The following is a 230686-nucleotide window of genomic DNA, read 5'->3' as shown; positions in this document are numbered from 1 at the left end:
GCGAGAAAGGTCGTTGATACCACCTAATACTCTGTCCAGTTTCTCACGCTCACGAGAAAGCATCAGCTTCTCACGCTTCGCCAGTGCTTTAGACTGCTCTGGGTCTTTCATCATTTTGTCGATGGTAGACATTTTCTTCAGAGACTTACGCACAGTAGCGAAGTTTGTAAGCATACCACCTAACCAACGCTCAGTTACGTAAGGCATTTTCAGGCGACGAGCCTCTTCTGCCACGATCTCTTGCGCTTGCTTTTTGGTAGCTACGAATAAAATCTTACGACCAGACTTTGCGATGTTCTTGATAGCGGCAGTAGCCTCATCAAGCGCAACTAAAGTTTTGTTAAGGTCAATAATGTGGATTCCGTTTTTCTCCATGAAAATGTATGGAGCCATTTTCGGATCCCACTTGCGGGTAAGGTGGCCAAAGTGAACACCTGCCTCAAGTAATTCTTTATAGTTAGTACTTGCCATGTTGTTGATACACCTTTAATATTAACGTTTGCTGAACTGGAATGAACGACGAGCTTTGCGCTTACCGAACTTCTTACGCTCCACCATACGTGGGTCACGCGTTGTGAAGCCCTCTTTCTTAAGAGCTGACTTGTTCTCGGCGTTCTCAACTACCAGTGCTTTGGAGATAGCAAGTCTAAGTGCTTCAGCCTGGCCGCTTACACCACCACCTCTAAGATTGGCTTTCACATCGTACTTGCCAATAGACTCTAAGGTTTGAAACGGCTGATTCACAATAGTTTGAAGTACTTCGCTAGGGAAGTAATCCTTGATATCTCTACCGTTAATAGTGATATTCCCTTGCCCGGCCGTCATGTAGATACGAGCCACCGAGGTTTTTCTTCTACCAGATGTATTGATAACTTCCATTAAATTAGATATTGAGGGTTAATTCTTTAGGCTGCTGAGCTGCAAATGGATGCTCGCTTCCTGTGAAAACATGAAGATTTCTGAACAGCTCGCGACCTAGTGGGCCTTTAGGCAACATGCCACGAACTGCACGCTCTACAAGCAGTGTAGATGATTTAGCCTTTAGCTCACGTGGAGAAGTTCTCTTCTGACCGCCTGGGTAACCAGTGTGCGTCAGGTAGTACTTCTGATCCCACTTACGGCCTGTGAAACGAGTTTTATCAGAATTGATAACGATCACGTTGTCACCGCAGTCAGCGTTTGGCGTGTACGAAGGCTTGTTTTTGCCTTTTAGGATCTTGGCGATTTCAGACGCCACGCGACCCAAGCTTCCTTGCCCTGCATCAACAATCACCCAGCCTTTGTTGGCTGTCTTCTTGCTGACATTTAGGGTCTTATAACTTAAATGATCCATTTTTGGTGGTAGTAAGCGATTTATTTATTGATTTATGTACTTTCAGTTCTTCGAAAATGGACACAAAGATAGAAGCTATTTATTTGATATGCAATAGTTCTTAAATAAAATGCTGAAAGAGAGAGGGTAAAGCAGCTCGTTTTATGCTCTTCAGTTTGCCGCAGCCTGGGGCGCTTTTGCTCTGTAACCTGATAGTCGTAAATCAGTTAATACAAACAAACTGATACGCCGTCACGAACCAAACCTAGACATGATGAAAGCCATACTTGTAAAACAACCGGGAGGACCCGAGCAGCTAGCGCTTGGGAATTACGAGCAACCGCTGCCCGAACCTCACCAACTGCTGGTAAAAGTACACGCTACTGCCTTAAACCGTGCAGATACGCTGCAACGCCAAGGAAAATATCCGCCTCCTAAGGGCGCAAGCCCGCTTTTAGGGCTAGAGATTGCCGGAGAGGTAGCAGAGGCAGGTATAAACTGCACCCGCTTTAAAAAAGGAGATAAGGTGTTCGGGCTGTTGCCCGGAGGCGGTTATGCAGAATACGCCGTTATAGATGAGGCCATGGCAATGCCGATGCCCGCCAATCTAAGTATGGAAGAGGCTGCAGCCATACCTGAAGTGTTCCTGACGGCGTGGCAGGCACTCGTGTGGCTAGGTAAATTGGGGTCTGGGGAGCGGGCGTTAATTCATGCTGGGGCAAGTGGGGTGGGCACAGCTGCCATACAATTGGCTCGTGCGTTAAAAGCTGAAGTGCTGGTGACGGCATCACAACAGAAACTACAGGCTTGCCTTGACTTAGGCGCCCAGAAAGCCATCGATTATAAAAAAGCGTCTTTTAACGATGAGGTGCTGGCTTATACAAATAATGAGGGGGTAGATGTGATTGTGGACTTTATTGCCGGGCCATACTTTAACCAGAACCTCGACTGCCTGCGCCTGGATGGCCGATTGGTTATACTTGCCAGTTTGGGAGGCGGTAAGGTAAGTGAGGTGGACTTGCGTAAAATCCTGACAAAGCGCCTGCAGGTGATGGGGTCTACGCTGCGTTCCAGGACAAAAGATTATCAGGTGAAATTAACTGAAGACATGAGCCGCTTTGCTTTGCCGCTGTTTAAGGAGGGGAAGCTTAAGCCTGTTATTGATTCTGTTTATAGTTGGGAGGAAGCAGCTGAGGCGCATCGATACATGGAGCAGAATAAGAACATCGGTAAAATTGTGCTGCGGGTAAGTTGATTGTGTGCTAAAGGAGCGTTTTGTGAAAGACAAAGTATGAAACTTGTTAGCCAATGCAATGCTAAACCTGCCACATAAGCTGATCTGAAACTTTGTCAAAAGTTGGTAGTCTTTCAGCCCTGGCGAACCCTAGTTAAAGTATAAAAGGACAAAAGAAGTATGGAATTCCTGCCTCTTTTGTCCTTTTATACTTTGTGCCCTTTATTTAAAACTAGTGCGCCCGTAACTGTTTTACGAGTACTGCAATATCTTTCGGGTAAGGAGCCTCTATTTTCACCGGTTCCCCATCAAGCAGAGTAAAGCCGATGTTAAACGAGTGCAGCGCAAACCGCTTGATCAGGGGCAGTTCTTCCGTATCTTTTTTAAGGTTGTAGCCACGTTTCAGGTTGCTCAGGTAAACATTTTCGCCTCCGTATAACTCATCACCTACAATAGGGGCATTTAAGTAAGCCAAATGCACACGTATCTGGTGCAGGCGGCCTGTTACAGGCATACACTCTACCAGAGTATGGCGGGAGTAGGTTTCCAGCGAGGTGAAGTATGTTTCGGCCGGCTTTCCCTTCGGATTTAAATGGGCAACACCTTTTGCGTTTGGCATGATAGCCCTGTTCACTAGCTGGTCTTCAAACTTGTGCACGCCCCACGCCACCGCATGGTATACTTTATAAACCTGGCGGTGCTCAAACTGCATAGACAGGTGGCGGTATGCCTCAGGGTTCTTAGCAAACACAAGGCAGCCCGATGTGTCTTTGTCCAGGCGGTGGCAGGCCTGCAGTTCAGGGTTATGCTGCTTGGCAATTTTAAGCAGGTTGGTAGTGTTAGGAGTGCGGTCCTCCAGCGTAGCCAAAAAAGGCGGCTTGTTAACTACCAGGTAGTCCTCATTTTCAAATATGATCAGGTCTTTAAAAACCGGGTACTTCATGGGTTATTATACTTTGTTCAGGCATAGCCATACGTTGTAGCCGTGCATCCTGCAAAGATACGTATTTTAATTGTTGGTTGTCAGTTGTTAAATTGTTGAAGGTGATCCTGGAAAAGTCAATAGTGTTTTCTGGCTGTATCCTCTCAAAAGGAGCTACCTATAAAGTTTGTTGGAAGCGAGAATACATGAGCCTTGGAAGCTAGTAACAAACAATCCAGCCATCAACAACTTAACAATTAAATATCTTTCGCCTTCTGCAGCTTGAAGCGTAGCGTCGTACCTTTGTTTACCTCACTTTTTACAGCTATAAACGAGCGGTGCGCCTCCACAATATGTTTACAGATGGCAAGGCCGAGTCCGGTGCTGGAAGTGTCGCGGGCCCGGCTTTTGTCTATGCGGTAGAAGCGCTCAAAGATGCGATTAATGTGCTCCTGCGCAATACCTTTTCCGTCATCCTTCACCGTGATTGTAAACTTCTTTTTACCTTCATCAAACATAACCCAGATGTTGCCGCCCTTTCGGCCATACTTGATGGCGTTATCAATAAGGTTGGTAAATACCTGGCGTATGCGGTTTGGGTCTGCAAAGAGCATGATTGGCTCATTGGCCTCTACATGCAAGGTGATTTGTTGCTGGGCTGCCTTCTGCTCTAGCTGCTCCGCCACTTCGTGTGCCAACTGCGACACATCAAAATTGCGTTTTGCCATCTTTACCACGCCTTTCTCAAACTGAGAGATGCTGATCAGATCCTGCACCAGCGCATCCAGCCCGTCCAGGCTTTTAGCGGCTTTTTCCAGGAATCGCTCCCGCACCTGAGGGTCGTCCATGGCACCATCCAGCAAAGTATGAATAAAGCCCTGAGCAGCGAAAATCGGTGTTTTTAGCTCATGCGACACATCAGCAAGAAACTCGCGGCGCATTACCTGCAGGCGCTTCAGCTCATCAATTTCCTGCTGTTTGCCCTGCGCAATCATATATATATCGTCCTTTATTTTAGTGAGAGGGTCAGCGGAGAAAGTAGAGCGGCTTTCTGCTTTCTTAAAGTCCTGTCGCCTCAGCTTCTCCAGGCTGGAGTATACGTTTTTCACCTCCCTGAAAACAAGCGCCTCATAGGAAAGGTGGACCAGCACAAAGCAGCAAACAAACACAATAGCCAGCGCCACAATAAAACCATGCGAGGAAAAATAACTGGCTAAAGCAAGAAAGGCGGTAAGCACAACTGCTACCGCCAGTGAGGTTAAAAGGGCAAGCGTACGGGAATTTACATTCATGTATTAGTCGGTGTTAAACTTATAACCCACTCCTTTGATGGTTTTTATGTTTTCTTCGCCTATTTTTTCACGCACTTTACGCACGTGTACGTCCACGGTGCGGGCAATTACATACACATCATTACCCCAGATGTTGCTGAGCAACTCCTCGCGGGTGAAAACCTTGTTAGGCGTAGCGGCCAGAAAAGCCAGCAGCTCAAACTCCTTTTTAGGGAGCGTAATTTTATCGGTGCCTTTGTATACCGCAAAACTGGTACGGTCTATCCGCAGGTCGCCAGCCTCAATTACCTTATCCTGTTCTTCCTGCTGTGCATCACGGCGAGCGAAGGCAGCCAAACGGCTAAGCAAGGCGCGCGGTTTTATGGGCTTGGTGATAAAGTCATCGGCGCCTGCCTCGAAGGCGGCTACTTCTGAGAACTCCTCAGAGCGGGCAGTCAGGAAGATAACATGCGTGTTTCGGAAATCCTCTATTTCGCGCAGTTGCCGGCAGGCAGCAATGCCATCCATGATAGGCATCATCACGTCCATCAGAATAACATCCGGCTTTATGAGTTGAGCAACGTCTATGGCTTTTTTGCCGTTGTCAGCGGTGGTTACCTCATAACCTTCGCGAGTAAGGTTGTACTGTAGCAATTCTACGATATCCGGATCGTCATCTACTACAAGGATTCTGTAATTCGATGCTGTTTGCACGGTTCAGGGGGCTTAGTTTAGCAAATCGGCAAGCACTTGCATCAGGCAAGGCTGCTGTGTTTCCTCTGTAAAGATATCATACATTATAGCATTTCAGGGTAGTGTTACCAAATCATAATATAATGTTAACAATTATTTAAACTTATGTATTCAGTAGCTGCATAAAAAAAGCCAGCGCTTTGGCTGGCTTCACTTTAGTTTTTAGCGAATATGAGCTTGTTCTTGAGGTTCTTGTAATCGTAAAGGTTTACTTTTACAGAGCCTACAAACATCTCGGCCTGTATGAGCACCGGTATCTTGTTTTTGTCATCAGAGAGATACACGGTTATTGAGTTCTCGCCTTTAAACATTTCGTTTTTAGGCATGCGCGGCACAAGTTTTATGGCTTTAATGTCGCCGGCTTTGGTGCTTACTACTTCTCGGCCCCGATACTCTACCTCCATATTAAAGTTTTCCTCATCAAAAAAGCCTTGTACATTGGTTCTGTCGCCAACACGCATATTGTCATAGTTCAGGGTGCGCAAGTAGTAAAAGCCGCTCACAATGTCCTGCACATTATCGGTTACTTTATAGGTTTTCTTCTCAACCTTCTTTGATTTCTTCTTCTTCTCTACATGCACTTTGTTGCTGTAGTGGTCAAAATCTACAGTTTCTCGCTTGCGGTAATTTCCTTCTTCTATATTACGGAACGAGCGCTGCGGCACAATGGCAGCCGTGTCTATGTATGATTGCCAAGTGTCCCGGATTCTTATAAAGAGGTCGAAAGAACTGTTTGTTTTGCCGTATACAGTGGCTTTATAGCAGGCACGGTTGTTTACGGTATGCAATTCGGGAGCTACATCTATCACGGCCTCGGCTGCGGTAATAGGGCCATAATGCACTTTATACTTGAGTACTTCGCCCGTGCTAAAGCTGTTGTTGGGCAGTTGTCGCATCCTGTCCTTTGTGGCAAAGCCAAAAATGACGAGCGAAATTAGTAAGAGTGCGGGGGAAAACTTTTTCATCATAAGTGCCTACCATTTAGGTGAGGGTGTCGTTACCTGTTTTAATCAAGTTTTGTACCAACTCTTTCCTAAGGCTTAAGTTATATAATCTACATTTGCTATTCAACTGATTTTAAATAAAAAAGGTGCTACCTTGGTAGCACCTTTTTTTACTTCAGATTGGGGAATAAAGTTCATTCAGCAGTTGCTGCGGCATCGTCTAGTGCGGCTGCCACCTTCTCAGGCTCTCCTTTTACAATAGCTCTGATTTTGCCTTCTATCTCTTCCATCAGCTCCGGGTTGTCCAGCAGGATTTGCTTTACACCGTCACGGCCCTGGCCCAGCTTATCGCCGTTGTATGAGAACCATGAACCAGATTTGTTCACAATGCCTAGCTCAACGCCAAGGTCCAGCACCTCGCCAACTTTAGATATACCTTCGCCATACATAATGTCGAACTCAACTACTTTGAATGGAGGCGCTACCTTATTCTTCACTACCTTTACGCGGGTGCGGTTACCAGTAATGTTGTCTGCGCTCTCTTTGATTTGGCCCACACGGCGGATGTCGAGGCGAACAGAGGCGTAGAACTTAAGTGCGTTACCACCAGTGGTTGTCTCCGGGTTACCGAACATCACACCGATTTTCTCACGAAGCTGGTTGATGAAGATACAGGTACATCCTGTTTTATTGATGGTACCAGTTAACTTACGCAGTGCCTGCGACATTAAACGTGCCTGCAGACCCATTTTGCTGTCACCCATATCGCCTTCCAACTCGCCTTTCGGTACAAGGGCAGCCACGGAGTCAATCACGATGATGTCAATCGCGCCAGAGCGAATCAAATGGTCCGCAATCTCAAGCGCCTGCTCGCCGTTGTCGGGCTGAGATATTAAAAGATTTTCTGTATCGATGCCTAATTTCTGGGCGTATAATCTGTCAAATGCGTGCTCTGCATCTATAAATGCTGCCAAGCCGCCTTTCTTTTGCGCCTCAGCAATGCAGTGCATAGTAAGCGTAGTTTTACCTGAAGATTCAGGGCCGTAAATCTCTACGACGCGGCCACGTGGCAAACCACCGATACCCAAAGCAATATCAAGACCCAGCGAACCTGTGGAGATGGCCGGAATGTCCTCAACCTTGTTGTCGCTCAACTTCATTACGGTGCCTTTTCCGTATGTTTTGTCGAGCTTGTCCATGGTCAGCTGCAGGGCCTTTAGTTTTTCGTTGCTTACGCTCATGTGTGTTTTCTTAATTAACTTTATATTGAAGGTGAAATTACAAATTCGGAGCCAATCTACAAAATAGTTTGCAAGTATTTTGCTAATTTTTTTAGCTGTTTAGCGCCGTCTGATTACAACATAGCTGCACCTGTTTTTGTGCCATTAGAAACCCTTTTTTATGTCTTTTCTGAAAGTTTTTTTTCTAGTGATTTTGCTGACTTTAAGTTGTTTTGCGCAGGCGCAACTGAACAATAAAGCATTGCTTCAGCAAGTGCCTGTGCAGGAGCAAAATGCTAATGATATTAGGATTAGTGTACAGGCGCTGGGCTTTCTGAAGAATAACGAATACTTTAACAAAATTGCCGACGGTTATACTTTGTTTGGCTATCAACTCAACCCAAAACTCAGTTACCAGCCCACAGCCAACGTGCGCGTAGAGGCCGGAGTGCTGCTCTGGAAAGACTTTGGTGCTTCAGGTTATGAAGAGATTGCGCCTACTTTTACCATAAAAGTGCAGCGGGAGCAGTGGGAGCTGCTGTTTGGCACCCTGGATGGTAACCTGAACCATGGCTACATAGAACCGCTATATGATTTTGAACGCCTCATCCTGAACCGGCTGGAAAACGGTATACAGTATAAACTAACTACGCACCGCCTGCGCCTGGACGCCTGGGCTGACTGGGTGAACATGCTGTACCGTGGCGAGAACGATCAGGAACAGGTAAACGGCGGCGCGGCAGTCTCCATACTTTTGCTGGAGCAGGAGGGGCGAGGCAACCTGGCCGACAGTTTATACTTGTCGTTGCCGATTCAGTTTATCGCGCAGCATAAAGGCGGCCAGTTTGATGCTTCTGATCTGCCGCTCACAACTGTTGCCAACGCAGCTATTGGCCTGGAACTGGAAAAGAAGTATAACCGGCGCGTGTTGCACCGCCTCTACACCAAAAATTACATTGTCGGGTTTAAAGATTTTTCCAATGAGCTGCAGTTGCCTTATGAGCAGGGACGTGGTTTATACTTTAACATAGGTGCTGACACTAAATATCAGGATGTGATGCTGAGCTACTGGCGCGGAGATGGCTATATATCCGAAATGGGCGGCAGGCTGTACCAATCGGCTTCTTCTACTTTTAAAAACCCGGATTACCTGGAGCAGAAGCGGGAACTGCTTATACTTAGGCTGATGAAAGACATTGAACTTATTGATGACCTGAACCTGACCTTACGGCTTGAGCCTCTCTGGGACTTCAATAATCCAAAGCTGGAGTTCTCCAGTGGCTTTTACCTCAACTTTAACGCAGACTTCTTTTTAGCCAAGGCAAAACGGTAACATACATAAGTATACTTCTTAGCTCCTGTACCCGCTGCTGGCAAGTATGGCGCAGCCTCTTCAGCAAAAAAATAGCTGCTGCTAAGTATAAACTTGTTCTATGAAAGTTAGACTACAACCGTAGAATTGGCTTCTTGTTGCTGCAGCACTTCTTCATAATCCTGGCGCGTGATGCCGTAGTAACTAAGGTCGAGCAGTTTGTTGGAGTCTGCCCCTCGGTAGTCGCTGCGTAAAGTGCCTTCCTTCAAAAAACCACAGCTCAGGGCCAAAGATCCGTAGCTTTCGTTTGCAGTGGTGCAGCGCAAGTATACTTTGTTCATGCCCAGCGGCCCAAATGCAAACCCAAGCACCTCTTCTAACGCCTCCTGTGCCAGTTGCCTGGTAGCGGGCCATGCGGCAAAGTATAAGCCAAGCTCAGCCTTGGGTATAGAGCGGTCCAGGTTTTTTAAGGCAATGTCGCCGATGTATTGATTGTCTGCTTTCTGCCAAACGCCAAAGTCGAATGTGCGCCGGTTCTCCCAGTCAGTGCGTAGCTGCTGTACCTGCGAGCGAGCGTCATCGAGTGCCCGCACTCGTGCCAACCGGCCAGAAAATGCCGGGTTCAGGTGTACTAAGTTTTCCTGTAGCAGGCGCATAAAATCGTTTTCGTCTCCCTCCTGGTAGGGGCGCAGCAACAGGTGGCGTGTTTCCAGTTGCTCATCAAGTGCATCAGAAAGAGTGTTGTAAAGGTAGCTCATGTTACATGTGCGTCTATTGTGTTTATAATAAGGATCTCTTTCTTTCATACGCTAACTACCCTAAAACGTGTTGTTGCGCTTGCATCTTAATTGGCCACCAACTGAACCCGTGCTTCTGCCGTTACAGGTAAACGTAACTATTTAATCAGCAAAAAAACTATTGAACAAATGGGAAACCGACTTAAAGACAAAGTAGCCATTGTAACAGGCGGTGGCGCTGGTATAGGCGAAGCCATCAGTAAAAAGTTCGCCAAAGAAGGAGCCATGGTAGTTGTGGCCGGTTTTCCGGAGGACCCGGTGGAGGACGTGGTGAAGGAGATACAGGAGGAGGGAGGCACAGCTATTCCTTTTACCGCGGATTTATCTACTTTAGCCAATGCCGAAAGCTGCGTGCAGCTTGCCGTGAAGCAGTATGGTAAGCTGGACATTTTGATTAACAACGCCGGCACATTTCCGGAGACGAACATGCTCTCAGAATTTTCGGAAGAGGCCTTCGATTACCTGCTCAAGAACAACATCCGGACGGCGTTTGCCATGAGCAAGGCGGCGCTGCCGGAGCTGCAGAAAACCAAGGGAAACATAGTATGCGCCGGCTCAGAGTCTGGTGCGCTGGGTATTGCACAGAATGCGCCCTACGGTGGCACCAAAGGCTTTATGCATGCCTTTGCCAAAGGCATAGCGGCGGAGCAGGCGCAAAAGGGCGTGCGCTGCAACATCGTAGCCCCAGGCCCTATAGATACCGGCTGGACGCACAAGGAAACCGGCCCGATGGACAAGCAGATGGAGCAGATGGTGACGCAGGGAACCCTGATGGGCCGCAGAGGTACGCCAGAGGAGGTAGCCAATGTGTACCTGTTCCTGGCTTCGGATGAGGCCTCCTATGTAACCGGAGCTATCTTCCCGGTGGATGGCGGCACGCTCATTGCCAAAGGCCCAGCTGGCGACATGGCCGCCGAAAGTATGAAAACGCAGCCGGACGGCCAATTGAAGCTGAAGCATTCGAAGGAAAGCCATACTTCGGTTAGAAAGTAAAACATACAGGCCTGTAAAAGAAGAAAGCCACTCCCATATTTTAGGAGTGGCTTTCTTCTTTTATTTATACTTGCTACGCGTTCAGGTACGGGTAGTTAAAGTGTTTTGGACTGTGCAGGTTCTGCTGAATCATCATCACCTCTAACGTATGTGCGGTCTCCTTAAAGAACTCCAGGCGGCGGTAAAGCATCTCCTTCTGCAGCACCGTGCCGGTGGCGGTTTTCATGTAGGCCCTCTTATCCTCCAGCACGCGGTGCATCACCTCGTTTACCTGCGTCTCGTTCTGGCCATACCACTGCTGGAAATCAAACAGGCGGGTAGCTCCCGGTGTAGACGAGGTAAAGTCCAGGCCATGCAGGCGCAGCACATCTGCCAGCAGGTCTACCTCCAGCGGAATAGACGTGTTGTATGGCATGGTACGAACTTCCAGTTTGCTGTTAAGGGCGCTGGCTATACGCGCCAGGTTATCTTTAAAGCGAAGGAATAAAGCAGCCGCTTCCATATTTCTATCAGGTAAATTTAACTATAAGTATGGGCGCAAAATTACACCAATATGAGTGAATTGCTAAATTGTTTAATGGTTAAATTGTTAGTTTATCAAAACAGGATTTACAGGATGAATAGAGTAGCAGGGCTCACCAATCATATAGAGTCAGTGCAGTGCCTCTGTAATCCAACAATTTACGATACAGCAATTCAGCAATTAAACTACAGCAGTTCCCGGATCAGATGTTCCTCTGTCACGCCCTCGGCCTCGGCTTTGAAGTTGCGTACGATGCGGTGACGAAGTATAGGTAGCGCCACTTCCTGCACATCCTCAATATCGGGGCTATACTTGCCATTGAGGATAGCATTGCACTTGGCACCAACGATCAGGTGCTGCGAGGCTCTTGGGCCCGCTCCCCACTCCAGGAACTGGTTTGCCTGCTTGGAGGCCATTGGCATGTTCGGGCGAGTCTGGTGCACCAGCTTTACGGCATACTCCACCACATTATCCGTTACCGGCACGCGGCGCACCAACTGCTGAAAGGCAAGTATATCGTCGGCATGCAGGATCTTGCGGAGCTGGTTTACGGCAGCGCCTGTGGTATTCTTCACGATCTGCAGCTCCGACTCATAGCTTGGATAGCCCAACGTGATGTTGAACATGAAGCGGTCGAGTTGCGCTTCGGGTAGGGGGTAAGTGCCTTCCTGCTCTATCGGGTTCTGGGTAGCCAGTACAAAGAAAGGTCTGGGGAGATCATACTTATGGCCGGCCACGGTTACCGCGTGCTCCTGCATGGCTTCCAGTAGGGCAGCCTGTGTTTTGGGCGGAGTACGGTTAATTTCGTCAGCCAGCACGATGTTGGCAAAGACAGGGCCCGTTACAAAACGGAAGTTGCGGTCTTTGTCCAGTGTTTCGGCACCTACGATGTCGGAGGGCATCAGGTCGGGCGTAAACTGCACCCGGTTAAAGCTCATGTCGAGCGTAGAGGCAATGGTTTGGATGAGAAGCGTTTTAGCTAGCCCCGGCACCCCTACCAGCAGGCAGTGCCCCTGACAAAAAACAGCTGTAAGTACTAACCTTACTACTTCGTCCTGGCCTACAATCACTTTTGATATTTCAGAAGTGAGCTCCCGGTAGGAGTTGTGCAGGGCGTCGGCTGCTTCTTTGTCAGAGGTGAACTGCGTCATATGTGGTCTATTGCATTAGTTGTTGGAGCCCGCTGCAATCTTCGTACTCCGGGTCTATCTCAATATAAACGGTACTGATGTTTTTCTTAAACCATTCGTTTACGGCTTTGCTGCGCTTCTCGGCCAACGCTGCGTTAGCTATTTTCTGATAATCGTCCGTCAGGTTTGCCAGGTGCGGCTTAGACTTGGATTTCAGGTATAGAATACGCACAGCCTCTTTGCCGTCAGGTGTGGTATAGGCTACAGGCTTGGAAATTTCACCAACTTCCATCGTATCGATCACAAAGAAAATTGCCGGATCCACCTGGTCCATCGGAGTATAGGTGAAGCCCGTAGCACGGCTTGTAATCATGCCGCCGTTATCTTTGGTGTTTGTGTCGTCAGAGTATTCTTTCGCTGCCTGAGCAAACATTAAGCTGTCACTCATAATCAGGTTGCGCACACTATCCAATTCGGCAGATGCGGCAGCCACGTCTACCGTAGCGGTGGCTGGCTTAATCAAAATATGACGTGTGTTGAACTCCTGCCCGCGGCGCTCAATCAGCTGAATCAGGTGGAAGCCGAACTGCGATTCAATCACGTTTGAAATTCCTCCCGGCTCCAGGCGCAACGCTGCTGCCTCATACTCAGGCACCAGTTCCTTCTTCTTAAAGAAACCGAGTACACCGCCATCCTGGGCAGAGCCTGGGTCTTGCGAGTATTGTTTGGCCAGGGTGGCGAAATCTTCACCGGCAAGTATACGCTCACGTAAGCCTTCCAGTTTCTGACGCGCCGCCTGCTTCTGGTCGCGCCCGATCTCGGCATAATTTACAATCTGGCCAATCTCAACTTCAGTAGAGAAGTAAGGCAGGCTGTCTGTAGGGATGTTGTTAAAGTATTTTTTTATCTCTTTCGGGGTAACAGATACTTTGCTGGTAATCTCGCGCTGCATTTGCTCCATCACCATCTGCTGGCGAACCGTTTTACGAAGCTCATCCTTCAGCTGCTTCAGGCTTTTGTTATAGTACTGCTCCAGGCGCTCAGTGCCGCCTACCTGGCTGGCCAGGTAATTAATGCGCTCGTTCAGCTCGCTGTTCACCATGCCTTCCGCTACCGTAATAGAGTCGATCTCGGCGCGGGCCAGCAGCAGTTTGTCCTGCAAAAGAGAAGTGAAAATCTGGCACTTTAGGTCTTCGTTGGGTTGCTGCTTAGATTGAGCCAGGTACTGCAGGTACCCAAACTCCAGGTCTGAGCGGAGAATCACATTGTTATCTACTTTAGCGATAATGCCATCCACCTGATATTGCACAGGTGCCTGGGCAAAAGCCGGGGCAGACAGTACGATGAGGCATAGCGCCGCAAAGGCCGACAAGGCAAGTTGATGAATCTTTTTCAAGGGATCTATCTTAATTTATACTTATGCTCGGAAATAACGCACAAGTTACTTCTTTATTCTGAATTACCCGAAAGCCGGGGTAAAATCGGCGGCAAACAGCGGCCTACTTGCGCACCAGCTTTTCTACCTCGCCTTCCTTCACTTCAACCGGATATCTGTTGCGAAGCTCCTGCACCCACTGCTCTTCCAAGTATGTCTGGTAATCAGAAATAACAGGGCCGCGCACCTCGCTAAGCTCTTTATAAGCCGGCTCCAGCACATCCTTTATAATGATAAGATACTCACGGCCGTTCTGCTGTGCGGTATAGGTGCCTTTCTGCCACTCTACTGCATCCAAAGCTTTGTTGTCGCCGCGCTGGAACTTCTTCTCCGTAACCTGCACAGCCAGCGGGTTGTTCTTGTTCAGATTTTCTGCCAGCGCAGCCAGCTCCGAAGTATAGAGTGCAAATGATGCGCGGCGGTTACGGCGGCGGCCTGTTTCGGTATTGTCAGGGCCTGCCTGCTTGCTTTTGCCCAGGCTGCTGGTGGTTAGCTGCGCTGTTGGTGCGCCCTGCTCCTGCAAGTATACTTTGATGGCTTCGGCACGAGCCTCTGCTATCTTAGCGTTCTCCCGGGCATCGGTGTGGCCGTTAATCTCCAGCGTCAGGGTTTCGTTCTGCTGCAGCATCTGCGCCAGCTCCTGTAATTTGGATTTGCCTTCGGTGCTCAGCTCAGCCTTGTTCTGCTCAAAAAGCACGTCGCTCAGTTTGGCAAAAGAGACCGGGTAACGGCGCTTTTCTAACTGGTTCTGTGCCTGCTGCAGTAGCTCTTTACTGGCTGCGCTGATTACAATGGCATCGGCACGCTCGCCCCATTTATACTTCTCTCTGTTCTGGTCAAAATAAGTTCGCAGGCCTACGGTGTCCTCAATGGCTTTGCTCCATACCTTTTCATCCATCAACTGAAACAGCAGGATACCATCATGGTATTCTTTCACCAGCATTCTATAATCGGTATGCTTGTTTTCGAGGTTCTCGCGCTCGTACTCCAGCAGGCTCTTCTCCGAAAAACTGTCATAAAGCAGGCCCATGGCGTGAGCGGCGGTACCGTTGGCGCGTGCACGCTGCTGCTCTTTAACATAAGTATAAAAGTCGCCGATAGTATAGTTCTTGCCTTGGATGGAGAATAGCGTCTGCTTCAGCGCCTTGTCGCTCTCATCGTAAGACCAGCTGCCGTGCAGCAGTTCGTCATTGGCATTGGCCAGGGCGGCTGTCTTTGCCTCAGCGTTCTCTGTAAAATTATTCTCCTGCTTAATGCGCTTCAGGAAAGCGGTTTTATTGAGTTCTGAGCGAGAGTCTTTGGCTATTTTGTTGCGAAGGTGCTGCTCCATCTCCTCGTAAGGCGGCAGGTTGCGCTTCTCAATCATCTTAATAATATGCCAGCCGTATGGCGTATAAACTGGTTTAGACACCTCCTCAGGCTTCTGCAGACCAAAGGCGGCCTCCTCAAAAGAAGGGATCATGCGGCCTGTCCCAAACCATGGCAACTCGCCTCCGTTGCTGGCCGTGTTGGCGTCTTCAGAAAACTCGGCAGCCAGCTTATTCCATTTTTCGCCTTTCTGTAAACGGCGGTAAATGGCATCTACACGCTGTTTGGCAGCCAAGGAGTCTGCGGCAGGGGCGTTGGGCATGGAGCGAACCATAATATGCGCCACTTTAGCCTCGCCGCGGGCTTCCCGCTTATCGTTTACCTTTATCAGGTGATAGCCAAATCGGGTGCGCACAGGCATTGATACTTCTCCTTCGGCAGTTTTGTAGGCGGCATCCTCAAACGGGTATACCATCTGCAAAGCTGTAAAATAGCCTAACTCGCCTTTGTTGTCAGCTGCCGATGGGTCTTGCGAATACTGCTGTGCCAGACTGCCGAAGTCCTCGCCGTTCTGTACGCGCTTGCGCAGTTCCATCACACGGTTGTAAGCGGCAAGCGTATCCTCCGGAGCTGCTTCCGGGGCTAAAGCAACAAGTATGTGCGAGGCGTTTACCTCCTGCTTCAGGCGCTCGTAAGCCTCTTTTACCAAGTTATCTGTTACGCTTTTCTCAGTAAGGTAAGGCTGTGCCAGTTGCTCTTTGTACCCTTCCAGCTCACGCTTAAAAGCCATTGTAGTGTCCAGACCGCGTTTTTCGGCTTCCATTACCTTTAGCTTAAAGTTTGTGTACAGGTTTAGGTAATCGCTTACGCTCTCGCGGGTATAAGCATCTTCGTTTCCGCCGTTGTTCTTTTCATACACATAGCGGAACTCGGAAGTGGAGATAGGCTGGGAGCCAAGCGTAGCGATTGCGGATTCTTTACTGTCGTTCTTCTTAGAAGCGGTGCAGCCGGCAATGGCCAGAGCGGCTACCGCAACCAATAGGTGATTGCTGCGCATAGGTTGATTTAAAATCAAGATTATCTTTTTCGCTGATCAGGGGACCAGGGTATGCAATTTTAGCTAAAATTTCTGACAGATAAATCAAAAACTATAACCATAATACAATTGCACGGTCATTTGTTCCCGGATAACGGAAGAAAGGGCAGCTAAAGTATGTAAGAGGCTTTATTTGATTTTTTTGTAAAGCACGCAGATGTTTTGGGAACCGTCTGTGCTGAACTCAACTTTATCCATAATGCGGTTGACCAGCGCAATGCCTACGCCGCCTTTTTTGCCCATTCGGATGTGCTCCTGTATGTTGGGCTCTTTGTAATTGCTTCTCTCGAAGGCCGCGCCCTGGTCGGCAATTTCAAACTTTGCAAGATCCTTCTGGGTGGTTACCTTTAGGGTTAGGTACTTTGTGGGGTCTTCGTGGTTAGCGTGTATAATCAGGTTAGCGCATATCTCATCCACTGCCAACACGATCTGGTTCATGAGGATATCCGAAAGCGCTAGCGCCTCCAGATACTCCGTCACGAAGTCCCGTATCAGCTTCAGGTTTTTTTTAGTGCAATTTACCCGAATGGAATTATTCATTTGCAATGCTTCTTGCTTCCTCGTAATCGGATACAATGGTCATTAGAAGGTCCAAGCCAAGTATCTCGAACACGTTGCGTACCTTATCCTGCATGTTGTAGAAGATAAGCTTGATCTGGGCGTCTTCAAATCGCTGCAGGTGCGAAATAAATACTCCAAGGCCTGCCGAAGAAATATAGTTAAGCTCCTGGCAATCTACCAGAATCTTATTGTATCTCATAATCTCAGGGTCCGATAGCTCTTCATCCAGTATAACTGAGGAACTCGCATCCAGTTCACCGTCCAGGGTCATGATGACGGTGTTGTCTTTAATTTCTTGTGTAATTTTCATCGGCATACTTTACGGGTTAATCATATGTTAGGTTGAGTAGGCCTGAACTTTATCACCAGCAGCGTTTGATCATCGTAGAGGTTGCCAGGGCCGGTAAAATCGTTCAGATCGTTTATAATAGCATACTTTATGTCATCAGCCTCCAGGTGGTATGTTTGCTCCAGCATGTATAGTAGCCTGTCTTCACCATACTCTTCGTTCTTCGGGCTCCTAGCCTCCACAATGCCATCGGTGTAAATAACCATCACATCGCCGGGATTATAATCGTAGTACATCTCCCGAATGTGGCTGGCGTAGTTCTTTTTATCCCGGATAATGCCCAGGCCCAAACCATCTGTTTGGAAGTAGAACACATTATCCATCATGGAGTTATAGTATAACGTATGGCAATGGCCTGCGCGTGCAAACATAAAGCCTTTCATACGATAATCGATTATATATAGCGCAGAAGTGATGAAGGATGTTCGCTCCAGGCATCGGCTTAAGGCGTTGTTGGCCTGCTTCATAAACTCGCTAGGAGCCATGTCTTGCTGCATCAACCCGTGAAAGATGCCTTTCATCTGTGCCATATGGAAGGCCGCAGAAATACCCTTGCCCGAAACGTCGCCAATGATGATGGCAATACGGGACTCGCTCAGCTGCAGGAAGTCATAGAAATCGCCTCCCACTTCTTTGGCTGCTACCGAATGCGTGCTAATCTCAAACCAGCTGTCAGTTGGGAATGTTTTTGGGATCAGGCTCTCCTGTACCTGCGTGGCAATCTTCAGTTCCTCCTTATAACGCTCGTTCTGCAGCGACTCGTTTACTAGGCGCAGGTTTTCTATGGTAAGGGTGGTCTGGCTGGTGAAGGTGCGCAGTACGTTTACCGTTTCCTGGTCAAAACCTCCCTCCACATCTTTTATCAGGTATAACACACCCGATAGATGCTTAGAGGATTTTATGGGAAGTATGGCCATGGATTTCCAGGGAAGCGCCAGGTTCCGGAAGCCTGGGTTGCGGCTCAGGTTGTTGTTGATGTAATCCATATGATGGATATTGTACTCCTGCAGCAGGTGCCTTATACTTTCGATCTGGGGCTCCTGGATGTTGAGCAGGTGCGTAACCTGCGGCTCACCATTGCGAATGATCTCGAACCAGGCAGCACTGGCATCCGATGCTTTGATAGTGCTTTCTACCAGCATATCATACACCTGCGCTTCGCTTTGCCCTTGCTGTATAGAAAGGCTCAGTCGCTGGAAGTTCAGCAAATCCTCACTCTTCTGCTCAAACACGCTGGAAGTAGGCAAACTAAACAGCGATACCAGGAAAGCCGCCAGCGAATACATGCTAACAAACGACATAGCCAGCAGCAGGAAACCCACATCTGTATAGTCTGTAACAAGTTCAGGGCTGTCAGCAGTGTTCAGGAAAAAGCGGGCAAAAATATAGCAGCTGAGTAGTATAGCCCCCAAAAGCACCAATGAGCGGCTCTTGTTATTAAAGGTTAAGTATGCCACCCACTTCATGTTTGTGCACAGGAAGAGTATGTAAAAACCCATCAGGGCAATCAGGGGCAGAAAAACGTAACTGGTATAATCAAAGTTGAAGATAGTGAGCAGCAGCGTGGCGCCCAGCAACAGCTCAAACCAGTCCCAGGCAATCTGCAGGAATTTATTTTTATGATAGAGCAGCAGTTGGCGCCAGATGTAAAAGGCTTTCGCCAGAAACAGGATGAGTAAGCCAAAGTTTACCTGGTATACCAGGTGCAGCAAAAGCGTAGACTGTTCATCTGTGTAGTTGGTGTAAACTCTGTACACCAAGTACAGCGCCACGCTTAGGTAAGCCGCCACGCCCGCCTTAGAGAACAGGTTCCAGAGGTAGCCGATGAAATCCGTGCCCTTCAGCGCCTCGGTGTGCAGCCTTTGGAACAGAAACACCGATACAATAAATACTACAATGAGCAGGTTATTGAGAAACGAAAACGCGAAACCAGGCGCACTGGTCCCTGCCAGCGTGCTTTCGGCTGTGAACAGCACATAAACAGCACATAAACCAGCAGTAAAAGCCAGCTTACGACCGCGGAGGTTGCCAATAAGGTTTTAGCGTTGTTTTTGTATAGCATAAAACGGAAATCCGTTTTTGAGTTAGCCGTTATCGTATATGGTGTTCCCTGGCCTGCTTCTAACATGAAAGGTAAGAAAAAAATCTGCTTTTCGGCTAAGGTGTTGTGTCCTGAATAAGAAAATCAACTTGCATAACGTAATTAGGGCGGCGTAGGTTAGCATTTGTAAAGCAGGAAGCCTGCCTAAAGTATAGATTTATAGAAATTCTTCTATAAAAAGAACAGCAGCCGGCGGATATCCACCGGCTGCTGTTCTTTATTCTGAGCCGCAGCCAACAAGTATGGCTATGGTATAAAGTATAGTTTAGCGGCTGTAGTTAGGAGCCTCACGCATGATCTGTACATCATGCGGGTGGCTTTCGCGGAGGCCTGCGCCTGTTATTTTTACCATTCTGGCGCGCTGCAGGTCTTCTATGCCTGCGGCACCACAGTAGCCCATTCCTGCTCTTATGCCGCCTACCAGCTGGTAAATTACTTCGTTAACAAGTCCTTTGTAAGCTACGCGCCCTACAATACCCTCTGGCACCAGCTTCTTAGCATCTTTCTCGTTGCCTTGGAAATACCGGTCTTTAGAGCCTTCTTCCATAGCCTCTACAGAGCCCATGCCACGGTAGGTTTTATACTTGCGTCCTTCGTAAATAATCATTTCGCCCGGAGCCTCCTCTGTGCCAGCCAGCAAAGAGCCGACCATGGCAGTGCTTGCCCCGCCAGCCAGTGCTTTCACTATATCACCGGAAAACTTAATGCCGCCGTCTGCAATCACCGGAACACCTGTGCCCTCAAGACCCTTAACTGCCTCCATTACTGCAGAAAGCTGAGGCATGCCTATGCCTGCAATTACGCGGGTGGTACAGATACTGCCAGGGCCTACGCCCACTTTAACGGCATCGGCTCCGGCATCGGCCAGCGCCTTTGCGCCATCGGCAGTGGCTACGTTGCCGGCAATCAGCTCTACATTAGGGAATTCGGTTTTGATGCGCCTTACTGCCTCCAGCACACCTTTAGAATGGCCATGCGCCGTGTCTACGCTTATCACGTCTACGCCAGCATCTACCAGCGCCTTCACACGGTCCAGCACATCAGGGGTTACGCCTACGGCAGCACCTACGCGCAAGCGGCCAAATTCGTCTTTGCAGGCAAAAGGGCGGTCCTTCTTCTTCAGGATGTCTTTATAAGTAATCAGGCCTACTAACCTGCCTTCATCGTCCACTACAGGTAACTTCTCAATTTTATACTCCTGCAGGATGTCCTCAGCCTTGGCCATGTCCGTGCCTTTGGCAGCCGTTATCAGGTTTTGCGTCGTCATCACAGAAGATACGCCCTGCGTCAGGTCTTTTTCAAAGCGAAGGTCGCGGTTCGTAATAATGCCGGTCAGCTTGCCTTCATCGTTCACAATAGGTATACCGCCGATCTTGTTTTCGGTCATAATCTGTACGGCATCGCCAAGCGTGGCTTTCTCATTTAGGGTGATCGGATCCAGGATCATGCCGCTTTCGGAGCGCTTGACTTTGCGTACCTGCCCCGCCTGCTTCTTTATCGACATGTTTTTATGGATAATGCCGATGCCTCCTTCTTGCGCCATAGCAATAGCCAAATCCGCCTCAGTAACCGTATCCATGGCCGACGAAATAAGCGGTACATTAATGCGGATGTTGCGTGTAAGCTGTGAGGAAGTATCTGTTTGGTGTGGAAGTACCTCGGAGTAAGCCGGGAGAAGAAGCACGTCATCGTAAGTGAGCGCCTCGAATAAAATCTTTGACTGATCGGAGAGCATGGCAAATAAATTAGGGGTTATTATTTGCCGCGTAAAGTTACAGAAACTTAAGGAGATATTTATGAAAGTGCAGCGGTAATTTTTTGCAAGCAACTGTATAGAGTGGTTTACTCTTGCCTAAAAGAGGCTAATTGCATTCTCCTGCAGTGCAGAAAACAGGCTGCCAGATTGCAGTGGCCACAACAGCAGAGCTAATGGCCAAAGTATAAATAAGCTGCCAGAAGTATAAACCTACTTAATAAGTTGCCATAGTTGAGTCTATCTGTGTGGCCCATGCATGAATTCCTCCCTTCAGGTTAAGAAGATTTTCGAAGCCGAGGCGCTGTGTAAGGTAATTGATCGCCTGGGCACTGCGGAAACCATGGTGGCAGATAACAACTACGGGTATATCACGGCGTATGCGCCCTGACTGTTTTGGCAGCTCGCCAAGCGGAATAAGCTCGCCGCCGAGGTTGCAGATCTCAAACTCCTCCGGCTCGCGCACATCAAGTAGCTGTATGTTGCTGCTGTGGGCAAGTCTGCTTTTTAGCTCTTGTACCGTAATCTCATCCATCGTCTTCAGTAAATCAGGTATAGTTTTAGCGGCACAGTCTGCGGTAGGTTGCGCCGGGGCTTCAAAATTAAGCAAGCTTTTGTTTACAAGTGCACCTTTGGGATGTAAATTGCGCCAATGGAAATCTGGCAAAGTATAGTAGAAGCCCTGCAGGCTATGAGCCCAGTGGAGGTTTTGGGGGTGCTGTTTGGCATTTTAGGAGTATGGCTGGCCGCTAAGCCAAGCGTCTGGACTTGGCCTGCAAGCTTAGTGAGTGTGGGCATGTATGTGCTGGTTTTTTACGATGCTCGCCTGTACGCTGACATGGGCCTGAATGTATTCTACTTTTTCACGAGCCTGTACGGGTGGTATCTGTGGCTTTATGGCGGAAAAAATCACTCTGAGCGAAAAGTAGGCCACACAACTATAAAAGAGTTCTCTGTGCTAGCATTATTTGGCGCGCTGTTTACGCTGGGGCTGGGCTATTTTCTGGACAACTACACCAACGCCGACCTCTCTTACACCGACTCAGCTACCACTGCCGTAAGCCTGATCGGGTATTGGATGATGGCTAAAAAGCAGCTGGAGAATTGGATAGTGTGGCTGGTGGTTGATGTGGTATACGTAGGTGTTTATACGTATAAGGAGCTGTACCTCACTAGTTTTCTGTATATTGTGTTTCTGGCGCTATGCGTGCAAGGTTACCGCAACTGGAACAAGGAACTGGTTCAACAACAGCAAAAGGTTGTTGCATAGTTATACTTTATCCTGCAGTAGTCTAATTATATTAGTGGGGGTACACCGTAAAAGTACTTACTGGCCTTTGCTGCGACCCCCTACGGGCGTAGTTTGTTAAACCACTAACGCTGCAGCACCATGAAACAACGTAAACTGGAATTGCCCGATGAACTGAAGTTCGAAAATCGGATGAAATGGGGATACGAGTCTCCGGACGAGCGCCCTAAGTTTGTTTTTTTGAGACAAATAGGTGATGTGAAGCCGAAGGTTGTGGAGGTATACAATTTCTATGACTATAGCTTCTCTGATAACTAAACCTTCTGCAAGAAGGTCAAAAGCACAGGGGCGGCCATTTATGGCCGCCCCTGTGCTTTTGACCTGTACCATGATTGATCATCAGTAACTTGACTTGTTCGTAAAACGCTTAACGGCATTCTTTTAGCCAGGCTGCTGCCTCTTCCTCATCCGTGAAAATACAAGCTCTAAATTGATTTTTAGCGCGTTTGCAAAGGTCCTCCACTGATAGTCTGTCCTCCAACTCCTCGGGCACCAGGTTGGCAATGCAGGTAAGCCCGGCTTGCTGAGCGGGAGGCAGGCAAACTCGCTCCAGCCACTCGTTGGCATCCAGAAAAGACCCTACGTAGTACCTAATGTCATTCATGATTTTGTGATGAGGCGTGCGTTGCAGATAATCCACATAAAGCAGGCTGGCCGACTTAATTTGCTCTATAGTTGGTGTGCCGTACCAGCAGCCTCTGATCCAGCCGCTCGTTTATCTGCTTCAACCGTGAAATATAGGTCATCGTTACTGTTGCGCAGTTCTTTTCTCATTGTAAAGGGGGAAAGGGGGGAGTCTGGGCTGTGCTTCTATTACTGCTTACCATCACCTGTCTCTAGAAAAACTGCGGGCCTCCCAAGATTAATACACAAACGTTACTAATTAACATAGATTTATACTCTAAAACAAGAAGCAAAAGCGAGGCCAAATACTTACGGAAGTATACTTAACTTTGGCTGCCGCAAGAGCAAGAACGCGTATATGATAAAAATAGCCATCACCGGACCGGAGTCTACGGGTAAGTCTACGCTGGCAGCGCAACTGGCAGCGCAGTACCAAACTGTTTGGGTGCCGGAGTACGCCCGCAGCTACGTGGTCAACCTGGGCAGGCCCTATACTTTAAAAGATATTGAAGCCATTGCCCGCGGGCAGTTGGCACTGGAGCGGGAGCAGCAGCAGAAGGCGAACCGGCTCCTTTTCGTTGATACCGACATGCTGGTGCTTAAAATCTGGAGTGAGCACGCTTTTGGCCACTGCCCCACCTGGATACAAGAGCAGCTGGAGCAGCAAAAGTACAACCTTTGCCTGTTGATGGGCGTTGATTTGCCCTGGGAGCCGGATCCGCAGCGGGAGCACCCGCACCTGCGGCAGTTCTTCTACGAGTGGTATAAGCGGGAGCTGGAGGCGTTGCAGGTGCCCTTCATAGAGATAAGCGGACAGCAGCAAGAGCGCCTGCAGCTAGCCCAACAGCACGTGGAGGCGCTCCTGCAGCTAGCCCAACAGCACGTGGAGGCGCTCCTGCAGAAACATCAATTTTAAACTACCGAACATGCTATACTTCCTCGAGAACGATAACTACAAAGCGGGCATCAATACGCTGGGTGCCGAGCTGCACCACTTCATTAAGAAAGACGAAAACCTGGAGTTTATCTGGCAAGCTGACCCTGAGGTATGGACAGGCCATGCGCCCAACCTCTTCCCGGTTGTGGGGGAGCTGCCGGAGCAGCAGTATACTTTTGAGGGCCAAAAGTATGATATGAAACGCCACGGGTTTGCACGGCGCAAAGAGTTTGAACTGGTAGAGGAGCACCACGACAAGCTGGTTTTCCTGCTGACCGAGGATGAGGAGACGCTGCAGCAGTACCCGTTTAATTTTAGGTTGCTGATAGCTTATACTTTAGAGTGGAACAAGCTATCCGTGACCTACCATGTAACCAACACCGACGATCAGGCGCTATACTTCTCCATCGGGGGCCACCCAGGTTTTAATGTGCCATTTTACCCCGGCGAGAAGTATGAGGATTACTTTATTGAGTTTGAGAAAGAGGAAACGCTGCACCGCCACCTGCTGAGTAACGATGGTTTGCAAAACGGAGAAACGGAGCAGGTGCTGGAGCAGGAAAGCAAGCTGCCTTTAAACCATAGCTATTTCTACAAAGACGCGCTGGTGTTTAAGGATGTGCAGTCGGAGCGGGTAGTGCTGGGCAGCCCGAAGAATGCGCGGCGGGTAGAAGTGGAGTTTGAGGGCTTCTCGTACCTGGGTATTTGGGGGAAGCCGGAGCATCCGCGTTATGTGTGCATAGAGCCATGGTGCGGCATAGCTGGCAGAGTAGGCGAGAGCGGTGATCTTACAGAGAAAGAAGGCATAAACCAGCTGGCACCGGAGCAGACTTTTGCGCGCACTTATACAATAACAATACTTTAGTTGCCAGTAATTGTAATCAATGAAAAAGTATAGACTGATAATAATCTTTGCTCTTATTTACTGCATGAATGGGTATGCACAGCGAAGGCAATTATCAGATATACAACTCTCAAAAGCAGACAACATACAGTCTGACAGCATCAACTTGTCTCTTAACACCGATTTTGAGAAAAAAGCGGGGCTAACACCAATTGATAAAACTGCAATTGCTACTGAAGTCCGTTTTTATAAGCTGAATGAATTAAGCGGGACAAGAAGTCTGAAAATAGTTGCTGTTAAAGACTCTGAATGGACAGCAGTAGAGTATGCAGAACAGAATAAACCAATAAAAATAAAAAAGTATAAGCTTAAAGCTGAGCAAAGTCAGCTAAGGTCATTAATGCGATTGCTTCTAAAACACAACTTGGCCTATTTGCCCAACCAAGCAGAGCTTGAGCCCAAGATGAAGAAGTATGCTGATACTGTAAGGGGAAGAGCAGAGCAGAAGATAATAGTATCAGACGGGGAAAGCTATACTGTGGAATTCAAGATTGGAGATACATTCCGAATTTTCAGATTCCATAACCCCAAAACCTATTCTGACTTTTACGACAATGTACAGGAATTGAAAGACTACGTCGCTATTGTCAGTTTATTTGAGAATCAACTAAAAAGAGAATAACTTCTGGCAACAAAGTGCAGCCTTAACCCTTGCTACGCTGCGGGTTTCGGCTGCACGAGTAACGATAGTCCGATAAAAGCGAAAAGCCCCAGTATGTTGCCGAACATGCTGGGGCTTTTCGCTTTTAAGCGGTTATTTTTAGTGCAGGGATGGCTCCGGAAATTTTGGAACTTTAATTTTCCGGATATCATACTTTGGTTCAAAATCGCTTACAGGCAAGGAGATGCCGGGCGGCAGGTCCAGGTCTGGCAGGTCGTCACCTAGTGGCTCGCCTCCGTCGTCGTCGTTGTCGGTGGATGGGGGGCGGTTAAATCTGGTGCGTGGGGCAAAGGCATAGTATGCCAGTATGGTTAACAGTGCTACTGTGTACAATATGCTGATCATCATCACGGTTCTCTTTAATTTTTCAACTTCTGCTGGTCTCGCTGCACGGCAAAAAGCTTACTTATTCGGGGTAAAAACTATAGTGCCTTCTTATGCTTTACAACGTACTTTAGGCTTAAGTGGTTATCTGTCAGAGGCAAAATTTAGCAGGCAAAATAAAGCTTGTGTTATGGTTTGCTGAAGTATAAATAATTTGTGGTTTTGGTTTAGAAGATAAAGACGGCTACCTTTGCCGACACTTAGGGGTGCCCCAACAATACGGGCTGAGATCATACCCATTGAACCTGATCCGGGTAATGCCGGCGAAGGGAGAGGTACGGGAAACAATTGTAGCAGGCTGCCGGCCCCTGGCATGTCTGTATGTTTCACCATTTTCTTTTTCTAATTTTTTATGAGTAAGCTTTTATTGGCAGTGGTGGCATTTATGTTGCCGTTGCAACTGTTGGCGCAGCACACCCTGAGTGGGCGTGTAAGCAATGCCGCCACAGGCGAAGGACTATCCGGTGCCACTGTTGTGCTGGAGAACTCCAATGTAGGTGCCGCTACGGCTAGCGGCGGTGCCTTTTCTTTCCCCGATTTGCCTACGGGCAGCTATACTTTAAAAGTGAGTTATGTTGGTTTTGAGCAGCAGCGTGTAAACGTAAACCTGCAGCAGGATATCAACCTGAACATTGATTTGCGCCAGAAAACCATGCAGGCAAGCGAGGTGGTGGTGCAGGCAACCCGCGCCGACGAAAGAACAGGCACCACATTTACCAACGTTACCCGTGAGGAGATTGAGGAGCGTAACTTTGGGCAGGACCTGCCTTACCTGCTGGAGCAAACGCCATCCGTAGTCGTTAATTCTGATGCAGGCGCAGGCGTTGGCTACACAGGCATCCGTATCCGTGGCTCCGACATTACCCGCATTAACGTAACGGTAAACGGTATTCCGGTAAACGACTCGGAGAGCCACGGCGTGTTTTTTGTGAACATGCCGGATTTTGCCTCCTCTGTGCAGGATATTCAGGTGCAGCGCGGTGTGGGCACGTCCACGAACGGTGCCGGAGCCTTTGGCGCCAGCATCAACATTCAGACACAGCAGGTGCGCCGCGAAGCCTATGCCGAAACCGACAACAGCTACGGCTCTTTCGACACCTGGAAAAACAATGTGCGCTTCGGCACCGGCCTGATAAATGGCAAGTTTGCGTTTGACGGCCGCTTGTCGCGCATTAAATCAGATGGTTACATTGATCGTGCCTCCTCCGACCTGAAATCCTTTTACTTTTCTGGAGGTTTCTACGGAGACAAAACCTCTCTGAAGTTCGTGACTTTCTCAGGGCAGGAGAAAACCTATCAGGCATGGTACGGCACACCCGAAGCGCTCGTGTATGGCAATGCGCAGGACCTGCAGGATTACATTGACCGTAACTGGATTGAAGGCAACGACAAAGAAAACCTGCTCCGCTCCGGCCGCACCTACAACTATTACACCTACGACAACGAAACCGATAATTACCAGCAGGACCACTACCAGCTGCACCTGACGCACGATTTTATGCCGGGCCTGAGTTTCTCCGGAGCCTTGCATTACACGTATGGCCGTGGGTACTATGAGCAGTTCAGGGCTGATGACGACCTGGCGGATTATGGCTTGCCGAACGTGGAGATTGGCGGGGAAACTATCGAAACCTCAGATATTATCCGCCGCCGCTGGCTGGACAATGACTTTTACGGCGCTACTTACGCACTGCAGTACAACCCGAACAGCCGTCTGAACGCCACATTGGGCGGAGCCTGGAACAAGTATGAAGGCCGCCATTTCGGAGAGATAATCTGGGCTCGTTTTGCCTCTACCTCTAACATTCGGGATGTATACTATGATAACGATGCTGAGAAGACCGATTTTAACGTGTTCGCCAAAGCCAGTTATGGCCTAACGGATAAGTTAAGCGTGTTCGGAGACCTGCAGTTGCGCACCGTAACGTATGATTTCCTGGGTTTTGATAACGACGGAGAGAACATCACACAAAGCGCAGATTATACTTTTGTGAACCCTAAAGCCGGTATCACATACAACCTGCAGCCGGAACAGCAGTTTTATGCCTCCTTTGCGGTCGGTAACCGCGAGCCGGTGCGCGACGATTTTACGGAGTCAACGCCAAACAGCCGGCCAAAGCACGAAACGCTGCGCAACCTGGAGGCCGGTTACCGAGGCATGTTTGGCATCGGGGGGCTTTTAGGCCAAAGCGTTACGGCTAATGTAGAAGCAAACCTCTTCCACATGAACTATAAGAACCAACTGGTTTTAACAGGTCAGATAAATGATGTAGGCGCTTATACCCGCACCAACATAGACAAAAGCTACCGGCAGGGCGTGGAGCTGGCCGGTGCTCTGAACCTGGGCACACGCGCCAGCCTGCGCAGCAACATCGCCTACAGCCGGAATAAGATTGAGAACTTCAGCGAGTTTATTGATGACTATGACAACGGCGACCAGCTGCGCAACGACTATAACGAAACTACTATCGCCTTTTCGCCGGACTGGGTAACCAGCAGCCAGCTGGAGGTAGAGGTGCTGAAAGGCCTGCGCACCGCCTTTATCTATAAAACGGTAAGCCAGCAGTACCTCGACAACACTGAGAATGAGAACCGCGCCATTCCAGGCTACCAGGTTGGCGACCTGCGCGTACGCTATACTATTGGTCTTGGTAATACGCTAAAGGAGCTTGAACTGGGGCTGCTGGTAAACAATGTGTTTAATGAGAAGTACGCAGCCAATGGCTATACTTTTAGCTACATCGCAGGCGGTCAGGTTACCGAGAATTTCTATTACCCGCAGGCTACCCGCAACTACCTGCTGTCTGTAGGCCTCAAATTTTAAGGTTATCTTACAAACATATTAAATCAGAAAGCCCTGCCAACCAGCAGGGCTTTCTGATTTTAGGGCTAAACATCCTGCAACTGTAGTAGTTCATGTTAATGCAGAGCAAGTTGTGCGGTATACTTTTATCTTTGAGTTAAAACATGGTGATTTTCGCGAAAATTTTAACTTTGCGTATTACCCTTTCTCACAACCTTAAAACAGAACTATGGCCTACCAACCATCAGGAGCACCTGATTACTATAACATTGATGATCTGCTAACGGAGGAGCATTTGCTTATCCGCCAGACGATGCGCGATTTTGTGAAGCGTGAGATATCTCCCAACATTGAGCAGTGGGCGCAGGATGCACATTTCCCTTCCGAGATCGTGAAGAAGTTCGGAGATGTAGGCGCTTTCGGTCCAACTGTACCTACCGAGTATGGCGGCGGCGGTTTAGACTATATCAGCTACGGCATCATTATGCAGGAGATTGAGCGCGGCGACTCAGGCATGCGTTCTACAGCTTCGGTGCAGGGCTCTTTGGTGATGTACCCGATATACAAGTATGGCTCCGAGGAGCAGCGCAAAAAATACCTGCCTAAGCTGGCCAGCGGCGAGTGGCTGGGCTGTTTCGGTCTAACAGAACCGGATTTTGGCTCTAACCCGGGCGGCATGATGACCAACATCAAAGACCAAGGAGATCATTACCTGCTGAACGGAGCTAAAATGTGGATTTCAAATTCTCCGGAGTGCCAGGTGGCCGTGGTTTGGGCTAAGAACGATGAAGGTCGCATACAGGGTGTGATTGTGGAGCGCGGTATGGAAGGTTTCTCTACGCCTGAAATTCATAATAAGTGGAGCCTTCGTGCCAGCTGCACCGGCGAGCTGGTGTTCGACAACGTGAAGATCCCGAAGGAAAACATACTGCCAAACGTATCCGGCTTGCGCGGCCCGCTCGGCTGCCTCGACTCTGCCCGTTACGGCATTTCATGGGGCGCTATTGGTGCCGCTATTGATTGTTACGAGTCGGCGCTGAAGTATAGCAAAGAGCGTATCCAGTTTGATAAACCGATCGGAGGCTTCCAGCTGACGCAGAAAAAACTGGCCGAAATGCTGACCGAGATTACCAAGGCTCAGCTGATGGTATGGCGCCTGGGCACGCTGATGAACGAAGGCAAAGCCACCACGCAGCAGATTTCTATGGCCAAGCGAAACAGCGTGGACATGGCCCTGCACATTGCCCGTGAGGCGCGACAGATTCACGGCGGCATGGGCATTACCGGCGAGTACCCGATCATGCGCCACATGATGAACCTGGAATCGGTGATCACCTACGAAGGCACCCACGACATTCACCTGCTCATTACCGGCGCAGATATTACGGGTATCTCAGCATTTAAATAATTGCTATTAGCTACTCCTTAACCGAGGAGACAAAGTATAAAAAGGCAGCTGCAATAGTGGCTGCCTTTCTTGTTTGAATCAGGATTTACAGGATTGTTGGATAAACTGGATTTCCTGCACACGATTTCATCTCCTGGGCTCAAAAAGAACTAGGCTTTAGCTTCGTTAGTATGTTTTTCCCATAATGTGAGCAAGCTGGTGTGTGTCAAGGTATAGCTGTGCCTCCGGCCTAATTGAGTTGAAAACTCAACGCTATTTTAAGACACGGGAAGAATTCCTGCGCTAGTAGAGGATAAGCCGTGGCTATCATACCTAAAAGCAGTAAGATTTGCTAATTATATTAGATTTGTAATCGGAAACTATAAAATAATTAGCAAAAAGCCGTAAATTCGTAAGTATAAATGGAGCGAAAGCACAGCCAAAACTGTTACCTTTAGGAGCAGCGAAAGCTCATTTTTGAAGAAGATTTATACTTATGAGAGAAGATTATCTCACCGGCGATAACGATTACATGACGCCGGCCGAAAAGGACATAGACAAGGCCCTTCGCCCGCTCAGCTTCCGTGATTTTGCGGGGCAGGACAAAGTGGTGGAGAACCTGAAAATATTTGTACTGGCAGCCAAGCGCCGTGGCGAGGCACTGGACCACGTGCTGCTGCACGGACCTCCGGGATTGGGTAAAACTACGCTCTCGCATATTATTGCCTCTGAGCTGGATGCAGGCATCAAAATGACTTCCGGGCCGGTGCTCGATAAGCCCAGCGATTTAGCAGGCCTGCTCACCAATCTGGAGACGAACGATGTGCTGTTTATCGATGAGATTCACCGCCTCAATCCGGTGGTGGAGGAGTACCTGTACTCGGCCATGGAAGATTACAAGATCGATATCATGCTCGATTCGGGCCCCAATGCCCGTTCCGTGCAGATCAGCCTAAACCCATTTACGCTGATAGGTGCTACCACCCGCTCGGGCTTGCTTACAGCGCCGTTACGCGCCCGTTTCAGCATTAACTCACGCCTGGAGTATTACGATGCCGAACTGCTTCGCTCCATCGTAAAGCGTTCGTCAATGCTATTAGGCGCACCTATACACGAGGATGCAGCTTTCGAGATTGCCCGCCGTAGCCGTGGTACGCCGCGTATTGCTAACAACCTGCTGCGCCGCACCCGCGACTTTGCCCAGGTAAAGGGTGATGGGACGATTACAGTAGACATTGCCAAGTTTGCCCTGAACGCGCTGGACGTGGACCACAACGGCCTTGATGATATGGACAACCGCATCCTGCTCACCATCATCGACAAGTTTAAAGGCGGTCCTGTGGGCCTAACAACTATTGCCACTGCTTGCGGCGAAGAGTCTGAAACGATTGAGGAAGTATACGAACCCTTTTTGATACAGGAGGGCTATATTAAGCGCACAGCCCGTGGCCGCGAGGCTACTGAGTTAGCTTATCGCCACATGGGTAAAATTCCGCCACAGGAAATTGCTTCTGGTGGACTTTTTAACCAACCCGAATAAATTAAGCTATTTGTGTTTCTGGCTAAAGCGACCATCTCTTAAACTGATTAAAAATAGTAACTTAGGTGGGCTCTTACACGGGACTGCAAGTATAAAACGCCGTTAAAACCTGCCGTTGGATTTATTTTGCCTTACTTTTGTTGAGACTGAAGTATAAGCCAACGTATAAATTGAGCAAAGAGAAACATACACACCTGATTAAACAAAAGGCGCAGGAGCTGGGCTTTATGTACTGCGGCATTTCCAAAGCGGATTTTCTGGAGGAGGAGGCGCCCCGGCTGGAGCGTTGGCTCAACCAGAACATGCACGGACAGATGCATTATATGGAGAACCACTTCGATAAGCGCCTGGACCCGCGCCTGCTCGTGGACGGAGCCAAATCAGTGGTGTCGTTACTTCTCAACTACTTCCCCGAAAAAGAGAACCAGCAGCAGGAGGAGGATACCTACAAAATCTCGAAGTATGCGTATGGCACCGATTATCATTTTGTGATAAAAGACAAGCTGAAAACACTGCTGGCTTATATCAATGAAGAGATAGGAGAGGTAGGCGGCCGCTGCTTCGTAGACTCCGCGCCGGTGATGGATAAAGCCTGGGCTAAAAAAAGCGGATTGGGCTGGATGGGCAAAAACTCAAACCTGATTACACCACAGGTTGGCAGCTTCTACTTCATCGCGGAGCTGATTATAGACTTAGACCTGGAGTATGACGGCCCGATAAAAGACTACTGCGGCTCCTGCACCCGTTGTTTGGATGCCTGCCCGACCGGAGCCATCACAGAGCCTTACGTAGTAGACGGCAGCAAATGCATTTCATACTTCACCATAGAGCTAAAAGACCAGCTGCCGCAGGAGATGCATGGTAAGTTCGGGAACTGGGTCTTCGGCTGCGACATTTGTCAGGACGTATGTCCCTGGAACCGATTCAGCAAACCCCACAACGAGCCAGCCTTTGCGGCACACCCTGATCTGAAGCACCTCCAGAAAAATGATTGGCAGGAACTGACACACGAAGTGTTTTCGCAGCTGTTTAAGAAGTCAGCGGTAAAGCGCACCGGCTATAACGGACTGGTGCGCAATATCCGCTTTGTGCAAGAAAACCCGGAAGAGGAATAAAGATCACACTTGGTGCTTTAGAAAAACGCGGTTAAGGATTATCAGGTAAACACCTGAGAACTGATTGTAGCACCATTGCTTTAGTTGCTCAATTTCCTCTCTCATGAGTACTTTAAAAGCCTTACGCAGCTCCTTCTCAAATAACATCTTATCGAAGCTAACCTTCACTAAGATTGTTTTAACGTATTCCAGCATTTTGGGTAAATAGTAAGCCATTTTTGGTAATCTGGTTATACTTACGGTAAAGGTTTTTTTTGGTGCTGCTATCACGTTTTATTTATATTAAATATACTTAAAATGTTTAAAATTATTGCAAAAATATAATGTGATGCCGAGCTAAAGCTAAGGCGGGCAAAGCAGGAAGATTAGCAAAACACACTAACGCCAGTTGCTGAAACGTTAAGTAAAATATTGCTCTGCCGATATGGAAATGTGGATTACAATGCAATCAATGCCTATTTCTTAGCAAAGCCCGCCTCTGCGATTACAACGTGCTTCCAACAAAAAAAGTATTAAATTTGCCCTTTGTACCTCAGGACGATAGCCGCAACGAAGCGGTCAAAATCATGCGAGCTTTAGCCCTTACCCTTATACTTTGCTTAACGCTGCTTGTGCCCGGCCTGGCGCAGCAGATCGCTATTGAGCTGGGTAAGAGTTCGCTGCCCCTGAATCAGTACTACACCATCTCGGTACGGCTGCAAAACCAGCAGCTGCAAGAGTATACTTCCTTCCCCGAAATCGAGGGTTTTAAGAAAAGCAACAAATACTCATCCACCAAAACCATCATCACCGGAGGCACCACCACCACTATCCTTACCATCACACAGAATTATGCCGCCTTAGATAAAGGGAATTATACTTTAAAGCCTTTCACGATGAAGGTAAACGGGCAGACACTGCAGTCGGAGGGTATGGAGATAAACGTGACCGAGCTGCAGACCGATGTGCCGCAGGACGCTAACCTGCCGCCAGATATGATTGTAGCGGAAGAGGAGCAGCCCCAGCCAGAGCAGGAGGTAGAGTTTATAGACAAAGACGATAATGCCTTCCTGACGCTGTACACCAACAAAAACGAAATATTTGTGGGAGAGGACGTGAACGTAGTTTTGTACTTTTACCTGGCTGAGCAAGACCAGCGCCTGCTTGATTTCTACGACTTCGCCAATCAGATAAACGGCATTCTGCGGCAGCTGAAGCAGTCGCATGTATGGGAAGAAACCTTTGACTTTACGGAGATAACCCCTGAAAACGTAACGGTGCAGGGGGAGCCATACCTGCGCTTTAAGCTATACGAGGCGGTACTGTATCCTATCACGGCAAAATCTCTATCATTTCCGCAGCTGCAACTCCAGATGATAAAGTATAAAGTAGCTAAAAACCCGACACTGCTCACCCAGGATAGGCAGGAGGGTTTTAAAACATTCTTCTCCAGGCCACGGGAGGTGCAGGTGAAAGAGTTGCCCCCGCATCCGCTGCGCGATGTAGTGCCCGTCGGCGATTACCGCCTGCAGGAGCAGCTGGCAAAAGAAGTGGTGCCCGTAAATAAGACTTTTAACTATACCTTTCAGGTAGAGGGGACAGGCAACCTGGCAGCCATTATGCCGCCGTCGCCCAACCTGCCGCCGGGGCTGGAGTTTTATCCACCGGATGTGCAACAGGATATTACAAGGCGAGCGGGCCAAGTAATGGGCTCTAAGAATTTTACATATGCAGTGGTTGCGCGTGAGCCCGGCATCTACGATATGGGGCAAGTGCTGCAATGGGTATACTTTAACCCCACTACGGCAGCTTACGACACGTTGCGCCCCACATCACGGGTACAAATAACAGGTGCCCCAGATAACGACGCGCTTGTGCTGTCGCGGGATTTAGGCACGTTTTATAATATCATCAACAACGAGGACAACACGCTGGAGAGCCTGCACCTGCTAAACGAAGTAAAGCGTTACACCAATATTATTCTGCTGGTGCTGTTAGCTGTATCAGCGTTTATATTTATTAAACGATAACAATATGAGCAACTCCTACGGAAAGCTTTTTAAGATAACAACCTTTGGCGAGTCGCATGGTGCGGCAGTAGGTGTGATAGTGGATGGCTGCCCGGCCGGTCTGGAAATTTCGATAGAAGAGATACAGCATGCGCTGGACCGCCGCCGCCCCGGCCAATCCGATATTACCACTCCCCGAAAAGAGGAGGACAAAGTAACCATCCTTTCCGGCGTGTTTGAGGGTAAGACAACGGGCACGCCCATAGCCATGGTAGTAAACAACAAAGACCAGCACAGCCACGACTATAGCCATGTAGAGCACGCTTTCCGCCCCTCACACGCAGATTATACTTACACAGCCAAGTATGGCACCCGCGATTACCGTGGCGGCGGGCGTAGCTCTGCCCGCGAGACAGTGGCACGTGTGGCGGCAGGCGCACTGGCGGCTAAACTGCTGCAGCACTACGGCATTACGGTGCATGGTTATGTATCGCAGGTGGGAAGTATAAAACTGCGCAAACCATACTACAAGCTTGACCTGAGCCAGGTAGACTCCAACAAAGTACGTTGCCCCGACGGTAAAACGGCTGCCCGTATGATTGGCGTGGTGGAGCAGGCACGCGATAACCTAGATACCATTGGTGGTGTAGTGAGCTGCGTTGTAAAAGGAGTGCCCGCTGGCCTAGGAGAGCCCGTTTTTGACAAGCTGCACGCTGAGCTAGGCAAGGCCATGCTAAGTATAAACGCCGTGAAAGGCTTTGAGTACGGCAGTGGTTTTGAAGGCGTAAAAATGCATGGTTCGGAGCATAACGATCAGTTTTATACCGATGAGCAGGGGGATATTCGTACCCGCACCAACAATTCCGGTGGCATACAGGGTGGTATCAGTAACGGGCAGGATATTTACTTTAACGTAGCTTTTAAACCGGTAGCCACCATTTTGCAGCCCCAGACAACCATAAACGACGCCGGCGAGGAGATTACGCTGCAAGGCAAAGGCCGCCACGACCCCTGCGTGCTTCCCCGGGCTGTGCCTATCGTAGATGCCATGGCCGCATTGGTTATCGCGGATTTCCTGCTGCGCCAGAAGGTAAACAAAGTATAAATTCAGTCTTTGGGTTTGGTTTCCTGATCTTTAACAAGGTCTCTCGAGCGTTTTATACTTGCGCGGGAGGCCTTTTTCTTTTTGCTGCCGATCGGGATACCAAGCAGGTTCACATCGCTGGGCACCATGTAGCGGCGCTGCTGTTGGCGCATTGTCTGCTGCAGGCCATACTTTGCGTTAGCCTCTCCATCCATGGCGCGCATTTTTGTAAGGTCTTTCTCCTCCAGCGGCCCCAGGTCTACCTCTGGTTTTGGCTCCTTGGGCAAGTTAACCTTAGAGACCGCTTCTCTAAGTTCGCGCTCAGTTGCCCACGGCATCACGTTTACAGTAGGCAGCTCCATTGGGCTCTCTAGCAGCTGTAAAAGTGTGGAATAGCTGTTGCCGGTAAAGTTGTCAGGAATGAGCAGGTACTGTTTCTGATAGCCCAGTGCGGCTACTACCACGCTGTCGCCGGGCAGCACCGGCAGCGAAAAGAAACCTTTCGGATTTGTGTAGGTGCCACGTGTGGTTTGCGGCACAAATACGGCAACGCCTGTCAAACCTGCTGCACTATCTCCCGCCACCACCATACCCGACAGCTGCACTACTACCTGTTTCTGTTCCTGTGCTTTTGCCTGCTCTGGCAGCAGAAACATCAGAGGCAAAAGTATAGCAATAAGGTTTCTGATCAGTGGCGTCATAGTTTTTCATAGCTTATGGTAGGTGCATCTTGAGTACTGCGGATAAAAGAAACGCACTTTTCAATATATAAATATTGAAACGCAACTATATATAATTTTATTGCTAAAGCAGTTTGTTGAGGCATTGCTGCAGGCAGCAGTGTTTGTTAGTAAGTATAATACACAGCAGAAAAAAAGGCTCAATTGGGTACTGACATAAAGCATAAAGGCCGCCCTTGCATAGCAAAGGCGGCCTTTATGCTTATAAGTTTTGTTTAAAAAATACGGAGGTGTACCACCAGGAACCAAACCAGAATCAGGATTGGCAGCAGGAACGGGATAGAGAAACGAAGGATGTAAGCGAAGAAAGAAGGCATTTTTATACCTGCGCTTTCCGCGATGGCTTTCACCATAAAGTTTGGCCCGTTACCAATGTATGTAAACGCTCCGAAGAGCACAGCTGCCAGCGAAATGGCTTCTAACTGAATTAGTGTTTCGATGCCTGCGCTAGAAGTGCCTGCTGCAAACTGGCGCACATCCGCTACATTGCCCTGTGAAAGGTCAAATTTAGCCATAGCTAATGACAGGAAGTTAGCATAAGTCGGAGCATTGTCCAGGAAGCCGGATAGCGAACCCGTTGACCAATATAAGAAGTTTGGTGTGATATACTGCGCGAAGGCTGGCGATGAAGCAATCTGAGCCGAAAGCTGCAGTGCCGGCATCATGGTAAAGAAGATACCGAAGAACAGGAACACAACCTCCAGAATCGGGTGGAAGTTGAAGTGGTTGCCGGCCAGAGCCGTCTTGCTGGAGAAGCGGTAGCACAGGAAGGCAGCACTCAGTTGGATGATCTCACGCAAGAAAGAGATTTTGGCGCCATCATAGTAGATGTGCGGCAATCCGTCTATCACATTAGGGTCTAAGAATACGGCACCAATTATAATGGCAAGCCAAAACAGGTTACGCTTGCCGGTAAACAGGAATTCAGTTTTCTCGTTGATTTTAGCTACAACCTCTGGGCGAGGAGTGTATTCTGTTTCTTTATTACGGCGATCAACCAGGAAGAAAAGCAGGCAAAGCAGTGCGATAGAAAGTATCCATGGCGTAAACAGGTGCTGCAGCGTCCAGAAGAATGGCACCCCTTTTATAAAGCCGATAAACAGCGGAGGGTCGCCTAGCGGTGTAAGCAAACCACCGGCGTTACTTACTATAAAAATAAAGAATACAATCTGGTAAGGTTTTATGCGGTGCACATTCAGCCTGATAAACGGGCGAATAAGCAGGAGCGAGGCGCCAGTTGTACCGATAAAGTTTGCCAATATAGCGCCTACAGCCACTAAGGCCACATTCACCGCAGGAGTAGCGTTGGTGTTTACATTGAGGTAAATACCGCCTGCCGCAATGTAGAGAGAGCTAAGCAGTACCGCAAACGTTATGTACTCTGCCATGGTGTGTATTGGCATGTGGAAGTCTCCTAAAACAAACAGGTAGTAAGCCAACACAGTTAAGCCAAGCACAACGGCAACGGTTTTATAGTTGTGCTCCCAGAAATGCCCGAAGAAAATTGGACCAGCAGCGATCATACCTATCAGAATCAGGAATGGTATGATCAGGAACATGGGTAAGGCGTGCTGAGCCTGTACCAATAGTATAAAATTGTTTAGCATGGTGTGGGTAAGTGCAGTTTATAATTTTGCTTGCAGCACAAAGATACATTTTCTGGGCTAAAATGCTAAAGATCGTCAAGGGTTGGGGCGCGTTTATATGTACCTACATGGAGCAGCAGCAGCAGGTACCCATGCACTTGTCGTAAATAATGCCTAATTTTGGAAACTTAATGCATTAGCCACAGGTTTTAACCTTAAATAGCGAAATATCATGACAGAAAATAAAGAAAAGATGGTTTCTGTGTACGCAGAGGCTAACCCTAACCCGGAGTCGATGAAGTTTGTGATGAACGTGCAGATGCTGCCTGACGGCCAGAGCGTGGACTATCCAAATTTGGAGAGCGCACTGGAGTCGCCGCTAGCACAGGAGCTTTTCAATTTCGACTACGTTTCACGCGTGTTTATAGCTAGCAACTTTGTTACTGTAACCAAAAACACGGACCTGGAGTGGGTAAAGATTATTCCGGAGGTGCGTACATTTCTGAAGTCTTATGTAGAGGCAGGCGGGCCAATCTTTAACGAAGGCTTCTCTGCTGCCAAAGCACAACCAACCGACGCTGTAAACGGCGAGACATCAGCTGAAGACGCTGAGATATCTAAGAAAGTGATTGACTTACTTGAAAACTATGTACGCCCTGCCGTAGAGCAGGATGGCGGTAACATTACGTTCAAGTCTTATAACGAGGGTGTGGTAACGGTGCACCTGCAAGGTTCTTGCAGCGGCTGCCCATCTGCCACTGTAACGCTTAAAGCCGGCATCGAAAACCTGCTGAAGCGTATGGTACCGGAAGTAAAAGAAGTAGTAGCTGACGGCGTAACTATTTAAGCATTTGAAGTATAAAGTATAAGAAGAGCCAGCTCCGTTAGGGGCTGGCTCTTTTGTTTTTAGGAGGATGAAACAAACTTACTGTGGTATTGTAATTAGCTGCCACTGCCCTCCATAGGTAAGGCTACGATTATGGCACAAGTATAAAACAAGCTTACCTACCGCGAGTTTACAACTCGTGGTTCTCCATGAGACAAGCTTTCAGCTTGCGTTTATTGCTCAGTTGATACTTTTGCAAGCTAAAAGCCACAAGATGGAATCTTGCGGTAGTATCGATACGTGTACAAATCGCAGCCTTAGATAAAGGATAAGCTTTCCCCACAAATCAAAAAAGCCCGAAGCGTTTGCTCCGGGCTTTCCTGTTTTATGTTGCCGCTATTGCTTAGCGAACTTTCTGCGCTACCTGCGGAGTAGCTGCTACAGGTTGCTTTGTATTGTCTTTTGTGGTATCTACTACAATTGGTGTGGCAATGAACAGGGAAGAGTAAGTACCTGCCAGTACACCGATGATCATAGCAAGAGAGAAACCACGTAGTACCTCACCACCGAAGATAAACAGGATCACCACTACCAGGAACAATGTCAGGGAAGTAATGATGGTACGGCTGAAGGTGCTGATTAGGGCTGGGTTAACTACTGCTCTGATGCCTGCACGCGGGTTGTCGTTCATATACTCACGCACACGGTCAAAAATTACCACAGTATCGTTGATAGAGAAACCAATGATTGTCAGTACTGCCGCGATAAACACCTGGTCCATCTCATAAGAGATACCGAATAGGTTCAGGATAGAGAACACCGCAATGATCATCAAGGCATCGTGCAGGAGGGCTACTACGCCACCCAGCGAGAACTGCCACTTCGTGAAACGAATCATCACGTACAGGAAGATACCTACAAGCGCCAGCAATATGGCAATCAGGGCAGTGTTCTGAATATCGTCGGCCATAGTGGCGCCAACTTTAGAGGAGCTCAGGATCTGCGGGTTCAGGTTGCTGTACTCCTGAAGGCCCTGCTCCAGTGCTGTTTTTACCTGGTTGTCAGCTTCCATGCTTTCGTCGTCGGCCATCCAGCTGGTAATTACCTTCACGCGGTTCGATGCGCCAAAAGTCTTCACCTCTGTACCTGCCTGCTGGAAGTCGTCCATCAGGTTAGAGCGTACGTCAGAAGCAGGAACGGCCTGGTCAAACTCAATTACGTAAGAGCGGCCACCTGTAAAGTCTACGCCCAGGTTTGGTCCTTTAATAGCCATTGCTACAAAACCGAACACAAGTATAAACAGGGAGAAAGCGTAAGCAGGCTTTCTGTACTTCATGACATCAAAAGTGATGTTGCGGAACATCTTTCCGGCAAGTGCAGAAGAGAACGAAAGTTTACCGGCTCTCTTAAACGTGCTCTCCACCAACAGCCTTGAAATAAATACGGATGTGAAGAAAGAGGTAACGATACCGATCATCAGGGTAATGGCGAAGCCTTTTACCGGACCAGATCCGAAGAAATAAAGTATAAAACCTACTATAAAGGTAGTTACGTTCGCATCCAAAATAGTGCTGAAAGCCTTGTCGTAACCAGCATTGATTACCTCGCGCATGCTCAGGCCTTTAGCGGCTTCCTCGCGCATACGCTCAAAAATCAGTACGTTCGCATCCACGGCCATACCCAGTGTAAGTACGATACCGGCGATACCAGGCAACGTAAGCGCTGCGCCAAACTGGGCCAGCACACCAAGTATAAAGAACACGTTGAAAAGCAGGGCAAGGTCAGCGATAAAGCCACCGCGCGCATAGTAAGCAATCATAAAGATAACCACAATCACCAGGCCGGCGATAGTTGACAGCAAGCCTTGGTTGATAGCCTCCTGACCCAAAGATGGACCTACGATAGCTTCTTCCACGATGCGGGTTGGAGCTGGCATTTTGCCGGCTTTCAGGATGTTGGCTAAGTCTTGGGCTTCGTCTACAGTAAAGTTACCGGAAATAGAAGAGTTGCCGCCCGTAATTTCGCCTTGTACGACTGGGGCAGAGTATACATAATTGTCAAGCACGATAGCTACCTGGCGGCCAATGTTATCACCTGTCAGGCGAGCCCATTTTCTGGCGCCGGTTGGGTTCATAGTCATGCTGATCTCTGGGCGGCCTGCCTGGTCAAAGTCCTGGCGGGCATCGTTAATCACATCACCGCTCATCGGCGCTTTTCCATCACGACCTTTCTTGATCGCATGAAGTTCTACAAACTCCTGACCAGCATCGCCGGCAAGTGGTTTAACACTCCACAGAAATTTCATGTTTGGAGGAAGTATAGAACGTACCTCAGCACGGCTAAACAGGTTGTTGATGGTGGCCGTGTCGCGCACATTAGCCCCGATTCCGCCAGGCATAGCTGTGAAAAGGCGTGCCAGTACACTTCCCTGCTGATCCAGATTGGTTGTATCTGCTGCCTGAGCAATAGCGGCTGTGTCGGTTTGTGCGGCAGCGGCAATGGCAATGGCTGCAGAGTCTGTGCCGGCAGCTTGAGCCAGTACGTCTTCCGTAGTGTCTTCAGTAACAGGTGCTGCTGTTGCAGCTGCGGTTGTGCCGCGCAGGTTCAGGTTGCCGGCGCGCTGCTGCTCGTCCAGGTACTGGCCTACCTGCATCAGGTACGGGTTGAACTCCTGTGGCGTCCATACTTCCCAAAACTCCAGGTTAGCCATACCTTGCAACAGGTTACGCACACGGTCAGGGTTATCTACGCCCGGAAGCTCAATCTGAATACGTCCGGTACCTTTCAGGCGCTGGATGTTTGGCTGCGTTACACCGAAACGGTCGATACGCGTACGCAGGATGTTGAAAGAGCGGTCGATGGCGTCGTCTACCTCAGCCTGTATCACCTCCACTACCTGCTCATTTGTTGATTCGTAGCTGATCTTGCCACGGTTGGCAGTGTTAGAGAAGATGCGGCTCAGGCGTCCATCCGGTTCAATCTCGCGGTAAGCTTCTGCAAAAAGTGTTGTAAAACGCTCCTGGCTGTTACGCTGCAACTGCTGTGCACGGTCGAGCGCCTTCAGGAAGTTAGGGTCTTTGCTGTTGCCAGACATAGACTTGATGATCTCTACAGGTGATACTTCCAGTACCACGTGCATACCACCTCTTAAGTCAAGGCCAAGGCCAAGCTCCTTCTCTTTTACCTCCTGGTAAGTCATGCCCATAAACACGGGCTCTTTCCACATGGAGTCGAGGTAGGTTTGTTTTTTTGCAAGATCTACGTTACCCTGCGCGTCCGTGGCGTATGCTTCCGCATCATTCTGGACATTGCCGGCAACAAAGGAGAACGACAGAAAGTAAAGGCAGAGAGCCGATACGATCAACGTCAGAACGATAATAAACGATTTGTTCCGCATTGTTTAAGTAAAAGTATGAATTGATTGAATTGTGAGTACAAAGTATACTTCTCTCCTGGAGCTGTATAAATAACTGTAATACAGTTGTTAGCGTTCCGTTTAGAGCCTAATATGGTGTTGTGCAGGTGCTGAAAATCAGCAGAGAGAAGAAAATATAAAGGTGGGCAGCCTACGGGGCGTTGGGCTGTACTGTAGTAGGTAAAATACGGGCTGCAAAGCCTGCGCCGGGCGGTACGGCTGTGTAAGCGGCTGGCAAAAGCGCATTGGCCGGATAGGCAAAACCAGGCTGCTGTGGCAGCGGCTCCATGTCCTGCTGTAGGTTTTTCAGGGCCACAAAAGAAGTGGTGCCCTCCAGCGATACTTTCTGCTTTACGCACGACTTCTCTGCGTCAGGGGAAGAGGCAAGTTCGGTGTTTTTCTGCGCCGCCGTGCCATTAGCCGATGTATACGCCACCACCTCCTGGCCGTTGAGCATGAGCGCCCACAGCAAGGTTACCGACATCAGAAGATGCCTTAAGTGGCTGGATATGTTTTTGGCTTTTGGCATGTGTAACCGCAAATATGAAATCTTTTCTGTTAAAAAAGAAATTTTAACGGTTCACATCAATAAATCGCTTCACATCCTGCTTTTTACCGATAAGCAGCAGAATGTCTGACGGGTAAATAATAGTGTCGGCCTTTGGCACACCAATAATGTGCTCTACCTGGGTTGGTTTGCCGTCCTGTATCTCCTCAAAAAAGCGCTTAATGGTAATCAGGTTGAGGTTATACTTTTCGCGTAGCGATATTTTGGCCACGCTGCGGTTGGCGATATTGCGCGGCGCGTTAATCTCCACAATCTCGTAATTATCCGGTAGCGGCAGGAAGGTACGGATACTTGGCTGCAGCAGGCGCTCCGCCACCGTTTTACCAACCTCACCCTCCGGCGACAATATCTCCTGCACGCCCATTTTCTCCAAAATACGGCGCTGCTGCTTATTTGAGGCGCGTGTAATGACGCGTTTCACGTTAAGCTCCTGCAGGTTAGCAGTAGTAATCAGCAAAGCCTCAAAGTCCTCGCCAATGGCTACTACCACCGCGTCCATGTCTCCTATGTTCTGGGCCTCCAGGGAGCGAATGTCGGTGGCATCCAGTGCTACGGCGTAGGCTACCTGGTCTTTGATGGCTTCTACGTGGTCCTCGTCATTGTCGATGGCAATTACCTCGGCGCCGCGCTCTGCCAGGGTGGTGGCAATAGAGTGGCCGAAGATACCCAGGCCAATTACCGCAAATTTGCTCCTCATGCTTTAATTTTAGCGTTTAGGTATGTAGTGAGCACCTCCAGGCCGCGCTCAAAGTTGGCGTTGTTCGGGATGATGATGTCCGCGTCGTTTTTGTAAGGCTTGATATACTTCTCGTATGTTGGGGCTACATGGTTGGTGTAGCGGTACAGCACGTCGTCCAGGTCATAGCCGCGCTCTACTTTGTCGCGCACAATGCGGCGCTGCAGCTTGATGTATTCCTTAGCGTCGATATATACTTTCAGGTCCAGCAGGTTGGCAATCTCCTCGAAATAAAACACGAAGATGCCCTCTACCACCACAATAGGCGCCGGCCTGAACTCTAACTGGCGCGGCACTACATCCGGGTTGTTAAAAGTATACTCTTGCCGGTAAACGGTTTCGCCTTGGCTCACTTTCAGTACGTCGTGGGCATAGGCTTCGTCGTCGATGCACGAAGGCAGGTCAAAATTGATGACCCCGTTCAGGTCTGAGGTTTGGTGCTCGCGCGGCTTATAGTAGTTATCCTGAGAGATCAGGCAAACGTTTTCAGGATCAAACGAAGTAAGCAGCTTGTTCAAAAAAGTGGTTTTTCCTGAAGCACTACCTCCTGTAATTCCGACGATGAATGGCTTTTGCATAGGAAGCTTTAGTTTCAGACCACAAAATTAAGACTTTAGCAGGTACTAGGCTACTTTCAGCGGTTATTTTTATACTTCCAGGCCTTTCAAGAACCGCACCAGCTCCTGCATGGCGCGGCCGCGGTGGCTGATGACGTTCTTCTCCTCGGCGCTCATCTGGGCAAAAGTGCGGTCGTGGCCGTCTGGTACAAACACAGGGTCGTAGCCAAAGCCTTTGTCGCCTTGCCAGCTCTCGGCTATACTTCCTGTTACGATGCCCTCAAACTGGTGTTGCTGCCCATCCAGAATCAGGGTTATACTTGTGCGGAAGCGCGCGCGGCGGTTCTGCTCCCCCTGCAGGCTCAGCAGCAGTTTGTTCATATTGTCGGCGTCGGAGCGCTGCGGGCCGGCGTAGCGTGCCGAGTACACGCCCGGGGCACCGTGCAGCGCCTCCACCTCCAGGCCGGTATCATCGGCAAAGCAACTCACGTTATAGTTATCCCATACATACTCGGCCTTCTGTTGCGAGTTGCCTTCCAGTGTTTCCTGCTCTTCAGGTAGCTCCTCGTTGCAGCCAATGTCCTGCAGGCTCAGCAGTTCATACTTGCCTGCTAGCATTTGGCTTACTTCGGCCAGTTTATGTTGGTTGTTGGTTGCAAAGCAGAGTTTTTTCATCGGGGCCTTGATGGTTTAATTGTTGGAATGTTAATGATGCTACAGAGCTGCCTTTGTTTGATTGGTGCCCTTGCTGTGTGTTATCACCAGCAAGCGAATAAAGTATAGATTGTTGGTGAAAGAAAACACCAACAATGGCACAAGCACTAGCACAAGCACAAGCAGGCGTTACTTTCTCCCCCTCCTGTTTTAGGAGGGGGCAAGGGGGAGGTCTACAGTAAATAAGCCGCTACCTCATCTTGCTGCAGCACTACCTGCACGCGCTCGCGCAGCGTGGTGGCAAGCGAGTAGCCGGTGTAAGTGGCGGCGACAGGGTAGAGCGGGTGGTGGCGGTCTACCAGCGTGGCCACCTCCACCTTCTTAGGGTTCAGCGGCAGAAAAGCATTTAAGGTATAGGCCAGCGTTTTGCCGGTGTTCAGCACGTCATCTATTAATATCACCACTTTGCTGTCCAGGTTTACACCTTCCGGCTGCAGTTGTACCGGCTCCTGCAGGGGCGTATCTTTGTTGAGCTTTACCTGCAACAGGCGCACCTGTATAGGGGAGATTTGCTGCAGCCGCGAGGCCAGATGCTCAGCCAGCGTATAGCCGTTCGGGTAGATGCCGGCCAGTACCAGCTCCTGCTCCTCAAAATTGCGCTCGTATATCTCGTAGGCAATGCGCGTCACCTTTTGCTCTATCTGGGCACGGTCCAGTATCTGGTTGTGGTGTTTTGCTTGTGGTGTCATAGTTTGTGGTTCTGGCTTTTATGCACGGCAAACGGAAAGCCGCTCAAGCAAATTTAAGAAGATAATTGCATTGGCAGCGGCTTTTGCCGGAAGTGTAAAATAATTTGGTCCATAGCATTTTACTTTCAAATAATCTTGTTAAATTTGCAGTCCGATTCAGAAATTAAGGTTATTTAACGTTTACGATAATGAAAAAAGGCATTCACCCAGAGTACAGACAGGTGGTTTTCCAGGATATGACCAGTGATTTTAAATTTATCACTCGTTCTACTATGACTTCTGACGAGACTATCACGATGGAAGACGGTAAAGAGTATCCGGTAATTAAAGTGGAAGTTTCTTCTGCTTCTCACCCGTTCTACACTGGTAAAAACATCTTCGTGGATACTGCTGGACGTGTGGAGAAATTCAACACCCGTTACAAGAAAAAATAAGCGGTTTATTCCGGTTAAAACGTTTCAAACGAAAAGTCTTCCTGATTCATTTTAGGGAGACTTTTTTAGTTTTGTGCTATGGAAATCATACTTTTCGACGAACCAGCCATCCGGCAGGACCTGCTGCCGCTGACCTTTACCAGGCCCGTGGCCGACATGCGCGTAGGTATACTTACAATTGCCGAGAAATGGGCAAAGCGCTTGGGAGAGCCAGTTGCCTACCTCACGCAGCCATACCTGCAGCCAAAGTATACATCCGGTGTGGGCGCACAAAGCCTGTACATTAACGGCGCTGTTATTCCGGATGCGGAGTTGGCAACTGCCGTGCTTGAGCTGAAGCCAGGGGAGGCGCTGTACCATAACGGCCTGCTTATCGCCCTGCACAGCGAAGGTGCTGTATTTGAAACGCCGCAAGCGCTGGTTAATCATACTTCTGCTCATGCAAAGGAGTATAGCGAGTGCGCCGTTATCCATGATGTATGGGATATCTTTCTGCAGAACGGAGATCAAATTCGCAGCGACTATGCCTTGGTAACCGCAGGTCGCCAAAGTCAGCCCATCGGCGATAAGTATACAATGGTGTACAATGAAGAGAATATCTTTATTGAAGAGGGCGTAAAAATACGCGCTGCCATACTTAACGCCGAAAGCGGCCCGATTTACCTGGGTAAAAACTCGCAGGTGCACGAGGGGGCGGTAATAAAAGGGCCATTTGCGCTTGGCGAGGAGAGTAACGTGAACGTGGGCGGCAAAATGCGTGGCGACGTAAGCATCGGTCCATTCTGCAAAGTGGGCGGTGAGGTGGCAGCCTCCGTTATTTTCGGTTATACTAACAAAGGCCACGAAGGATACCTGGGCAATTCGGTGCTTGGCGAGTGGGTTAACATCGGAGCCGATACCAACACCTCCAACCTGAAAAACAACTATGCCGAGGTGAAGATCTGGAACTACACCAAAGGCGGCTTTAAGAATACGGGGCAGCAGTTCTGCGGCCTCATCATGGGCGACCATAGCAAGTGCGGCATTAACACCATGTTTAACACCGGCACGGTGGTGGGCGTGAGTGCCAATATCTTCGGCCCGGGTTTCCCGCGTAACTTTATCCCGTCGTTTAGCTGGGGCGGTTCGGCCGGTTTTGAGACTTTCCAGATGCGCAAAGTGGTAGAAGTTGCCGAGAAGGTATTGGCCCGGCGCAACAAGCAGCTCGACCAGGAAGACCGCGACATGCTCAACCATATTTTTGAAGAAACCCAGCAGTATCGCATTTGGGATAAGAAAACTAATTAATGATTGTTAATTGCTGATTGTTGTTCTTGTGAATGGGAATTGTGGCTAGCTAATAAAGCGACTGCCATACACACTCACAATAAACAAATCGTTCCAGAGCAATTAACAATCAGCAATAAACTATTAACAATTACTCCAGTGCAGTTCTCACAGATCATAGGTCATCAGGAAGCGAAACAGTTGTTGCTTAAATCGGTGCAGCAGAACCATGTGGCGCATGCGCAGCTGTTTCTGGGGCAGGAGGGAAGCGCAAACCTGGCACTGGCGCTGGCTTATGCCACCTACATTAACTGCGAGAACAAACAGCCCGATGATTCATGTGGAACATGCGGCAGCTGCGTAAAAATGAACAAGCTGGTGCACCCGGATTTCAACTTTGTGATGCCGGTGACGGCCACCAAGTCGGTAAGTAAAGATGCACTGAGCAGCAAGTTCATGAACGAGTGGCGCGAGTTTATACTTGCCAGCCCATTTCAGGGCCTGAACGAGTGGATGCAGCACATAGGGGCCGAGAATAAGCAAGGCATTATTTCGAAAGACGAAAGCCGCCAGTTGGTAAAGCTGGTGTCGCTGAAGGCTTTTGAAGGCAGCTATAAAATTGTGGTCATTTGGCTGCCGGAGCTCATGCACCCTTCTGCGGCCAACGCCCTGCTGAAGCTGCTGGAGGAGCCGCCGGCTCAGACGCTGTTTTTGCTGGTGGCGCAGTCGGCGGAGAAGCTGCTGGCCACCATTACCTCGCGCACGCAGATTATGCAGGTGCGTAACTTTACGGAGCAGGAGGTGGTGCAGTATGTGCAGCAAAAGTATAACCTGGAGGCTGACCGTGCTGCGCAGGTGGCACAGTTGGCCGAGGGCAATTTAAATGCGGCCGCCAAGCTCACCAGTGAGGTTAGCAGCGACTACTTCACCTTCTTCACCGACTGGATGCGCTACTGCTACAGTTATAAGTTTAATAACCTGGTGGAGATGAGCGATGAATTTCAGAAACTGGGCCGTGAGAACCAGAAGAACTTTCTGCTGTACGCCCTCAACCTGTTCCGCAAGGTGATGCTTTATGGGGTGGATGCTTCGCTGATATCGTTTCTGCCGCCAGCCGAGCTGGATTTTGTGCAGAAGTTCTCGAAGGTAATAACAGGCAACAACGCCGGCGAACTAGCCGAAGAACTGAACCAGGCGCACTACCACATCGAGCGAAACGCTAACCCGAAGATGGTGTTTGTGGATAGCTCGCTGCAGATTGCCGGCTACCTGCGTAAAGGGTAGAATTAATTGTTTATTGCTGATTATTTTCAGTGATAATGATTCCCCTCCTTGGAGGGGCTAGGGGTGGGTTCACAGAAACAGTTGAAGTATAAACCCCTTGTGCCATTCTGTTAAGAAACTTGGTAGAAAAGAGGTGAAGCTTATACTATCAGCAACCAAGATTCCCCGAAACAAGTCCGGGCTGTGTCACTTTCAGGATGACAAAAGAGTAAACAGAAGGATGGCCAATGAAGGCTGAAATTTGCAGCCGCTCTCATCATTATAGTAAGTATAAACTGAGGCTAAGCAAAGTATAAAGTATAGCTGCAGCCTCGCATAAAGTATAACATGTCAGAAGATATCAAGAATAAAACCATACGTATTGGCACACGTGGGAGCAAGCTGGCCCTGTGGCAAGCCGAACACGCTGCGGCAAAACTTCAGGCTGCAGGCTTTAAAACAGAGCTGGTTATCATCAGCACCAAAGGCGATCAGGTGTTAGATAAATCTTTGGATAAAATAGGCTCTAAAGGTGTGTTTACCGAGGAGTTGGAAGTGGCGCTGCGCCAAGGGCAGGTGGAGATTGCTGTGCACAGTGCCAAAGATGTGCAGTCCAGTATTCCTGCTGATCTGGAACTGGTGGCTTTTATGGAGCGGGAGCAGGTAAACGATGTTATCCTGAGCTTCGACCCGAATTTTAAGCTGGAGCGTGATAGTAAAGCCGTCATCGGTACGTCCTCCACCCGCCGCAGGGCACTGCTAAAGAAGCATTATCCAAACATTTCCACTGCCGAATCGAGAGGAAACCTGCAGACGCGCCTACGCAAACTGGAGGAAAAGCAGTTCGATGCCCTGATGCTGGCCTACGCCGGTGTAGTACGCATGGGCTACGATAATCTGATTGTGCATACGTTTCCGGAGGATGAGTTTGTGCCTGCCGCCGGGCAAGGCAGCGTAGCCATTGAATGCGCCCGTAACCTGGAGCCGGAACTGAAAAAAGGGCTGAAACAGGCGCTGAACCATACCCAAACGCATGTATGCCTGCTAGCTGAGCGTGCTTTCCTGCGCACCATGGAGGGCGGCTGCAGTATTCCGTCGTTTGCACTGGCAAGACTTACTGACGAAGGCGTTAGTATAACTGGTGGCATTGTAAGCCTGGATGGCAAAACACTGCTGCAGGAAACAATGGAAGGTCCAACGGTAACTGCCGAGGAACTCGGTGAGGAGCTGGCCAATATCATTTTAAACCAAGGCGGGGCTGAGATCCTAAGAAGTATAAAATCTGAAAGAGAGGAATAAGTTTCAGATAAACACCTGCCACAAATTACGCTGCGCTAAACTCGCGCAGAATATAAACAAAGAAGGGTCGCTTGTTTCAGGCGACCCTTCTTTGTTTATCAACAAGTAAAAGTATACTTAAACCTTTGCTGCTTCCGCTTTAACAGCCTCTTTGGTAAGCGGGTTTTTCTTCGTAGAGCGGGCGTAAGCCAGGAAATCCTGCATCTCGCGCTTCACAATCGGGGCCAGCAAGTATAAGCCTACCATGTTTGGGATACTCATGGCAAATAGCATGGCATCTGAGAAAGCAACCACGCTGCCAAGCTGCATAGGCGCGCCCAGCACCACGAAAGAACAGAAAAGAAGCTTAAAGCTGATATCCGCTGCCTTATTATGGCCAAACAGGTAAGTCCACGATTTCAGGCCATAATAAGACCAGGTGATCATAGTAGAGAAGGCGAAAAGTATAACTGCGGCAGCCAGTATGATCGGGAACCAATCGATAACAGTGGCGAAAGCGGTAGAAGTAAGCGCGATGCCGTCGCCGGCGGCGTCCATTTGGTAAGCGCCTGTTACCACAATTACCAGCGCCGTCATGGTACAAACTACCACCGTGTCTATGAACGGCTCTAGTGAGGCTACAAAACCTTCCGTTACCGGCACATTAGTCTTAACGGCAGAGTGCGCAATGGAAGCAGAGCCGATGCCGGCCTCGTTAGAGAACATACCCCGGCGGAGGCCTTGAATCATTACACCCACTACGCCACCGCCAATGGCTGAAGCCGAGAAAGCGCCTTCGTAAATTGCTGAAAAGGCACCCGGTATAAGTGTATAGTTAGAGATCAGTACAACTATAGCGGCTAAAATGTATATAGCACACATCAGCGGCACCACTTTTTCGGTTACACGGGCAATGCTCTTCATGCCACCAAGTATAACCAGGCCTACCAGCACAGCCATAATCAAACCGAAAATCCAGGCGTTACCGCCCCCAAACCAAGAGCCTGCCTCGCCGCCTGTTACAGCTATAAACTGCTGCGTAGCCTGGTTTATCTGGAACATATTGCCTGCGCCTATGGCACCACCGATACACATAATAGCAAAGAAAGCAGCCAGGAACTTGCCTATGGCTGGCATGCCGCGTTCTTTTAAGCCTTTGTTCAGGTAATGCATCGGGCCACCGGATACAGTGCCGTCTGCGTGGTGATCCCGGTACTTTACACCCAGCGTGCACGACACAAACTTAGACGACATACCCAGCAAACCTGCCAAAATCATCCAAAAGGTTGCGCCCGGGCCACCAAGCGAGATAGCTATGGCTACACCGGCAATATTACCCAGGCCTACCGTGCCGGAAACGGCAGCTGTAAGTGCCTGGAAGTGCGTTACCTCACCGGGTGCGCCTTCCTGGTTATACTTGCCCCGCACAATATCCAGGGCATGTTTAAAGCCTCTGATGTTAACAAAGCCCAGGTATACTGTAAAAAACAGAGCGCCAGCTAAAAGCCACACCAGAATCAGTGGAATGCCAACGCCTGCTATGGAGAGTTCATAGAAGATAATGTCTGAAATAAATTGTGCCGTAGGGCCAATGGCAGCATCAATTTGTTCGTCGACAGTGGTTTTGTGTGTCTGGGCGAAGAGGGTACTACAGACCCCCAAACTGAGCGCTGCAGAGAGTAAGATTCTTTTCATTTATGAGGATAGTTGATTAGTCACTTTTCTTAAATTTAACTTTTTCTGCTGCCAATGTAAAGTTTTTGGCCCGATTGCCTGCGTCAGTTCATTAAAAAAGCAATATAGTTCAATATAGGCGCGACCGATCTTGATGTAGTTTATACTTTATACAGCTTGCTGGCTAAGGCGATAGGCTGCAGAAAATGCTCTGAAAATATAAACAAGTGCTAAAAAGGCTTAAATTTGAAATCCTGCTACCTGTAGCCGGAGAGTGCTTTATATAAAACCGACTAAAACAGAAGTATGAAAATGCTGAAACGAATAGCTGCCGCTGCCCTGCTTGCCTTTGTGCTGCCACTGGTGGTGCTGGCCCAAAAACCGAAGGGCAAAGATCAACTTGTCACTATCTCCACGCCGCAGGGCGATATCAAACTGATTCTTTTTGACGACACGCCGCAGCATAAAGCCAACTTCCTGAAGCTGGCTAAAGAGGGCTTTTACGACGGCACCACATTTCACCGGGTAATAGACGGCTTTATGATTCAAGGCGGAGATCCCAATACCAAGGACGATAACCCGCGCAACGATGGTGCAGGCAACCCCGGCTATACTGTGCCCGCCGAAATAAACCCGTCTCACAGGCACGTGCGCGGTGCCGTTGCAGCAGCCCGCCAGGACGACCGTGTAAACCCTTCCCGTGCCAGCAGCGGCTCCCAGTTCTATATCGTGGAGAACCACAACGGTACCCCGATGCTGGATGAAGTATACACCGTGTTTGGGCAGGTAGTGGATGGCCTGGATGTGATTGACAAGATTGCAGAGCAGCCAAAAGACGGCCGCGACCGCCCGCTGACAGACATCAAAATGAAAGTGGCAGTGGAGCAGGTTAAGAAGAAAAAGATCGCCAAGAAGTATGATTACAACTATAATACCCAGTCACTGGAAAAGAAATAATACATGATGCGCATTCTAATTACCGGCTCTAACGGCCTGTTAGGCCAGAAACTGGCCGAACTGCTGCTGCCGAAGCAGGATATTGAAGTACTGGCTACCAGCCGTGGCGAGAACAAATTGGCCAGCCTTTACCCAACGCTGCCGTTCAGAAGTATGGATGTAACAAGCGCTGAGCAGGTGGATCTGGTGGTAAGCGAGTTTCGCCCGACGCACATCATCCACACCGCTGCCATGACCAACGTGGACCAGTGCGAAAGCGATCGCGACGGAGCAATGCTCTTAAACCGCGATGCCGTGCAGTACCTGGTACATGCCTGTGAGAAGTATAACGCCCACCTCATCCATGTAAGCACCGACTTTATATTTGACGGCGAGAACGGGCCATACGACGAAACAGCTGAGCCAAACCCGGTTAACTTCTATGGCGAAACCAAGCTGATGGCAGAGGAGGTCGTGAAGAAGGCCAAATGCAAATGGGCCATACTTCGCACTGTGCTGGTGTATGGCGTTGCCCACGACTACGGCCGCTCCAACATTGTGCTATGGGTGCGCGATAGCCTGCAGGCCGGTAAAGTAATCAAAGTGGTTACAGACCAGTTCCGGACTCCAACGCTGGCCGAAGACCTGGCCATGGGCTGCTGGCTGGCCGCCGAGCATAACGCCGAGGGCATCTACAACATCTCCGGCTCAGAAATGCTAACGCCATACGAGATGGCCATGCAGGTAGCCGATTTCTTTACCCTGGACAAAGCTTTGATTGATAAAGCAGATGGCAGCACCTTTACGCAGCCTGCCAAACGCCCGCCTCGTACCGGCTTTATCATCCGCAAAGCGGAAATGGATTTAGGTTACCGCCCGCACACTTTTGCAGAAGGCATCCGCATGGTGGCAGAGCAGGCAGAGAAACAGGGCTGATATTATTGCCATAACATTAAAAATATTAGTTTTTTAATGCAGCTATCCAAACCATTACCTATATTGGAACCTTAAATTTCAGCGGATTACCACCAAACACCTTATAACTAACTAAACACTTCTACCTTACTTTATGAGTGCTAACAAAGAATCCTGGGGCTCACGCGTCGGCCTGATCCTGGCGATGGCCGGTAATGCCGTAGGTCTCGGAAACTTCCTGCGTTTTCCGGTGCAGGCGGTTCAGAATGGCGGCGGCGCCTTCATCATCCCTTATCTTATCTGTTTTCTGGTGATGGGTATTCCCCTGCTCTGGATAGAATGGTCGATGGGCCGCTTCGGAGGCAAGTTTGGGCACCACTCCACACCTTTTATTGTGGATACTATGCACAAGAACCGCCTCTGGAAGTACATTGGCGTATTCGGTATCTGGACAAACATTGCCGTTGCCTCTTACTACTGTTACCTGGAGTCTTGGACGCTTTCTTATGTGTTCCACTCGCTGGGCGGCACCTTCGCTGGTTTAGACCAGGATGGCGTGGCAGCGTTCTTTAACGAGTACGTAAGCCTGGGAAAATCTACTTTCGGAATTCCTTACGAGCCGATCGTGTTCTTTGTTATCTGCTTGCTGCTGAATACCTGGATCCTGTCGCAGGGCTTGGCGAAGGGCGTGGAGCGTGTGGCTAAGTTCGGTATGCCGATGCTGATCCTGTTCGGTATTTTCCTGGCCTACAAAGGCTTTACCATTCAAGCTGGCGAAAATGGTGCCCTAAGCGACAGCGCCGCTGGCCTTAACTTCCTCTGGACTCCGAACTATGATGAGCTGTGGTCGCCAACGGTGTGGCTCGCTGCTGCCGGTCAGATCTTCTTTACCCTGTCGGTAGGTATGGGTACGGTACACTGCTACGCCTCTTATGTGCGCTCTAAGGATGATATTGCCCTGAACGCGATGTCGGCTGGCTGGATGAACGAGTTTGTGGAGGTGGTGCTGGGTAGCTCTATCCTGATCCCGATCTCTATCGGTTACCTAGGCATTGAGCGCGTAACAGAGCTGGTGCAATTGGGTGGCCTGGGCCTTGGCTTTAAAACTTTGCCATACCTGTTCTTCCAGTGGGGCGATACGATTGGTGCTGTGGCTGGCTTTATGTGGTTTGGGCTGCTTTTCTTTGCGGGTATCACTTCTTCGCTGGCTATGGGTACACCTTGGATCGGCTTCCTGCAGGATGAGTTTAACTGGAGACGCCGGCCTGCCGCCTGGTCTTTCGGTCTGATCGTGCTGCTGTTGGGTATGCCAACCGTGCTGTTCTTTAAGTATGGCGTGTTTGATGAGTATGACTACTGGGCCGGTACGGTGTCGTTGGTAGTGTTTGCCTTGTTCGAGACAATCCTGTTTGCCTGGGTGTTCGGCATGGGCAAAGGCTGGCGCGAAATTACTTCCGGAGCTGACATTCAGGTGCCATACATCTATAAGTACATCATCAAATTTGTAACGCCGCTGCTGCTGCTGTGGGTATTTATCGGCTCGCTGGTAACACCGAAAGGCGGCGACTGGGGCAAGGCTTTTGCCGGAGAGTGGGTGCTGGACGATAGCTCCATCATCAACAAGATCAAAAACTCCAGCCTGAAGCGCCAACTGGCAGAGGCCACAGACCCTGCCGTGATAGAGCAACTGCAGGATACGCTGTTCTTCGTGAATGCCTCGCGTATACTACTTGTGGCCGTGTTCCTGAGTATTGCGGGACTGGTTTACATTGCCTATAAAAAAAGAGTTAGAGAAGGAAGAATTTAAGAAACTATGAATACATCTGCACTTGTTGTGATGCTCGGTACCATGATTTTGGTAACCAGCCTGATGATATACTTTTTTGTGCGCGTGATAAAAACACCGCCAAAGCCTGAGCCTGACTCGTACCTGGATAACGACGATGAGCCGGATCGCCAGGTAAAACCGTAAAGCTTATACATGAAACAATTAAAGCACTGGATACGCAGGAACTTCGGCTTTTCGCAGCGCGAGGTAAATGCGTTTCTGGTGCTACTCACCTTACTGGTGCTGCTATCGGCGGCACCTTTTCTTTTTGGCAGCATCTATACTTCGGAGCCTGAGTTTACTGCAGCCCAAGACCGCCAACTGCTCGATAGCCTGGTGGCGCAGCTGGAGGAGAGGCAGCCGGAGCTGAATGCAAAGTATAAAGTGCCTGCCGTGGCGCTACGGCCCTTTAACCCCAACCAACTGACGGTGGAGGAGTGGCAGGCTTTCGGCTTACCCAAGTACCTGGCGCAGCGCATCCTTAACTACCGTAGCAAGGTAGGTGACCTGACCTACAAAGCAGAGCTGGGCAGAATCTACGGCCTCCCGGACTCTGTTTTTCAGCGGCTGTACCCGTACATTGAGCTGCCAGAAGAGCGGCCATCCAAGTATAAACGGTCAGAGAGTATAGCTGGCAACTCGCCCAGATCCGCCCCAAACCCAAACTGGAATACCGGCAAGCGGGAGAAATTTATACTGGCACCCTTCAACATCAACACCGCCGACACCACGCAGCTGAAGCAGATAAGGGGTATCGGCAGCAAGCTTTCCGCACGCATAGTAAAGTATAGAAGTGGCTTGGGCGGCTTTTATAGTATGGAGCAGCTGCGCGAGGTATACGGGCTGCAGCCGGAGGTGGTGGATAGCCTGCACAAGTATACTTTTGTACCAAAGGCTAACGTAGTGCAGCAGCTAAGTATAAATACGGCCGCTGCCGATGAGCTGCGCACGCACCCGTACATATCGTCTAACGTGGCCCGCGCTATAGTGGCCTACCGGGAGCAGCATGGCAAGTATGAGCAGGTGGAGGATGTGCGGCAGGTAAAGCTGGTAACGGCAGAGCTGTATGAAAAGATCAAGCCATACCTGGCGCTGTAAGCGTTAACATTTCTTCAGTAGCTTGCTGCCAGAGAGGGTAAGGCCAATAGTCTGAAAATTTGGCTTCCGGACATTAGAATCAAGCGATGTTCCCCCCGCGAATCAAGTATAAAGTATAGATTTTATAGATACTTGATGCACAGAGCAAAGAGTTTACTATTTCTGAGCTGTAGCGGGCTGTGGCTGTTTCTTCTGCTGGTCGTTTAGCCAGAGCAGCGTGGAGTTATAGGCCATATCATGCACGCCTATGTACAGTACCAGCTTCACGTTATCAGATTCACGGCTGAAGACTACTTCGGGGTCACCCTTTCCAAAGTATGGCTCGCTGGCCTCGCCCTGCATGCTCTCTGGTATAGCCTGCTCCTTCACAATGTAATCCATCTGCTCTTTGGAGATAGTGTCTGATGGGTCGGCCAGGATGTTGAAGGCGCGGATGGAGTGGCTCGGCGGCACCAGCAGATCGTTTATACCGTGAGCCAGGAGTATGGGAACCTCCTTGGCCTGATGAATCTGGGTGCTAGGACTGCGTTTTTTGCCTTCCGCCTCGGCTGGTGTTCCTTCCAGCGGCTCTCCGCCCAGGGCGGCTACAATCTGGCTGTTATACTTGCGGTGCGGGTAATACAGGTTAAAGTCATACCACTCTGGAATATCAAACACCGGCACCCAGGCCACTACTCCAGCCCAAAGCTCGGGGTGGCGGCTGGCGGTTACCAAGGCCGTCATGGCGCCTCCGGACGAGCCCACCAGGTACACGCGCGAAGAATCGATGTTGGCGTGCTGCATGGCGTAATCCACGGCATCTACGATATCCTGTATGGCCATATCCGAGGCCATGGCTTCGGGCTGTTCAAACACGCCGCGGTAGTTGGGCTGTATAAAGGCCCAGTCGTATTTCTCGGCCCAGAGCGCGAACGGGATGGAGGGCACCTGCAGGTAGCCACTGCTCCAACTGTGCAGTACCACCAGTAAGGGCTTTTTGCGGGTCGACTCAGACTCGTAAAACAGCGCCGGCTCCACCTTGCCGTCCATCGTAGACTTTATCTGAACCACCTCAATGTCTTTCAGGTGCTTTTTCCAGTCATCCAGGCTCTCGTCGCCCACCTTTCCGGGGTACTGCTTGGTAGTGGTGTATTCCTCTAAGCGTTCAATAGGGGGGATGGGTTTGTCTCTGTTGCAGGCGGTAAACAAAAGGCACAGCAGCACCGGGAGTATAAATCTGACCGGATGGGAGTCTATCTTCATTGGTATTATTTTATGGAGCACAAAGCTATGGCTAGGCCGTAATATATGGATTGGTTATACTTTTAGAAGAACTACATCCCGGCAAAAATGTTGCATTGCTTCGGGGAAGGTAGAGGAGGAGCAGGTGAAAAAGTAAATGGCAAGAAGTTATCCTCCTGTTACTCTACCTCATCCACATCTTTGTAAACTACCTCAAGGTTTGATCTGGAGACAAGATAATTTACAATTGCCTCATACTTCTCCTCGCTCACCTCATGGAAGTTATCCGATGTATCCCATGTTCTGCCATCGCTGAAAGTAATTTTATAGTGCGGCTCAACCTCTGCCATTCCCTCAGAATTAATGTTTTTCTCGAAGTACGTAACAGATTCGATTTGCTGTATAGTATACTCCTGTAGGGTTAGCGAATAGAAGTCGGCGATAACGATTTTATCGCCCTTGATCTCCTTATACCAACCGAGGCCCAGGAAGGAAAGCCCTACTCCGGCCACAACGCAGCCCATGCACATCAACCGCACCACCTTATACCCGTCCATGCCATACTTCCGGTTGGTGTATTCCATGTATACCTCATACTCCTCTTGCAGCATGAGGCGGTACAGGAACTCTATGGGTGGCATGATCAGCCCGAAACCAAAGCAAATACCCGGCACCACCCAAAAGGCATCGGGAGGATAGATAGCGAATTCGGCCTCCCGACCCCGGAAGTATACTTCCTGCACGTCGTTGCCCAGCAGGTAAAAAACGTAGCAGATAAGGCCGGTAAAGAAGAAAAGCGGAACGATGGAGAATATTTCGTAGATTTTGTACTTATGCTCATTTACAAGCAACAGCTTCTCGTAATCTTTAACCGGCTTTGGCTTGTGCGGAAACAACAGGCCGAAAAGCAAAAAGATAAAAGCAGTAACAACAGAAGCTATCATGAGAGTGAGCTGAAAAACGGCTGCAAGATAACACTGCTAAGTATCTATTCCGCCAGTAGTTGGCCTAAACCTTCCTTTTCAAAAAGTATCTTACCAATTTTTAAGTCAGACCAGCCTTCCTGTAGCCTGTAGGAAAAACGAGGGTAGCCATGTTCCAGCTCACAGGCTATGTTATACTTCCGGATGCCATCGGGAGCCAGCTTATCCTTGAGCTGCAGCAGGTGGTTGGAAATAAAAAAATAGGAGTGGCTATACCTGGTAAGGCCGTTCACGGTGGTGCGGGTTATGTCCAGGGCGTCATCAATGTTAGTGCCCCTGAAAATTTCATCGAACACGGCAAAGCACTTTTTGCCCGCTTCGGCTTGCTGCACCACGTTTTTCAGGTTCTGGATTTCGGACATAAAATGGCTGTAGCCGCTGCGTAGGTTATCGTTGGCGTTGATGATGACGGCAATGGTCTCGAAAAAGGGAATCTGGCATCTGGTTGCCGGTACCCCAAGCCCTGCATGCGCCAGGTAAACGCACAGCCCAACCGACCGGAGCAGCGTGGACTTGCCCGACATGTTTGGTCCGGTGAGCAGCACCACGTTTTCCTGTGGGTGCAGGTGCAGGCTATTTTTGACAGGCTTCTCCAACACGGGATGGTAAAAGTTATCTAAGGTAAAGGTGCCGTCCGCGAAAACCGGGAAACACAGCTTGTGGTGGTCCACACCTTTGGTCATGCTCCAGTAAGCCTCAAACAAGGACATATTTTCCCAGAACCTATTCACCTCCTCTATACTCAGGTTACCCAAAGTCTGGCTGATCTTAACCAGGGCGCTAACAGAGAACTTATTTTCCCGGATGAGGTAAGCGTTTTGCGCGAGGTCCAGCTTCTGGAAAAAAGCAAGTATGACTTCGATCCGTCTGCGGAATTTCTCCGGGAAAGCTGCCAGGTCTAGCCTCAGAAAGTAATTGTTGTGCAGCCTGTGGAACAGCAGGATTGTTTGTGCTGATTTAGACCGCAGCTGGTGCCTTGCCTCCTCGGAGGTAAAAAGCTGTAGCGTGGCTTTTAACCTGCTCGGCTCCACCACAAACCGACGGGTGGCAACGTCATTCAGGAAAACATATACTTCCCGCACATCCAGCCGCTGGTATGTAAAGTTACTGATGACAAGCCAATTCTTAATAAAACCCTGCATTATACGTTGGCGATAGTATACCTCCTCCACCGCATCAGGAATTTTTTGCAGCGTCTGGAGCAACACAGCTGCAGCGTGATCGCTAATGGTGTAGTCGAACAAGGGCAGTATATCCTTTTCGAGGTTAAGATCCTGTACCTGCAGCATATGGTCTGTTTGTTTTCCTTCCTTTAAAGTAGTGCTTTTTTATAAATATTGATAGATAAAGATGTAGGAGTATAATTCTTTATACTTTCGCCTCTCTTCCATCTCAAACTAAATCCTGCTAACTTGCTTAAATGGCTTAGACTTTCCAGCCACTTCTTTCGTTAACGGGGCAGTACATCATGAAAGACATCCTCAAAAACTATAGACGAAGACTCCTGAACCTCGGCTCCGGCAACAGGGCCCTGGTATTGCTGCGCCTGTACCGGGAGCTGCACCTGGATGTGGAGTCGCTGGATTTTGTGAATGGTAAGCCTGCCTTCGAGGTGCTGGAGAAGCTGCTGAGCGGCAAGAAAAAGATCACCTTGAGCCCTTATGCCGATAGCCGCCACGCACCCGTTGCTGCTGTGAGTCGCCGGCTGCGGTTTATAAAGCGCAAGGCCGAGATGATCTTTGAGGAGCGCGGCAGCAAGGAACTATACCTGGGCTGGCCTTTCGTGCACGGCAGGTTCTCGGATGGTACGGCTGTACGGAGCCCACTGCTGTTCTTCCCGGTGAGGCTGCAGGTAAATGCGGCGCAGGAGTGGGAGCTGGAGCCCGACGAGGCGCAGCCACCGCAGTTTAACCAGAGCTTTCTGCTGGCTTACGCGCACTACATGGGCACACCGCTGGCCGAGGAACTGCTGGAGCTGGACCTGAGCACACTGCCGCAGCACCCGCTGGAGTTCCGCACCAAAGTATACGAACTGCTTAAAGAGCAGCAGCTAAGTATAAATGCCGGGCGTGAGTTCTTCACAAATAAACTTAAAGCCTTTACAGAGTATAAAAAAGCCGACTATGAGGCCGAACTGAAGCCAGGGCAGCTGCAGCTGGAGCAGGAGGCGGTGCTGGGCATTTTCCCGCAGGCTGCTTCCCACTTGCTATCGGATTACGACGCGCTGCTGGAGCAGGAGGAGCTGCAGGAGATGGAGCAACTGTTCGGGATACCCGAGGCAAGTATAAACCTGAGCACGCAGGCGCAGCATACTTTTACCGCTTTTGCCATGGATGCCTCGCAGGAGGCGGCGCTGCAGGCGGTAAAGCAGGGGCAGTCGGTGGTGGTGCAGGGGCCGCCGGGCACAGGCAAATCGCAGCTAATCTGCAACCTGGTGTCGGATTTTACGGCCAGGGGCAAGAAGGTGCTGGTGGTGAGCCAGAAACGCGCCGCTTTGGATGTAGTGCACAAGCGGCTGTCGCAGCAAGGATTGGGAGGTTTTGCCGCCCTAGTGCACGACATCAACGCCGACCGAAAAGCCATCTTCAACCAACTGCGCGAGCAGATAGAGCAGCTGGACGAATACAAAAAGCAGAACCTGGCGCTCAACAGTATTTACACCGACCGTACGTTTCTGGAGGTAAGCCGCGGCATCAATAAAAACCTGGAGAAGCTGCAGAACTTTAAAACCGCCCTCTTCGACATGAGCCGCTGTGGCTGGTCGCCGAAAGAGCTGTATTTACGCAGCAGTCTGCAGCAGCCGCACATTCTGCTCAGCCCATACTTCAAAAACCTGACTGCTGAAACCGTAGCAGAGTTTCTGCCGCGCCTTCGGCAGTACCTGGTAAAGGCTATTCCGTGGCAAAAAGAAGACTTTGCGTGGAAGGAGCGCCGCAGCATGCAAAGCTATACTTTTCAGGAGCGGCAGGAGCTGGAACAGGTAATTAAGGCTTTGCCGGAGGAGTACGCAGATCTGCAACAACGCATCAGCGACCTGAGCGGCTATACTTTTGTGCTGGATGAGCTGCCAAAGTATACTTCAGCCCTAGATAAAATAGTACGGTTGCAGGAGCTACTGGGGCAAGAGGACGTACTGCAGGCGCTGCAACCTTTGCTGCAGCGGCAGGCGGAGCCAGGCGAGCTGCAAAAGGAGGTGCTCCGGCTGAAGGCGCTCTACCTGGTGTGTCCGGCGCCGGATGCAGCCATTGCCACCGAGGATCTGGTTTCGGTAAAGGCGGCCGTGGCCAAGTATGAGGAGCAGCAACAGCAACTGTTCGGGCGCATTGCCTGGTACTTCGCCCCCGAAAAGCGACTACTGAAGAAAGCTTTAGGCAAGTATAAGTTAGAGCTGGATGAGGCGGGCATGGGCGAACTGCAGCGGCGGCTGGAGCTGCGCCAGCAGGCGGTGGAACTCATGCAGGGCATCAACCAAAGTATAAAATCAGGCCTGAAGATAACGCAAAACTCAAGCGAAGTGCTGCAAAGGCTGAAAGCGGTAGAAGAAGCCATACAAGCGCAAAAGCTGCTGCGCCAGCTGCACAAAGAGCAGGTGCTGCACGACAAGCTGTTAGGCATTGTGCAGTTGCCGGAGCACCTGCAGGCGCTTGCCCAAAGTATAAATAAAGCAGGGAAGAAGCATACAGGCTGGCTGAAGTGGCTCACAGAGGCACAGGTAATCCGGCTTACGCAGGAGGAGAAGTATAAAGTGGCGCTGCTGGAGGAGCTACCGGAGGTGTTTGAGCATCTGGTGGCTTTCGATGCGCTGCTAACTTCCTTTACCGGGCCCGAGCGTAAAGTAGCGGAACTGCTGCAGGAGCAGGGAATAGCAACGGCAGCGGAAGGTGAGGCGCTCCTGCTAAACAGCCTGTACCTGGCCTGGCTGCACGAGCTGGAAGGGCAGTTTCCGGAGCTGCGCATGCCTAGTAACGGCGAGTTGGAGCGGCTGGAGGGGGAGCTGCAGCAGTTGCTGCAGCAAAAGCAGGAGCTGAGCCAGGAGATTGTGCTGTCGCGGCTGCGGGAGCAAGCGTACAAAGATATGGAGGTAAACCGCCTGGGCAACCCTGTCACGTATCGCCGCCTGCACGCGCAGGTAAGTAAGAAGCGCAGCCTGTACCCGCTCCGCAAGCTGTTCAGTATGTTCTCAGAAGAGGTGCTGGATCTGGTGCCCTGCTGGCTGGCCTCACCGGAAACGGTATCGGCGGTGCTGCCGCTGGAGCGTTGCTTTGATCTGGTGATTTTTGACGAAGCCTCGCAATGTTACGCCGAAACAGGAATACCGGCGATGCTGCGCGGCAAACAAGTAGTAGTAGCCGGCGATGCGCAGCAGCTAAAGCCATCTGACATTTACCGTGCCCGCTGGAGCGGTGCAGCGGGAGAGAATGAAGTGGAGGAGCTGTCGGCGGAATCGTTGCTGGAGCTTTGCGGTTTATACTTGCCGCAAACTATGCTTATGCAGCACTACCGCAGCCGCTACCCCGAACTGATAGAATTCTCAAACCGCTACTTCTACAAAAATAAGCTGGAGCTGATACCGGAGCTGCTGGATGCCAACGCGCGTCAGCCAGCCATCACCTTCGTGAAAGTACACGGGCTTTGGCAGGATAACCAGAACCTGGCCGAGGCGCAGCGGGTGGTGGAGCTGGTGCTGCAGTACCTGCAGGCGGGGCAGGAGGAGCTAGGCGTCATCACCTTCAACTATACCCAACAGATGCTGGTGCAGGACCTGCTGGAGGAGGCGGCGCAGCAACAAAACATTACCATACCTGCCACCGTGCTGGTGAAGAACATCGAGAATATTCAGGGCGATGAAAAGGAGGTGATCATACTTTCGGTTGGCTACGCGCCGGATGAGAAGGGCCGGATGGCTATGCAGTTTGGCAGCCTGAACCAGAGTGGCGGCGAAAACCGCCTGAACGTGGCCGTTACCCGCGCCAGGCAGCAGGTGGTGGTGGTAAGCAGCATACGTGCCGAGCAGCTGCAGGTAGAGCACACCGTGCATGCAGGGCCGAAGCTTCTGAAAGATTACCTGCACTACGCCCAGCAGGTGAGCCGCCGCTATTTTGAGTACGAGCCGAAGCAGGAGTGTATGCCTGCCCAGGTGCCGCTGCTGAAAGAGGTGCTGGCGCAGCAGGTGCCGTACCTTAAACAGGAAGTACCTTTCGCGGACCTGACTTACATGAAGAATGCCGCCTACCAGGGTGTGGTGCTGACAGACGATGATCTGTACTACAGCGCCCTCTCTGTTCGGCACACGCACGCTGATATTCCACGGCTACTACAGCAGCGCCACTGGCCGTACAAACGCGTGTACAGCCGCCAGTTCTGGGAGAAGCCCGAAAAAGTGTTGGAAGGACTTAAAGGGACTTCAAAAGTTAGAAAGCTGAAGAGTTAGTGCAGTAGAGGAGTTGAAAGCAGGTGTAGCGTCTGCATGTATACTTCCGGCTTATCAAATCCGTACAAAATCTCTAACTCTTAAACTCCCAAACTCTCTAACTTAAACCAGTGCTCTACAAAATATTTACGGTCTACGTTTACCTCCAAACCCTTTTCTGCGGATGCGGGCCCGATAAGCGCAACGGTGGCTTTGAGAAACCTGATTTTAAGTATAAACTGGAAAAGATAGCACGGCTTGATGAGCAGGTGCAGGAAAGTTCCGGGCTTGCCCACGCCCAACAAAGCACCTTCTGGACCCACGGCGACGGCGGCACGCCCGCAGCCCTCTATCGCTTTAACCTGAATGGCGACCTGCTGCAGACAGTGCCGCTGGAACTGCAGAACCAAGATTGGGAAGATCTGGCCGAGAGCGATGAACAGCTGTTTATCGGCGACTTTGGCAATAACCTTAATAACCGCCAAAACCTGCAGATCCACATCCTCAACAAGCAAAATTATACTTTAGGCGGTACGTTATACTTCTCTTTCGAGGATCAGAAGGAGTTTCCGCCAGGCAAGGACAAGCAGTATTTTGACCTGGAGGCATTTTTCTATTCTCAGGATTCGCTGTACCTGTTCACCAAGAGCCGCGGCAAGAACATGCAGCTGAAGCTATATACTTTGCCGGCGCAACCCGGTACGCATGTGGCGCGGTTGCAGCAGAGCTTGCCAATCAGCACCATGGCCACCGCCGCCGCTCTCTCACCGGACCAAAAGCAGTTTGCCGTACTTGGCTATGGTAAAGTATACTTGTTTGAGGTGCAGCACGGGAAAGTTAACCTGAGCGGCAAACACTACTGCCTGAAAGCAGGCAAAACCGGCCAAGCCGAAGCCATACTTTATACCTCGGATAATCAGCTGCTTATCACCAATGAGAATGGTAAAATATTCAGGTTAGCGCTAAAGCGGTAGAACTTAAAGCATGGCTTGGCCGCCTCAACCAAAACCAAATAGCAATCTACTATATTAAAATCGCCGTAAGAAGTAGTATGAACTCAACGAAGACAAAACTATGCATACAACGATATTAGTAACAGGAGCCACAGGAAATGTGGGCCGGGAGGTAGTGAAGCAACTGTCGATGCTGGATGGCGATATACGGGTACGGGCCGGGGTGCACTCCATTATTAAAGGCGAGAACCTGAAGCGCCTGCCGGGAGTGGAGATTGTAGAAATGGACTTTGAAGATCCTGAGTCGCTGCACGCAGCCTTTACGCACGCAGATAAGGTTTTCCTGATCACACCTTTTGCAGATGATCAGATAGAGATGGCTAAAACCCTAGTAGACGAAGCGAAAAAAGCTGGTGTAAAGCACATTGTGAAACTCTCGGCTTTAGGCGCTCATGCAGAACCGGGCATACAACTAGGCCGCTGGCACCGCGAAATTGAAAAGTACATCGAGCAAAGCGGCATCAGCTATACTTTTCTGCGCCCAGCCTCTTTTATGCAGAACTACATCAACTACAATGCGGCAAGTATAAAAAGCGAAGGTAAGTTCTATCAGCCTATAGGCGAGGGTAAAGTAAGCTACGTAGACACCCGGGATATTGCCGCAGTAGGAGTGGAGGCACTGACCAGCGAAGGGCACGAAGGTAAAATTTATGACATTACAGGCCCGGAGGCGCTCTCGAACTATGAAGTGGCGCAGCTGCTAAGTGAGGTAACGGGTAAGCAGGTGGAGTTTGTGGATGTGCCAGAGAGTGACGCTAAAAAAGCCATGACCGAACAGGAAACGCCAGAATGGATGGCTGATGCACTGCTTGAGCTGTATAGTGTGCAAAAAGCAGGGCATTCTGAGAAAACAACAGATACTGTAGCACAGGTTACCGGGCGCAAGCCTCATACCATGCAGCAGTTTTTGCAGGACCACAAAGACTGTTTTATATAAAGCAGCTTTAGCTGCAACCCAGAATTAAAGTATAAAAAAACCTCCTGACTTTATCAGGAGGTTTTTTTATACTTAATGATATAATGACTAGTCTAAGTCACGGTAACGATCGCTGCGGCGTGTTTGGTAACCGCCTTGCTCTCTGTCTCTGTTAGAATCTCTATCTCTGTTGGAATCTCTGTCGCTGTAGCCACGGTAGTTCTCGCGTGAGCTGGAGCCGCGGTTGTCGCTGTAGTAGGATGTGCTGCTGTCCATAGAGCCGTATCGGCTTTGGTCGCCGCCATAACCGCCCTGGTTTTGGCCGCCAGATCCGTAGCCGCTCTGCCCGTAACGGTTAGAGTAGTCACCTTGGTTAGAGCTGCTTGAGCCGTAGCCACCTTGGCTGCGGTTAGAGCTTCCGGAGCCGTAACCACCTTGGCTGCTGCTACCTGAGCCATAGCCGTAACCGCCGCTCATGCCGCTGCTGTAGTTGCTGTCTCCGTAGCCGCCTCTGTCTCTATCAGAAGATGATCGGCCGGAAGAGCCATAGTTGGAGCCTCTGCTGTAATCTTGGCCATAATCGCTACCTTGTGAGCCATATCTGCCAGAGCGATACTCATCATTATAAGAGCCTCCTTTAGATCCATAGCCACCCTGGCTGCCGTAGCCGCCCTGCATAGAACTTTGAGAATCCCAGCCGCGCTGTGAGCCACGGTCATCTCTGTCATACTCGCTCATGCCTCTGCTGGAGCCATAGCCCATGGATCCGTGGCGGTCTCTGTCGCCGTAGCCACCCTGGCTGCTTCTGCCAGACCCTGATCCGCTCATGCTGGAACCATAGCCCTGCTGTCCGCCACGCTGGCCGCTCTGAGATCCGTAGCCGCCCTGCTGTCCGCCACGCTGGCCATAATCACCCTGGCCATAGTTTTGCTGATAACCGCCTTGGCTGCTGCCTTGGCCGTACCCGCCGCTCATACCTTGCGATGATGAGCCGTAGCTACCGCCGCCCATGCCCTGGCTGCCGTAGCCGCCCTGCATGCCATACTCCTGCGAGGCCGATCCGTAGTTGCCCTGTGAGCCATAACTCCCCTGGCTACCGTAACCGCCCTGGCCGCTCTGTTGGTTATAGCGCCCCATGCCGCCCTGGTCGTTCATTACGCCATAGCCACCCTGCATGTCGCCTTCGCGATCCTGGTAGCCGCCCTGCATGCCGCCGCGGCTGCCGTACATGTCGTTAGAGTCTTGGTCTTGAGAGCGCATACGGTTGCCTTCCATGCCGCCTTGGTTGCCATAGTTGTAGCCTCCTTGCGATCCGTACTGGTTAGACTGAGAGCTGCCGCTCTGTGATCTTTGCCCTTGGGAAGAACCGTAGCCGCCCTGTGATCCTTGGCCACCGTAGTTGCTCTGAGAACCATAATCGCTTTGATAACCATAGCCTCCCTGACTACCATATCCTTGGTTTTGGTTACCGTAGCCTTGGTTCTGGCTGTTTTGGTCTGACCCCTGGAAGCTTTGCGATGAGCCGCTCGTCATGGAGCCATAGTTGCCGTATTCTGAAAGGTTTTGATTGCGGTCTGAGCTGGATGAGCTATCAGAGCTGCCACTGCCAGATTTTGCAGAGGTGCTGCTGGTTGATTTTCCATCTTTCTTAGATGTTGAGCCAGACTTGGCTTTTGAGCTAGAAGACTTGGAAGTTGAGCCAGAGGTCTTGCTGCCTGATGTGCTGCTCTTTGGCGATAAACTGGAGCTGCTTGGTGATGAGCTGGAGCTGCCACTAGTGCTGCTGCTACCGCTTGAGCTATTTGATATGTTACCTGATGTAGATGACGATGACGACGGGTTGGTGCTGCTAGATGAGCTACCCGACGATAGGTTGGAATTTTGATCCGTGTTCTGATTTTTCTCAGTCTCTTTCATAGTTCTGATCTCCTTAGTTTATTATTGACGTTTATTAAGTTTGCTATTTCCCTTTTTGCTATAACCCAATGCCGCGGGAGCATGATTCCGGCAAAGGATTTATGTTGCTGTTGCACTAAAACATTCCGTGATAGTAGGGCTTTTTAAGTGTAACAGAACGTTTTAGCTATACGAACCCCACGACACATGGTTATTGCTATATCGCAGTGTTGCATCTCAGTTCTATCGCAGTAAATATGGCCTTACAGTGTAAGCCGAAAGTTGGCGGGCGCAGTGTTTCCTTGCTTAAAGTATATGCCCAATACAACATTTAGGAGCAGGTTATTTGGCCAAGGCAGCAGGTAAGTGCTTGATGATGTTTTTGTTATTTATTTGTAGTGATATTTGCTGCTTATCCGGAAGTTATACTTACCTTTGCTCATAATTATTAATTATCATTACAATGAAGACAGGTAAAGTAAAATTCTTTAACGTATCAAAAGGTTTCGGTTTCATCGTAGAGGATGACACTAATCAAGACATCTTCGTGCATCAGTCAGGCTTGATCCACGAAATCCGCGAGAACGACCGTGTTTCTTTCGAGGTTAAGGATGGCAAAAAAGGTTTGAACGCTATCAACGTAGAGAGAATCTAAGTTAAGCGCTATCAATAGCCGATAGGCATTGTAAAGTCTTTTACCCGCTCAGTAACCTGGGCGGGTTTTTTATTTATAGGCTATTTCCGTTCTACTTCTCTTGGTTACGTTCTTCGCCTTTTTCCAGCCCCTCCTGTATCAGCTCTTTCGCTTCCTGTTTGTCTTCCTGGTCAGCGAGCGGGTGCTCCTGCTCCTGTTCACGTTGCGGCTCATAGTTTAGAGTAATTAGCATCGGGAAGTGGTCTGAGCCAAACTTCTTGAGGCGGCGAAGGCTTACCAATCTAAAGGCAGGGTCGTAGAACACATGGTCCAGGGGGTACCGAAACACAGGTACAAAGGCGTTATAGGTGTTATAAAATCCCCGGCCTACACGCGGGTCAATCAAGCCGCTGATTTCCTTAAATAGCTTTGTCGTTTTAGACCAAGCCACGTCGTTTAGGTCGCCGGCCACTACAGCAGGGTAAGGAGCCTTTTTAGCTTGTTTTGCCACTAGCAGTAGTTCGGCCTCGCGGGTTTCTGTGTTTAGCATCAGGCGGGGTGGCTGCGGATGCACGGTAAACAGGCAGAATTTATCTCCGCTACGCAACTCTATCACCATGTAAAAAGATGGGATGCCGTCTTCCACCAAATACCTGATCTCGTTTTCGTGCAGCTTATTTTTGCTCCAGAACAGCATGCCGTACGTGTTGTCTAGCGGTTTTTTTATGGAATAAGGGTACTTCTCGTCAAGCTCTTTGCAAACATGGTCGTGCCACTCGTGGCCCGGCTCATTCATGATGATCATATCTGGGTTGGCTTCTTTTACTCTCTGCAGAAACTTATCATACTTCTTGTTTACCATCCGCACGTTTGAGATCATCAGAGTAAAAGCGTTCTTCGGGTTTGCCTGTTCAGTGCGCTTCGCCTCTACCTTCTTAAGCGGGGTAAAATTGATGATATAACGCAGCTCATTAAGTATGGCCGCTAGCCAAACTAGAAGCATGGCAGCATCGGCAGGCCCTTGTGCCCCATACATGCTTATGTAGACTACCAGCACAACGGTTAGCAGAACAGCTACGTGCAGCCTAGGAAAATCCATGATGCGAATCCACCAAAGCGGAGTGGTAATTAGAGGCAGAAACGAAAATAGGGTAAATGTAAAACCAAGTATAATGAGTGCAGTTTGCATGTAACGAGGGTGCTTTTAAATCGAATTATTTTGCATACTATTGCTGTCATAGAATAGTTGCTTACACTAATTTTTACGTGTTTCTGCTTAACCAGATTAACTTATACTTAAGATATGTAAATTAAAAACCGCCCCGGCTTCTCCTTAAAGGCTGCCGGGGCGGTTTTATACTTTTAAAAGCTTTGGGTGAGGCTATTTATCAGTTGTGTTTGTGGCTACGCGCACTCCAACTGCTTGTATGTTCAGTAGAGGGTCGCGGCGCATGTATTGGGTTAGCTTGAGCTTATACGTACCTGGTCTGCTAAATTTAATATTGTCAATCGCCAGAGCCTGCAGGTCATACGTGTCGCTGGAGCCGTCGCCCAGCGGCTTGCCTGTTTTTGAATCCATTAGCAGTATTTCAAGAAGCTTGGAGGACACTTGCGTACTATCCGGCCCCAGAAGCTGGTGGCGCAGATACAGGTTGTAGTAGTCATACTTTAGGTTATACCGCACGTTAAAGTATACATCGTACACCTGGGTGGTATCCTTAATGTCGAATTCGAAAACAGGTGCATTGTCTACGTACCAGTTTCCTTCAGGCATGTCAATGTTCTGCTCATATACCCTTGCAGGGTCGCAGGCGGAGAGCAGCAGCACGAGTGCCGCTGCCCACATCCTTACAAAATTATGCATCAGTGCGTGGTGGTTTATTGCCTTGGTCTGGTTTCCTGCCTCTAAACGGTTTGCGTGAGCGGCTTTTGGGGCGCTGGTTGCTGCTGCTCTGTGGCTGCGACCCTTTTTCTGAAGCGTTACCGGAATCCTGCGCCTCTGGTCGCGGACCTGATGGCTCACGTTTTTCGCGACGCTCCCGTGGCTCACGACGCTCCTTAGGCTCACGCTGCTCTCTCGGTTCACGCTGATCTCTTGCCTCACGCTGCTCACGTGGCTCAGCACCTTCCTGGCCTTCCCTGTTTTTGTTTTTATTGCGAGGTGGCCGTTGGCGACGTGGCCGCTGCTGCTGCTCCTGTTGTTCAGCGTTGTCTTGCGGTTGTGCCTGGCGCTCCTGCTTTTCTCTTCTAGGTTGAGGTGCCTCAGCCGTTTTTTCTGACTGCTGCGGCTGCTCTGCTCCAGTTGGTTTCTTTTTCTTCTTTTTCTTCTTTTTCTTGTTCCTGAACTTGTCATCCAGGCGCTCCAGGTTGCCTTCTACCTGCGCTACAAACTCGTTCTGTTTCGGCTCTTCCACAGGCTCTGTAAGAAGTGCCTCTACAGCAATGCCTTTGGCGTTCTGCTCCAGTATCTCCTGCACACGCTCTACCGGTACCGGGTACCAGTTGTTGTCGCCTTTGTAGCCAAACCACATCATGCGTTTAAAGATGTCGGTTTTCTGAAGTATGGCATCTCCCTGCTGCGTCTGCAAAGGCCGGTTAACCGTCGGGATATCCTTAAGGGCATCCATGTACGTTTCTAGCTCATAATTGAGGCAGCACTTCAGGCGTCCGCACTGTCCGCTCAGCTTGCTTGGGTTAAGCGAGAGGTTCTGGTAACGAGCCGCCGTTGTAGATACGCTCTTGAAGTCAGTTAGCCAGGTGGAGCAGCACAACTCACGGCCGCACGACCCAATGCCGCCCAAACGGCCAGCCTCATGGCGCAGGCTTATCTGGCGCATCTCCACGCGTATTTTAAACTCCTCGGCCAGTTTCTTTATCAGGTCACGGAAATCCACTCGGTCGTCGGCAGAGTAGAAGAAGGTGGCCTTGCTTCTGTCGGCCTGGTACTCCACATCCGATAGCTTCATCTTAAGCCCCAGCATGTGTATGATCTCGCGGCTGCGATACATGGTGGTTCCTTCCTGGTCGCGGGCTTCGTTAAACTTCTCCATGTCGCGCTCGTTGGCGATGCGGTAGATGCTGCGGATCTCTTCGTTGTTATCCACTTTCTTCTTGAGCATCTGCAGGCGCACAAGCTCCCCTTTTAACGACACGAAGCCGATATGATGGCCATTTGGCACATCCACTACCACTGCATCGCCGGTTGTCAGGTCCAGCCGGTTTATATTTCGGTAAAAGTCCTTGCGGCCTCCTTTAAATCTTACTTCTATAATGTCAAACTCCTCAAACGACGTTGGTATCTCCATATCGCTGAGCCAGTCGAACACGTTTAAGCGGTTACAGCCTCCCGTGCTGCATCCGCCGTTGCTTTTGCAGCCACCTGGTTTGGTGTCAGTGCTGCATCCGCCACTAGAACATGAACTACATCCCACAATTTTATCTCCTTTATATAGCTAGGCTAATTCTTGTTTTCGAAATCAGTTAATTAACAAATATACTAAATTTTTAGGCTTTTGCTTTTGCGGCTCCCAAAAGTACAAGTATGGCAACAATGCATTGCCGGCTTTGGTGCCGCCAGCCCCAAGCAAATGGCTATTTACGAAAAAAGGACAGCATTGCTACAGGCTGGGAAATAAAGTATAATTTTAAGGGATGCTTCGGAAGTTACTGTCTCATGCGGCAATCTATGGCCTGGCTGCGCAATTACCGCGCGTAGCCGGTGTGCTGGCCCTGCCCATCATTACGCCCTACCTCACTACCACCGATTATGGCGTAGCCGGAGTGGTAACAGCCTACGTTACGGCGCTCAGCATTGTGCAGTCTTTGGGGCTAAGCGTGGTGATGGTAAACGCCTATGTTAAACACCCGACCAAGTACAAATGGGTGTGGCGGCAGGTGCATGGGTTTTTTATACTTTGGTCAGTAGTGTATAATGCAGCGCTATCTCTTATGCTTTATTTTGGCATTCCAGAAGAGGCCACAGTGTATCGGTGGGAAATTATACTTTTGCAGGTAGTGCCGGCTTTTTTGTTTAATCATACTGTATTCTTTGGTGTTTTCTCCTACCAGATGCAGCAGCGGCCTTTACCGGTAGCTGCACAGTCGCTGTTGGTGGGGGCCTTAACTCTCGGCTTAAATATTTATTTCATAGCTTATCTGCACCTGGGGTACATGGGGTGGTTTTACTCTGGCTTTGTAGGGGCGTTGGCGAGTTTTCTGATGTTCCTGTATCCCGTGTATTGGCTGGAGCAACTTTGGCCAATCTTTAAGTTCAGAACTTACCGCATTAAATCATCTCTTCTAGTTAGTGTCCCTACCATTCCTTACCAGTTTTCTACCTTTCTCTTAGATGCATCTGATAAGCTGGTGATGGATGTGTTGCGGGTACCTTTGCAGCGAATTGGCTTCTATAACATTGCCTCTAGCTTTGGGTTATATTTTTCGGCGGCATCGCACGCTGTAGTACAGGCGGCAACTCCTATTTACATGGATCTTCTTGCAAAGCCAAACTCTGGTTCTGCTCAGGCAGAGTTACGGCGTGCTACTTTTTCGTTGCAGGGTTTGTTTCTGTTGGTTACAAGCCTGGTTTCTCTTTGGATGAAAGAAATTTTCTTGTTTCTCATTAAGAATGAAAGCCTGCAGGGCGCTTACTCTTTAGCAATCATTATATTGATGGGGTATAACTATAGGCCAATGCATCTGGCAGTTATCAGTGTGCTCACCTACTACGAAAAAACAAAAGAGCTTTGGAAAATCTCAATTATAGCAGGTGCCGGAAATGTGCTGCTTAACTTGATTTTTGTACCGCTATTAGGAATAGAGGCGGCTGCTTACACAACTTTTGTAGCCTTGATGTATATGGGTTACAGCGGATTCTTTCTGAAAGAGTACAGGAGCAGCCAAACATTACAATATTACCCAATGGTTTGGCTTTGCCTAACAACTCTGGCTTTGATAGGAATGTACTTTGCTGTTGACCTATCACTGTATCTCAAGCTGATTCTTACAGCCATTGTGGTTGTTGGAGGAGCTGTTTCTATGCTGATCTTTGGTAAGGTTGCTCTGAGAGGTGCAACTAGATAGCTTGAGATGCTACTTTATAAGCCCGTTATATAAATTTAGCAGTTGAGGTGCCACTGCCTGAGTAGAGAAGCGGTTTAAAAAGTCTTGTCTAATTTGAAGGCTGTCATACTTCTGATAGTTGGTTATAAGAGATTGCATGGCTTGAGTAAGCTCCTCAATGTTGTTTTTGTCAACCAGTATACCATTGAAAGGTGTAACTGTTGACTCAGGTCCGCCGCACTTGGTGGCAATAATTGGTTTGCCGCACGCTAAAGCCTCCACAAAAACAATTCCCATAGATTCGTACTGACTCGGCAGTACGAAAGCATCGCAAGACTGAAACTCACGCAAAGCATCTTCCCGGCCGACATCTCCTAGCCATACTATGTTAGCTTCGATACCTAATGTACTGGCAATATGCTTACAGGTATTTAAAAAAGGACCGTCTCCTCCAATCCTTAAAAGAACATCTATTTTTGCGTCCAACAGTTTTTGGGCCGCATACAAAAGCAGATCAGTTCCTTTATTCGGTGCAATATAGGACAGGGCAAAAAAAGTGAATGGTTCTTTTGGTGTAGCTTTTATTGGGCTTGGGACAAATACATCTTCATCCACAAAATTAGGTATAACTACAACGTTCCTGATTCCCTGGCGTTCCATAAGTTCTGCCTGATAAGAGCTAACGGCTACATTAACAACAGCTTCTGAATACGGTTGCCTGTGGGATGCTGATAGCATCCCGTCTTTATTCTGTACTAGAGGATAAGGAAACGGTCCCATATGTTCTGTTATACAGTATGGTTTTTTTGTTATGCGGGCCACTTCCATGGCAATCATACCTGCCGGAAATCCAACATGTGCGTGAATGGCATCAACTGCTCCATAATCGGACTCAAAAGAATGAAGATTTTGCAGATTAGCTTTAATTAGTCCTTTCATGTTGCCGCCCAATATCTTTTTTGTCCAGGTAAAGGTAGGGCTGTGGTATACTTTTAGATTGGGCAAAAGAGGCGTTATGTAAGGAGAGGTGCTTGCTCTCACATATTTTTTTATGTTCTTCAGGTGATCTTTTAACCACAACAGAAACTGCTCATCTTGCTGCCCCCATGCACTTATACCCACATTTACAGATGGGTAATAGCGGCAAAAAGCTTCGGTTTGCTCTTTAAGCATAACACCGCTAATAGGATGATCTTTAGAGGGGTACCATGATGGTATGACAAATATGTTCATTGGGATTAGCCCTCAGCAGACTTTGTTTGATTTACGTTTAGCGACAGGCACAAAAATAAAGAGACAGCTTTACAGTTGTCTCTTTATTTTGCTAGTTCAAATGCAATCTACGGCTTCAGCACCACCTTCACACAGTTATCTTCCTTCTTTTTGAAAATATCGTAGCCATGAGCTGCCTGGCTTAACGGCAAAGTATGGGTAATGATATCGTCCAGCACAACTTTGCCCTCCTGCACAAGCTGCAGCAGGTGGTCAATGTATATTTGCACAGGAGCCTGTGTGCCTTTTAGGGTTACACCTTTATCGAACCACCTGAAGATTGGGAAGTTGTCATAGTTGGAACCGTAAACGCCTACAACACTCACAATACCTCCCCGACGAACGGCCCGCAGGCAAGTCTCCAAAACTTTGGGAGTGCCTTTTTCCAGGTTAATGACTGCCTTGGCCTTGTCTAGTATACTGCGGTCTGCCTCCATACCCACGGCATCAATGCAAACATCCGCACCGCGGCCTTCGGTCATGTCGCGCACCAGCTGCACCACCTGCTCCTCGTCTTCCCAGCGTATGGTTTCTGAGTTGGCAGATTTTTTTGCCATATCGAGGCGGTACTGCTGCGGGTCTACGTTTATTACTCTGGAAGCTCCTCTGATCCACGCTGATTTTGCTGCCATAATACCAACAGGGCCGGCCCCGAAAATCACGACAGACTCACCGCCTTTGATATTACCCCAATCAGCAGCAGCCCAGCCTGTCGGGAAAATATCGGTCAGGAAAAGCACTTGCTCATCTGTCAGGTTGTCTGGCACAACACGTGGGCCGTAATCGGCAAAAGGAACGCGCACGTACTCTGCCTGGCCGCCCTGATAGCCACCGTATAAATCTGTGTAACCAAACAGGGCAGCTCCTTTCTCTGTCAGAAAGCCTCCGTCAGGGCCGTAATTAGAGTTGGAGTTTTCACACTGTGTCGGCCACTGGTGGTTACAGAAAAAGCACTGGCCGCAGGCAATCGGGAAAGGCACCACTACACGATCTCCCTTCTTCAGGTTTTTTACGGCAGGTCCAACCTCTTCTACTATGCCCATAAACTCGTGGCCCAGCACCATATCCTTCATCTGAGGCACAAAGCCATCCAGAATATGCAGATCGGAGCCACAGATGGCAGTAGAAGTTACCCGGATTATAGCGTCACGCGCATCTTCTATTTTAGGGTCATCAACAGTTTCAACGCTTACATCATTGATTTTGTGAAAAACAAGTGCTTTCATAGCTTCTGATTTTAGTTTTGGTACATGGCTTAGTACAATAAGCCTAATAATTTAATTAATAAATGTTTAACGGTTTAGCATTTAAGTAGTTATAAGCCAAAAGCTGCGGCGCTGGCAAAATTGTGGTTTTGCTACAGTAGAAAGCTTTATTTTGCCGTAGAAGTTTACCAAACTCATAACTGATGGTGATGCCTGATTTCCGTTTCTCTTTTCTTCAGCAAAAAGACCTGCCGCAGCTCCGCGAAACCTTTCTGGCAGCCTTTGCCGATTATGTAGTGCCTGTTCAGCTGAATGAGGAGCAGCTAAAAGACAAGGTAGAGCGGGAGGGAATTCAGGCCAGTTTTAGTGTAGGCGTGTTTGTGGGGAAGGAAATGGTGGGGTTTATACTTACCGGACTGGGAGAATGGCACGGCAAACCTGCAGCTTACAATGCCGGCACAGGTGTGGTCCCAAAGTGTAGAGGCTATAACCTTACGCAGCAAATGTATGATTTTCTGCTGCCCAAGCTACGCGAAAGCGGTGTGGAGCAGTGCCTGCTGGAGGTGATTCAGGAAAATACGCCCGCTCTTAAAGCCTATAAAGCTATCGGTTTTGAAATTGCCCGCTCCCTAAGTTGTTTTCGGGCAACAAAAAACGAGCTGCTGCTAACCCGAGAAACTGAAGATATAGCTATAGCCCATCCAACTCGACCTGACTGGAAAACCTACTGTTGCTTTCGGGATGTGGAGCCTACCTGGCAAAACGACAATCACGCCATCAAAAGGAGCAAAGCACAGGCGCAAATTTTGGAGGCCCGTAACGCACATAATGAGGTGGTAGGCTTTATTTCCTTTTTGAAGAAGAATGGTGCTGTGGCGCAGTTGGCTGTTGATGAGCTTTGGCGCGGTAGAGGTATAGGCACGGCTTTGCTACGGGAAGCTGTAAACCAAATCGAGGCAAAATCGCTTATGTTCATCAACATAGATGATGCTGCTACTGATATGATCGCGTTTTTGGAGCGACGACATTTCAGGCTTATGCTGAAGCAGTATGAAATGCTGATGAACATCGTGTAAAGAAAACAGGCAGCTGTGTTGCCGCAGGTTTAATGCGTACATTTGCAGCTTAAACCATCAAACTACCTTACTATGAACATGGCTTGGTTTTACCTGATTTTGGCGGGAATTTGTGAGATTGGCTGGGCTTTCGGTCTAAAGTATAGCGAAGGCTTTACAAAGTTGGGTGTAAGCGTAGTAACCGTAATCGTGATGATCCTGAGTTTTGTGTTGCTCTCTCAGGCTATGAAAACACTGCCGCTGGGCACTGCCTATGCTATCTGGACGGGTATTGGCGCTGCTGGCACAGCCATACTTGGTATTCTTTTCCTGAACGAGCCACGCGACCTTATCCGTGTTTTCTGTATTCTGCTGATTGTGGCAGGTGTGGTAGGGCTTAAAGTGTTTTCTGGGGCAAAGTAAACTAATCTAGCAAGTATATTTCTGCGGTATTTTTAGTGAAGAGAAACAGTTGCTTATCTCCGGCAAGCGCCGCAACATACTTCTTCTGAACAGGCAACTTCAGCACCCGCTCTTTTTGTGTATACAGGTTGTAAAAGTATAGTTTACCTTCTTTTACAAAGTATAATTCATTATTCCTGAACCCGATATGGCGGAGGCCGGTGTGGGGCAGTAGCTTTTTATAGTTGCCAAGGTTGTCGAAAACCAGTATGCCGCTGTTATAATCAAGCAGGTAAACGAGGTTCTGGTACTCGCGCAGCTGGCGTATGTCAAACTGCTCGCGGTTTAGCAGCAGGTTAAGTGGTGTTTCTATTGTTACCTGCCGCATGTCAGGGTTTAGTTTGCTGAGTGTCAGGCTCGTTTCATCAAAAAGCCAGTAACCTTGGTCGGCAGCCGGTGCTGCTACTTTGGCTGTGCCTTCGTACTGCAGGTCCAGGAGGTCTGAGGCGCTGATGGGGCGAAGAAAACGATCCAGAAGTACAAGCTCCTGGCTGCCTTCATAAAACAGCACGATCTTCATGGGGTTCCAAGCATGTATGCTGCTGATGCGGCCTCGGGCAGGCGGGGAGTACGTGTCTACGGGGCGGCCAAGCGAATCGAAACGAAGCAGGTTCAGCCGTTCATCCAGCAGGTACACAAAGCCGTTGCGGTCCTGCGAAATGGTAGTGGCGGAGCTAACAGGTACGGTATGGCTGTAAGTAAGTATGGGCGCCTGCAGCGTGTCCTGCGCCTGTAACAACTTTGGTGTAAGTAGCACCAGCCAAAGTATAAGTATGGAGAGTTTAGCCTTCAAAGGTCTTCAGTTCTAGTTTCTGGCCGTCGTAAACTCCATAGGTGCAAAAATTAACCCATTCACCAAGATTTACATACTTTGCTGTATCGCCAATCGGCATTTCAAGTGGCAGGTGCCGATGGCCAAAAATATAATAATCGTGGTGCTGCTGCTGCTCTACCTCCTGGCTATACTGCACCAGCCACTCCCGTTCCCCAAAAAACTCCTCGTCCTTTTTCACATTGCTGATGCGGCTCCTCCTCGACCACATATTAGCTACTCCGATGCCTAAGTTTGGATGTACACGAGCAAAAAGCCACTGACACATTTTATTGTCAAACACTTTTTTTAGCATCTTATAAGTATGGTCGCCTGGGCCTAAGCCGTCTCCGTGGCCAATATGAAATGTTTTACTGCCTATGTGTGTAGAAATAGGCTGTCTTATAATCGGGATGTTCAGCTCCTTCGGAAAGTAGTCGAACATCCACATATCATGATTTCCTGTGAAAAATAAAACCGGAATGCCGGAGTCCGTGAGCTCTGCCAGCTTTCCTTGCAGCCGCACATAGCCTTTAGGTATAGCGTGTTTGTACTCAAACCAAAAGTCGAAAATATCGCCCAGCAAAAGTATGGCGGTAGCATCCTGCTGAGCCATTTCCAGCCACCGTACTATTTTTTTCTCACGCGCAAGGCTGCTTTCTGCATCAGGAACGCCCAAGTGAAAATCGGAAGCGAAGTATACTTTTTTGCCTGGCGCTAAATTATCAATGCGGAAGGTCATCAATCAGAAATAAAACTAACTGTTTAGGGCCATGGGCACCCATTACCAACGTTTTCTCGATGTCTGCTGTGCGGCTCGGTCCGCTCACCAGCGATATCATGGAAGGAAAGTTTTCTTTATACTTGTCGCGCACCCGCTGCAAACCATCTTTAATGTCCGGTACCAACTGGCTTGCTTTGGCAATAACCATATGTGTGGTAGGGTAGATGCTTAGGCGGCGGCCACCCGCGTTAGCAGAGCTCACTAAAATGCTACCGGTGCGGGTAATCAGTGCTTCGCAGGTGGTAAGGCTGGCCTCTATACTTTGCACAAAGTTCTCCTCATCGGCTATAAAGTCGATGCCTGCCTGGTGCACGGCTCGCTGCAGGTTTGGCTCCCAAATGCATAGGTGCTGCAGGTTCTGCTCTTTTTTGTAAACATAAAGCTGATCAAAAAAATCTTCCTCATTCTCGCAATACACAAATATGCCTGCGGTTTTGATGAAGTTCTCAGCAAATACGATAGACATATCCTCTAGCTGCACGGGTTGGTGCAACGGCGAGGAAAAGTCTGGGGTAGGAGGCAGAAAAGGCGCCGACTTAGCCAGCGCCTCTCTTACTCTTCTTAATACTATTTCTTTTGATTTTGCTTCGTACATGCCTGGTTAAATCAAGCTGTTCTCGAATTTATGTTGTCTCGCTCAGTGGCGGAACTGCCGTTGTTGCCAAGCGGAGTGCCTGGTACACTGCCTTCCTCTTGTTCAGGATGCTGTGTCTGGCCAAGTTCTACCGGGTGTTGCTGCTCTACCTCGCTTTTAGTTTTGCTACGATCCGTACCGGCTGTGTGTGCTTGGTAAGTGGTAAGCGCATCAAACGGGCGTGGGCCAACTAAACGCTCCAGGTCACTCTGGAACAGGATCTCTTTCTGCAGTAGCTCCTGCGATACGATTTCTAGTTCACTGCTTTTAGATCTGAGTAATTCTTTGGTGCGCTGGTAAGCGGCATCAATAATCTTACGAACCTCCTCGTCAATGGTCTCAGCTGTCGCCTCAGAATATGGTTTATTGAATGCCATGTCGGTCTGCTTCGAATCATAAAACGAAACATTGCCGATCTTATCATTCATGCCATACATGGTTACAATGCTATAGGCCATTTTGGTGATACGCTCCAAGTCGCTCAAGGCTCCTGTCGAGATTTTACCGAATACTATTTCCTCAGCGGCACGGCCACCCAGGGCCATACACATCTCATCGATAAGCTGCTCGGTGGTGTACAGGAACTGCTCTTTTGGCAGGTATTGTGCATATCCCAACGCAGCTACACCACGTGGAACAATACTTACCTTCACCAACGGATCGGCGTGCTCCAGGAACCAACCAGCAATAGCGTGGCCAGCTTCATGGTAAGCTACAATTTTCTTCTCTTCCGGAGAGATGATCTTGTTTTTCTTCTCAAGGCCACCGATTACACGGTCTACCGCATCGTTGAAGTCTTGCTGGTCTACTGCTTTTTTATTGCGACGTGCGGCAATCAGAGCGGCCTCGTTACAAACGTTGGCAATCTCGGCACCGGCAAAGCCTGGAGTTTGTGCGGCCAGTTTACGGGCATCTACATCAGCTGCAAGCGTAAGCGGCTTCAGGTGTACTGCAAAAATCTCCGTACGTCCGTTAATATCTGGCTTGTCGATGCTTACCTGGCGGTCGAAACGGCCTGGGCGAAGCAGGGCAGAGTCCAGAGTATCCGGGCGGTTAGTGGCTGCAAGTATAATCACACCTGAGTCAGTCGCGAAACCGTCCATCTCCACAAGCAGGGAGTTTAGTGTGTTCTCGCGCTCGTCGTTTCCTCCTGGCGTAGCACCACGGCTACGGTGGCGGCCAATAGCATCAATCTCATCAATAAAGATGATACATGGTGCTTTGGCTTTGGCTTGCTTAAACAAGTCGCGTACACGCGCGGCACCCACACCCACAAACATCTCCACAAAGTCAGAACCTGACAGAGAGAAGAAAGGTACATCAGCCTCGCCGGCTACGGCTTTAGCCAGAAGGGTTTTACCTGTTCCCGGAGGGCCTACAAGCAATGCGCCTTTTGGTATTTTACCGCCGAGTACAGTAAATTTGCTTGGGTTCTTCAGGAACTCTACAATCTCCTGTACCTCTTCTTTTGCTTCTTCCAGGCCAGCCACATCTTTAAATGTGATCTTAACCTTGTTCTCCGCATCAAAAAGAGCAGCCTTAGACTTACCAATGTTGAAGATCTGACCGCCTGTGCCACCGGAAGTTACGCGGCGCATCAGGAACCAGAAGCCAAACAGTAGCAAAATCAGGAAGCCCCACTGGAAAAAGAAGTCGGCAAATCCTGTGCGCGACTCCGGCTTTAGAGGTACTTGCTGCTCGCGTGGCAGTTCTGCCTGTAGCTGGTCCAGGTCTTCTTTGAACGATTCCGCTGAAATCACCTGGAAGTGATAGTGCGGACCCGGGCCCTGGTCCATCGAGAAGGTGCCGCGGTCGTTCAGTTCGGTTTTATACTTTTCGTTCTGGAGGGCCTCCGGCTCAAGGTACACCTCCACAGTTTTGCCGTTAACGAGGGTGAGCTTGTCAACGTCGCCGCTTAGCAACATCTCCTCAAAATCTTGTTGAGAGGTCTCTATGGAAGAGTTGCTCTTGTTCAGATAGGTCAATCCGAAAATAAGCAGGATCAGAACGGCCAGCATCCACAGCTGCATGGTAGGGCGCGGTGGTGTGTTCGGGATGATCGGCTTTTTTTTCTTGTTATTGCCTTTATTATTTTTTTCTGCCATTGATAGTTTAAATGTCGATTGTATGGGAAACAAAAGGCTGGCCCAAAAGTTTAAGCCCGGCCCTTTGGCATTAGACAGATTCCACGTGCTCTATTTTGGCGTCGCCCCAAAGCTCTTCCAAAGCATAGAATTCGCGTTTATCTTTCAGGAAAACGTGTGCTACTACATCCACATAATCTAGCAACACCCATTCTTTGTTCATGCGGCCTTCTGTTTGCCACGGGTTTTGGCCGATGGCTTTGTGAACCTCTTCCTCAATAGAAGAAGCGATGGCGTCTAGTTGCGTGTCGGAGCTTGCGGATGCTATTACGAAGTAATCTGATACAGCGTTTTTAAGTGATTTAAGGTTCATCACAACTATATCGGAAGCTTTTCTCTCCTGCATGCCTTTCACTACAAGCTCTGCCAATATGTCGGAAGTAGCCTCAACCTTGGTTTCTTTCATTTGTGCTCTTTAAATTTGATGTACAAAAGTATTAAATTCTCGTGTAATTATATGCCGCCTAATACGCTGTTTATGGGCCAGCAACTGCTTTTTATTGCAGCCTGCGCCTCCACCAACTCAGAGGCCCAACAGCTTCTTATCAAAAATGAAGCCACAGAAGGCTGTGCCGTCATTACGCACAGGCAAACGCAGGGGCGTGGGCAGCGGGGTAACTCGTGGGAGGCCGAGCCAGGGCAGAACATCACCCTCTCTGTAATTCTGTCGCCAACTTTTTTGGCGGTGCGCCAGCAGTTTTACCTTAATATGGCCGTATCGTTGGCTGTACTGGATCTGCTGCGCGAGCATGGCCTGCAGCAGGCCATGGTAAAATGGCCGAACGATTTATTTTTTGAAGATAAGAAACTTGGCGGGATTCTGATAGAAAACACGATTAATAGTCAAACTTTACAACACAGTATTGTCGGGATTGGTTTAAATGTCAATCAAACGGCCTTTGCTACTTCAACGGCTACCTCCATGGCTAACGTATGCGGCCGCGTATTTGATTTGGAGAATGTTACTATGCGGCTGCTGGAGCTGCTCGAGAAACGCTACCTGCAGCTGCGCACCGGCCACACTGCCCGCCTAAAATATGAGTACCTCCAGGGGCTGTACCGTTATCAGGAAACCCACCCTTTCAAGATAGGCAACGTGCAGGTACAGGGCCAAATTCTGGGAGTAGGCGAGGATGGGCGACTGGCAGTGGAGATAGAGCAGGAGCTCCGTTATTATGATTTCAAAGAGATAGCGCACGTAATTTAAGCAAGTATGGCTGTAGCTTAGCAGCAAAGCAAAAGGCCGGAAAAGAATATTCTTTTCCGGCCTTTTGGCAGTTTATACTTACTGCTACTGTATAATCAGTTTTTGTACCTGTTTTTCGTTGGCATCCTGCATGTGCACATAGTATAAACCCTTAGGTATACTAAGCTCAGGTATACTTAATTGAATCTCCTGAGAGCCTGCTGCCACTTCTTGTGTATATACGGTGCGGCCATTCCTATCCATAATTTTCAGATGAGCGTTGCTCTGGCTTTGTAGCGCTACTCGTACATAATTGCTGGTTGCAGGGTTCGGGAAAACCTCCATTCTTGCCTTAGCTAAGGTAATCTTGTTATCAACGGCTACTATTTTGCTATACTCAAACTGGCCATCAAAATCTACTTGCTTCAGTCGGTAGTAATGCAATCCAGCACCGGCGGTTTTATCGGTATGGCTATAGGCAAGGGCGGTAGATGAGTTGCCGGCTCCCGCTACAGTTGCTATATGCTCAAAGCTTTTGCCATCCTGGCTGCGCTCTACCTCAAAACGATCATTATTCTCTTCTGAGGCTGTGGTCCATTCCAGTGCAATGCCGCTTTGGGTTGCTTTTCCTTCAAAAGACATCAACTCAACTGGTAGCGGGGTAATAAGTTCGTCTTCGCAACTAATTGTGTTGAGGCCAACACTTTCAAAAGAACTGCCAGCAGATATGGTCATCGTAAAATATGGCGCCAGTTCGTACAAATCGTTAGGCACAATGATAGAGAACACATCCGTAGCGCCGCCGCTATAGCCGTTTGTGTTCTGAGCGTCAAAGGTTATCAGGTTCTCCTGTTGGTTTACAGTTGCTTTATATTGATAGTTATCTGTTTTATATACATTGCCATTGTTCATGCCGGCAACGCTAATGGCTTCAGGGGTTTGCTCCGTTTGGATGCTTACGGTGCCTACTTCCTCTTCTGTCAGGTTCTGGATCATAAGGTTGACGGTAGTGGTACCATCGCCGTTATCTGATGCGCCGGCAAAAGCAAAAACAGCCGCATCACGCTCTATCACGCAGGCTTCTGGCCCTTCCAAGGGGCTGCAGGCGCTCAAATCAAAAACAACCTGGCGACTCTGGCTAACAATATTTCTGTTGCCGTTAGTGCCTGTGCGTAACGTAGCTCTAACTCTCATAGTAGAGAGTGCCTCAAAATCAGCCATTGTCAGATTAAAAGTAAATGTGTCAATGGCTCCACCGGAAAGGGAGTAGTTTTGCTTCGCGTTAAATTGTATGGCATTAAATGGAGTTTCGACCTCATTTGGGCCCTGCTCACTGGTAATGCCGTTTCGGACGCGGTAATCTGGAGCATTTTCGTGGTAAACACTTGCTGAACCAGCTGCTTCAGATCCTTCTGGCAATTCAAAAGCGACGTAGGCTAATTCATCGCAATTAACTTGCAACCCAAACTGCACCTGCATTAGGTCTTCCTCCATTTGCATAGCGCCAAAATAGCTAAAGGTATAACAATCTGCTTGCTGAACACAACCACCTGTAGGAGCCGGGCGCTGGGCTGTGGCCCAATTTATAGATGCGAAAAAAATCAGGGTAATTAAAAGTATATATCGTGTCATATTACTCAGAGTATAGAAATGTAAAATCCAATTATGTGTTATGGTTTGTTTAACGATGTCACAGAAATGTAGTTGCACTTTTTAATTGTACAATTATTGGGTGTGGCTTGTGTTTTATGAGGTTTTTAAGGTTTTTATATTCGCTTAATGGTTTTAAGGCATAATATTTAAATTAACAAATGCCTTTGGGGAATTGTGTTTATTTTTGTACTATTAATGAATGGTTATATATAGATCCTGTGTTATTTAGAAAGGTATTATAATGTAAATGTTATGTATTTGAATGGGAGTAAGACATTTGTGCCAATTGCCAAGCTTCCACTAAAGGTGCGGCTAACTGAAAGGAGTGAAAAAAATGGAATGATTTTTGTTAAGGATGAAGATGAAGAAGCATGCACGCAGCTTATCAGCCTCATTTACAAATATTTTAAAAATTTAATTTACAGATATGGCTTTTTAAACTATCTTTGGTTTGTTAAGTCGAAAGTGTAGTGCAACATACTATAACATCAAGACGCTTGAATATGAGAATTTTTACTAGATTTATATTAGTGACCACCCTTGTAAGCGCCCACCTGGTGAGTTTTGCCGGAGTAAGCCCTGCTTATAAAGGCGGTAACACACTTTGGAAGCTAATGCCTGATAAAGTGTCGCAGCTGACGCTGTCTGCCAATAATGCAAGGCCAGAGTTTGTGGCCAAGGAAGACCATACTTGCTCCAAGATCTATGCATCAGCGGTGAGCCAGGTATTTCATGTAGTGGAGAAGAAGCAGAGCAAGAGTATGTACGCCAATATTACGCTGGCTGCATTTGCACCAGGCAACGACCTAAAGACCTCGCTGCCATCCATCAATGCGTACCCTAACCCGTCGCGCGGTTATACTAGCCTGGCGCTTAACCTGCCCGGCAACAACAACTATAAAATCAGGATTTCTAACACTATCGGTAAAGTGCTGGCTGTGCAGGAAATAGCCCCTGCCGAGAAAGCAAAAGTAGACCTTGACCTGACAAGCCTGCCTTCTGGAGTATACTTCTACAGCCTGCTGGTAAACGGCAAAACTGTAGAGACTAAGCGCCTTGTGCTTCAGAAATAACAAGCTGCCAACAAAGAAATTAACAAAAAGCCGGCCCTAAAGCCGGCTTTTTCATTACAAACTTCTAAAAATAGCCAGCCGCTTTATATTAATTTATTATTTTCGGGGCTGAATCAACTAAAGCTATGACGGATTATCGGAAGGTAAACAACCTCGTGGGCTGGATCGTGTTTTTGATCGCGACAGCCGTATATGTCCTAACTCTTGAGCCGACCGCCAGCTACTGGGATGCCGGCGAGTTTATTGCCTGCTCTTACAAGTTGTTGGTGCCACACCCTCCTGGGGCTCCCTTTTACCTATTAATGGGAAGGCTGTTTTCCATGTTTGCCTCCGATGTAACCCAGGTAGCCTGGTGGGTAAACCTGCTCTCGGCATTGGCTAGTTCGTTTACCGTACTTTTCCTGTTCTGGACTATCACTATACTTGCCCGCAAACTGCTGGTAAAGGAAGGCGGCGCTCCAACCAAAGGCAATATGTGGCTGATTATGGGCAGCGGTGCCGTAGGAGCATTGGCTTATACTTTCTCCGACTCAGCCTGGTTCTCGGCGGTAGAGGCAGAGGTTTATGCCATGTCATCTTTCTTTACGGCTATCGTTTTCTGGGCTATGCTGCGCTGGGAAGAGAAAGTAGGGCAGGCGCATTCTGACAAGTGGCTTATCCTGATTGCTTACCTGGTAGGTTTGTCTATAGGCGCTCACTTGCTGAACCTGGTTACTATTCCGGCGTTGGCCTTTATTTATTATTTCCGGTTGTACAAGCCAAGCTTTTGGGGTGGTGTGATCGCGTTCGGCGTTAGTGCTGTGGTTGTGGTAGCCATACTTTGGGGCGTTATCCCAGGTCTTCCGTCGGTGGCGGGTAGCTTCGAGGTGTTCTTCGTGAACTCGCTTGGCCTGCCGTTCAGCTCTGGCATCATCGTGTTCCTGGTGCTGCTTGTGGGGGCGCTGGTGTTTGGTATCCGCTATTCCATTAAGCATAACAACCGCATTCTCAACACGGCTTTGCTCAGCCTGGTATTTGTGCTGATTGGGTACTCCTCATACATGATGATTCCGATCCGGTCTTCTTATGAGCCAACCATAGATGAGAACGACCCAGACGATATTCTTACATTTGTTTCCTACCTGAAGCGCGAGCAGTACGGAGACCGGCCTTTGCTGTTCGGTCCGCAGTACAACGCGCAGCCGGTAGCGCAGGAGGAAGGCGCTCCGCGCTATGTAAAAGGCGAAGAAAAGTATATTGTGGCCGGCAAAAAGCTGGAGACAATTTATGACTCTAAAGACAAAGTGCTGCTGCCGCGTATTTACAGCGATCAGCCCCAGCACATAGAAGCCTATAAAAAATGGGTAGACCTGCGGGAGGGGCAAACGCCGACCTTTGGGCAGAACATAAGCTTCCTGTTTAATTATCAGTTAGGTTTTATGTATTGGCGTTATTTCCTCTGGAATTTTGTAGGCCGCGAGAGCGATGTGCAGAATGCAGGCGTGCTATGGTTTGGCAAGGATGACCCGAATGCGCCGGAGCGTGTGCTGGAAAGTGAGGCGCGCAACACTTTTTACCTGCTGCCACTGCTGATAGGTATACTTGGCCTTATTTACCATGTGCGCAAGGATGAAAAAGACGCATTCATCATCGGCCTTCTTTTCTTCTTTACAGGTATGGCTATCGCCCTTTACCTGAACCAGCCGCCGGTGGAGCCTCGTGAACGGGATTATACTTTCGCCGGGTCATTCTATGCCTTCAGTATATGGATTGGTTTAGGTGTGATGGGACTGGCAGATCTGCTGGGCAAAGCCTTGAAGAACTCAACCTCACGGGCTGCATTGGCTACAGTAATCGGTTTGCTGGTGCCGGGCATTATGGCCGCCGAAGGCTGGGACGACCATGACCGCTCTGACCGCTATCATTCTGTTGACTCGGCCAAGAACCTGCTGGACTCCTGTGCGCCAAATGCCATACTTTTTACAAATGGTGACAATGATACTTTCCCGCTGTGGTATGCGCAGGAGGTGGAAGGATACCGTACAGACGTGCGCGTGGCAGTACTCAGCTACCTCAACACAGACTGGTACATAGACCAGATGATGGACCAGGCTTACGAGTCTGACCCATGGCCACTAACGCTGGGCAACGATAATTACCGCCAGGGCACCAATGATTACCTGCCATACGTGGAGCGGCCACAAGTTGCGGGTGGCATCGACCTAAACCAGTACATTGGCTTAATAAAGCAGAACCACCCGGCGCTTCAGGCTCAGTATGGCGCAGGTACTACCCTGCTAACTATGCCAACACGCAATTTCTTCCTGAACATCGATAAGGAGAAAATAGATAAAATGGATATCGTGTCGACAGACCGAGAAGTCGAGATTGTTGACCGCATGCAGTGGACAATCACCAAATCGCTTTTAGAGAAAAAGCACCTGGTGATGCTCGACCTGCTGGCTACCAACAATTGGGAGCGGCCGATATACTTCTCTACCACCGTTAACAGCGCAGATTTTATCGGTTTATCCGACTACTTCCAGCTTGAAGGCCTTGCCTACCGTGTTGTGCCGGTTAAAGCCAGCCAAGAGGAGTCTGCTGGAAACGTGAACAAGGAGGTGATGTATGAGAACATGATGAAGAAGTTCTCCTTCCGCAACTTCGATAACCCTGATATCTTTTACGACGATAACTACTACCGTTTTTCTGCCAATGCAAGAGATAAGTTTGCCACACTGGCAGCTGCTTACCTGGAGGAAGGGAACGAGGCGCGAGCCAAAGAGCTGGTAGACTATAGCTTTGAAGTACTACCGCTGGAGACAGTGCCTTACGATTACTATACACCGCAGTTTATACCGATTTATGCAGCCTTAGGCGAGACAGACAAAGCCACAGAACTGCTTGATGTGATGGCACAAGGCTCTCAGAAGGCACTGGATTATTACTTTGCCAAAGGTTCTCTGTTCGATCAGGAGATACAGGTAAACATGGTTATTCTGCAGCAGCTGATAGGTTCGGCGCAGCAGTTGGGCCTTAACGACAGGGCAACGCAGTTGGAACAGCAATTCAGACAGTATCTGCAGCGTATGCGCCGCTAAACAAAATATTGTTTTTAGCAGTACAAAAACCCGGGTTGCGCAAAGGCAGTCCGGGTTTTGTTTTTTAATCAATTATACTTATACTAGCTTTAAGATGAGGTATTTGTGCTTGTTGTTGATTTGTGTTATTAGCGCCTGCGGAGGCGGTGGCAGTAGCAGCTACCGTGGCTACAGTAACCCTGCGCCTGCTAAGGTTAAGCAGGAGATGCCTGAGGTAACAATGCAACACGCCTACTACGCAAGCAACGATAGCCTGCACTTACTGCTAAAGTTTGAAGATGTGCGCCAGGTGCTGGATATACTGCAAGCAGCCTCTTCTTATGAGTACGCTGTCAGGGCGGGGCTGTCGGGCCGTGATGCTGCCATACTGGAAGACTCGCTTGATCTGGTTAATAGAAAGATAACCGATGTGGAAGGGCAGCTGCACTTAAGGCTGTCTTTGCCGGGGCAGTTGGTGCAGGAGCCGAATGTGCTGCACCTGCGGGTATGGCAGGTACTGTCGGGGCAGGAGCGAATGGGAGTGGACTTTAAGATACCGCTGAACAGCAACATGATGCAGAAAAAGTATCTGCTGATGAACACAACCACAGGCAAGCCACTCTACCAGCATTACACTACTACATCTGATCAAATTCTGGTGCGTTCTTACAGCGACAGTGATAGCGCCATAAAAGTAAATCGTTTTGAGCTGGATTTTATGCCTGCCGCACCTCCTATGAGCATGCAGAAACCTGCTGTGGCGCGTACATTGTCTATCGCAGAAACTTACATGCTTACTTCTTCTGACACACTAAGCTTTGAGCAGGAAGGCCTGTATTATTTTAATCCGGAATCGGCGTTCTCCAAAGGTATAGTGGTGCTGCCTGGCAATTACCCTTACATCACAAAGGCTGAAGAGCTGGTGCAGCCGCTCATATACCTGACTACCTCGCAGGAGCGGGACGCACTTTTTAAGGCCACAGACCCTAAAGCTGCTGTTGATGCCTTTTGGCTGGATATCGGGGGCAACGAGAGCAGGGCGAGAGAGCTTGTTCGTACCTACTACAAACGTGTGGAGATGGCTAATAAGCTGTTTACAGCGCATAAAGCAGGCTGGGCCACCGACAGAGGTATGATCTACATTATATACGGCAGGCCGAGCAGCGTGAGTCAGATAGGGCCTAACATCACCTGGATCTACCGGGAGTCTGACACCTCGCCGTACATCAAGTTCGTTTTTACCAAAAAAGAGAATAACTTTACCGAAAATTATTACGAACTGATACGGCGTCGTGAGTACGAAGAAAGCTGGTACAGTTCAGTTGCAAAATGGAGAGCAGGAAAGATAAATTTGTAGGCAACCGCTTTAGTGGGCCGCGGTCACCGAAAGAAGATAAGAGCGAGATGATTTTCGGCTCGCGCCCGATATTAGAGGCACTGTCTGCCGGGAAAGAGCTGGAGAAAGTTTTCCTGCTGCGCGGTACCCGCAACCCTACTACCGACGAAATTGTGAGCCTGGCCAAAAGTCGGGAAGTGCCTGTGGTAACAGTGCCTGTAGAGAAGCTTAACAAGCTGACGCGCAAAAACCACCAGGGTGCAGTGGCCCTTATTTCACCGATCACATATCAGCCGCTTTCAGAAATCGTGACTTCACTGTTTGAGCAGGGGCGAAACCCGTTGCTGCTTATACTTGACCGCGTAACCGATGTGCGCAATTTTGGGTCGATAGCAAGAAATGCCGAGTGTATGGGTGTGGATGCGATCGTGATACCGAGCCGCGGTGGAGCACAGATAAATGCCGATGCCATGAAAACATCTGCAGGTGCGCTAAACCTGGTGCCGGTATGCCGTGAGCCCAACCTTAAAGATACAATTGATTACCTGAAGGATTACGGCTTTAAGATTGTTGCCTGCACCGAAAAAACCGAGCATCAGCTAAACGACTTTGAAGTGGATATGGTAGGCCCGACGGCTATACTTATGGGTAGCGAGGAAGATGGTATTTCGCCGGAGTACCTGAAGCGTGCCGATGTAAAGCTGCGTATTCCGTTGATGGGCCAGATCGGTTCTTTGAACGTGTCAGTGGCTACAGGCATTATACTTTATGAAGCTATGCGCCAGCGCCTGAAGGACAGTGGCTACTCCAGCTTAAATAAACTGGAGCCAATGTAAGTCAAGTAGAAAATCTCTATACTTAAAGAATTATAATACTTACCTGCTTTATACTTGCCAAAGTATAAAGCAGGCATCAAAAGACAAGAGAACTGAACTACGGTAAGTATGAGTTCTGCCTGAGTTAAAATAAAAAAGGCTATGAATCGGATTTGCTCCGGCGCATAGCCTTTTTTATACTTGTTTGGTAAAGCTTAAATGTAATCTGCCCCTTTCTTCGACTTTGCGTCGGCTACAAACTCCTTTACCTTCTGCTCTTCTTCTTTCTTGCAGATCATCAGCACGTTATCATACTCGGCCACAATAAAATCATCCAAGCCTTGCAGCACCACTAGGCGGTTTTTAGGTGTTTTGATGATACAGTCTTTCGTGTCGTATAACATCACATCGCCATCCACAACATTGCCGTTGGCATCCTTGTCGTTGATAGTATAAAGTGAGTTCCAGGTGCCCAGGTCGGACCACCCGATATCGGCTAGCAGCACGTATACGTTATCAACTTTCTCCATAATGCCATAGTCTATCGACACGTTGCGGCACTGCGAGTAAGCTCTCGTGATAAAGTTCTGCTCTTGCGGCGAGTTAAAAGTGGTGGTGCCTTCTTCAAAAACTTCTGAGATTTCGGGCAGGTGCTGGTGAAACGCTTTCAGGATGCTTTGCACGTTCCAGATAAAAATCCCTGAATTCCATACAAAGTCGCCGCTCTCCAGGAACATCTGCGCCAGCTCCAGGTTGGGCTTCTCGGTAAAAGTCTTCACCTTCTTTATCTCAGAGTCTGCTTCATCAATGTATTGGATGTAGCCGTAGCCGGTGTCCGGGCGGCTTGGCGTAATGCCCAGCGTAATCAGAACATCGTCTTTGGCGGCAGCTGCCACGGCGTTGTTTATAACGCTGGTAAACACATCCTGCTTCAGTACCACATGGTCCGATGGGGTTACCACCAGGTTAGCATTCGGGTTAAGCTGAGCTATTTTGTAAGACGCATAGGCAATGCAGGGAGCCGTGTTGCGGCCAACGGGCTCCAGCAGAATCTGGTTGTCAGATAGTTCCGGTAATTGCTCCTTCACCAGCGCCTCGTAATCTTTGTTAGTGACCACGAAAACATTCTCGGGCGGGCAAATGTCAGCGAAGCGCTGTGCGGTTGTTTGCAGCATGCTTTGTCCGACTCCAAGCACATCATGAAATTGTTTAGGGTAGTTGGTGCGGCTGTAAGGCCAAAACCGGCTTCCGATGCCGCCGGCCATAATCACCACGTAGGTGTTGTTATCCATATTATACAAGTCCTTCTTTTAGCAGATCGTGGAGGTGAATAAAGCCCTCGAATTTACCTGATTTTGTGACAATGAGTTGCGTTATACTTTTCGCCTGCATAATAGCCATCGCCTCAGCAGCATAGCTTTCCGGCTCTATGGTGAGCGGGGCCGGTGTCATGATATCAACAGCGGTAATGTCCTCTATCTTATCATACTTGTTCAGCATGCGGCGCAGGTCGCCGTCTGTAATAATGCCCACGAGTTCCTCAGAGGTCTGTTTAACTACAGCTGTGGCTCCCAAACGTTTAGACGAAATCTCAATAATAATCTCTTTGAGCGATGCGTTCTCCTTTACGCGTGGCGATTCATTTTGGGTGTAAATATCTTCTACTTTCAGGTAAAGGCGTTTACCCAGAGAGCCGCCGGGGTGCAAGGTAGCAAAATCTGAGCTGCTAAACCCGCGCGCCTCCAGCAGGCTAACAGCCAGGGCATCGCCAAGGGCAAGCGCGGCAGTAGTGCTGGTGGTTGGGGCCAGATTATGCGGGCAGGCCTCGCGCTCTACGTAAGCATTAAGTATAAAATCAGCGCTTTGGGCCAGGTAGGAGTCAGTGCTGGAAACCATGGCTGCCAGTTTAGAACCTTTGCGCTTTAACAATGGTACAAGTACCTTAATCTCAGGTGTGTTGCCGCTTTTGGAGATGCAGATCACGAAGTCGTCCGGCTGTATCATACCCAAGTCGCCGTGTATGGCATCTGCGGCATGCATAAACAGGGCAGGTGTACCGGTAGAATTAAGGGTGGCAACTATCTTTTGAGCGATGTTTGCGCTCTTGCCGATACCGGTAACAACCACGCGGCCTTTGATCTGCAGGATGGCTTTTACGCAGTCCTCAAAACTTTCGTCGATAAAATCTGCCAGTCTGGCGATGGCTTCCGCTTCGGCGTCTAATACTTTTTTTGCGGTAAGCGCTATATTATTAGGGAGATTCAAGTTAAATTTGTGTTAGGGCACTCTTTTGGAGTGCGTTGCAACAAGATTAAAATTTGCAAGATTACTTACATGTCTATTCAACAAGAGGTCAATCTCAAGAACAAATTAAAAGAAGTTTTTGGGTATAATCAATTTAGAGGAAATCAGGAGCTGATAATAAACAATATTATCAACGGCAAGAACACCTTTGTGATTATGCCCACAGGCGCGGGCAAGTCGTTGTGTTACCAACTTCCTGCTCTTTCTTTGCCGGGCACAGCCATCGTTATTTCGCCGCTGATTGCCCTTATGAAAAATCAGGTAGATCAGCTGAACGCTTTTGGCGTGAACGCGCACTTCCTCAATTCCACACTTTCTAAATCGGAGACGAACAGAGTAAAGAAAGAAACGCTGGCAGGGGAGGTGAAGTTACTGTACGTAGCGCCAGAATCGCTGACAAAGGAGGAGACGATAGAGTTTCTACGCGCCTCCAACATCTCTTTTGTGGCCATAGACGAGGCGCACTGTATTTCGGAGTGGGGCCACGACTTCCGTCCGGAGTACCGTCGAATCCGAGGCATCATCGACCAGATAGGTAACCTTCCGATAATCGCGCTTACGGCCACAGCCACGCCTAAAGTACAGCTCGACATCCAGCGCAACCTGCAAATGGATGAAGCTTCGGTATTTAAGTCTTCTTTTAACCGCACTAACCTGTATTATGAGGTGCGCCCGAAGCATAACACCAAAAAGCAACTGATCCAGTACGTGAAAAAGCACAAAGGCAAAAGCGGTATAGTATACTGCCTGAGCCGCAAGAAGGTAGAGGAGATAGCTGGGTTGCTGAAAGTGAATGACGTAAAGGCGCTGCCATACCACGCCGGCCTTGAGCCGGGTGTACGCATGGCCAACCAAGACGCTTTCTTGAACGAGGAGGCGGACGTGATTGTGGCTACTATCGCTTTTGGCATGGGCATCGATAAGCCAGATGTGCGCTTTGTGATCCACTACGATACGCCGAAGTCTATTGAAGGCTATTACCAGGAAACAGGCCGCGCCGGCCGTGATGGCATGGAAGGCAACTGCATTATGTTCTACAGCTACGACGATATTGTAAAGCTGGAGAAGTTTAATAAAGATAAGCCCGTAACAGAGCGCGACAACTCCAAACTGCTGCTGCAGGAGATGGCTGCCTATGCCGATTCGGCTGTGTGCCGTCGTAAGCAACTGCTGCATTATTTTGGCGAGACCTTTGAGAAAGACTGCGGTTTCTGCGATAACTGCCTGCACCCGAAAGAACGCTTCGAGGCACAGGCCGAGGTGCAACTGGCGCTTAAAGCCGTGCAGCAAACCGGGCAGCGCTTCGGCATAGAACACATGACGCATGTACTTACAGGCCTGCGCAACCAATATGTAACCAGCTACGACCACGATAAACTGGAAGTGTTTGCCGCAGGCAAGGAGCATGACGCGCAGTTCTGGAGCTCCGTTTTGCGCCAGGTTTTACTGTCGGAGTTTTTGGAGAAGGATATCGACAGTTTCGGCGTGATCAAGCTGACCAAGAAGGGCGAGGATTTTATACAAAACCCGCACCCTATACAGCTAACAAAAGATCATAATTATGATCAGGAAGTAAAAGAGGACGAGGAGAAGGAAGAGGCGCAGGCGTCTGCCGGCCACGACGAGGTGCTGTTCGATATGCTGAAGAACCTGCGCAGGAAGCTGGCTAAGGAGAAAAACCTGCCGCCCTACGTGCTGTTCCAGGATCCATCGCTGAAGGAGATGGCCACCGTTTACCCAACCACCAAAGACGAACTGGCGCACATTGCCGGCGTGGGTATGGGCAAGGTGCAGAAGTTCGGAAAGCCGTTCATGGATATGATCACCAAGTATGTGGAGGACAACGACATTGTGACGGCTGCCGATGTGGTGGTGAAATCAACAGTCAATAAATCCAAGATCAAGATCTACATCATCCAGCAAATAGACAAAAAAGTTGATTTGGAAGAGATAGCTTCGTCCAAAGGCCTGACGATGCCAGAGCTGATCGAGGAGATTGAGCACATCTGCTACTCAGGCACAAAGCTCAACCTGAACTACTACATCAATAACATTCTGGATGATGATCGCCAGGAGGAGGTGTACGATTACTTCATGAACTCGAGCACCGACAACATTGCCGTAGCCGTAAAAGAGCTGGGCACTGACGATTATACTGAAGAGGATTTGCGCCTAATGCGCATTAAGTTCCTGTCGGAGTATGCCAATTAAGTTGATGCCAAGTATAAAGTATAAAAAGCGGCCGGGGATTATCGGCCGCTTTTCTTTTACCTGCTCCAAGTATAAATCCTGAAGTATAAAATATTATAAGTGCGGTGCGAGCCAGTAAAATTTTTAACTTCGCAGCAGTGCTCGTTACTGTTAAAACACCCGTAAATCGATAAACTAAGAATATGAATGTACTTGTGATAGGGTCTGGCGCCCGTGAGCATGCCATTGCCTGGAAACTAAGCCAGAGTGAGTTTTGCGACCAAGTATTTGTAGCGCCTGGCAATGCCGGCACCGCCGAGTTTCATACTACGGCCGCCGTGGATATCCACGATTTTGAGGAGCTCGGCAAGTTTGCCGCCGACTTTAATATTATGATGGTTGTGGTTGGCCCGGAAAACTCTCTGGTGGAGGGCATACATGATTATTTTGCGCAGTCAGAGTACCTGAAGCACATTCTGGTAATCGGGCCTAAAAAAGCTGGCGCCATGCTGGAAGGCAGCAAGGATTTCTGTAAGTCTTTCCTGCAGAAGTATAACATCCCAACCGCCCGCTACCAGACCTTTACGGAAGCTACATTTAAGGAGGCAGTAGAGTACCTGAAGCAGCAGTCCTTCCCGACAGTGATAAAAGCTGACGGCCTGGCCGCTGGCAAAGGCGTTATTATTGCTCAGGACTATGAGGAAGGCTTTGATGCCCTGGAAGCCATGCTGCGCAACAAGCGCTTTGGCAACGCGAGCAGCAAAGTGGTGATAGAGGAGTATATGCAGGGGATAGAAGTATCTGTATTTATACTTACCGATGGCAAAGATTACGTGCTGCTGCCGGAGGCAAAAGACTACAAGCGTATTGGAGAAGGAGATGCCGGGCTGAATACAGGAGGCATGGGAGCCATCTCGCCGGTACCGTTTGCTGATGACGCTTTTATGCAGAAAGTAAAGGAGCGCGTAATTGAGCCTACACTGCGTGGCATGCAGGAGGAGCAGCTGGATTACTCCGGTTTCTTGTTTATAGGTTTGATGAACGTAAACGGAGATCCGCAGGTGATTGAGTACAACGTGCGCCTCGGCGACCCGGAGACCGAAGCCATACTGCCCCGCATCAAATCAGACTTGTTTATGATGTTTAAGGCGCTGCACGACCATACGCTTGGCGAGTACAAGCTGGAGGTAGACCCGCGCACGGCAACTACAGTTATACTTGCATCAGGCGGCTATCCGGAAGGGTATGAGAAGGGCAAAGAAATTACCGGCTTAGAAAACGTGCCGAAGGATGTTCTGGTGTTTCATGCCGGCACGTCTATGGTAAACGGCAGGCTGCTGAACAACGGCGGCCGCGTATTTGCCGTTACAGCCCTGGGTGATACCATGGATGAGGCGCTTGCAAAAGCCAACGCAGCCGCTGAGGCTATTACCTGGCAAGACCGCTACTACCGCCGCGATATTGGCTTTGACTTAGGCAAGCAGCGCGTGTAGCAAGTATAAGAAGTATAAGAAGAAGGGGCCGGCAGAATCATCTGCCGGCCCCTTCTTCTTATACTTCTCTAAGGCTTAGCAATAAGCTTCGAAAGCACCTTGCAGGTTCTCTACCACACGGTTCAGGTCGTTGCCCTCAATGTGGTAACGCTCGATCATGTGCACCAGCTCACCGTCCTTAAACAGGGCAATAGAAGGCGATGATGGCGGATAAGGCAGCATAAACTCGCGAGCCTTGGCTACAGCGTCCTGCTCCATGCCTGCAAATACTGTTACCAGCTTCGTAGGTTTTTTATCAGAGGCTGCCACAGCCATTTTTACTGCAGGACGTGCCTTGGAGGCCGCACAACCGCAAACAGAGTTCACTGCTAATAATACAGTGCCTTCTGCCTTTACCGCTTGCTCTACATCTTCTGGGGTCATCAGTTGCTCAAAGCCAGCCGAGGTAAGGTCCTCACGGATAGGCGCAACCATATATTCAGGGTACATTGCCATATAATTTTGGGTTAAATTTTTAATACGATGCAAAGTTAACAAATCTGAGCCACAAAAGATATAACCACCTGCTAAGGGAAAAGCTGTTGCAACATCTGTAACATAAGGCAACAAAATTAAAAGTATAATAAATTGTATTGTTTAGGGTATCTGCAGATATATCACAACCTCTATATCCACATCAAAGTATAAAATACTCAACATCATGTGTTTAGATGTGTTGAAATAAGGGTTCTAACACTGATTGCAATGCGCCTGGATGCTTTTATATCTGCCACTGACAAGTAGATGCTCAGTGGAGACTATAAAAGAGAAGAAACAAATTGAAGTGTATACCCTTACAAGGACTGTAAACGCAAAATTTTAAAGTTTACGATTATGATGTCTGCTCCCCACTCTACTACAGGCAACTTCTACGTGCGTTACTTTTACCTGCCAGCCAGCACCGACCGCTATGCAGAAGTCATAGAGGTGCTCAATAGTAGGTCTGAGGTTATTGAAGTGCCAATGCGGGAAGAGGATGTTGAGTTACACGCCTTTTTCGCGCGGCCACTAACCGGCAGAGAACTCGAAAGCTATAGAAGAAACGAAGTTTGGAAGGTTTTTAGTGCCTGGGAGGAGGTGAAGCATGATCATTTTGAGTTTGACCTTCCGGATGATTTGGTAGAGCAGTTGCTGCGGTTTCGTTACATTTTCGGGCTGCATGAGGAAATGGCCGCATAATCTATACAAACCAAAGTATAAATTTAAGAAGCCGCAGGAAGTGTTTAAACACTTCCTGCGGCTTCTTAGTTTAAGTGCTATTGTTGCTGGCTTGCAAAGTTTAAAGTATGGGAGAAGCCAAACTGAAGCGTGTGGTTATGCTCAAACACCACTCCGTTAGATTTCTGCACGATCTGGTTCAGGTAACCCACCTCAAGCGAAGCCGCATCACTGATTTTATAACCTAAAGCAATATAAGCCCTGTTTTGGTCAAATATATTTTGCTTTACGTTCTTCCCAAAGCCAACAAAAACCTCATCATAGGCAGCCAAAAACAGTTCCTTTGGCTCCAGGGTTGGCCCCGCGAGAGGCAAAATGGCCTTCAGCATGTAGCGTGCGCGGTTCAGGTAAGTATAATCGTCAGTATTTGGCTGCTTAACCCAACGCTGCTCCAGCCTGTACCTGTGCGTCAGGCCAAGGCGGGCAAGGCTGCCTTTCAGCTGTAACTGCTGGTATATGCGCTGCTCCGGAAACTTGTCTGCGGCAGGGTAATCGCCATAAGGGTGGGTTTCTATATAGCCATAGCCTAGAGTAAGCATGGCGTTCGGAGCCAAATCATAGTTTATACCTGTCCGGATAAGCAGCTGCTGCGGATCCTGAAACGTGTTGTGCCGGCGGAGCTGCAACTCCGCATGGATTCCCCACTTATCAGCAAACTTATGGTCGCCGAAGTACATGAGCCAGGCATTGGTGTTGTTGTCTTTGATGCGCTCGCTGCTTTGCCCGTGAGCGGTATTTAAAAGTGAGGCAGTGGCTAAAGCCAGCCATAGAAGTATAACATGTGCTTTCATGGTGTTAAAATTGGCATGTATATGTGTAAACTTCAACTTGATTATTTCTCTGCCAAGCGTTATGTAGTCTAAATAAAATATTTCAGTAGGCTTGGTTTGCCAACGCTTCATCCACATTATATCTTCCATGCAGGAGGCAGAGAGCATCAAAATGCCTTACTAAGCTGCTGCTTGTTTTGTAGATAAGTATGGAATTGAACATCAATAGTTTGGCTGCGTTACTTAATACAGTACAACCTCAAACTTTATACTATGAAAACATCACATAAAAACCCGTTTGCTTACTTCTTCAGCCTTATGCCGGCAGTTTTAATTCTCCTGCTGCTGGCAGGGCAAGCTTGCGCGCAGAAATCTTCGGTAAGAACTGAGGCCGGAGACATTAAAGTAGAAACGCTGGCTAGCAACTTAAACCATCCTTGGGGCATGGCCTTTCTGCCAGACAACCGCCTGCTGGTAACCGAACGGGCCGGTACTCTCCGGATTCTTGATACAAATAACAATTTATCCGAACCGGTTACAGGTACGCCAGTTGTATTTTCTGAAGGGCAGGGGGGCATGCTTGATGTAGTATTAGATCCGGATTTTAAGCAGAACAGCATGATATATTTCTCATTTGCTGAACCCGGAGATAACAATACAGCATCTACGGCAGTGGGCAAAGGCCGCTTGGAAGGCAACGAGATAAAAGACTTTAAAGTAATTTTCAGGCAGGAGCCCAAGGTAGAAGGCCCCAATCATTTTGGCGGGCGCATTGTTTTTACCCCGGATGGTTATTTAATTCTTACACTGGGCGAAAGATTCAAATTTGAGCCTGCGCAGGATCTCTCGAACCACATGGGCACCATAGTGCGCATAAACCCAGATGGCTCTGTGCCGAAGGATAACCCGTTTGTAGGTAAACAGGGGGCGCGAGAAGAAATTTGGTCCTACGGGCACCGGAACATCGAAAGCGCAGCCATTGACCCGGCTACAAATAAACTTTGGGTTGTAGAAATGGGGCCTATGGGCGGAGATGAGTTAAACCAGCCTGTTGCCGGACGCAACTACGGCTGGCCGGTAGTAAGCTGGGGAGATAACTATGATGGCAGCGAAATTCCTGACCCAACAACACGACCTGAGTTTGCCGATGCAGTTATTCACTGGACGCCCACTATCTCTCCGTCCGGCATGATCTTCTACACCGGCAATATGTACCCTGAGTGGCAGGGCGATGCGCTTATAGGAGGCCTTACCAGCACAGGCATTGTGCGGGTGCAGGTAAACGGCGAGCAGGCAGAAGAGGTGGAGCGTATTCCGTTGGCGGTTCGTGTAAGGGATGTGGAGCAGGCACCGGATGGTTCTGTTTATGTGCTGACAGACGAGAGCAACGGGAAAATATTGCGTCTAAAACCGATGAAACAATAATTTTTAGTTTGTGCTCCTGCGGATTTTAGGTGCTATAAAGCTGTGACTTCTGAGAGTTGCTTTTATTGGAGCTTCATGCCTAAGATAAGGCAACAATAGTCAAATTGGGATAAAGAAAAAGGCCTCTCAGATGATTCTGAGAGGCCTTTTTGTGGTCGCGAAGGGAGCAAAGAGATTTCCTTTGCTATAGCTTAAATGCGCTCTAATGCAGTATCGCGAGACTTTCTTGCTTTTGAAAGGAGCAGTTTAATGCATGACCACGCAGGTAAATGAGGGTAATGTTTTACCTGTTGTTTTACCTATTTTACGACTAAGCCTTATATAGGCGCACCCCGGCGCTTTCTGAGGTTATCTAGTGAAGAGGTATGATGACAGGGTAATTTAATTTTACAACCTATCATTTATCGCTTATGGCAACCGTAAAGATCCTACTGAAAATAGAGAAAACAGATGCGCTGGGAGAAGCCCCGCTATACCTTCGCATCATCAAGAACCGGACAGCTAAGTATATCTCGCTTGGCATCAAGCTTAACCCAAAGCACTGGAACGAAAAGGAGAAGAAAGTAAAGAAGTCCCATCCTAATTCTCAGAGGCTGAATAATTACCTGGCAGTAAAGATCGCGGAAGCAGAAGGCGTAGCCCTGTCCATGGAAATAGGTGAGAAGGCGGTTTCCTCCATAAAGATCAAAGAAGCTGTGTTGGGCAAGAGATCTGAAAGCTTTCTGAAATACGCTGATTCCTTTATCGATGGCCTAGAGAAGAACAATCAGGTAAGTACCGCTGCAAAAGCAAAGGCTATCTTCTCGAAGCTGCGGGAGTTTCTAGGCAAGAAGGACCTTCTGTTCGACCAACTGACTGTTACTTTTCTGAAGTCCTATGAGCGCCATTTAAAGGACAAGGTAGGAAACTCCACGAACACAATCCATGCTAACCTGAAAGTGTTCCGCCGCATCATTAACGAAGCTGTAAGCGAAGACATTATCCCATATGAGCAGAACCCTTTTCTAAAGTTTAAGCTTAAGCTTGAGAAAACAACTAAAATTTATCTTACCGAAGAGCAGCTTCTGAAAATTGAGGAGTTGCCTTTAAAAGCTGGTACCAGGAAGTATCATCACAGGAATATGTATGTGTTTGCAGCTTATGCAGGTGGTCTCCGCATATCTGATATCCTACAGTTGAAATGGAAACACTTCGATGGTGAGCGCATTATTTTAGATACGCACAAAACGGGGAGCACTGTTTCTGTTAAACTACCAAGTAAAGCAGTAATGATTTTGGATAGGTATAGGCAAGGGGGAAGAGGGCAAGATGACTTTATCTTCCCTATCTTAAAGCCACTTAAAGATTATACTAACCCTAAAGTTTTATACCGAGCAATATCATCTGCTACCGCTTATACTAACAAAGATATAAGAGCGATAGGTCTTCAAATAGGGATAATTGGAAATTTAAGTTTTCATTCTAGCAGACATACTTGGGCAACTAGAGCTTTAAAGAAAGGAATGCGTATAGAGTATGTCTCTAAACTGATGGGACATGCATCAATCAAGACTACCCAAATTTATGCGAAGATAGTTTCAGAAGAGCTTGATAAGGCAATGGATGTATTTGAAGACTAAAAAGATACAGTTAGGTGAGAAAAAAACGAGAACCCGGTTTACCACGCAAGTTCTCGTTTTAAAACGCCATTATTTACAATAGTTTAAGCTTCTACCTCCTTAGGTGAGACAACCCGTTCAAAAATTTCTAGAAAGTAATCATCGGCATAATTAAACTTAGACTCTAACCCTGGAGTTTCTCTTAATTCGAGTACATGTTTAGCTCCTCCTTCAGCGTATTCACTAATGATAGTTAATATTTCTCTTGCATCTAAAATTTCTGCAGAAGTCTGAGCTTCAATTTTTCCGATAGCCATCAAAATCAATGCGTAAGAAATACTTTCTGAAGCATTGGAGATTACTTGATACTCAAATGAAGTCCTATTATCTAGGGTTGCACCTGTTATTCTTTTATTATTTATAAAGCCAATAATTGCAGCCCAAGCATAAACCTGCCAATAGTTAGAGAAGAACTTATCATCACTTTTTGTAATATTTGATCCCTTCTCTTCTTTCCGGCTAAACAAATCTCTCACTTTTAAGACTTCAGCCCCATACCAAACCTTCTTTTTGTTTACGTCTAATATCAATTTATCTTTCATCCTTATTTTACTTTAATGGTAACAGACTTCTTATTAGTCCTGGAATTAAGGCCTTTTGGATCTATCATCACATTCTCAATTTTGTAGAAATTCTTGATGTCAGCTTCTTCAATTAAATTATTTAGCTGAGTATCATGAAATTGAGAGTAATCTTTAGACATAATTATAATTTGATCAAAAGATTTACCAATGTTAACAGTTAGGTTGTATGTATTATCGCTATCTAAATCGGAAGAAGGGGCATCAGCAATAAGTGGATAAGACCTGTTCATTTTTCTAGCACTTAGTGATAGAAACGAATTTGCAACAGAAAGCTTTTCAGCAACTAGTTCACCTGTATTTAAGTCTATAAGCTGCTGACCTGTTTTCTCGTCCACAATACGGGCCCCTTTATCAAAGACAATTTTTCCTTGTTGTTTATTACCTAGATATAAGGCGTAAAGTCTATTGCTTTCAGTTTGCAGCTCATTGATCAGGTTTTTGTAAGCAATATCCTTCAATTTACCAATGCTATCAACAAACATCTGGATATATTGAGATGCAACACTTTCAACTATCGTAGCATCCGTCTTTTTTACAAAACTATCTCTAATAGCTTTATTTTCATTTAAAGCAGTTTTAGCTTTACTTAAATCATTCTCTACTGCATGAAGTCTAGCAGTCTTTAGTTTTACTTCAGTTCGATAAGACTTTAATTTGTTTATATTTTGCTGAGCAGTTGTTGCACCTGTTTCTAGATCAGATCTCTGATCAGAACCTAGGTCGGTAAAAATATCGTTTATCTCTTTACTTAATTTGTTGCGTTTCTTGATTAGATTACTCTTTTTTCTATTATTTTCAGTTATCTCATCATTGATAGAGGGAAGTTCACTTAGTAATCTCCTCTTATATTTATTTAAGTCTGTATAATTTTCTTGAAGTAGTTTATTATGCGCATTAACCTCAAAATCATTCATTCTTCTCTTTAACGCAGCATAAGCATCGGTGCCTTCTTCAACTGCTCTTTCACAGATATAACAAATGTTATCGTTCAACATTTGCTCCACATACTCTGGGCCCGGAAGCGTAGTAGGAACTGGGTTTTTTATGTTTTGGCTTTCTTGTATTTCCGTATTGAGAATAGAAAGATTCTTTTCTGAGGCTTTGATTAAATCTGAACATCCGTTTAACATCCATTTATTAATCAACCTCTCTTTTGTATTAATGTCTATAGCATCTATTTCGTTTTTAACAATTTTTAGATCTGCTTCTAACCGAGTTAAATTCATTTTAAATGTGATAAAATGATCTAACTTCTCAAGCTTTTGTTCTATTTTTGTTATCTCTTCTTCATAGAATTGAATCTCATTTTTTAGAGTAGTTTGTTGAGACTCTAAACCTTCAATTTTCCTTTCGCCTAAACTAATTTCTGAATAGATAAGATTTTCTTCTCTGCTTAGCTTGTTTTGCTTGTTCAGCTCTTTCTCAATTTTCTTATTAATGCTCTTCTCAGAGGCCTTAACTACTTTATGCATGAAGTCATACTTGGGGTAGTATGAGATTTCATTAATTGCATGTCTAAGCGTAACATCATTTCCGAAGTCATAGAGTTGGTCCATGGTTTCACCTTGATACCACATGAATTTTCTAATGCTTCGAGGAAATATCTTATCTAATAAGTAGTCGCGTTCCGCATTATTTACAATGTGAGTTTCCCCATCAGCGATGTACTCGATTCTAAGTTCTGCTGGTAGATTGTAGGTAATTCCGGTTGGCTTTTTCTTAAATGTGATCTCTTTTGTAAAAGTATATCTAATAATATCGTTACTTGAATAGCTAGAGCCCTTATAATCAATTGCATCTAATGTTATTTCAACTGAAGTAGTAAACTCTTCGCCTACTGGTAAATCAAGGGCTAGTTTATCTGGGTAGATGGTAAGGTTCTGTGCTGACTGCCACTTTTTTCTGTTCGAATTATTTTCATCCGAGTAAATTCTATCAAAAAACGTCCAGTATATTGCATTGAAAAACTGCGATTTACCACCCCCATTTTTCGCTGAGATGATATTCAATCCTTCTGTAAACTCAAATGAATTCTTGCCCAGATAGCAGAAGAAGTTTGTTATAGTAACTTGCCTAATTATCATTTTGGTGTTGCTTTGTCTTAAGAGTATTCAGGATGTAGTTTTCAAATTCAGTTCTTGTTTTTTCTATATCATCATCAGTAGCCTCTAAAAATCTTTCGCCAGCTAATAATTTGTCGAATGCTCCTATTATTATAGCCAAGTCTAATTCTTGAGTACTGATTTTTTCTTTTATATCAGTACTGTTTAGAATTTTGTTGAACTCCTCTCTTAAACTATCATTTAAGCTTTTTTTCATAAGGTTAGTAATTATCTAGTTCTTGATTTACCATTTCATAAATATCAATATCATAAGTTAGTGCTAAGTCCTCTATCGACTTAAGTACTTCTATCTTATTTTCAGAAAGGGCCGCAAAATTTATGAGTCTTTTTAATTCACTCAACAAAAGGTTTTTTTCTAATTTATGTTCTTTTGAATCACCCTGGGTTATTTCAATAGGTGGTTTTACAACCATATCATAAATATAGGCGAGGGGTTTGTCTCTATGGGTCCTTAGCACGCGTCCTCGCCGTTGGATATATTGTCTTGGGTTTCCTGTACTAGAGCAAAAGATCGCATATTGTGTTCTCGGTACATCTACTCCTTCATCTAGGCATTTCATCGCAAGAATAGCATCTAATTCCCCCTTTGAAAACTGACTCAATATTTCATCTTTATCACCCGTTTCACCTAGAAATTTTCTGAGCCTGAAGCCATATTTAGAGTGCAGGATTTCTGTATACCTGTTGATAATTCTAACATCATCTGCGTCTATAATCGTTGAATCGTTAGATGTGTACTCTGGCTCATTTCCTTCAGGAACATAAATGAAGGCGTATTTAAATTTATCAGTGCCTATTTCATCAATGGTTTCTGTTAAGCAAGATTCCTTTTTTGATGCTTTGTGAATTATACTTTTTCTTTGGATAAGAAGGTTATTCACAATGGGGTTATCTCTATACTTCCCTGTAGCTGGGTCAATATACTTAGTAAGCTTTTTGGTGATCTCTCTATAGTTCGATAGTTCTTCATGAACTAGATCTACAAATTTGGGGAAGTAGTGATAACGGCACAAAATCCCGTCTTCTATGGCTTTCTGCATATTATATACAAAAGTGTAGTTAGGAGGAGAGGAGTTGAAGAACTGACATAACTTAGCTTCTCCCTCACGGTCATATACTCTTTCAGGAGTAGCTGATAGGCCAATTCTTTTTTCTATTCCAATAGGTAGAAGGTTTAGCAACTGAGATGAGCCAAAAGTGTGGGCCTCATCAGCAATAAGGGTTAGTTTATTTTGATGCTTACCAAAGTACTTATTAAAGAGCTCCTGGAACTTCTTGCCTCTAAATGATGCATAAGTGATGATGATACAAAAGTTGCATTCTTCCCCATAAGCTAGATCACTTCCATATTGGGACAATGCCTCTTCCCAACCGGTGTGCTTACTCGAACATAAGGTTATTTCAGAAAAATGAAATTTATCGTAAGCTTCATTTTTCCACTGATTAGCTAAAGCGATAGTCGGTACTAAAACTATAAATTTGTACTCCCTACTTTTTTTATATTCCTCTAGTATGCAGTTGAGAGATGTAATGGTTTTGCCTGTACCCGTAGCCATAGCAAATAACCCATGATAATTGTTTTTTACCCAATTTTCATATGCCTCTGCTTGGTATGGTCGAGGACCACTTGGAAAAGGAAACTTTGGCTCACTTTGTAGCTTTTCAAAAGAAGCTTCTAGCTTCTCTAGTTTTTGCTTCAATATATTATTAGTAGTAATAAGCAATTTCTTCTTAGTTAGTAATTCTTTCTCTTGAATGATTAAGTCATCGATGTTTCTATTACCAAAGTTGTCGTAGATGATTCCTTTAATATCATTTATATCAATATAATCGATCTTCTTAGAATGTCCAGAGAATATCTCTTCAAAGTACCTTTCTTTTACCTGTATATAATTAAGGTCTGATGGAGAATCCCAGGATCTTCTTAAGCTAATCTCTTCTAAATTGTGTAAGAGAGCATTCGCAGTAAAATTGCAAGAGCCTGAAAAATGTACCTTGTTTACTCCATCACTGAAAATTCCCGATTTATAGTGAGATATACCATTCTTACCTTTTGGTCGAATTGCTACTATTTGAATTCTATTGTTTGCAATCAGCCACGCGAGACATTCAAAAAAGTGCTTTCCGTAATCACCTAGGTATGATTTGATCTTGCGGAAATCATTATGATTAAATAAGGAGGTTGAAACTTTGCCTTGTTGCCCACTTAAGATTGTTTCCTTATCCTTTGTAGAGAGAACATCATTAATAACAATCCGCATTGTACCACCTTTACTGATAAAATGCGCAAATCCTAAGGCTAAGACATGAATGGCTGAAGAACTAAAATATCCTAATAGCAGATCGAATGATTTGCTATTAGATAATGCATCTAAAAAGAAAGTTATAGGCTCTTGATCTATTTCACTCTCGTAAATACAGCCTTCAGGATACTCTATTTCATTAAGCATTTCTCACGATTTTCAGTATTTAACATCTCAATGTTAAAGCATTTATCTAGTGTTATAATTTCTGATATAGAATATATGTTTACAATTTAATATACTTTTAAGATTTTTAATAATAATAAATTTATATTTTGTAATATTAATCAGATTAAATAAATAAAAAAGAGACTCCTAAAAGAAAGCCTCTTCATATTGCTCTAATAATTTATTTGAAAATTTTATCGTCTTTGATGTTATAGCTAATTATTTATTGCAAGAAGATTATCCACAAAGACTTCTAGTTCTTGATGGTTATCTTTTGGATCATAAGTAATAACATTTATATTAAAATCTTTTCTCCATCTATCTATTTCGGTTGGGGTTATTTCATTTTTATTTATCAAGGCATAATGACTTGGAGAGCCGCCATGAAAGATGTTATGAATATATCCAAGTAGAAGTTTCATTTCTGGATCTTTAAGAGATGCCCCCAAAAAAAGCACATTACAAGTAGAAAATAGTACATGTAAAACACTTTGATATCCTCTCTCTTTAAAGATGATATTTCTATAATCATTTTCAGTAAGTATGATTTCATTTGGAGCACTTTTGGCATCTCCATGTGCTTTCAAAAGAAATGGTTCATTTGCTAAAATATTATAATTTATTGCACTCGCACTTTTATAAGTAAGAGGGTTCAAAATATCATGGTATACTTTTGCATAAGCCTTCTCAATCAAAGTATCATAATTTGTTGTAACAATAAATTTATGGTTTAGCTGTACTACCTTACACAAGGTTGTAGAAGGTACAAGTGATTTGCTATCAAATTTTTGCCTAATAAATTTTGGTAAATCAGAACTTAAGATTTCTTTTAATTCTTCAGCTACCAATAAGTAATTGCTAGGATCTTTAGTAAGCTTGTTTAACTCCTTTTTCTTTTTTTGAATTATATAATTATTATCACATGCATACCCGATTAGTTCATTGAGAAATGATTCCCAATCAGGTAATCCTGAGGCTCGTGATAAGCCAGCTCCCACATAAATTCCAAATGAGCCTTTTTTGTAATAGTCTGCTAATTTTGTAGGGATTGCTGGCATGATTGAAACATAAAGTTTAACGGATTTAGAAATTTATTGCAGAATACTCTATGTCTGGTTTTTGTATTGTTTTTATCTGCTCCCGATGTTTTAAAAGCGATAATGTATTCGTATAAGTCTTTGTCATAGATTATGTTGTTTTCTTTATCTTCTATTAATACCTCTGGGTGAGAGTTATGTTCCCTTCTTAATTTTTCAAAAGAATCAAAAGCTCCTGCAAGCATATTAGCATTTATATCGACTATCTGATCTAAATTCTTGTAAATAAGGAAGAAGGTATCTACAAAAGCCCATTTATTTTTAAATATGCCTTTTTTGTAAGAGTTTACTCTTTTCATAAAATCAAGCGTTCTATTAACCTTCATCAATAGCGGTTGCATATCATCTAACGGTGAATTTGCTAGCTCAATATACAAATGCCGCATATCTGAGGCTTTTACATTACGACTGCCATCATAGTATGCAAGTGTTATAGCATTATCTAAATAATCTTGGTGCTTAAACCTAACATTCTTGATTTTACATTCTTTCTCATCGAAGAAGCTATGATTATCTACAATCGAGTTAATTGCATTACCTATATTACTTGCAATAGCATGTCTTAACTCAGTTGGATTTAATCTTTCACCCATTTGAAGTCTAGCAAAGAGAGTTCGTATTTCTTCTTGGCTAGCTTCTGTGATTATAGCAACTGTGATTTGATAGTTTAAAAATTTAGTATGTTTAAGAACATGAGTTTTAGACAACTTATTGTAACTAAGGTTCTTAGTGTTAATGTTGTCAAAGGTCGCTTCATCTAGAGTAAATTTACCTTCAATAAATTCCCAAATTGCCCTCATCCTTTGTTGCCCATCAGTTACCTCATAATTAAAGATAAGATCATTAGGAGTTTTTCTTAGGTAAAACTTTGGGATATCATAACCACGTAGAATGGAGTCAATTAAAAGCTTTTTCTTTGGTGGTTGCCAAACGGATGTTCTTTGGTACTGTGGTTTAGGATTAATTTTGCCTTGAGCATTTACTAAATCATTTAGTGTCCAAGTCTCTACTTTGATTTTCATTTAGTTTGTCTACGTATTAATATTTAAATAAAGCAAGCGGCACAACCTTCACTTTCGGAATCATCAAGAATATCTAACAAGTATTGTGACTTTACAGAAGTAGAGCGTTCTTGTTTCTTAATGTAATCCTCTTTTATTTGTTTGATCCTGTTCGGGTCAATTAACTCAGAAAGGCTTTCTTTTTGGTTCCAATTATATCCGTCTTTCTCATATTCCAATGCCTTCTGAAAAAGATCAGGATGTTGTTCGTATAACCAAACCCACTCTATTTTTTGTTGAAAGAAGCAGAAATAACAACCAGAACGACTACGTGAATATTGTCCTTTTTTACCTTCCACCTCAAAATCTATTTTTTTATAATAGGCAGGTACTCCAACACCGCTCTCTTCTAGTATCCTAAAAACATCATCACGCACTATAACATCTTCATTATCTAATAAAGGAAAGTCACTTTCTTGTGCTAATGGGTAGGTTGTGGTTTTTAAGAATTCGAATACAAGGTAGTTGGTCTCTTTTACTCCATTAGTAAACAAATCATTTAGCTTACTTTGTTGATTATATCTAGGTGTAACTTGCTTTGCTAAGGTATCAATGAAGCGTGACTTCTTATTACCAAGATCAACATTATCAGTTAAGGCAATTGCTTTATCGATTTCAGAGTTAAAAAATTTAGATATTACGTCTTCGCTCCAAATGTTTTGGCGATAAGGGAAGATTGACTGAATATTTGTACGTTTTGAAATATATCCTTCCCGGTCCTCATCTCCTCTAATGCCTACATAAGATACCACAAGATCATCCCCTACATATTTTTCAAAGGGCTCTAGCTTAAGTTTTTTTGTACACCACCTGGACATAGAAGACGGTAAATATCCTCCGTATGATTGCAGGAAGTGATCAAATGGGTCTAAATGGCTACCTTCTCCCCCTTGTAAAATCTGAATTGGTTTACCTAAGTAAATTTTAAGGTTTTCAATTAATTGGTAGGTTTCATCAAGTTCTTTACCAGTATCACTAGTATAATATTCTAAGTCAAGATTAGGGTACTTGTCTTTGAGGTAAATAGCTAAAGCAGCACTATCTTTTCCGCCTGATATTCCTAATACGTGTCTTATTTTACCCATTTTGAATTAATTCTTTTAGTAGTTTAGCTAAAGCAGCAATGTTTAACCTACGGTCTTCTGATAATGACCTCTCAAAAGATTCCTTTATTGCATTTACTTCTAAGGTTTTATCCTTAGGTAATCTAACTAAACTCTTTTTAATACCATCAACAAATGTGTTAAACTGAAATCCTAAGACTTCTTCGGTTTCATCATTTATATCTTCTTTTGAAATCTCAGTTAAGCTATCAAGTTCTAAAATCAAGCTATCAAATTTTTTATAAAGCTGAACTTCATCTAGATCATTAATGGTATTTAGGGGCTTTCCAATGACTGCTTGGCATAAAGATTCTAACCAAGCCTTTCGATCATCAATTTCAGAGCCTACCCGCTGTACAAATGTTTTTTGATAGCCGACTAACAGGTGTTTTCTTAAGTTTTTAAATCTATTCTGAAGAAGTATCTTATATTCTGTAAATGGGATAGTACTGCCAACTACATCATCTTGTATAAAGCTCTCAATTCGATTTAGTAATTCATCATAACTAACTCTTAATTCTGTAATAGCTTCTTGCAGTTTCGGAACATATTGGTTTAAAGATGCAGAATCTTCTAACAATCGTTCAGTAGATATTCCTAATGCTGCAGGAAAGTCTATAAAAAAAGTTTCTTCAGGATCTTTTGACTTTATAATAGCCTCTCTAACCGCTAAAGCTTCAGGACTTAGCTTATTAGTATTCTTTGAATATTCAGGCAGTTGCTTATAAAAAACCAGGAAAGGTTTAATGGTCTCTATAAACGCTTGATTAGATAAGATTTCTCTTGTTTCCTGATTTAAGAGTTCTCGGTAGCTATTAAATAGGTCAAGCTTTATGCCTTCTATATCAAAAGATTTTATAAAATAATCCTGAGGGTCTTTAGAAATTAGCTCTAAAGTTTGTTCGGTAAGTTCAGGGATGTAGCCATCCTTACCAAACAATGCAAAATCATGCTTCTTAATGAATAAGAATATAGGTACCCAAAGACTAATTAACCCATCCTTTAATTTAAATGGCCTTTTACTTAAACCTTCAACTAAGCCTCTTAAATTCGTTTTTTCTTTTTTCGCTTTATCTAAGAAGTTATTACAATAGCCCCAAACTGCTTCAAATGATGAATCATTATCAATTGTAATTTCAGAGGTTGACTTTTTTCCAAAAGCAGTTAAACCGTTAACTTTTAAGAGAGTAATGAATATAGTTTTCTCAGCAGGAAACTTGTCTTTTGCAAAGTCTAGATCTTCTTTATTGTAGTTCTGAACAAGAGCAGCAAAGAGAGATTTTTTTGCTGTATGAATAGCAGTAGATACCTTATGCTTGTTAACTAGTTCATTCTTAAATGTAGGAGCATCTGGATATACATCAGCACAGATTCTTGAAAGATGAGTATTGAAATCTTTCTTAGAGCTTACATCAATTTTCTCTCCCTGCCAGTACCAAATTACCTCTGACCCTTTGCTGTATAAATTATCTATCAGGTAATGGTTAAGCAGTTTTTTCTGATGGTCTATGATTACTGTAAGTTCACGTTTAGCAACTCTATCATTTTGATTTTCTTCAAGTACCTTTTTGCTTTTCTCTATATCTAGGAGTAGCTTCTTAATCTCAGCAGAATTTATATAGTAGGCATATAAGATAGCTTCTTCTTGTTTACTTGAAGTGTCTTGAAGCTCTTTTAAGCTTAGATTCTCATTAAAAATTAAATTAACGAAGCCATCAACTTCTCCTATAGGCTCAGTATCAATTGGAAGTTCGGATATAACAAATTTGAATGCTCTTGGAGTACCTTTTTTGTAAGACTCAGCTTTAGCAAGTACGGGTGGTAGTGAAATGTACTTACTTAATACGGGTTGTATGTTTGTGATGTCATTTACTTTGCCAACTGCTTCGTTCATTGCAGCTTGGATATCTAAGTCTGTTCCTTCAAATAGTATATACTTGTGGCTATAGTTTCTGTAAAGTATAATCTTTTTGCTTTCAAGACTGCTAAGCAAGGTCTCTGCATTCTTTATGCCTAAGCATAGTGAGGCATAAGAGATCCAGAAAGCTTTATTCAAAATAGCTCCAGATGCAGCGAATACATTTAAAAGTCCAATTGCCTTAATTAGCTTGGTATAAGCAGATAAATCTTCAGCAAACTCCCGCTCTACAATTTCTAGAGAAGACTTAATGGATGCCCATGCTGCAAAGTCATTGTTAAATCGAGAAGTTAAATAGGAATAGAAGTTAAAGTGAAGGTAATCATAAACATTTGCCAAATTATAAAACGGATCCTGTAGGCTTATATGGTGTGCAAAGCTAGTATGGTCAGTACTTTCTAGAAAAGAAAATAATGAGCGCTCATTTTGCCCATAGCGTTGTAATGCAAGCGTTAAAGTATTAGCAGATAATAAATCAAGAGGATAAATTTTAAAATTTAATTCTTTGCTAAAGCCTTCGTTATAATTAAAAGCTTTCGAATTTATAAAGAGATTTAGCGCTGCTTCTAACTTGTCATAAGTACTTTCTGACTTTCTTACACTTGCAATATGTTCAGATGCAAGGTACAGAAGTTGCTCTACAGGCTCATTAAAAGTAACATCTCTAAATCTTCCCTTAACCTTCGTCCATTCTTGCCTTTGGGAATCAGAAAGAGAGAAGCCATAGCTTTCAAAGCTTTGGTGTATTGTAGTTATGAGAACCAAATTATACTTGGTGTCATTTGCTAACTCGGCTAGCTGCTGTATAAAGTATAATTCACGCTCAGGCTTATTTTGGGCAGCATACTCAAGGAATTTACCAAATTCATCTATTACAATGAAAAGCAGAGGATTTTTACCAAGTGACTTGTACAAACTTATTAACTCAGTAAATATGTTCTCTGTAAAATCTTCTGTAGCTGTTACCCCCAACTGGCTTGCAAAAGATTCAATAATGCTCTCATAGGAACCTACAAGTTTTAATGTTCCGAAAGTCTGATCCTTAATAAATGGGACGTTAAAATAAGGTCTTGTTTCTCTTAAGCTTTGTTCAAGTGCAAGGAGAAAGGAGGATTTACCTGTGCCGTAAGAACCTATTAGATTAAATGAACGGACTCCGTTTCTAAAGTCATCAATAAGTTGACTTACTGTTCGCTTTGCATTAGGGGTAGGTATATACGTGACTTCTCTATCTGTATCACGGATAATATTAACAGAAGGAGTATAATTATTTCTCATAATAAGAAGTAAGCATTTCTATTGGATCGATCTTTCTCTTAAACTGCAATTCTTTAATCCCGGCATGATCCGTATAGATGATATCGTTAGGGTACTTTTCTTGGGCTTCCTGTATCTTTGTTACAAGACCTGTTTTGCTTAGAGCAAAAATATTTCCAGGGCTGTTAAAGTCATTTTCAAGCGCAGGTAAACTTATGGAAGAGCCATAGCCGGTATTGTCGAGTATTGAAAACAGGAAAATTTCTACAGGAAGACTTTCTCTATCTGTGTTTTCAAGAAAGAGAACCTGCTTTGTTCGCTTTTTTGTTTTATCAGCTACTATAGACTCTTCTTCTTTTTGTATTGTACCTACCAAGTGTAAGTCAGTTAGCAATCCTAAGAAGCTATCGTCTATATTTTTGTAGTCTTCTTCAGATGAAACATACATCTTTCGGAAGATATCAAAATCATTTTGTATCGTATTTGGATTGAAACTAAGCGAAGGAATCGCATCAGATTTTCTTTTGATAAAAGCCTCGAAGTTTTCTGTACTAAATTCATTCCTTTCTTTTCGAAACTCATTGAAAATTAGAGAATAGGTTGATGCGAAGTTCGTCTTTACTAATAGGTAATGTAATAGCCACAAACTTGCATCATCTTCCAGATACTCATCAAATCCATCTTTGCTGAATAAAAGCTCTCCAACTTGTGTTATTTGGTCCTGATTATCTGTTATACCAAACGCCTTTAACCAGAACCTGATGGAAGCTACCATGTTTTTCCCCACACCAAGTTCTATAACTGAATCCTCTTCTAAGAAGGACTTGCCTAATTGTAAGTAATCATAGCCCTTTTTTAGCCAGAGATGTCGGCATTGGAATTTCTCATGGCCAGAGAAGGTGTATTTTAATTGGGGTGCACTTTCTACAAACATAATGTAATTAGTTACCCTAAAAGGGCACACATTGGTATAAAATGAATGGTCAGGTTTTACTATCAAAGATAGTAAACCTCCATACAAGAGCCTATCTTAAATCGTAGTAAAAAAATGATTTTTGATACTAATTTTTAGTAATATGGATTAACTCTTTTAGTGCCCAATATCTTGTGATTACCTTTAACTTGTGATTATAAAGTCCTTTAGATTTGAAACCTCTTTAATGAATTTCTGCTCATAGTAAATAAGGAGTTGGATAGGGTGAGAATTTAGAGATATTTAGTCCCCACTATATCAGTAAGCATATTATAGCATGATAGTAGATAAATTTAATTACTTAGGCAGGATGTTTTCTGACCTCACTACATTCATTACAATGACACAAGAGGTCTATAAAGGTTATTCTTTTAAAGAGAATAGCGAAATGCTAAATGAAGCTTTCCTCTCTAATCAATTAAATACTATTACTGCTGAACTGACACAATTTATTAGATCGGTAACACAGGAAGCACAATTTCCTCCTTTCGATACAGCTATTCCTTTACTTTATATCGCTCATATTAACCTGCAGGGACTAGTAATATCAAGTAACTCTTTTCTGCAGGAGCTTCTAGAATTAGAGCCAATAGCCTATGATTTAGCAGAAGGTGAGATACAACAATATTTAAAGTTACATGCGGATGGAGAATTTGAAGAAAAAGAGTACCGTGTCTTTCGAGCCAAGGCAGAACAGCATACTAAAACTTCTTTAGACTTCCAGGGTGAAATTTTGATACCTCTACTGAGGAATGTAATTCAGGTATTCAAGGAGCAATTGGTAGATTTTGAGCACTTCTATAAACCTATCTTAAAAGGTTTAGAAAGCGATTTAGTTACTGGAAAGGAAGTGGCTGCTAAAATGAGAAATACTATAGTTAGTATAACGGATGACGAAGATTTGCACGCATTTATTGATATAAATAAAAAGGGGGTGCTAACAGATAGTAAAGCTTTTACAAAGCTTCAGAAATCTGATACTTCACCAGAGGTACTTGCCATTCTTTTTTATTATCTACGCATGAAAAGCATTGTTACCAATGCGAATGATTCACAATTAACAAGACTAGTCAGCCTGTTAACAGGCGTTTCCCATAATACTATTCGCCAAAACCTTGTACAAGTCACTCCAAAGGATCGTAGTTCCTCGATTTTGATAAATGGTAAAATGGCATCTTCCCATACTGAGGAAGCAAAAAGGCTTTTATATGAAATTGGTGAGCTGTTAGATAGAGATGTAAACAATAACCTTCAAAAGTTGTAACCCCCTTTTTGTAATCCACTACTCCAATCAGCTCCATTTACCTTTGGTTCAGAAGATAAGAAATCAAAGATGGAGCAGATATACATCATACCCCAAAACGAAATACAGCAGCTTTTTCAGAAGCTGGAGGAACTGCAAACAACACTCAAGCAACAGGAGCAGCAACAGTTAAACAAACGTTGGCTGGATAATGAACAGCTGATAGCGTTATTGAAGGTTAGCAAGAGGACCTTGCAGAACTGGAGGGACTGCGGGTACATCTCATTCAGCCAGATAGGCCACAAAATCTACTACCAGTATTCGGAGGTGGAGGCAATGCTTCAGTCTCGTAAAAATCCATCATTCAGGTAGGCATCAGAGGTGTAATGAGTCTTCTAGCCAGTGTAAGTAAAGTAATGATTTGAGGAACAAGTACACTAGGCTATGAATAGTCACTCTTAATCTTAGGATATAGCCGGATGGATGTTTTGGGTAGGTATCAAGCACTCCTTCCCACTACACAGAATATTTAAGTGCTTAAAATTAAAAATTAAAAAAATGAGTATAAGAGTAATAAAACAAAGCTTTCTGAAAGAAATACAGGGAGCCATAAATAATGCGGATTTCAAGGGACAGGAGAAATACAAAGGGTCCACATTTGAGCTTATCACTATCATTGATGGGCCTAAAGCTGAAGATTTAGAAGGAGGAGACGTTGACAACCTCAAAAAAGTCTATGAAACCAGATTAATTGTCATAAATATGAAGGAGGCTTAAGGGATGGAAGATAGTCAGATGTCAAGAAGCACTCCCCCAAATGAAGCTGATAGAGGGAGATTAGAGAAGGTAGAGGCCTTTCTTGAAGCCAGGTATGATTTTCGGAAAAATACTGTGACAGGGAGTGTCGAGTATAGAAAAAAGGGAGATGAGTCATACATAATAATGGAAGATGAGCACCAGAACTCGTTATGGAGGGAATTAACTAAGAATAAAATATTTTTCCCTCTAGGTTCTTTGGTTGCTTTGTTAAACTCAAATTTCACTTCTTCCTACGACCCTTTTCTGGAATATTTTAATGGTTTAGCAGATTGGGATGGTAAGACAGATTATATACAGCTACTTGCAAATAGCGTTAAGACTCATAACCATGAACTTTGGTCTGTATGTTTAAGAAGGTGGTTGATTGCCTTGGTCGGTTCTTTAGTGAACCCAGAAACCATTAATCATCAGGTTCTTGTGTTTTCCGGAGCACAGGGAATAGGTAAAACGACTTGGGTAGACAACTTGGTTCCCGATGCTTTGAAGCAGTATTATTTCAGTGGTACAATAAACCCAGATAACAAGGACACCTATAGTTTTATGGCGGATTGCATGTTGATTAACTTAGATGAGCTTGAGAACCTGAATCGTACCCAAATTGGCAGCCTTAAAGAATGTATCACAAAGAAACAGATTAAGGTGAGGAGACCTTTCCGCAGAAATCCAGAAATTATGCTCAGAAGAGCTTCTTTTGCAGGGTCAGTTAATTCTGACAAGTTTCTGAACGACCCTACAGGGTCACGCAGGTTCCTTTGTTTTGAAGTGACAGAGTTTCAGAGGGAATATGGAGCTACCATTGAGCAGGTGTACAGTCAAGCTCTGTCTCTGTTCAGAGCGGGAGAAAAGCATTATTTTGATGGTGAAGATAATGTAATCATTCAAGCAAACAATGGGCAGTTTGAACAGACCCTTTTAGAAGAAGAATGGGTCACACAGTTGCTGAGTCATTGCGATATGGCTACAGGCAAATGCGAATTCATGAATGCTACAGAAATAGCCGGTGTAATTGAGACTACATTTAACCGGAGATTAGGGAATGGGAGTATTACTAACATCGGAAAGGTAATGAAGAAGCAGGGCTTCAGTACAGTTAAGAAAAATGGTTTAAAGAAATATGTGGTAAGAAGGCAAGCTGCTAAAGACCACTTATCAGACTCTGAATTGCTCCAAGCCCATTCTTAGGGCAGGCAAGGCAACATAAATTCTTAATTCAGAATAATAGAAAAGGGCTCATCTTTTGGTGAGCCTTTTTTATTACTCTAACATTCAATTTCTAGTTGCCCTACCTGCCTTCTTGCAGGTGATTATGAGGACTAGGTTATTCCTGCGTGCACAAAATTGAAGTTTTCCCATTATACCAAAATTAGGGTCATAACAATACATATAGCTTTAATCAACAAGAAGTAAAGTATACCTAACCTAAAATTTTTTTAATTTTTTTGAGTCACTGAGTGGAAAAGTTAGGCCTATTAAGCACTCCCCGACCCTGACCCCGAGTTGGGGACATCCCCCGCCTATGTCTAACCTATAACATTTATTTATCATGGTAACAGTTACTGACTTTGTAAAAAGAACAGCCGCAGATGGCAAAGAATTTAATGCGCTAATGCTGCAAGGGGAAATAGAGATGATTCTTTCCAAGAAGTCTGGGAGGTATTATGCCACTGCCAGAACCTGTTCTATCACCAGCACTTTTAATGACCTTGTATGCCAGAGCTTAGTAGGCAAGCAGCTTCCAGGGAACATAGAGAAGATGGAGAGTGACCCTTACGAGTACAGGATTCCAAACAGTGATGAAGTAGTGACATTGAATTATGTGTATTACTACAATCCTAACCCTAAGTCTGTGGAGCAGGAAGTGTTTGAGACCAAGGCAGCGGCTTAGGAAAGCTTAAGGGGTGACTTTCACGGTCACCCTTATTTCATTAATCAGTTTTACTCGGTTAAAAAGATGATAACTAACCTATTGCTCAGCCCTGAGCCTAGCAACCCATCTAACAGTTGTCTATTTATATCAAAATACAAGATTCACAGAGTGTATTGCCCTTTCAAGGTTATCTGCATTAAGTCAATCAGGAAGATTGAAGAAGGAGAAGAGAAGCAAGTAGAGGGAATACTAAGCTGGGGTACTGGCACCATTCTATACTGTATACATGGTAAGTTCTACCCGCACCATTTCTTCAGATATAAGCCACCCTTAAACTTTGTAATTACAGGTCTTGAATAAAGACCAGAGGAGTTATGCTGTATTCTTTTAGGCATTGTTTTTTAGAGACGGTTTCTCCTTCAAATAAAAAACCACTGAAAAAAACGTAGCCACTGCCATTAGGTGTTAAATGGATTAGGGGTAGCCTATTGAAATGAGAGGCTATCCCTAAACACCATTTGATTTATATTTCAAGAATCTATCAAATACTCTTATTTTCTTGAACCAGCGTTTGCCCCCTTAGTCTTGTTTAAAGTAAAGAGTGTGTAAGAGATAGAGATGAATCCCCCATAGTTAAGCTTTTTTGTGTATTCTATCTCCGAAGGTTTAGAAGCAAATAATTTATCTTGTATACCGTTATAAAACTCTTTGTTCAGTCCTTCTGTATTCATGAATGCAAAACCAGTAGAAATATTGAATTGCTGGTTCTCCCCTGTAAGTAAGGAGGCACCTATGAAATATACAGGCTTTGGATTGCTCTCAATAGTTATACCTACACCGGGGGATATAGCTACTCCAGTCCCTCTACTTATTTTCCGTCCAATATTAGCAAATGCAGCCAAACCTAATGGGGTGTTACTAGAACCTGTAGGCACTAATTTATACTGTGTAGAATCAGTTATTATACCGTCTTTGTTAGGTTGAGGCTGCCAATTGTATGTGTTATAAATTAGTTTATTACCAAACCCTACAAATGGGCCAGAACTAAAACTTACAAATGTCTTTCCTTTTACAAAGAAGCTAAAACTGAGGGAGTCATTTTCAAGCGGCATTATGTTCCACTTCTTTACTAGACTAGAGTCAGAGGGACTAATTTTAAGACTAATGTTGTGTAAATTTCCATTTGGGTAAATAGGTGGAGAAGTATAGGTAAGATGGTCATTATGCAAGTTCCTATTAAACAGAATGGTTTTTGCTAGATTTGAATCGGATATCTTAGAAGTAGACTCCCACAGCCTTTCTCCGTCTTGTTTTAATTGTTCTTTTAATTTCTTTTCACCCTTAAGTCTATTTAAATCATTCTCTTCACACTTCAGTTTATCTATTTGATTTTTAATTTCTTTTATTCTATTTGGATTCTTTTCACTCTTCAGCTTAGTCTCAAGTTCTGCTTTCTCTTTCTTGCAGGACTCTAATTTCTTTTCTGCTGCATCAATTTCCTTATTAATTGCTGCTAGGCTTTCAATCAACTCGGCATTATAAGCTTGATAGATGATTCTGAGCTCTAAAAGCTTTTTTGCAAAAACACTATACTTTACTTCATTGGGTGCTTTGTCAAAGTTTCTAACGCCATATTCATATGCTAATAGCTTTCTATCAACTAATTGGTTATAATCGGATAGAAATTGCTTCAGAGCTTCCTCAAAATCATTCCTATTAGATTCACCATGTAACCCTTGTTGACCTTTCTCCTTTGTTAAGGTTGCCAATAACCCTTCAGCATAATTAGCTCCTAAAAAGAGTTGATTAAATAGAGCCGGGGGGGCACTTCCAAGGTCAACGCTTTCTGTCGCTATTTCTATATTGTAGAGGTATCTATTAATATTTTTGACTTCGATATTGAACCCTTTGTTATAATTAATGAATACCTTATTTAAGTTCTTGAGCTCGTTATCTTTATTTCTATTAATCGACTCTTTTTTATCCTTACCGCTGGTGTATTCATTTACATAGAATTTCTTGCTTTCGAAATCATATACTAGAGTATTTAGTTGTGATTTATTCTGTGCAAGTAATTGAACGCTACTGAATAGAAGAGTGAATACTGTAGCTGCAATTGTCCTTTTCATAGTGCAGGGTTAGTTGTATAGATTTAAGCATAATCTATAAGTCATATAATTATATGTAAATATATTATTTCTGTTTTACAAATGTATGGTGATTAGAGTTATTTTTTTAATTATACTAATAATGTGTTGAACAAAAATTAAATAATTAGATTATAATGTATCTAGGCTACTATGATTTCAAGAGCTTGTTGTGTTAGAAATGCATTATAGTATAATTAGATAGTTAATGCTCAACTAACTTGCCATACTAATTATTAACTATGCCTTTAGAAAAGCTCTGAAACTAGTTGCTTGAAGCAATAAGTCATGTAAAGGATTATCTACGATATAGAAGTCTGATGATTCAGTCAGTATTTTATCCCAATCATACTCAGCAACAGAGTGTAATGAAATTGACTTCCATCTAGCTTCTTTAGGTATGTTTAATCTTATCAGTTCTTTCTGAGCGGAGTTAAGATATGAGTTATCTTCCTTATAGTAGTCAATTTTATAGACTATCTCTTCTGTGTTACTATCTACACCAACTGTAAAGAAAACGTCTTTATTATCATCTCCTTTTCTAAATATCCGTGCCCATGTATATGGTTTGAACCTTGCTACTCTGATGTTACCATTTGGGCCATGGTCCCACCCTTTCTGACTCCACATTCTCCAATTGAAAGTGTCAAACCCTGGTAGTAGCTTGATTAACTCATTAGACTAATACTGTGTCTTACTTCCTAAAGAAGTCATTATATAATCCTTTGCTGCTCTAAGTTCTCTTTATTTTAAACTTTACCCCCCCAAGCAGCTAAGAACTTTATTTCTTCAGTTGTGTAGAATCTTAATCCGTGTTTCATTCAATGATATCCGTTTACACTGCATAAATATGCATGTAATAGATTTGAATATCTTAGTTTATGGGGAAAAATTTAAATGCCTCTTATGAAGAAAAGAAAGTCGCTAGATTAGTTTAGTTGAATCCTTCGGAGAAGAACTCTTGCAGAGACATTTGATGTATCTCGAGCACCTTGTAAAGTGTTTTGATGGTAGGGTTAGTTTTGCCAGTCTCTAATCTCCAATACTGCATTCTTGCTATGCCATGCTCTAGGGCAAAGTCTTCGTAGCTAGTATACCCTTTGCTTATCCTTATCTCCTTTAACCTTCTACCTATTTGTTCCAAGACTTCCTGCTCTGATATCATGAGCCTAAAGTCCCTAGTCTACATCTTTTATGTTACCACAAATTAGTCTACCACATTTATGTCTATTATGTTAAAAAAGATTAATATTGAAAATTATAAATCTGAAACTATATATTATGAATATCACTAAAGGACCTCTTAACTATGTCCATCAATTCTCTTTTCCTCTAACTATAGCTTTATTAATGATTTGCTTTAGCTGTGAGTCTGAGAGTAGTATAACGTCTACTTTAAATAGCAATGAAGTTCAATCGTTTAGTTATTCTAAGAAGGTAGAATCTCTTACAGGCTTTAGAAACTTCAAATTAGGTTCTGATATTGGGTTATACCCTGAGCTAACTGCTGTCATCGACCCTCAAGCAAGAAGCATAGATGATTACATTTATGTTAATGGTAATGAATACCTCAAAATCGGGGACGTAGACATTGAAGATATCGAATACTCATTTATGAATAACAAGTTAAGGCAGATATCATTCAAGGTGCCAAATAAAGGAGTAAGTAAGCTTATACAGGCTTATCTTGATAAATATGGAAGAGGAAAGATTAGTAAAGAATTTGGTGATTCTATAGTAGCTTGGGAAAATGGTGATTTTACTTTAGAAATAGTTCCTTGGCAGTTTGGCTCGGAGTACCATAGGGTTATATATGAGTCTAAATTGTTAAGCGAAGAATTTAGAGCTGGCAATTTTGGTGTTACAGAAGAGACTTATAATAAGATAATGGAGAGAAAAAAAGCCATACAAAATGATTTGTAAGTTTTCTAAATGCTATGGCTCGCCTTTAAAAGTTTTGATTCACCTAAGAGTATTAAAAAAGAAGTAACCAATGCTCATTAGCCATGGTAGCCTAGATGGTTATAATATAGTTCAAGTCGTTTTTCTTTTAAAGCATACAATTTATGATTCAAGCCGTATTTTGAATACCAATCACTGACATACAGGTTCAGTTTATTGATATCAATACTGAATTCTAACCTTTTTAAGTCATATGGATGTGTATAACCACTGATGCTATTGTCAGAAAAGGCTGGACTAATATAGAAAAGGTTATGAGAAGGCATAATTTTTCTGGTGTTCACATATTTGTTCAACAGAATTTCCAAATCAGGAATCTCAGCAAAAATTATATCTCGGACATTATCAGCCGTTGTTGGTGTCATTAATGGTATGTAAGTAGTATCGTATGATTGAAAGTAATCATCCGTCTTTAATAAGGAGTAATCTATAGTAACATACAATACAACGAGTGAATCTTGTACATCTTTATAAATTTGAAATGTGTGATAAGCTAAAAGATTTCGCTGATATTTAGAATAAATCAGAAAATCATCTGCATCAATTATGTCTACTTTGAACTTTACATTTTTAGAAGCTTCCTCTGCGGATAGTTCTCTATTTATAACTGATAAAGAGTAGGATGTATCGTCACTGAAATCTAAATTATTAAAGAGAGTAGTCTCAGTGCGTATATAATCGCTTGTAATTTCCTCATTTTCATATCCCTTAGTCATCAGATAAATATTACTAGGGATATCATCCTCGGTTGAGTAATCACCGTCAGACACTGACGCACTAATTCTCTTAAGTTTTTTATAAACTTCATTTATTTTAGTGTAGTTCTTTTCAAGAGCTTCCTTAGATAATGGTTGCTTGGAAGTATGCGAAATGAAGTTTACACACTCTGGTGAAAGAATGAAATTGTAAATATTAAGAATACACCAGCTTAAATAGTTGTCCTTCTCACCAGCTATATCTTCAATTGTTTTCCCTTCAAATTTTCCGAAAGGTAGTTGTGCTTCTAAATTAAATATTAGAAAGTGTGCGTCCTTAAGGTATCTTTTCATAAATGCTCTACAACTTAAGGGCTAATATTATTGAGTAGCTTAATATAATGAAGTAATGCTGAATTTCTTAGGCATTGTTCTGTGAGATGGTTACTCCTCAAAATCAAACCACTGAAAGAACGTAGCAATTGACTTATAGCTATCAGTCTAAATAGGGGTAATGTATTACATTGCTCCCATGTGGACTAAACGAATAGCTTAACTAAGATAAGCTTTATGGTTTGTTGTTCCCAGTTTTAATTTAATATCTGTCGTGTTATTAATCTATCTCCTAATCCAGCTTCTTTAATGATAGAACTCCATCTGTTTTCTTCAGTCCAATATTGTTCACTTTTGCCAACATAGAGAAGATTAGTTAAGTCACCAAAGTCATTAGGATGAATACTCATTTTGCCTTGTAGTAAAATATTTCTCAAATACCTTTGTTTGGTAAGTATATGAAACTTAAAAGAACTATATGTGTGATTAAAATAACTACTCTTTTCAGTTTCATTATCAAATTCTATAATTTTTTTGTGATCTCTCTTGATGTATTCTTCTACATCCCATATAACTTCTTTTACTCTTTCCAGAGCTTCAATTTCTTGAGAGTCTTTATACTTCTGTTTAGCAGTTTTGCTTGATACTATTTGGGGCCTTGATTCGGTTCTATAATTCTCTATTGTTGCTTTAAAGCCATCTTTAATCCTCATATACATATCAAAGTACTTCTCATTAGATTTGTACTGCTCCTCTTTTAAAGTATTATCGCTATCTGATATTATTCTAAGAACCTCTTGAAGGTCTCTATTTTTATGTTGAAAATGCCCTGGGTATATCTTCTCAGTAGAAAATTCAAAGGGGTCTAATTCAATGATTTCATCTGAATACATTAAAATGGCTCTTGCGGCATTTTTCCAATCTTTAATTGAGAAATCAATTTTAGTTCTCGGATGAGCATATCCTAGTTCAACTATATTTACCCATGTTGCTACTAACTTATAGTTTTTAACAAGCCCCTCGGCTATTTTCCCAGAACCTAAGTAGTACCAAACATTAGTATCACATATCACTTTTCCCATCATGTATTCCTTATTCAACCTTTAATCTTAGACATCTATTTTTTTGTTGACTAAAACATATTCAGAAACTTTCATTGATGGAATTTCTTTCGAGTTTTCGAAGAATGAAGAAAATGTTCGAATTAAGAGCCTTTCTATAGCAACACGTTGTTTTTTAGTTAACCCATCAGGCAATACATCAAATCTATAATAATCCCACCCTTCAATTTCAGACCTATTTATACTGAGACGCTTGAGTAAGCTTTCTGTTTCACCAATATAAATTTGCTTATTCTGAGTGTCTATTAAATTATAAATTACATTGTTATTACAAATTTGATTTTTTAACTCTTCTCTTCTTCTCCAGTCGCCTTTGGTAATTCGAAAGTCCTCTTTTTGATTTATCTTGTCATCTATCCGTCTAAGGGTATGCGAATTAACTAATTCCTTAAATAACTCAAGGTAAACAGGTTTCTGAACGTAATACGCTTTAAACTTGAACATCTTGTTTGCTGAATCAAACTCAATATCTAAGAACTCCCAAAAAGGTATTTCTTCTTCAATATCAACTGACTTATATTCTAGTTTGCCTTTTCTTAAATCCTGCTCTATACTTCTCATATAGCTCATTAAGAAATCATCTTTTAGTATATCTGCAAGCTCATTAGAAAAGAAAAGGCGATACATTTTTTTGTTAGAGGAGTAAATTACTCGGCCCTTATACTTTACCTTTTTGTAAAAAATAAATACTTCACTATCTAAGTTCTCTTTTTTGGTGCAGTTTCTAAACATAGGTTCAATATTCCAGATAGCCCATAAGAATTTAGGAATAGGGGTAACTGCATCTTTAAACAAGGAAGCATCAACTTTCTTTCTCCATAAAGGGAATTCAATATCTGAACGCTCAAGCTTCATGAGGCTATTGTAATTATGGGGATTAATGCATATACTAGGGAAGGGTTAAAGAAATAAAGTACCAGTTAAAATTGAGTATTGCAAAGATGTTTTAACTGAGCAAAATAAATTGTTTTACCTATGTTTTACCTGTAAAACAAAAATGCACCTAAGTTATTGATAACTAGGTGCATTTTAATATTTGTTGTGGTCGCGAAGGGAAAAATTGCGGGTCTAGCGGGTAACGTTTGGTAAAACTGAAACACCTGCTGCAGCTTTCAAAAGCTATTTTAGTTGCACAGGTGTACACAGATGTACAGAGTGGTGAAGCTATTTCGCACCCAATTCCGCACCCGCACCCACGCTGTTTCGCGCACCCATCTTCGCAGATTGTCGCTTGAACTCCTGGATCAGTTCGTTTGTATCGATGCCGGCATAACGGTTAAAGGCGGCTTCAGTCTTGTGGCCGGTCGCCTGCATGATCAGCCTGCTCGGTACGCCCTGGTAGATCTTAAGCGTGACAAATGTCTTACGGCCGATCTTGGTGGTTAATTTTAACCTCCTAAGTTTAACCAGGCTCTGGATCGTCTTCAGGTGCTCGTTAACAAGGGGGCTTGCAGGCAGGCAGGTTTCCTGCAGGCCGTCATATTTGGCCAGGATCTCGTTTGGCTTAAACAGCGAGTCATCGTACAGCGGGATGTAGCAGGTGTTCAGTGTTTTGGTAGCCGGTATCTCAATGTGCTCGTCCCGAATATAACTATAGTTCAGTTTGATCACGTCCGAGATCCGCATGCCGGTGTAGCAGCACATCAGGAACACATCCCGGGCTATCTCCAGGTCTTTCAGCCTGGCATTGATCTCAGGCCCGTTAATATCAAATTCTGATTTACTGGAGTAACCAGAGTGCACGATCTTCCGGATTTCCTCTGATTGAAAGTTCAGCTTATAGATGCTCTCCAGCTCTCTTGCTGACAGGGCATCTACGCCTACATAAATAGACGGTGCCTCGAAGCGTCGGTATTTGCGGTTTACCTCCAGCTCGAGTTCCTCTTCACACCATCGCAGAAAGCTCTTGAGCTTGGCTACGTGCTTGCCGAATGTGTTGATTTCCTGTTTCAGGGTATCCATGATATAACGCTCAAACTCCTGGTAAAAAGCCTTGTCACAGCCTTCAAGCGTAAGCGGGATACCTCTATGTACCTCAAACTCATCAAAGCGCTTGATGCTGCTGTTAACGCCTTTGATGGTGTTAGGCGAGGTGCGCCTGCCTGAGCCCTTCTGGCGCTTCATGGCCAGCTGGTCGCGCCACTGGTAAAACAGGGTGAAGAACTGCGATTTCGGGTCTTCCTCAGTGGCTTCCTCCTCTTCCGGAAAAGGGTAGGGGTAAAGCTCTTCTGCAGGCTCCGGCTCCGGTGCCGGCTCTGCCACCCGCTCCAGCAGTTCTTCCTTCAGCAGCTCAGGGGTAAGGAGGGCGGTCTTCTTTTTATAGTCGTGGAAGATATCGAACAGCGTGTTGTGCCAGTGGTCCAGCTTGGTGTTGATCACGTTGGCATAGGGGGCGTTGCCATCCATGCGCTGCTCCTCCTCCAGCCATTGATCGGGCATGCACTTCTCTCCTGGTGATAAATGGATGCGTTTGCCATTGAGGTAAACGGTAAACCGGATCGGGGCATAGCCGTTTTTATCCACCCGGTCTTTCCGGAGGTATTTGTTTACTTCCATGCTTCGTTCTTCTGATTTGCCTTTAAGTAATTAATAAGCTCATCTTTGGAGGTGAGCAGGTCGCGCATTAATTCTAATTCTCGCTGTAAAATTGCCACCTCAAATTCATAAAAATTGATACTATAGGGTGTATTCCCTATATTGTTGATTGGACATGTTGTGCAGGTATCCGGCAGGTTGATATATTTTTTGCCGGTTATGGCTGCCTACAATGTTTCCCAGGCCCTTCGCTTCCCCAGGCGAAGAACCTGTACCGTTGGTGTTGTTCATAGCGTTTGTGTATTTGTGTAAATGTGTTAAGTAAAATGCCATGGCTGGTGCAGCCATGGCATTTGATGCTTGTGTCCTTTTTTGCGGAGCACGTTATAGGTATTATTGCTGTCGCTTTAACTCTTTCGCTAACTCTTTCACAAAAACAGAATCATGCTTCAGGCTATTCGCAATTTCAGGTATAAGCTCCGAGATGAGAACTTCAGACTTACTGTCATTAATGTTGTTGGCGCTTCCCTGGCTATTATCATTTCGCTCCTCTCCCTTTTCCTGCAATTTATCTACTAGCTGTAGCCCGAGGCTGGTTACCGAAACAACAATAGCGACAGCAACACCTATCACTGTCCAGCGGTTTGTTGAGATACCGGATTTTTTGCTCTTAGCATCCAGATCAGCTGCATAGTCCTGCTTTTTGAAGTATTCAGCTAAGCCTGATTTGGCAGCCTCGTATCCCTGAGAAGTTAGCCTTAGGTTGTAATCATCTGGAGACTCTACAAACCCGAAGGATTTTAAAGTAATTACTGTTGGTCCAATCTGCTTATAGTAGTCGTAGCCTTGGCGCTTAAGCACAGAGGGATAAGAATCTAAATTAGATGCCCCTCCTTCTTGATATAGGTGCTTCAGCAGCTTGTCGCCTACTTCTATCTGTTCTGGTGTCATACTTTCTCCAGAACTTTTTCTTATTTGTAAAGAAAGTTGCTTTGTGGTGCCTTACTGGAGGCATCCCTTAATTCAAGGGTATCTGGATTAAAATTGCCTTCATGAAGATGGTTGTTGGTGTCAAACCAAGAGCACCTAACTTCTGGGTCAAGATTGGTACCATAGGTTGTGTGGCGTTGTACAGACATCATTGGCCCTGAGAGGCCCTTTACCCTTACAATATCACCTTCCTTAAACTTGTTTTCTTGCTCTGTCATATCACTTATATATGTTGCTAATTGATGTATCTAGGTTAAAGATGCTACCTCCTCCGCTTGTTATTGGGGTAGTGCTTGCTGTAGAGCCAGGCGCCCAGGAGCAAGGCCGCGATGAAGAAAGGTATATGCCACCACTCCAGCCTTTCCATTACCAGGTTTCTTCAGCTAAATTCTTCTTCAGGCTTGATTCCAGAGTAAGCATTAGATCTGAAGTATCCTTTTTATACTTCTCCACATTCTTCAGGTATTGCTTAGTAACGATGTGAGATCTTGAAGGCCTTCCTACTGCCTTAGCCTTTGGTGCTGTGAAATCAGTTAAGAGAATATCTTCAGCGTGAAATGGAACATCCATATCAATTTGCTGGAAACGCAGGTCACTAAACTCATACTTGTAGCGCCCGTCTTTGAAGTTCAAGGCAAAAGTAAAGTGCAGAATTAGGGGGGGGGTGGTTCCGATAAAGTCTTCTTCTCCTTCGATCAAGACTTTGCCTTTACCTATTATCTGGCTACTGGTTCTACTGTCTACCTCCAGTACATGGTCAATGGAATGGAAGGTGTCTACTATCCATTTTTTTGATTTGTTGTAAAGTTCGTCAGCAGTCCCATCGCCTTCCTCTACACCGGTATAAACGATGCGGCCTGAACCGTCTTCTACAGGAAAGCTTTGGCTAAAAGAATTAAAAGAAACGCACAGCAGCACTGCACAGAGTAAGCGTTTTAACATAAGGGTAAAGTTTGTTTTGTAGTGTTACTAACTGCTATCTCGCGCTCAGTCTCTCGATTAGCTGTGCTTGCTGGGCAACCATAGTTTTATAGGTGTCGCGCTCTCTGGCATATGAGTCCCGCTCGGTTTTGTAAACCTCCCTTTCCTTCTCGCATACCACAAGCCTGTACATTAGATCATCATCTGGGAAGTACTTGGATTTACCAACTTTTGGACCTCCTATTTCCACTCTTGACTTATTGCTATCTCCCACAGCATTACCGATACCAGTGGCAGTTTGCGAGGGTGCAGAGTTCTCGTCCTCAAACCAATATGAAGGCTTAACTCCTAAGAAATTGCTAATCTTCTGCAAGACATCTACTCTTACAGTATCATTCTTAATCATCTTATAGAAGCCATTCTCTGTCATCTCTATATGGGTCACAATATCCTTCATTGTGACTCCTTTTTTGCCTGCCAGCTCCTTTAACCTTTCTCTGAAGTTTTCCATTGATTATCAACTATTTAAGCTGAAATAGCTTTCAATAGATAAAATATTATATGTAATTCAGTTGTAGTATTGTAACTAAATGTTAGTTTTGTATCGTACTACAACTAAAGTAGCCGCTAAATTATCTTTTTAGCAAACAAAATATAGAGAAATAGCAATAAAAAATCAGATGGAGCCTAAAGAGCCTAAAAACAGACTAGCCGAAATATTTGCGGATCTGGGCATAAAAGATCTAAGGCTTGCAGATGCCCAGCTAGGTGAGTGGAAAATGAGCCCGCACCGCTTTAATAAGCTGGTGCAGAATAGAGCGAGCAAGCCTATGACACTGACTGAGGCAGAAAGCCTCAAGAAATGGCTCCAGAAGAACTTTAAGGGCGCCAATACCTACCTCTTCGAAAGCGATATGCCTATCGAACTAAGAAACAGACAATCCAAACTTAACCTGTAGCCATGGGAGTTACTTTAGACCAACTACTGACGGTGGGCGATATGCGGGAGATGCTGGGCCCACTCTTTCATGAGCTGAAAAAACAGCGCGAGATAGCGGCCAAGGCCTCCGACTGCATGATGACCATTGCCGAGGCTGCCGAATACGTGAAGCACAGCCGGCGCACGGTCACCAGCTGGATCAAGGAAGGCAAGCCCGGCCGTAACGGCCGGAAGGTGAAGCTCAGGGCCTACGAGTACCAGCCCGGCAACTACCGGATATCCAAACAGGACCTGGATGCCTTCGGCCTCCTTGGTTCTGAGTAATGTACCACCTATAGAACCAAGAGCTATGGCAAACATCCCATCAGTACCCTACTTCGAAAGCAAGCTGCGGCTCTGCAAGGGCTTTCTGCAGCAGTACGAGCAAGAGCTCTATTTGCTGGAGACAAAGCTGAAGTCCGGAGAGCTGGAGCAGCGCATCTACGACGACTGCACCGCCGCCATCGTGCGCGACATCGATCATATCATGGAGCAGATCCGGACACTCACCCGGATGGAAAAGCACTCGGCCGCCGCATGACCCAGCGCATCATAGTAAAGATGGAAGATCAGCGGCGTGCGATCATTAAAAGGTTCCTGGCCCTGCGCAACGAGCAGATACAGGCTGAAACACCACCTGAACGTGTGCAGGAGCTGGAGTTGGAGTGCAGCCGCTTGGTCAAGAGATACTATGCCAAAAATGAGGCTATCGAAAGCCTATTGAAAACTAAAAAACAAACTAGTTATGGAGCTATTTGACTTCATCGCCTCTAGAGAGCAAGAGCTGGAGCAACTCAAAACAAGGAGATTCTACCTGCAGGGGCAGAAGGCCGGCACCGATCCTTACAGCAAGCGGTATCGACTGCTGGGCGAGGAGCTGAAGCATGTGGAGGTGCAGCTGGCCTATAAGGAAAGGGAGGTAAACGAGTATGTGGAGCGCCACAGCTGACGATACAGGGCCTGCAAGAGGAGCCAGAGTAGGGAGGCCAGCTGTAACGGGCTCACCGTCTCTGCCGGCTCCGCAGCCTAACAAAAAAAGGATGGCGTTTCGGCCATCCTTTCAATTCCCATAAATCCCAGGCCACCACGCCCAGGGTAATTCATGACTACATCACCAGTGGAGTAATATGCGAAAGTACGAAAATAACACGAGTACAGCTGAAGAGCAGCAGCTTAATACCATAGATTACACGAAAAACATTAACCAGGGCAACGCACTGGCGGCCTGGTGGAAGCTGGCGGCGAAGTATAACAACAGCCTCCCGACGCACCCGGTGGTGCGCACCTACGCCGACGGCACCCAGAAGACCGTCTACATCCGCAAGGGCATCATCACCAAGAGCGTGATCGAGACCGGCGAGAAGCTTATCCTGCGCTACATCGAGTCGTACAACCAGGCCCGCAAACAGGGGCTGATCGAGGACGAGGCTCCAAGCCTCTCCACCAACAGCATCGAGCTGGGCCGCTTGTTCCAGACCTCAGACCGCACCGTTAGGGCGCACCTGAACGTGCTAAAGCGCCCGGGGGTAGGCTTCATATCCCAGTACAATTTCAGGGGCACACGCGCCAACTATGAGCTGTGGATAAGCCCGGAAATCCTCTGGCCCGGCCAGTCCGAACCCGCCAAAAACGCCCAAAAATCGTCCAATTCGCAGCTTCAAAACAAGAATCTTCCGCATATTAAACAACCAGAGACACCAGAGACTATAGAAAAAGAAAGTACGCATGTGGATAAGTGCGGAGTTGCTGCGCAACAGCGTGCCTTGCCTGGCGGCGAAGGCGCTGGCAACACCTGCGGTGCTTTTACCAGCGACACAGGGCCGCAAGAACCTGCTAAAATCGCTGTGACAGCCCCTGAGAAGCCCGTAGCCGCCAAAAAACCGGAGACAGTTGCGGCGGGCGCGGCGACGGTCGAGAAACAGGCTAGAATGGCCATTTACCGCACTTTCGTGGAGAACTTCTGGGCCATCGCCTGGAAGCTGGTCTACCCAACGGGCGAGTTCACCGAGTACAACCAGCGCATGGCCAAGAATGCAATTTTCTTCGGCGTGTACCGCGGTTTCAGCAACGATTGGTCTATCGAGAAGTGGGAGAGTTATCACCTGCAAGTGGTTGAGCAGCTGAAGTTAGTGGCCAATTACTACGAGAACAACCCGGACAAGCACCCGCCCCTGCCATACGCCCAGTACAAGCCAGGCACCGGCTACTTTGACGCTGAGAATGAGCGCGGCTTCCGGAACACGTTCGCCTGGTGGCAGCGTCAGCAGGTCTGGAAGAAGCAGGCGAAGGTAAACGATGCGCTGCGGCGTGCCGAAAAGGAGATCAGGCTGCACAAACAGGGCGTGCTGCGCGACGAGCTCCAGCGCCTGAGCCCGCTGCAGATGTTCCGCCGCCAGGAAACCAAGCTGAAGCGATTCGGCAAAGCAGCCCTGGATAAGTTCTATGCGCAACATGCGCCACAGCAAGTATAATCATCACCTAAATTTTTTAGCATTTAAAACTTAATCCATGTTACAATTAGGACAAAAAGCGAAAGACAAAATCACCGGTTTCGAGGGCATCATCACCTGCAGGGTGGAGTACCTGACCGGCTGCGACCAGTATGGCCTGACCCCTCCCGTAGGAGCCGATGGCAAAGTAGGCCAAAGCGAATGGTTTGATGCTGGGCGCCTGGAGATTACCGGCCCAGGCGTGGCTGCCGAAGAAGTAAGAACAGAGGAAAACGGCGGCCCGAACCGCGATGCCCCTAGGGTCAGATAACAAAGTAAGAATCATGAGCACGACAAGCAAAAGCAACATCGCCACGAGCGCCCTAAGCAAAGCGGTAGTTTATTTCATCGATGGCAACTCACGCAAGCGTTACTCCCGCGATATGGCGCGTGGAATACCGAAGCAAAGTGTAGGCATCGCCAGACTGAAAAAGATGATTGAAGGCTGGCACGACAATGTGCAGATGGCCATTATATATGACAACCGCACCGATGAGGAGTTGATGCGGTACAAAAACGGCACCTGGACTTAAACCATGAGCACCCTACTGATCAGCCAGCAAGTAGAGGTCCGGGTGGGCGAAGCCTGGGAGCTCTACCGGTGGATACAGGCCTGGCTCAGCAAACCGATTGAGCGGGAAAACCGTCTGCAGCCCTTCGAGGTACTGGCCGCCACGCACCTGCAGAAGGTGGCCCGCAAGCTCTGGAGCAGGCTAACCAAAGGCAGAACCGCAAAAGGGATGTACAAGATTACCCTAACGGCACCTGAGTTGCTCGCCATCCATGAGGTTATCCATGAATACCCGGTAGAGCTGTATAACATTCTGAGCCAGATTGACCGCAAAGTCTTGAATTACGATGCTATAGTAGAATGCAACTAGCACACTTATCATAACAAAACCCTAAATCCAAAACTGTATGAAAACCAAGTTTTTAGCGCCGGCTATGCTGGCAGCCCTGACCCTCTTTTGCTCTTGCCAACGCAACGCCTCATGCTCGGCCTATAAAAAGTCCAAACAGAAGCCTCGGTTCGATCAAACTTTTCTGACCGACACCAGGAGATAGCTCCGGCACATTATTCAGATACAAAAAAAGCCCGGAGGTACGAACTCCGGGCTCAAAGAACTAAATCTTTAAAATAATCACAGATGAAAATTACGAAGAAAAACCCAAAACTAAAATTGGCTCCGGTAGGAGTGTGGATTAAAAAAGGACGCTCAGGCATTTTTCTGCTGGGCGAAAAGAGAAAGGAGGTGCAGGCATGAGAAAAGCTAGCCAAACTTTGGAGAAGGCGGAAGCCGCCAAGATCACCAACAACCTGGATGCCCTAACTCCCAGGGAGAAGAGAATAATAAAAAAGTCGGTGAGCTATAGGTACTGGTACGGTGAAGGAGTGATCTGGCTCTATGATCAGAATTACAAGCTTACCATTTGGGATTGCTCTTATTCTACCCAGGCCCAGGATTATCTCAACAACTTAGGAATAAAGGAGGCTGAGCTATGACGGATTGGCAAAAATACAACCAGCTGAAGGCGGCGGTAAAGGAGATGCGGGCCGCACAGCTTGCCTACTATACCCAGGGCAGAACAACAGAACTGCTTAAAGTGGCCAAAGCCAAAGAAGCAAAGGTAGATCGGCTGATCAGCGATGAACATAAAAATCAATTAACCCTCTGGCGATAATAAATATGAAAAAATTTGTGTCACAGTTCCTGCTGATCATGGCGATGGTGGGATGTAATCGAAAAAATTAATGATAAAAACTAGACCAACAAAAGCAAAGAGGCTCAGAAAAGAATACCGTCTGACAAAGCAGAAACGAGCCGCATTGATGGGGATACTTCGGAAGATATGCTCCAGCCTTGGCGCCGAAGAAGCCCATATCACTATGTATAATGAAGCCACTGGTAAACGATATCATGTTGGCTATACGAATACCTAGTTACACGAAAGGCCGGATTGCGTACACATCTGGCCTTTTTTATTACACGAAGAGGTGGTTTTATACCAATTTTTTGGCTACCACTTAATTTTGAAGCTTCATTATATCTGAAGCTATTTCAATTTTATGATATTCATCAAGTAAACGATGAAGCCCAATAAATCCATCAAACACCGATAATATATAATGACCGGCTTGGAAATGGTTATGATTTACCAATATATTAAGCGCTATGGCGGTGCTGCTAATACCTTTCATCTCACTGACTTCATCTTCATGATATTGGAATAATTCATGTGAAACTTCTGAATCAAACAGCGAGCAGAAGGGCGAGAACATTTCATAAATGTATTTTGTGAAATTCTCCACCTCCTTATCAGAAACATTCTGCCTAAAATAGAAGGTAACTTTACAAGTCAGCCTAAAACTTTTCATTTTTCAACTGCCTTTTCTTTTTTCATTTCCTTTTGAGGCTCCAGGTACCTGTATAAAGTAGGCTTGGTAATACCAACCATCTTGCAAATTTCCTTCACAGTATGCTTTTTAGAATTGTAGAGATCAATTGCCATCTCCTTTTTACTAGTGGAAAGCTTCTCTGGCCTGCCTCCTACCCGCCCCCTGGCTCTAGCTGCAGTAAGCCCTGCCTGCGTCCGCTCCTGGATCAGGTTGCGCTCAAACTCAGCTAGCGCACCGAAGAAGTGGAAAATAAGTTTGCCGGTGGAAGTACTGGTGTCTATACTTTCCTGCAGGCTTTTGAAGGCGACTCCCTCCTGCTCCAGGTAATTCATCCAGTCGATAAGATCCCGGAGTGATCTGCCCAAGCGATCCAGCCGCCACACCACAAGAGTATCTCCTCTCCGGAGCATCTCCTTTGCCTTGGCCAGGCCTGGTCTTTCCTTGGTAGCGCCACTGATCTTATCAGTGAAGATCTTCTCACACCCTGCTTTTTCCAAAGCATCCTTTTGCAGATCGGCATTCTGTTCAGCCGTTGAAACTCTCGCGTATCCTATCAGCATAGCCCTACTTAGTATAAAAGAAGTCAATGAAGGTATTTATTTTTTCCCTTGTGCCTTCTGCTGGTTCGTAAACCTGTCTATTTTCCGAATACTTTGCCATCCATTTCATCTGGATAAATGTAGCCATATCGGGGAGTTCCTGCAGCAGCTCATCCAAAGCATTCTTGGTGATCTCGGCCATCGTGAAAGTCACGAACTTGTTGTCTCCTGTATAAGGATTTGAAATCAGATTAACTTCCTCCCATTCGTCATGTCCTTCTTTCTTGAGCTCCTGGTATAGTCTCACCCAACTTTTAAAATGTGGAGGTAAAGGTTTTCCGGTAGTTGCCATTATTAATTTTGGTTAAATATCTCGTTACTTAAAGATAACTATTTACATTGATTTCTTAACGCAGTTTCTTAACCCATGAACGCAGATAGATTGCGTTCATCTCAAAGGTGGCGGCAGCTGTCAATAAATTAACCGATTATTTAACCAGCAGCTATGGCTAAAACAATGCGATCTTCCTGGTACCGCAATGGCGAGGATATCTTCTTCACGGATGAGGAGTTTCATCAGCTGGCTTACCGGATCACGTCAACATACCAACGTTACCTGGCTGAGCTGGAGCATGGCTTTAAGCGTGCCCATCACGAGGCTTGGGTCCGTGGCTGGAAACATGAGTATGAACTTGGCATCGGCACACAGGGCCAGGTTTTTATTTTACCAGGCTACGAGCTGAGACTTTTAACCAGTTCCACAGATAAAGGAAATTCATATGAGGCCACAATCATATTAGTGTATAAGAAGCCAATTAGCTCAGTAGGTAGATTGCTTAATCCACTAAAAACAGTGAAGCCTGCCACATTACTGCAGCAGGCTTCACTTATACGTTAAGCGAAATTATTGCTTAACCCTTATATATAGGTTTTGAGGCTTCTGGTACGGCATTTCATACCCCTGCTTTGAGAAGTTGTCGTCAGGGCAAGCTTTAAACTTTTTGGACTTACCTTTAAAGGCAGTAGCGGTCAGATTTACCACCCGTTGCGCATAGAAGCTGTTATCGATAGTCTCGGTATTGCCAAAGTTCGGATTAAAGCTGTAGGTAAGGTAGTTACGGAACTGTAAAGGCGAGTTCTCTTCGGTATAGGTCTGCGATGTCGCAACACCGCCTTTGGACTTGCCAATGCTGCAGTCTTTCATCTCGGACAACACGCGCAAGCCTCCAACATTTATAAAGCTGCGCGGTGGTATCTCAACAACACGCTTCGGCTTACTTTTAACTGCGACTTCCATTTGATTTGTCCACACGGTAGAGGCAAAATAGGATGGTCTTGCGGCACCTGTTTTACTGCTGGTACTGGTTTCGGTGTCGTTGTAATAGTCGAAGCTTTGGCCGTTTACAATCAGGTGGCTTCTGTCAAGATCCACAAAGACCGCCTGATCCGTGTTATTGTGCAGGTTGAAGCGGATCTTACCAGGATTATCCCAAAGATTATAGCTTACCATCAGGTCATCACCTCTGTGTTCATAAGCATTTCCGTTTGTTTTCACGTCCGCTGACGCAGTTTCCACTACCTGGTAAGCAGTGGAGCAGGATGATAGCAGTACAGCTGCCAGGGCACCCATCACGTAGAGTTTTTTCATGTATATGTTGTAAATGGTTAATATGAAGTTCAAATATATACAGTTTTTCATATACAATAATGCAAAAACCCACTACGAAGGTGGGTTTTGCAAATCAGTATATGAATCATTCTTGTGAGGGAGACTATCTTTTCATGGCGTTACAGATTTTAGGGTGAAACATGGTATTTAGCTAGAGCTTAACTTCAGAACCCTAAACTATCCCATGATAGCGCTTTACCCAAAGGACAACTGTAGAGATCGCTTCCTTAAAATAAAAAGTTTCCATGTGTAGAAACTTTTTTTGCAGTTATGTTTCCTGATATGGAAACTTTGTATACCTTTGTGCAGTACTTAAAAGAAAGGAGGCACAATGGAAAAACCAATACGTGTGGTCCTGGAAGAAGAGGCGCGAGATTTCCTGTTGGCTCTGCCGATGGAAATCAGAAAGAAGTTCGCCATTGCTTTCAGGAAGACAGAGCAGGGGTACCAGGGCGACTGGTTTGAAAAGATGACCGGAACCGACGGACTGTTTGAGTTCCGGGTCACAGGAAAAGGAAAGTGGCACAGGATCTTAGCATTCTGGGATAAAAACGGCCCTGAAAAAACGCTGATTGTTGGAACCCATGGGTTCGACAAGAAGACAAACAAAACTCCAGCGAAGGAGATAAAAAAAGCAGAGCGAACGAAGCAAGAGTACTTCGCTCAATAGAAGTTGGATATATAGGAGATGTCAGCCGGACATCTCCTCCTCTTCATAAATAATTTACTGCTACCAATTTACCTATCTCATTATGCCCAGATGAGAATATACTAAATTGTAACAACCACTTAACGATGACAGATTCAAAAATCAACGTAGAACCAAAGGCTAAGAAGTACTTCAGCCTGGATGAGGTAGAAGACAACCTCTTCGGGGAAAAAGGTACGGAGACGCGAGACGCGTACGAAGCCGAATTAAAGATCGAGCTAGCTGGTGAGATGATTAAAAAGCTCAGAAAGGCCCAGCACTTGACACAGACCGAACTGGGAGAAAAGATCGGTGTTCAGAAAGCTCAGATTTCGAAACTCGAGAAAAGCACGGGCAGTGTAAGCTTAGAGACTTTTGCTCGGGTTATCGGTGCACTCGGTGCAAAGCTTAAAGTAGAGGCTCCCAGTAGTGAGCTAGAGCTTTGCTAATTCTTAACTATCCTACCTAACTATCAAACACGCACAATTAAAAGGGAGTAGGAGCCCCCTAAATACTAATTTTCTATACAGCATGATATAAGTTATTCAACAAAGACATTTTGCCTCCTAAGCAATAAAGCCTCGCAAAGAAATGCGGGGCTTTGTTGTTTAGCTACACCATTACTTAGAAACCTCCTTTGCTTTGCATCGTGTTGTGTATCTCCATGGCCTCCTGGGCGGCTCCAGCATTATAGTTTACGTGTAAGGTGGTAGGCCACTGATCCACGCGCTGCGAGAGCGCCACAAAGTTACCGTTGAGCACCTGCAGCGCGTTCAGCAGCTCAGTAGAGTTATCCTGCACAGGCGGTGCCGACACGTTGGCTGCTGTGTTGCCACCGGAGGCAAAGGCTGATACACCCCGCTGGCGCTCACCCTCCAGCCACTGGTAGGTGGCGGCATACTTCGGTGAGCGGATCATCCAGTTGGGCATTACCCACTCGGCGCCGGCCTCTCCGATCAGGCCCAGGCGGGCACTCTTCACATTGCCGCCAGCCGCAAAGGTACCGATGCTGCCTCCGCTGTAGCCGCTGGCCATTTGCCAGGAAGTGCCAATTAACTGCATAGGAATAGTGTTGCCGCCCGTAGCAAATTGCTGAGCCCGTACCTGCTCCAGGGCCATGCCGGCTCTGACAGTGGCCAGTATCACCTTGGCTGTACCCACGGCTCCCAGCGTGCCCGTAGAGGCCGGGTGTGCCATGTAGCCAGAAATCTCGGCCTGAAGGTCAGAAATAATTTTAGCTGCGGAGAAAGCTTTAATTAGTCCGGCATTTTTCTTCCTAGCCGCCTCATCTCTACTCAGCAGGTCTATACCTAGACCAAGGAAAGCACTGGCTGTTTGGAAAGTCTGCTGCTCCAGGTACCGCTTCATCTGTTGGGTACGCTGCGCGAGCTCGATCTGCCCGTCAGACTTCTCCTTTTCAATGCGCATGATATCGGTACGTAGTCTTTCCGCGGCCAGTGTTTCGCCTTTACCGGCAGCGACTAAGTTGTCCAGCCTTCGCTGGGCCGCCGCCCGGTCCACCTCCAGCAGCGCGTCGTGCTTTTGGATGTCAGCATCCATGGCATTCATAAACTGCTGCTCGATGAGCTCACGCTTGATTTCATCCTCTTCCTCCATCCGCTCGAACCATTTCTCCAGGTCTTCTTCCTGTTTTTCCTGCTCCTTTTCAGCTTTAGCAGCGGCATACTCCTCTTCCTTTAGTTGGCGTTGTTCCTCATACATATCCAGCAGGGCCTGCTTTTCCTCTTCGGTCACAGCGATGTTCTGCAGTACGGCCTGACGCTGTTTCTCCAGCTCGGCTAGCTCCAGCAGGTGCTTGTGCTGCAGCAGGGCAATCTCCTGAGCCACACCCTCCGTTTTCACCATGATGCGCAGGCGCTCGGTTTCCTCCTCAGCTTTTAGTTTTGCAGCTCTATAAGCCTCTAAGGCTTTTCTAAGATCGGTTTCTTCCTTGACGCGCTGTTTCTCAGCTTCAGCAGCAGCCTTTTTAGCAGCTTTATCCTTTTCGGCACGGGTAGCCTCCGCTTCGCGCTTGGCTTTCTCGGTAGCGGCACCCTCAGCTGCTTTTAAGGCTTTCTCATTTTCCTGCTGCTCCATTTTCTTTTTGTCCTCCCGAGCCTCCATCTCATTTTTCAGATAGCCCTCGTAATAGGCCTCGCTGGCATTCTTACCCATATTACTGAAGGCAGAGGCTACTCCACTCAGATCTCCATCCATCAGGGCATCCCAGGCAGTACCTATACTTTCCCCGATGCTGCCCAGGGCATAGCCGATACCCACGGCCTCATCACGAATTCGCTTGATCGAAACGATAAAGGCATTAATAACCTTTAGACCAACAGTCTGGATATTTGTCCAGAGCCAGCTGAGTGTGGCACCAGTGCCGGCAAAAGTCTCACCCAGTTCAGCCTGCGCCTCAGCAAGCTCCTTCTCGGCCTCCAATTGGTCCATCTGGGCCGTGGTCAGGGTGTTGGTGGTGTCAATCATGTTCTCCAGGCCGCCGTTTACCTCGTGCAGGCGCTGGATAAACGGTAGGCCCGCGTCTTCGCCGGCGCCTCCAAACACATCGGCGATTACCGTCTGCAGCTCCTTGGCCGGAATCTGGGTGTTGTTCATCTCGGAGCTTACTTCCTTCAGCGCCTCGAAAGAGGTCATGGCGCCGGTGTTGATGCCGTTGAAGATCTTATCCGTGAACTCCTGGCCAAAGGCAGCATCCATAGCATCGCGGGTGGCCACGGTCTGCTCCCGAATCCGGAGGCCGAATTCCTTCACGGTATCGGCTGCCTTATCCGAGAAAATTCCCATGTCCTCGCCCATGGTCAGCACGCTCAGAAACTCCTCGGCAGAGGCTCCGGAAGTGGCAAACTGGGTGGAGTACTCCTTAAGCTGCTCCAGCATCTCACCGCTGGAGTTAGCGCCCGCCAGGTACCCCTTCTCCATCAGGTCGAAAGCCTCCTCATGCGTAAGCCCAAACTCCTTCATCAGCACGTTAGCCGACTTGATCACCTCGTTATACTCCTCATCGAAGGTTTTGGAGATGGCCTCCACCCGCACGTACATCTGGTCCAGCGCTTCGCCCTGCACCCCTGTCAGCTGCTGCAGGCTCCCCTTTACCTGGTCAATATGGTTAACCAGCCCCAGGAACTGCCTGCCTAGGTCCACGATCGTCTGAAAGGCCAGGAGTGGCAGGAAAGCGGCTACGGCAGCTTTAAAACCGGCCCTAAGTAAGCCAGTTGCGGAAGTAATGCCACCTAAGCCGGCTTTGGCCGTGGCAGATGCTTTCTCCATGCCGTAGATCTCATCTTTGGTATTCTTGATCCGCTCCCGCATCTCTTTAAAATCCTTCAGGAGCTCGGCTCGCTTCGGATCATCTTTGCTCATGTTCTTGAGTTGAAAGTTCATCGCCTTTTGCGCCGCCTCCATCTCCTTCAGCGAGGCATTGACTTGTTTGCCGTCCAGGATGATCTTTATTCTGCGTTCTTCGGTAGTGCTAGCCATTAGCTTATTTTAATAGTGTGATTCAGTGCAATGTCGTCTAAAATCTTATTCACGGTCTCGTCGCCGATGTTGGCGGCTAAAAGATCTTTGAGTCGATATGTTTGGTTACCTATGCCGGCTTTTCCCTTGCTCCAGAAGGGTTTTGGCCGGCGCCCCTTGCCGCCCAGCAGCTTGCGCTCGGAGGCAGTATCTGCCTGCTCTCCGTACTTGTAGCCACGGCCCAGGCCAGCATCTACCATTTGCCCATACCAGGCATAGGCCACTGTTACCTGCAGTGCGTTTTCGGCCCCGGCGATCACAGTGCCTTTAAAGCTGGAGAGCAGGGAGCCGCTGTTGACCGCCTTCAGGCGCTTTACTTCCGTTTCCCAGCCCTGCAGTGCGTAGTGCAGCCACTCCTGGGCTATTTCCTTTTGTGTCTTTCTCGTTTCAGTCACTCTATTGCATCACCTTCAGGAACCTAACTTTGCTTTTCATCTCGCCGGTCATGTTCAGCGATACCTGCACTTTCTCCCAAAAGGCCTTCAGCGTGCCTTGTGGCGTGCGGATCAGTTTTTTGTCGAGCGGGTCGAGCTGCAGCAGTTCCGATATTCCCAGGTTTAGGTTAAAGGTTACCGGTTCCGTTTCAGAGTGCCAGGCCATCCAGTCCAAATGCCGACTGGCCACGGCCTCCACCGTCTCGGCGCTGGAGGTGCCATTGCCGTTATCCACAAGCACCCGGAAGGAAAAATCCGGTTCGTCGTCATAAGTAGCTCCCTCCTGATCCACAATAGGCACACCGTTTTCCATAGCCGTGGTACCGATACCGGTATTAATGGTCTCGGCGCCATTTCCATACTTGTACTGGTAAGCTGCCTGGGCATCTTTCTGGCGCTCATCGTCGCTGTCGGTCTGCAGCTGGAGAGTAAACCCGTCGCTGGTGTTCGGGTCCCAGGCGGGTGTGCCTTGCGCCAGGTGTGTCCAATCAGTATAAGCTGTGTTCTGGAGAGCCTCCTGCAGGTATACCAGCTGGAGGCTTTTGCTCTTGCCGTTGAAGATGAAACCCAGGCCGTAGTGCTTGCGGATAGACTTGATGAACTCGGCCACTTTGAGTTCCGGCACATGCAGCTGAGGCTGCAGCGGGTTGCCCTGCAGCACTGGGTTGTAGATCACGCGGTTGGCGTAGTCCTGCAGCCATTGGCCCGAAATGCTGTAACCATAGCGGGCCATCGTCTTCCGGAAGACCTCCACCAGGTTGGGCATGGGTACCTGCGGACCACCGCCGTTCATGTAGCCGGGATAACCGAAAGCAGCTTCCTCATCGGAATAAAAGCCTGGGTTCAGCACCTTCGGGTATGCCATGGAAACCCCGCTCAGGTCGGTGCCTCGGAGCATGTCCTCGGTCACCGTGTCCAGGTCGCCGGCGTCGCTCACAAACTGCACTTTGTACTTATCAGTGCGCCCCAGCACGTAAAGTTTACCTACACGGTAGAGCTGGCCGCGCAGCCACATCTGGCACGGCAAAGGCCTTTTGCCGATACTGCGAATGCTCAGGCTACCGGCAAAGCGCAGCAGGCGGCGGTTGCGGTCCGAGAGCGGGGCAGACACGCCATAGGTGAGCATGCCTTTCTCAAAGTCCTGGTTAAACAGCGGGTTGTTCACCTCCAGGCTCAGGGAGGCATTCTGCTCCAGGTCCAGAAACTCTTCGTTTATTCTGAATCCAAACATAGCCTAGTATTTAGCTTTCCTTTTAGATTTCCTTTTGCGCCTGTTTTTAATACATGTTTCTCTATGCTTGTTCAGGTTTGGAAGATCTTTGTCGTAGCGCCACAATGCAACTTTAGGATAATCAAACTCTGGTCTAACAGAAAAACCACGCTGCTGTATTAACAAGTCTGAATGAGATGGTGTAATCACTACAGCTCTGCTGGATTGCTCTAAAGTATGCATCATCAAAGCCATGTGTGCGAACTCCGCAGCTCTGTTATTTCCTAATATTATCATCTGATTACAGTGTCGGTGTATAATGCTTTTCCGTAGGCAGCACAAATTCAAAATCTAAGTAGCGCTGCTCATCCACTTCGTCCAGCACCAGGAACTTCTTTACCTGCTTAGTCCCGGCACGGTAACGGCCGGCCTCCACCAGGCGCACCTCCCTGCTCAGGGCAAAGTCTGTGAGTGCCTCCAGCTCTTTCTGATCAGAGAGGTAACCGCTGGTGAGCCTGAGGACCGGCTCTGCCGTGACGGAGGTAGTCTCGGTGCTGCCCAGGGTAGGGTTGTAGCCGGCGTTGAGCAGGCGCTGCATGGTCTGGGTCTCGATCTCGAGGCTTTTCTCAGCCTGGCCCACGGCGGTCAAGGTATTGATGCCGCCCAGGGAGTTGAGGTAGAGCAAATAGCGGAAGTAGCCGGAATAACGGGTATCTAAAGTATAAGTGCGCGTTTCAGTGATGGCTATGCCCGCCTCTGTCTCGCACCAGATCTCCCATTCCCGGACTTCCCTGCCGTCAGATGCCAGGTCAAGCGCCTGGTAAGACGTAGGAATGCAGTACACCTCAAAGCGCTGGCAGCCCTCCTGGAGGTGCGCCGTGGAGGTCACCACGCTGGCATCGGCATAGGTCACGCGCTTTTTCACCACAAAGGACTCGATGCCGCTCTGGTGCAGCACCAGGAACAGGAACTCCGGCTGCCCCGTGGTGGCCAGCTTAGCGGCCGGCAACCAGCTCAGGAAAGGCTTCTGCGTGGGCAGGTAAGAGGCGTAGAAGTTGTTTTGAGTTGTTTCCTCGAACGATAGGCCGCCTCGCAGCACGTACCGGTAATCTTCCACCGTGAAATCACCAGGCGTGGGCACGGCTCCATACTTCTCGGTGTGGCGTAGGTAGAAGCGCTTAAACAGGCCGCTGGCCATGGTGGTGTTTGCCTCATCCAGTTCCGGAAAGTAAGCCCCGACAAAAGGCTGCAGGAACTCCTGCACCTCGAATACGGTGCTGCCGTCGCGGTCGGCCACGTGCTCCAGGGTGGCCACCCTTTCAAAGCTCTCGCTCAGGTACTCCTTTTCCACCCACACCTCGCACAGGAAGGTAAGGCTCGGTTTTTCCTCCAGGTTCTGAGCCTGGAGCTCCAGGGTGATAGGACCGTGTGAAAAGTAGAAGCGGGCCAGTCCGAGCGTAAACGTGAAGGACTTGTAACAGCCGTAACTGTCGGTAACCGTCACCTCATAGCGGCCGGCAGCCAGGCCAAAGCGATCTTTATCCGTGCTGCCATCGCTCCAGGCAAAGGTATAAGGGGCCACACCGCCCTCCACAGTCAGGCTAATGCTGTCATCGTCCTGCACCCCGGTCACCTTCAGCTCCGGGTTCTGGCCGATGTTTACCTCACCGGTCACTACACCAGGATGCGCACCGGAGGCATAGTCTGTAGCGGCACTGTCCGTTACGGTATAGTTGTAAACGCCTGCCGGTAAAAAGGATCTGATGGTTTCTGTGGACCCATCCTCCCACTGTACAGCATAAGGTGGAACGCCTCCTGTGATGTTAAGGGAAACACTGCCGGAGGTGCCGCTGAAGCAGGCAACATTCGTAATGTTGGTCGTTACCGAATGGGGGTAGGTGTTGTTGTAAACACTGGCAAAAGTGCCGCTTCCGTTGCTGTTGGTGACCGTAGCAGAAGGGAAATTAAGCGCATCATCATACTCCTTTGCCTTCAGCTCCACATACGTGGCATTGGCATACCCCATGAAGTCGGTACCATAGGAGGAGGTAACGGCATACCTCGTTTCCCCGATGCTCTGGAGATACCCGGAGATGGCACTGGCCAGCTTGGCCGCGTTGCCGGCCCCGTCTATAATGCCGTACTCCGCCGCTCGTTGCTGAGAGAAAGACCAGGTAGTGCCGTACCCGCTGTCATAGGTGGTGGAGGTAAAGCGAACCACCACACCCAGGATATTAATATCAATCGCTACGCCTTCAGGGATAGCGACTGGGCCAGATATTTTGACTTTAGCGTAATTAGCCATTACTCAAATAGATCAGGGTTAAAGTGTAAGGATGGAGTCGCCTGCTGCTTAATTCGGAAGCTCAGGCGGGTGCCGTGGTAACCGTTCACAGGGCCGATGTCCTCGGTCTGCAGGTCGGAGGGCGTGATAAAGTAATCGTAGCTTTCATTTAGCTGCTTCACCACGGCTGCCAGGATCTCCTCGGCCATGCGCTCGGTCTTATCCAGCGCCTCGTTGCGCTGCGCCCAGTCATCGGTATCTACTTTGTCCAGAATGATCAGCGCCCCATGCAGGTAGCGGCTCATGTCATCGAAGCTCTGGCCCTCGTAATCGGCATCGTAGTTCTGGAGCACAGCCTGCATTTCGGTAGCATAGCGCAGGTTGCCATAGAACTCCGACATGTCCAGCTCCTGCTGCATCGGGTTGCGGCTCAGGTGCAGCTCTGAGAACTTACAGCCATTTTCCTGCAGCTCTTTGTGGCGGCTGCACCAACCCTCGAACAGGGCTCTGTATTCGGTCTTTCTCATTGGATTTCGTCTTTAGTCCTCTTCAAACAGCGCCCCTATCAATAGGAAAGTAAAGAACCATATCCAGCTAAATGGCTGGCCAAGTAGGAAGACTATGGCGGTGTACAGGATGGCGTATCTTAACATGGTTTATTGATTTTCGTGTTTGCTTTTTATTTTCTTGGCTTCTTCCAGCTGTTCGTTCATCTCCGCCAGGATCTGGTGGGCCTGTGCCTTGCCGGTAGCGGCTACATCGCCGAACTTACCGCCGGCCATGCCGCGCAGCACCGGCTCCCAGCTGCTTACCTTATTGCTTTTGCTCTCCTCAGACTCCACGCTAAAGACATCCGGATACAGGCGCTCCAGCATTAGCCGGCAGCCGCGGTACCAGGTCAGGATGGCGGCCTTCTCGGTATCGTTTAACCTGGCCAGCTTTTGGGCCCGGGTAACTACCAGGTGCTCGTTAAATGGCGTGCGGTTATCGCCCTGGTAGTTGCCCAGGCGCCTGCGGAGGGAGTGAAACCAGCGCTGCGGGCGGTATAGTGTGGCAATGAAGCAATCCAGGCTGGAGGCGTTGCCGCTTTTGAGGTAGCGGAAGAAGTACTTCTCGGCGGTGGTGAACTCGGAGAAGGTCACGTTTACCAGCAGATCGGCCGGCCCATGGTACCAGCAGCTGGTCAGCTGTGGCCTGATGCTCGGCAGGAGCTGTTTGGTAAGCGGCTTTTGTGGTTCATGCTCCAGCAGGAAGTCGGTCAGGTGTAAGAGATCTACCAGCACCCAGGCCGGCAACGCATCGAAGCGGGCATCGGGAAAATGTAGCAGCGTTTTCAGGAGCAGCCTTTTGCGTTGGATCGCATCCTCCACCACGCTGAAGATGAGCATCACCGTCAGCAGCTGCTTACGTGTGAGCTCATCCCACTCCTCGGCCACCTGGGCCTGGAGGCTGATATCTCCTTTCTCGGTTGGAATAGTTATCTGGAGGTCGCGCATAAGGGTGTATGGTATGCACGAAATTGGCGGGTTTGCCCCCCCGAAAAAAGGACAGGGTTGGGAAAGCAAAAGCCCCGGTGGTGTGCCGGGGCTTTTGCTTTTACTGTTGTAGCTTCAGTGCAGAGAGGTAAAGCTCTGCATCCGTTTTTTCGGCGGCCCGGCGGGCAGCGTCGCTATACTTGTACTTTTGATGTCCGTGATCCTTCAGGAAAGTGGGCTTGTGGCGTGGTTTTCGGTGCCCATCGTAGGCAGGGCAGAAGGTTTGAGAGCAACTGGCCAGTATAGCTCCGATCAGAAGTATAAAGAAGATCCTGGCCAGAGGCGTGTACCTGAGCAAGAGCAGCACTACAACGGCAGTTACCGCAAGCCAGAAGAGCACTTTCGTGAGCAAGCCTTTAAACCAGGAACTGTACGCTTTACCCATGCTCACGCTTTTGTCTATCTTGGCTTTCTTCAGCTGCGAGTTATCCGGCTTATTCTTTACCGTGGTATCACTATTATCTTTGGTTTTAGACTTATCCTTTGTCGTGGTCTCGCTCTTATCCTTCGTCTTGCTGCGGTCGCTGTTATCGGTGTTAAAGCAGTCTTTACACTTGATGGCAGGCTCAGCCTTAGCTTTCCGCTGCGATACAACTGTTTTATCTCCAGCCACGATATCGAGGCGGAGATCTCCAAAGTCCAGGCTGGTACCAGGAGGCAGGTGCTTCAGCGCATCCGGCGTATCAGTCAGCGAGGAGCTGACCGGCCCCCGCTGGCACGATGCCAGCAGCAGGCAGAGAATCAGTATCAGGTATCTCATAGCGCAACGAATTGAGTGGAGGCAATGGCCACAGCCGCCCAAAAGGCAATGAGCATAGCAGCCACTTTTACTTCTTCCGGCTCCATATCCGCCAACCAGGCAATCCGGCGCATGATCACATCTGAATTGGCTGAGGATCCTACAAACAGGATGCTGCCCTTGATCTTATGGGAAATAACCGCTTCAAACACAAGCCAGAAGGAAACCGCAGCAAGGGATATAGTCGCCAAGGCAATGTAGGCAAAGCCGAAGTGCACCAGTGCTGCAGCGCAGATCACAAACGCCCGGCGCGTCCAGCCCAGCAGGTGGAATTTCTTCCGGTCCAGCCTGGCAGAAGCTGTGTCGATGATATTATCATCCGCACAGGCCTCGATAAAGCCGAAGATGGCTGCTAGAACAACTATCAGCAAAATAGCGGTAGCTGCAGGCATCATTGTGCACCTCCCTTCTCACTGGTACCAGACGGATAACTCGGGAACACCTCACTCGGGTCAGTCGGAAAGTTGACAGGTGGCCCAACTGGAGGGAGCGTGCCCAGGGGAGGCGTGTTCTGCACCGGATCCTTCTTCCGCTTTGGCCTTGGGTAGAAGTAGAACAGCACGACCACTACGATCGGAATCCCGATGAAGTAACTAGGCTTCTCATTTGGTACCAGCCCGAAAAAGGCCAGGAGCCCCACAGCCCAGGCACCGTGAATGATATGCACCAGGATCAGCAGCGGGTATGCCAGCGGGTAAAGAAACCGGAACAGGAGCTGTTGCAGTTTTAGTAAGAGGTTTTTCATTTTGGCTAAAAGTTTAGTTGAAGATTAATGATCTGCGCAATCGCCATCCGCACAGCCGGCCTCGGTGTAGGCATAACCAGCCTCGGAGGGTGTGGCCGGCTGTGGAGGCGTGCGCTGCTCTACTCTGCCTGTTTCCTTGTAGTCCATCAGTTTGGTCTTGATCCACTTGGGCAGGTAGCCTTTGCCGATGCGCTGCAGGTTTTCCTCGACAGAGATAGCCTCACAGGCCAGCATGTAGAAGTAGAAAGCACCCTTGCCGAAGGGCACGATCAGCTGCACCAACTGGTTTGGTGATCCGTCCACCAGGTGACTGGCCAGGCCATGGATTATGATCAGGCCGACCACGTACATCTGCAGCTTCTCGAACAGCGAGCGCATCCGGAAGCTGTGGATGCGCCCCAGCTTGGCATTCACGTACACACCGGTCAGGGTATCGATGGTGATGGCCACAGCCAGAAAAGGCACAAAGTCCCAATCCGAAAAGACATACTTGTTGAAGACCTGGCCCACTTCCGAAAGAAAAGGAGTCAGGACCAGGAGCAGGGTGAGCAGGCGCATGGTTTAGTTGATGGTAAGGGTGAAGGACTTCGGCATCAGCTCCAGTAGTTTGTTCAGCGTCGCTTTGCTGCTTGTCACGTCGCGGTAGCCGTCTCTGTTGATGTCGGTGTGGGTGGTGCCGACTAAAATGCAGCCCCGGATCTCAGTGTAGTAGTTGCCCACGTGGATCAGGATATAGCTGCGGCCCGGGACACCCAGCACATGGAAATGGTTGCCGTACTTTTGAGACCAGCGCTTTACAACCTGGTAGGTACCCGTCGGGATGCAGGAGATCTGCGGCTCATTGTTTCGCCAGGCCAGCTCCAGCGTTTTACAGCTGAAGACAGCCTGGTCATTTCTCACCACCTCCATCTGCCCCAGCGTCTGCTTGCTGTCGGAAGGCTGGCGTTTGATTCTTAAATCCATTTGGCTAAAAGTATAAGGGTTAGTAAAATCCGTAGATGCGGCTCTCTGGCTCGTTGCGGCTTACCTCTGAGCCTGGAGCCAGGTAGGTGCTGCTGGCGAAGTAGGTGGCGTACTTTTCAGCTGAGGCGTTTGCGTTCAGGTAGTTTGTTAGCTTGGAAAGGTATGCCTTGCCGTCTTTCTCGGCCTTGGCCCGTTTGCTGTTCAGGATAGCGGCATCCACCGGCTCAGCTGAATCGCTCAGCAGGAAGGCATCTGTTTTGAAGGTATAGCCGCCCTCCTCCAGCGCTGCCGCCACGGTCAGGAGCGCCACGGCCGGGCGTATAAAGCGGTTAAGCAGGTAGAGGTTATCCGGGTGCACGTCGCGGTCTTTCAGCTGCTCCTTCAGCTCATACCAGAAGTCACCGCCCAGCGCAGTCTCCAGGTAGAAGTCCTCCACTTTCCGGACAGTTGGCAGCAGGGCCATGTAGGTGCGCCGGCTGTTTCCGATGCTGTAGCCGTTCTGAAACTCCTCGGCATTGGAGATGGTGTGCTGTCTGAACAGCGTGCAGGCCTCTGAGGTGGCCCAAAGCTCGAAGTCCGGGTGATCGATGTGGCGTTCCAGGAAGCGCAGTGCCCGTTCGATCGCCTGGAAGCCTTTGTGGGCAAAGGAGGCCTGCGCCGCCTTGATCTGGTGCTCGAAAGGCGTCTTCTCGTTGGCGTTGCTGACAATGTGCACGCCCCGGTCCGAGATCTGCAGTGCCTGTAGCGGCAGCAGATTGCCCTGTGCCATGGGTACGATGGCATCCAGCAGGATCGCCACCAACTCCAGCTGTTTCTCAGTGGCCAGCCCCTCGTTATACTTCTGGCTCAGGTCCAGGTAAAAGTCCTCACCGAAGCTTACCCGCAGGATATCGTCCTGCACCTGGAAAAAATCTGCCTGGTAAAGCTCCAGGGCTTTGGCAGTGGCCGTTACGCCAATACGCTTTTTAAGGTCTTCTGTCGTGATGTTCAGCATGGCTATTTTGTTTCCTGTTGGGAAGATTTTCCGGAGTCGAGCGTCATGATCAGCGGCGCGGCAAATCTGAACTGGAGGTTCTCAGGCCATCCGTTGTAGTCTCGGACAAAGTGCAGCGGCTCCAGCACCAGGTCCTGCGGGAATTTGGAAGTAGAAATGAAGTTGTTGAAGGCAACGCGGGCATCGGAGCCGGAGCCGCCACCCATTTCCTTGCCCGGGTGGATGCCGCGCAGGGTAGGGGCCACGCCAATGGCCGTGTACACCCAGCTAGCCGCCTCCTGTGAGTCTTCCACATACAGGCCTGACTTCAGCTTGTCATCGATCGAGGTAATTTTGAAGGCGCTGATGGTTTTGCTCGGGTCCTGTGGGTCCGGAAACGTGATGCTGAAGACAGACTTGCCAGCCCCATCCACGCCTGCCATCGTCTTATCAAAGGCTTTGACCTCTTCGGAAATGATGCTTTGGCGCTCTTTTTTGTCTTTGGTTTCCCAATCGCCATACTTCCACTCCCAATAGCGGTGGTGCACTTCCACCATGTGCCTGGTGGAAAGCTGGTGATCGAACATGTTCAGCTTGAAGTTGGGAATCTTCTTCAGGAGGGCCAGCCACCCGGAGCGGCGTATGGCGTTCCATCGAGCCAGCTGGTAGAGTGTCTTACCTGGTGAAGGAATGGCCACCGGGTACATGTACTTCCAGCTGTCGGTGCGCTCGCGTATAGTATCCGGCGTGTCGAAATAAGGATCAATGGCCGGCACCGGTACAATATCGTCCGGCCTGGAGGTGTTTGCCCAGTTGGCGCTAATGTAGATGTGCGAGATCACACCCTTGGCATCCGGCTTTTTGTAGCGGCAGTACTCGGTATCCTGGTTGCAGATAGACCAGATCTCTTTGCGGTCTTTCGTCAGGATGAACTCTCCGAAGCCGTTGGCAAAGTAGGAGAGGGCCAGCAGCGTTTCGTAGGCATAGCGGCGGCTTCTGGCCAGAAAGGCCTCCACCTCCGGAATCCGGACGCGGGTAAACGTCTCTTCCCCTTGCGCATCGATATCGACCAGGCCATACACAATGCCCCCGCCGTACCAGGCATCGGCTTTCCATCCCAGGTTTTCCTGCAGTATCTCACTTTCCTCTGCCTCACGCCTTACCTGTGTGGGAAACTGGTTGTCATCGCCCCAGTTAGCAATTTCCCCGCTGCTTGTGTCTTTCTCCACCGGGGAGGTCGGAGCAGCCCCCAGTTCGGTTTTGCCGGGACTCCCGGGGGCGGGGCCTGCGGCCGCGTTGGTGGTAAAGATATACTTACCACTAGCGGCCATGGTCAAATCGTCTGAAACGTAAACGCTCATCTATAGAATCACTTTAATGCCGTTGAATTCGATGATGAGCCAGATGTGGAGCTTGCGGATCACAAAGCTTGGCAGCACCTGCAGGTTGCGGGTGGCGTTCACGAAGTGGTTCGGGTTGCGTGCCTGCTTTTTTGCCTCTACCTGAGGCTTTACCAGCGTCTGCCGGCTTTTCTCCTGGCGTGTGCCTTTCGCCCTGGTACCGGTGCAAATGCACCGCTCAAAGCGGGCAATGTCGCCGCCGGTTTTCTGCCGCTTGTTATACTTGACGTAGGCAATGGAGAACTCCTCAGCGCTGGAGTCCATGCGCCGCAGGACTTCCTTTAAACGTATGGTGGCTGGCTGCATCATCACTGCGAAGATGCGGGGCTATGCCAGCGGAAAAAAGGACAGGGTTGGAGGGGGAAAGGGGAATAAAAAAGCCCCAACCAATTTGGCTGGGGCTGCTGCTCTTGGGCTGTTGCCCATCTATTTATGCCGGAAGTGGCCGGCGCCGTTTATGCGTTATCTATAGTTCCGATTAGGCTGAAAAATGATTCGGGTACAGTTTGCAAATGCCATATCAGAAGTGTGAGTGGTTCCATCATTTACAAACATCATACTACCAATATGAATCTCATCAAAAAACACATCTCGCTCCATTGAAGAATCCTTTAGCAATATCTTTACTCTGCGATAATCGGATTCTTCCGGCTCTCTTCTGAGCATGTGAGTTAAAATGTGTTTAACGATAGCTTCCTGCGCTTCTTTAAGCTGCTTGATGAGCTTATCAGAAACATCATTTGATCGCAGTCGGAATGCTTCATCAATAGAAATAAGATCAATTTGAGGTTTAGCGTCGCCTGTGCTTAACAAGTACCAATTCTCGTAAAAGGCATTCAGGGACTCATAAGGGCAAAGCCCTCCACCAGATAATCTTTTTATTATTACCCTTGGAGGGAATGGCATCAAAGCAACAGACAACTGATAAGACTTTCCGTGTTGGTACCCCAGGCTATCAACACCTTTGAACTTGGCCGTTAGCTGCATAAACTTAGAGCCTTTGCCCGGTGCCCGGTTCCATAAATTTAAGAAGAAGTGCCCTTCAGTAGTGTTCTCCATGTCCGAAAATACGCTTAAAATACTAGTCTCAAAATTATTTTGCCAACTAATTGATCTATACGGCTTAGGCCCTCTCATCTACAAAAATCTGTCTCAAAGCCGGACGATTAACCCCGACGTGCCCTAACGATTTTTCGCAATTGCACCCCCTGTTTTCGGGATATATGACTGAGGCGCTCCGGAGAAAAGAAAAGCCGCAACTTGGTTGGCTGCGGCTTTGGAGAGGTGCAATGTGCTTCGGCTCTAGGCACCGGTAACGATTAGCTCCGACAGATCAGGCAGCGGCATCATCTCATGGCGCCCTATCGAGAGCATGTGCAGGTCGAAGTTATCGGCAAAGTGAGTGGCCTCCTGGGCCGGTGTGGACTTACGGCGTTCACTGGTTTTGTCTTTCTCCAGCTGCCCTTTGCGCCCATACTTAATAGGGGTAAGCGACATAGCTGTGAGCACATCCTTGCAGTTGTGCCGGTTGAATTGCATCAGTGGCAGCTGCTGGAAGTGATCCTTCACCTTCAGGAAGTCCTGGGCAATCAGGTAGCGCACATCATAGTCTGGTATACGCCCCAGGTCTACCACACTGACACGCCACCCTGCCTTCCGCAGCTCCGACACATACTCCTGGTTATAGGTGAGCTTGGAGTTAGCATTGCGCTTATCACCATACTCATTGTCCTTGATGAAGTAGATGTGCTTATTGGTGTGGTGCTTATAGTAGGTGGTGATGTTATTCACGATATCCTTAATGAGCAAAGGGTGCTTTACATAGAAGCCTTTCAGGAAACGGTACTCCTTGGGCAGGCTCTGGGCTACGACGCTGGTGGTGATGCGGGCACCAAAGTCAGCGGTGATCCGGAGCGGGAGCAGGTCGTTTACATCACCATCCATGCGGCTATCCACCACACCCAGCTTCTTCAGGTCATAGTGGAAGCTATCCAGATAACTGCTGCTATGGCCATCATAGGCGTGCGTCTTCAGATCCAGGTAAGGGTAAAAGCCATGCTCTACATTGGCAGGCCGCTTGTTCAGTACCTCTGCCAGGAAAGCAAACTTAGCCAGCACAGTGTACTGCTCCTGCAGGTAAGCCAGCGGGATGTTCTCCAGGTTGTCAAATACGTTCGCCTCAGTATAGAGGCGCCCATTCTTATCTGGATAGAATTTAAGCTGCTTTTTAAGCTTCTTGATCTCCTGCCATAGATTTAGCCGGTGCTGCCTGTCGCGGCTCTCTATAAACTTGAGCTGCAGATCGAGCATCTCATTGGTGATGCCCAAAAAGTCGTAATTATCTTCCAGGTACTTGCTTTGGTCTAGGAGCCAGCGCCCCTGGTCACCGTAAGGCATGGAGGTGTGGTGAAAATGACCCCTGTGCATGCGAAGGTGCCCAAATACATCCTTATTGGCCCGGAGGGTAGGCACAACCTCTTCATCATAGGCCTCTTTGTCTAATAACAGGCTTTCGTCTGTAATAGAGCCATCTGTGTTGAGACCACGGGCGGAACCGCCACCTCCGACCTGACTGACCATCACAAACCCGGTACCGTTGAAGAAATGGATGAAATGGTCGTACTTGAGCGGTGTTTGCAGAGGCAGGTCCCAGCGCCAGTTATCCGGTGCCTTGCGCCCGACGAAATAGTGAATGTTACGGTAATAGCCCAGGCGCTCCAGAGAGGCAATCGTGGAAGGCAGCGTGCGGGTAAGCATCTGCATGTAAGAGCGCCCAGTGATCAGCCACAGGCTGCGCGGCATTGTGGTGACAATGGTATGCATCAAATTGGCGATATCGGAGGATTTTCCGGTACCACGACCCCAAACAGACGTGCCTGAGCTGCGAGGGGTGAGCAGGGTGCGCAACTGGGCCGGGTTGGGCTTATAGGCCTTGTATTCGGTTTCTTCCATTACTCGCGCTCGCTCTCCAGTTCATCCAGGTACTTCTCCATCTGCCGGTCACTGCGCTGGCCCTCTTCATAGCCCTCCAGCACATCCTCATAGGAGATGTCTTTGATATCCTTCAGCTTATTCACATCGAAAGTGGCAGCCTTTCCCTCCGGAAGCGAAACCTGAAGCACCAGCGTAGGCGGCTGGATGCGGGTTGGATCGACAGCGTTGGAATCGTCCTGATCCAGGCGGTTAATCATGATCATGTTGCGCACCTGCTGGGCCATGGCGCGGGCATCCTCCATTATTTCGGCCTGTTCATAGCCCCGCCTGGCCAGCTGCTCTACGGCATAGCGTTTGGCCTGCTTGCTTACCTGGGAGGCATTGCCAAAAAGCTCCTGCGAGTTCGTCAGGTCTCGGAAGGCGGTGGAGCGGTGCAGGTTATACTTCTTGCAGTGCTTCCGGATCATCTTTTCAGTCGGCATGCCCCTGTCGGAAAGTGCTGATATGGAGAAGTACCGGGCCAGCACCTTCTCTTCATGCTCTGTCAGGTAATGCTCTGCCTCCTCCTCGTTATCCAAGGCCAGGTAGGTGTGGAGCCGGTCGATGGTGGATTCCTTCTCCACCGGCGTGCGTTTGGCGGGTCTATACTTCTGGATTGACATTTTTCAGTGCCTCTTCTAATAGTTTGATTTCTGGCTCTATCTCGGCAAGCTTGTCCGGGCGGTCCCGGTACCTGGAGCGGTAAGTGCGCAGGTTGTTCAGGCGGCGCAGCTGGTCTGCCTCTTTTTTCGGTACCGGGTGCTGCACCTCGACTTCCGGAAGCCGGCCATGCTCCTTGGCGTAGTGGTAGGTGTCCCAGAGCGGGGCCAGCCGGTCGGCCAGTTCCATGATCCGGACGGCGTGCTTCAACCTAGCGGCGTTGGTCGGGAGCAGGCTCAGCGCCGTGTGCAGCGCCCGTTGTTCATCAAGCAATGGCACGAGCTGCTCCCACACCTGCAGGCTCACATCGCGGTGCTCTGGCTTAGCTGGGGCGGCACCTGGTGCAACTGCTTTCGGAGGCTCCGGCTCCTGGAGCTTCTCCAGCTCCTCCTCCAGCTTCCTGGAGTTATAGACGCCCGGGCCCAGGGCAAAGAGGTTCTTGAGCGCCTGGTTTAGGCTGTGTTTTTCAAACAGCAGCCGGCCCTGTTCATAGTCTCTGTCACTGTCAAGCCATTTCCGGATTTCCATGCAGCGAAAATGGAGGTATAGCAGGCCTGATAAAAGGACAAAAAGAGAGGGCCGCACCAGGTGGCGCGGCCCTCAGCTTTGGCTAAAGTTGCATGCTTTGTTACTTCGCTTTGGCAGTGGCTTTCTCCTTTGCCTTCAGGTAAGGGAAATTGCCGGCCCCTACCAGCTTGTCTGCCTCTGCCACCGTAAGGGCTGTCAGGTCAATTACCTTGGAGCCTCTCCTGATCACGGTGTGATGGGTGCCGAGTTCATATTTCTCGGCCACCTCTGGCTTTAATTGCGGTGCTTTTTCCATGACTCTGAATTAGGGTGTTAAACAGCGTTTCGTTTCAGGGCGATATCACCAGTGTAATGCTGCATGCCGTTTTGGTATCCGCTTACAGTGAAGGTCCAGCCGCGGCGGGTGCCGGACTGCTTTCCGGAAGTATAAGCGCCGGAGATCTCAATCGGCAGGCCAGCTGCACCGTACTGCACAATGGTACCGTCCATTTCCTCCACTAGCAGGATGCCGGGGCGGTTTTTAGAGACGATGTCGAACTGCGCGGCGGCCACGGTGTTGCCTGGGTGAAAGAACTCACCGGCAGGGGCCTTACCACGGCCGTCACGCTCGCCAACGCTGTCAAGCTTCAGCTCCGCGCCATCCAGTGTGGCGTAGATCTCAGAGAAACCTTCTCCGGGCTTAAAAGCGTGAGGGGTGGAGATGGTCACGCCGTCAGCATCTACCTCCTGAATGCCGCCCTCAGCGAAGGCAGATTCAGGGGCGAAGTAAAAGCGCGTCTTCACGCCGCCGTTATTGTTTTTGCCCTCCAGGTCTTTCAGATCTTGCAAATCGTATGTCATTGTCTTTGCTTTAGAGGTTACTCAATTTCTTTCAGTACTCCGGAGCTGATCTTCACCAGCTCCTTCTGCAGGTTTTTGTCCTCCGACAGCGACTTTACAGTATGCTTCACGCCCTTGTATTCGAAAGCGCGGATCACTACCTGGTATTTCTTCTTATCGATGGTTAGAACAGGCACTGCAGGTGCGTCACTGGAGGCAATCTCGTTCAGCTGGTTGTGCTGCTCCTCGATTACTTTCCCTTGTTCAGCGTTAAGCTGCTTCTGCTCGGCTAGTTGAGCCTTCAGGGCAGCAATCTGCTGCTCTGAAGTAAGTTCTTTGTTATCTGCCATTTTAGATTACCTCCTTATGCTTGGTCGTTTACAAACAGGGCATCAAGCTGCGCGATCTGCAGGCCATAGGCGAAGGCTGCGTAGAACTTAACCACCCAAACATCTGCGTTATTAATACCGATCTTCTCCTGGTCAGAAGCCAGGTCCACACCGATACACATATTCTCCAACGGAGTCATGATAATTCTGCGCGAATCACCGAAGCCGGCTTTTGGTACCAGCTTAGCTCTTCGGTTAGAGCCCTCCAGGTACACGTGCTCGTACTGCGTGTTGTAAGGCAGGGCTCCGTTTTTGGTTTGGTAGTTCTCGCAGTAAGCATCATAATCCTCGTAAGAGCAGTAGATGTTCATCATCACTTCGCGGTACTGCTTCGGAAGGCCTTTGTACATGCCTTTCAGCTTGGCCACGGCATTGCTGTTATCAATAACACCTGTCACGATAGGTGTTACTTTCAAGGCTGTGATCTCATCCTCGATGATTTTCAGAAAGCCGTTGGCGAGGTCTTTAGCTGAGTTGCCGGCAGCGTTGCGAACACCGTTGAAGGTTGTCTCCAGGTTGATTTCGCTCTTCATCTTGCGCATTACCTCCTCTGTGAAGAACTTCTCGAACGGATGATCCTTTTCGTTTACACCGGCCTTCATCAGGAAGCCCAGGTAAGTAGTTCTATACTTCAGCGGCTCCTCTTCCAGCTCCACCTTGCCCAGGTGCACCTTCAGGGTGCGCGGCTCCAGCTCTCCGCCGGTGCTAGGGTTCCAGTTTTTGGTGTAAGGCTTCACCACGTTGCCCATTCTCAGGGTCGTGAGCACAAATTCGTCCTTAATGCCCGGCAACACATTAAAGTCTGCGAAAACATTTTGATCGAGCAGTGCCAGTGCCAGTAGCTGCGATTTATACTTTTTAGCGTACTGGTCTACTTTTGAGATGTTAATAGCGTCAGCCATTGTTATGATTTAGAAGGTTTGAACATGTTGCCGATAGAAGCGAAGTGAGCCGCCTCAGCGTCAACCTCCTCCTCTTCATTTTCGTCCTCCAGCTCTTGGCCTTTTGGCGCTGGCGTGGTAGGTGTGGCACCTGGCTGTTTGCCGTAAGAAGCGGCTAGGTCCTGAGCCGTTTTCAGCTCACCCGTAAGCTTCGTCACGTTGGTCTCAGCAGCCTCTTTGCCCTGCTTCAGGGTCGTGTTTTCGGCTGAAAGAGTATCAGCCTGATCTGCCTTTGCCTTCAGGGCACTGTAATCCTCGGCAGAGATGAGGGCGGCGGCTGTGATGCCCTTCTCCTCCAGTTCGTCGTTAGCAGCTGTAATCTGCTCCCCGGTTACTGCAGTAAGGCCAGCAAGCGCACCGATAGCGGTAAACTTGTTTTTCCCAAACATGTGGTTTTGATTAAGATTAGAAGATGATTTGCTAGTTGAAGTGGCACCGGCTAACTCCAGCGCAAGATTGATGGCATCATCCAAAGTGCCGAAAGAGTCAGCAAGGCCACGGTCGATGATCTCCTGGCCCACATAAACCTCACCTGTCAGTGGGTTTTTCTCCATGTTGAGTTTCTCACCGCGGACCTCTTTCACCTGCTGCAGGAAAACGCTGTTGAGCGGGTCCAGGAGTTTGGTGATGATCGGCTCATAGTTGCCTTTCAGGGCCTGCTGGTACACCTCATTTTTATCTTTCGACTCGGTGGCCCGGATCAAATGAGATTCCATCTGATCGTTTTTATACTTGCGCAGCTCTATCTGCGTGCCTATCGAGCCTACCATAGTGGTGCGGCCCTCCAGCATCACATGCTTGCCTTTCAAACCTACCCAAGCACCGGCGCTGCACATCATGCCTTTCACGTAGGTGACGGTAGGCTTAGGTGAGCTTCCATAAACTTGGGCATATGCCTCCGTGCCATCTACAGTGCCACCGCCAGTGTTAACCACCTTTACAAGGGCAACTATGTTGGGGTGCTCGAAGGCTGCTTTTGTAGCTGCAGCAAGCGTTTCGGTACCGTAATAGAAGCATGAATCTTCCCGCATCATCACGCCATCCAGGTTGATCACAGCTACAGAGCCGGCAGGGGCATCATCGAAACTGGAAAACTGAGAGGGTTTGCCGCCTTGCATGGAGATGGCAGAGACGAAACTTGTAACTTTCTCTTGGGAGTGGGCCAACTCGCGGCCCTGCATTAACGTGTCCAAAACAGGCAACAAGGCGTTGGCTGTGCCAGACTCTATTAACCAGGGGCCGCGAAGGATGGCTGATAAGATAGGATTTACGTGCATTGCTTCAGGTAACTTGCAATGCAAAGGTGAGCCTGAAGGCTAGCGTAAAAAAGGACAGGGTTGGATACTGGATTATACTGCCTGCAGTAAGAATTCTGGCATTGCCGCCTGCTGCCCCTTGTAAGTCCTAAACTCCTCGCCGTTGATGACACCCACAATACCCAGCGGCGAGTACAGATCGTTTGGCCTGATGCGGTGAGAATCTGCCCTGCCCATGCCTGTGGCCGCCAACTCAGTGCAGAAGGTTCCTCCCCTGCCGATGCCGCTAAAGCCGTTCCACCTGTGGCCAATGGCAAACCAGCAGGTGCGTGCTATGTCCAGCGGCTGCTCCACGATGTCGCGCACCGGGTACTTCTCCCCCTCTTTCGCCAGCACCGCCTCCAGGTCGAAAGGCCAGATGGCTTCATCCAGGAATTGCGGCAGCACCAACCTATCAGAGTGCGCATACCACTCCTGGTAAGTTTTAACCTTCACCTTCGGCCAGGTGCTCTCAATCATGTGGAAGCTGCCATCCAGCTCATCTATCATAAGTATGGAGTAATGGCTGTAGCGGCTGCAGCAAAGCACCCGGATAGAGCAGCTGAACCAGGTGGCAGGGTGCGGCCTGAGCAGCGTGTGCTCAGCCAAAAGGGAGACGAACTTAAACTGTCGCTTCTGCATCTTTCTCAGGGGTTATAGGTGTGCCGTCCACGCGGTGTGTGTCGTAGTTGTGAGTTGGCGCTGAGGCGGTGGTATAGGCCACGCCATCCACCACTCTGTTGCCAGCCTCGTACCACTCGTCCGGAATATCTACAGGCTTGCCTGCTTCGTCCAGTGTCGCAACAGGCATGTAGTTATGACCCTCATACTTTCTAACTCGAAAATTTCTAAGGCTGGCTATAATGGCTTGGAACATATCAATAAAATCCTGCTCATCCTGCTCGTTGGCATCACCCTCCCTTGGATAGGCTGTGTCTGCCCACCAGGTGCCGTCATTGGCCAGCAGGGCCAATTTGCCTGTTGTCTTGATGCTTGCCAGCACCCCTCTGCCGAACTCGTCACGCTCGAACCTTATATGGACATCTTCGAAGCGCTCCCTTACTTTTTGCCCCTTGCTGGGAATACCCGGGTTGTGGTGATCGGTCCACAGGATCACCTTGTTACCTGCTGTTCTGCCTGAAAAGTCAGAGAGAGCCCTGCCGCCTCTGATGTAGTCGTGTTGGTTGATCTGTTCTGTCATGGCCTGTTGCTTTTGTAAGGGTGATTATTTGCTAGTTCGGAGGGGGTTCCCGCATCATGCGCGTAAACCCCCTCCAGTTTCTGTATGTCGGTTTGCGTCCAAAGTGTGCTCGACAGCGTGAAGCGCTCAATGTCTGCCCAGGGCGAGAAGCCAGAGTTCCACCTGCGGAACAGGTACTCCAGTTGGGAGGCCACCTCCATGGTGTAGTTGAACTGCAGGATCATAGGGCCAGCGAAGGAGCCGAGGTAGTTGCCGTTCGAGCCGGGAGTGACAGCTAGAGGCGCGCCATTTAAGCGAAGGTCGTATGCCGCCCCTCCGCCCGCGTTGCCATCGAGTGAAATTTCGGGTTCTCTTATGAAGGAGTCTACCTGAGCGCCTGCGGCGATGCCACTCGTCAGCCTGCCGCCCGTGAGCATGTTTACCGCATCCGGCTTGAAGCTCCTGATCAGGAAGATGGCCGAGCGGAAGTTTGCCTGCTGCAGGGTAAACGAGGTACTGGTGTCACTACTGCCACCCCCGCCCCGGAGCTGCAGTATGCCACCAGCCTCAGTCACCTTATTGGTAGCAGACCCGTTATAAGTGGCGGTTCGCCTGCCTTGGGTGTCGAGCAGTGCCGTCACTTTTCCCGAAACATCTTTCTCCACACCGCCCTTCCAGTCGAAGAAGCTGGGGATGGCGGAGGTGCTGAAGCCTAACAGGTGCGCGTAATACTGAGCGGTCAGATCCATTGGTAGTAGTATTTAAGCGTTCCGGCCGCATCCGGCTTGCAGAGCACCCACAGTTCGTTCTCCGCGCCCAGGGTGTTGTTGAAGGAGGTTTTACTTCCCTGCTTTATCGCGCCTGCTGGGAGCGTTATAGTGTAGGCCGGGTCTGCTTTAAAAGGAAGTATCTGCACCACGCCTGCCTCCCCGCCTGTGAGCTGGATTGCAAGGTTGCCTGTGACCTGCCCTGGAGTGGTGGCGTTGTTGACCTTCAGCACCGCATTGCGGTTCATGATCAGTTGAATTGTGCCTGTGGAGGCTACGGTGCGCGTGGTGTCAGTCCTTAGCACGTAGTTAACCAGGCTGTTGGTCAGGCTGGTGATAGAGGTGGCAAGCGAATTGAGACGGTTCTCAAAGATACCCAGAATCATGCCCAACGTGTCATTCTGCGTAATGGCGCGGGTGGTGCCCTGAATCACATAACTAGATGCCTTTGCCAGGTACACGCGCGCATCGGTGAACCACTTGTTGGTGGCTCCCTCCGTAGCAATATCATCGGTACTGTTGACCGTGGTGCCTCCCTCAAAGGCCGGAAGCTGCTCTACTGGCACTTTGCCGTTCACCAGGTCGGCTTTGCCCGATAATGCTGTACTAACCTTCCCCCACAGCCAGCTCCAGCTCATCTTGCGTTTACTTCCATTGCTCTGCTGCAACACCAGATCATCGGCATCCTGCACGTCATCTTCAGCGGTATATGCGGTAAATGCGCTGATATCAAGATCCGTGGCAGACTCCAGCACCAGCTTCCAATAGGTATTCTCAGCTGTTGGCGCTGTTTGGCTGTTGGCAATGTCAGCCTTCGGGGTGAAGATTTTCCTTTTATCTGCTGACACAGCAAACTCTCCCAATTTCCAGGAGCCGGCAATCCACTGCTCCAGCCTGAACCTTTTGTTGTCGATGGCAGCCTGGAGTGTATCGGCATCCAAGTCAAAGTCATCCACAATTTGGTACAGGGCGTTGCGGATGGCAAGGCCGTTTATGGCGCCTTTGCCGGAGGGCAGGTATTCGCCGATCTTAAGCTTAAGGGCGGTTTTCTGTGCGTCGGTCATATAAATTTCACTTCAAAGTCCAGGGTAAAGTCAGAGGTGATCAGCAGCTCCTCGCCTGGCTGCACCAGTTTCACGATGCTGCCGTTGTAGCGGATAGTGACCGGGGCCTGGGCGCCACCGTTTCCGATAGGAGGGGCCACCATGCCGAGCTCGCTCACCTGCATCCCTCCGCTATAGTATAAGGCTGGCAGAGGGGCAGCCCCCTCGAAAGTGATGTCATAGCCCTTCAGACCTGAAGGGCTATCCTGTGAGTCGAATTTTTCGGAGAAGGTAAGCGAGTGTCCGGGCGGCGTTACGCGCAGGTAGCCATTGTAATCCTTAAAGGCCAGTACAAAGCGCCGGCCCTTCATGCGGAGCAGCTGGCTGCCCAGGGCAGGGGAGTCGGTTGGTAGGAAGCCGCCTTGCTCAAGCGAGTAAAGGCCTCCCCTAAAGTCTGGCTTCAGCTTGTGCTCGTAGCTGGAGGTATGGCGGGTATAACCCAGGAGGTACCAGACTTTGCCTGGCTTCAGCTGGATATCGCCCTGCAGCACCAGGCCATTAGCGGCTGGCCAGCCGGCTACATCATCAGCTGGCACATAGAAGCAGAGTTGGTGTCCTCCCTTGTTTCCGTTAACGTCAGGAAGGATATTGCTGAATTGGCTCATGCCGCAAATTAGCTTGCGGCACGCATCTCATCATAGGACAAAGTAGGCGGGACAATTACGGCACTCTTTTTTTCAACTATTTTAACTTCCATAACACTGACCTCGTTTAAGGCGTCCCGGTAACGGTTGTAGCCGCGCTTGAGCGTCTCGAAAGCAATATCATCCGGTGTTAGGCCGTAGCGCTGGATGAACATGGTGTAGATGTCGTTCACGGTCCAGCGGTAGCCGGTGGAGCGCAGCACATCGGCAAAGGCATTGAAGCTGTCGGAGATCTGCGTCTCCACAAAGTCGCTGAAGTCAAACACGGCCCGGCTGGTGAACTGCCGCCCGCGCATGCGCTTGTGAAGTTTGTTCACGCTGACCTCCATTGTGATCTCGTCCGTGTAGACGTGCATACGGCTGTCAAAGCGGGCATCATGCTGCATGCTCCGGAAAAGGGAAATGAGCATTTTCCCCTCGTTTGTTTTTCTGGTAATTCGCAAAGGTGCCCCGTACTTCGCCTCCAGGTACTTCCGGACCAGCGGCTTGACAGGCAGTTTCACGTAGCGCAGTAGATCTTTACTCATAGGCATAAAATTGCCTGTTTCTATAGAAGAAACAAGGGACAATTACGGCACTCTTTTTTTGATGGAGGGGTATTAATCGCATGTGTATTAGTGCATATAAATTTAGCAATATACTCCATCAGAAGCAATACATCCCAGCATTAGTTTTGATTCAAAAGGTGCAATTTAAATTTTACTCAATTAGCACTTTGGGAGGGAAGTCATAAAAATTTTTGCGCACTGCTTTGGAAATGCCAGAATCCTTCTGCACTTTTGAAGTGCAAACAAATTCAGTGGAGACAGATAGCCACTTTAAAACAGTCTGTGTTTTTGGGTGGCGATTTTTATTTAAGGCTATTTATAGTTTTAAGCTATATATCAATTGCCCGGGTAGTACAGAGTGGGGAAGCCGTGAGGTCCCGAATTAAATCCACTGGATTTGTTTGCAGCTCTGTACTACTGGGGCAATTGTTTTTTACCCCTACGATTATGCAAACAAATCCGACCCTTACCGCCCGCGCTGCAGCAGTGCCGGCGGCGCTTTACACCGTCAACCTTTACAGAGGACATATCTTTGTCTACTCCAATGCCCCCAGCGGCTTTACAAGAGGGGTAACAATAGCCAAAAAGGTTTTGAAATTCCCACAGGACCGCCAGCACCTGGACCTGGTAAAGCTGCTTTATCCTAGTGCAGTAATCCATGGCAGTCTCCAGGCGGTAGCGTAACATAAATGATTAAAAGCCCCATATAAGGGGCTTTTTCTATACATTGCTGTTCCAATACTTTTAACTTATGGAGAACCAGGAGCGACTGGGTGAGGACCAACAGCTGACCACCCACACCAAAACCTATGCTTTATCGGAAAGTGAGAAGACCGGACAGGAGCAGATCATGTGCTTAAACTGCGGGCGAGTGAGCCACAACCCGAATGATGTGGCAAACAAATATTGTGGCCACTGTCACATATTTCATGAGGATACCGCACCCACAACCGCACCCACAAAATAAAAAAAGCCTCTCACATTGCTATAAGAGGCTTTTCGGTGGTCGCGAAGGGAGTCGAACCCCTAACCTTCTGATTCGTAGTCAGATGCTCTATCCAGTTGAGCTACGTGACCGATCCGTTATTATGATGCAAAGTAAAGGCCTTTTTTCGTTATACGCAAGCCCTGTTGTAAAAAATTATTCATTTTTAGCTGCTGCTTTGCGTAGTGCGCGCTTTAAAGCCCTGTCGAACAGGAAGTAAAGACCTCCAATAGAAATAACAATTAATGCTACCATCAGGATTTGGCCTCCGCGTCCGGTGTCAGGATTCTGCAGCGCCTGCACCACATCACGGGCTTGCGTGCCTACCCAGAAGAAGAAAAGCGTACGCGGCAGCATGCCTATTATACTTGCCAGGAAAAATTTACGCTTATCTATCTGCAGCAGCGAGAGCACAAAGTTCATCAGGGCAAAAGGCAGTACTGGCGAAATACGGGTCAGGAAGATAAGGCTCCAACTCTCGCTGCGCAGCTCCTGCATTAAAGCACGAGCTTTATCAAAGCGGTTCAGAAAGCCCATCATCTTACCGTGGTCCACCAGTTGGGCTATGCTGTAGCCAATAAGCGCGGCGATACCATACGATACCACAATGCCAGCAAAGCCACTCCAGCCCAGGTAAAAGCCACTGATCAAAGCTATCAAGGTGGTAGGTGTAAGAGCCAGTGCCATGGTTAAAGAGATTATGGCAAAGTACAGCAGCATTTCCCAAGTAGACAGCCCCTGCAGCAGGTCCTGGTAGTTGTAGAGTACTACGGCCATTGTAGAGCTTACCACCACCGGCACCACCACCAGTAGCAACATAGAAACAAACGTGGAGGCATTTTCGCGTATAAAGGTTCGCAGCAGCGGGAGTGATTTCATGCAGTAAGTATATTTTGTTTGATCTGAATGTAGACGAAAGACAAAGGACAAAAGATTTTAGCGGCTTTGAAAGTATAAACGAGCTGACGAGGAGGTGCCTTTATACTTCGAGGCTATTTTTTAACTTGCAACAATCGCTCATTTCGCTGTTGCGGCTGCTAAAGCCGGAGAGTCGGTAAACAAGTTTTACACAAGTATAAAATCTATAACATGAAGTTCGGAACAAAAGCTATACATGCTGGCGTGGAGCCAGACCCATCCACAGGCGCTATCATGACGCCAATTTACCAAACCTCCACCTACGTGCAACGCTCGCCCGGCGACCATAAGGGTTATGAATACTCGCGCACGCACAACCCAACCCGTACGCAGCTGCAGAATGCACTGGCGGCACTCGAGAACGGCAAGCATGGGCTTTGCTTTTCTTCCGGCATGGCTGCTGTAGATGCCATTATAAAGTTGCTGCAGCCCGGCGACGAGGTGATTTCCACCAACGACCTGTACGGTGGCAGCTACCGTATCTTCACCAAAATCTTTCAAAACTACGGCATCAAGTTCCACTTCACGAACATGCAGGATATAAGCAATGTGGAGAAGCTGTTGAACGAAAACACAAAGATGGTTTGGGTAGAAACGCCTACCAACCCACTGCTCAACATTATCGATATAAAAGCTTATGGTGAACTCTGCAAAAAGCAAAACCTGCTGCTGGTAGCCGATAACACGTTTGCCACGCCATACCTGCAAACACCGCTCGATATGGGTGCTGATGTGGTCATGCACTCGCTTACCAAGTATATGGGCGGCCATTCTGACGTGGTAATGGGCGCTATTGTTGTGAAAGATGATGAGCTGCGCAACCGACTGGCTTTTATTCAAAATTCCTGCGGTGCCACACCAGGGCCTCAGGATTGTTTCCTGGTGCTGCGCGGCCTTAAAACCCTGCACCTGCGCATGGAGCGCCATTGCCAGAACGGCCGAAAAGTAGCAGAGTACCTGAAAGGTAACGCAAAGGTTGGCAAAGTATACTGGCCCGGATTTGAGGAGCACCCGAACCATGAGGTGGCTCAGAGCCAAATGCGCGACTTTGGAGGGATGGTATCCTTCGAGTTAAAGGGCGATAATGTGGACGATGCGATGCGCCTCTTGGAGAACCTGAAGCTGTTTGCTCTGGCAGAGTCATTAGGCGGTGTGGAGTCTCTTTGCGGCCACCCGGCTAGCATGACACATGCAAGCATTCCGCGTGAAGACCGCCTAAAAGCCGGTCTCAGCGATTCGTTAATCCGACTGAGCGTAGGTGTGGAAGACGCAGAAGACCTAATCGCCGACCTGGAGCAGGCGATTGGATAGTTGGCAAAGAACACCAAGTATAAGATCAAGATAAAAGATTTTTTATACTTGAAAGCGCTGTCTCCCTTATGTGTAGGCAGCGCTTTGTGTGGTTGATACTTTACCTGAAAGTAATGTTCAACAGCCAAACCTTAACGTAATCGTATTTAAACTAAAATCGGAACCTCGATATTTATACTTGTATCCAATCTTAAGTTAAACCTGTGTCTGACGATATCATACTATACAGAGAGCGACAGCGGTTCAGGCAATTCTGGCTGTGGGTTGTGGTGCTGGGTGTGGCAGCCATTTTCTGGTTTGGGTTTGTGTACCAGGTATTGTTGGGCGGGGAGTATGGCAACCGGCCTGTGTCGGATGTGCAGCTGGCTATACTTTTTGCCCTGGTGGGGTTGGGGCTACCTTACTTCTTTTACCGCATGTCGCTTACTACAGAGGTGCGACCAGGCTTGGTGAAGGTGCGTTTTTGGCCTTTCCATTTGAAGGCTGTTAAAGTGCCGCTGCACTTGGTAAGAGATTATGAGCGCGTTACCTATAACCCCATCAGCGACTATGGCGGCTGGGGAATAAGGTGGGGTTTTAAAGGGAAAGCTTACAACATGTCTGGCAACGAGGGTGTGAAGCTATACTTTTACAACCGCGACCCGCTGCTCATCGGCTCCCAAAACCCTAAAGACCTGTTCCAGGCCATCAGCGAGGCCAAGCAAATGAAAGTTTAGTTAGGGAGGCGGTTAATTGGCAAAAAGCGCCGGTTTATACTTTGCAGCTATACTTGCTCAGCACAAATAAAAAAAGCGCCGGTAACCTAAGTGGTTGCCGGCGCTTCTTATAAAGAAAGGTTAAAACTAAGCCTGGATGCCTAGGATTTTGTAAACCTCAGTAAAGTCTGGAGTCAGGATGATTTCTGTACGACGGTTTTTAGCTTTGGCAGCTGCAGTACGTCCAGCATCAACCGGCATGTAGAAAGAGCGGCCAGCAGGCGTTACTCTGTCAGGAGACAAGCCTTTTTCAGTCATCAGACGGGTAATCTCAGTGGCGCGCAGCACACTCAGGTCCCAGTTGTCAGTCATGTACTTCATGCCGCTCATTACAGACACGTCATCTGTGTGGCCTTCTACCATCACACCAACTTCCTGGTTTTTCTTCAGTACGCTCACCAACTGGTCGATAGCTTTTTTGCCGCCTGGGTTTACTTTCGTGCTACCAGTAGGGAACAACAGCTTATCAGACATAGAAACGTATACTTTACCATCTTTAACAGCCACGCTCAGGTCGCCTTGGTTAAAGCCTTGCAGCGCAGCGTTCACCTCGTTTTTAAGGTTGTCGAGGATCTTGTTCTGCTCGTTCATGGCGCGCTCCATGTCAGCTAGTTTCTGCTCACGCTCTCTCAGAGAGTTAGAAAGCTCGTCTACTTTAGCTTTAGAGGCAGATAGCTCACGCTCCTGTGCTTCTTTGCTTGCCTGCAGCTCTTCGTATTTTTTAGAAGATACGCAAGATGCCATCATTGTAGAGCACATCACGAGGGCAAGAGATGCTTTGAAGAAATTGGATTTCATGGGTGATAATTATTTGTTTGGATAATGTTTGAGAATATTTGCAAATATGGTAAAAGATCAGCCTGCAAGCTAAGAAAACTCTATAAAAACCAACAATTTAACGTTTGTTCTGCTCCAAAACGTAAGATTCTTTAGAATATTGTATAGTAACTATATTTTTCACAAAAAATAACGTATCTATCTATACTTCTGCAAGATAGATTTTTCGGAGCCTTGGCTGCAGAAACCAGATACCCACCGGCAGCAGCAGAAACAGGAAGAACGCGCCCAAATACTCACGGCCCTGCACCACGCGCTGCTGCTCTACGCTAACAAGCGATCGCGCCAAAAAATAAACCATGTACAGGTAGCAGAAAGTAGCAAATAAGTGCATCGGTACGAGCAGCGCCAGCATGCCAAACGGAAGCGTGCCGGCGGCCATACTGTTTCGCACCACCTCCAGCGTATACACAAACAGCAGCGTGTAAAGTATGTTATACAACGCACCGAGGTGAAAGGACAAAGGTTTGATTTTTATACTTGCCGGCAGCCGCCTGAAAAGCCAAAGGCCAACCAGCCACAGCCACAGTACATACACTGTTGCCGGTAATGCATCCAGCAGCATGGCGGAGGCTGGTTCGAGCCGTATGCCTAGGTTGTCCAGTAGCCGGAGCAGGCCGTATTGCAGCAAAAACGGAAAAACAAGTATAAGCAGAAATGCCTGCCAGTGCCGTAGCCGGAGTAGAAACATAGGTATAAGCCAAATGGTGTAAAGCGCGCAAGATGAGAATTTTGTGCGGGATACTCCAAAATGCATTATATTTAGCAATGCTTTAACATCACCTACACCACTATACTAACCATGAAAAAGAGTTTATACTTTCTGTGCCTGTTTCTGTTAGCCGGCTTTATGAGCCTAGCCCAGGGCAAACCCGATTATAGTAAAATTACTTTGGTGATACATGGCGGCGCCGGTACAATTACCCGCCAAAACATGACACCGGAGAAAGAGAAGGCCTACCGCGAAAAACTGAACGAAGCCCTGCAGGTTGGGTACGATGTGCTGAAAAAAGGCGGAACAAGTATGGATGCCGTGGAAGCGACTATACACGTAATGGAAAACTCCCCGCTGTTTAATGCTGGCAAAGGAGCCGTATTTACGAACGAAGGCAAAAACGAGATGGATGCCGCTGTGATGGATGGCAAGACCCTGATGGCTGGCTCTGTGGCCAGCGTCACTACTATCAAAAACCCGATTACCGCGGCCCGTGCCGTAATGGAAAAATCGGAGCACGTGATGATGATCGGAAACGGGGCAGAGCAATTCGCTAAACTTAACAATGTGGAGCTTGTTGATCCGTCTTACTTTCATACCGAAACCCGCTACAACCAGCTGCAGAAGATAAAAGGCGAGGAAAAAACACAGCTCGACCACGATGGCGGCACTAGCAGCAACGAGAATATCTTTACAGAAGGCAATAAGTTTGGCACAGTAGGCGCTGTGGCGCTCGATGCCTACGGAAACCTGGCTGCCGGTACTTCTACAGGCGGCATGACCAACAAGCGCTATGGCCGCGTTGGCGATGCGCCGATTATTGGTTCCGGAACTTACGCCGATAACAAAACTTGTGCGGTGTCTGCCACTGGCCACGGCGAGTACTTTATCCGTTCTGTAGTAGCCCACGACATTGCTGCCATGATGGAGTACAAAGGTTACTCTGTAAAAAAAGCTGCCGAAGAAGTGGTGATGAAGAAATTGGTGGAGCGTGGCGGTGAAGGCGGAGTGATAGCTTTGGATAGTAAAGGCAACATCTCTATGCCATTCAACTCGGCAGGCATGTACCGCGGGTATATCAAAAACGGCAAAGCAGAAGTCGCGATTTATAAGGATTAAGTAAAGTATAAAGTCCGGTATCGGTCAGAGAGGTAAAATTGCTCGTGCATGATTTCATCCCCCTTCGAAGGAGGACTTTGGAGAAGTTCTATCAGGTGTATTATCCAACCACCCCTAACCCCTCAGAGCTACGCTCGCTACCTTCGAACTAGCGTTCTCGGTAGTCTAAGGCGGGGAATTTTTACCCTGCTCCAGCCCTCCCCTAAAAGCAGGGGAGGTAGTATGGTTCAAGTTCCGCCAGCAGTGGCTATTGAAAACTAATCCCAGTCTTTCCGTGGGGGTAGGGGGCCTCGAAAAAGAGCGCCTTGTGAGATTCCGGTGCCCGTAAGGGCATTGCGACCGAAGGGTAGCAAAGGAAGGGAACACAGCACGATGCGGGAAGACGAGGCCTCCCTTAAAGAGGGCCCCTACCCCCGCCTTGAGGGAGCAAAAGCCAGAAATGAAACAAGCAGGGTCTAGAGCCGTGGATAAGCACCAGTTACAAAGTATAGCTTGGCTCAATTCACTAGAATTAGCAATTATGAAAGTATAAAGTATGGCTGTAGTAAAGAATCAACAGAATTTTTAAACTTCAGTGCGTTACTAACCGGTAATAAAAGCAAACGGCCTGGCAAGTATACTTACCAGGCCGTTTGTCTTCAATAGCTACTTATACGTTTATCCAATCCCAGGCAAGCTGGCGTTGCGAATAGTCAAAGTACTTTACATCGGCACTGGTAAAAGGCTTGGCCATAATCGTTAGCCAGTCAATCCACTTCTTGTCTCCTACCAACGCTACTTTGCTAAAGTCTGCCGCATGTTTCAGGTCAAACTTTATATCCTCCCACAGCGCCCTCAATGAATAATCCTCCACGTCCTGCACCTCTGCATACACACGTATCTTGCCATGCTGGTTAATTCGTTCCTGCAGCAAAGGCAGCATAACGTTATAATCGTTTCGGTCTACGTTACCGGAAATCCGGAAGGCAACCAGATCATCTTTGGATTGTTCGAGCAGCTGTAGCATAAGGATTTATTTATACTTTGCCATACGGTTTTAAGGATGGCTGCGTTTTAAGGCTACTGTTCCAGTTGTTTAAGTTCGGTCAGCAGCACTTCGTTGGTCGTTTTAACAGTGCCGTCTGCAAAACGGATCTGGTAAGGCTTGCCGGAGAGGCCGGAGCGGGAGGCAAGTTCTTCTACAAATCCTTTGGCTGTTTTTATACTATCCCGATGTTTTTCCCACTTCGACTCCAAGTGTTCCGCTGCCTGGCGGCAAGTATGCTCACTGCCATTGCGAATAAATGTAGCGCCATCCATTTTGGCTATAAACTGTATCAGACGCTCTACTTTCTGGTCTTCTGTAAATTTTTCGGCAGAGATGTTGGAGGTGGCCACGTAGCTGCCCTGAGCTGAAATATCCTGCGCAGAGGTTAAGCCGGCGCAAAGCGTAAAACTCAAAAGCACGCATGCTTTCATCTTTGAATTCATATAAATTTTATGATTATAGCGTTATTATTAGCATCTTTAATGCACTTAAGTTCAATCTTTAACGTTTAGTGGTCTCAGCCGGGCTGGTGCAGTCCTCCCTACGACACAGCAACGTCATTTATGAGAAGAAAATTTCTAGCTTTAGTACTTTTACTGGTGTGCCAACAGGCCGTTTATGCGCAACGCAACATAGAAACCCGCCTGGGCTATAGTTACAACGATGATTATCAGTTTTCGGATGAATGGCAGTATCTTTCTACTGATATTTATCTATACAACGGCAATAAGTTTACGCGTGTTCTGAATGAGCTGGAAACAGGCTCGCGAAAACCGAAAAAGAAGTATGGCAACGTGCTGGAGTATCTCATGATAACGGCACAGCTGAAGAACATGAAGCTTTTCGGCAACGACGACATCGTGTACCCGCTCTACAACTTTGCCATTGACCAGGACAAGAACGACTACAAAACACAGGTAAGCGACCACCAGGAAGTGGTGCGTATTATAGATAAAATGCCGCTCGGCTCCGCCAACAATAACATTGATGCCGTTATCAACGCCAAGGCAATCACAAACGGGCAAAGCGACCAAGTGTTTAACCTGGTGGCAAACCAGCTGATGGCTATCTCAAAGCTCACCACGCCAACCAGTGCGGTGCTGTCTTTGGTGGGCGAGTTCGGAAACCTGCTCAACTCCAGGGCCAGCCGCAAAGAGTACAAGTTTAGCTCTACCATTCGCCTGTACGAGGGCCAAGATTTTGATACGCGCCTGCACTCGGTGCGCATTTATGTGTTTGTGCCGAATGATGTAAAAAAAGTAGACATCAAAACAGTAAAGCTGACAGACTACCTGCAGAAAAACCCAAACAAGCTGGATCGTCGCGAACTGGAGGAAATGACCGGCTACAAGGATTACCCGTTTATGGTGGTGGCCAACTATAAATCGCTTTATAAAATGGATGTGCTGACGGGCGATGAAGTAACGCTGGACCTGATCGAGAAGCGCAAACTCAAAATACAGACAGCCTACGATCAGCAGTTGATCAATGACGAGACCTTCCGGCAGGAGAAGCTATTTGTGGAGTTTCTGCGTTCCTTCGCTGATATGAAGCAAAACCTGAACACCTACCGCCTGAACTACCGCAACAACAGCGCCGACATCAATGCCAAAAACCTCTTTGGCATTGTGCAGGAGTATAAGCGGCTGAAAGGCATTTTTGACGCAAGGGAAAAGGAATTTGCCAAGAACAGCACTTATCAAAACATTTTCCGGTCTGAGTACGAGTCCATACTTACCAATGCTGATTTATACCTGGAAGCCGACCATAACCTGAAAAACGGTAAGCTGCTGGTAAGCACCCTGCGTGAGTTAGAAAATGACCCTAAAGCCTGGAATACCCCGGAGAAGCGGGAGGCTGCCCTTGTCAGGTTATACGCCATTGAGTTACCGAAGCGCGAGGTGCTGTCTGCATCGGTAGAAGGGGAGGCCATTGTTCGCCTTACGCAGAAGTTGGAAGAGCTGCAGTACAGCGAAGTATTTCAGAAAGATGTGCAGGTTTTGAGCAATACAGAGGCCAACGACGAGACAATGCAGCAGCGCAATAGTTTACTGGAAAAAGCCAGCGCCAGCAAGTGCCAGAGTTGCCGCGATAAAGTACGCGAGGCCATATCGGACTATAACAAACGTTACGACAGCTTTAAGCTGAAGCAGGCCCTGAAGAAAAAAGAGGAGCTTAACCAAAGCGCCGAAGCAACGGTATTTAAGTTTCTGAAGCGCCAGCTGTGCATAGAAAACAACCTGCAGATGGCCTCTGCCTCTACCAACAATGGCCTGGACCAGTACATCAGCCGCATGTATGAGAAAAACAATGAGTTTGGCAAATCCATTAAAATGCTTGATGCATTAAATAAAAAGGAGCTAAGCGAAGAGCGGCTGGACAAAGTGCAGGAGTATAATGCGCGTCTGCAGCACCAAATGCAGGAGGTGGAGAAGGATTTTGACGTAATTTATACTTTAGACAAAGGCCTTTGCAACTGCGAAGACGCCAGCTGAAGTAGTTAGAACTCTCTCCCGTAGACCTGCGTTTTCAGAAGTATGGGAGAAACGTTTGAACTTGTTTTTGGTATTCATGATAATACCCTCACGTGGTGGCAAATGTCTGCCAGAGCAGTGGGGGTTTTTATTGCTGCCCTGCTGATTATCCGTGTCGGGAATCACCGCATATTCGGAAAAAACTCTGCTTTTGATATTGTGCTCGGCATTATTTACGGTTCCATACTTAGCCGTGCCATTACTGGCAATGCGCCTTTTTGGCCTACAATTGCCGCCGCCTTTACGTTGGTTATGCTGCATAAGCTACTTGCCACCTTTGCCTTCCATAGCGATTTTGGGATAGGAGATTTTATTAAAGGCCGCCCAAAGGCATTGGTTAAGGATGGCAAGCTGCAAAAAGAGGCCATGGAAGAAAGCAGTGTTACTAAAAATGACTTAAAAGAAGCCATTCGTAGTTCTGGAAGCTATGCTGGCGTAGACGACATTAAATATGCTTACCTGGAGCGGAGCGGCAAAATCAGTGTGGTTCTAAAAGATCAAGAGGAATAGCAAACAGTTCCTGTTTTCAATTTGTTTATAGAGATAGTAGGTTTAAGGCTTTGCCCTACCCTTTGTGCTACTGTAAACAACTTTGTTTTAAATGAACCTTGGCGGAATTCTGCTTTTACCGTTTTTACTGCTGCTAAACTTACCTGGCTATGGCCAGGAGAAACAGGGGCAAGTAAAGCTAAAGGAGGTGGTGGTAAGGCCTGAACTCCGGAAGGAGGTGTTAGGAACCAAGCAAATGAAAGCTGATTACGGACACGGAGGAAACAAAGATTATCCTTATTACCAAACCGCCTATCACATTCCCGCCAACGGCCGGACTGGCTTTATTGATAAGGTAGGCATCTACATTTATCATAAACGCACTTTCCCGGATTTATTCAGTAAGCCGAACATGCTGCAAGTATACTTGTATGCAGTAGATTCTGCTGGGCTGCCCGGTGCACTGTTGTTGCCTGTGCCTATAGCATTTGAGCCAAAAAACAATACTTACTGGCATTGGATAGATGTATCGCACCACAACCTGGTGCTTCCAGAGAAAGGCGTTTTTGCTGCAGTTAGCTGGCCACAGGCTACAAAGCTGAATAGCGGCCCTTACGTGGGCATGACAAATGAATGCGATACCTGTCCGTTTTATGTTTATCGCTTTTTAACAGATGAGCCAGTCTGGATGAAAGTAAGCCCTTCCAAATATAGGCAGCAAACTGAGGGCGAAGCGTTTTACCAGAACCTGATGATGCGGCTGGAAGTATCGGTTAAATAAAAAGTCGGCCTCCCCGGTAAAGGAAAGGCCGACTTTTATGTTTTATACTTTAAAAGCTTAAAACTAAGCCATTTGAGCATCTAGCTTCTGAGACAGCACGTTCTTCGGAACTGCGCCAACTTGCTTGTCAACTACTTCGCCGTTTTTGAAAACAAGAAGCGTTGGGATGCTGCGGATACCGAATTTAGCAGATGTTTGCGGGTTTGCGTCCACGTCTACTTTACCGATAACGGCTTTGCCTTCATACTCACCGGCAAGCTCTTCTACAATCGGTCCTACCATGCGGCATGGTCCACACCACTCAGCCCAAAAGTCTACAAGTACTGGTTTATCTGAATTGATGATCTCATCAAAATTCGCGTCTGTGATTTCTATCGCTTTGTTAGCCATAATTTTATCTTTTTGTTGTGTTTATTTCAATGGTTAAATATAGTAACAATTACAGGTTTGGCAAATTCAGGCCCAAACTTACAAAACCTGACAAGCTGTCGTGGTTAAGGTTCGGGAGCAATACCGAATTATATACTTACGATAGTAACAGCCATAGGATACTAATTGTTTGTATGAACAAATGTTGTCAATAAAAATTTTTAAAGCAAGCAATTATCCAAAGAAGTATAAAACAACGCCTGCACGCTTGCTGTAAATGTAAGGGCCGAGGTGCTGAGCATACGCTGCCGGGGCTTGGTGATTTCAAGAAAATTAATAATTGGCGGTAAAGATGTGGTGAACAGCTGTTTTAAGGGAGTCAATGCGAAATCCTAAAGGATTACCCGCATCGTAAGTATGGCTTTAATATTATAAACATCATACTATGAAACACTTATTAACTTACAGCACATTGCTTGCTACCGCTCTGTTTACCTTCTCCTCCTGCGAAAAAGACGACGAAATAGATTTTAACTTTCCTGACCACGGCAGCATGGCCTATGTTAGCAGCAACACCAGCGGCATGGTGACGATGGTAGATGCTGATGGCTTAACTGATGTAACCGTGAAGCAGAAAAGCATTGCCTCCATGGATGCGGACGGCATTTACTACAACGAGGAGCGAAATGAAATTATCTTAGCATCGCGCACCACCAACAGGTTGGAGGTTTACCAGAAACGAGGTAACGGCTCTTTGGAAATTAAAACTACCAGTAATCCGGATTTTACCAATGCCCGCGAAATAGCTGTGAGCGGTGATCTGATTGTAGTGGCCCAAGACGCTGACCCGGCACTAAATGGCAACATGAACCGCCTGTACGTTTACGAGCGCACTCCAAGCGGCATACGTTACCGCAACACCTATGATGTAGACTTTAACCTGTGGGGCATCCATGCCGAAGGCAACGCTTTATGGGCCGTGGCAGACAACACCAGCGATATTGTATACTTCGAGAACTTCTTCTCCAATTCAAACGGTATGATTCAGCCAACCAAGCGCGTAACCATAGAAGGTATCGTAAGAACACACGGCATTACTTACTCTAAAGCGGATGATAAGATGGTGCTGACCGATGTAGGCGACGGAGCTGTAGCAGACGATGGCGCAATTGTGGTGATTAGTAACTTCAGTTCAGTATTTGGCGGCACAACCAACGGCGGCACTATAGGAGCAAATGCCCAGGTAAGAATTGAAGGCAGCAACACCATGCTTGGCAACCCCGTGGATGTAGCCTATGATGAAGACAGCAAGCATATTTATGTAGCTGAAAGAGCAAATGAAGGCGGCAAAGTGTTGATATTTGAAATGCCAACTTCTGATGGAAACCCAATGCCAGGCTATTCTAAAAAGGTAGCCGGAGCCGCCGCAATTTACCTGCACCAGTAGTAATTTTCCATAGTTTTACAAAAAAACAGCCCCGGAGTGTTTACCGGGGCTGTTTTTTTGTAAAATTAAGTGGCATGGCCGCTAAATTAAGTCTAAATCAACTTGCATTCGCCTAAGCCTAAGTCTTTAATCGAGGTAAGAAAAACTTTAGGATCGATTCTATACTTGCGGGAGTAGGTCGGCAGCGCGAGTTTCTCCTCCGGCACGTGCAGCGTAATCTCCAGGCGTTTTTGACCAGCACTTTCTACAATAGCAGTTTCCAAAGCCTCGGCCAGGTTCGGTGTAAAGTGCTGCAGGTTGATATTCAGTTGCACGCCCTGCGCCATCTTGTCCAGCACATCGCCCAGGAGTTGGATGTTCTGCGGCTTCAGTTCCCACTGGTCTTCGGTTTTGTAGCGCAGCTGCACCTTGCCCCGGATAAACAGGTATAAACCCATCTTCAGGTAAGGCGAGAACTTCACATAATCCTCCCCGAACAAGGCCATCTGCATAGAGGTGTCGTAATCCTCGATGGTGAACAGCGCAAACGGATTGCCGTTTTTGGCGGTACGAATCACCACGTCTGTTACCATGCCGGCCACGTTTATATCACGGTTCTTATACTCTTCGATGCGGTCGAGGGAGCAGGTGCAGTAGGAGTCGATTTCCAGCTTAAACTGGTCGAGCGGGTGGCCCGACATATAGAAGCCTACCACTTCCTTTTCGCGGCGCAGCATCTCGGCCTGGGTCCAGACAGGTACTTCCGGTATTTTTGGCATAGGCGCTGCCACAGCGGCTCCGCCTCCAAATAACGATTGCTGCGCGGCCTGCTGCTCTGCCTGGTAGCTGTTGCCGAAGCGAACCGCCTTTTCCAGCAAAGGCATACTTTCGCCTTCGGGCACCTCAATCAGCTGGGCGCGGTGGTATAACTCCCACGAGTCGAAGCAGCCGGCCAGGGCCATACTTTCAAACGTTTTCTTGTTCACGGCACGCAGGTTTACGCGCTTCGCAAAATCGAAGATATCCTTGTATGGGCCGTTTGCCTCTCTTTCAGAGATGATGGCATCCACGGCAGATTCGCCGGTTCCTTTAATAGCCGCCAGACCAAAACGAATGTTGCCTTCCTCGTTCACGTTAAACTTCAGCAAGGATTCGTTTACGTCTGGGCCAAGTACCTGCACACCCTGCTTGCGCGCTTCCTCAATAAAGAACGTTACCTTCTTGATGTCGTTCATGTTGTTAGTGAGTACCGCGGCCATATACTCGGCAGGGTAGTGCGCCTTCAGGTAACCTGTTTGGTACGCTACAATAGAGTAAGCGGCAGAGTGGGAGCGGTTAAAGCCGTACTGGGCAAACTTCTCCATCACGTCGAACACCTCAGAGGCCTTTTTTGAAGGGATTTTATGGATTTCAGCGGCTCCGGCAATGAATTTCTCACGCTCCTCAGCCATCTTCTTCATGTCCTTCTTACCCATGGCGCGGCGCAGCAAGTCGGCACCACCCAGCGAGTAACCAGCCAGAATCTGGGCCGTTTGCATGATCTGCTCCTGGTACACCATAATTCCCTGCGAGTAATTCAGGATCGGTTCCAGCAGCTCATGTGGATATTCCACTTCCTCGCGGCCATGTTTCCGGTTAATAAAGTTCGGGATGAACTGCATCGGTCCCGGGCGGTACAGGGCGTTCATGGCAATCAGGTCTTCAATGTTGGTGGGCTGCAAGTCCTTGAGGTACATGCGCATCCCCTCCGACTCAAACTGGAACGTGCCGATGGTGTCGCCGCGCTGGTATAGCTGGTAGGTTTTCTCGTCGTCTATCGGAATGTTGTCAATATCAATCTCAACGCCGTGGTTTTTCTTGATGAGCTCCATGGCATCCTTGATGATGGTCAGGGTTTTCAGGCCCAAAAAGTCCATCTTCAGCATGCCCGCACTCTCAATCACCTTGCCGTCGAACTGCGTTACCAATAGGTCAGCGTCTTTGGAGGTCGAAACCGGGATGTAATTGGTGATATCATCCGGGGCGATAATCACACCTGCCGCATGTATACCTGTGTTACGCACCGACCCTTCCAGCTTTTCAGCTAGTTTGAGTACAGCAGCACGGTGGTCGTTGCCTTCGCGGATGGCGGCCAGATCCAGGTTCTCCATGAAGGCCTTGGCCAGCGTGGTGCCCGGGGTGTCCGGCACCATCTTGGCCAGCTCGTTGGCCTCGGCAAGCGGCAAAGAAGTAGAGCGCGCCACATCTTTGATCGACGACTTCGCAGCCATTGTACCAAACGTAATAATCTGAGCTACCTGCGTTTTGCCATACTTCTCTACCACGTAATCAATTACGCGCTGGCGGTTCACGTCATCGAAGTCAATATCGATATCGGGCATGGATACACGCTCTGGGTTCAGGAATCGCTCGAAGAGCAGGTTATACTTTATCGGGTCGATGTTGGTGATACCGATGCAGTAAGCTACCGCAGAACCTGCCGCCGAACCACGTCCCGGGCCCACGAACACGCCCATGTCGCGGCCCCGGTTGATGAAATCCTGCACAATGAGGAAGTAACCAGCAAAGCCCATCGTTTCCACAATGCGCAGCTCGTAATCCAGGCGCTCTTCAATTTCGGGGGTGATATCGGTATAGCGTTTCTTGGCTCCTACATAGGTGAGGTGGCGCAAAAAGGCATCCGGGCCAGCATGTTCGGGCGGTATCGGAAAGTTAGGTAATAAGATGTCGCGCTTAAGCTGTGGCGGCGTAATCTTGTCTACAATTTCGTTGGTATTATCTACGGCTTGTGGCACATCCTTGAACAGCTCGTTCATCTCGGCCTGCGTCTTGAAGAAGAACTGGTCGTTCGGGAATCCAAAGCGTGTTTTCGGACCGGCCTCGTCGATGCGGTTCAGCATCTGGCGCACGCTGGCGTGGTTGCTATACTTACCGCGCACGTTCTCCACCGTATCGTAAATCACCTTCTGGTCATCCGACAGGAAACGGTAATACTTCGTCTGGAAATCACCAACTGGTGTACTTTGATCCTCGCCGGTGTTCACGCAAAGCAATATGTCGTGCGCATTCCAGTCTTCCTGGTCCACGTAGTGCGAGTCGTTGGTGCAGATAACCTTTACATTATACTTCTGCGCCCACTTCAGCAATACCTGGTTAATATCTTCCTGGCTTTTGCCGGTTCCGTCGATGTTCTGCAGCCCGTGGCGCTGAATCTCGATGTAGTAATCCTCACCGAACACATCGAGCCACCACTTAAAGATCTCCTCGGCTTCTGCCTCGCTTTTCCAAAGTATAGCCTGTGGTACTTCGGCACCAATACAGCAGCTGGTCGCAATCAGGCCCTTGCTATACTTCAGTAACAGTTCCTTATCAATACGCGGCCACTTGCTGTACACGCCCTCGATGTATGACAGCGAGCAAAGCTTAGCGAGGTTTTGATAGCCCTCCTGATCCTTGGCGAGTAGCAGCTGGTGGTGGCGCACATCCTTTACCTCCTTGCTGAAGGTTTTAAGGTGGCGGTCTTTTACCAAGTAAAACTCACAACCTACAATTGGTTTCACGTTATACTTGTTCGCCTCAGCCACAAAGTTGAAGGCGGCGAACATATTTCCGTGGTCGGTCATGGCGACGGCGGGCATGCCATCGGCCTGCGCCTTTTTCATGAGCGCGCTGATGCTGGCCTGCCCGTCGAGCAGCGAGTACTGAGTATGGGTATGTAAATGCGAAAAAACTGGCATTTATGGGGAATTAAGAATTACGAAAGAAGAATTAAGAATGACCTTTGTATTCGGAAAAATCTATACTTGCAGGTCATTTTTGGGATGTTAAAATTACGGAAAATCGGGGCAGCTCCCAAACCTAAAGCGGCCTCTTGCCTTAACAAAATTCGGGGACAGATAGTCTCAAATAGCTGAGCAGTTTCTGTGAGATGTATAGTCTTATGCTTTTGTATTATGTTCCTGTCAAAAAATAACTCTTAAACTTGATGGATACGTAAGTATAAGCTTGCCCTAAGGCAGTGGATTAGAACTATGGCAGCAGTAAGTAAATTAAGTGGAATGTTTCGGGCTTTGAGCTCGCGTAATTATAGGTTGTTTTTTATAGGGCAGGGCATATCGCTTGTCGGTACCTGGATGCAGCAGATTGCGCTGAGCTGGCTGGTGTACCGCCTCACTGATTCTGTGTTTCTGCTTGGCGCTGTTACTTTCTCCAGCCAAATACCATCCTTTATACTTGGGCCTTTTGCCGGTGTGCTGGCCGACAAGTTTAACCGGCACAAGGTGCTTATTGTAACACAAGCCTTGTCTATGGTGCAGGCATCTACGCTGGCAGTTTTGGTGCTGACAAATACTATTGAGATCTGGCATGTACTGGCGCTAAGTGCGGTGCTGGGCACCATAAACGGTTTTGATATTGCCACACGGCAAGCGTTTGTGGTGGAGCTCATAGAGCGGAGGGAAGATATGAGCAATGCCATCGCCCTAAACTCATCTCTGTTTAACATGGCGCGTTTGGTGGGGCCAACAATTGCTGGTTTGCTTATTGCGGCCGTAGGCGAGGGCATCTGTATTCTGATCAACGCGATCAGTTATATTGCTGTCATTGGGTCGTTGCTGCTGCTGCGGCTGAAGCCTTTTGAGCGGGTGCAGCAGCAACGTAAGGTATGGCAGTCTCTTAAAGTTGGGTTTCAGTATGCCTTTGGTTTTCCTCCGATTCGTGCGCTGATCATGATTGTAGCGCTGCTGAGCTTGTTCGGGATGCCTTTTACAGTGCTGCTACCCGTTTTCGCTCGTGATATTCTGCAGGGCGGTGCCAACACGTTGGGTTACCTGATGGGCGCTTCCGGGTTTGGTGCATTAAGTGGGGCGCTGTTCCTGGCGCAGCGGAAGTCCGTAGTAGGATTGGGCAAGGTCATTATTTTCACGATGTCAGTATTTGGCCTGGCCCTGATCGCTTTCTCCTTTTCAGAGGTGCTGCTGCTCTCGCTGGTGCTGATGCTGTTCAGCGGTTTTGGAATGATCGTGACGATGGCATCCTGCAATACGCTGCTGCAAACGCTGGTAGATGATGACAAACGTGGCCGCGTGATGAGCCTGTACGCCACCGCTTTTATGGGTATGGCCCCGATCGGAAGTATGCTGGCCGGCTCAGTGGCGGAGCAGATTGGGGTGGCGTATACTTTAGCCGGATGCGGGCTGCTGTGTGCCCTGAGCATTGTGCCTTTTGCCGTAAACCTGCCTAAACTCCGCCAAATGGTTCAGCCAATATATGAGCGCCTCGGTATCGTTCCCGAAATAGCTACTGGCCTGCAGTCGGCCTCTAACCTAAGTGCCCCACAGGAAAAGAGGTAATTTTTTAATTGTAAGACTGTTGGATGGTTGAGTTGCTAACTGTTGATTACTAATTGCCTGCAATATGTAGTTCCGGCTTCACGGCAGGGTAATTACTGGTGGCAAAACTCACCAGATACAAAGTATAGCCACGCCCTCTATCATCAAGTCAACCATCCGACAATCAGAAAATCACTTCCTCCTGATTTCCAGTTTCTCGCCTGCGCTTACAGTAAAGTCCGGCTTGTTGTTCCACTCCATAATGTCTTTTATGGTAACATCATACTTGCGGGAGATTTGATACATACTTTCGCCGGCAGCTACAGTATGGTAAACAGTGCCAGATGCTTTGCTGCCAGTTACGGCTGGCTCAGCAGTGGCGGCAGGTGCTGCAGGAGCTTTAACACGCAGCTCCTGGCCAAGGCTAAGGCTGCTGCCCTGCAAGTTGTTCCACTGGCGCAACTGATCTACTGACACTTTATACTTTTTGGATAGCTGGTACAGCGTTTCGCCGGCTGCTACGGTATGGTAAGCGCTGTTTGTGCTGAGCATGGTTGCCGGTACTTCGGCGGCGTCTTCGGTAAAAGGCGAAGCGGCTGGCTGCTGTAGTGGCTCTGCAATTAGTAGCTCCTGGCCTAGCTTGAGCGGTGTTTCGCCTAAATTGTTCCAAGTTACCAGATCGCTGATAGTAACGGCATACAGCCTGGAAATACTATAAAGGGTTTCGCCTTGCTTTACTGTATGGGTAGTTGCATCTGCCGACGGCTGCTGTACGGGAGCGGCAGGCGTGAGCGCTGGTGCCGGTTCTTTAACAGGTGCAGTAGCAGTTGGCGCAGTAGCCGCTGGTGTGGTAGCAGTAACAGTCACTTGTTCCTGCGCTTCTTCTGTTACAAACGGATCAACTTCCTGAGCTGGAGCAGGCTCTAACTCCGGTTCTTGCTCCGCAAACATTTCTTCTTCCTCCACTGCTGTTGCCTCAGTTTTAGCGGTTTCGGTTTTAGCTGTGTTTGGGTAAAGTATAACGTTTTTGTTAGCCGGAGCCTTTGGTGCAGGAGTTTCTGCAGCTGGAGTAACTTCCTCTGTAGCTTCATCTTCTTCAGTCTCTTCTTTATAAATTTCCTCCTCTGGCACAGGTTGCTCGGCAACAGGCACGGTGGCTACTGCTGTTGTTGCTCTTTCTGGTTGCGGTTCGCCTTTCAGCTTGTTAAGGAGGCGGGTAAAGAAGTTTTCTTTCTTAGGGGTAGCTGAGGCTGCACGTGTTACAGGCTCATAAGGTTTTTCTGATGCCGTAGCGATACCTTGTTTATTTGGTTCGCGGACCTCCACAGCCGTATGGGCAGGGCGGCGTTTCTGCAGCCAGAGTACACGGCCCGGAACAGGTACCTCATTGCGCTTCATGCGGTTTTTGAACAGCAGGTAGTTCAGGCGCACGCCATAGTGCTGCGATATCAGCTGCATTGTCTCACCGGGCTGCACCACGTGGAACTCTACATCGGCGGTGGAGTTTTTCTGCTCAATATAATAGGCTGAGCCTGGCACAATCTTGTCGAAACTGTGCATGTCGTTATACTTCAGGAACTTTCGTGTAGAAATGCCTGCCTGCAACGCTAGTTTGTCTTTGGTGTCGCCGTTGCGGGCTACAAGTGCGTTCAGGTTATTGCGCTTTACCATGGCGGCAGACGCTTTGCTTGCGCTGTTCTGACGCGGTAAAACTGGTGTGGTTTCTTTGGTAGATGCCACCAGGTTCACGGTATTGCCGTTGCGCACCGGCACTATCACGTAATAGTCTTTATCAGAAGGGATAGAGCTGCCAAGCAGCCACTTGTTATACTTCTCCAGCTCGCTGTAATCTGTTTTGGTAGCTACTGCAATCTCAGAAAGGCTTTGGCCAGGATTGGCACGCAACTCACGCAGCGATACTGCCGGCGGGTTTGCTTTGCCTACAAAAGCATCATAAGCCACTTTATGTGCCAGAAACGTCAGAATATAATCATTCGCTTTTTCGGTGATGTCCATTTGCTTGGCACCGTTGTCTGAGGGCTTGGTGTAGGCCTTGGCACCCGTATAACCCAGGTAGTAAGACAGCAGCGAGTTAAGCCAGTTGTTGTAGTAGTTGTTGCTGCGCTTAAAATATTTGGCAGCACCTCGGCTGGCCTCTACAATGTGGCGGCGCTCATCCACATTGCGGTCCATGCGGAGGTTAAAGTCCATGGCAGCCTCGCGCTTGAACTGCCAGTAACCTACTGCGTTGGAGGTAGACACGGCATCTCCAATCAGGCCGCTTTCCTGCAGAGCCAGGTATTTGTAATCGTCTGGCACGCCTTCCTCCTTAAACACACGCTCAATTACCGGAAAATACGCATCTGCCAAATCTACCTTCATCTGAAAGTATAAATTGCTGCGCTGCAGGGCATCCACCTTCTTCTGGATTTCAGCCTGCGCTCTGTTCGAGATCTTCAGATGAATATCGGCAAAATAGATGTTGTTGGGTACGGTTACTCCCTGCGCCAGCGCCAGCAAAGGCAACAGCAGGAGTACAAGAAACGTGGCAATGGATTTTCTCATAACGAGAGACGCTTAAGTTTGATTAACTGTGATAAAGAGGCTCTACTTTCTGTTGAGTTAACTATAGGTAAATGTCTATATGTTAATGTGTTCAGAATAGAATATAGCTAATGCAAAATTAACGGAAAAAGCTTCGTATTCTAAAACGACTGACCAAGTTCCTGCATTATTTTTTCAGGAGAAAAATGTAGATTTTTTCTGCGAAGGGAGGCTTGAGGGGCTAAGCTGCAGAAGTATAGAAGGTTAGGGTAGGAGGGGTGAGAAAACGGAGAGGCTATTTTGGTGTGCCTCTCCGTTCATCTTATTTTTTTCGTGCGACCATCAGGCCGTCGCGCACAGGCAGCAGGATGTTCTCTACCCGTTCGTCCTGATGCACATGTAGGTTAAAATCCATTACGGCTTTGGTGTCTTCGTCCAGCTTTTTTCTATACTTTTCCAGCACCTTGCCGCTCCAGAGCACATTGTCGGCAATAATGTAGCCGCCTGAGCGCACCTTGTCAATTACCATGTCGTAGTAGCGGGTATAGTTTATTTTGTCGGCATCCAAAAACACAAGGTCAAATTCGGCATCCAGGGTGGGCACAATTTCCAGCGCGTTGCCAATGTATAGTTTTATACTTTCGCCGTACCCTGATTCATCAAAATAGCCCCGCACGCGATCTTCCAACTCTTCGTTTTTGTCTATGGTGTGGAGCGTGCCACCTTCCTGTAAGCCCTCTGCCATGCAAAGTGCTGAGTAGCCGGTATAGGTGCCAATCTCCAGTATCTGCTTCGGCTGTATCATTTTAGCGTACATAGCCAGCAAACGGCCCTGCAAATGCCCGGAAAGCATGCGCGGCTTCATGACGCTCAGGTGCGTCTGGCGGTTTATCTTGTGCAGCAGCTCACCCTCCGGCGATGTATGCTCCTCGGAGTAGCGCAGCAGTTCTTCGTCTATAAACTCCATTTTGGTTGTTGGTTGATGATTGTTAATTGGTTTTTATGTGGTGCTCTGTTGTGGACTGCTTGTAATGTATATCTCAAACAACCCACCATAAGCAATCAGCAATTAACTAGGCACATAATTCAGCACGCTCAGATTTTCCTCGCGCAGCACATCGTTGGCAATATCAATAAGGTCAGTTGCGGTTATACTTCTGATTTTGTCGAATATCTCGTTCAGCGACTCGGCCTTTCCTTGGTCAAGTATGCTTTTGCCCAGCATCATCATCAGTCCCATATTGCTCTCCTCGGCCATGGCCAGCTGCCCCATCAGCTGCTCTTTGGCAGTGTGCAGCTGCAGCGATCCAAGCGGCTTTTCACGAAGTTTCTTCAGCTCCTTCAGCACCAGCGAGGTAGTGCGCTTGAGCTGTTTCTTCTCCGTGCCGAAGTAAATGCTCAGCAAACCGGTGTCGATGTAGGTGGCGTAGTTAGAGTCTATTGTGTAAACAAGCCCGTGCTTTTCGCGCACAGCCAGGTTCAGGCGTGAGTTCATGCCGGGGCCGCCCAGAAGGTTGTTCAGCATAAAGAACGGGATGCGGCGGTCGTCAGACAAGGCATAGGCCGGGCAGCCAATAACACAGTGCGCCTGCGAGATAGGCTTCTCAATGGTGATAGACTTGGGCAGGTAGCTTGTAAAAGGAGCGCGTTTCAGGCTCTTTTTTATGTGCGGAATATCGTTCAGGTATTTCTCCGCCAGCTTGAGCACTTTCTCGAATGGCAGGTTGCTCACAGAGCAAAACACAAGGTGCTCGGTGCTCAGGTTTCGCTCAATAAAACTTAAAAAATCCTGTTTCTGAAACCCGGAAACACTTTCGCGCGTGCCCAGAATATTGTTGCCCAGCGAGTGTCCGTCAAACACCACGGCGTCAAACTCATCTACAATGGCTTCTTCGGGCGTGTCGAGGTACATGGCCATTTCCTCCAGTATCACGCCGCGCTCTTTCTCGATCTCCTTCTCCGGAAATATAGAGTGAAACGTAATATCAGTCAGTAGCTCAAAAGATTTCTCGAAGTGCTTATCCAGCACGGAGCTGTAAAAGCAGATTTTCTCTTTTGTAGTGTAGGCATTGAGTTCGCCGCCTACAGTCTCTAAACGGTTAAGTATGTGGAACGACTTGCGCTTCTCGGTGCCTTTAAAGGCCATGTGCTCCCAGAAGTGGGCAAGGCCCTGCTCCTGCGGCAGCTCATCGCGGCTGCCAATGTCCATGACAAAGCCGCTGTGGGCTATTTTGGTATGCAGCACCTGCTTGTGTACAACTCTAATTCCGTTTTGTAAAGTATGGATATGATAATCAGGCATTCAATTCTAAAATTAGCCTGCAAAGGTACGGAAAAAGTAGCGGATTTTTTCGGAGGAAAGAGGAGGATTGCAGTGAACGGGAAGTATGGCAGGTTTTGCAGTACCGGGTCCAACCACCCCTGCCCCTCCTTGTTTAAGGAGGGGAGCTTCACCCCACCCCAACCCTCCCCTAAAAACAGGGGAGGGAGTCCAGTTCCAATTGAATGGCTGTGGCTATCGAAAACTGATCCCAGTCTTTCCGTGGGGGTAGGGGCCCTCGAAAAGAGCGCCTTTGGAGTTTTTCCGGTGCCGAGCGAGAGCGAGGCATTGCGACGCAGGAGCAAAGGAAAAGGTCCCAGTGCGATGCGGAAAGACGAGCCCTCCCGGGCTAGAGGGAGCCAAAGTATGAAATGAAATGAGCCGCTTGTAAGACTGAGGATAAGCAGCAGCAAGAAAGTATAGCTTACATCAAATCGTGGGAAGCTGCGGTATGGTAGTGTAAACAGAGGCTAGAAGCCTAATCAAGCAATGGAAGCAGCTTTAAAAGTATAGCCAAAGCACGAAGTATGGCTTTTTAAGCCAGTTGAGTTGCAAATTCAACACCATATTAAAACACGAGTTAAAAACTCGCGCCAGATGGTGCTAGTTAAGCCAGATGGTGCAGCTAGTTAAGTATAAAGTATAACCGCAGAAAACCTACCTCTTCTTCTCCAACCCGCCCACATTAATCACGAAACCAAGCGAGAACACAGAGTAAGCCGCTGTAAGAATGTCGCGGTTTTTAAGGCCGATGGTAGTGCCGCTGGTGTACTGCAGCTGCACCGCAGGGTTAAGCGTAAGGCGGGTATAAAAGATGGGCTCCAGGAAAATATTGTCCTCTAGCTGCCCCGGCACGTTGTTCAGCGAATAGTCGTGCATATCTACATAGCTGGCGCGGAGGGCGGTGCCGTAGTTCAACGGGAACTCGCGGCTCAGCAGCCGCAACGACTTTTTACGCTTAGAGCTGAAGTTTACCTGCACAAAATACTTATTGAAGTTGGCCTCGTGTCGCTCGTAACTCATCTCGCCGGTTTCCTTGTCTTCTTCTTTTTCGGTGCGCTCCGAGCTGCCGCCGCCAAAGCCTCCGTAAATCTCCAGTACACGGTTGCTTTCCGGCCCAAAAGTGGTGTAGTAGCCGCCAGCGGCCTCCAACAGGTTGTGGCGCATGTCTCGTTTGCGGCGGTCGCTGCTCAGCATAGAACCGTTCAGCAGCACAGCAAAATGATCTGACACGGCGTAGGCAGTGTTAAACGTGATGCTGCCTTTAGGCGTAACATGGCCACCTGCGCTCAACTCTCCTTTTTTGGTAAACATCGGCACATTCGGCACATTAGGCATGTACGCAGAAGTGCCGCAGCCAGCCAGCAGCAAAGGCAACGCCAGCAGTAATATAAGCTGTTTTATACTTTTCTGAAGAGAGGGAGCGGTAAAGGGTATAGTCATAAAATTATATTCTGAGCGGCAAAGTCTGCCAACTTAAATAAAGCATGCTGCATTAACAAGCAGGGAACGATAGATTTAGTGAAATATTCAGATTAATGAGTTAAAAGCAGCCGCCTGCTATTGCGTTTTTAACTAAGGCCGCTTTAATGTAGATTTGTCTGTGGCAGATAAATGGGCAAAATGAAGATACTGATCATACAAACAGCTTTTTTGGGGGATGTAGTGCTGGCGACGGCGCTGGTGGAGAAGCTGTATGCTTTTTACCCTAAGGCGCAGCTCGACTTCCTGCTGCGCAAAGGCAACGAGGGGCTGCTGAAAGACCATCCGCTGCTGCGCCAGGTGCTAGTCTGGAACAAGCAGGACGGCAAGTATAAAAGTCTGATGCGGCTGCTCTCGCAGATTCGTGCCGAGAAGTATGACCTGGTAGTAAACGTGCAGCGCTTTGGGGCTACCGGTCTGCTAACCGCTTTTTCGGGGGCCAAAGAAACAGTGGGTTTTGAGAAGAACCCGTTTTCCCGGCTCTTCACGCGCCGCTATGTGCACGATGTAAAGTCCGGTACGCACGAGGTGGAGCGTAATAATATGCTTATCCAAAGTATAACCAACGCCATTGCCGCCAAGCCAAAGCTGTACCCAAGCCAAACCGATTTTGCCAAAGTAGAACACCTGAAGCAGGAGCCGTTTATCTGCATGGCGCCCACTTCGGTTTGGTTCACCAAGCAGTACCCGCAGGAGCAGTGGGTGCAGCTCATCAACAGCCTCGATCCAAAGTATAAAGTATACCTGCTAGGCTCACCAGCCGATAAGCAGCACTGCGAGGAGATTATCAGCCAAAGTATAAGCCAGCGCTTGGAAAACCTCTGCGGACAGCTGAACCTGCTGCAGTCGGCGGCCCTGATGCGCGATGCGGTGCTGAACTACGTGAATGACTCCGGGCCGATGCACCTGGCCTCCGCATTGAATGCTCCGACCTGCGCTATCTACTGCTCCACGGTGCCGCGCTTTGGCTTCGGGCCGCTGGCCGATTTTGCCGAGGTGGTGGAGCGGGAGGAGCCGCTCTACTGCCGCCCTTGCGGCTTGCACGGCTACAAAGCCTGCCCGCAAGGCCACTTCAAATGCGCCCGCGAGATCAGGAATGAGCAGCTGCTGGAAGTGTTGAAAGTTAGAGAGTTGGGGAGCTAGAGGGTTTGGGAGTGGAGGTGACGGCCGATATAAAAAGAATTCTTATCACTACAGTAGCCTGTTTTGTAGTGGCTACAAGCGCTTTTAGTATAATTGACCAAGACCTTGTACCACTCATCAGCCCTTTCTTTTTTACATTACTCATTATATTAGCCAATCTTGGTCAAGTAAAGACAAATAAGTTAAAAGCTGTTGGATTAGGGTTAATGTTAACCTTGCCGGTATTTTTTGTTTCTGTATTAGCTGGAGTTGGGCTTACGCAAATATTTAAGAATGGTCAGGCAGGAATGATTGTGAGTTCAGCAATTTCAGCAGGGCTTATGTTTCTGGTCAACAGTTTATACATTAACATGAGGAGTTTAAAGGCTGGTCTGGGCGTAACAGTGGTTTTAGGGTTTGTAGTTGGGTTTATTGTTCAGCTAATTGAGCTATACCTACCTGGCGCAAACTCCTTAACAGGTTTTATAGAAGATCCGGGTCTGTTCTTTATCTGTTGGCAAACATTAGTGGGTTTAGGTATAAGTATAGGTATTTGGGTAAGAGTAGGCCAGAAGATGCCAGCTGCAGGCTAGTATTCTACTCCCCCGCACACTATACTTGCCTCACCTGCAGTTTTACAGTAAATTAGAAGTATAAACTATACCGCCTACACATAATAAAACTACATGAAATACGAGCCAATCGGGCAGGAGCTTTTTATCAACCACCGCCACAACTTTGTAAAGCAGCTAAAACCAAACTCCATCGCCATCTTCCACTCCAATGATGTGATGCCCACAAACGCCGACGGCACCATGCCCTTCCGGCAAAACAGCGATCTCTTCTACCTGACCGGCGTGGACCAGGAGGAAAGTATACTGCTGCTGTTCCCTGATTGTAAGGACGAGCGGCTGCAGGAGGTGCTGTTTGTGCGCGAAACCAACGACCACATCCTGACCTGGGAGGGCTATAAACTAACCAAGGAGCAGGCAAGGGAGGTATCGGGTGTGCATACTATTTACTGGACACACCAGTTTGAGCAGGTGCTGCACTCCCTGGCATTTGAGGCCGAGCGCCTCTACCTGAACACTAACGAGCACCTGCGTGCCGTGGTGGAGGTGGAGACCCGCGATGCCCGCTTCCTCAGAAAAATGAAAGAGCAGTATCCGCTGCACAAGTATGAGCGTAGCGCTCCCATTATGCACCAGCTGCGGGCCATCAAGTCTGAGCGGGAGGTAGAGCTGATTCAGCAGGCCTGTAACATTACCGAGAAAGGTTTTAGAAGGCTGCTGGGCTTTATTAAACCCGGCGTAATGGAGTATGAGATTGAGGCCGAAATTCACCATGAGTTTCTGCGCAACCGCTCCAAAGGGCCAGCTTACGAGCCGATTATCGCCTCCGGCGAAAATGCCTGCATCCTGCATTACACCGATAACAGCCGCGAGTGCAAAGACGGCGACTTGTTGCTGATGGATTTCGGAGCCGAATATGCAAACTACGCCGCCGACATGACACGCACAGTGCCCGTAAACGGCAAGTTTACCAAGCGTCAGCGCGAAGTATACGAGTCGGTGCTGACTGTAATGCAAACGGCCATCCAAATGCTAGTGCCCGGCAACACCTTGGGCCAGTACCACAAATTTGTAGGTGCCCTGATGGAGAATGAAATGATTAAGCTAGGCCTGCTAAACGAGAGCGACGTGCGTAACCAGGATCCTGACAGGCCACTTTACAAAAAGTACTTTATGCACGGCACCTCTCATCACCTGGGCCTGGATGTGCATGATGTAGGCAACAAATTCCGCCCGTTTGAGGAGGGAATGGTGTTTACCTGCGAGCCGGGTATTTATATTCGGGAGGAGGGGATAGGCATACGCCTGGAGAACGACATTCTGATAACCCACAACGGGCCCAAAGATCTGATGGCAAACATTCCGCTGGAGGCTGACGACATTGAGCGGCTGATGCAGAAGTAAAGGCAGGGCAATTTTAGCTGTTTGGTGCAAAAGCAGTAAGGCTGTAGGTAAATACCGACAGCCTTTTTTGTTGTACTCACTTTAAATTTATAGCGCTTGCTTCAAAATATTTTGAAGTATAAAACCTTGCGCGTTGGTTTCAGTTTGAAGTATAAATATACGAACTGTCCTATCACAGCGGCTCAAACCGTGAATTTTAGGTGATGGTGCACAGTGATTTATGTTCTACTTGAATATTTAAGGTGCCTATGGGCGAACATTATCTAATTATGAGAAGGCATGTAAGGAAGCCAAATAAGCTTCCGGTTACGGGAAGAAATTTTTTGGAACAAAACAAACTCGTTTCAAAACATGCACGTATTGTCATATCAACATATACTTTGTAGAATCATGCAAACACATTTATCAAAAATTAAGAAGCTCGCTTTCGCACTCGTGTTTCTGCTTATAGCAGGCCCCGATGTATTTGCGCAAAGCTCAGACCAAAGAACTAATCTTCAAATATACGGAAGTGCCTTACAGTACAAAGGAGACTTGGAGGACCAGTTCTTTGAAAGTAATAAGCTGGAATGGGGCGGTGGCCTAAACCTGAACCGCTACTTAAGCCCTTCTTTTGATGCTGGCCTGCACCTGACGTACGGTGGCGTTGAGTCTAAAATGTCTGACATGAACAGATTTGACTCTCAGCTGGGTACTGCCATGCTGGCTGTTCGCCTTAAAATGTATGGCAACATTCTGCCAGAGGATGCCTTTATCGGCCCATACCTGCAAGTTGGTGGTGGTGGTGCCTGGGGTAAAATAGATGCCATTTCCAATGGTATGGTATCACCGTCTGACGACGATAAGTTTTTCTCTGGCGCATTAAAAGGCGGTGCCGGTATTCGTTTCCGCTTCTCTGATGCCGTAAGTGCTTTTATAGAGTCCAACTACATGATTATTGGGCAGGATAAAATTGACGGTGTAGATGTGGGGGATAACGACCGCTTCCTGATGCACAACGTGGGCCTTGGCTTTAACTTAGGCAGAGCCGCAGACACAGACGGTGACGGTGTGCCGGATAGAAGAGATGACTGCCCTGACACCCCAACCGGCGTGCAGGTTGACAAAAACGGTTGCCCTGTTGATACAGACGGTGACGGTGTAGCTGACTACCAGGACGAATGCCCTGCTGAGGCTGGCGTAGCAAACCTGAATGGTTGCCCTGACCGCGACGGTGACGGCGTAGCTGACAAAAACGACCAGTGCCCTGATGAGGCTGGTACTGCAGCCACAAACGGTTGCCCAGACTCTGACAACGATGGTGTAGCTGATGCACAAGATAACTGCCCGGATACTCCAGCCGGTGTACAGGTTGGCCCGGATGGATGCCCAGTAGACTCTGACGGTGATGGTGTTCCGGATAACGAGGATGCATGCCCTAACTCTGCCGGTACTGCAGAAACCAAAGGTTGCCCTGAGTTAGATGCAGCCACTCAGAAACTGATTGAAGAAAAAGTACGCTTTGAGTTTGACAGAGCAAGAGTACAGGATAGCTACAAGCAGTTGCTGGATAGCATTACCATGGCACTTCAGAAATACCCAGACCACGTGCTGCTGATTAAAGGCCACGCTGACTACATCGGTTCTGAAGAGTACAACCAGGCGCTTTCTGAGCGCAGAGCCGAAGCTGTGAAGGAATACCTGATTCAGCAAGGTGTGCAGAACCCAGACAGACTAGTGACCAAAGGATACGGCGAAACGCAGCCACTTGTAAAAGTGAACGAGCGTCTGTCGCGTCGCAGAACTGAAAGAGAGCGTGCTCAGAACAGAAGAGTAGGCTTTGAAATGAACACTCCGGACATGCAGTTGAACATGGAATAACAGGAGTAAATAAAAACAGAAAGCCCCGCTGGCACATGCCGGCGGGGCTTTCTGTTTTTATACTTTAAAGTATAAGCTGATGGTTTTGAGCCAAGGCTTATACTTGTGTTCTGTGTTTTTACCCTTTCTGGGCAAGCAGGTAGAGCACAGCCATACGTATAGCCACGCCGTTTTCCACTTGGTTAAGTATAATAGAGTGGTGTGAGTCCGCGGCATCAGAGCTAAGCTCCACGCCTCGGTTTATGGGGCCTGGGTGCATCAGCACTATTTCCTTGTTCAGGCTATCCAGCATCTTCTTATCTATACCATAGTATAGTGTATACTCGCGCAACGACGGGAAGTACTTCATCTGCTGGCGCTCCAGCTGTATGCGCAGCACGTTGGCTACGTCGCACCATTCCAGCGCCTTGCGTACGTTGGTCTCCACCTGCACGCCCAGCTCCTTTATATACTTTGGCAGCAGCGTAATCGGGCCGCATACCATTACCTCGGCTCCCTGTTTCTGCAGTGCAAAAATGTTAGAGAGCGCCACCCGCGAGTGCAGAATATCCCCGATGATCACCACCTTTTTACCGGCTACCTCGCCCAGTCTCTCTCTTATGGAGAAGGAGTCAAGCAGGGCCTGTGTTGGGTGCTCATGCGTGCCGTCGCCGGCGTTTACAATATTGGCCGGGATGTGCTTGCTAAGGAAGTGCGCCGCGCCGGGGCTAGAGTGACGCATCACGATCATGTCCACCTTCATGGCCAGGATATTATTTACCGTGTCCAGGAGGGTTTCGCCTTTCTTTACCGAACTGCCACTGCTGCTAAAGTTAATCACATCGGCAGAGAGCCGCTTTTCGGCCAGCTCAAAGGAGAGGCGCGTGCGCGTGGAGTTCTCGAAAAAGACGTTGGCGATGGTAATGTCGCGCAGCGAAGGCACTTTTTTAATCGGCCTGTTCAGTACATCTTTAAAATTATCGGCAGTCTCAAAAATGAGCTGGATGTCTTGCGGGGTGATGTCTTTGATACCTAACAGGTGCCGGACGCTGAGCTCTTGCATGTATAAGTAAGTTTATTCGTCGGTTTTGGTAATTAGCCAGATGGCGTCCTCCTCGGCCTGCTGCTCTTTCCACTCTACCAGCACGCGCTGGCTTTGCAGCGAGTTTACCTGGCGCCCCACGTAAGTGGGTTGTATGGGCAGGTGACGTGTGTAAAGGCGGTCTACCAGCACCAGCAGTTCTACGCTGGCGGGGCGGCCGTAAGCAATCATGGCATCCAGGGCGGCACGTACCGATCGGCCCGTGTACAGCACGTCATCCACCAGAATCACTTTTTTGCCTTCTACCAGGAAATCGATTTTAGTGGCATTGGCGGCGATAGGTATTTCGCGGCGGCGGAAGTCGTCGCGGTGAAAGGTGGTGTCGAGAAGGCCGGTGGGCACTTGCTTGCCAAGTATATTTGCCAGGGTAGCCTGGATGCGCTGCGCTACATACTTGCCGCGCGGCTGCAGGCCCAGGATCACAGAATCAGAAAAGTCGCCATGGTTCTCAATGAGCTGATGGCACAGGCGCATCACCATTATTTCGAGCAGTTGGTGGTTTACGATGAGTCTTTTCTGCATAGCCGGGAGTATTAAATGCAAATATAGAAAGGATTGGGAGAGTTGGGAAGTTTAGGAGTTAGAAAGTTGGGAAGTTAGAGATTTAAGGAGTTAGAGAGTTTAGGAGTTTGGAAGAGATTGTTTGGTTAGCTTTACTAAGCTGGAATTCAGGGAGGGTCGAAGGTTACCGGGAATCTACTCAAACGTGATTTTATTGATAAAGAAAACCTGCCGCAGGCCTTCACCTTTTGTTTTGATGCGCTGAAATCCGAAAGCAGCCATACTGTTGCCGTACCACCGGATGATGCCCGGATACTCAGTGGTTTGTATTTTCTCGTTTTCCTCGTAAGGCAGTAGCTCCACCTCTGTTTTTTCGTCGTTATAGCGGTTATCGTCCATTATTTGATACACGATTTTGCTGTTATCCGGGTAGGCCATCACTGCTCTTCCGTCGGGCAGCGGCTGTACCTCAACTGTGTGCGTCAGTTCGTAAGTAGTAAGGCCGATTAGCGGGAAAGTGTTGTCCCAGAGCAGCAGCCCATTTTTGTCGAAGCCTAAGGCAACGGCGTGGCTCCGCTTGTATCCGTCTGCCATCTTGTACACGGCAAGCGTATTCTGGTCTATACCCATGTGGCTGTTGCGCGGGTTGCTGTACTGCGGGTAGTAAGCCTCAGCGGCCAGAATGTATCCTGTGGGTGTTTCTATCAGGTCGTGGAGGAGGAGACGGTAATTAAAGCTGGAGGCGCGACCGGTCTTCAGGCGCTTTTCCTCGCGGCGGCGGCTTCGTTCCTCGCGGCGGGGCTTCATGTACTTAAGAAAGTTGTTTAGCTGCAGGAAGTTGTAGAAGTTGCCCTCTACCATTTGCGATGCGAGCGGTGCCGCGAAAAAACCTTGGGAGAAGCGCAGATCGCGTGTGCCGTAGGTGCCAATCAGCATCTTTTGGGTAGAGTCGCCGCGGGTTACTTCTGCGTTCAGCAGGCTTTTATCCTCCTTCTGAAGTATAAAATAGTTGTTGAGGAGCTTTCCGTTGGCATCAAAGCTTTTAACCTGCAGCCTGGCCACACGCCCGTTAGACTCTGAAATAACAACATCCACCCGGTTCTCCTTATGGTCAGCCAGCATATCCGAAAAAGAAGATTCCTCCCCGTAAATAGACGGAAGCGGCGTGGCTTCACCAGTTTCAGGGTTGAGGTGCAGCAAAAGCGACTTCTTATCCTTGATGTTTCGCCCGATAATAAAGAAGTTATGCTTGAGCACAACAAACTCGTATATCGCCTCTAAAGGCTCTAGCTCCACTTGCCGGTGCCAGATGGGGCTGCTGGCTTTGTGGTGCAGGCGTACAAAAGTATAATCGCGCAGGCTTTCGCCGCCAAACACCATGTACGTATAAGGCCCTACAGTATAGCTGCGTATATAATTGTTGTCAGGCGCAATGTTGGCAGTGTCCGTCCATACTTCCTCTAGCTTGCTGTTGTATTTTGTAAAGTAAAAAGTAGCTTCAGTTTCCCAGAGGTTACTGATTTTATGGTACACAAGCAGGCTGCTGTCCGGCAGGGCGAGCACCTCTATTTCCACATCTTCCGGTTGAAGGGGTAGCTCCAGGCGGCTGGGCTGTGCAGGAGTGTTTTGCGCCAGCAGCGGCAAAAGTATAAAGGAGAACAGCAGGGCAAGGCAGTAACGTATGTATAGCATAGTGTGAGTGCTATCTGGTGGCGGAAAAGTATAAAAATAGCAGCTTTTACATTTTACTGCAAATAGCTGCTATTCGTTGTTCTTTGGCCGGTTTTTCTGGTTTAGTTGCCTAAAGCCAGTAACACGTCAAATTCCTCGGGCTTTAGCGGCATCACCGACAGGCGTGATTGGCGCAGCAAAGCGATATCCTGCAGGCGCCCATCCTTTTTTATCTGCTCCAGTGTTACAGGCTCTTTAAAATCGCGGAAAGGCACGAGATCTATCACCACCCATTTGCCCTTGTCTTCTGCAGCGGTTGGGTCTGGGTAAGCAGCCTTGTCTACTTTGGCAATGCCGACTATGGCCTTTTCGGATACGCTATGGTAAAACAGCACCAGGTCGCCGGGCTGCATTTGCTGCATGTTGTTGCGGGCTTGGTAATTGCGCACGCCATCCCACATGGTGCGGCCGTCTTTCACCAGGTTGGCCCACGAATATGTCTCAGGTTCTGATTTTACTAACCAGTGTTGCATTTTATATGAATATGTAAGTATGATTGAATAGCTTAGCTTAGGCAACCTTTCCTGCTCGTTTTGGTTTGATTTATACTTGCAGCTAGAGCGGCGCTAATTCTTTTTAACTGTGATACGCTGCCTGCTGCGCTGCTGCTGGTAACGTATGGCATTGTCGGCTAGCAGGGCCAGCAGCACACCGCTAAATAAACCTCCCCAGAAAGTATGCAGCACTCCGGCGAACATAAGTATAAACACAATAGAAAGCATGCCGGCTTTCAACAGCATCTTATACTCACGGCTCAGGTTGCTGTAACGTTTCCAGGTCCCGTTTTGCTTTGGAATTAGGGCTGATGATCGTTTAAAGAAACGCAGCACCTCCAGCTCGAACTGCACCAGCAGCACCCCCAGCACCAATCCCCCGAAAAAGCTGATAAACAGATCGACTACCGCAAGCACCATAAACAGCAGAAGCAGCAGCATAGCCGCCCTGGTCCGAGTTGATTTTGATAGCTTTTCGTAATACAGCATAGGCTACAAAGGATAGGGTGCAGGATAAATTATATTTTTGATATCTGATTGTTGTGCTGGTTATTCCATTCTTCTCACCTTTAGGAGGTCTTTGTCCAACGACACAATCTGTATGCGGTAATCGACAGGAGGTGTGCTGCCCTGGGTCATGCGTATCTGCACCAGGTCTTTCTCTAGCTGCTCCCACTCACCTTGCTCTTCCTCCAGGCCATCGGCGGGTGCAATTTCGAAGCGCTTAAACACGCCTCCCGGCTCCAGGCTGAAGCCAGTGCGCCCACGCGAAGGAGGGAAATCGTAGGTGTTAGGACGATATACCCACAGCCCTTCCTCGTCTTCCTCAAAAGAGTGCAGCCATACTTTGCCGGCCAGCTGTGCGGCCACTCTATCATTTTTCTTGCAGGTAGCCGCCATAAAAATCAGGCAGAACATACAAAGCACAGAGATATATTTCATAAGTGTAAATCAGGTTTTAGTGCTAAGATAGGGAATAACGACGGTATATGTAAGTATAAACATACAACTATTCTGCCTTGGCAGCTGCTGGTAACTGCCATGTTTTATTACGGAAGATGGTGGCAGCGGGTAGAGCAGGCCGAAGCAGCTGCCAAGGTTCGGCCGCTTTTCCTATCTTTGTAGCACACAGACAAGACGTAAGCTTTGGAAAATAAGAAGATCATAAAACTGTTTAAGCTGGCTGCAGAGCTGATGGAGCTGCATGATGAAAACCCTTTCAAAATCAGGTCTTACACCAACGCTGTGGGCGCGCTGGAGCTGGTGGAGGAGCCGCTGGGAGGTATGGCACAAGCCCAGCTGGAAGGCATTCAGGGTGTGGGCAAAGGCATTGCCGCCAAAATAATCGAGATAAACGAAAAAGGCTCTTTTGCCGAGCTGGACCAGATGCTGGAGGTAACGCCGCAGGGCGTGGTGGAGATGCTTCGCATAAAAGGCATCGGCCCTAAAAAAGTGCGCAACCTCTGGAAAGAATTGGGCGCCGAAACCGTGGAAGAACTGCTGGAAGCCTGCGAGCAGGATAAAGTTAGCAAGCTGAAGGGTTTCGGGGCAAAAACGCAGGAGAATATAAAGCAGGCGCTCCTTTTTACGCAGCAAAACCGTGGCAAACTACTTTACGCCGAGGCTGAAAGTATGGCCCTGGACCTGCTGCAAAGTATAAAAAATACCGCACCCGAGGCGCAAGTGGAACTGGTGGGAGAGGTGCGCCGCCGCATGGAGATCGTGCAAAGTTTGCAGTTTATAATTGCCGCAGAAAATCCGGTTAATATCCATGCTGCACTGAATAAAATGCCGGAGCTGGAGGAAGACGAGAGAAACTCAGGTCCGTTTGCCTGGCGCGGCAGCCACACGGCAAGCAAGCTGGATGTAGAAATTAAGCTGGTTGCGCCGGAGCGTTTTGCAAACGAAGTGTTACTGCACTCGGCTGCCCCAGCGCACCTGGCGCAGTTTTTTACCAGCAGCACCAACCTGCTAACCGTGGCACGCGAGCAGGCTTATGCCTCCGAAGCGGACATCTACAAATCAGCGGGGATGGCCTACATTGAGCCCGAGCTGCGCGAAGGCACCAACGAACTGGCGCTGGCACTGGAGAATAAGCTGCCTACATTATTAGAACTCGCTGACCTGAAAGGCAGTCTGCATAACCACAGCACCTACTCCGACGGGGCGCATACCCTGGAGCAAATGGCTACTTTCTTAAAGGATGAAGGCTACGAATACCTGGGCATATCAGACCACAGCAAAACCGCGTCTTATGCCGGTGGCTTGCGCGAGGGCGATGTGCTGCGACAGCAGAAAGAGATCGACGAGCTCAATAAAAAGTTAGCTCCGTTCAAAATCTTTAAGGGCATTGAGTCGGATATTCTGGGCGATGGCTCCCTGGATTATGACACGGACATCCTGAAGACCTTCGACTTCATTGTGGCCAGCATCCACAGCACCCTGAACATGGACGAGAAAAAGGCCACCACGCGCTTGATCACCGCCATTGAGAATCCTTACACCACTATACTTGGCCACCCAACTGGCAGGCTGCTGCTGCGCCGCGAAGGCTACCCGATTAACCATAAAATGGTGATTGATGCCTGCGCCGCCAACAACGTCATCATCGAGATAAACGCCAACCCATGGCGCTTGGATTTAGACTGGCGCCATGTGCAGTATGCGCTGGAAAAAGGCGTGATGTTAAGTATAAACCCGGATGCCCACCATACCAGCGGCTACGCCGACATGAAGTACGGTGTGCTGGTTGGCAGAAAAGGAGGCCTTACCAAAGAGATGACTTTCAATGCCAAGCCGTTGGAAAAAGTGGAGAAGTATTTCAGGGAGCGGAAAGAGAAAATTAAATAAAGCACATACTGTTTCAAGCTTTTAGCTTGCGAAATATCACTGATAACCATGAATCTGTAAGCTGAAAGCTTACCTCAAGTAGAGCCGCAAGCTGCAAGCTTGCGGCAGTGTTGCTTAAAGTATACCATGCCAAAAATTCTTATACTTCGTTTTTCATCCATCGGCGATATCGTGCTGACAACGCCCGTTATCCGCTGCATCAAGCAGCAGGTGGCTGGGGTGGAGGTGCATTTTTGCACCAAGAAAGCCTTCCAAAGTATACTTGCCCATAACCCTTATGTGGATAAGGTGCATGTGCTGGGCGAGAAACTGGGTGACCTGGTGCAGGAGCTGAAGGCAGAGAACTTCGATTACGTGGTGGACCTGCACAACAACCTGCGCACCCGCATCATTAAGGCTAGGCTGGGCAAGCCGAACCGCAGCTTCAACAAGCTCAACTACGAGAAGTGGCTGATGGTGAACTTTAAACGCAACCGCCTGCCCGACGTGCACATCGTGCAGCGTTACCTGGATGCTGCCGCTGCGCTTGGCGTAAAAGACGATGGAGAAGATTTAGATTACTTTATTCCGGCGCAGGACGAAGTGGATGTTCATACGTTGCCGGCTGGTTTTCAGGATGGCTATGTGGCTTTTGCCATTGGTGCGCAGCATTATACCAAGCGGCTGCCAACCCAGCGCATTATTGAGCTGTGCGAGCGCTTGCAGCAGCCTGTTATACTTTTGGGCGGAAAGGAAGACGCAGCTGCCGGTGAGGAAATTGCCGCTCACTTCTTAACCAGCAGCAACAAGCAACAAACAATTACCTACAACGCCTGCGGAAAGTATAACCTCAACGGCTCTGCCTCGTTGGTGAGGCAGGCAACCAAAGTGGTGAGCCATGATACCGGTCTGATGCATATTGCGGCCGCTTTCCGTAAAGATATTATCAGCGTGTGGGGTAACACTATTCCGGAGTTTGGCATGTACCCGTTCCGGACAAAGTATAAAGTGCTGGAAGTGCAGGGCCTCAGCTGCCGCCCTTGCTCCAAGATCGGTTATAACAAGTGCCCCAAAGGGCATTTTAAATGCATGCGCGATATTTCGTTTGATAACTTAGAAATGACCTAATGGCCAAGTATAACTTAGAATGGCAGAAGCCAGATGCACAATTACTCGAAGCTTTGCTACTAGCCACAGGCGGTGAGGGAGGTGCTCCGTTGCAGGAAATCTTGTTGATGGCCGACGCTGTGGATGGCACCGTACTAACGCATGAGGAACTGGAGCAAGGGCTCGAAAAGCTGATGTCGGTTGGCTATGTGGCGATCCAGAAAAACAAGCTGCTTTTAACGCCCGCCTTTATGCAGGATTACGATGATATTATGGGCGCAGAGGATGAAGAGCAAGCGCTGATGCAGCTACTGCAAGGGAAAACCCTGCAAGCCGAGAACATGGACGAGCCTAAAATTCTGATCAAAAAGTATAAACTCAAAAGCCAGTACGAGGCTTACCTGGAGCAGTTCGGAGGAGAATAAGTAACACGAATAAAGTATAAACAGAAGGGCCACTGAGTTATCAGCGGCCCTTCTGTTTATGAAGCTATAATCTCTCTGAACTAAGAGATCTTCTCAAAGCCTAAGTATGGGTGCAGCACCTTTGGCATGTTAATGCCATCTGGCGTCTGGTTATTCTCAAGTATAGCCGCCACAATGCGTGGCAGGGCCAGGGCACTGCCATTCAGCGTATGCAGCAGCTGTGTTTTGCCACTCTCGGTTTTGTAGCGCAGCTTCAGGCGGTTGGCCTGGTAGGTCTCAAAGTTAGAGGCGGAGCTTACTTCCAGCCAGCGGTTTTGCGCGGCAGAGAATACTTCCATGTCGTAGGTTAGGGCAGAGGTAAAGCCCATGTCGCCGCCGCAAAGGCGCAGCACGCGGTAAGGCAGTTCCAGTTTCTGCAACAGCCCCTGTATGTAGCTGCTCATATCCTCCAGCGCCTCGTAAGACTTCTCCGGAAGCGTTACCTGCACAATCTCCACCTTATCGAACTGGTGCAAACGGTTCAGGCCGCGCACATCGGCGCCCCAGGAGCCGGCCTCCCGGCGGAAGCAAGGCGTGTGGCCGGTGTTCTTGATCGGCAGTTTTTCCACCGGAACGATTTCATCGCGGTACATGTTCGTAATAGGAACCTCCGCCGTCGGGATCAGGTACAGGTTATCTGCCGTGGCATGATACATCTGTCCATCCTTATCAGGCAACTGACCGGTGCCGTACCCGGAAGCCTCGTTTACCACAATCGGTGGCTGCACCTCCATGTATCCGGCTTTCATGGCCTCGTCTAAAAAGAAGTTAATGAGCGCGCGCTGTAAACGGGCACCCTGCTTCTTGTAAAACGGAAAACCGGCACCGGATACCTTGTTGCCCAGCTCAAAATCTATGATGTCATACTTTTGGATCAGCTCCCAGTGGGGCTGCGCGCCTTCGTGCAACTGCGGAATTTCGCCGTGCTCTAGTACTACTTCGTTATCTTCAGCGCTTTTGCCAAACGGCACGCTCTCGTGCGGCAGGTTAGGCAGCTTGTAAAGGGCCTTCTGAATTTCGTCTTCTACAGAGGAGAGTTGCTCAGCTAAGGATTTGGTCTGCTGCTTTAGCTCGGAGGTTTCGGCTTTGGCGGCATCGGCCTTCTCGCGCTCTCCGTTCTTCATCAGCATGCCAATCTCTTTTGAGATAGCATTGGCGCGGCTCTGCAGCGAGTCGTGCTCGTTCTGGATTTGGCGACGCTGTTGGTCTAGTTCCAGAAGAGCGGCAACTTCCACGGCCGCGTTTTTGTAGTTTTTCTTGTTCAGGCCTGCAATTACCTGCTCGGTCTGCTCTCTTAAAACTGTTAGCTGTAGCATAGTTAAGTATAATGTATAATCACAAAAATAGAGCTTTTTAACTATTTAGCGGCTTTTACAAAATCTTTTAGACATTTTTTGAAACTTTTTACCTAAAACCACCGCTAATATTTGTTAATTAAAAGGCATTGCAATAACATTGCGGTACAATTGAAGAAGGCCCATTTTCCCGTGCCTATCTGACTCTTTCGCAACCTATTCTATTTTCCTGATTTAAAAGAAATCTCTCGCTTTGTTCGCTCACCGCGAAACCTGGCAAGTTAAGTTAACTACCATACCATTATTTATGTACAAAATTGAAGAATTGAAAGATAGGCTTCTTTCAGAACTCAAAGAAATTGCTGAGCAACTGGGTGTAAAAAACTTTAAGAAGCTTAGCAAACAAGACCTCATCTATAAGATCCTGGATCAACAAGCCGTAACCCCTCCTGAAAAAATCTCCAAAGAATACAATCGTGTGGCTCAAAACGAATCGTCTGGTAGTGTTGAAACAGCTGAAAGTGCAGTTGCCGTAGAAGAAGAGAAAGCGCCACAACCGCCAGTTAAAGAAAAGCGCCAGCGCACGGCGGCCGCTGCCCGAACCGACGAAAGAGCACAAACTGCAGTAGCAACTGAAGCTCCGGTAAAGGACCATGGCACACAGAACAACCGTGAGCGCGTTCGCCGCGACAGCAGAGATGAAAACCGCAGCGATGCACGCGAAAATCGTAACGACGCACGTGAGAACCGCAGCGAAGCCCGCGAAAGCCGCAGCGATAACAGAGGAGATAGAGAGAGCCGCAACGACAACCGCGGAAACGATAACCGCGGAAACGAAAACCGCAGCGACAACCGCGAAAGCCGCGATAACCGCAACGATAACCGTGGCAACGACAGCAGAGAGAGCCGCAGCAGCGACCGTGGTGATAACACGCGCCGTAGCAGCCAGCAGAATGCTGCCACTACAAATAACTTTAAAGAGTTTGACGGTATTATCCTGAATGAGGGAGTACTGGAGCTGATGCAGGATGGCTATGGCTTCCTTCGCTCTACACATTACAACTACCTGGCCTCTCCGGATGATATTTATGTGTCTCCTTCGCAGATTAAGCTTTTTGGCCTTAAAACAGGAGATACCGTAAAAGGGCAGATCCGCCCGCCAAAAGAAGGCGAAAAGTATTTTGCCCTGTTAAAAGTGGAGACAGTAAACGGCCGTACTACAGAAGAAATCCGTGATCGTATTCCGTTCCAGCACCTTACACCGCTTTTCCCGGAAGAGCGTTTAAAACTAACAACCCGCCCAAGCCAGCTTTCTACCCGTATTTTAGACCTCTTTGCACCTATTGGTAAAGGCCAGCGTGGTATGATTGTGGCACAGCCTAAAACTGGTAAAACAGTGTTGCTGAAGGAGATAGCAAACGCCATCACAGAGAATCATCCGGAAGTATACTTGATGATCTTGCTGATTGACGAGCGCCCTGAGGAAGTAACGGACATGGCCCGCAGCGTAAACGCGGAGGTAATTGCCTCTACATTCGATGAAACCGCTGACCGCCACGTAAAAGTATCCAGCATTGTATTGGATAAAGCTAAGCGCATGGTAGAGTGTGGCCACGATGTGGTTATTCTGCTAGACTCTATCACTCGACTGGCCCGTGCTTATAATACTGTAGTGCCTTCGTCTGGTAAAATTCTGTCGGGTGGTGTGGATGCTAACGCGCTACACAAGCCGAAGCGCTTCTTCGGTGCTGCCCGTAACGTAGAAAACGGCGGCTCCCTAACTATCATCGCCACTGCCCTGATAGACACAGGTTCTAAAATGGATGAGGTGATTTTTGAAGAATTCAAAGGTACCGGTAACATGGAACTGCAGCTGGATCGTAAACTGGCCAACCGCAGAGTTTACCCGGCTATCGACGTGCCAGCCTCTGGTACACGCCGCGAAGACTTGCTGATGGACAGAGACGAACTAAACCGCATCTGGATCCTGCGCAAGTTTATGTCAGATATGAATTCAATCGAAGCTATGGAGTTCCTGAAAGAGAGAATGAAAGGCACCAAGAGCAACGAAGAATTCCTGATCTCGATGAACGGATAAGGTTAGTAGTTAACTTAACTTATACTTGCAGCCTGCCAGACTTCGCGTTTGGCAGGCTGTTTTGCTTTATACTTTTGTCCTTTTGAATTCTGCAGTTTGGATGAGACTATACTCGATAGCTGTTGCTTTTTATAGCTTGTCCCTTTGTTCCCCGCTGGCGCGAGTTTTTAACTCGTGTCTTAATATGAAGTTGAGTTTGCAACTCAACTGGCTTGAAAAGCCATACTTTGTGCTTTGGCTATAATTTATACTTGGCGATTCATACTTGGATAGCCGAAGCTTCTTGTAACTGGAGAAAAGCTATACTTGCTAGCTGCTGCTCATCCTCTGCTTTACCAGCTGCTTGTTTCATTTCTGGCTTTGGCTTCCTCGAGGCGGGGGTAGGGGCCCTCGATAAGGGCATCGCGCTGAGACCTTTTCTTTGCTCGCTGTCGCTTTGCAATCCCTGCGGGACCGAAAAACTCCAAAGGCGCTCAACCCAAAGGCTGGGATCTGTTTTCGATAGCCACTGCTGACGGAGCTTAAATAAAACTCCCTCTCCTGTTTTGAGGATAGAAGCCCTCGATAAAAGGAGAGGGCTGGGGCGGGGTAAAATTCCCCTCCTTTGACAAGGAGGGGCAGGAGTGGTTAGACCCGGTGATGCAGAATTCCCTTCTCACCACCAAAAACTATACGCTGGCTTTAGCAGCAGGTAGAAAGTATACGTCATGATAAAGCCGTATATAATATGTGCGAAAATAAGAGTGGTAAGGTATGATTTGAGAGTGATAAGCGGGGGGCGGGGGTGCAGCATGAAAAAGAAGTACCAGATAACCATCGCCACCAGCCCGTGCGCCAGGCCAAATAGCAGCCCCCAGGAGGCAGTGGGTGCGCCAACTCCTGAACTCCAGAGCGCCAGATAAATAACGGCAAAGAAAATTCCGACGGCATAATGTGCTATAGTACCGGCTACTTTAGTGCCTGTTAACTCTGAGAGGCTGCCATCAGGGTGCGTGCGGTTCAGCAGCATAGTGCCCAGAATCCTGATTACCTTCATCACGCGGTGCGTAGCATATGAAAGCAGGTAGAGAAATGCAGTCATGGCGGCAGTGCCAGCTATTCCAGCCACTACAGCATCAAGAAGTTTCATAGGCATTGCGTTTTTTTGCTACACCATATTACGAAATCAAGTATAAGTTGGCTACATCCTTACTGCCATCATCAATATAAAAGCCGTGCTGATGCATAATGACGACAGCTTGTTCATGCGCATGGTGTTGTCATAGTTAACTTCCGCTGCGTTACGTTGCGAACGCAAAACCCAGCCGGTAAAGAAGTATAAAACAGGCGCCGTGCAGAGCAGGAAGATTAAAATATTGTATACTTGGCCGGTGCTAAAGTATAGCCATAGCAGCAATGCCGCGCCCACCATCAGGCTGACGGCTGCGAAAAAGTACGTTCCTTTTACACCGAGCAGCAGACTAAGCGTGCGGTCGCCGCGGCGGCTGTCTTCCTCGTGCTGGTATATTTGCGTAAGAGGGTAGGAGCCGCATAAAAATAAGGTGCTTACCAGCGCAAACCAGATGTTAGGCTGCTGCAGCACCTGTGCTAAAGCTATTCCTACGCCCACCTGCACCATCACGTAAGTAAAAGCGCCCTGAAAAAACGTAACGACAAACGTACTCAGGATCGGGTATTTCTTTAGGCGTATACCTTCGTAACTATAAGCCTTGGAGATGAAAAGGTACAGCGCCACAAGGCTGGCAAAAAGAGGCGAAAGCAGAAGCGACAGTAACACAGCCAGCACATCGAACAGCAGCACCAGGTGCATAAGCTGGCGGTTAGGTTTTGGAGGATGCTTAAGCCCGCCAATACTGCCTTCGTCGCGGTCGTAGTAGGAGTTGTAGCCGTTGCTGGCAGGGTAAACCAGCACATGCAATACCAGAAACACGATAACCGCCCGCAAAAAGTCTACCTGAGGCTGCGTGCTGAGGGCAAACCAGAAAACAGGCATCAGGTACACCGAAAACGGTATGCGCATTAGTATAAGTGCGTTGCTATACTTTTGTGCTAGCTTCAAGAGAGGAGTTGCTAAGTTGTTGAAAAGCTTTACGTAATTTGAAATTTGATACTCTTAGTCAGTATGAAATGTTTATGCCTGATCCGGGTACCCGATTAAGTAGATAACATACTTGCCGGGGGCATTGCCTTCGCGGCCTGAGCGCCAGGTGTAGTTAGGCGCTTTTATTTCCGATGCCATACGTTGCAGCTGTGCCGGCGTATAAATGCGCAGCAACGATACAGTGCCATCCCAGATAATACCCAAAGGTATGAGCGGAATAAGATATGTAAAAAACAGTCTGCTGAACTTAAACGGTCGGATAAATGGTGTTACCAGCAGTATAAGAGGCGGAAACATCAGCCACAGGAGCAGCATTTCGCCCCAGCTTTTTTTAGCTCCTTCAAAAATACCAATGGCAGCGCCCTTGTCAGCGGCATCCTGAAGTATAGCTTTGGCTGCAGGTGGCGGAAAATGATGAAAAGAAGAGAAAATAGTGCGGACACCTTTCACATGGTCAGGTACGGCGGTGGCATCTACGGGAGAAGGTATAAAATCAATGGTGCTGGAAGAGGTGCTGCTGAGGTACTGATAGGCATCAATATTTGGGTAGAGGTCTGAGAGCGTAACATGCACGGATACGCCCATATGGCTGCTGAGTTGCTGCCTTAAAGCAGCTATGCCGCCCCCGGCCCCTGAGCAAAGGTCTGTGATCTGCTTTTGGTCAGTGCGCTCCAGTAGCTCCCGCAGCAGTGGTAGTATAGCTTCGTACGCGCTCAGGTTTGTGATCATGAAGCGCAGAAAATCCATCATGCCCTGGCGGATGACGTGCGGAAACCAGCGCTGGTCCTCAAATTCGAAAAGTTGGATGCGGATATTCAAACAGTTTTTTTTATTGAAGTACCGCTCACAAGCGCTAAAAGTTACTAATGCAGCATATAAGCTTGTGCACGTGCAGCTGCGGCAGGGCTGTAGAAGATAAGCCGCAGCTGCACGCGGAGTAACGCATCGCCTAAATCAGGCCGTTTTTGCCGGCACCCACTCGTAGGTTGTCGCCTGTGTTGCTAAAGAGCTGCCAAAACTCATCGGAAGCTGCTGTCGGGTCGGGCATGATGGAGAGCGTGCTGCCATCGCTAAAGTATAGCATCAGGCCCAAATTGTCCTGCTCTTCGGCACGCTCTACAATCAGGTTAGGGTTATCGTTTATCAGTTCCATCAGGCGCTGGTCCAGCATGCTGGAGCCAGGTTTTTTCCAGTCCCAGACAGGTGTTGGCAAGCCGCTTTCACGCTTTCGGATGTATACATCGCTATGTTTTATTTTTCCACTATCCGGCATCTGCAGCTCCCAGGGGCAGTTTACGGCCAGCGTCATCTCGCCTACATCCAACACAAGGCCTTGCGGTGTTGTATAGTGGGTATGGCCGAAATGGAAATACTGCACAGTTTCGGTGCGGGTGGTATTGTTGAGCGGAAGCCCGATGATCCTGTTAAAAGCCTGTTGTAGAATGTTCTGCATGTTAGTAGAGACGTATAAAGTGCATCTTCTGTAACAAATATAGCCATCGGCTGCCAAAGAATAGCTGTTTTAACAGTATTTACGAAGTAATGCAGGCTAACTCCTTGGAAGTTGTGTACAAAAAGTATCTTTGTAGTCGTTTTGTTTGCAGTGCGAAAATGAATTTAACAAGAACAGCTTCTGTTTGCTAAAGATGCCGAAAGAGCAAGAGAAAGTACAAGAGCCCAAGACATTATCTGTGTGGAGGAAGGTGATTAGTTTTACCTGGAAGGCCTTTTTTTTAGGCCTTGCCGTAGTAGTGGTGTACCTGCTCAGTGTGGAGCATAATATCCTGTACCTGTTTGGGGCCTCACCAAGCCTCGACAGACTGGAGAACCCACGCTCTGATCAAGCCTCAGAGCTTTATACTTCAGACGGTAAACTGATTGGCAAGTATTTTCGGGAGAACCGCAGCCCGGTGAACTATAAAGAGCTGTCGCCGCGGCTGGTGCAGGCGCTCGTTGCCACAGAGGATATACGTTTTTACGAACACGCCGGCATAGACCCGCAGGCAATCCTGTCGGCAGTATACGGTAGCTTTCAGGGAGAGGCGCGTGGCGCAAGTACCATTACGCAGCAGCTGGCCAAAAACCTGTACAAAACCCGCACCGACGACTCCAAAGGTGTGCTGGGCCACATTCCGGGCCTCAATATTGTTATCTCTAAAACCAAAGAGTGGCTAACGGCCATTAAGCTGGAGCAGCGATACACCAAAGAGGAAATCCTGACGATGTACCTGAACACCGTGGATTTTGGATCAAACTCGTTTGGTATAAAAGTAGCCTCCAAAACATTTTTCAATACTTCCCCGGATAGCCTGAAGGTAGAGCAGGCAGCTGTGCTGGTGGGCCTGCTGAAAGCACCTACTTATTACAGCCCCCGCTTTAACCCCGAAAACGCCACACGCCGCCGCAATACTGTGCTGGGGCAAATGGTAAAGTATAACTACCTCAAAAAAGCAGAAGCAGACTCGCTGAGCCAGTTGCCGCTGGTGTTGGATTACAGTGTGGAGAACCATTACGACGGCCCTGCTACTTATTTTAGGGGCGCAGTGGCCGATTACCTGCAGGAGTGGTGTAAAGAGAATGGCTACGACCTGTACCGCGACGGCCTACGGGTATATACCACTATTGACTCTAGGATGCAGGCGCACGCCGAGGCCTCCATGGAGGAGCAAATGCGCAAACTTCAGCGCCGCTTCGATAACCATTGGGAGGGCAAAAACCCCTGGGTGGATGAGAATAACCGGGAGATACCCAACTTTATTGAGGAAACAATCAAACGCACAGCTTATTACCGTAGGCTCAAAAAGAAGTATGGCGATGACACGGCAGCCATAAACAAAGAGCTGAACCGTCCGCGTGAGATGAAAGTATTTACCTGGGAGAACGACTCACTGGAGAAAACCGTGACAATTAGCCCCCTGGACTCACTGGCTTACTACAAGCACTTCTTGCATGGCGGCATGATGACCATGGATCCTTTTACAGGACACATCAAAGCGTGGGTAGGCGGCATCAACTTTAAATACTTTAAGTATGACCACGTAAAGCAAGCGCGACGCCAACCGGGTTCTACCTTCAAGCCATTTGTATATGTAGCCGCCATTGACAACGGCTACTCGCCCTGCGATAAAATTGTGGACAAGCGCATCACCATAAACTATGTGGAGAAGGGGGAGAAGAAAAGCTGGTCGCCTACCAACGCGGATTGGGAATATACAGGTGCCCCCATGACACTCCGGCGGGCTATGGGTAAATCAGTAAACTCTGTTACGGCACAGCTTACAGAGCGCATCGGCTGGGAAACTGTAGTGAAGTATGCGCATATGCTCGGCATTAATAGTCCTCTTCAGGAGGTGCCGTCTATCGGATTAGGGCCAAGCGATGTGTCTGTTTTTGAGATGGTGGGAGCTTACAGCACCTTCCCGAACCAGGGATTTCATACGGAGCCGATGTTCATTACCCGCATAGAAGACCAGAACGGCAACTTGCTGCACCAGTTTACGCCAAAGCAGAAAAAGGTGCTGAGCGAGGAAACGGCTTTCCTGATGATGCACATGCTAAAAGGGGGGATGGAGGAGCCGGGAGGCACGTCGCAGGCGCTTTGGGAGTATGACCTTTGGAAAGGAAACGAGATAGGCGGCAAAACAGGCACTACCTCTAACCACTCCGATGGTTGGTTTATGGGCGTAACCAAAGACCTGGTGACAGGGGTGTGGGTAGGTGGCGAAGACCGCAGCATCCACTTCCGCACCTCACAGCTTGGCGAAGGATCCAAAACAGCCCTTCCGGTTTACGGTTTATACATGGAGCGCCTCTACCAGGATAAAGAGTTGGATTATACTATGGGGCGCTTTCCGCAGCCAACCGTAAAAATCTCTAAGAAGTATAACTGCACCACCGTGCTGCCAAGGCAAACCATGCCAGACTCTACCCAGATGGATTCTATTCTGGATCTGCTGAATATGGGAGATATACTGTAGTGGTAAACAAGAAGGGCCAGCTATACTTAGCTGGCCCTGCCCTTCTTGTTTATAGTTGAGATTATTAATCCTTTTCTTCTTCGTAAAAAGACTCTAGCGCATCTTCCAGATAGTTATACTCAAACGTAAAGCCGGTGTGCAGTACCTTATTAGAGCTAACACGTTGGCTGGCAAGTATAACCTCACTCATTTCGCCCATCATCAGGTTAATGGCAAAGGCAGGTACTTTAGGTAGTACCAAGGGTTTTTTCATCGCCTCAGCCAACTCTTTGGTAAATTCCTTATTGGTAACTGGGTGAGGAGCTACGGCATTGTAAACACCTTCAAACTGAGTATCCTCAATAGCCCGGATAAACAGGCGGCAGGCATCATCTATATGCACCCAAGACATGTACTGCTTTCCGCTGCCTAACGGAGCGCCTGCCATCATTTTTACTGGTTTAGCCATTTGAGGCAGCGCACCGCCCTTCACACTCAGCACAATGCCAAGTCTAAAAATAACCGTGCGCAGGTTCAGGTCGCGCATTTGCCAAGCGGCGGCTTCCCACTGCTGGCATACTTCAGCCAGAAAATCATCGGCGTAAGTGCTTTCCTCCGACATCAGCTGGTCGCCGGAATCGCCGTAAATGCCTATGGCAGAAGACGAAATAAAGCCTTTTACGTGGTGTTCGGATTTGCTCAGGCACTTGTGGAGCAGGAGTATACTATCCACACGGCTGTTCAGAAGTTCCTTTTTACGGTCCTCAGTCCATTTTTCGGAGGCTACGCTGGCACCGGCCAGATTAATGATGTAATCGGCGTAGGTGATGGCGTTCTCGTCAATATATCCTGCCTTGATGTCCCATTTAAAGGTTTTGTAGGTAGACACCTTGTCCGGGTTGCGGCTAAGGTGGGCTACTTCATAGCCTTGGTCTATCAGCATTTCCGATAGTCGCATTCCTACTAAACCGGAACCTCCTGTAATGAGTATTTTTCCTGGCATAAGCTTTTATGTGTTTGCGCAGTAAGTTCACCTATACGCAACTTAGGTATATTTAAGTTTTCTTATATTACTTATGAATGTAAGAAGTGAAGCTTACTGAGAATACAGTTGGTTAGCGCTTGGTGCGGATATGGCCTAAAAACTCGGCGCGATAGTGCTCCTGCTCAAACAATCCGGAATACTCAGCAGTGATGGTACTGCTGCTCACATCGTTTACACCGCGGCTCATTACGCACAGGTGATCCGCCTCAATCAGCACAGCTACATCCTCTGTCTGCAGCGCTTTTTTCAGCTCATCGGCAATCTGCATGGTCATACGCTCCTGCACCTGAGGGCGGCGGGCATAATACTGCACAATGCGGTTCAGCTTAGAAAGGCCAATTACATGCCCATTCGGGATGTACGCCACATGCGCCTTGCCTATAATCGGCACAAAATGATGCTCGCAGGAAGAGTACACGGTGATATCGCGCTCCACCAGCATTTTGTTATACTTATACTTGTTCTCGAAGCGGCGCGCCTGTGGCTTGTTATTTGGGTGCAATCCGCTGAAAATCTCTTTCACATACATCTTGGCCACGCGATGCGGCGTACCTTTCAGGCTGTCGTCTTTCAGGTCCAGGCCCAGTGTGTGCATGATCTCTCGGAAATGTCCCTCAATAATCTTAATCTTCTCGTCATCCGATAGGTCAAATGCATCAGCGCGCAACGGGGTCTCCAGAGAGCTCATTACGTGGTCATCCATCGCCTCTTCGTTCTCTAGGTCGTGGTTATCCATTATATTCCACAAAGTTTCTTTCTGTTTCATACAGTGTTACAGCTAAATCGTAGTCAGGGCTAATCTTATCGCGAAGTTTGTTCCAGATAACCACCGCAATGTTTTCGGCGGTGGGGTTCAGGGTCTTAAACTCCTCGGTGTCCAGGTTCAGGTTCCGGTGGTCAAACTTCTCCACCACCTCATTTTTCACCAGGTCGCTCAGCTTTTTCATGTCATACACGTAGCCGGTGTCCGGGTCTACAGTGCCTGTCAGCTTCACGATCAGCTCATAATTATGCCCATGGTAGTTAGGATTGTTGCACAGACCAAAAACCTCAGAATTCTGCTCATCAGACCAGGCGAGGTTATGTAATCTGTGCGCGGCATTAAAGTGCTCCTTGCGGCAAACGGTTACTTTCATAGTGCTTTTAACAGCTGTTGGTCGGTAAAGTTTGGCTCTGTACCCGATCACCTCTGACTGCGAGTGCCATAAGTTTGCAAAGTTAGTGCAGCTAGCCCTAATCCCAAACCAAAAAGGGCTTAAATTAATTCGTTTTGCCTTCGCTCTTTCTGCCGCCTATTCTTTAACTTCGTGTATCAGACTAACCTATTAGAGTACAAAAACAAGAGCCGTATGAGAGGAGTTATACTTGCCGTTATATTATTGATGGCTGGCATCTGCCAGGCGCAGTCGGTGCAGGTAAAAGAGGTAGAGCAGGAGGTACTTGGCGTTATAAGACGCGGACAGCAGCTAACCGTACAGCTAGACCCTAAAACCGTGGAGCGCTCCTGGAAGGATTACCTGGGGCAGCAGGCAGGCCGTGTGAAGGTTAGCAAAGGTGTAATAACCGTAGAAGCTGCTAAATTGGATACAATTTCTGCGGTACCTATGCGCCTGCTATCCGTTGTTAACAGCGACGCCACTGGTAGCAATGTATGGTGGACGCTGGATTTGGGCACAGATTACCTGAACAGGGCTGCTACGCCAAAAGAGTATGCCGCCGCAGAGAATTTTATGCGTGGTTTTGCCCGTAAATTGTACCGAGACGATGTTTTTCGGCAGATAAACGCTGCTGAGCAAGTGCTGCAGGCTACTAAAACTGAGCAAGACCGCGTGGTAAAGGAGGCAAACAGCATCCAACTTAGCATTGAGCGCAACAAGCAGCGCCGCCAAGAGCTGGAGGCCGAACTGGTACGCAACGCAGAAGAACTGAAGCAACTGGAGCAGGAGGTGCAGCTAAACCTGCAGAAGCAGGAGCTGAGCAGGCAGCGGGTGCAGGAAATGAAGCAGGCCGTGGATGTGGTGAGAAATAAGCTGCTGCAGGTAAAGTAAAAGCTATAGCAAAAAAGGGAGCCGCAGCAGCGGCTCCCTTTCTTATGAGAAATTAATCTTCCCCTATCTGATTTACTGTAGCCACATTGCTGTTCCCGAGTTGTGTAATGGTGCTGATTTGGTCAGCGCCAAGCTGAAAAGTAGTAGCAGTGTTGTAGTTTCCGGTCTGTATGCTGCTGCTCTGGTTATTACCTTCCATAAAAAAGGTGTATCCGCTTTGGTCTGATGTGGCGTAGTTGTTGTCGCCGGTTTGGATAAGCTCAGCATTGTTGCGCAAGCTGCCCTGGTACTGATAGCCGTAGTTGCCGTTGCCCACTACTGTGGCTGATGCAGCATTTAGGTTGCCTCGGCCATCCTGTATCTGTTTGTGTTCGTTTCCGTCCCCTTCCTGATAAATGATGGCTTCATTAGAGGATACGTATTGCGTTTGCAGAGCAGAATTATTGTTTCCGTTCTGTATAACTTCTGCATAGTTCGTAAACCCGTTTTGTTGCTGCACGGCACTGTTCATTGAGCCATACTGCTCTGTTAAAGCTGTGTTGCCGCTGCCTCCTCCCTGGCTTTGGGTAGCCATGTTACCATTACCTGATTGGTAGATATAAGCCGTGTTATCTGACAACATAACCAAACTCATCATAGATTCTTGTGATGCGGAGTTGCCACTGCCATACTGTTCAATTTCAGCGCTTTGATTCGGGGAATATGTGTAAACCTGCGTCGCCACGTTGGCATCGCCATCCTGGGTTATACTTACAGTACTATTCACGGTCCCGAAATTCTGTACTTGGCTGGCAGTATTGCTGGTACCTGTTTGAGTGATAGCCGCTTTGTTATCTTCCGTTAATCTGTCAAAGCCTCCAGTCTGCTGAATTGTAGCGCTGTTGTTAGCGCCGTTTTGCTGTATGGTTGCTTCGTTGTTCGTACCATCCTGCAGAATGTCTGAATAATTACCCTGAGCTGCTGCAGCACCACCAGCAAGCAAAGTTAATGCGGTTGTTACTAATACATTTGTTTTCATAAGTTTATATGGTATAGTTAAATAGAATTGCTCTAGCTAAGTATACAGCTTAACATTTTGTTTGTTGTAACTTTCTATTGTTGTGTATAAATATATTTACAGGATTGGTTTGTGCTTTTTTGTATAAAAATCATACTTGGGGAAATTTCGATTACGTGCCTATAGCCTCATCCAGCGTTGTACCTCTTTCTCAGCGAATTTTTCGTCGCGCCAACCAACAAATTTTGTGTTAGCTGACTTATTATAGTTAGAGAACCAGATTTGAAGTATGGCCTTGGCACCTGGGTAGTTTTTGCTGAAGCTTTCATAGTTGATAGCATCGATCCTGCGCTCGCTGGGCCGCGACGGTACAGCAACTACAATATGCCGCAATTCTCCGTTATTCTCCAGTTGCATCAGGCCTACCGGAATTACCTCCATCTCTGTGCCGGGCTCCCGCCGCTCCGCCAGCACCAACACTTCCAAGCCTTTGCCGTTTTTGTCAATTTCTGTGGAGGGGATAAAGCCTAAGTTGCCAGGATAAGGCAGAAACCCTACTTCTCGCTCAAGTCCCGCATTCAGATCCGGCACAAAGTCCTGGCTTTCTTTATTATACACTAGTCGGCGTGTGTTGCCGGCCGGAGTCTCTATTACTGCCTGCAGTTGCTTGTTTGGGGAGTAGGTGGGCAAACTAGTATAGTCCGTTTTGCAGGAGGCGAGGGTGAGCAGCAGTAAGAAGTATAAAGTAGGACGGATCATGTTGCGGAGGCTTTGGTTTATACTTGCAAATATAAGCAGTGGCAGATGCATGTAAAGTATATGTAAGAGGCAATTACAAAAGTATAAACACAAAAAAGGAGCCGAGGGTATCGGCTCCTTTTTCACTAAAACTATGGAAAACTTATGAAAACAGGTATTCTTATCTTCTTTCCTTGATACGAGCAGCCTTGCCCTGAAGTCCTCTCAGGTAGTACAGTCTTGCTCTTCTTACTCTACCTCTTCTTACCAGCTCAATTTTCTCGATAGATGGAGAAAGAAGTGGGAAGATACGCTCTAAGCCAATCTGGTTAGATACTTTTCTTACTGTGAACGTTTCACCGTTTGTGTTCACGTTCTTACGCTGAATCACAACACCTTGGAATTGCTGAACACGCTCTTTGTTACCCTCACGGATTTTAACGTGTACGTTTACAGTATCACCCGCCTGAAAAACTGGGAATGAGGCGCGCTTGTCAGTATATTCCTGCTCTATGAATTTAATTAGTTCGCTCATGATGGCTATGTTCTCTTAAAGTATCTTCTTCAAAATTCGGACTGCAAAGATATGTAAATATTTATTACATAAGAACATTTGCAGAAAAAAAATCTAAATCTCGTGGGCCATTCAGCTAATTATTGCTTATGGCATTTTATTATTGTTTAGCGACCTGTCCTGAGGAGTTACTCTTCGTTCAGGAGATCCGGGCGGCGCTGTTTTGTGCGCTCCACGGCTTGCTCAAAGCGCCACTGCTCAATCTTCGGTGTATCGCCAGACATCAGGATGTCCGGTACCTTCATGCCTTTGTACTCGGCAGGTCGGGTAAATACGGGCGGAGCCAGCAAACCGTCCTGAAAGGAATCTGTCAGCGCTGAGGTCTCATCGTTCAGTACTCCCGGAATAATGCGGATAATCGCGTCTGCCAAAACGGCTGCGCCAAGTTCTCCGCCCGAAAGCACATAATCCCCGATGCTGATCTCGTGCGTTACGTAATGCTGCCGCACCCGCTCATCCACGCCTTTGTAGTGGCCGCAAAGTATAATCACGTTCTCCATCAGCGAGAACTGATTTACAGTGCCCTGGTTCAGCGTCTGTCCGTCCGGTGTCATATAGATGATGGCATCATACTTCCGCGCGGCCTGCAGCTCCGAAATACACTTATCAATCGGCTCGATCATCATCACCATGCCGGCACCGCCTCCAAAAGCGTAGTCGTCAATCTGACCGTGCTTATTTACAGCATATTGGCGCAGGTCGTGGATGTGAATCTCTACCAGGCCTTTTTGCTGTGCCCGTTTCAAAATAGAGTGGCTGAAGGGGCTATCCAGCAGGTCCGGCTGACAGGTGATAATGTCAAAACGCATTATTTTTCCTCCTCTTCGGTGTCTTCGTCAATATCGTCGGCTTCGTCGGGGCCAGATGGCTGCGTGTACACTTCCAGCAGGCCTTCCGGCAGGCTCAGGTGCAGTTGCTTGGCCTCATGGTCGGCACGCAGGAAGATCTCGTCCATTACCGGCACCAGCATTTCCTGGTCCAGGTAGTCCATTACCATAAGCTGCTGCTGCGGCAGGTCGTAAAATTCTTTTACGGTACCCAGCGCTCCATGCTGCTCATCTACCACCTGGTAGCCGATTACGTCATGGAAGTAGAACTGGCCTTCTTCCAACTCCGGCAGCTCGTCCAGGGGTAAGTAAATGGATGTGTTGCGCAGCGCTTCGGCCTGTTCTATGGTATTGATGTCTTCGAACTTGATAATAAAGCGGCCTTTCTGCACAGGCTCCATGGTCGTTATAAAAAAAGGAATCAGTCTTCCTTTTTGCTCAAGGAAAACTGATTCCAGATCTTCATAATCTTCAGGGAAGTCTACGTCAAAAAACGCGACTACTTGCCCCTTCGTGCCATGGGTTTTGACGATATAGCCTAATAGAAAGCATTCATCAACATGCATGGCACACCGAATTATGCTTGCTCTTCAGTAGACTCTTCGCCACCTTCAGCAGGGGCTTCAGTAGCCTCTTCAGCAGGAGCGTTAGCAGCAGCTTTCTCAGCGTCACGCTGACGGATAGCCTCTGCACGAGCCTCTTTAACTTTACGCTCAGCCTCAAGAGCAGTCGCACGCTTGGCTTCTTTCTCAGAGCCCAGTTTCTGACGTTTCTCTTCGATCTTCGCCTCTTTAGCTTCTTTCCACTCGTTAAAACGAGCATCAGCAGTCTCCTGAGTGATAGCACCTTTCGCTACACCTACCTGCAGGTGCTTCTTGAAAAGGATGCCTCTGTAAGAAAGCATTGCTTTTACGGTGTCAGTTGGCTGCGCACCGTTCATAACCCACTGGAATGCCTTATCTTCGTTGAAGTCGATAAAGGCTGGGTTAGAGTTTGGGTTGTAAGTACCCAGTTTCTCGATAAACTTACCATCACGTGGTGAACGAGCGTCTGCTACTACGATATCGTAGATAGCGGCTTTCTTGCGGCCTCTGCGGGCCAGTCTGATTTTTACTGCCATTTTATAATGTGTTTTTTCAGTCGGCGGAACCCGTCCGCCTGTTTAGAACCGCAAAATTAGGTAAATAATTTCTGATTATCTACAGCCCTTTGTTATTTATTAATTCTCTGAGGTTTAGGAGGAAGTATGAAGCAAGAAAAAAGCCCTCCGTTTGGGAGGGCTTTCTCTGTCTTTCGTGCCACGGAAGAACTTAGTTAATACTCTTCCAGCACAATGTGGTGCAGGTATATATCATGTTCATCAATAACATCGGTTTTAAACTGCAGCTTTTGGCCGTTTTGAAAAAGCCGTCTTTGAGCGAATACCTGAATGTATAGGTTTTATCATTGATAGAAATCACCCGCTCCTTTTCCAGGTTGCCTTGCCAAGATTCGAACAATAAGAAGTCATTGTTTAGCATAGCAGAAACGGTCTCCTGATACTCAGGTGCAGTTGACCTAATTACCTCCGGAGCAATAGTTTCACTCTTGTATGCCATTATTTCGTCCCATGTCGAGATGATGTCACCTGATTCGTAGTAAAAGTTAGCTGTATTGATTTTGCCGCTCTCGAACAGGTTCTGTCCGGACGCATCTACGAAATTGATGAAGTGGTTTTGAAAAAGGGGCTCCCCAATAGGCTCTTTCTTACAAGCCAGGCACAGTGGGAGCAGAAGCAGGATGTATAGTATGTTTTTCATAGTAAAATAGTTAAAGTATAATATTGCTTAAATATAAAAAAAACTATACTTCGTGCAATTGATTCTTTTGCAAATAAAAAAAGCCCTCCGTTTCGGGAGGGCTTTTTTTATACTTGTAGATGCTTAAGCAGCTACTTTAGCTCTTTTCTCAGCTTTCACCTTCACGGGCTTCAGCTTGATGATGCTCAGCTTGTCCAGCGTCCATATCACCGGCCAGGTTGGGTCAAACTCCCACCACTTCACACCGAAGTTCACGCGGTTAGGCAGTTTGTGGTGGTTGTTCTGGAACAGCTCACCGCCCGTCAGGAAGTCGAAGAAAAGCGAATTTCTGGACTTATCGTTGTTATCGAAGTTCTGGTAGCCATACTTGTGGCCGCTCCAGTTTACGATGGCCCCGTGTATTGGGCCCATCAGGAAGTGAAGCGGCAGCAGCAGGAACATCCACCACTGCGTGGCAAAAGCGATGTAGAACAACACATAGGCTACGCCCCAGCCAACACGGGAAACCTTCGAATCCCCAATCTTCTCGAGAACCGGCCATACCGGGTAGTCACCATCAAAGCGGCGCTCCGGCTCCACACGATGGTTAAGCACGTTATTGTAGATCTCTTTCGTCTTCCACATCATCGTGAAGGCATTGTTAGAGAAGTGCGGCGAGTGCGGGTCGCGCTCCGTGTCGGAGAACGCGTGGTGCATGCGGTGCAGAATTGCATAGGCGCGCGGCGACAGGAACGAAGAGCCCTGCGCGATATAGGTGAGCAGGTAAAATGCTTTCTCCCAGAATGGGTTCATGGTAAACATTTTGTGTGCTGCGTAGCGGTGCAGGAAAAAGGTCTGTACGAACAGAGACAGGTACCAGTGCACCACGAAAAAGATGAGTATTGCCATTAATGTATCTGGTAAATAAGGTGTTAATATACTTATGCGATAGGTGGCACGCGATAACCTTGCCACTTATAGTGCAAAGCTACAACACGAATTTATAGTAAAATAGATATGCCTAATGAAAAGTTCAGAAAAATGACGAAAATCATTCGTTGTAGCTGACCGGAAATTCTACCGGAACGGTGTCCAAACATCTGTAGGTGGGAGAGGGGCGCTTACAATCACCGGAGTTTTCAGGGTAGGGTGGTCGAATTGTAGCTGCCGCGCATGCAAGGCTATACTTTTATCGGGCAAAGGCTGAGCTGCGCCATACTTTAAATCACCTAAAATGGGGCAGCGCATCGAGGATAGCTGCACTCTTATCTGGTGCGGCCTGCCGGTTATGGGGTTTACCTCCAGCAGGCATTTGCCCTGCTTATTGCTTAGCAGTTTGTAGTTAAGTTCGGACCGGGCACCGGCAGCATTCTCTTTAGCAAAAGCCTTTGTTATGTTGCGCGAGCTGTCTTTTACCAGCCAGTGCACCAAGTTGCCCTGTTCCTGCTTTGGCCGGTTCTGCACCACGGCCCAGTAGGTTTTGGTAGTCTTTTTGCTCCGGAAAAGCTCATTGAGGCGTGTAAGTGCTTTGGAAGTTTTAGCCAAAAGTACCACTCCGCTCACTGGCCTATCGAGGCGGTGCACCACACCGATAAATACATTGCCGGGCTTGTTATACTTCTCTCTAATATATTCCTTCGCCAGGTCAGCCAGTGTTGCATCTCCGGTCTCATCGCCATGCACCAGCAAGCCTGCAGGCTTGTTCACCACCAGCACATGGTTATCCTCAAAAAGAACATCTAAAAGCATAAGTATAATTCGGGGCGGAAAAAGGATAAAGTATAGCTGAGGATAAGGAGATCATAGTACAGAGTTAAAAAGCTATACTTCAAAAGGTGTCAATATATAACCTTTTAACTCCTAAACTTTTTAACTCATAAGCTTTAGTACGCTTCTTTCTCGCTTGGGAAATCTTTGCTCTTCACATCCTTCACGTAATTCTGAACGGCATCCGTCATAATAGCGTGCAGGTCAGCATAACGGCGCAGGAAACGGGGTTTAAACTCTTTATTAATGCCCAGCATATCGTGCACTACCAGCACCTGTCCGTCTACGTGCGGACCAGCGCCTATACCAATTATCGGTATCTGCAGCGTTTCTGCTACACGCTTGGCAAGTTCAGAAGGTATTTTCTCCAATACAATAGCAAAGCAACCCAACTCCTGCAGCAGCAGCGCATCGTCTATCAGCTTCTGTGCTTCAGCCTCCTCTTTCGCGCGAACCGTGTATGTGCCGAATTTATAAATGGATTGCGGCGTTAGACCTAGGTGCCCCATCACCGGAACGCCTGCGCTAAGTATACGCGTGATAGATTCTTTGATTTCGGCACCACCCTCTAGCTTGACGCCGTGCGCGCCAGACTCCTTCATAATACGGATAGTAGAGCGCAGTGCTTCTGAGGAGTTGCCCTGATACGAACCAAACGGCAGGTCTACTACCACGAAGGCCCTTTGAACACCTCTAATAACAGAAGAGGCATGGTAGATCATGTGGTCCAGCGTAATGGGCAGCGTTGTTTCGTGGCCGGCCATTACATTAGACGCCGAGTCGCCTACCAGCAGTACGTCTACTCCAGCAGCATCCAGAATGGTGGCCATAGAGTAATCGTAAGCAGTAAGCATAGAGATTTTCTCGCCACGCTCCTTCATGTTCTGCAACTGGTGCGTAGTTACTTTCTTTATATCGTTTTTATGGACTGACATAGCTTGCTGTGGTTTTAGATGTAAAGCTATAAAATCTAGAAACAAAAACAGCCACATTTTGGTGTGGCTGTTTTTGTTTAGTATGAGTATCCGGTATTGCTGCGTTTGGTCAGTTTCAGGTCCTGCAGCAGCGAAGAACGTGCGTTTATGGTCAGGTTGTAGCCGCGTAACAGGCCAAACGGTACCCAACCGATGCTCATGTCCCAGCAGTGCAGGTCGCGGTAAATCTGAACGTTGGCGTAGGAGATGTTCTGGTTCGATATATCGTAAGTAGCATTGTAAGTTACTTTCCACTTGTCAGTCACATTCAGAGATCCATCTATGCCTACTGTTTGCGTCAGGTTGGTGTTGCCTGTCAGGCCGAAGGTTCTGCTGTAGTTCAGCGTGTAGTTCAGGTTCAGCGTCCACGGAATCTTAAAGTCCACGTACTGCGGCAGCAACGGGTCAAACGGCTCCCGGTCCAGAGAAGGAAGGTTATTAGGTGTTGCCTCTGCTGACCTGAATGCTTCCGGGTTCAGGCTTGCCGTTAAGTTCAGGCCCGCGTTCGTTATCCTGCCAAGCCTACCTTTTGGTAAGTCAAAATAATATCTGTCTATGGTCTGGCCGGTGCTGTCATTTACTGCGTAAGGGTCTAAGGTTGAGTTGAAGTTCATGTTAATGAACTTGAAGAGCTTAGTGTTTAATGAGATTCTGATTGCGGATAACTTCAGGGAGTCACGGGCAAAATCGTAGCCGGAGCTTACACGCAGGTTGTCAATTATACTTACCTTCTCGGATTTTACCTCCGCCGTGTCGCTCTTTGCCTTCACCTTCATCTCCACACTGTTATCAATGCTGAAACTAAGCGCAGAGCTGAGGCCTGTAGCCGGAAGCCCTGATCTGAAGCGCCCTAAATCCTGATAAACAGCCTGGTTGGTGGCTGTGTTGGTGCCCACTAAGGTGCGCTGGTAGAAGCCAAAGCGCTCATCCCCAAAATCAGGGCGGTAACTGTAGCTGATGCTCGGCCTAACCAGATGCCGGATAGCTTCTACTTTACCGCCCGGTTTAAAGTTTACAGTGCCGTAAATGGTTGTACTTAGGTTGGCGCCGGCGCTGTATTGGTACACCCGCCCGAAATTAGTCGTATCTATGTCAACACGCTGCGAGTCCGGGTTAAAGGAGAAGGAGTACTTTTCATCCAGCCAGGTTTCGCTATAATTTACGCTAGGGCTAAAGTTAAAGAAGCGGAATACCTTGTAATTACCTAAACCGATGCCGAAAGCGTGTACTGCCTCTTTCTGCCCGCTTTCCCACAGGCGCTGCAGGTTATCAAAATTCACGTCAATGGTATCTCCGTCAGAAGCTTCCAGCAGCGGAAAGTCTGAGCGTCTGCGGGCAGGTTGCACGTTAGAGATGGTATTAGAAGCTCTGACATTATAGGAAAGCGTGAATTTCTCATACCACTTATTAGTGCCCTGCACATCCGAGAACAGATCATACAGCGACACCTGCGACATGCTAAAGCTAAGGTCTGGCAATACGAAGTTCATCGTTCCAGACTGCGTGCTCTGTCCTTGGCTCGCCTTTATAGTATAGCTAAAGGGTGAGTTTGGAACAGTTTTCTGATATGAAACATTCGAGTTGAAGGTAGGTGAAAGGTACTGAGTGGAGTTGTTATAGTTTATACGCTGATGCAGCGCACTACCGGCATTTACGCTGGCGCTAAAAGAGCCGCGGCCCGGTTTGGTAACAGGGCTATGGCTCCAGTTTATCCAAAACGTCTGCCTAGAAGATGGCAGTTGGCTCAGCGGATTATCTGTTGTCTTAGAGCTTTCAACATCGGCCTCATCGTTTTTGAAATTATCAAAGGTGAAGCGGAAGTTGCCACGGTAGGCGTAGCGTTTAATATAATCGGTGCTTGCCTCTGCATTCCAGCCGCCCAGCGAGTAGATATCACCGGTTAGCCTGGTGCCCATATAATCGTTCCAGGCAAAGTAGTAGCCACCGTTATTGAGGAAAAAGCCTCTGGTGTTCTCTCCGTAGCTCGGCACAATCACCCCTGAAGACCTATTGCTTTTAGGGGTAGGGAAGAGGCCAAACAAAAAGCCGAGGGGTGTAGGTATATCACCAATTACAAGGTTGAACGGCCCTGCCATTACCTTATCGTTCGGGATGGCTTTTATCTTGCCAGCGTTGATGTAAAAATGGGGGTGCTCCAGGTTGCAGGTGGTGTACTTGTTGTGTAATCCAAAAAACTCGTTGTTCTCGTTCCGTTTTACTACCTCTGAGTGTATGTATCCCTCTCCTTGCTGCGTTACAACTTCAGAAATGCGGCCTTTCCGGGTTTTATAGTTATAGGCAATTCGCTTAGCGGCATAAGTTTCGGCGCCCTGTGTAAAAACAGGGGTTCCGGCTTCCTTTCCTGTGGAGTCTGGGAGCGTGGTGGCGGTAAGCGTATTTGTTTCGTAATTGATCTGGATATAGGCAGCCTCCAGGTTCATATCTCCGTAGTTGATCTTGGCGTCGCCGTAGAGATGCACTACTTTACGGTTTACCTCAAACTGCATGGAGTCTCTGGCAGAATATTTGATAGTAGTCGCGATATCGCCTTGCGGAGCGGCCAGGTTCAGAGAATCCTGCCCGGCAACCAGGGCGGTGTCTTGCGAGGCTACCGTGGGGGTGTCCTGCGGTGCTACAGCGGGGGTAGGCACTCGCTGAGCATTAGCCAGCGGGGAGAAAAGTACAGCGAACTGCAGTAGCAGCAAAAAAATGAAAATGTAGTGGCGCAACTTCTTCAGAGTTCCCTAAAAGTTTACTTAATTTGTACAAAGTTATTGTTTTAGCTTTTAACTAACGAGCGTTGTGAAAAATATTGTTACTGTTTCCGTTTTAGCTTTTGTTTTTTTACTGTGCTCTTCCAACACCCTTGAATTCAAGAAAGAGTACAAGTTACGCACCGTGGTAATTGATGCTGGCCATGGCGGCAAGGATGTTGGTTGTAACGGTAAATTCTCGCATGAAGCCATCGTTGCCCTTGACATTGCCAAACAGGTAGGCGGCCTGATTGAAAGGAACGTGCCCGGGGTAAAAGTTGTTTACACCCGCACCGAAGATAAATTTGTGGAGTTGATAGACCGAGCCGGAATCGCGAATAAAAACAACGCAGATCTGTTTATTTCTATACACTTAAACGCTGGCCCATCCACGGCTTATGGCACCGAGACCTACACGATGGGCCTTCATACTTCAAACGGGAACCTGGAGGTAGCCAAGCGTGAAAATGCGGTAATCCTGCACGAGGATGATTACGAAGCCAACTACAATGGCTTTGACCCTAACTCCCCGCAGAGCCATATTTTATTTGCCCTGCACCAAAGTGCTTACATCGATAACAGCCTTCGTTTTGCCGAAAAAGTAGAGCGTGAGTTCAGTACCAAAGCGGGCCGAAAGAGCCGTGGCGTAAAGCAGGCAGGCTTTTTAGTGCTTTGGAAATCCTATATGCCAAGCGTGCTTATTGAGTGCGGTTTCCTAACCAACCCTACCGAAGAAAAATTTCTTAACGATAAGACCGGGCAATCGTATATTGCTTCAGGTATATATCGTGCCTTCAAGGAGTATAAACAAGAGCTTGAGGCTATGAACTAAGCACACCCCCACGTGAAAATATCAAAGGAAATCAAAGTTGCGCTACTGGGAATTGTAGCGATTGCCATACTATACTTCGGGTTTATGTACCTGAAGGGTTCAGACGTCTTCTCTGACTCGCGCAGGTACTTTGTCGTCTATGACAATGTTGATGGCCTGGCTGTCTCAAACCCGGTTATTTTGAATGGTATTCAGGTTGGTACGGTGCAGCATCTGCGGCTAATGACCGAAAACCAGAACAAGGTGCAGGTAGAAGTAGAGGTGCTGAAAGACCTGCAGATAGGCGACTCAACCATTGCCGCACTCGGCAACTCCGACCTGCTGGGCAGCAAAGCCATAACATTATACTTAGGTAACAGCACCAACACGTATGAAGGAGGCGAGACGCTGATCCCTTTTATGCAGAGCAGCATCACAGAGATGATCTCCACTAAAACTGTGCCTATCATCGACAAGGTGGATACCACCCTGGCCCGTGTGAACAGGCTCCTGGATAGCGAGGCAAAAGACAACCTGCAAGAGATATTGGCCAATACCGCCGCCACCTCAGCATCGGTAAATGAGATCCTGAAAGCAAACCAGAAAAACATCAACCAGATCACCAGCAACATTAACGACCTGACGAACTCACTCCGGAAAACACAGCGCAACATAGACAGGCTGGCGCTGAACATGGCCGAGATCACCGACACGTTGAAGCAGGTAGAAATCAACCAACTGGTAAGTAATGCAAATGAGGCGGTGAAGGAACTGCAGTCTGCCGCTGCCAAGCTGAATTCTGAAGAAGGCTCCATTGGTAAACTGATGCACGATGAGCAGCTGTATGAGAACATGAACCGCTCCACTGAAGCGTTGAATTTGTTGCTCCGGGATATACAGGCATACCCTAAACGCTATGTGAGCTTCTCGGTGTTTGGCCGCAAAGACAAGTATAAAGTAGACGAAACAGGCCGTGTTATAACCTTAGACGAGGTGAAAGAGCTGCAGGAAAGGCATCCGGAGGAGTTTCGTACTGTGCCGGATACGGTTTATGTGCCTGTGCCTAAAGAGACTAGCGGGCAGGGAGCAGCCGGGACAGGCCGTTCAGGCAATAATTAAGCAAGCTACAAGTGAAATTCTTATATTTGTAAAATCCGCTTTTATGGGCGGATTTTCGCATTTTATACTTACCTGAAACTAATCAACCTAACCCTGAATGGACATCGAGTTTAACAAAAACGAAGACGCACTGAAGCAGCTGATCTTTCAGCTGAATAGCAAACTGAAAAAAGTACACCTGGGCGGCGGCGAGAAACGCATTGAGAAGGAGCACGCCAAAGGTAAAAAGACCGCCCGCGAACGTATAGACTACCTGCTGGACGAAGGCAGCGAGTTTCTGGAAGTTGGCGCTTTTGCCGGCGAAGGCATGTATAAGGAAGTGGGAGGCTGCCCAAGCGGTGGCGTGGTGACAGGCATTGGCTACATCAAGGGCCGCCAGTGTGTGGTGGTGGCCAACGATGCCACGGTAAAAGCCGGCGCCTGGTTCCCGATTACTGCCAAGAAGAACCTGCGCGCCCAGGAAATCTCTATAGAAAATAAACTGCCCATCGTATACCTGGTAGACAGCGCCGGCGTATTCCTGCCGATGCAGGACGAGATATTTCCGGACAAAGAGCATTTCGGGCGCATGTTCCGCAACAATGCCGTGATGAGCTCGATGGGCATTGTGCAGATTGCCGCTATCATGGGCAGCTGCGTGGCCGGTGGTGCTTACCTGCCGATCATGAGCGATGAGGCATTGATTGTGGAAGGCACTGGTTCGGTTTTCCTGGCCGGTTCATATTTAGTTAAATCCGCCATCGGCGAAAGTATAAATAATGAGACGCTGGGCGGCGCAACAACGCATTCTGAGATCTCCGGAGTTACAGACTATAAGTGCAAAGACGATAAAGAGGCACTGGACCACATCCGCAACATCTTTGATAAAATGGGCGAGAAACCTAAAGCAGGTTTTAGCCGTGTGGAGCCAGCTGCCCCAATGCAGGATGAAAAAGAGATTTACGGGTTGCTGCCTTCAGACCGTGTAAAGCCATACGATATGATGGACATCATCCTGCGCCTGGTAGATAACTCGGAGTTTGAGCCTTACAAAGACCTTTACGGCCAAACACTAATCTGCGGACTGGCTCGCATTGATGGATGGGCAGTGGGCATTGTAGCCAACCAACGCAAAATTGTGAAGAGCAAGAAAGGCGAGATGCAGATGGGCGGCGTTATCTATTCCGACTCTGCCGACAAGGCCGCGCGCTTTATCATGAACTGTAACCAAAAGAAGATTCCGTTGGTGTTTCTGCAGGATGTTTCCGGTTTTATGGTGGGCAGTAAATCAGAGCACGGCGGCATTATTAAGGATGGAGCCAAAATGGTAAGTGCCATGTCTAATTCCGTGGTGCCTAAATTCACGATTCTGGTTGGCAACAGCTACGGGGCCGGCAACTACGCCATGTGCGGCAAAGCCTACGACCCGCGTCTGATCTACTCGTGGCCAACAGCGCAGCTGGCTGTGATGAGCGGTGCAGCTGCGGCCAAAACGCTGCTGCAGATAGAGGTATCCTCTAAAAAAGCGAAAGGCGAGGAGGTTACCCCGGAGGCGGAGCAGGAACTGCTGGAGCGCATCACCAATAAGTATAACGAGGAACTTTCGCCGTATTATGCCGCTGCCCGCCTTTGGGTTGACGGTATCATTGATCCGTTGGAGACGCGTAAGGTTATCTCGATGGGGATAGAGGCGGCTAATCATGCGCCAATCGAAAAGCCATATAACGTAGGTGTAATCCAGACGTGATACTATTCAATAATGCATTGAGATGAATGAATTATAAACCGGAAAGACTTTGTTGTTTCTGTAGAAGACTTGTATGGCTTAGGCTTTCTGGTTTGTAGTGTTGATTAGCTTAAATATCGGAGAATATTGTGACAAAGGGAGAAATTAAGGCGCTGATCTCGCTGCTAGATGACAGCGACTATGATGTGGCAGCGTATGTGGAGAAGCAGATTGCTTATTTGGGCGAGGGGATTATACCTTTTTTGGAGGAAGAGTGGGAGGAGACCCTCAACGCAGACCTGCAGAAGAAGATAGAAGACCTGATCCATAACCTGCAGTATGACGGCCTAACGAAGCGCCTGCAAGCCTGGAAAGCAAGTGGCGCTGAGAACCTGCTGGAGGGGATGTTTCTGGTGAATTCATACTTATACCCTGACGTAGATTTTGCCACCATCAACAAAGCTATAGATCAGCTATACTTTGATGCTTGGACGCACATGAAGGATGAGATGCACCCGTACGATCAGGTAAAATCTTTGAACAATGTGTTGTTTCGGGAGAAGCGTTTTTCGGCTAATACCAAGAACTTCCACTCGCCGGCTAACTCTATGCTGCACCTGGTGCTGGAGACAAAGCGCGGCAACCCGCTAACACTTTGCGTTATTTACATGACGTTGGCGCAACGCTTAAGTATGCCGGTGTATGGGGTAAATCTGCCTAACCTATTTATACTCACGTATAAACTGGGCGATATGCAGTTTTATATAAACGTGTATAACAAAGGCCTGATTCTTAGCAAAGCCGATATAGATAATTACATTCTGCAGCTGAACCTAAACCCCGTGGACATCTTCTACGAGCCTTGTGATAACCTCGATATCGTGAAACGCGCCCTGCGTAACCTGGCGTTCTCTTTTGAGAAAATGGATGACCCGGAGAAAGCCACAGAGGTAAATAAACTGTTGGATGCTATTACAGATGAAGGTTTAGCCATTTGATCTTTAATATTACAAAGTATAAAAAGAGAGGCCGCCCCTGCATCAAGGGCGGCCTCTCGTTTTATACTTTATAATGTGTTTTAGTACTTCTTAATCAAACAGCCTGTTGCACGCTTATCACCGGCAGACACTGGTCGGTTAGCCAGGATTTCGTCTATTACACTGCGGAGGTAGAAATTCTTCACGCCGCTCTCCATCTGAGGATTGTCATCAATGGCACCTTTATACTTTAAAGTAAACTCACCGCCGTTGTTGTGCAGCACAAATACCTCCGGGGTTTTGGTGGCGCCAAACTGCTTGCTCACTTGTTGCCCTTCATCAGCAAGGTATGGGCTGTACTGCCTGGCACTCATGTCCTGCAAAGTTTCGCCAGCATCGCCGGCACCTGGGTTGATAAACAAAAACTGAACGCCCTTCGCGCCATAATTGCTGGCCAGAGTTACTAGGCGGCTCTCGTAAAGTTTAGCGTACGGACATTGATTGTTTGTAAATACCAGCACCACGGTTTTGGCATCCGCCAAATCGCTGAGGGCAATGCTTTGGTTATTGGTGCCTTGCAGCTTGAAATCAGCCACGTTATCGCCCACTTTATATACTCCGGATTGGGCAAAAACGCCAGCCGAAAGCAGAAAAGCTGTAACAAAAGAGAATAACTGTTTCATATATATGTGTTTTTAGTTTGTGGGGTCAGGCTGCTTATCTATGCAGTAGGTGAGTACATGTTTTAGCAGCGCTTCAAAATGAATCTGATACAATTTAGAAAAATTTTCAGTATTCACGCGGCCTTGTAGCTTATTTGGCTCATTAGTAGGCGCTATCTGTAGGTTCTCCTTAAAAATCAGCTGCTTACGGCTGTATAATTTGTACAAAGTTTCCTTAGCACTCCAGTAAAGGCAGGTGTTCTTTTCGTTGGCTAAAGTATAAGCTTTCTCTCCATCCGTCAAAAACTTGTCCTGCACGCGCAGCGCTTTCGAGGATATAAGTTCAATATCTATGCCAACCTCATACTTATCTGAAAGTATAACTGCGGCCAATTGCGGCGAGTGTGAAATGGAGACATGAAAACGGGAATCAGGAAAGTATGGCTTGCCGTACTGGTTACGCAGCAGCTGGATTGGCCGTGACGTGAACTCCTGTAACATCTTGTAAACTAATACCCTACTGGCCAGCCACTCCCGCTGCCGTTTGGGGTGCACTTTCTCCAGGCGCTCCTCCACCGCCACGTAAGAAGGTAGTGCCTCCCGCAGCTCTTCCATGGGTTCAGTCAGCTCCCAAAGGCCCAGTTTAGTGTGT

225 protein-coding genes, 1 tRNA gene and 1 riboswitch (2 of these 227 only partly in view) are annotated in these 230686 nt (G+C 47.9%); of the genes, 85 read left to right on the top strand and 141 right to left on the bottom strand.

What is annotated here, in order from left to right:
- The 3 genes in view from rpsB to rplM are tightly spaced (at most 21 nt apart) and all read right to left on the bottom strand, a layout consistent with a single transcriptional unit that may run on beyond the window.
- On the bottom strand, nt 1-471 hold the 5' portion of the coding sequence (gene rpsB, locus Q1B04_RS03540) for a 30S ribosomal protein S2 (protein WP_299755602.1). It extends 297 nt beyond the left edge of the window; the window shows 471 of its 768 coding nt (coding positions 1-471); the start codon lies at nt 469-471; the stop codon falls past the left edge of the window.
- Between the two features lie 21 nt (nt 472-492).
- Complete coding sequence (gene rpsI / locus Q1B04_RS03535; protein ID WP_266050610.1) at nt 493-879, bottom strand: 30S ribosomal protein S9; 387 nt, start codon at nt 877-879, stop codon at nt 493-495.
- Nucleotides 880-883: 4 nt separating this feature from the next.
- Entirely contained in the window at nt 884-1333 is a 450-nt protein-coding gene (rplM, locus tag Q1B04_RS03530) for a 50S ribosomal protein L13 (RefSeq protein WP_299755596.1), read from the bottom strand.
- Nucleotides 1334-1586: 253 nt separating this feature from the next.
- Here rplM and Q1B04_RS03525 point away from each other — a divergent pair, with 253 nt between their 5' ends.
- On the top strand, nt 1587-2567 hold the full coding sequence (locus tag Q1B04_RS03525; protein ID WP_299756195.1) for an NAD(P)H-quinone oxidoreductase: 981 nt from the start codon (nt 1587-1589) through the stop codon (nt 2565-2567).
- 211 nt (nt 2568-2778) lie between these two features.
- Here the strand turns inward: Q1B04_RS03525 and Q1B04_RS03520 are convergent, their stop codons facing one another.
- The 5 genes from Q1B04_RS03520 to recA all read right to left on the bottom strand — a co-directional run bounded on the left by Q1B04_RS03520 (nt 2779) and on the right by recA (nt 7677).
- Nucleotides 2779-3489 (bottom strand): RluA family pseudouridine synthase, encoded by a 711-nt coding sequence (locus Q1B04_RS03520; protein WP_299755594.1) that lies wholly within the window; start codon nt 3487-3489, stop codon nt 2779-2781.
- Between the two features lie 236 nt (nt 3490-3725).
- Nucleotides 3726-4760, bottom strand: a complete 1035-nt coding sequence (locus Q1B04_RS03515; RefSeq protein WP_299755591.1) for an ATP-binding protein — start codon at nt 4758-4760, stop codon at nt 3726-3728.
- A 3-nt stretch (nt 4761-4763) separates the two neighbouring features.
- Nucleotides 4764-5453 (bottom strand): response regulator transcription factor, encoded by a 690-nt coding sequence (locus tag Q1B04_RS03510; RefSeq protein WP_299755588.1) that lies wholly within the window; start codon nt 5451-5453, stop codon nt 4764-4766.
- Between the two features lie 194 nt (nt 5454-5647).
- A complete protein-coding gene (locus tag Q1B04_RS03505) occupies nt 5648-6460 on the bottom strand; it encodes a DUF3108 domain-containing protein (RefSeq protein ID WP_299755586.1) in 813 nt (270 codons plus the stop codon).
- 170 nt (nt 6461-6630) lie between these two features.
- Entirely contained in the window at nt 6631-7677 is a 1047-nt protein-coding gene (gene recA / locus Q1B04_RS03500; RefSeq protein ID WP_299755584.1) for a recombinase RecA, read from the bottom strand.
- 160 nt (nt 7678-7837) lie between these two features.
- On the opposite strand from recA, the gene Q1B04_RS03495 reads away from it, so the two are divergent.
- On the top strand, nt 7838-8989 hold the full coding sequence (locus Q1B04_RS03495) for a hypothetical protein (protein ID WP_299755582.1): 1152 nt from the start codon (nt 7838-7840) through the stop codon (nt 8987-8989).
- 107 nt (nt 8990-9096) lie between these two features.
- Here Q1B04_RS03495 and Q1B04_RS03490 read toward each other — a convergent pair whose 3' ends face one another.
- On the bottom strand, nt 9097-9726 hold the full coding sequence (locus tag Q1B04_RS03490) for a GNAT family protein (RefSeq protein ID WP_299755580.1): 630 nt from the start codon (nt 9724-9726) through the stop codon (nt 9097-9099).
- A gap of 168 nt (nt 9727-9894) precedes the next feature.
- Between Q1B04_RS03490 and Q1B04_RS03485 the strand changes: the two genes are divergently transcribed.
- The gene (locus tag Q1B04_RS03485; RefSeq protein ID WP_299755577.1) at nt 9895-10758 is read left to right on the top strand and encodes an SDR family oxidoreductase; all 864 of its coding nucleotides are present in this window, start codon (nt 9895-9897) and stop codon (nt 10756-10758) included.
- 73 nt (nt 10759-10831) lie between these two features.
- Here Q1B04_RS03485 and Q1B04_RS03480 read toward each other — a convergent pair whose 3' ends face one another.
- From Q1B04_RS03480 to Q1B04_RS03440, 9 genes are all read right to left on the bottom strand, one after another.
- Entirely contained in the window at nt 10832-11260 is a 429-nt protein-coding gene (locus tag Q1B04_RS03480) for a hypothetical protein (RefSeq protein ID WP_299755574.1), read from the bottom strand.
- Between the two features lie 206 nt (nt 11261-11466).
- The gene (locus Q1B04_RS03475; RefSeq protein ID WP_299755572.1) at nt 11467-12432 is read right to left on the bottom strand and encodes a MoxR family ATPase; all 966 of its coding nucleotides are present in this window, start codon (nt 12430-12432) and stop codon (nt 11467-11469) included.
- 7 nt (nt 12433-12439) lie between these two features.
- Nucleotides 12440-13807 carry a peptidylprolyl isomerase gene (locus Q1B04_RS03470; RefSeq protein WP_299755569.1) on the bottom strand — a complete coding sequence of 456 codons (1368 nt, stop codon included), beginning with the start codon at nt 13805-13807 and terminating at the stop codon, nt 12440-12442.
- Nucleotides 13808-13910: 103 nt separating this feature from the next.
- Nucleotides 13911-16211, bottom strand: coding sequence for a peptidylprolyl isomerase (locus tag Q1B04_RS03465; protein ID WP_299755567.1), 2301 nt, complete (start codon nt 16209-16211; stop codon nt 13911-13913).
- Nucleotides 16212-16379: 168 nt separating this feature from the next.
- Nucleotides 16380-16790 carry an ATP-binding protein gene (locus Q1B04_RS03460; protein ID WP_299755566.1) on the bottom strand — a complete coding sequence of 137 codons (411 nt, stop codon included), beginning with the start codon at nt 16788-16790 and terminating at the stop codon, nt 16380-16382.
- Nucleotides 16783-17121 carry an STAS domain-containing protein gene (locus Q1B04_RS03455; RefSeq protein WP_299755564.1) on the bottom strand — a complete coding sequence of 113 codons (339 nt, stop codon included), beginning with the start codon at nt 17119-17121 and terminating at the stop codon, nt 16783-16785. The genes Q1B04_RS03460 and Q1B04_RS03455 overlap by 8 nt, the downstream gene beginning before the upstream one ends.
- Before the next feature lie 20 nt (nt 17122-17141).
- Nucleotides 17142-18077 carry a PP2C family protein-serine/threonine phosphatase gene (locus tag Q1B04_RS03450; protein WP_299756192.1) on the bottom strand — a complete coding sequence of 312 codons (936 nt, stop codon included), beginning with the start codon at nt 18075-18077 and terminating at the stop codon, nt 17142-17144.
- Nucleotides 18078-19526: 1449 nt separating this feature from the next.
- Nucleotides 19527-20996: an IMP dehydrogenase gene (gene guaB / locus Q1B04_RS03445; RefSeq protein ID WP_299755562.1), complete on the bottom strand. Its 1470-nt coding sequence runs from the start codon at nt 20994-20996 to the stop codon at nt 19527-19529.
- A gap of 235 nt (nt 20997-21231) precedes the next feature.
- Nucleotides 21232-21624, bottom strand: coding sequence for a rhodanese-like domain-containing protein (locus tag Q1B04_RS03440; protein WP_299755559.1), 393 nt, complete (start codon nt 21622-21624; stop codon nt 21232-21234).
- Nucleotides 21625-21666: 42 nt separating this feature from the next.
- On the opposite strand from Q1B04_RS03440, the gene pnuC reads away from it, so the two are divergent.
- Nucleotides 21667-22284, top strand: coding sequence for a nicotinamide riboside transporter PnuC (gene pnuC / locus Q1B04_RS03435; protein WP_299755557.1), 618 nt, complete (start codon nt 21667-21669; stop codon nt 22282-22284).
- A 120-nt stretch (nt 22285-22404) separates the two neighbouring features.
- Entirely contained in the window at nt 22405-22581 is a 177-nt protein-coding gene (locus Q1B04_RS03430) for a hypothetical protein (protein WP_299755555.1), read from the top strand.
- Nucleotides 22582-22690: 109 nt separating this feature from the next.
- Here the strand turns inward: Q1B04_RS03430 and Q1B04_RS03425 are convergent, their stop codons facing one another.
- Nucleotides 22691-22927: a hypothetical protein gene (locus tag Q1B04_RS03425; protein WP_299755552.1), complete on the bottom strand. Its 237-nt coding sequence runs from the start codon at nt 22925-22927 to the stop codon at nt 22691-22693.
- 378 nt (nt 22928-23305) lie between these two features.
- Here Q1B04_RS03425 and Q1B04_RS03420 point away from each other — a divergent pair, with 378 nt between their 5' ends.
- Genes Q1B04_RS03420 through Q1B04_RS03410 form a run of 3 tightly spaced genes read left to right on the top strand, consistent with a single transcriptional unit; the run spans nt 23306 to nt 25410 of the window.
- Nucleotides 23306-23863, top strand: a complete 558-nt coding sequence (locus Q1B04_RS03420; protein ID WP_299755550.1) for an ATP-binding protein — start codon at nt 23306-23308, stop codon at nt 23861-23863.
- Nucleotides 23864-23873: 10 nt separating this feature from the next.
- Complete coding sequence (locus Q1B04_RS03415) at nt 23874-24749, top strand: aldose 1-epimerase family protein (protein WP_299755547.1); 876 nt, start codon at nt 23874-23876, stop codon at nt 24747-24749.
- 19 nt (nt 24750-24768) lie between these two features.
- Entirely contained in the window at nt 24769-25410 is a 642-nt protein-coding gene (locus tag Q1B04_RS03410) for a hypothetical protein (RefSeq protein ID WP_299755545.1), read from the top strand.
- Nucleotides 25411-25548: 138 nt separating this feature from the next.
- On the opposite strand, the gene Q1B04_RS03405 is transcribed toward Q1B04_RS03410, so the two are convergent.
- Nucleotides 25549-25797: a hypothetical protein gene (locus Q1B04_RS03405; RefSeq protein WP_299755542.1), complete on the bottom strand. Its 249-nt coding sequence runs from the start codon at nt 25795-25797 to the stop codon at nt 25549-25551.
- A gap of 228 nt (nt 25798-26025) precedes the next feature.
- Nucleotides 26026-26123: riboswitch (TPP riboswitch) on the top strand.
- A gap of 62 nt (nt 26124-26185) precedes the next feature.
- On the opposite strand from Q1B04_RS03405, the gene Q1B04_RS03400 reads away from it, so the two are divergent.
- The 4 genes from Q1B04_RS03400 (at nt 26186) to queG (ending at nt 32678) form a co-directional block, all read left to right on the top strand.
- The gene (locus Q1B04_RS03400) at nt 26186-28657 is read left to right on the top strand and encodes a TonB-dependent receptor (protein ID WP_299755540.1); all 2472 of its coding nucleotides are present in this window, start codon (nt 26186-26188) and stop codon (nt 28655-28657) included.
- A 208-nt stretch (nt 28658-28865) separates the two neighbouring features.
- On the top strand, nt 28866-30044 hold the full coding sequence (locus Q1B04_RS03395; protein ID WP_299755538.1) for an acyl-CoA dehydrogenase family protein: 1179 nt from the start codon (nt 28866-28868) through the stop codon (nt 30042-30044).
- A gap of 475 nt (nt 30045-30519) precedes the next feature.
- Nucleotides 30520-31563, top strand: coding sequence for a Holliday junction branch migration DNA helicase RuvB (gene ruvB / locus Q1B04_RS03390; RefSeq protein WP_299755536.1), 1044 nt, complete (start codon nt 30520-30522; stop codon nt 31561-31563).
- Between the two features lie 170 nt (nt 31564-31733).
- Nucleotides 31734-32678: a tRNA epoxyqueuosine(34) reductase QueG gene (gene queG, locus Q1B04_RS03385; RefSeq protein WP_299755534.1), complete on the top strand. Its 945-nt coding sequence runs from the start codon at nt 31734-31736 to the stop codon at nt 32676-32678.
- 3 nt (nt 32679-32681) lie between these two features.
- Here the strand turns inward: queG and Q1B04_RS03380 are convergent, their stop codons facing one another.
- Nucleotides 32682-32894, bottom strand: coding sequence for a hypothetical protein (locus Q1B04_RS03380; RefSeq protein WP_299755531.1), 213 nt, complete (start codon nt 32892-32894; stop codon nt 32682-32684).
- A gap of 302 nt (nt 32895-33196) precedes the next feature.
- Here Q1B04_RS03380 and Q1B04_RS03375 point away from each other — a divergent pair, with 302 nt between their 5' ends.
- A complete protein-coding gene (locus Q1B04_RS03375) occupies nt 33197-34687 on the top strand; it encodes a BatD family protein (RefSeq protein WP_299755529.1) in 1491 nt (496 codons plus the stop codon).
- Nucleotides 34688-34691: 4 nt separating this feature from the next.
- On the top strand, nt 34692-35771 hold the full coding sequence (gene aroC, locus Q1B04_RS03370; protein WP_299755526.1) for a chorismate synthase: 1080 nt from the start codon (nt 34692-34694) through the stop codon (nt 35769-35771).
- A gap of 2 nt (nt 35772-35773) precedes the next feature.
- Here the strand turns inward: aroC and Q1B04_RS03365 are convergent, their stop codons facing one another.
- Nucleotides 35774-36451 (bottom strand): carboxypeptidase-like regulatory domain-containing protein, encoded by a 678-nt coding sequence (locus Q1B04_RS03365; RefSeq protein ID WP_299755523.1) that lies wholly within the window; start codon nt 36449-36451, stop codon nt 35774-35776.
- 254 nt (nt 36452-36705) lie between these two features.
- Complete coding sequence (locus tag Q1B04_RS03360) at nt 36706-38097, bottom strand: sodium:proton antiporter (protein ID WP_299755522.1); 1392 nt, start codon at nt 38095-38097, stop codon at nt 36706-36708.
- Nucleotides 38098-38308: 211 nt separating this feature from the next.
- On the opposite strand from Q1B04_RS03360, the gene Q1B04_RS03355 reads away from it, so the two are divergent.
- Entirely contained in the window at nt 38309-38923 is a 615-nt protein-coding gene (locus tag Q1B04_RS03355; RefSeq protein WP_299755519.1) for a NifU family protein, read from the top strand.
- Between the two features lie 382 nt (nt 38924-39305).
- On the opposite strand, the gene secDF is transcribed toward Q1B04_RS03355, so the two are convergent.
- From secDF to Q1B04_RS03325, 6 genes are all read right to left on the bottom strand, one after another.
- On the bottom strand, nt 39306-42299 hold the full coding sequence (gene secDF / locus Q1B04_RS03350) for a protein translocase subunit SecDF (RefSeq protein WP_299755518.1): 2994 nt from the start codon (nt 42297-42299) through the stop codon (nt 39306-39308).
- A 169-nt stretch (nt 42300-42468) separates the two neighbouring features.
- Nucleotides 42469-42846 carry an RNA methyltransferase gene (locus Q1B04_RS03345; RefSeq protein ID WP_299755516.1) on the bottom strand — a complete coding sequence of 126 codons (378 nt, stop codon included), beginning with the start codon at nt 42844-42846 and terminating at the stop codon, nt 42469-42471.
- Between the two features lie 43 nt (nt 42847-42889).
- Nucleotides 42890-43582: a TrkA family potassium uptake protein gene (locus tag Q1B04_RS03340; RefSeq protein ID WP_299755515.1), complete on the bottom strand. Its 693-nt coding sequence runs from the start codon at nt 43580-43582 to the stop codon at nt 42890-42892.
- Nucleotides 43579-44199 carry a uridine kinase gene (locus Q1B04_RS03335; protein WP_299755514.1) on the bottom strand — a complete coding sequence of 207 codons (621 nt, stop codon included), beginning with the start codon at nt 44197-44199 and terminating at the stop codon, nt 43579-43581. The genes Q1B04_RS03340 and Q1B04_RS03335 overlap by 4 nt, the downstream gene beginning before the upstream one ends.
- A gap of 69 nt (nt 44200-44268) precedes the next feature.
- Complete coding sequence (locus Q1B04_RS03330) at nt 44269-44853, bottom strand: non-canonical purine NTP diphosphatase (RefSeq protein WP_299755513.1); 585 nt, start codon at nt 44851-44853, stop codon at nt 44269-44271.
- A gap of 212 nt (nt 44854-45065) precedes the next feature.
- Nucleotides 45066-45581: a phosphoribosyltransferase family protein gene (locus Q1B04_RS03325; protein WP_299755511.1), complete on the bottom strand. Its 516-nt coding sequence runs from the start codon at nt 45579-45581 to the stop codon at nt 45066-45068.
- Nucleotides 45582-45769: 188 nt separating this feature from the next.
- Between Q1B04_RS03325 and Q1B04_RS03320 the strand changes: the two genes are divergently transcribed.
- The 4 genes from Q1B04_RS03320 to hemC all read left to right on the top strand — a co-directional run bounded on the left by Q1B04_RS03320 (nt 45770) and on the right by hemC (nt 49843).
- Nucleotides 45770-46015 carry a type B 50S ribosomal protein L31 gene (locus tag Q1B04_RS03320; protein WP_073853987.1) on the top strand — a complete coding sequence of 82 codons (246 nt, stop codon included), beginning with the start codon at nt 45770-45772 and terminating at the stop codon, nt 46013-46015.
- Between the two features lie 78 nt (nt 46016-46093).
- Nucleotides 46094-47302, top strand: coding sequence for a GlmU family protein (locus Q1B04_RS03315; RefSeq protein WP_299755507.1), 1209 nt, complete (start codon nt 46094-46096; stop codon nt 47300-47302).
- A 138-nt stretch (nt 47303-47440) separates the two neighbouring features.
- Complete coding sequence (locus Q1B04_RS03310) at nt 47441-48565, top strand: DNA polymerase III subunit delta' (RefSeq protein WP_299755505.1); 1125 nt, start codon at nt 47441-47443, stop codon at nt 48563-48565.
- A gap of 327 nt (nt 48566-48892) precedes the next feature.
- Nucleotides 48893-49843: a hydroxymethylbilane synthase gene (gene hemC / locus Q1B04_RS03305; protein ID WP_299755504.1), complete on the top strand. Its 951-nt coding sequence runs from the start codon at nt 48893-48895 to the stop codon at nt 49841-49843.
- A 117-nt stretch (nt 49844-49960) separates the two neighbouring features.
- Here hemC and Q1B04_RS03300 read toward each other — a convergent pair whose 3' ends face one another.
- Nucleotides 49961-51517, bottom strand: coding sequence for an alanine/glycine:cation symporter family protein (locus Q1B04_RS03300; protein WP_299755502.1), 1557 nt, complete (start codon nt 51515-51517; stop codon nt 49961-49963).
- 285 nt (nt 51518-51802) lie between these two features.
- Between Q1B04_RS03300 and Q1B04_RS03295 the strand changes: the two genes are divergently transcribed.
- From Q1B04_RS03295 to Q1B04_RS03275, 5 genes are all read left to right on the top strand, one after another.
- The gene (locus Q1B04_RS03295; RefSeq protein WP_299755501.1) at nt 51803-52453 is read left to right on the top strand and encodes a peptidylprolyl isomerase; all 651 of its coding nucleotides are present in this window, start codon (nt 51803-51805) and stop codon (nt 52451-52453) included.
- A gap of 3 nt (nt 52454-52456) precedes the next feature.
- Complete coding sequence (locus tag Q1B04_RS03290; RefSeq protein WP_299755500.1) at nt 52457-53368, top strand: SDR family oxidoreductase; 912 nt, start codon at nt 52457-52459, stop codon at nt 53366-53368.
- Between the two features lie 133 nt (nt 53369-53501).
- A complete protein-coding gene (locus Q1B04_RS03285) occupies nt 53502-55154 on the top strand; it encodes a sodium-dependent transporter (RefSeq protein WP_299755498.1) in 1653 nt (550 codons plus the stop codon).
- A gap of 6 nt (nt 55155-55160) precedes the next feature.
- Nucleotides 55161-55319, top strand: a complete 159-nt coding sequence (locus Q1B04_RS03280) for a hypothetical protein (RefSeq protein ID WP_299755497.1) — start codon at nt 55161-55163, stop codon at nt 55317-55319.
- A 9-nt stretch (nt 55320-55328) separates the two neighbouring features.
- On the top strand, nt 55329-56273 hold the full coding sequence (locus Q1B04_RS03275; protein WP_299755495.1) for a helix-hairpin-helix domain-containing protein: 945 nt from the start codon (nt 55329-55331) through the stop codon (nt 56271-56273).
- 156 nt (nt 56274-56429) lie between these two features.
- Here Q1B04_RS03275 and Q1B04_RS03270 read toward each other — a convergent pair whose 3' ends face one another.
- From Q1B04_RS03270 to Q1B04_RS03260, 3 genes are all read right to left on the bottom strand, one after another.
- A complete protein-coding gene (locus Q1B04_RS03270) occupies nt 56430-57515 on the bottom strand; it encodes an alpha/beta fold hydrolase (RefSeq protein ID WP_299755494.1) in 1086 nt (361 codons plus the stop codon).
- 158 nt (nt 57516-57673) lie between these two features.
- Nucleotides 57674-58438 (bottom strand): hypothetical protein, encoded by a 765-nt coding sequence (locus Q1B04_RS03265; protein ID WP_299755492.1) that lies wholly within the window; start codon nt 58436-58438, stop codon nt 57674-57676.
- A gap of 44 nt (nt 58439-58482) precedes the next feature.
- Nucleotides 58483-59766, bottom strand: a complete 1284-nt coding sequence (locus Q1B04_RS03260; protein ID WP_299755490.1) for a hypothetical protein — start codon at nt 59764-59766, stop codon at nt 58483-58485.
- A gap of 179 nt (nt 59767-59945) precedes the next feature.
- Between Q1B04_RS03260 and Q1B04_RS03255 the strand changes: the two genes are divergently transcribed.
- From Q1B04_RS03255 to Q1B04_RS03245, 3 genes are all read left to right on the top strand, one after another.
- On the top strand, nt 59946-63908 hold the full coding sequence (locus tag Q1B04_RS03255; protein ID WP_299755488.1) for an AAA domain-containing protein: 3963 nt from the start codon (nt 59946-59948) through the stop codon (nt 63906-63908).
- A 110-nt stretch (nt 63909-64018) separates the two neighbouring features.
- Nucleotides 64019-64861, top strand: a complete 843-nt coding sequence (locus Q1B04_RS03250; protein WP_299755486.1) for a hypothetical protein — start codon at nt 64019-64021, stop codon at nt 64859-64861.
- 100 nt (nt 64862-64961) lie between these two features.
- Nucleotides 64962-65837: an SDR family oxidoreductase gene (locus Q1B04_RS03245; protein WP_299755484.1), complete on the top strand. Its 876-nt coding sequence runs from the start codon at nt 64962-64964 to the stop codon at nt 65835-65837.
- An 87-nt stretch (nt 65838-65924) separates the two neighbouring features.
- Here Q1B04_RS03245 and Q1B04_RS03240 read toward each other — a convergent pair whose 3' ends face one another.
- Nucleotides 65925-67349, bottom strand: a complete 1425-nt coding sequence (locus Q1B04_RS03240) for a hypothetical protein (protein ID WP_299755482.1) — start codon at nt 67347-67349, stop codon at nt 65925-65927.
- A 34-nt stretch (nt 67350-67383) separates the two neighbouring features.
- Between Q1B04_RS03240 and Q1B04_RS03235 the strand changes: the two genes are divergently transcribed.
- Together Q1B04_RS03235 and Q1B04_RS03230 are read left to right on the top strand one after the other, a co-directional pair.
- Nucleotides 67384-67701, top strand: a complete 318-nt coding sequence (locus Q1B04_RS03235) for a hypothetical protein (RefSeq protein ID WP_299755480.1) — start codon at nt 67384-67386, stop codon at nt 67699-67701.
- 474 nt (nt 67702-68175) lie between these two features.
- The gene (locus tag Q1B04_RS03230; protein ID WP_025609190.1) at nt 68176-68367 is read left to right on the top strand and encodes a cold-shock protein; all 192 of its coding nucleotides are present in this window, start codon (nt 68176-68178) and stop codon (nt 68365-68367) included.
- 91 nt (nt 68368-68458) lie between these two features.
- On the opposite strand, the gene Q1B04_RS03225 is transcribed toward Q1B04_RS03230, so the two are convergent.
- The 3 genes from Q1B04_RS03225 to ricT form a co-directional block, all read right to left on the bottom strand.
- The gene (locus tag Q1B04_RS03225; RefSeq protein WP_299755476.1) at nt 68459-69535 is read right to left on the bottom strand and encodes an endonuclease/exonuclease/phosphatase family protein; all 1077 of its coding nucleotides are present in this window, start codon (nt 69533-69535) and stop codon (nt 68459-68461) included.
- Nucleotides 69536-69727: 192 nt separating this feature from the next.
- Nucleotides 69728-70210: a gliding motility lipoprotein GldH gene (locus Q1B04_RS03220; protein WP_299755474.1), complete on the bottom strand. Its 483-nt coding sequence runs from the start codon at nt 70208-70210 to the stop codon at nt 69728-69730.
- Entirely contained in the window at nt 70203-71651 is a 1449-nt protein-coding gene (gene ricT, locus Q1B04_RS03215; RefSeq protein ID WP_299756190.1) for a regulatory iron-sulfur-containing complex subunit RicT, read from the bottom strand. The genes Q1B04_RS03220 and ricT overlap by 8 nt, the downstream gene beginning before the upstream one ends.
- A gap of 346 nt (nt 71652-71997) precedes the next feature.
- Between ricT and Q1B04_RS03210 the strand changes: the two genes are divergently transcribed.
- The gene (locus tag Q1B04_RS03210) at nt 71998-73428 is read left to right on the top strand and encodes a lipopolysaccharide biosynthesis protein (RefSeq protein WP_299755472.1); all 1431 of its coding nucleotides are present in this window, start codon (nt 71998-72000) and stop codon (nt 73426-73428) included.
- A gap of 9 nt (nt 73429-73437) precedes the next feature.
- Here the strand turns inward: Q1B04_RS03210 and Q1B04_RS03205 are convergent, their stop codons facing one another.
- Entirely contained in the window at nt 73438-74580 is a 1143-nt protein-coding gene (locus Q1B04_RS03205; RefSeq protein ID WP_299755469.1) for a glycosyltransferase, read from the bottom strand.
- Nucleotides 74581-74747: 167 nt separating this feature from the next.
- Nucleotides 74748-75905 (bottom strand): zinc-dependent alcohol dehydrogenase, encoded by a 1158-nt coding sequence (locus Q1B04_RS03200; RefSeq protein WP_299755467.1) that lies wholly within the window; start codon nt 75903-75905, stop codon nt 74748-74750.
- A gap of 182 nt (nt 75906-76087) precedes the next feature.
- On the opposite strand from Q1B04_RS03200, the gene Q1B04_RS03195 reads away from it, so the two are divergent.
- Together Q1B04_RS03195 and Q1B04_RS03190 are read left to right on the top strand one after the other, a co-directional pair.
- On the top strand, nt 76088-76960 hold the full coding sequence (locus Q1B04_RS03195; protein WP_299755465.1) for a GNAT family N-acetyltransferase: 873 nt from the start codon (nt 76088-76090) through the stop codon (nt 76958-76960).
- A 78-nt stretch (nt 76961-77038) separates the two neighbouring features.
- Entirely contained in the window at nt 77039-77362 is a 324-nt protein-coding gene (locus Q1B04_RS03190) for a multidrug efflux SMR transporter (protein ID WP_366524618.1), read from the top strand.
- Nucleotide 77363: 1 nt separating this feature from the next.
- On the opposite strand, the gene Q1B04_RS03185 is transcribed toward Q1B04_RS03190, so the two are convergent.
- The 5 genes from Q1B04_RS03185 to rsfS form a co-directional block, all read right to left on the bottom strand.
- Nucleotides 77364-78194: a hypothetical protein gene (locus Q1B04_RS03185; protein WP_299755460.1), complete on the bottom strand. Its 831-nt coding sequence runs from the start codon at nt 78192-78194 to the stop codon at nt 77364-77366.
- Nucleotides 78184-78954: a UDP-2,3-diacylglucosamine diphosphatase gene (locus tag Q1B04_RS03180; protein WP_299755458.1), complete on the bottom strand. Its 771-nt coding sequence runs from the start codon at nt 78952-78954 to the stop codon at nt 78184-78186. The genes Q1B04_RS03185 and Q1B04_RS03180 overlap by 11 nt, the downstream gene beginning before the upstream one ends.
- The gene (locus Q1B04_RS03175) at nt 78938-79591 is read right to left on the bottom strand and encodes an LUD domain-containing protein (protein WP_299755455.1); all 654 of its coding nucleotides are present in this window, start codon (nt 79589-79591) and stop codon (nt 78938-78940) included. The genes Q1B04_RS03180 and Q1B04_RS03175 overlap by 17 nt, the downstream gene beginning before the upstream one ends.
- Before the next feature lie 11 nt (nt 79592-79602).
- A complete protein-coding gene (ftsH, locus tag Q1B04_RS03170) occupies nt 79603-81735 on the bottom strand; it encodes an ATP-dependent zinc metalloprotease FtsH (protein ID WP_299755453.1) in 2133 nt (710 codons plus the stop codon).
- Between the two features lie 70 nt (nt 81736-81805).
- Nucleotides 81806-82180, bottom strand: coding sequence for a ribosome silencing factor (gene rsfS, locus Q1B04_RS03165; RefSeq protein ID WP_119432833.1), 375 nt, complete (start codon nt 82178-82180; stop codon nt 81806-81808).
- A gap of 51 nt (nt 82181-82231) precedes the next feature.
- Between rsfS and Q1B04_RS03160 the strand changes: the two genes are divergently transcribed.
- A complete protein-coding gene (locus Q1B04_RS03160; RefSeq protein WP_299755449.1) occupies nt 82232-82981 on the top strand; it encodes a biotin--[acetyl-CoA-carboxylase] ligase in 750 nt (249 codons plus the stop codon).
- Nucleotides 82982-83065: 84 nt separating this feature from the next.
- On the opposite strand, the gene Q1B04_RS03155 is transcribed toward Q1B04_RS03160, so the two are convergent.
- On the bottom strand, nt 83066-84592 hold the full coding sequence (locus Q1B04_RS03155) for a T9SS type A sorting domain-containing protein (RefSeq protein ID WP_299755447.1): 1527 nt from the start codon (nt 84590-84592) through the stop codon (nt 83066-83068).
- A 524-nt stretch (nt 84593-85116) separates the two neighbouring features.
- On the opposite strand from Q1B04_RS03155, the gene Q1B04_RS03150 reads away from it, so the two are divergent.
- The 4 genes from Q1B04_RS03150 (at nt 85117) to rlmB (ending at nt 90917) form a co-directional block, all read left to right on the top strand.
- Nucleotides 85117-85686 (top strand): T9SS type A sorting domain-containing protein, encoded by a 570-nt coding sequence (locus tag Q1B04_RS03150; RefSeq protein ID WP_299755445.1) that lies wholly within the window; start codon nt 85117-85119, stop codon nt 85684-85686.
- A 125-nt stretch (nt 85687-85811) separates the two neighbouring features.
- Complete coding sequence (locus Q1B04_RS03145) at nt 85812-88766, top strand: DUF2723 domain-containing protein (RefSeq protein ID WP_299755443.1); 2955 nt, start codon at nt 85812-85814, stop codon at nt 88764-88766.
- Between the two features lie 94 nt (nt 88767-88860).
- On the top strand, nt 88861-90102 hold the full coding sequence (locus Q1B04_RS03140) for a GWxTD domain-containing protein (RefSeq protein ID WP_299755441.1): 1242 nt from the start codon (nt 88861-88863) through the stop codon (nt 90100-90102).
- The gene (rlmB, locus tag Q1B04_RS03135; RefSeq protein WP_299755438.1) at nt 90075-90917 is read left to right on the top strand and encodes a 23S rRNA (guanosine(2251)-2'-O)-methyltransferase RlmB; all 843 of its coding nucleotides are present in this window, start codon (nt 90075-90077) and stop codon (nt 90915-90917) included. The genes Q1B04_RS03140 and rlmB overlap by 28 nt, the downstream gene beginning before the upstream one ends.
- A gap of 194 nt (nt 90918-91111) precedes the next feature.
- On the opposite strand, the gene Q1B04_RS03130 is transcribed toward rlmB, so the two are convergent.
- The gene (locus Q1B04_RS03130; RefSeq protein ID WP_299755435.1) at nt 91112-92188 is read right to left on the bottom strand and encodes a mannose-1-phosphate guanylyltransferase; all 1077 of its coding nucleotides are present in this window, start codon (nt 92186-92188) and stop codon (nt 91112-91114) included.
- Between the two features lies 1 nt (nt 92189).
- Nucleotides 92190-93161 carry a KpsF/GutQ family sugar-phosphate isomerase gene (locus tag Q1B04_RS03125; RefSeq protein WP_299755433.1) on the bottom strand — a complete coding sequence of 324 codons (972 nt, stop codon included), beginning with the start codon at nt 93159-93161 and terminating at the stop codon, nt 92190-92192.
- A gap of 69 nt (nt 93162-93230) precedes the next feature.
- Between Q1B04_RS03125 and recQ the strand changes: the two genes are divergently transcribed.
- Entirely contained in the window at nt 93231-95411 is a 2181-nt protein-coding gene (recQ, locus tag Q1B04_RS03120; protein WP_299755430.1) for a DNA helicase RecQ, read from the top strand.
- A 182-nt stretch (nt 95412-95593) separates the two neighbouring features.
- Nucleotides 95594-96883, top strand: a complete 1290-nt coding sequence (purD, locus tag Q1B04_RS03115; RefSeq protein WP_299755428.1) for a phosphoribosylamine--glycine ligase — start codon at nt 95594-95596, stop codon at nt 96881-96883.
- Nucleotides 96884-96958: 75 nt separating this feature from the next.
- On the opposite strand, the gene Q1B04_RS03110 is transcribed toward purD, so the two are convergent.
- On the bottom strand, nt 96959-97372 hold the full coding sequence (locus Q1B04_RS03110) for a BrxA/BrxB family bacilliredoxin (protein WP_299756187.1): 414 nt from the start codon (nt 97370-97372) through the stop codon (nt 96959-96961).
- Nucleotides 97373-97756: 384 nt separating this feature from the next.
- On the opposite strand from Q1B04_RS03110, the gene Q1B04_RS03105 reads away from it, so the two are divergent.
- Nucleotides 97757-98101 carry a hypothetical protein gene (locus Q1B04_RS03105; RefSeq protein ID WP_299755425.1) on the top strand — a complete coding sequence of 115 codons (345 nt, stop codon included), beginning with the start codon at nt 97757-97759 and terminating at the stop codon, nt 98099-98101.
- Between the two features lie 77 nt (nt 98102-98178).
- Here the strand turns inward: Q1B04_RS03105 and Q1B04_RS03100 are convergent, their stop codons facing one another.
- Nucleotides 98179-98931: a DUF2490 domain-containing protein gene (locus Q1B04_RS03100; protein ID WP_299755423.1), complete on the bottom strand. Its 753-nt coding sequence runs from the start codon at nt 98929-98931 to the stop codon at nt 98179-98181.
- Between the two features lie 252 nt (nt 98932-99183).
- Here Q1B04_RS03100 and Q1B04_RS03095 point away from each other — a divergent pair, with 252 nt between their 5' ends.
- Together Q1B04_RS03095 and Q1B04_RS03090 are read left to right on the top strand one after the other, a co-directional pair.
- On the top strand, nt 99184-100335 hold the full coding sequence (locus tag Q1B04_RS03095) for a PQQ-dependent sugar dehydrogenase (RefSeq protein ID WP_299755421.1): 1152 nt from the start codon (nt 99184-99186) through the stop codon (nt 100333-100335).
- Between the two features lie 410 nt (nt 100336-100745).
- On the top strand, nt 100746-101954 hold the full coding sequence (locus Q1B04_RS03090; RefSeq protein WP_299755419.1) for a site-specific integrase: 1209 nt from the start codon (nt 100746-100748) through the stop codon (nt 101952-101954).
- A gap of 83 nt (nt 101955-102037) precedes the next feature.
- Here the strand turns inward: Q1B04_RS03090 and Q1B04_RS03085 are convergent, their stop codons facing one another.
- The 9 genes from Q1B04_RS03085 to Q1B04_RS03045 form a co-directional block, all read right to left on the bottom strand.
- A complete protein-coding gene (locus Q1B04_RS03085; RefSeq protein ID WP_299755417.1) occupies nt 102038-102535 on the bottom strand; it encodes a hypothetical protein in 498 nt (165 codons plus the stop codon).
- A gap of 2 nt (nt 102536-102537) precedes the next feature.
- Entirely contained in the window at nt 102538-104661 is a 2124-nt protein-coding gene (locus Q1B04_RS03080; protein ID WP_299755414.1) for a hypothetical protein, read from the bottom strand.
- Nucleotides 104651-104896 (bottom strand): hypothetical protein, encoded by a 246-nt coding sequence (locus Q1B04_RS03075; RefSeq protein ID WP_299755411.1) that lies wholly within the window; start codon nt 104894-104896, stop codon nt 104651-104653. Before Q1B04_RS03075 ends, Q1B04_RS03080 begins: the two co-directional genes overlap by 11 nt.
- A gap of 4 nt (nt 104897-104900) precedes the next feature.
- On the bottom strand, nt 104901-107150 hold the full coding sequence (locus Q1B04_RS03070) for a DEAD/DEAH box helicase family protein (RefSeq protein ID WP_299755409.1): 2250 nt from the start codon (nt 107148-107150) through the stop codon (nt 104901-104903).
- A gap of 236 nt (nt 107151-107386) precedes the next feature.
- Nucleotides 107387-108229, bottom strand: a complete 843-nt coding sequence (locus tag Q1B04_RS03065; protein ID WP_299755406.1) for an SIR2 family protein — start codon at nt 108227-108229, stop codon at nt 107387-107389.
- The gene (locus tag Q1B04_RS03060) at nt 108205-109290 is read right to left on the bottom strand and encodes a DUF262 domain-containing protein (RefSeq protein ID WP_299755403.1); all 1086 of its coding nucleotides are present in this window, start codon (nt 109288-109290) and stop codon (nt 108205-108207) included. The genes Q1B04_RS03065 and Q1B04_RS03060 overlap by 25 nt, the downstream gene beginning before the upstream one ends.
- A 23-nt stretch (nt 109291-109313) precedes the next feature.
- Nucleotides 109314-110414 carry a phosphoadenosine phosphosulfate reductase family protein gene (locus Q1B04_RS03055; protein WP_299755400.1) on the bottom strand — a complete coding sequence of 367 codons (1101 nt, stop codon included), beginning with the start codon at nt 110412-110414 and terminating at the stop codon, nt 109314-109316.
- Entirely contained in the window at nt 110407-113628 is a 3222-nt protein-coding gene (locus tag Q1B04_RS03050) for a hypothetical protein (RefSeq protein WP_299755398.1), read from the bottom strand. Before Q1B04_RS03050 ends, Q1B04_RS03055 begins: the two co-directional genes overlap by 8 nt.
- On the bottom strand, nt 113618-114541 hold the full coding sequence (locus Q1B04_RS03045) for a DUF4007 family protein (protein WP_299755395.1): 924 nt from the start codon (nt 114539-114541) through the stop codon (nt 113618-113620). Before Q1B04_RS03045 ends, Q1B04_RS03050 begins: the two co-directional genes overlap by 11 nt.
- A 316-nt stretch (nt 114542-114857) precedes the next feature.
- On the opposite strand from Q1B04_RS03045, the gene Q1B04_RS03040 reads away from it, so the two are divergent.
- From Q1B04_RS03040 to Q1B04_RS03020, 5 genes are all read left to right on the top strand, one after another.
- Complete coding sequence (locus Q1B04_RS03040; RefSeq protein ID WP_299755393.1) at nt 114858-115844, top strand: hypothetical protein; 987 nt, start codon at nt 114858-114860, stop codon at nt 115842-115844.
- A gap of 69 nt (nt 115845-115913) precedes the next feature.
- Nucleotides 115914-116195, top strand: a complete 282-nt coding sequence (locus Q1B04_RS03035) for a helix-turn-helix domain-containing protein (protein WP_299755391.1) — start codon at nt 115914-115916, stop codon at nt 116193-116195.
- 186 nt (nt 116196-116381) lie between these two features.
- A complete protein-coding gene (locus Q1B04_RS03030) occupies nt 116382-116600 on the top strand; it encodes a hypothetical protein (RefSeq protein WP_299755388.1) in 219 nt (72 codons plus the stop codon).
- A 3-nt stretch (nt 116601-116603) separates the two neighbouring features.
- Nucleotides 116604-117824 carry a VapE domain-containing protein gene (locus Q1B04_RS03025; protein ID WP_299755386.1) on the top strand — a complete coding sequence of 407 codons (1221 nt, stop codon included), beginning with the start codon at nt 116604-116606 and terminating at the stop codon, nt 117822-117824.
- A 361-nt stretch (nt 117825-118185) separates the two neighbouring features.
- A complete protein-coding gene (locus Q1B04_RS03020; RefSeq protein WP_299755384.1) occupies nt 118186-118527 on the top strand; it encodes a hypothetical protein in 342 nt (113 codons plus the stop codon).
- Nucleotides 118528-119060: 533 nt separating this feature from the next.
- Here Q1B04_RS03020 and Q1B04_RS03015 read toward each other — a convergent pair.
- The 3 genes from Q1B04_RS03015 to Q1B04_RS03005 form a co-directional block, all read right to left on the bottom strand.
- Complete coding sequence (locus tag Q1B04_RS03015; RefSeq protein ID WP_299755381.1) at nt 119061-120638, bottom strand: hypothetical protein; 1578 nt, start codon at nt 120636-120638, stop codon at nt 119061-119063.
- 258 nt (nt 120639-120896) lie between these two features.
- Complete coding sequence (locus Q1B04_RS03010; protein WP_299755379.1) at nt 120897-121286, bottom strand: hypothetical protein; 390 nt, start codon at nt 121284-121286, stop codon at nt 120897-120899.
- Between the two features lie 304 nt (nt 121287-121590).
- Nucleotides 121591-121821 (bottom strand): helix-turn-helix transcriptional regulator, encoded by a 231-nt coding sequence (locus Q1B04_RS03005; protein WP_299755377.1) that lies wholly within the window; start codon nt 121819-121821, stop codon nt 121591-121593.
- A gap of 116 nt (nt 121822-121937) precedes the next feature.
- Here Q1B04_RS03005 and Q1B04_RS03000 point away from each other — a divergent pair, with 116 nt between their 5' ends.
- Nucleotides 121938-122579 carry a hypothetical protein gene (locus Q1B04_RS03000; protein WP_299755374.1) on the top strand — a complete coding sequence of 214 codons (642 nt, stop codon included), beginning with the start codon at nt 121938-121940 and terminating at the stop codon, nt 122577-122579.
- A gap of 77 nt (nt 122580-122656) precedes the next feature.
- Here Q1B04_RS03000 and Q1B04_RS02995 read toward each other — a convergent pair whose 3' ends face one another.
- The 8 genes from Q1B04_RS02995 to Q1B04_RS02960 all read right to left on the bottom strand — a co-directional run bounded on the left by Q1B04_RS02995 (nt 122657) and on the right by Q1B04_RS02960 (nt 129724).
- On the bottom strand, nt 122657-123667 hold the full coding sequence (locus Q1B04_RS02995; RefSeq protein ID WP_299755372.1) for a hypothetical protein: 1011 nt from the start codon (nt 123665-123667) through the stop codon (nt 122657-122659).
- 236 nt (nt 123668-123903) lie between these two features.
- On the bottom strand, nt 123904-124746 hold the full coding sequence (locus tag Q1B04_RS02990; protein ID WP_299755371.1) for a hypothetical protein: 843 nt from the start codon (nt 124744-124746) through the stop codon (nt 123904-123906).
- Between the two features lie 9 nt (nt 124747-124755).
- A complete protein-coding gene (locus Q1B04_RS02985) occupies nt 124756-125622 on the bottom strand; it encodes a hypothetical protein (protein ID WP_299755368.1) in 867 nt (288 codons plus the stop codon).
- Between the two features lie 309 nt (nt 125623-125931).
- Nucleotides 125932-127323, bottom strand: coding sequence for a tyrosine-type recombinase/integrase (locus Q1B04_RS02980; protein WP_299755365.1), 1392 nt, complete (start codon nt 127321-127323; stop codon nt 125932-125934).
- A gap of 372 nt (nt 127324-127695) precedes the next feature.
- Complete coding sequence (locus Q1B04_RS02975) at nt 127696-128253, bottom strand: hypothetical protein (RefSeq protein WP_299755362.1); 558 nt, start codon at nt 128251-128253, stop codon at nt 127696-127698.
- A gap of 20 nt (nt 128254-128273) precedes the next feature.
- Nucleotides 128274-128510: a DUF2158 domain-containing protein gene (locus Q1B04_RS02970; protein ID WP_299755360.1), complete on the bottom strand. Its 237-nt coding sequence runs from the start codon at nt 128508-128510 to the stop codon at nt 128274-128276.
- Nucleotides 128511-128658: 148 nt separating this feature from the next.
- Nucleotides 128659-129234, bottom strand: a complete 576-nt coding sequence (locus tag Q1B04_RS02965) for a DUF4468 domain-containing protein (protein WP_299755358.1) — start codon at nt 129232-129234, stop codon at nt 128659-128661.
- 34 nt (nt 129235-129268) lie between these two features.
- On the bottom strand, nt 129269-129724 hold the full coding sequence (locus Q1B04_RS02960) for an XRE family transcriptional regulator (protein ID WP_299755356.1): 456 nt from the start codon (nt 129722-129724) through the stop codon (nt 129269-129271).
- 169 nt (nt 129725-129893) lie between these two features.
- Between Q1B04_RS02960 and Q1B04_RS02955 the strand changes: the two genes are divergently transcribed.
- The 11 genes from Q1B04_RS02955 (at nt 129894) to Q1B04_RS02905 (ending at nt 134364) form a co-directional block, all read left to right on the top strand.
- The gene (locus tag Q1B04_RS02955) at nt 129894-130172 is read left to right on the top strand and encodes a hypothetical protein (RefSeq protein ID WP_299755354.1); all 279 of its coding nucleotides are present in this window, start codon (nt 129894-129896) and stop codon (nt 130170-130172) included.
- Between the two features lie 2 nt (nt 130173-130174).
- Entirely contained in the window at nt 130175-130477 is a 303-nt protein-coding gene (locus Q1B04_RS02950; protein ID WP_299755353.1) for a helix-turn-helix domain-containing protein, read from the top strand.
- Nucleotides 130464-130733, top strand: a complete 270-nt coding sequence (locus tag Q1B04_RS02945) for a hypothetical protein (RefSeq protein WP_299755351.1) — start codon at nt 130464-130466, stop codon at nt 130731-130733. The genes Q1B04_RS02950 and Q1B04_RS02945 overlap by 14 nt, the downstream gene beginning before the upstream one ends.
- Nucleotides 130730-130951, top strand: coding sequence for a hypothetical protein (locus tag Q1B04_RS02940; RefSeq protein ID WP_299755350.1), 222 nt, complete (start codon nt 130730-130732; stop codon nt 130949-130951). The genes Q1B04_RS02945 and Q1B04_RS02940 overlap by 4 nt, the downstream gene beginning before the upstream one ends.
- The gene (locus Q1B04_RS02935; protein WP_299755347.1) at nt 130938-131141 is read left to right on the top strand and encodes a hypothetical protein; all 204 of its coding nucleotides are present in this window, start codon (nt 130938-130940) and stop codon (nt 131139-131141) included. Before Q1B04_RS02940 ends, Q1B04_RS02935 begins: the two co-directional genes overlap by 14 nt.
- Before the next feature lie 178 nt (nt 131142-131319).
- Complete coding sequence (locus Q1B04_RS02930) at nt 131320-132663, top strand: hypothetical protein (protein WP_299755345.1); 1344 nt, start codon at nt 131320-131322, stop codon at nt 132661-132663.
- Between the two features lie 37 nt (nt 132664-132700).
- Nucleotides 132701-132952, top strand: coding sequence for a hypothetical protein (locus tag Q1B04_RS02925; protein ID WP_299755343.1), 252 nt, complete (start codon nt 132701-132703; stop codon nt 132950-132952).
- Nucleotides 132953-132965: 13 nt separating this feature from the next.
- Nucleotides 132966-133214, top strand: coding sequence for a hypothetical protein (locus tag Q1B04_RS02920; RefSeq protein ID WP_299755340.1), 249 nt, complete (start codon nt 132966-132968; stop codon nt 133212-133214).
- A gap of 3 nt (nt 133215-133217) precedes the next feature.
- Nucleotides 133218-133562: a hypothetical protein gene (locus Q1B04_RS02915; RefSeq protein ID WP_299755338.1), complete on the top strand. Its 345-nt coding sequence runs from the start codon at nt 133218-133220 to the stop codon at nt 133560-133562.
- Between the two features lie 401 nt (nt 133563-133963).
- Complete coding sequence (locus Q1B04_RS02910; protein ID WP_299755335.1) at nt 133964-134185, top strand: hypothetical protein; 222 nt, start codon at nt 133964-133966, stop codon at nt 134183-134185.
- Nucleotides 134182-134364 carry a hypothetical protein gene (locus tag Q1B04_RS02905; RefSeq protein ID WP_299755333.1) on the top strand — a complete coding sequence of 61 codons (183 nt, stop codon included), beginning with the start codon at nt 134182-134184 and terminating at the stop codon, nt 134362-134364. The genes Q1B04_RS02910 and Q1B04_RS02905 overlap by 4 nt, the downstream gene beginning before the upstream one ends.
- 343 nt (nt 134365-134707) lie before the next feature.
- On the opposite strand, the gene Q1B04_RS02900 is transcribed toward Q1B04_RS02905, so the two are convergent.
- The 3 genes from Q1B04_RS02900 to Q1B04_RS02890 form a co-directional block, all read right to left on the bottom strand.
- The gene (locus tag Q1B04_RS02900) at nt 134708-134992 is read right to left on the bottom strand and encodes a hypothetical protein (protein WP_299755331.1); all 285 of its coding nucleotides are present in this window, start codon (nt 134990-134992) and stop codon (nt 134708-134710) included.
- A gap of 62 nt (nt 134993-135054) precedes the next feature.
- Nucleotides 135055-135639, bottom strand: coding sequence for a recombinase family protein (locus tag Q1B04_RS02895; RefSeq protein ID WP_299755329.1), 585 nt, complete (start codon nt 135637-135639; stop codon nt 135055-135057).
- Between the two features lie 4 nt (nt 135640-135643).
- Nucleotides 135644-135925 carry a hypothetical protein gene (locus tag Q1B04_RS02890; protein ID WP_299755327.1) on the bottom strand — a complete coding sequence of 94 codons (282 nt, stop codon included), beginning with the start codon at nt 135923-135925 and terminating at the stop codon, nt 135644-135646.
- A gap of 198 nt (nt 135926-136123) precedes the next feature.
- On the opposite strand from Q1B04_RS02890, the gene Q1B04_RS02885 reads away from it, so the two are divergent.
- Nucleotides 136124-136516, top strand: coding sequence for a hypothetical protein (locus Q1B04_RS02885; protein ID WP_299755325.1), 393 nt, complete (start codon nt 136124-136126; stop codon nt 136514-136516).
- A gap of 6 nt (nt 136517-136522) precedes the next feature.
- Here the strand turns inward: Q1B04_RS02885 and Q1B04_RS02880 are convergent, their stop codons facing one another.
- Nucleotides 136523-137266, bottom strand: coding sequence for a hypothetical protein (locus Q1B04_RS02880; protein ID WP_299755323.1), 744 nt, complete (start codon nt 137264-137266; stop codon nt 136523-136525).
- Nucleotides 137267-137618: 352 nt separating this feature from the next.
- Between Q1B04_RS02880 and Q1B04_RS02875 the strand changes: the two genes are divergently transcribed.
- Nucleotides 137619-137957, top strand: coding sequence for a type II toxin-antitoxin system RelE/ParE family toxin (locus tag Q1B04_RS02875; RefSeq protein WP_299755321.1), 339 nt, complete (start codon nt 137619-137621; stop codon nt 137955-137957).
- Nucleotides 137958-138082: 125 nt separating this feature from the next.
- A complete protein-coding gene (locus Q1B04_RS02870; RefSeq protein ID WP_299755320.1) occupies nt 138083-138424 on the top strand; it encodes a helix-turn-helix transcriptional regulator in 342 nt (113 codons plus the stop codon).
- 175 nt (nt 138425-138599) lie between these two features.
- On the opposite strand, the gene Q1B04_RS02865 is transcribed toward Q1B04_RS02870, so the two are convergent.
- From Q1B04_RS02865 to Q1B04_RS02725, 29 genes are all read right to left on the bottom strand, one after another.
- Entirely contained in the window at nt 138600-141473 is a 2874-nt protein-coding gene (locus tag Q1B04_RS02865; RefSeq protein ID WP_299755318.1) for a phage tail tape measure protein, read from the bottom strand.
- Nucleotides 141473-141907 carry a hypothetical protein gene (locus Q1B04_RS02860; protein ID WP_299755317.1) on the bottom strand — a complete coding sequence of 145 codons (435 nt, stop codon included), beginning with the start codon at nt 141905-141907 and terminating at the stop codon, nt 141473-141475. The genes Q1B04_RS02865 and Q1B04_RS02860 overlap by 1 nt, the downstream gene beginning before the upstream one ends.
- A gap of 1 nt (nt 141908) precedes the next feature.
- The gene (locus tag Q1B04_RS02855; protein WP_299755314.1) at nt 141909-143177 is read right to left on the bottom strand and encodes a hypothetical protein; all 1269 of its coding nucleotides are present in this window, start codon (nt 143175-143177) and stop codon (nt 141909-141911) included.
- Between the two features lie 280 nt (nt 143178-143457).
- On the bottom strand, nt 143458-145461 hold the full coding sequence (locus Q1B04_RS02850) for a SprB repeat-containing protein (RefSeq protein WP_299755311.1): 2004 nt from the start codon (nt 145459-145461) through the stop codon (nt 143458-143460).
- On the bottom strand, nt 145461-145967 hold the full coding sequence (locus Q1B04_RS02845; protein ID WP_299755310.1) for a hypothetical protein: 507 nt from the start codon (nt 145965-145967) through the stop codon (nt 145461-145463). Before Q1B04_RS02845 ends, Q1B04_RS02850 begins: the two co-directional genes overlap by 1 nt.
- Nucleotides 145968-146096: 129 nt before the next feature.
- Entirely contained in the window at nt 146097-146936 is an 840-nt protein-coding gene (locus Q1B04_RS02840) for a hypothetical protein (protein WP_299755308.1), read from the bottom strand.
- 100 nt (nt 146937-147036) lie between these two features.
- A complete protein-coding gene (locus tag Q1B04_RS02835) occupies nt 147037-147735 on the bottom strand; it encodes a hypothetical protein (RefSeq protein WP_299755306.1) in 699 nt (232 codons plus the stop codon).
- Nucleotides 147732-148145, bottom strand: coding sequence for a hypothetical protein (locus Q1B04_RS02830; protein ID WP_299755304.1), 414 nt, complete (start codon nt 148143-148145; stop codon nt 147732-147734). The genes Q1B04_RS02835 and Q1B04_RS02830 overlap by 4 nt, the downstream gene beginning before the upstream one ends.
- Before the next feature lie 20 nt (nt 148146-148165).
- Complete coding sequence (locus Q1B04_RS02825; protein WP_299755301.1) at nt 148166-148519, bottom strand: hypothetical protein; 354 nt, start codon at nt 148517-148519, stop codon at nt 148166-148168.
- 24 nt (nt 148520-148543) lie between these two features.
- Entirely contained in the window at nt 148544-149077 is a 534-nt protein-coding gene (locus Q1B04_RS02820; protein WP_299755298.1) for a phage holin family protein, read from the bottom strand.
- Between the two features lie 3 nt (nt 149078-149080).
- Nucleotides 149081-149482 carry a DUF5675 family protein gene (locus Q1B04_RS02815; RefSeq protein ID WP_299755295.1) on the bottom strand — a complete coding sequence of 134 codons (402 nt, stop codon included), beginning with the start codon at nt 149480-149482 and terminating at the stop codon, nt 149081-149083.
- A 19-nt stretch (nt 149483-149501) separates the two neighbouring features.
- On the bottom strand, nt 149502-150476 hold the full coding sequence (locus Q1B04_RS02810) for a DUF6712 family protein (protein ID WP_299755292.1): 975 nt from the start codon (nt 150474-150476) through the stop codon (nt 149502-149504).
- Nucleotides 150477-150478: 2 nt separating this feature from the next.
- Nucleotides 150479-151816, bottom strand: a complete 1338-nt coding sequence (locus tag Q1B04_RS02805; RefSeq protein WP_299755290.1) for a hypothetical protein — start codon at nt 151814-151816, stop codon at nt 150479-150481.
- Nucleotides 151817-152164 (bottom strand): hypothetical protein, encoded by a 348-nt coding sequence (locus tag Q1B04_RS02800; RefSeq protein ID WP_299755289.1) that lies wholly within the window; start codon nt 152162-152164, stop codon nt 151817-151819.
- Nucleotides 152165-152317: 153 nt separating this feature from the next.
- The gene (locus Q1B04_RS02795) at nt 152318-152914 is read right to left on the bottom strand and encodes a hypothetical protein (protein ID WP_299755286.1); all 597 of its coding nucleotides are present in this window, start codon (nt 152912-152914) and stop codon (nt 152318-152320) included.
- Nucleotides 152915-153157: 243 nt separating this feature from the next.
- Nucleotides 153158-154807, bottom strand: a complete 1650-nt coding sequence (locus Q1B04_RS02790) for a hypothetical protein (RefSeq protein ID WP_299755283.1) — start codon at nt 154805-154807, stop codon at nt 153158-153160.
- Nucleotides 154807-155451 carry a hypothetical protein gene (locus Q1B04_RS02785; RefSeq protein ID WP_299755281.1) on the bottom strand — a complete coding sequence of 215 codons (645 nt, stop codon included), beginning with the start codon at nt 155449-155451 and terminating at the stop codon, nt 154807-154809. The genes Q1B04_RS02790 and Q1B04_RS02785 overlap by 1 nt, the downstream gene beginning before the upstream one ends.
- Nucleotides 155432-156016: a hypothetical protein gene (locus Q1B04_RS02780; RefSeq protein ID WP_299755279.1), complete on the bottom strand. Its 585-nt coding sequence runs from the start codon at nt 156014-156016 to the stop codon at nt 155432-155434. Before Q1B04_RS02780 ends, Q1B04_RS02785 begins: the two co-directional genes overlap by 20 nt.
- Before the next feature lie 100 nt (nt 156017-156116).
- Nucleotides 156117-156311, bottom strand: a complete 195-nt coding sequence (locus Q1B04_RS02775) for a hypothetical protein (protein WP_299755276.1) — start codon at nt 156309-156311, stop codon at nt 156117-156119.
- A gap of 17 nt (nt 156312-156328) precedes the next feature.
- On the bottom strand, nt 156329-156856 hold the full coding sequence (locus tag Q1B04_RS02770; RefSeq protein ID WP_299755274.1) for a hypothetical protein: 528 nt from the start codon (nt 156854-156856) through the stop codon (nt 156329-156331).
- A gap of 17 nt (nt 156857-156873) precedes the next feature.
- Complete coding sequence (locus Q1B04_RS02765) at nt 156874-157185, bottom strand: hypothetical protein (protein ID WP_299755272.1); 312 nt, start codon at nt 157183-157185, stop codon at nt 156874-156876.
- Between the two features lie 14 nt (nt 157186-157199).
- Nucleotides 157200-158126 carry a hypothetical protein gene (locus tag Q1B04_RS02760; protein WP_299755269.1) on the bottom strand — a complete coding sequence of 309 codons (927 nt, stop codon included), beginning with the start codon at nt 158124-158126 and terminating at the stop codon, nt 157200-157202.
- A gap of 2 nt (nt 158127-158128) precedes the next feature.
- A complete protein-coding gene (locus tag Q1B04_RS02755) occupies nt 158129-159442 on the bottom strand; it encodes a S49 family peptidase (protein WP_299755267.1) in 1314 nt (437 codons plus the stop codon).
- 72 nt (nt 159443-159514) lie between these two features.
- The gene (locus tag Q1B04_RS02750) at nt 159515-160102 is read right to left on the bottom strand and encodes a hypothetical protein (RefSeq protein WP_299755265.1); all 588 of its coding nucleotides are present in this window, start codon (nt 160100-160102) and stop codon (nt 159515-159517) included.
- Nucleotides 160083-160661 carry a hypothetical protein gene (locus Q1B04_RS02745; RefSeq protein WP_299755263.1) on the bottom strand — a complete coding sequence of 193 codons (579 nt, stop codon included), beginning with the start codon at nt 160659-160661 and terminating at the stop codon, nt 160083-160085. Before Q1B04_RS02745 ends, Q1B04_RS02750 begins: the two co-directional genes overlap by 20 nt.
- Entirely contained in the window at nt 160658-161389 is a 732-nt protein-coding gene (locus tag Q1B04_RS02740; protein ID WP_299755261.1) for a hypothetical protein, read from the bottom strand. The genes Q1B04_RS02745 and Q1B04_RS02740 overlap by 4 nt, the downstream gene beginning before the upstream one ends.
- The gene (locus Q1B04_RS02735) at nt 161380-162471 is read right to left on the bottom strand and encodes a hypothetical protein (RefSeq protein ID WP_299755258.1); all 1092 of its coding nucleotides are present in this window, start codon (nt 162469-162471) and stop codon (nt 161380-161382) included. The genes Q1B04_RS02740 and Q1B04_RS02735 overlap by 10 nt, the downstream gene beginning before the upstream one ends.
- On the bottom strand, nt 162468-163115 hold the full coding sequence (locus Q1B04_RS02730; RefSeq protein ID WP_299755255.1) for a hypothetical protein: 648 nt from the start codon (nt 163113-163115) through the stop codon (nt 162468-162470). Before Q1B04_RS02730 ends, Q1B04_RS02735 begins: the two co-directional genes overlap by 4 nt.
- Nucleotides 163116-163123: 8 nt before the next feature.
- Nucleotides 163124-163681, bottom strand: coding sequence for a hypothetical protein (locus tag Q1B04_RS02725; protein ID WP_299755252.1), 558 nt, complete (start codon nt 163679-163681; stop codon nt 163124-163126).
- A gap of 468 nt (nt 163682-164149) precedes the next feature.
- Between Q1B04_RS02725 and Q1B04_RS02720 the strand changes: the two genes are divergently transcribed.
- Nucleotides 164150-164386 (top strand): hypothetical protein, encoded by a 237-nt coding sequence (locus tag Q1B04_RS02720; RefSeq protein WP_299755250.1) that lies wholly within the window; start codon nt 164150-164152, stop codon nt 164384-164386.
- Between the two features lie 319 nt (nt 164387-164705).
- Here Q1B04_RS02720 and Q1B04_RS02715 read toward each other — a convergent pair.
- Both Q1B04_RS02715 and Q1B04_RS02710 read right to left on the bottom strand, forming a co-directional pair.
- Nucleotides 164706-164779: transfer RNA gene (locus Q1B04_RS02715), tRNA-Arg, on the bottom strand.
- A gap of 64 nt (nt 164780-164843) precedes the next feature.
- Nucleotides 164844-165566 (bottom strand): VTT domain-containing protein, encoded by a 723-nt coding sequence (locus Q1B04_RS02710; protein ID WP_299755248.1) that lies wholly within the window; start codon nt 165564-165566, stop codon nt 164844-164846.
- A gap of 210 nt (nt 165567-165776) precedes the next feature.
- On the opposite strand from Q1B04_RS02710, the gene Q1B04_RS02705 reads away from it, so the two are divergent.
- Together Q1B04_RS02705 and Q1B04_RS02700 are read left to right on the top strand one after the other, a co-directional pair.
- The gene (locus Q1B04_RS02705) at nt 165777-166916 is read left to right on the top strand and encodes a cystathionine gamma-synthase (RefSeq protein WP_299755246.1); all 1140 of its coding nucleotides are present in this window, start codon (nt 165777-165779) and stop codon (nt 166914-166916) included.
- A gap of 203 nt (nt 166917-167119) precedes the next feature.
- A complete protein-coding gene (locus Q1B04_RS02700; RefSeq protein WP_299755243.1) occupies nt 167120-167632 on the top strand; it encodes a DUF6141 family protein in 513 nt (170 codons plus the stop codon).
- 126 nt (nt 167633-167758) lie between these two features.
- Here Q1B04_RS02700 and Q1B04_RS02695 read toward each other — a convergent pair whose 3' ends face one another.
- Both Q1B04_RS02695 and Q1B04_RS02690 read right to left on the bottom strand, forming a co-directional pair.
- A complete protein-coding gene (locus tag Q1B04_RS02695; RefSeq protein ID WP_299755240.1) occupies nt 167759-168469 on the bottom strand; it encodes an OmpA family protein in 711 nt (236 codons plus the stop codon).
- A gap of 181 nt (nt 168470-168650) precedes the next feature.
- On the bottom strand, nt 168651-169199 hold the full coding sequence (locus Q1B04_RS02690; RefSeq protein WP_299755237.1) for a hypothetical protein: 549 nt from the start codon (nt 169197-169199) through the stop codon (nt 168651-168653).
- A 159-nt stretch (nt 169200-169358) separates the two neighbouring features.
- Here Q1B04_RS02690 and Q1B04_RS02685 point away from each other — a divergent pair, with 159 nt between their 5' ends.
- Nucleotides 169359-170342, top strand: a complete 984-nt coding sequence (locus tag Q1B04_RS02685) for an isoaspartyl peptidase/L-asparaginase family protein (protein WP_299756185.1) — start codon at nt 169359-169361, stop codon at nt 170340-170342.
- Nucleotides 170343-170991: 649 nt separating this feature from the next.
- Here Q1B04_RS02685 and Q1B04_RS02680 read toward each other — a convergent pair.
- Together Q1B04_RS02680 and Q1B04_RS02675 are read right to left on the bottom strand one after the other, a co-directional pair.
- Nucleotides 170992-171348, bottom strand: coding sequence for an STAS/SEC14 domain-containing protein (locus Q1B04_RS02680; protein WP_299755234.1), 357 nt, complete (start codon nt 171346-171348; stop codon nt 170992-170994).
- Between the two features lie 53 nt (nt 171349-171401).
- Nucleotides 171402-171812 (bottom strand): DUF5329 family protein, encoded by a 411-nt coding sequence (locus Q1B04_RS02675; protein ID WP_299755232.1) that lies wholly within the window; start codon nt 171810-171812, stop codon nt 171402-171404.
- Between the two features lie 120 nt (nt 171813-171932).
- On the opposite strand from Q1B04_RS02675, the gene Q1B04_RS02670 reads away from it, so the two are divergent.
- The 3 genes from Q1B04_RS02670 (at nt 171933) to Q1B04_RS02660 (ending at nt 175173) form a co-directional block, all read left to right on the top strand.
- Nucleotides 171933-173864, top strand: coding sequence for a hypothetical protein (locus Q1B04_RS02670; RefSeq protein ID WP_299755230.1), 1932 nt, complete (start codon nt 171933-171935; stop codon nt 173862-173864).
- 42 nt (nt 173865-173906) lie between these two features.
- Nucleotides 173907-174413: a YetF domain-containing protein gene (locus tag Q1B04_RS02665; protein WP_299755227.1), complete on the top strand. Its 507-nt coding sequence runs from the start codon at nt 173907-173909 to the stop codon at nt 174411-174413.
- A 91-nt stretch (nt 174414-174504) separates the two neighbouring features.
- Complete coding sequence (locus tag Q1B04_RS02660; RefSeq protein WP_299755224.1) at nt 174505-175173, top strand: hypothetical protein; 669 nt, start codon at nt 174505-174507, stop codon at nt 175171-175173.
- A 63-nt stretch (nt 175174-175236) separates the two neighbouring features.
- On the opposite strand, the gene trxA is transcribed toward Q1B04_RS02660, so the two are convergent.
- Nucleotides 175237-175563 (bottom strand): thioredoxin, encoded by a 327-nt coding sequence (trxA, locus tag Q1B04_RS02655; RefSeq protein ID WP_114783039.1) that lies wholly within the window; start codon nt 175561-175563, stop codon nt 175237-175239.
- 424 nt (nt 175564-175987) lie between these two features.
- Here trxA and Q1B04_RS02650 point away from each other — a divergent pair, with 424 nt between their 5' ends.
- Complete coding sequence (locus tag Q1B04_RS02650; protein WP_299755216.1) at nt 175988-176989, top strand: hypothetical protein; 1002 nt, start codon at nt 175988-175990, stop codon at nt 176987-176989.
- Between the two features lie 92 nt (nt 176990-177081).
- Here the strand turns inward: Q1B04_RS02650 and dnaE are convergent, their stop codons facing one another.
- On the bottom strand, nt 177082-180705 hold the full coding sequence (dnaE, locus tag Q1B04_RS02645) for a DNA polymerase III subunit alpha (RefSeq protein ID WP_299755214.1): 3624 nt from the start codon (nt 180703-180705) through the stop codon (nt 177082-177084).
- Nucleotides 180706-180999: 294 nt separating this feature from the next.
- Between dnaE and Q1B04_RS02640 the strand changes: the two genes are divergently transcribed.
- On the top strand, nt 181000-182319 hold the full coding sequence (locus tag Q1B04_RS02640) for an MFS transporter (RefSeq protein ID WP_299755211.1): 1320 nt from the start codon (nt 181000-181002) through the stop codon (nt 182317-182319).
- Between the two features lie 171 nt (nt 182320-182490).
- Here Q1B04_RS02640 and Q1B04_RS02635 read toward each other — a convergent pair whose 3' ends face one another.
- The 4 genes from Q1B04_RS02635 to Q1B04_RS02620 form a co-directional block, all read right to left on the bottom strand.
- The gene (locus tag Q1B04_RS02635) at nt 182491-184863 is read right to left on the bottom strand and encodes a LysM peptidoglycan-binding domain-containing protein (RefSeq protein ID WP_299755208.1); all 2373 of its coding nucleotides are present in this window, start codon (nt 184861-184863) and stop codon (nt 182491-182493) included.
- A 301-nt stretch (nt 184864-185164) separates the two neighbouring features.
- Nucleotides 185165-185809, bottom strand: a complete 645-nt coding sequence (locus Q1B04_RS02630) for an O-methyltransferase (RefSeq protein ID WP_299755206.1) — start codon at nt 185807-185809, stop codon at nt 185165-185167.
- A gap of 102 nt (nt 185810-185911) precedes the next feature.
- The gene (locus Q1B04_RS02625) at nt 185912-187144 is read right to left on the bottom strand and encodes a pitrilysin family protein (RefSeq protein ID WP_299755204.1); all 1233 of its coding nucleotides are present in this window, start codon (nt 187142-187144) and stop codon (nt 185912-185914) included.
- A 675-nt stretch (nt 187145-187819) separates the two neighbouring features.
- The gene (locus Q1B04_RS02620) at nt 187820-188605 is read right to left on the bottom strand and encodes a hypothetical protein (RefSeq protein ID WP_299755201.1); all 786 of its coding nucleotides are present in this window, start codon (nt 188603-188605) and stop codon (nt 187820-187822) included.
- Nucleotides 188606-188776: 171 nt separating this feature from the next.
- Between Q1B04_RS02620 and Q1B04_RS02615 the strand changes: the two genes are divergently transcribed.
- The 4 genes from Q1B04_RS02615 (at nt 188777) to Q1B04_RS02600 (ending at nt 193602) form a co-directional block, all read left to right on the top strand.
- On the top strand, nt 188777-189787 hold the full coding sequence (locus Q1B04_RS02615) for a glycosyltransferase family 9 protein (protein WP_299755199.1): 1011 nt from the start codon (nt 188777-188779) through the stop codon (nt 189785-189787).
- A gap of 17 nt (nt 189788-189804) precedes the next feature.
- A complete protein-coding gene (locus tag Q1B04_RS02610; RefSeq protein WP_299755196.1) occupies nt 189805-190359 on the top strand; it encodes a hypothetical protein in 555 nt (184 codons plus the stop codon).
- A 93-nt stretch (nt 190360-190452) separates the two neighbouring features.
- A complete protein-coding gene (locus tag Q1B04_RS02605; protein ID WP_299755194.1) occupies nt 190453-191742 on the top strand; it encodes an aminopeptidase P N-terminal domain-containing protein in 1290 nt (429 codons plus the stop codon).
- Between the two features lie 390 nt (nt 191743-192132).
- Nucleotides 192133-193602 (top strand): OmpA family protein, encoded by a 1470-nt coding sequence (locus tag Q1B04_RS02600; RefSeq protein ID WP_299755192.1) that lies wholly within the window; start codon nt 192133-192135, stop codon nt 193600-193602.
- A gap of 118 nt (nt 193603-193720) precedes the next feature.
- Here the strand turns inward: Q1B04_RS02600 and Q1B04_RS02595 are convergent, their stop codons facing one another.
- The 6 genes from Q1B04_RS02595 to Q1B04_RS02570 all read right to left on the bottom strand — a co-directional run bounded on the left by Q1B04_RS02595 (nt 193721) and on the right by Q1B04_RS02570 (nt 198351).
- Entirely contained in the window at nt 193721-194644 is a 924-nt protein-coding gene (locus Q1B04_RS02595; RefSeq protein WP_299755190.1) for an aspartate carbamoyltransferase catalytic subunit, read from the bottom strand.
- Between the two features lie 12 nt (nt 194645-194656).
- Complete coding sequence (gene pyrR / locus Q1B04_RS02590) at nt 194657-195205, bottom strand: bifunctional pyr operon transcriptional regulator/uracil phosphoribosyltransferase PyrR (protein ID WP_299755189.1); 549 nt, start codon at nt 195203-195205, stop codon at nt 194657-194659.
- A gap of 174 nt (nt 195206-195379) precedes the next feature.
- The gene (locus tag Q1B04_RS02585) at nt 195380-196876 is read right to left on the bottom strand and encodes a hypothetical protein (protein ID WP_299755187.1); all 1497 of its coding nucleotides are present in this window, start codon (nt 196874-196876) and stop codon (nt 195380-195382) included.
- A gap of 101 nt (nt 196877-196977) precedes the next feature.
- Nucleotides 196978-197388, bottom strand: a complete 411-nt coding sequence (locus Q1B04_RS02580; protein ID WP_299755184.1) for an EVE domain-containing protein — start codon at nt 197386-197388, stop codon at nt 196978-196980.
- Between the two features lie 93 nt (nt 197389-197481).
- The gene (locus Q1B04_RS02575) at nt 197482-197898 is read right to left on the bottom strand and encodes a hypothetical protein (protein ID WP_299755181.1); all 417 of its coding nucleotides are present in this window, start codon (nt 197896-197898) and stop codon (nt 197482-197484) included.
- Nucleotides 197899-197958: 60 nt separating this feature from the next.
- The gene (locus Q1B04_RS02570) at nt 197959-198351 is read right to left on the bottom strand and encodes a hypothetical protein (RefSeq protein WP_299755179.1); all 393 of its coding nucleotides are present in this window, start codon (nt 198349-198351) and stop codon (nt 197959-197961) included.
- Nucleotides 198352-198555: 204 nt separating this feature from the next.
- Between Q1B04_RS02570 and polX the strand changes: the two genes are divergently transcribed.
- The 3 genes from polX (at nt 198556) to Q1B04_RS02555 (ending at nt 201770) form a co-directional block, all read left to right on the top strand.
- Nucleotides 198556-200259 (top strand): DNA polymerase/3'-5' exonuclease PolX, encoded by a 1704-nt coding sequence (polX, locus tag Q1B04_RS02565; protein WP_299755177.1) that lies wholly within the window; start codon nt 198556-198558, stop codon nt 200257-200259.
- Nucleotides 200260-200385: 126 nt separating this feature from the next.
- The gene (locus tag Q1B04_RS02560) at nt 200386-201366 is read left to right on the top strand and encodes a glycosyltransferase family 9 protein (protein ID WP_299755175.1); all 981 of its coding nucleotides are present in this window, start codon (nt 200386-200388) and stop codon (nt 201364-201366) included.
- Nucleotides 201366-201770, top strand: a complete 405-nt coding sequence (locus Q1B04_RS02555) for a hypothetical protein (protein WP_299755173.1) — start codon at nt 201366-201368, stop codon at nt 201768-201770. The genes Q1B04_RS02560 and Q1B04_RS02555 overlap by 1 nt, the downstream gene beginning before the upstream one ends.
- 80 nt (nt 201771-201850) lie before the next feature.
- Here the strand turns inward: Q1B04_RS02555 and serS are convergent, their stop codons facing one another.
- Complete coding sequence (gene serS / locus Q1B04_RS02550; protein WP_299755171.1) at nt 201851-203125, bottom strand: serine--tRNA ligase; 1275 nt, start codon at nt 203123-203125, stop codon at nt 201851-201853.
- 286 nt (nt 203126-203411) lie between these two features.
- On the opposite strand from serS, the gene rho reads away from it, so the two are divergent.
- A complete protein-coding gene (rho, locus tag Q1B04_RS02545; RefSeq protein ID WP_299755168.1) occupies nt 203412-205202 on the top strand; it encodes a transcription termination factor Rho in 1791 nt (596 codons plus the stop codon).
- A 655-nt stretch (nt 205203-205857) separates the two neighbouring features.
- Here the strand turns inward: rho and Q1B04_RS02540 are convergent.
- The 4 genes from Q1B04_RS02540 to Q1B04_RS02525 all read right to left on the bottom strand — a co-directional run bounded on the left by Q1B04_RS02540 (nt 205858) and on the right by Q1B04_RS02525 (nt 208756).
- The gene (locus Q1B04_RS02540) at nt 205858-206331 is read right to left on the bottom strand and encodes a DUF6789 family protein (RefSeq protein WP_299755165.1); all 474 of its coding nucleotides are present in this window, start codon (nt 206329-206331) and stop codon (nt 205858-205860) included.
- A 51-nt stretch (nt 206332-206382) separates the two neighbouring features.
- Nucleotides 206383-207261, bottom strand: a complete 879-nt coding sequence (locus tag Q1B04_RS02535) for a UbiA family prenyltransferase (protein ID WP_299755163.1) — start codon at nt 207259-207261, stop codon at nt 206383-206385.
- 72 nt (nt 207262-207333) lie between these two features.
- Entirely contained in the window at nt 207334-208122 is a 789-nt protein-coding gene (locus Q1B04_RS02530) for a class I SAM-dependent methyltransferase (protein ID WP_299755161.1), read from the bottom strand.
- Nucleotides 208123-208252: 130 nt separating this feature from the next.
- The gene (locus tag Q1B04_RS02525) at nt 208253-208756 is read right to left on the bottom strand and encodes a hypothetical protein (RefSeq protein ID WP_299755158.1); all 504 of its coding nucleotides are present in this window, start codon (nt 208754-208756) and stop codon (nt 208253-208255) included.
- A 193-nt stretch (nt 208757-208949) separates the two neighbouring features.
- Here Q1B04_RS02525 and Q1B04_RS02520 point away from each other — a divergent pair, with 193 nt between their 5' ends.
- Entirely contained in the window at nt 208950-211280 is a 2331-nt protein-coding gene (locus Q1B04_RS02520) for a transglycosylase domain-containing protein (RefSeq protein ID WP_299755156.1), read from the top strand.
- A gap of 64 nt (nt 211281-211344) precedes the next feature.
- Here Q1B04_RS02520 and Q1B04_RS02515 read toward each other — a convergent pair whose 3' ends face one another.
- From Q1B04_RS02515 to Q1B04_RS02505, 3 genes are all read right to left on the bottom strand, one after another.
- Entirely contained in the window at nt 211345-212262 is a 918-nt protein-coding gene (locus Q1B04_RS02515) for a TIGR01777 family oxidoreductase (protein WP_299755154.1), read from the bottom strand.
- A gap of 112 nt (nt 212263-212374) precedes the next feature.
- Nucleotides 212375-213070, bottom strand: coding sequence for a GTP cyclohydrolase I FolE (gene folE, locus Q1B04_RS02510; RefSeq protein WP_299755152.1), 696 nt, complete (start codon nt 213068-213070; stop codon nt 212375-212377).
- A complete protein-coding gene (locus Q1B04_RS02505) occupies nt 213033-213440 on the bottom strand; it encodes a 6-carboxytetrahydropterin synthase (RefSeq protein ID WP_299755150.1) in 408 nt (135 codons plus the stop codon). The genes folE and Q1B04_RS02505 overlap by 38 nt, the downstream gene beginning before the upstream one ends.
- 171 nt (nt 213441-213611) lie before the next feature.
- On the opposite strand from Q1B04_RS02505, the gene Q1B04_RS02500 reads away from it, so the two are divergent.
- Nucleotides 213612-214352 (top strand): DNA repair ATPase, encoded by a 741-nt coding sequence (locus Q1B04_RS02500; RefSeq protein ID WP_299755147.1) that lies wholly within the window; start codon nt 213612-213614, stop codon nt 214350-214352.
- 52 nt (nt 214353-214404) lie between these two features.
- Here the strand turns inward: Q1B04_RS02500 and Q1B04_RS02495 are convergent, their stop codons facing one another.
- From Q1B04_RS02495 to Q1B04_RS02445, 11 genes are all read right to left on the bottom strand, one after another.
- The gene (locus tag Q1B04_RS02495) at nt 214405-215370 is read right to left on the bottom strand and encodes a hypothetical protein (protein ID WP_299755144.1); all 966 of its coding nucleotides are present in this window, start codon (nt 215368-215370) and stop codon (nt 214405-214407) included.
- 159 nt (nt 215371-215529) lie between these two features.
- Complete coding sequence (locus Q1B04_RS02490) at nt 215530-216159, bottom strand: inorganic diphosphatase (RefSeq protein ID WP_299755141.1); 630 nt, start codon at nt 216157-216159, stop codon at nt 215530-215532.
- 109 nt (nt 216160-216268) lie between these two features.
- Entirely contained in the window at nt 216269-216622 is a 354-nt protein-coding gene (rplS, locus tag Q1B04_RS02485; RefSeq protein ID WP_299755139.1) for a 50S ribosomal protein L19, read from the bottom strand.
- A gap of 167 nt (nt 216623-216789) precedes the next feature.
- Nucleotides 216790-217470: a tRNA (guanosine(37)-N1)-methyltransferase TrmD gene (gene trmD / locus Q1B04_RS02480; protein WP_299755136.1), complete on the bottom strand. Its 681-nt coding sequence runs from the start codon at nt 217468-217470 to the stop codon at nt 216790-216792.
- Nucleotides 217470-218054 (bottom strand): ribosome maturation factor RimM, encoded by a 585-nt coding sequence (rimM, locus tag Q1B04_RS02475; protein ID WP_299755134.1) that lies wholly within the window; start codon nt 218052-218054, stop codon nt 217470-217472. Before rimM ends, trmD begins: the two co-directional genes overlap by 1 nt.
- A gap of 11 nt (nt 218055-218065) precedes the next feature.
- Nucleotides 218066-218608 (bottom strand): 30S ribosomal protein S16, encoded by a 543-nt coding sequence (locus Q1B04_RS02470; protein WP_299755131.1) that lies wholly within the window; start codon nt 218606-218608, stop codon nt 218066-218068.
- A 190-nt stretch (nt 218609-218798) separates the two neighbouring features.
- On the bottom strand, nt 218799-219287 hold the full coding sequence (locus Q1B04_RS02465) for a hypothetical protein (RefSeq protein ID WP_299755129.1): 489 nt from the start codon (nt 219285-219287) through the stop codon (nt 218799-218801).
- A gap of 123 nt (nt 219288-219410) precedes the next feature.
- Complete coding sequence (locus Q1B04_RS02460; RefSeq protein WP_299755127.1) at nt 219411-220175, bottom strand: acyl-CoA desaturase; 765 nt, start codon at nt 220173-220175, stop codon at nt 219411-219413.
- A 168-nt stretch (nt 220176-220343) separates the two neighbouring features.
- Nucleotides 220344-221015 (bottom strand): RluA family pseudouridine synthase, encoded by a 672-nt coding sequence (locus tag Q1B04_RS02455; protein ID WP_299755125.1) that lies wholly within the window; start codon nt 221013-221015, stop codon nt 220344-220346.
- Between the two features lie 134 nt (nt 221016-221149).
- Complete coding sequence (gene panB, locus Q1B04_RS02450) at nt 221150-221968, bottom strand: 3-methyl-2-oxobutanoate hydroxymethyltransferase (protein ID WP_299755123.1); 819 nt, start codon at nt 221966-221968, stop codon at nt 221150-221152.
- Between the two features lie 77 nt (nt 221969-222045).
- On the bottom strand, nt 222046-224736 hold the full coding sequence (locus Q1B04_RS02445; protein WP_299755120.1) for a putative LPS assembly protein LptD: 2691 nt from the start codon (nt 224734-224736) through the stop codon (nt 222046-222048).
- Between the two features lie 73 nt (nt 224737-224809).
- Here Q1B04_RS02445 and Q1B04_RS02440 point away from each other — a divergent pair, with 73 nt between their 5' ends.
- The 4 genes from Q1B04_RS02440 (at nt 224810) to Q1B04_RS02425 (ending at nt 229393) form a co-directional block, all read left to right on the top strand.
- Nucleotides 224810-225592, top strand: coding sequence for an N-acetylmuramoyl-L-alanine amidase (locus Q1B04_RS02440; RefSeq protein ID WP_299755118.1), 783 nt, complete (start codon nt 224810-224812; stop codon nt 225590-225592).
- Between the two features lie 12 nt (nt 225593-225604).
- A complete protein-coding gene (locus Q1B04_RS02435) occupies nt 225605-226690 on the top strand; it encodes an MlaD family protein (protein WP_299755116.1) in 1086 nt (361 codons plus the stop codon).
- A gap of 97 nt (nt 226691-226787) precedes the next feature.
- Nucleotides 226788-228416, top strand: a complete 1629-nt coding sequence (locus Q1B04_RS02430; RefSeq protein WP_299755113.1) for a carboxyl transferase domain-containing protein — start codon at nt 226788-226790, stop codon at nt 228414-228416.
- A gap of 128 nt (nt 228417-228544) precedes the next feature.
- Complete coding sequence (locus Q1B04_RS02425; protein WP_299755111.1) at nt 228545-229393, top strand: transglutaminase-like domain-containing protein; 849 nt, start codon at nt 228545-228547, stop codon at nt 229391-229393.
- A gap of 80 nt (nt 229394-229473) precedes the next feature.
- Here the strand turns inward: Q1B04_RS02425 and Q1B04_RS02420 are convergent, their stop codons facing one another.
- Both Q1B04_RS02420 and Q1B04_RS02415 read right to left on the bottom strand, forming a co-directional pair.
- Entirely contained in the window at nt 229474-230055 is a 582-nt protein-coding gene (locus Q1B04_RS02420; protein ID WP_299755109.1) for a thioredoxin family protein, read from the bottom strand.
- A 12-nt stretch (nt 230056-230067) separates the two neighbouring features.
- Nucleotides 230068-230686, bottom strand: the 3' portion of a protein-coding gene (locus Q1B04_RS02415) for a 4'-phosphopantetheinyl transferase family protein (protein WP_299755107.1). 32 nt of this gene lie beyond the right edge of the window; 619 of the gene's 651 nt are visible here — the last part of the coding sequence; its start codon lies beyond the right edge, outside the window; it ends in the stop codon at nt 230068-230070.

Source organism: uncultured Pontibacter sp. (genome assembly GCF_947495565.1).
Classification (GTDB): domain Bacteria; phylum Bacteroidota; class Bacteroidia; order Cytophagales; family Hymenobacteraceae; genus Pontibacter.
This window is presented reverse-complemented; position numbering and strand designations above follow the sequence as displayed.

Coding starts and splice junctions, on each gene's coding strand:
- trmD (WP_299755136.1), bottom strand. CDS start 217,470: ATGCGTTTTGACATTATCACCTGTCAGCCGGACCTGCTGGATAGCCCC.
- Q1B04_RS02760 (WP_299755269.1), bottom strand. CDS start 158,126: ATGGCTGACGCTATTAACATCTCAAAAGTAGACCAGTACGCTAAAAAG.
- Q1B04_RS03265 (WP_299755492.1), bottom strand. CDS start 58,438: ATGATAGCTTCTGTTGTTACTGCTTTTATCTTTTTGCTTTTCGGCCTG.
- Q1B04_RS02575 (WP_299755181.1), bottom strand. CDS start 197,898: ATGCTGTATTACGAAAAGCTATCAAAATCAACTCGGACCAGGGCGGCT.
- Q1B04_RS02615 (WP_299755199.1), top strand. CDS start 188,777: ATGGGCAAAATGAAGATACTGATCATACAAACAGCTTTTTTGGGGGAT.
- Q1B04_RS03045 (WP_299755395.1), bottom strand. CDS start 114,541: ATGTTTGTAGAAAGTGCACCCCAATTAAAATACACCTTCTCTGGCCAT.
- Q1B04_RS02570 (WP_299755179.1), bottom strand. CDS start 198,351: ATGAAATATATCTCTGTGCTTTGTATGTTCTGCCTGATTTTTATGGCG.
- Q1B04_RS03015 (WP_299755381.1), bottom strand. CDS start 120,638: ATGAAAAGGACAATTGCAGCTACAGTATTCACTCTTCTATTCAGTAGC.
- Q1B04_RS02580 (WP_299755184.1), bottom strand. CDS start 197,388: ATGCAACACTGGTTAGTAAAATCAGAACCTGAGACATATTCGTGGGCC.
- ftsH (WP_299755453.1), bottom strand. CDS start 81,735: ATGGCAGAAAAAAATAATAAAGGCAATAACAAGAAAAAAAAGCCGATC.
- Q1B04_RS02750 (WP_299755265.1), bottom strand. CDS start 160,102: ATGCAGAAGCGACAGTTTAAGTTCGTCTCCCTTTTGGCTGAGCACACG.
- Q1B04_RS02825 (WP_299755301.1), bottom strand. CDS start 148,519: ATGAAAAACCTCTTACTAAAACTGCAACAGCTCCTGTTCCGGTTTCTT.
- Q1B04_RS02560 (WP_299755175.1), top strand. CDS start 200,386: ATGCCAAAAATTCTTATACTTCGTTTTTCATCCATCGGCGATATCGTG.
- Q1B04_RS03210 (WP_299755472.1), top strand. CDS start 71,998: ATGCTTCGGAAGTTACTGTCTCATGCGGCAATCTATGGCCTGGCTGCG.
- Q1B04_RS03280 (WP_299755497.1), top strand. CDS start 55,161: ATGAATACATCTGCACTTGTTGTGATGCTCGGTACCATGATTTTGGTA.
- Q1B04_RS03150 (WP_299755445.1), top strand. CDS start 85,117: ATGAGAATTTTTACTAGATTTATATTAGTGACCACCCTTGTAAGCGCC.
- Q1B04_RS03160 (WP_299755449.1), top strand. CDS start 82,232: ATGCCGCCTAATACGCTGTTTATGGGCCAGCAACTGCTTTTTATTGCA.
- folE (WP_299755152.1), bottom strand. CDS start 213,070: ATGAAACAGAAAGAAACTTTGTGGAATATAATGGATAACCACGACCTA.
- Q1B04_RS03080 (WP_299755414.1), bottom strand. CDS start 104,661: ATGATAATTAGGCAAGTTACTATAACAAACTTCTTCTGCTATCTGGGC.
- Q1B04_RS02595 (WP_299755190.1), bottom strand. CDS start 194,644: ATGCAAGAGCTCAGCGTCCGGCACCTGTTAGGTATCAAAGACATCACC.
- Q1B04_RS02780 (WP_299755279.1), bottom strand. CDS start 156,016: ATGGAAATCCGGAAATGGCTTGACAGTGACAGAGACTATGAACAGGGC.
- Q1B04_RS02675 (WP_299755232.1), bottom strand. CDS start 171,812: ATGAATTCAAAGATGAAAGCATGCGTGCTTTTGAGTTTTACGCTTTGC.
- Q1B04_RS03040 (WP_299755393.1), top strand. CDS start 114,858: ATGATAGTAGATAAATTTAATTACTTAGGCAGGATGTTTTCTGACCTC.
- Q1B04_RS03325 (WP_299755511.1), bottom strand. CDS start 45,581: ATGACACCACAAGCAAAACACCACAACCAGATACTGGACCGTGCCCAG.
- Q1B04_RS03050 (WP_299755398.1), bottom strand. CDS start 113,628: ATGAGAAATAATTATACTCCTTCTGTTAATATTATCCGTGATACAGAT.
- Q1B04_RS02460 (WP_299755127.1), bottom strand. CDS start 220,175: ATGGCAATACTCATCTTTTTCGTGGTGCACTGGTACCTGTCTCTGTTC.
- Q1B04_RS03485 (WP_299755577.1), top strand. CDS start 9,895: ATGGGAAACCGACTTAAAGACAAAGTAGCCATTGTAACAGGCGGTGGC.
- Q1B04_RS02765 (WP_299755272.1), bottom strand. CDS start 157,185: ATGGCAGATAACAAAGAACTTACTTCAGAGCAGCAGATTGCTGCCCTG.
- hemC (WP_299755504.1), top strand. CDS start 48,893: ATGTCAGAAGATATCAAGAATAAAACCATACGTATTGGCACACGTGGG.
- Q1B04_RS03355 (WP_299755519.1), top strand. CDS start 38,309: ATGACAGAAAATAAAGAAAAGATGGTTTCTGTGTACGCAGAGGCTAAC.
- Q1B04_RS03155 (WP_299755447.1), bottom strand. CDS start 84,592: ATGACACGATATATACTTTTAATTACCCTGATTTTTTTCGCATCTATA.
- Q1B04_RS03070 (WP_299755409.1), bottom strand. CDS start 107,150: ATGCTTAATGAAATAGAGTATCCTGAAGGCTGTATTTACGAGAGTGAA.
- Q1B04_RS02930 (WP_299755345.1), top strand. CDS start 131,320: ATGCGAAAGTACGAAAATAACACGAGTACAGCTGAAGAGCAGCAGCTT.
- guaB (WP_299755562.1), bottom strand. CDS start 20,996: ATGCTCTCCGATCAGTCAAAGATTTTATTCGAGGCGCTCACTTACGAT.
- Q1B04_RS02745 (WP_299755263.1), bottom strand. CDS start 160,661: ATGACAGAACAGATCAACCAACACGACTACATCAGAGGCGGCAGGGCT.
- Q1B04_RS02505 (WP_299755150.1), bottom strand. CDS start 213,440: ATGAAAGTAACCGTTTGCCGCAAGGAGCACTTTAATGCCGCGCACAGA.
- Q1B04_RS02885 (WP_299755325.1), top strand. CDS start 136,124: ATGGCTAAAACAATGCGATCTTCCTGGTACCGCAATGGCGAGGATATC.
- Q1B04_RS02980 (WP_299755365.1), bottom strand. CDS start 127,323: ATGGAAGTAAACAAATACCTCCGGAAAGACCGGGTGGATAAAAACGGC.
- Q1B04_RS02730 (WP_299755255.1), bottom strand. CDS start 163,115: ATGAGCCAATTCAGCAATATCCTTCCTGACGTTAACGGAAACAAGGGA.
- Q1B04_RS02490 (WP_299755141.1), bottom strand. CDS start 216,159: ATGCATCTGCCACTGCTTATATTTGCAAGTATAAACCAAAGCCTCCGC.
- Q1B04_RS03060 (WP_299755403.1), bottom strand. CDS start 109,290: ATGAAAATCAAAGTAGAGACTTGGACACTAAATGATTTAGTAAATGCT.
- Q1B04_RS03380 (WP_299755531.1), bottom strand. CDS start 32,894: ATGGCTTACTATTTACCCAAAATGCTGGAATACGTTAAAACAATCTTA.
- ruvB (WP_299755536.1), top strand. CDS start 30,520: ATGAGAGAAGATTATCTCACCGGCGATAACGATTACATGACGCCGGCC.
- Q1B04_RS03465 (WP_299755567.1), bottom strand. CDS start 16,211: ATGCGCAGCAATCACCTATTGGTTGCGGTAGCCGCTCTGGCCATTGCC.
- Q1B04_RS03455 (WP_299755564.1), bottom strand. CDS start 17,121: ATGAAAATTACACAAGAAATTAAAGACAACACCGTCATCATGACCCTG.
- Q1B04_RS03495 (WP_299755582.1), top strand. CDS start 7,838: ATGTCTTTTCTGAAAGTTTTTTTTCTAGTGATTTTGCTGACTTTAAGT.
- purD (WP_299755428.1), top strand. CDS start 95,594: ATGAATGTACTTGTGATAGGGTCTGGCGCCCGTGAGCATGCCATTGCC.
- Q1B04_RS03245 (WP_299755484.1), top strand. CDS start 64,962: ATGCATACAACGATATTAGTAACAGGAGCCACAGGAAATGTGGGCCGG.
- Q1B04_RS02555 (WP_299755173.1), top strand. CDS start 201,366: ATGGCCAAGTATAACTTAGAATGGCAGAAGCCAGATGCACAATTACTC.
- recA (WP_299755584.1), bottom strand. CDS start 7,677: ATGAGCGTAAGCAACGAAAAACTAAAGGCCCTGCAGCTGACCATGGAC.
- Q1B04_RS02895 (WP_299755329.1), bottom strand. CDS start 135,639: ATGCTGATAGGATACGCGAGAGTTTCAACGGCTGAACAGAATGCCGAT.
- Q1B04_RS02690 (WP_299755237.1), bottom strand. CDS start 169,199: ATGTTTCTACTCCGGCTACGGCACTGGCAGGCATTTCTGCTTATACTT.
- rho (WP_299755168.1), top strand. CDS start 203,412: ATGTACAAAATTGAAGAATTGAAAGATAGGCTTCTTTCAGAACTCAAA.
- Q1B04_RS03145 (WP_299755443.1), top strand. CDS start 85,812: ATGACGGATTATCGGAAGGTAAACAACCTCGTGGGCTGGATCGTGTTT.
- Q1B04_RS03175 (WP_299755455.1), bottom strand. CDS start 79,591: ATGTACGAAGCAAAATCAAAAGAAATAGTATTAAGAAGAGTAAGAGAG.
- Q1B04_RS02640 (WP_299755211.1), top strand. CDS start 181,000: ATGGCAGCAGTAAGTAAATTAAGTGGAATGTTTCGGGCTTTGAGCTCG.
- Q1B04_RS02995 (WP_299755372.1), bottom strand. CDS start 123,667: ATGAAAAGATACCTTAAGGACGCACACTTTCTAATATTTAATTTAGAA.
- Q1B04_RS02635 (WP_299755208.1), bottom strand. CDS start 184,863: ATGAGAAAATCCATTGCCACGTTTCTTGTACTCCTGCTGTTGCCTTTG.
- Q1B04_RS02470 (WP_299755131.1), bottom strand. CDS start 218,608: ATGGCAGTAAAAATCAGACTGGCCCGCAGAGGCCGCAAGAAAGCCGCT.
- pnuC (WP_299755557.1), top strand. CDS start 21,667: ATGGAAATCTGGCAAAGTATAGTAGAAGCCCTGCAGGCTATGAGCCCA.
- Q1B04_RS02790 (WP_299755283.1), bottom strand. CDS start 154,807: ATGGAAGAAACCGAATACAAGGCCTATAAGCCCAACCCGGCCCAGTTG.
- Q1B04_RS03320 (WP_073853987.1), top strand. CDS start 45,770: ATGAAAAAAGGCATTCACCCAGAGTACAGACAGGTGGTTTTCCAGGAT.
- Q1B04_RS03270 (WP_299755494.1), bottom strand. CDS start 57,515: ATGAAGATAGACTCCCATCCGGTCAGATTTATACTCCCGGTGCTGCTG.
- Q1B04_RS02430 (WP_299755113.1), top strand. CDS start 226,788: ATGGACATCGAGTTTAACAAAAACGAAGACGCACTGAAGCAGCTGATC.
- Q1B04_RS02835 (WP_299755306.1), bottom strand. CDS start 147,735: ATGAGATACCTGATACTGATTCTCTGCCTGCTGCTGGCATCGTGCCAG.
- Q1B04_RS02710 (WP_299755248.1), bottom strand. CDS start 165,566: ATGAAATCACTCCCGCTGCTGCGAACCTTTATACGCGAAAATGCCTCC.
- Q1B04_RS02600 (WP_299755192.1), top strand. CDS start 192,133: ATGCAAACACATTTATCAAAAATTAAGAAGCTCGCTTTCGCACTCGTG.
- rpsI (WP_266050610.1), bottom strand. CDS start 879: ATGGAAGTTATCAATACATCTGGTAGAAGAAAAACCTCGGTGGCTCGT.
- Q1B04_RS03415 (WP_299755547.1), top strand. CDS start 23,874: ATGCTATACTTCCTCGAGAACGATAACTACAAAGCGGGCATCAATACG.
- Q1B04_RS02810 (WP_299755292.1), bottom strand. CDS start 150,476: ATGCTGAACATCACGACAGAAGACCTTAAAAAGCGTATTGGCGTAACG.
- Q1B04_RS03105 (WP_299755425.1), top strand. CDS start 97,757: ATGATGTCTGCTCCCCACTCTACTACAGGCAACTTCTACGTGCGTTAC.
- Q1B04_RS02925 (WP_299755343.1), top strand. CDS start 132,701: ATGTTACAATTAGGACAAAAAGCGAAAGACAAAATCACCGGTTTCGAG.
- Q1B04_RS02985 (WP_299755368.1), bottom strand. CDS start 125,622: ATGAAGCTTGAGCGTTCAGATATTGAATTCCCTTTATGGAGAAAGAAA.
- Q1B04_RS03090 (WP_299755419.1), top strand. CDS start 100,746: ATGGCAACCGTAAAGATCCTACTGAAAATAGAGAAAACAGATGCGCTG.
- Q1B04_RS02820 (WP_299755298.1), bottom strand. CDS start 149,077: ATGCGCCTGCTCACCCTGCTCCTGGTCCTGACTCCTTTTCTTTCGGAA.
- Q1B04_RS02725 (WP_299755252.1), bottom strand. CDS start 163,681: ATGAGTAAAGATCTACTGCGCTACGTGAAACTGCCTGTCAAGCCGCTG.
- Q1B04_RS03200 (WP_299755467.1), bottom strand. CDS start 75,905: ATGAAAGCACTTGTTTTTCACAAAATCAATGATGTAAGCGTTGAAACT.
- Q1B04_RS02960 (WP_299755356.1), bottom strand. CDS start 129,724: ATGGAAAACTTCAGAGAAAGGTTAAAGGAGCTGGCAGGCAAAAAAGGA.
- Q1B04_RS02670 (WP_299755230.1), top strand. CDS start 171,933: ATGAGAAGAAAATTTCTAGCTTTAGTACTTTTACTGGTGTGCCAACAG.
- Q1B04_RS02770 (WP_299755274.1), bottom strand. CDS start 156,856: ATGACATACGATTTGCAAGATCTGAAAGACCTGGAGGGCAAAAACAAT.
- Q1B04_RS03275 (WP_299755495.1), top strand. CDS start 55,329: ATGAAACAATTAAAGCACTGGATACGCAGGAACTTCGGCTTTTCGCAG.
- Q1B04_RS02755 (WP_299755267.1), bottom strand. CDS start 159,442: ATGCACGTAAATCCTATCTTATCAGCCATCCTTCGCGGCCCCTGGTTA.
- Q1B04_RS03255 (WP_299755488.1), top strand. CDS start 59,946: ATGAAAGACATCCTCAAAAACTATAGACGAAGACTCCTGAACCTCGGC.
- Q1B04_RS02840 (WP_299755308.1), bottom strand. CDS start 146,936: ATGCGCGACCTCCAGATAACTATTCCAACCGAGAAAGGAGATATCAGC.
- aroC (WP_299755526.1), top strand. CDS start 34,692: ATGAGCAACTCCTACGGAAAGCTTTTTAAGATAACAACCTTTGGCGAG.
- Q1B04_RS03055 (WP_299755400.1), bottom strand. CDS start 110,414: ATGGGTAAAATAAGACACGTATTAGGAATATCAGGCGGAAAAGATAGT.
- Q1B04_RS02625 (WP_299755204.1), bottom strand. CDS start 187,144: ATGCCTGATTATCATATCCATACTTTACAAAACGGAATTAGAGTTGTA.
- Q1B04_RS02845 (WP_299755310.1), bottom strand. CDS start 145,967: ATGAGAAAGACCGAATACAGAGCCCTGTTCGAGGGTTGGTGCAGCCGC.
- Q1B04_RS02495 (WP_299755144.1), bottom strand. CDS start 215,370: ATGAAAACAAATGTATTAGTAACAACCGCATTAACTTTGCTTGCTGGT.
- Q1B04_RS03480 (WP_299755574.1), bottom strand. CDS start 11,260: ATGGAAGCGGCTGCTTTATTCCTTCGCTTTAAAGATAACCTGGCGCGT.
- Q1B04_RS02705 (WP_299755246.1), top strand. CDS start 165,777: ATGAAGTTCGGAACAAAAGCTATACATGCTGGCGTGGAGCCAGACCCA.
- Q1B04_RS02665 (WP_299755227.1), top strand. CDS start 173,907: ATGGGAGAAACGTTTGAACTTGTTTTTGGTATTCATGATAATACCCTC.
- Q1B04_RS03300 (WP_299755502.1), bottom strand. CDS start 51,517: ATGAAAAGAATCTTACTCTCTGCAGCGCTCAGTTTGGGGGTCTGTAGT.
- Q1B04_RS03095 (WP_299755421.1), top strand. CDS start 99,184: ATGAAAACATCACATAAAAACCCGTTTGCTTACTTCTTCAGCCTTATG.
- Q1B04_RS02850 (WP_299755311.1), bottom strand. CDS start 145,461: ATGGCTAATTACGCTAAAGTCAAAATATCTGGCCCAGTCGCTATCCCT.
- Q1B04_RS02950 (WP_299755353.1), top strand. CDS start 130,175: ATGGGAGTTACTTTAGACCAACTACTGACGGTGGGCGATATGCGGGAG.
- recQ (WP_299755430.1), top strand. CDS start 93,231: ATGTCTATTCAACAAGAGGTCAATCTCAAGAACAAATTAAAAGAAGTT.
- Q1B04_RS02775 (WP_299755276.1), bottom strand. CDS start 156,311: ATGGAAAAAGCACCGCAATTAAAGCCAGAGGTGGCCGAGAAATATGAA.
- Q1B04_RS02905 (WP_299755333.1), top strand. CDS start 134,182: ATGACGGATTGGCAAAAATACAACCAGCTGAAGGCGGCGGTAAAGGAG.
- Q1B04_RS02740 (WP_299755261.1), bottom strand. CDS start 161,389: ATGGATCTGACCGCTCAGTATTACGCGCACCTGTTAGGCTTCAGCACC.
- Q1B04_RS03240 (WP_299755482.1), bottom strand. CDS start 67,349: ATGACGAGCGGCTCATCGCAAAGCTTCCAGGGGTCAGACCAAAACAGC.
- Q1B04_RS02455 (WP_299755125.1), bottom strand. CDS start 221,015: ATGCTTTTAGATGTTCTTTTTGAGGATAACCATGTGCTGGTGGTGAAC.
- Q1B04_RS03260 (WP_299755490.1), bottom strand. CDS start 59,766: ATGCTGCAGGTACAGGATCTTAACCTCGAAAAGGATATACTGCCCTTG.
- Q1B04_RS02970 (WP_299755360.1), bottom strand. CDS start 128,510: ATGACAGAGCAAGAAAACAAGTTTAAGGAAGGTGATATTGTAAGGGTA.
- Q1B04_RS02540 (WP_299755165.1), bottom strand. CDS start 206,331: ATGAAACTTCTTGATGCTGTAGTGGCTGGAATAGCTGGCACTGCCGCC.
- Q1B04_RS03295 (WP_299755501.1), top strand. CDS start 51,803: ATGAAAATGCTGAAACGAATAGCTGCCGCTGCCCTGCTTGCCTTTGTG.
- Q1B04_RS03405 (WP_299755542.1), bottom strand. CDS start 25,797: ATGATGATCAGCATATTGTACACAGTAGCACTGTTAACCATACTGGCA.
- Q1B04_RS02465 (WP_299755129.1), bottom strand. CDS start 219,287: ATGAAAAACATACTATACATCCTGCTTCTGCTCCCACTGTGCCTGGCT.
- Q1B04_RS03490 (WP_299755580.1), bottom strand. CDS start 9,726: ATGAGCTACCTTTACAACACTCTTTCTGATGCACTTGATGAGCAACTG.
- Q1B04_RS03035 (WP_299755391.1), top strand. CDS start 115,914: ATGGAGCAGATATACATCATACCCCAAAACGAAATACAGCAGCTTTTT.
- Q1B04_RS03180 (WP_299755458.1), bottom strand. CDS start 78,954: ATGACCTTCCGCATTGATAATTTAGCGCCAGGCAAAAAAGTATACTTC.
- Q1B04_RS03410 (WP_299755545.1), top strand. CDS start 24,769: ATGAAAAAGTATAGACTGATAATAATCTTTGCTCTTATTTACTGCATG.
- Q1B04_RS02880 (WP_299755323.1), bottom strand. CDS start 137,266: ATGAAAAAACTCTACGTGATGGGTGCCCTGGCAGCTGTACTGCTATCA.
- rsfS (WP_119432833.1), bottom strand. CDS start 82,180: ATGAAAGAAACCAAGGTTGAGGCTACTTCCGACATATTGGCAGAGCTT.
- Q1B04_RS02935 (WP_299755347.1), top strand. CDS start 130,938: ATGGAGCTATTTGACTTCATCGCCTCTAGAGAGCAAGAGCTGGAGCAA.
- Q1B04_RS03475 (WP_299755572.1), bottom strand. CDS start 12,432: ATGACGCAGTTCACCTCTGACAAAGAAGCAGCCGACGCCCTGCACAAC.
- Q1B04_RS03030 (WP_299755388.1), top strand. CDS start 116,382: ATGAGTATAAGAGTAATAAAACAAAGCTTTCTGAAAGAAATACAGGGA.
- Q1B04_RS03000 (WP_299755374.1), top strand. CDS start 121,938: ATGAATATCACTAAAGGACCTCTTAACTATGTCCATCAATTCTCTTTT.
- Q1B04_RS02915 (WP_299755338.1), top strand. CDS start 133,218: ATGAGCACCCTACTGATCAGCCAGCAAGTAGAGGTCCGGGTGGGCGAA.
- Q1B04_RS03130 (WP_299755435.1), bottom strand. CDS start 92,188: ATGGATAACAACACCTACGTGGTGATTATGGCCGGCGGCATCGGAAGC.
- Q1B04_RS03075 (WP_299755411.1), bottom strand. CDS start 104,896: ATGAAAAAAAGCTTAAATGATAGTTTAAGAGAGGAGTTCAACAAAATT.
- Q1B04_RS03195 (WP_299755465.1), top strand. CDS start 76,088: ATGGTGATGCCTGATTTCCGTTTCTCTTTTCTTCAGCAAAAAGACCTG.
- Q1B04_RS03330 (WP_299755513.1), bottom strand. CDS start 44,853: ATGAAAAAACTCTGCTTTGCAACCAACAACCAACATAAACTGGCCGAA.
- Q1B04_RS03025 (WP_299755386.1), top strand. CDS start 116,604: ATGGAAGATAGTCAGATGTCAAGAAGCACTCCCCCAAATGAAGCTGAT.
- Q1B04_RS02420 (WP_299755109.1), bottom strand. CDS start 230,055: ATGAAACAGTTATTCTCTTTTGTTACAGCTTTTCTGCTTTCGGCTGGC.
- pyrR (WP_299755189.1), bottom strand. CDS start 195,205: ATGCAGAAAAGACTCATCGTAAACCACCAACTGCTCGAAATAATGGTG.
- serS (WP_299755171.1), bottom strand. CDS start 203,125: ATGCTACAGCTAACAGTTTTAAGAGAGCAGACCGAGCAGGTAATTGCA.
- Q1B04_RS02940 (WP_299755350.1), top strand. CDS start 130,730: ATGACCCAGCGCATCATAGTAAAGATGGAAGATCAGCGGCGTGCGATC.
- Q1B04_RS03365 (WP_299755523.1), bottom strand. CDS start 36,451: ATGACGCCACTGATCAGAAACCTTATTGCTATACTTTTGCCTCTGATG.
- Q1B04_RS03290 (WP_299755500.1), top strand. CDS start 52,457: ATGATGCGCATTCTAATTACCGGCTCTAACGGCCTGTTAGGCCAGAAA.
- Q1B04_RS03140 (WP_299755441.1), top strand. CDS start 88,861: ATGAGGTATTTGTGCTTGTTGTTGATTTGTGTTATTAGCGCCTGCGGA.
- Q1B04_RS02620 (WP_299755201.1), bottom strand. CDS start 188,605: ATGACTATACCCTTTACCGCTCCCTCTCTTCAGAAAAGTATAAAACAG.
- ricT (WP_299756190.1), bottom strand. CDS start 71,651: ATGGAGATACCAACGTCGTTTGAGGAGTTTGACATTATAGAAGTAAGA.
- Q1B04_RS03020 (WP_299755384.1), top strand. CDS start 118,186: ATGGTAACAGTTACTGACTTTGTAAAAAGAACAGCCGCAGATGGCAAA.
- Q1B04_RS02865 (WP_299755318.1), bottom strand. CDS start 141,473: ATGGCTAGCACTACCGAAGAACGCAGAATAAAGATCATCCTGGACGGC.
- Q1B04_RS03230 (WP_025609190.1), top strand. CDS start 68,176: ATGAAGACAGGTAAAGTAAAATTCTTTAACGTATCAAAAGGTTTCGGT.
- Q1B04_RS02585 (WP_299755187.1), bottom strand. CDS start 196,876: ATGCTATACATACGTTACTGCCTTGCCCTGCTGTTCTCCTTTATACTT.
- Q1B04_RS03225 (WP_299755476.1), bottom strand. CDS start 69,535: ATGCAAACTGCACTCATTATACTTGGTTTTACATTTACCCTATTTTCG.
- Q1B04_RS03395 (WP_299755538.1), top strand. CDS start 28,866: ATGGCCTACCAACCATCAGGAGCACCTGATTACTATAACATTGATGAT.
- Q1B04_RS03085 (WP_299755417.1), bottom strand. CDS start 102,535: ATGAAAGATAAATTGATATTAGACGTAAACAAAAAGAAGGTTTGGTAT.
- trxA (WP_114783039.1), bottom strand. CDS start 175,563: ATGGCTAACAAAGCGATAGAAATCACAGACGCGAATTTTGATGAGATC.
- Q1B04_RS02805 (WP_299755290.1), bottom strand. CDS start 151,816: ATGAGCGTTTACGTTTCAGACGATTTGACCATGGCCGCTAGTGGTAAG.
- Q1B04_RS02695 (WP_299755240.1), bottom strand. CDS start 168,469: ATGAAATCCAATTTCTTCAAAGCATCTCTTGCCCTCGTGATGTGCTCT.
- rplM (WP_299755596.1), bottom strand. CDS start 1,333: ATGGATCATTTAAGTTATAAGACCCTAAATGTCAGCAAGAAGACAGCC.
- Q1B04_RS03110 (WP_299756187.1), bottom strand. CDS start 97,372: ATGTACCCTGAATATATGGTTGCGCCTATCCGTGAGGACCTTACCTCG.
- Q1B04_RS02660 (WP_299755224.1), top strand. CDS start 174,505: ATGAACCTTGGCGGAATTCTGCTTTTACCGTTTTTACTGCTGCTAAAC.
- rlmB (WP_299755438.1), top strand. CDS start 90,075: ATGGAGAGCAGGAAAGATAAATTTGTAGGCAACCGCTTTAGTGGGCCG.
- Q1B04_RS03345 (WP_299755516.1), bottom strand. CDS start 42,846: ATGCCAAAAGCCAAAAACATATCCAGCCACTTAAGGCATCTTCTGATG.
- Q1B04_RS02785 (WP_299755281.1), bottom strand. CDS start 155,451: ATGTCAATCCAGAAGTATAGACCCGCCAAACGCACGCCGGTGGAGAAG.
- Q1B04_RS03450 (WP_299756192.1), bottom strand. CDS start 18,077: ATGGCCATACTTCCCATAAAATCCTCTAAGCATCTATCGGGTGTGTTA.
- rimM (WP_299755134.1), bottom strand. CDS start 218,054: ATGCATGTTGATGAATGCTTTCTATTAGGCTATATCGTCAAAACCCAT.
- Q1B04_RS02975 (WP_299755362.1), bottom strand. CDS start 128,253: ATGACACCAGAACAGATAGAAGTAGGCGACAAGCTGCTGAAGCACCTA.
- Q1B04_RS02520 (WP_299755156.1), top strand. CDS start 208,950: ATGCCGAAAGAGCAAGAGAAAGTACAAGAGCCCAAGACATTATCTGTG.
- Q1B04_RS02735 (WP_299755258.1), bottom strand. CDS start 162,471: ATGACCGACGCACAGAAAACCGCCCTTAAGCTTAAGATCGGCGAATAC.
- Q1B04_RS03460 (WP_299755566.1), bottom strand. CDS start 16,790: ATGAATAATTCCATTCGGGTAAATTGCACTAAAAAAAACCTGAAGCTG.
- Q1B04_RS02815 (WP_299755295.1), bottom strand. CDS start 149,482: ATGGATTTAAGAATCAAACGCCAGCCTTCCGACAGCAAGCAGACGCTG.
- rplS (WP_299755139.1), bottom strand. CDS start 216,622: ATGAGCGAACTAATTAAATTCATAGAGCAGGAATATACTGACAAGCGC.
- Q1B04_RS03420 (WP_299755550.1), top strand. CDS start 23,306: ATGATAAAAATAGCCATCACCGGACCGGAGTCTACGGGTAAGTCTACG.
- Q1B04_RS03285 (WP_299755498.1), top strand. CDS start 53,502: ATGAGTGCTAACAAAGAATCCTGGGGCTCACGCGTCGGCCTGATCCTG.
- Q1B04_RS02870 (WP_299755320.1), top strand. CDS start 138,083: ATGACAGATTCAAAAATCAACGTAGAACCAAAGGCTAAGAAGTACTTC.
- Q1B04_RS03065 (WP_299755406.1), bottom strand. CDS start 108,229: ATGCCAGCAATCCCTACAAAATTAGCAGACTATTACAAAAAAGGCTCA.
- Q1B04_RS02965 (WP_299755358.1), bottom strand. CDS start 129,234: ATGTTAAAACGCTTACTCTGTGCAGTGCTGCTGTGCGTTTCTTTTAAT.
- Q1B04_RS02875 (WP_299755321.1), top strand. CDS start 137,619: ATGGAAAAACCAATACGTGTGGTCCTGGAAGAAGAGGCGCGAGATTTC.
- Q1B04_RS03515 (WP_299755591.1), bottom strand. CDS start 4,760: ATGAATGTAAATTCCCGTACGCTTGCCCTTTTAACCTCACTGGCGGTA.
- Q1B04_RS03190 (WP_366524618.1), top strand. CDS start 77,039: ATGGCTTGGTTTTACCTGATTTTGGCGGGAATTTGTGAGATTGGCTGG.
- Q1B04_RS03340 (WP_299755515.1), bottom strand. CDS start 43,582: ATGAGGAGCAAATTTGCGGTAATTGGCCTGGGTATCTTCGGCCACTCT.
- Q1B04_RS03400 (WP_299755540.1), top strand. CDS start 26,186: ATGAGTAAGCTTTTATTGGCAGTGGTGGCATTTATGTTGCCGTTGCAA.
- panB (WP_299755123.1), bottom strand. CDS start 221,968: ATGTCAGTCCATAAAAACGATATAAAGAAAGTAACTACGCACCAGTTG.
- Q1B04_RS02515 (WP_299755154.1), bottom strand. CDS start 212,262: ATGCCAGGAAAAATACTCATTACAGGAGGTTCCGGTTTAGTAGGAATG.
- Q1B04_RS02650 (WP_299755216.1), top strand. CDS start 175,988: ATGAAACACTTATTAACTTACAGCACATTGCTTGCTACCGCTCTGTTT.
- Q1B04_RS02955 (WP_299755354.1), top strand. CDS start 129,894: ATGGAGCCTAAAGAGCCTAAAAACAGACTAGCCGAAATATTTGCGGAT.
- Q1B04_RS02630 (WP_299755206.1), bottom strand. CDS start 185,809: ATGGAGTTTATAGACGAAGAACTGCTGCGCTACTCCGAGGAGCATACA.
- Q1B04_RS02920 (WP_299755340.1), top strand. CDS start 132,966: ATGAGCACGACAAGCAAAAGCAACATCGCCACGAGCGCCCTAAGCAAA.
- Q1B04_RS03505 (WP_299755586.1), bottom strand. CDS start 6,460: ATGATGAAAAAGTTTTCCCCCGCACTCTTACTAATTTCGCTCGTCATT.
- Q1B04_RS03315 (WP_299755507.1), top strand. CDS start 46,094: ATGGAAATCATACTTTTCGACGAACCAGCCATCCGGCAGGACCTGCTG.
- dnaE (WP_299755214.1), bottom strand. CDS start 180,705: ATGCCAGTTTTTTCGCATTTACATACCCATACTCAGTACTCGCTGCTC.
- Q1B04_RS03525 (WP_299756195.1), top strand. CDS start 1,587: ATGAAAGCCATACTTGTAAAACAACCGGGAGGACCCGAGCAGCTAGCG.
- Q1B04_RS03520 (WP_299755594.1), bottom strand. CDS start 3,489: ATGAAGTACCCGGTTTTTAAAGACCTGATCATATTTGAAAATGAGGAC.
- Q1B04_RS02685 (WP_299756185.1), top strand. CDS start 169,359: ATGAGCCTAGCCCAGGGCAAACCCGATTATAGTAAAATTACTTTGGTG.
- Q1B04_RS02795 (WP_299755286.1), bottom strand. CDS start 152,914: ATGGAGAACACTACTGAAGGGCACTTCTTCTTAAATTTATGGAACCGG.
- Q1B04_RS03360 (WP_299755522.1), bottom strand. CDS start 38,097: ATGCTAAACAATTTTATACTATTGGTACAGGCTCAGCACGCCTTACCC.
- Q1B04_RS02720 (WP_299755250.1), top strand. CDS start 164,150: ATGCAAACAAATCCGACCCTTACCGCCCGCGCTGCAGCAGTGCCGGCG.
- secDF (WP_299755518.1), bottom strand. CDS start 42,299: ATGCGGAACAAATCGTTTATTATCGTTCTGACGTTGATCGTATCGGCT.
- Q1B04_RS03220 (WP_299755474.1), bottom strand. CDS start 70,210: ATGCATAATTTTGTAAGGATGTGGGCAGCGGCACTCGTGCTGCTGCTC.
- Q1B04_RS03205 (WP_299755469.1), bottom strand. CDS start 74,580: ATGCTTAAAGAGCAAACCGAAGCTTTTTGCCGCTATTACCCATCTGTA.
- Q1B04_RS02800 (WP_299755289.1), bottom strand. CDS start 152,164: ATGATGCAGCCAGCCACCATACGTTTAAAGGAAGTCCTGCGGCGCATG.
- Q1B04_RS02525 (WP_299755158.1), bottom strand. CDS start 208,756: ATGCAGAACATTCTACAACAGGCTTTTAACAGGATCATCGGGCTTCCG.
- Q1B04_RS02680 (WP_299755234.1), bottom strand. CDS start 171,348: ATGCTACAGCTGCTCGAACAATCCAAAGATGATCTGGTTGCCTTCCGG.
- Q1B04_RS03005 (WP_299755377.1), bottom strand. CDS start 121,821: ATGATATCAGAGCAGGAAGTCTTGGAACAAATAGGTAGAAGGTTAAAG.
- Q1B04_RS03010 (WP_299755379.1), bottom strand. CDS start 121,286: ATGTGGAGTCAGAAAGGGTGGGACCATGGCCCAAATGGTAACATCAGA.
- Q1B04_RS03100 (WP_299755423.1), bottom strand. CDS start 98,931: ATGAAAGCACATGTTATACTTCTATGGCTGGCTTTAGCCACTGCCTCA.
- Q1B04_RS02605 (WP_299755194.1), top strand. CDS start 190,453: ATGAAATACGAGCCAATCGGGCAGGAGCTTTTTATCAACCACCGCCAC.
- Q1B04_RS02855 (WP_299755314.1), bottom strand. CDS start 143,177: ATGTTTGGATTCAGAATAAACGAAGAGTTTCTGGACCTGGAGCAGAAT.
- Q1B04_RS03430 (WP_299755555.1), top strand. CDS start 22,405: ATGAAACAACGTAAACTGGAATTGCCCGATGAACTGAAGTTCGAAAAT.
- Q1B04_RS03335 (WP_299755514.1), bottom strand. CDS start 44,199: ATGCAAAAGCCATTCATCGTCGGAATTACAGGAGGTAGTGCTTCAGGA.
- Q1B04_RS03425 (WP_299755552.1), bottom strand. CDS start 22,927: ATGAATGACATTAGGTACTACGTAGGGTCTTTTCTGGATGCCAACGAG.